The sequence below is a fragment of the Clostridium akagii DSM 12554 genome (assembly GCF_000686725.1).
GTDB lineage: Bacteria > Bacillota > Clostridia > Clostridiales > Clostridiaceae > Clostridium_I > Clostridium_I akagii.
The window spans coordinates 14,074-244,759 of record NZ_KK366008.1; the positions used below are offsets into that span (position 1 = coordinate 14,074).

The following is a 230,686-nucleotide window of genomic DNA, read 5'->3' on the forward strand; positions in this document are numbered from 1 at the left end:
CCTGTCCAATACACTTTATATGTATTTAGATTAGCATATGGTTTTATAGCATTTAATATATTATTTAAAAATGGAACATATTCTTTAATATGTACAGTAATTATTTTATTATCTATAAGCCTTTGTATATCTTCTTCACTATAATCCTTATTTTCTATATTCTTTATTTTAGTATAGAAATCATAAGAGCCTAATTTTATAGTCTGCAATTTAACAACTTTTCCATTCTGAAACATAGCAAGATTTACTGTTCTACTTCCACAATCTATAATGCATATATCGCCTTTTTTCTGTTCTGTAGTTAAACAAAAATAACTACTATATCCTTCTGGTAATATTAATGTATCTTCTATAGTCACATCTTTATCCTTGCCATTAAATTTCAATTTTATATTCTTATGTTTGTTTATTATATCTAATAGCTTATTTTTATTAGCCATTTGCATTATGGGTAGCATTAAACATAAGTTGGTTTTAATAATATCTTCATTGTTAGCCTTAATGATTGCATACATTAGCTGTGGTATAAAATTTTCCTTATTGGTTTTATCATATTCCTTTGAAAATTCCCCAATGGTTAAGTATGTTATAAATCCATCAATCTCTACACGTTGAAAGCTGTCTTGATAACTTTGATAGTCTGTAGTATATTTACTACTAAACCTGCCTTTATTGGTTCCAATATATTTTATAAAATAGTTTCCCAAATCAATTACTGTACTTTGTATTTCTTTATTCATTTTTAAAACCTCCACATATTTTATTAGTTTTTTCCGATATACAATTTACAATCTTTAGTATAAAAATTTTTTAAATTTTTCTTATGTATTCAAGCAAATATCGCACTCCATTCCTAGCCTGGTAACTCATATTGTTCTCCATATACTAATGCCTGTTCTAATTTATCATAGTCATAAAGTCGCTGTGGATAGTCAGCAAAATTAGTTTTTTCATTATTTTGTGATTTATTAATAAGTGACTTATTGTTTTTTATAGCCCATTTGGTATAGCTGAATATATTCTTTACACCTCTCTGGCTAAGAGAGTATTGATAGCATTCAGCTACTTTGTTAATATCATTATTGGCTTCTTTCAAAAGCTCTGTTGATTGACACTTATTAAACCCTGTAGTTTCTGCAACTACTTCAACATTTTCATTTTTAATTGTTTCCTGTTTTCCTAAAATATCATCAATATACATTTGTCCATTTATAGGAGTATTCCCATCACTATCATTATGTTTAGGCTTTTTTTCTTCTGTTGAGCTAATGGCCTTGCCAGTATTATGATTAGTTTTTAAAATGTATGAATATTCATATCTACCCTTGTTACTTGTCTTTGTTTCTAGGAGTATACATTTATCTTTTAGCTCCTTCCAAACTCTCCTAAAGGCTGTTTCTCCATATCCGCTAATAGATTTAATGTATGCTCTTTTGATAGAAAAATTATCTATACTGGCCAAATGTTGTAGCTTAACATAAAGACCTATGGCTTCAAGAGATAGTCCTAAGTCAAAGATTATTAGATTGTCTATTTTAGTGAATCCTTTAGTATTCATGTTATTGCCTCCTTGGTTATTCTTAGTCAAACTTAGTTAAGTTGTGTTTTTATAATACACCCTTGGTAAAACTTAGTCAAGTGCTTTTTTATAGAAATAATCAAACTTAGTTAAGTTATGTTATAATAGGTATATAAGTATTATTGGAGGATTTCATATGGATAAAAAAAGCAATGATGATTTAACGACTCGACAAAGATATACTGCTTCTTTCGATAAAAATCTATTAGAAAGCTTGAAGAAATTATCAAAAGAAACATCTATTCCTTTAAGCAAATTACTAGATAAAGCTATAATTCTACTAGAGAAAGAATATAAAAAATAAGGTGACTAATTTATAGTTACCTTATTTTTTATATAAATTTATACATGACAAAACGGCCCCAGTATTTTACTATATACCTTTAGGTATATAGTTGTTGTTTATATATTATTTATATATTATTATTAACTATAGTCTTACTAAGTATGTTCGTTTTCAATGTGTGATTTTCAAACCTATGGTTTTAATATGCTGGTGCTGATATGATTGTTACATAATATTGTTAAATTACTAAAAACACTGTTAGACTTAAAAATAGAATTTTTGCTAAAAAAGATTTAATGATTAAACACTGGAAGGCTAATCCAGTGTTTAATCATTTTAGTGTTCTGATCAATTTTTTTATATGTTTTATGCTAGCAATCAAATCACTTTATATTCCCCCCCCACATATTCTTTAACTGATCCAACAATTCCGGACATGCAACTTTCTGTCTCAGTTCTAACAGCATCATATACGTCACAAATAATATTTCCTTCTCCATTTTGTTTTTTTAACGTACATTTTCCGCAGTTACAGCTATCAGTTAGCTCTTTATTAAATATACAGCTGTCTTCTCTTTCCATAATTCTTATTGCACCTATTTGTACCAGGGATAATAAAAATGTTTTTTCATTTTCTACTGAAATACTCATTGATTCATTTTCTTCTGTGTCATCTTCATAGTCTGGATCGTCTTCAGATGCAGCGTAGTTATTCTTAATTTCACCTAAGTTATTATCCATTATTTTTATATTTAAGCCTGCTGCTAAGGCTCTCATTGCTTCTATCCGTGCATGTTCTACTCTATAATGCCATTCATCCTCATTGTTTTCAGTGTCATAATATTCAGTGCCAATTACTATAGCTGTTGCACCTCTTAGACTTTTTGCTTCTCCAATTATTTCATTTCCTAATAAAACTAATAAAGGCATAACTGGTACTCTTGTTTCTTCTGGATTTTCAGGATTTTTAATTATCCTGCTTTGATCTGTTATTTTCATTATTTTCACCTTCTATAATTATCTAGTGTACAAGATACAGAGCACCCTGCCACAGCTTATGCTAGTTTGATTTCTTTTTTTATATACTCATTTTCATGAGCTTTCCCTTGATAAATTTTTGCTCCATTCTTATAAACAAATAGAGTATTAAGCTGTACATTTTTCCACTGATTCCTATACAAAACATCCACTAATGGTTTTGTTGAAAAGAATACTAATCCTTTAGCTCTATAAATGTAAAGTGAATTTATATAATTACAATGAATATACAAATATTCTCCATCGCTTATTAAAAGATTTAATTTCCCATATTGAGAAAGATTCAGTATCATACTTTCTATACACTTTATTTTTACGTTTATATCTGTTATATCCACAGTTTTAGAGCCATTGCTTAGCTCTTTTTCTAAGTATGCGAGTATTCGTTCACTATCAGTCTCGCCATACCCATTTACAGTATTCAAAACACTTAAAGGTATGCTTCCGTTATGGGCCAATAGCCATTCTGTATTATTTATATCCTGGATAAAAGGATGTGTATTTAGATATGATTTCTTTCCAACCGTGGCATACCTAATATGTGCTATTGCTAATCTAGCAGAGATAAATGCTGTTATATTCTTAGCATATTCACTTTTATACGCAGCACAAGGTTGTTTAATCATTGTCAGGTCATTATCATATATCCCTATTCCCCAACCATGGGGATGTCTATTACTATTTCTAAAAAAACTAGCTGCCACTTTTCCTATCTCATATCTTTTATCTGCAGAGAATCCTAACAACATGCACATATTTTCGCCTCCCGCCGATGTGCTAAATCATTACTAATCTCTAAGTAATGATTTAATCCGACTTACTTTATTACTATTTTCTTCTAAAAAATTTAGTATTATATCTTCTCTATTACATAACATCCACTCAACTACATCATAATCTTCACTTCTAAATACAACATGTGTTTTTTCCTTTAACTCAAAAACTGTTTCTTTTCTTCTTTTACCAACTAGCCTCTGAGTAGCAACGTCCCTTATATCTAAAGAGCTATTTTCTTCTATTACAGCTATGCTTATGGCCAATATATTTTCATCTAATATTTTTTCAAAGTATGCATCAACCAAAACCTTTGTATATTCAGCACAAGTTAGCTTTTTTGCTTTCCAAATATTTTTCAAATCTTCCTCGCTAAATAGTGTCTGAAAAAGTTTTTCAGCATTGCCCTTACTTATACCTACAGATTTATTTTTTGAATTATTGAAATCTATTTTATATTGAAATCCATGCTGTAATATCCAATCTTTATTTATTTCCATTGACAAGCACCTCTCAACTTTAATGTTATAATTTATTATAATATAACATTAAAATTGTAATATATCAATGAATTTTAACAATTTTTTTTATCGCCATGTGTTTTTTGAAAATACTTCTATAGCTGCATCTTTATCTTTTTTTCTTGTGAAGGCTATATCTATCAATTTTCTCATGCTGGTTTCATCTCTTCTTCTCACATTTTCAACTGAATTATTAAGCATTTCACCCCTTCTTTTCATTGTATCCGTAGTATTATAATTTTCACTTTCATGTGTTCTAGCCTTCTCTGATGCCATTACAATTCCATTTGCTAGTTTTACATTTGCCTGGATTTGCTTTGCATTTAAGCTACCATTAAAATATCTAAACTCCACAGTATTAGGTGCATTATAGTTTGCTATATTCCTCAAATTTATCCCATAATACCTTGTACCACACACTGAATCAGCTAATCTATTAACATCATCGTTACTTTCCATTCTAAATCTCATATTTGATGCTTCTCTAGCTCTATCAGCGAATGGCATAGCATAATGTTCATGATTTTCTCGTATTCTTCCTAAGTCCCCACCTGAAAACCTATATATAGACTCCTCATATCTTCCGATTAATTTAAAAAATCTTTTCCAGCGTTGTTTTGCTGTGTCTAATGGCTCCATTCCTACATGCACATGTGCGCCTGTCTTGCTATTAACTGTTGCTCCATGTCTCTTTGCTACTTCACATATTTTTTCTATAGATTTCCATGTTTCTGGAGTATCCTTTAAAATTGGAGAAACAAGTTCACCGCCCTCGTCTCCGCTAGATACTGATGAGTCTCTTTCTAATTTCCATTTTCCTTCAACACTAGGCGCATGATACCCTACTCTCTGAGCATTTGCACATATACCTAAAGTATATAGTTCCCTTGCTATTGCATGGGCATTTCCACCAACAAATTCAAGTTCTACACCAAATGTGATTTTACTTCCATTCAAAACATTTTCATATTCATAAGGGACTTCTTCCATTTCTCCTTGCATCATTGATTTAAATGTTTGCTTATTATCTTCGTAGAAGAATCCATCATCTTCTTGATCTAAGCTTAAAGTATTTCTATCTGCCTCATTAATTTCATCAACATTTTCTTGTCCTTCTAATACACTATTACCTGCTGCATCAGCTCCATTGTCATTTCCAACTACTCTTTCATTTAATATTTGACCAATCGCTGTATTAGTAGCATCAATATGTCTACATCCATCCTCATGGCTTATATAGTGCATACAAGTGCATGTTTGTTCTTCATGGTTTACTTCATAGGTATTACCACTTTCAGATGCTACACGAGCAATATCCCTTCTATTAGGATCAAGCGTTACTTGTACTTCTTCAGTTTGTCTTCTTGTCCTGGACTCTATATTAACAGTAATTGTTCGCACCCCATCTAATCTATCTTCTACCCTTTGTACTATTTCTGCATTTTCAGTAGTTATGGCAGCTCCGCCATTAATATCATTACTTGTCCCTGTTCCTGAAGTTCCTCCTGATGTATTTCCACCTGAAGCTAGTGTATTATTTCTTCTGGATTTTGGCATACCTTAACTTCACCTTCTCTTCTGTAAATTTCATTCATTTTGGCATAAAATTCATTGAAATATATTATATTTTTCTCCAACAAATCGTCCCTAGACGTGGTTGTATCACTCAATCTAGCCTCAGATATAACGCCTCTTGCTTGATTGAGTACATATATCTCATGGCCATTCGCAGCTTTAAAAATTTCCTCAATACGCTGTGTTGAGCTCACCCCTATAGTTATAATTTTTATGTCCTTATTTATTTTCTTGCATATATACCTAAAACCAGTTAGATAGCTTTGCCATATGTTAGATGCTTTTAATTGCACGCCTACTACCTGAAAGGAGAATGCTATTGTTTTTATATTACTTTTGCCTATAGCCTCAATCCATCTATCTAAATCTTCTTTTGTAAACCAGACTATATCAGGAATAGCATTTATTCCTTCATCTATCATTTCATTGTATACAACACTTGATCTCTTAATGTTGTATAAATGGTCTATCCGTGGTACGTCTTCATACACTGAAAAATTTGGCGTTATTACAGCCTTAACGTTCATTTTTTTTAGCTCATCATATATTACCTTTCTTTTATCCCAGAAGCCTTCTAACGTTCGATCCTTTACATAGAACTCAACTATTGCTTCTGTTCTTGTATCTATATTAAGGGCTTTACAATATCCTTTTTCTAAATATGATTTATTTATTTTCTCTCCATTTTTAGCGAACATGTTACCCCCATGTAAGGCTATTATAGGCATCATTTCATATTTAGGAATATTAATCATTCTATCCGGCAGTACTGGGATATGGTAGGAGCTCAACTTAATCTCTCTATTATTCTTTAACACTATCCCTGTTCCGCCAATTGAATTAATATATGGAATAGATTCTGGTCTTTTAGCACATAGAACCATACATTTGCTGCATCCTTTATTGCATATTGAAGCTTCACACAAAGAACATCCGCCACAAGTGCCTTTTTCAACACATTTACTACATCTCTTATTGCATAATCCATTCATATTAATTAAGCTCCTTCGCTAAAGACCTTCTGTCGTTTATTCTAAAATTTTCAATTTCGTTAGCTACCTTTGCGGCTGCATTCTTAGTTATTTCATAGTATTCTTCAGAAATATCCGAATTTTTAATAAGCTTAATTTGCCTAATAATAGTTCTACTTAAATTTAAAAATTGCTGTATATCTACTAATTCACATTTAATTTTTTCTTTTGTTTTTTTCATATATTTCCCTCCGTCAGTTATAAATATCAGTTGATGATTCATGTGTCTTTATGCTAAGAATAGCCCTGAAGATCATGAGTAATAATCTTCAGGGCTATTCTTATTTCCTTAATGACAGTAATCTATGTAGATTACTTGATTTATTGATTTATTGATTTATTGATTGAAAGACGAATTAACTTTTTAAAAGAGTTCTCTTTCTATTTTCACCTAAGTGACTGATTACACCATCATTTTCAAGTGCCTCAAGTAACATATTTGCAGTTATTAATCCTATTCTTAAATGACGTTTTAATAAATTTATGTTGATATTTCCTGGATACTTCCTGAATAAATCTACAGCTTGTTCTTTTAATTCAGCTTTTCTTTCTAGTTCCTTATATTCATCTTCTGTGTATACACTATCTAGCCAATATTTAAATTCATTTTTTCCACCACATTCACATTTTTCCGGTAGAATTTTATGATTTTCTTTAATGTCACTCTCGACTAAATTTCTTTCTTTTTTGCATTTTAAACATTGTACAACAAAACAATTACTCATAAGCGTGTGAGTTCCTAACTTATCTACTACCTTTATAAGAATAACTCGATCACTACTCATCTTAAATCCATCCTGGAGAACCAACTCTCCAATAATGTTAATTTCTCCTACTAAAAACTCTCTGCCTTGATCATCCTTTGCAAAATATTCTTCTGTTTCTTCATGTAATTCTGCAACATAATCCTTTTCCTCCACTTCAGCTAATACTTCTGTCTCAGCATGATTCCTCAAAGTAAATTTATCTATACATTTTACTTTTATTACTTTTTCCATTTAAAAACCTCCATAAATCTAAATTTTATTTAATGAACAATATTTTCAAAGGCTGCAGCACCTAATCTCAACATTGTTCACAATTATGTTTTTTAAGGTAATCCTCAAAAGTATCAACATCATAAATCTCATTATAATAAACTATTAATTCTTCACCAAAAGCAATATCACGTGCAGCATAACGGACATCTAACCAAGTTTCCATTCTATGTACCACAGTTGCATTAATTGAATGACTCATAAAACGAGTATCATCTAAGTTTAAATAGTACAAACCGGTTGACCGGTGCATATAAATATATTTTGATATACTATCAAAACTTACAGCAGGGATACTACTTTTTAAATTTTCATAATCTTTCGTTGACCAAACTTTTGTTGTCAAATCACTAAATTTCCATAGCACCTTCCCTTCTTTTATTTGCTCACCAGCAAATAAGCCAATTCCCCCCTCACAGGACTTACCTAAAAATGTCTTTACAAATAACATAAAGATACCCCCTAAATTTCTTTTTCATAAATAACACCTTCACATTTGCAAATATTACTATGTCCCTTACAAATTGGACAATAATTTACATTATCCTTGGAATCACTTTGATTCCAAGCATCAACTATAGTAGCAATGCACTTAAACTTGGATCTATTTAGAATACCTTTAGCATTTACAATCCCATTGACACCATCTTTTACAGCAAAACATACTAGCTTGCTGCAACTATTTTTAATACCACCCTTTCTCGCAACTTCCAGCAAATTCGAAGCTACTCCACTATTTCGGAACCTAGGTAATACTATTAATTCAGAAATATAAAGAATATCACCAGTTAAAGAACTCAAATAACTTTGTGCCTTTGGATACTTTTTTACCAAATCTAATTTATTGAAAATTGAAAATTGAATATATCCTAAAATACCTTCAGAATTACAAGCTACAAAGCAATATTTATTGCTTTCTGATGCTACTTTAGCATACTTTGACATAATATAATTCATATCTGTATTAAAGTTTTTATATATCATGTCACATATTACAGAAAGGTCAGTTTCTGTAATAAATGGTCTAATATAAAACTCTATGCTATTATTTAAATTATTAAATTTAGTATATCCATTGCCAACATTCGCACCTAATCTTACTATACTCATATCTTAATTCCTCCTAAACATTTTGTTTCGCATAATTCTCATAATATCTGGTTTTTATCTTTGTATGACGAACTAACTATTAAGAAATTCTACTATTGAATTTAAATCTTTTAAGAAGTTTCCACCGTTGTTTTCAACCATTGTTCCTACTTGGTCAAGTGACTTTATTTGGTCTTCATCAAACCAGATAGTGTTTTGCTCGTCACCAAAATCATGTGTTAAATAACCAAATATAGTTTTAAATGGTCTTTTATTACTGTCATCAGCAACTTCTGCAATACTATAAACACCTTTCATCCTTGGTGTTATTACATAAAGGCAATAGTCACAATTTTCTCTTTGTTCCATTTCTTCTTTTTGGCACTCTGGAGTCCAAACTTCAACTACTGGATTGAAGTATTCAATTTTCAAAAATGCTATTATTGCATCTCTCCATTTGCTTTTATTACAAGTTCCACCTAAAAATACTTTTTTCATTTTATATATTCCTCCATCCTTTTTATTTTTTCAAAAAGCGATTCATTTTCACACGTGTATGATTATTCTTATCTATGTTTGAATAACAAATAAAGAGCTGTAGATACAGCTCTTTATAATACTTTATTTATTAGGTTTATTTAGTTTTGAAATAACTGTAACGTTAACTTTACTTTTAGTTTCTCTTTTATTTGAATTATCTGATTTAGTTTTAGGGTTAGCCTTTGCCTTCGGTTTTATATTATTATCCAGTCTAAATGGTTTTTTACCATTCACTGGTGTATCCGATTTTGCAGTATTATCATTAGCTTTTTGGCTAGGAGATTCACTTTTAGTAGTTTTAAAATTATTTTTCATCCCTTCTTCAGTATTGCTATTGTTTGGTGAATTACTTCTCAGGTTATTTCTTTCGCCCATATTTGGATCTGAATTAGCCTTATTTGTGGAAGCATGATTAACATTTGGTGCACTTTCATTATTGTTGTTTTTGTTGTTATTATTTAGGCTGTTTCTTAAACTTGGTCTGCTTTCTTTAGCTTCATTGTTCTGTGGATTACTGTTAGTATTGTCAGTACCAGTATCATTTTTTACTCTGTTAAGTTTCGAACTTCCCACAGCAGTAGTATCTTTTACATTATTTTCACCGCTATTATTTTTTGATGAATTTTGTCTTAACTTAGTCCCGTCATTAATTTTTATATCGTTGTTGTCTTTCCTATTAGGGCTTTCACTTTGTGACGCATTTGAGGTAACTTCTTTACTTTTATTATTTAGGTTATCTCTTAAACTTGGCCTGCTCTCTTTAGTTTCATTGTCCTGTGGATTACTGTTAGTATTGTCAGTACCAGTATCATTTTTTACTCTGTTAAGTTTCGAACTTCCCACAGCAGTAGTATCTTTTACATTATTTTCACCACTATTATTTTTTGATGAATTTTGTCTTAACTTAGTCCCGTCATTAATTTTTATATCGTTGCTGTCCTTCCTATTAGAACTTCCACTCTGTGATGCATTTGAGCTACCTTCTTTACTTTTATTATTTAGGTTAGCTCTCAAATTGGGACCATTTCCTTTAGTCTTATTATCCTTGTCATTTCCTTTATCTTTGGGCATAGGGTTACCTTTTTCGTTACTATTGTCTTTTATATTATTATTTAAATTATTTCCAGAATCAGATGATGGATTTTCAGATTTTTCATCATGTCTTTTACTTGGAAATACATTTCCTACTTTGTCGGCTACTTTTCTAATTCCATTTGCAGCAACACTAGCTGTAGATCCTACAGCAGTTCCTGCGGCATGTGCAGTAGCTCTTGGAGCACCAGCTATTACATTGGATGTTTTTTCTGCAAATTGCCTTGATTTATTATGAACAAAATTTTGTGGTATTACGTGTCCTGATTTTATGCCTTTACCTGCTATACTTATTAAGTTAAATATTTTCTTTCTAAACATGTACATACAAACATATATAGATGTTTGTATTATTAAAGCAATAAGCCATCCACAGTTTGTTGCCTTCTGAAAATCTATCATGATTAGAGAGTCCATTTTTGTCATAAGAGCAAGCATAAATGTTGTTATGACAATGCCCAGCTGTGTTTCAAATATTCTTTTAGCCAAGTTTTCGATTATAGTCATGCCTCCAAGTTGTGGAACCATAGCAAGTAAAAGAGCTACCATGGAAAGCAGTATACAAAGTATGGCCATTACCTGAAACGCTATTTGCACTAAGGCTATTAGTAGCAATATTCCAGCCTTTAATAAGGTTAATATCAATATAATAAAGGTTTGTGCTATCCTTGCTGTTCCTGCATCTTTTGAGAAAATACTACTGTCCTTACTATTAAGGTTATCTATATAACTTTGACGGTCACTGGAACTAGAATCTTGACTTAAAATTTTCTCCTGGTCCTGCTCTGTAAGTTTATTATTAGCTTCCATCATCAGCCAAGGTTCATGCACTAAAGAAAACCATAAATTACCTGAAACATCTGCAGCATAGCTTTGGGTGCTTTCAGAATTATTTATGGCCACAACTGCTTTAGCTCCAATAGTTTTTGCAATTTCAGTTGAATTAGTAATTACAGCACTTGTTTCTGTTGTTAGAAGAAATGAAAGCACAATAATAAACAGTAGTTTAAGTATTTGTGTAAATATCTCTACAGTATTTCTCTTTAGTAGCTGTTGAACTAGATATATAGCGATAAAAATAAAAGCTACTAAAAATAAATTATCGAAAATACCCGCCCTAAGTGATTCTTGCATGTTGTTAATTATATCTTTGAATAGATCTGCTACATTAGTATTAAAACAAAAATAAAAGGCTGCAACACATATATACGAAATCATACTCATTAAGTAAAATAATATATTTGCAATTCCGTTTGTTCCCTTCTCAAATATATCAAGTGCTCCAAGGGTTTTTATATCCAGGTAGTAATTATTTCTATACTGTGAATTTAGCCACTTTCCATTGGCAGAAGTTAATTTATCAAAGGCATCTATTGGACTTATTCCTGAGTCCACACTGGCAGCATGTGCAGCATTTCCTAGTACACTAGTAATAACTATAAGAGTTGTTATACACAAGGTTATTCTAAACAACTTTTTAAAAGTTAGTTTCTGCATTTTAAAGGATAATTTCAATAAGAAATTATTAAAATTATCCTTTAACTTAATAATATTAATTTTCAAATCATCACCCCATTTTACTGCTTATCGTATTTATCTAAATTGAATTCTTTAATTAAAGTTATTAATAATGTTGGATAATCCGGTTCTGTTGCATACCCTGCGTCTTTAAGTGCATTTGCCTGGGCTATATAATCTTTTGCACTGAAAACACCATGATCTTTATAAGTAGAATTTTCAGCTAAGAATTTGCCATGATCCATAACACTATCCTGCCAGGTTGGATATACCCTGAATTTATCTTCAATTGTTTCTGTCATGCCGTTATATACCTCACTTGTTTGCATTGATACAGAAGGACCAGTCCAGTTGTAAGCTTTTATACCAAATAAATTATTGGCAATTTTGGTAAGCCCGGATTTTCCCCAACCAGACTCTAAAATGGACTGTGCAATAGTAACAGACGGGAATACACCATACTGATGGAAAGAATCTATGGCTGGCTTTGACATAGCATCTAAAAACTGCTGCTCTGTCATATTTGGCATAACTTGCTGTATTCCGCCATATGGATCTCCATTTGACTGTGCGTCTGCTGATCCTCCTGAAATCAACGTAAAAAAAAGAAGCATAAAAAATATGCTTCCAAAGAAAAAGGTTATACCACTTATAATGATTTTTTTCTTCACCTGATTCACCTCTTTGTATTATTATTAATAACAAAGTGCCATTAACTTAATTTGATTTCCTTTTACTTCATAATGTTTAGCTGTTTTAGTTTGCTTTATAAACTTACCTCCAAGGGCCATTATAAGTTTTTCCATTTTTAAATTTATCTTTGACCCCATAATAAATTTTGTATATTCCTCATTATTTTTATTAAATACTTTAACCGTATATTCAGTTGCTTTCATTCTGATCCTCCTGCTTATTGTCTTTAGTTTTTGGTGTTGTATCAAATGCTTCTATAAGGTCATCAAATACAGCATCAAAGGTTAATACATCTACACGTTTGTCTAAATCTTGGAATAGGCACTGCCTGTTTTCTAAGCCAATAACCAAATTTATATTTTCTTCTGTTACATCCATATTCATATATTCAAGCATTCTCTTTGCCTCGTCTGTATCATCCGTATGAAAGCAAAACTTATAAGATATAGTATTTTTTACTGCATCACTTGGTATATCCAGAACACTATGTCCATTAAAAATACAGCCTGTAAAAAGACTTCTTCCCATTCTTGCTAAGAAATCATACAGTTTACGTCCTTCACTTGTGACCTTCAGGAACCAGGACTCATCAAATAATACTATTGAAAAAACATTCCTTTGTGTCAATGCAAATTTCTTAGCAAAATTACCAATAACCATAATTAATACCGCTGATAAGGTTTCTTCTTGGGAATAATCTTCTTTTGGAGTGTCAGGGCTTGGTAATTTTAAATTTTCTATTTGAAGAATATTTAATCTATTATCAAGATTTAAGGCTTTCTCTTCTCCTTTACCAAATAGAAGTTTAGACATACCAACACTCTGAAGTAAATTCAGCTTTCTTCCAAGGTTCCTAGCTGCTTTACAAAGGTCGTCCTTTTCATTAAATTCACCTAACATCTCAGCTAATTTACACATAGATCGCTGTTTTTCATTTTTAATTTTTGCAAGTGACTCCCCAAGAGCAATAAATTCATCATCTTTTGGGTTTAGCTTGTACAATTCTGTAATAACATTATTAGCAAGTTCACAAGCAGCTTCTATATTATCTCTATACACATTAAATGGGTCTAGCATACCTCTATATTCATCTTCTGAAGATAATTTAATATTAGAAATATAACCCTCAAGCCATGGAAATGCATGTGTCCAGTGATCTCTTTCGCCTTTTGGATCAAAGATTAGCCCAAAGGATCCATGCATCACATGAAGTATAGTTAAAAGATTAGCATTAAAGCTTTTTCCATAACCTAAGTTCCCGAAAAAAGTTGTTGCAGCTGATTTATTCTCAAGACATGCCCTGGCCATATTAAGGAATACATCTTTCTTTATTTTTCCGGTTGTGCCAATATAAAATCCATTTGTATCACCTAATTCTTTGCTTGCTCCTAACATAGACCCTGCCAGCATCTTGCAGGGCAAAGGCATAATGAAATCTTTTAAGTACCTCCCCGCACCAGGAATAAATTCCATGAATAATTTATATTGATCTGTTAGAGATCTTATAACCGTGAACTCCATATCCTCATAAGTACCTTTTATAAAATTAACTCTTCTTTCTAGTTCTTCTTCTGAATCTGCTGCAATGCAAAATGTAATTGAAGTTCTACATATAGGTAATTTATTTCCTCGTATATCAGCTTCAAAATCAGTTGTCTCATCTTTAGCGTCAAGTAGATCCTCTGGTATTTCTTCTCCAGCTTCATTTGCATTAGTAATTTGAGAATTTATTTCTTTCTTTTTGTTACTAAGTACTGTTCTACTTTGATAATCTGTAAGCCTATCAATGTGTATGCATACCTCAGTTGGTATTGTGTAATCCTGAAGCATAAAAATATATTCACTACCTGGAAATTCTAAAGCATCGGGTATGCAAGCTATACTTAAAAAACTCTGATAGCTTATAGATTTATCATCATGCTCTATTTCTAAATATCTTGGTTTTTGAGGATTTATTCTGCCTTCAAATAGGCTTTCAACCCTTGATTTAATTGGTTTATATGTTTTTGAATTTAATATTTCAACTTCTGGTTTAAAATTTTTATTTATCTTTACATCCATGTTTAGTCCACGAAACATAACCCGCCTAAACAACCACTGAAGGTTTTCATCATCTAAATATTTTAAAGTTAATCTTTTACTCTGTTCATTAAAGAATGAATCACAAAGCCTTTTAAAATTTGCTATACGTGATTTTAGAATCATCCTTGAATCAAGCCCTAGTACATTATTTAGAGCATTCATAGGATCTTTAAGAAAATATTCTGCTATGTCTTTAGTTTTCTTTAGTATGTCTTCCTCATCCTGTGTTGTTAATTTTGTTATTATATAGGTTTTGAAATCATTAGCATTCCCGTTTTCTTCAATTTTTTTAGTTAAATACTCTTCTGTCATATTTGTATGAGTTAACGCAGCATCATACAAAGGATCATTTTTATCCAGGTTACTTCTTAGAATATCATAATTTTTCTTGATATCTTGGCTTACTGGAATTATCAATATTTTTGCTTCATAGGGTATATTAGAAATAAATCTAATAATATTATATAAAATTTTTATTTTTGATTCTCTGCTTCTGTTTTCATAGTCAAAACCTTGAATTTGAAACGCTCCCCAGCATCCATCATCTGTAAAAATCATATTGCCTTTATAATAATTTATGGGACATTTATACATATTAATTCCTCGCTTTCCTTGTCTAAATTAAGATTTTACATACTTTCTTAATTAGCATAAAAAAAAGTAAAGCTAACCTGCAGCTTTACTTTTTTTATAAATATAATATTTATATTTATTTTAATTTTATGATTCTCTAAAATTAGAATTAGCAAATCTTATTTCTTTTGGTATTTTCCCTTGTTTAAATCGTTCATACACATTATTTTTCGTAAACCTGTAAATTGTATAATCTATAGCATACTTCCAGGGTTTTTTGCCATCTAATTTTTTCTGTCTCATATATTTTGATATAATATACGGTACTAGAACATACTTTAGAATGGGTGGTATGATGCTTAAAAATGGAAGTATTCGTCCTATTAATAACATTAACAAAACAAAAATAAAAAAGTAAATTGAAGCATATAAATTAACTGGTATTGGTAGTTTGAAATTTTGAATAGTATAGATTTTCTTCTCTATATTATTCATTTTATTGTAGCTTCTTAGTATAATTCTATCTTGCATTTAATCAACTCCTAGCATACAGGCTTTAGGGCAGCATAGTTACACCTATGCTACCCTAAAGCCCCATATATAATTTTAAACTAATTAATAATAATCAGTTTAAGTACCATTTGCAGTGATTGATCTAATCATCTTGATACATCTGCAAATTACTAAGAAAATAGCATTTAACCATCTCCTATCTACAATTAGCCTTTTACTGTATTCCACAAAGCAGTACCCACACTCTGAAGCCCTGTAGGGTCCTTAATTATACCAAGAACAATAACACCAATTAATATTGTTACAACAATCCCTACAACATTTCGCTTAACCAGGCATCCAACAAGTGCAAATGCAATGAAAACAACTGCTACCCAAAAGATTTGATCTAATGCATAGTTACCAAAATTTTGTCCATAATTTGGACCAGCTGCAAAAACATAATTTGGTACTAGAAAACACAATCCAAGTATTAAAGATACTACCTTACTAAAATTACCTCTGATTTTTTCTTTCATTTTTCTGATTTTTTTCATTTTAAATTGCCTCCCCTATGGTTAATTATTTAGTATATTAATACTTCTTGTATTAAGCTGATTTATATAATACTTACCGTCTTTGTCTGTGATTTTAAGATTAAACTTCTGTGGTAATTCATTACCATTAACATCTTTTACGTTAAATTCAACAATAGCCAAGTAAACATTTTGACTCTTGGTGCTATAAGTTGTTATTTTATCAAGCTTGTCAAAGGTATATCTACCATTTAACGCATTAACAGTTTGTCCTTTATCTAAATCCAAGAAATATTCAACTTGGGTTTGATTTTGTTCATAGTAAGCTTTGAAAAATTGATTCAAGTCATTTTGTACAGCAGAATTTATATTATCTGAAGCACTGTTGCCGTTATATGAATTACTATCCACATAGCCTTTTGTTGGTGCTGCAACAACTGCCGGTACATCCTCAACAACAAAGTTATTGGTGTATGCCACTGGTACGTCTAAATACACGTCATTTTCAGATATATTATATTGAATATTATTAGGGTCCATCTGAGGAACACTTGTATTTGGTGTTTTATACTGTACTCTAAGGTACACAAAAACATCATATTGAGTATCGCTGTACTTTTTAATGTCATAAGCCTGGCTATATAACACTGTTGTATAGTCATTATCATCAAATTTTATGCTTTCTGCTAAGTCTTGAGTCATGTATTTTAAAGTTCTCTGTTTGTAACTGACATCATCCTTTGGAATGTGAGTCATATAATCTTTTGCAAAATTTTGTGCAAAAGAAAAAGCCTTATTCTCAAAGGCATTTGAAGTAGAAACTTGCAACATGAAATTATCCTCTTTCTTTTGCATTGCTGATACTGGATCAGGTCTTATTAAGGTTATTGTTCCCCTTATAAAGATAAAAGCTAAAACTATCCATATCAGTATTCTAATCACTTTTAATCCTGTTGTTTTATTCAACTTATTATCTTTACTGTCTTTACTGTTTTTTATTTTAATGTCGCTTTTACTTTTCAAATTATTTGAATTGGTTTTCTTCCATTTATCAAACAAAGCAGTCCCTCCTTATTAAGAATCATTATTTGTTTACTCTTTCCTTAAACTCCTTCCCAGCTTTAAATAACGGAACCGTTGATGCTGGTATAGTTATTTCTTCCTTTGATCTAGGATTTCTCCCTTTTCTTTCAGCCCTTTTTCTTGCTTCAAATATACCAAAGCCAACTAATTGAACCTTATCTCCCTTCTCAAGAGCTTCCTCAACACTTTCTATAAATCCTTTTAGAGCTGCTTCAGCATCTTTCTTTGTTAAATTGCTCTTTTCAGATATACTTGTAATTAATTCTGGTTTATTCATATGGCACCGTCCCTTTTTATATTTTTATATTTTTATATTTTAAAAGTGAAAATTAAATTTATCTTTTTTATTACTTTCTTTTTTAGCCGGATTAAGACTATTTAATTTAATATCAGCTGTATCTATTTTTTCATCTTTGTCAGGTTGCACATCTTCAGTATCAACTTTTTCTACATCCTCCTTATCTTCAGATTGTTCAATAAGCATAGTTCCTTGATTAGTTTCTATGTCTTTTAAGTTTTTATCATCATCAAAGTAATATGCTTGAAACTCTAATGTCTCAGCTCCTGCTTTATATAGAAATCTACCCTTTATTTCAGGAAGATTTGTTGCTAATCTATTATTTAAAACTATTTCTGAAGCTGAAGCATCTGCGAACCTTCCACAAATTCTAACCGGTACATTGTTTTTTATCTGACCTGTTATAACTTTGGCATCCGGTCTTTGTATTCCTAGAATTAAATTTATGCCTGTAGCTCTACTAAGTCTTGCCAAACTTGATACTTCCTTTTGTATTTGATCAAGCATTTCTTTTTCTTCCTTATCAGCTCCTGTTTTGTCCATAAGTTCAGCCAGTTCATCTACAAATACTCCTATTCTGCAGAGATTTGTATTTTCTTTACTGTTGTATTCAGCTAAATTCTTAGCACGGGCAGCTCTAAATAGCTCTAATCGATTAACGTTCTCTGTAGTTAATAATTTTAAAACTTCAAGAGCTCTTTCTTTTTCTGTTATAACTTCGCCATACTTTTCATAGTCAAGGCCAAACTCTACACCGCCCTTAAAATCCAGCATATAAACTCTGCAACCCTTTAATATAAACTGCCATAAAATGCATCTAAGTATTACACTCTTACCAGAGCCTGTTTCACCTGCTGCTAAAACATGTGGCGTTTTATTAAGATCTATTTGAATGACTCCTAATTGATTTTTTCCTATGGCTACAACACCATCTTCATTTATTAAGAATTCATCCTTCCAAGGTACAAATTCATCAACCTTAACATTTCCTGGAATAGCTTCTATGTTAATCAGCGTTTTTTTCTTTCCCTGTTCAATTTTAATAATTGTACAGTTTAAAGCTGTTTCAATATCTGATTTACGCCCTTTCCATATATCAAGGTTAAGACTTGATGAAAATATATAGTTTATTATTTTACCATCCCCCTTAGCTATCACTTGCTTCTTAACTAAGTAAGGATAGCTGCCATCTTTATTTTTAAAGTCCACTTTCTTAAATAGTTCTTCATTTTTACTATTACTGTTAAATTTACCTATAAAATTTAAATAAATAACTGGCATTATAAGCAATCCATAATAAACAACGTAATATATAATGATTGAATGGACTTCCGTTAGTGTTTTAATTTTCACCTTAAAACAAACAGCTACAATTGTTATTAAGATGCTGACTAAAAAGCCAATAAAAAAAGGCAGCTCTTTTAGTTTTTTAATTCCTAAAAAAGCTGACTTAAAAAAATTGCCAACTGCTTTAAATATGCTTACCAGCATATTTTCAATCTCACTATTCAATTGATTTTCATTCATACTTTAATATCACCTACACTTTAATTTTACTATTTAAATATATTTTTGTAGTACTAAACTTTGTATGCCTCATTGCTTTTTGGACTGCTATATTAGCTCTATACGCCCCAACCTCATTTTTCTTCTCTTTATATACTAATTTACAAAAAGCTCTTCTCAAATCATGACATTGAATCCCACTTTCTAAAGCCTTATGCATTATATAATCTTTTGAGTAAAATACTTTTTCTTCAGTGCTGCTTTCTAAATGTTCTTTTAAACTTTTTTCTAAATAATTATCTCTAAGGCAATTTATAACTGCACTTTTTCCTCCTTTACCATTACCATCACAAACATTAATTTTAATTCCTGAAGGGCTTATTTCTATATCTCCTTTCTTAAGATTGGCTAATTCAAAAACTCTAAGACCACTTACCAAAGCTAGTCTATATCCCAGCTTTAATTTTTTATCCCTTATAACATTTATCTTCTTCAACATTTTATTTAACTCTTTTACTTCATTATGTTTCCTTGGGCCAGTATGTTTTGATGCTATTGTTTCTTTTAATACTTTTTCTTCAGGAATATCCATATAAGGTTTAAGTCTTCTAAGACCATTTACAACTGCTGAAGCTTCTGTTTTAAGTTTCAATTTTTTTAACCCATTTACTATGTCTTGATTTTTTATGTCTTTTATTTCTGCTTCTCTGGAATATATTCTAGTTAAGAATCTATCCAAAGAATTAACATATGTCTGCCTAGTTTTTCCTCTAAGTTCCTCTTGCTCTAACTGCTCCGTATAGATTTCTAATAGCTCTCTTACTTTCAATCATATCTCTCCTTGCTCCTTATACTTCTTTCTCCTTTAAACTTGATATTAATTCAAAGGTTTTTCTATTTATTACAATCCTTCTAACCCTTGGTCCATTATCTATATAGACCTTTTGAGTTAACCGCCCTTCATCGCTATCTATTAGATGCAGCTTATTCCAACAAATTAGCTTGTCTGTATTTTTCTTATAAGGATTTTTTGAAAACAGTGAAAATAATACTTCTTTACTTACAAAAATAGAGTTTTCTTTTACTAAAGGATCTTTACTCTCCTCCGGAATTTTAACAGTAAGTAAATGATTCACTATAGCTATATACTCTTCAAAATAGACATCTAGAAGGGTCATGCTAAATCCCTTATTTCTTCCTTGTCTTGCTTCCTTATGTTTTTTAATATCTTATATACATCACCTGGACCACTACATCCATACTTTTTCATTGATTTCTCAATTAAAATTTTATCCTCTTTAGAGCCATGAATATGATTTCGTAGTAACTTTGCTAGAGTATTAATTTGTTTTTTTGTGTATTCCATTATAACCACCCCGTAATAGTAAATTCTGTGCTTATATATTAGTATTTCATAATATATACTATAAAATACCTACTAAAAGTAAATACGTTGATATCGCAATATATGGCGCATATGACATAGTATCTTTTACATTTGCCTTTCTAAGAAGCAATAATATTAATGAACCAATTGCACCAACTACAAAACTTATAAATATACCTAATATACTAGTAAATCCCCCAATATATAGTGCGGTTATTGCAAGTATTTCTACATCACCCCAATTAAATACTTTTAAGGTTACAGCAATAGATGTTAATATTAGGCTTCCAACAATTCCAATTAAATAAAACACCAAATATCCATTATAATTAGCTAGATTAACAACTAAAAACATTAATCCTGCTGCTAAAAATATAAGAGATATAAAGGTGTACACAGTTTTTGAATACGCATCTATATATCCACTTACTATCAGATAAATCATTAAAACAGTATATTTACAAAAATTAAAGCCCATTGAATATTTTATATACAATAGGCCAACTAAAATACCTGAAGTAACGCTAACAACTAGTCTTATCTTAGGGTTATCCTTTATCTGTTGAGTATCATTCTTATTTATATAGTTTATACATATATTTAATAAACTATATAATATAAAAAACATACTAAGCATTATAGGTATTAATATAAGCATCCATCTCCTCCTTTAAGGCTCATTAACCTCAACTAAATATACATGATAATGATATATAACCTTGCACAGTATAGAATCAAACAATAAGCTATTCCTGTAATTATTGAAATTAAATATATCCTGTGAATTTTTATTTATATCACCCTTTCATAAGAATGCTAAAAGCCTAACAATAAAATTAGCTGTCAGGCTTTTATATACTTTAGTTATTTAATTATCATCAAGAATTGTTGTTCTAAGTCCTTCAAAAATATCTCCTGTTACAATAAAGTCTGCAGTAGTACTTGAATTTTTGTTTATTGCGCTATTTGTAGCGATTACGTCCACAGTATACTGCTTTTCAGATATTTTTCTAGGTACATTAAATACCACATCTGTTTCTGATGTAGCCTGTGGGTTTATATTCATAGTTCGGTTTAAGCTTGAATCAATTGCTGAAAGTTCTGGTGGAAAAGTTATATTAAGTTTATCCGCATAGCCTGTTGTGTATATCTTAAGTATTGCTTTTTGTCCTGCTTCTAATGTTGGTGTTCCAGTAAATGTTGGTGTATCATAAGGAACTATTTGAGCTGAAACGCTCAGTAAATTAAATTTTTGTGATTGTATTTTACCTATATTCCCAACGTTGTCCTGGGTGTAAATATCAACATTTAAATCGGCACTTTTAAATAAAGCGTAAGCATCTGTAGTTGGTAAAGTCCACTCTCCATTTACATTAGTTAAGTTTATTACTTTTGCAGCACCTTCCTTACCAGTTGGGTATAATTTTGCATAAACATTTTTAATACCCGAACCTTTATCAAATAGATTAGCCACAGTACCACTTAAATTTAAATTTTTATCTAAATTTAAAACAGTGCTCACATTTCTGTCTACAGCATCATTATTATAATCAGCTACACTATCAAAGCCTGGTGCTATACCATCTACTTTAATCCATTTTCCACTATCAGCATAGTTCTGCAGATATTCATTATTGCTGCTATCGATAAACGAAGTTTTATAGTAAAGTTTATAACTAGATCCATCATTCTTGGCTTGCATATGGTGCGTTGTACTTATATAGTTATTACCACTTGCAACTGAATCACTTGCTTTATCACCATTGTTTAAAAAGTTGAAATTACTTGAATATTCACTTCCTGAATTATAGTGATTATTTAAATCTGCATATTGCACAGATGTATTTGAAGTTAATATCCCATCTTTAGCAAGTGCTAAATACGTTCTTGAGGGATATATTCCATATGCTGAAGTAAAATATCCATCTGTATAAACTCCTATAACACTACCTGGCTTTACCCAATAATTATTACTGTCTTGCTCATAATCGAACTGAGTAACATTTAAGCTATTATTATTAGGTACTGGATTAAATATCTGAAATACACCACTTGTTGATGTTCCTACATTCCCTGCAACATCAGTGATTTCAGATTGTACTTTCCATTGTCCTTGACCGTTAAGAGTAATGTTTCCTGCTGTATCTCCAGTAGTATAACTGCTCCATGCTCCCCATGTAGTTCCATTATCTGAAGATGTTTTATATCTCCACTTACTTACTCCACTTCCTCCGCTATCGCTTGGATTAAATGATGTTGTTACGTTAGTGTTTGTCCAGTTCTGTGAGTTTGGTGTAAATACTCCTGTTGGTGCTGTGGTATCTATCAAGTAAGTTCCACTTGTTGATGTTCCTACATTCCCTGCAACATCAGTGATTTCAGATTGTACTTTCCACTGCCCTTGTCCGCTAAGCGTAATGTTTCCTGCGGTATCTCCAGTAGTATAACTGCTCCATGCTCCCCATGTAGTTCCATTATCTGAAGATGTTTTATATCTCCACTTACTTACTCCACTTCCTCCGCTATCGCTTGGATTAAATGATGTTGTTACATTGGTGTCTGTCCAACTCTGCGAATTTGGTGTAAATATTCCTGTTGGTGCCGTGATGTCTATTTGATAAGTTCCACTTGTTGATGTTCCTACATTCCCTGCAACGTCAGTGATTTCAGATTGTACTTTCCACTGCCCTTGTCCAATAAGAGTAATATACCCAGCGGTGCCACCTGTAGTATAACCGCTCCATGCTCCCCAGGTAGTTCCATTATCAGAAGATGTTTTATATCTCCATTTATTTACTCCACTTCCTCCGCTATCGCTTGGACGAAATAAAGTTGTATCATTTCCATTGTTCCAGTTCTGCGAGTTTGGCATGAATACTCCTGTTGGTGCCGTGATGTCTATTTGATAAGTTCCACTTGTTGATGTTCCTACATTCCCTGCAACATCAGTGATTTCAGATTGTACTTTCCACTGCCCTTGTCCGCTAAGCGTAATATTTCCTGCGGTATCTCCAGTAGTATAACTGCTCCATGCTCCCCATGTAGTTCCATTATCTGAAGATGTTTTATATCTCCACTTACTTACTCCACTTCCCCCGCTATCGCTTGGATTAAATGATGTTGTTACATTAGTGTTGGTCCAGTTCTGTGAATTTGGTGTAAATACTCCTGTTGGTGCTGTGGTATCTATCAAGTAAGTTCCACTTGTATAAGTTCTTGCATTACCTAAATTGTCACTCGCTTGAACTTGAACTTGATAAGTACCTTGCCCACTTAAATTTAGATTTGATGACATGTTAGCTGTAGAACTTGCTAATTGTTCTGGCGAACTTCCTAAAGTTCCATTTGTTGTATGTGTAAAAGCTGAGCCATCAAAATCCGAATGAATAGATGGCAATATCCAATCTGAATATTGCCATCCACTATTATCTTTATTATAAGCATATCTATATTTTTGAATACCACTTCTAGTATCATTTACATTTATACCTACATTTACATTTTTGTTTCCCCATGAAGATGAATTTGGAGATACACCAATTGTCGGTGCATCTCCATCAGTACTAATAGTTTCAGTTGAAATAGCCCAATAATTAGAAGTTCCAATTCCTGTTTTATCTTCGGGTAACATCCAATTGCCATTTAGACTATATTCATTATTTCTTATTGAGTAATTTCTGTTATCTTGAAAAAACTGTGTCCAAAAAAGACCACCTATTCTTAAATACTCTGAAGCTTCAGTAGAGTTACCTCTATTTACAGATTGAATAGCAATATCATCACTCGAAGCATCTGTATACCAAGGTACTATACTCGGTGGAGGATTGTTACTTGTAGGCTGTGGTAGCCAATATTTTGTGAATGTATCTGTACCTCCAAATGATATATAACTGTGTCCAATTATTTGTGTCCAATCCCCATCATAATATTGTTTTCCCCAAACTGTTACACCTAAAATATCATTTGGTTTACACCATACTGTATTTCCTATTCTCAAGCCACCATACTCAACAGCAGAACCATTAGTACTCATATCATCGGTATTCTTCCAGCCATCTAGTATTGGTGAAGATAATGTACCTATAGCATGAGCTGAGGATACATTTAAATTTAATATTATAATAATAAAAAATAGTGTAAAAATACTGAATTTTTGGAGATTTTTTATTGTAATCACATCCTTTGCCCTTTACTAATAAAATTATTTATTAAAGTATATAACAACTCTGCATATTATATATTTTCCATCTACTGTATTGTCTATATAAATCCTATCAAAAGTCTGTGAAGCATCAAAACCAGTGGTTAAAAATTGTTTATTTAATTCTTTACCATATTTTAAAACTGTTGCATCATCTATTGTATCTGATATAACATACTCAGCATATGCATTCACTAGCTTGTAAGTCACACCATTATTAGAGTACACCCCATTGTTATTAAGTGTATATGCACTTAGAATATCATTTTTCATTGCTTGAACTGTCATTTGACCAAAAGAAACATAATTGGCATCAATATCCAATGCTTGATATACATCCCCACTCTTAATAACACCTGCATTCGTATAATTTAAATTACCAGTTGGTAATTTAGTTTTACCTAATGCTGTATTTATAGTTAGTTGTTGCGTAGCATATCCTTTTACATTTGAACTAAAAGTAGTAGTTGGTACATTATCTTGAGCAATTATTGCATCTGGAGTAGGATTTACAGGTACTGCTGGAGTTGTAGCAGGCACGAAAGCTACAGGAGTTGGAGTACTTCCATCTGCCGTTTTAACTATTCTTACTTCAATTGCTTCAATTCTTAATCCTTTTCCATCTGTTCCTGTTTCTTGTCCATCTGCTACCCAAGACTGCCATCCTATATTTTCTACATGTGCTCTGTACTGTACACTATATCCTGGCATATTACTTAAAGTTATTTTCATTGCTTCTACTCTCAATGATTTTCCATCTGTTCCAACTTCTAAACCATTACTTGTAGGTGTTTGCCATCCTACATTCTCCACATGGCCTTGATAATTAATTGCTGCACCCGCTGGTGCATTAACTAAATTAAGCTTTAAAGCTTCAACCCTTAATGCCTGTCCTTCTGTTCCTGCTATTTGTCCGTTTTGTACGGACGATTGCCAACCTACATTTTCAACATGTCCTTGATATGAAACTCCTACTGTAGTATTATCCGAGATCTTAACTATTTTTATTTCTATTGCTTCAACCCTAAGTGACTTACCATCTGTTCCTGCTTCTTGGCCATCTGATACCCATGCTTGCCATCCTATACTTTGTACGTGTGCTCTGTACTGAACACTATATCCTGGCATACCAACCAATGAAATTTTTAAAGCTTCAACACGCAATGCCTTACCATCTGTACCAGCTTCTGCTCCATCTGAAACAGCCTTCTGCCATCCTATATTTTCTACATGTGTCTGATAACTAATACTAGCACCTGCTGGTGCATTTGTTAATGAAAGCTTTAATGCTTCTACTCTTAATCCTTGTCCATCTGTTCCAGCTTCTTGACCATCTGTAACAGGTTTTTGCCATCCTATACTTTGTACGTGTCCCGAATAGCTAACACCTACAGTTGCTGGCTCAGCCTTTACAATATTTGTTTTAGCAAATAAAGTTGTTGAAACTACCAAAGCAAGAATCATAGTCATTATTTTTATTTTTTTCATTTAATTCACTCCTAAATTATATATTTTTTATTACGACAAGTTGTACACCAAATTAATCTTTAAACTACTTAAAGCATATGGTATACTTATTTTCGATATCTTTGTGATATCCTTTATATGGGAGTCCAATCTTTTAGTGAGATCACTGGACTTCCTTTTATTTTTTGCCCTCTTTTTCTAGTTTTCTTTTCTCCTCTTTTTCTGTAAGCCATTTTTCTACTTCAGAAAATTTATACCTATAAGCTTTTGGTATTCCTATATATGGCATGCCTTCAGCCCTCCATTTGCTTACAGTTGATTTTGCTATTTTTAATATTTTCTGCAGCTCTGGCGTTGATATATATTCTTCATCTTTAGTTGATTCTATTTTATTCATAGCCTACCTCCATAGTTTATTTGGTTCTACAAGCTCATTATAGGTTTGCTTGGTTCACTTGTCAATAAAAAATATATAATTTTTGGTTTATTTTTATAAAATTTATCCTTTCTTCGAATATATTCCTTTAAAGCTCGCTTGTTAACAAATATTTAGGGTGTTCTTTTCTGAGATAGTCCTTGATAATAGTTAATTCCTCCTTTTTTATTAAATAGTAATAATTATTAGTCCATGTCTTAAATGCAAGTAATGGTTTTATACTACACTCATTAAATAGAAAATTATATTTTAAATAACACTTAAATTGAAGCATTGCTTTAGAGTTCTCTACTTTTAGGGTTTTTCTATCAATTAATATATAATTTTCTGGTATATTCAATTCTCTTATAGGTATATCACGTTCAATTACCTTTGAAGTGTGACCTTTGTTGAATTCTACTATTGCTTTTTTATCTTTTTTCCTAGATCTATAACCTTCTATTAAACTTAACAAAATGCAGAGTATAACTATGACAGATACATCAATACCAATATATTTGAAGTATTTTATATTAGATAAATAATGTACACTAATAACAGCTATGAGTGTACTTGTTATAAACCATGGAACTATCATTATTGGCATCATTATCCTCCTACTTAATTGCATTCTGAATAGTTATATTAGGCGTAGCAGTATTATTAGTATCTTTTACCGCATGTACTTTTCCTTGTGCCAAAGCATTATCAATCTTTTCCTGATCTTCAGAACTACCATAGAGATTTAGTTTTGATGTAGCAAGTTTGTTTCCACTATCTCTACTTACCACCTGTCCATCTGTGGTAAATGCTTGTGATATTAAAATAGGATGTGTTAATACTGGTTTTGTTATTACATTATTATCCTCGGTTATTGTAAGTATTAAATCTATCATATCTCCATCTCTTAACGTTCCATTTACACAACTGCTTATATCACTGAACGTAATAGAGAACTCTCTAGGATTTTTAATATCTTTTAGTCTATTAGCAGTATTGGCTACATTTACACTTGAAACTTGTTCACCTTTTAAAATTTCCGAGGTTATATATTTACCAACTAAAGTATTTTCATCACTTACAGCGCCATCAATGAATAATGCGTTATCACTATTCTCTTCAGAAAAATAATATTTTATATTTTTTTCCGTAATGTTAGTATTTACACCTATTGGTCTTATGGCATAAACCACCTTATGCACACCATTTGGATGTGACATTTTATTTTGAATAGCACCAAACACAAATGTCAAAATTACTGCCAGGAAAAAACATAAAGCAGCAATTCCAAGTTTCCCATTTATAAATGACTGTTTTTTCTCAGGTACTTCTATATTTTTATTTTCATTAGACATAGTTTTTTAAACCTCCCCTATATAATCTTTAATTTTTTTTATAAATTCCTACGTCTCTACCTATGGTTACATACTTTGTTTTATTAAATATAGTATCTATTGTGAAACCGATGTTTGAATCTACTGTGGTAACATTTATTGTATTTCCATTCTCTGTTTTCATAATTCCTTTTTGGGATGGAAAATTCTCAGTATCGAACGATCCTGCCTGTGCATTATACTTATATTCTGTAATATTGTTTGTTGTAGGGTCCACATTATAAATAATAAATGTCTTTATATCAACTTTGCTCTTAATAAAACTTGTGCTATATTTCGGAGTATAATTATCATCTAAACTAAAATTATATTTCATATGTTTTTTCCATGTTTCAATAGCTTTATTGGGATCTTTAATAATAATTATATTTTTATCTGGACTTTGTGAAAGTAAATCTTGATCTAAGTTATTTGTACTAAAAACAGACAAATTTGAAACTACTAAAGAGTTATCTAAAATCTCACCAACAGCTGCAAGTTTATATTTTGTAATACCTATGGCAAATATAGTATAGAGCAGTAAAAATGTTAAAAATGCAAATAAGGTAAGTATATATGCTGATCCTTTTTTCTTTCTTAACCCTGGCATATCACTCTCCCCCTTAGTTTTTCGAAGTGTCAGAAATTGCAATTTCACTTCTTACTGTCTTACTTTGAAAACTTAATTTAAGTCCATCAAAACTGAACTGTTTAATTGTTTGATCAAATTTAATATCAAGATATATATCTCCACCATTATCCACTTCACTCATAGTAGTACCTGTAAGGTCTATATTAGTGAATCCATTACTTTGAAAATCACTCACAAGTTTTGATGCCTTATCTTCACTTAAATAGCCATTGCCATAGCTATCCATTTTCTTCATGTAGTTTCCTGCTATCCTATTTGCTATTAAATATTTATCTAAAGATTGTGCTTCTCCCATAAAGGAAACACCCACAAAAAGAAACATCAATATTCCCATGATAATAATTACAATGTGATGAAGTACAAAGCCTTTTTTCTTTTTTAATTCCCTTTTCAATACATCACCTTCCTCTTGTATTGATTTTATTGTAAATAAAAATAGTGCACATGCTCGTACACTATTTTTAAGGCTGCTTTATTAATATCTATAACTTAATATTAGTTTGTACCTCCGGTTCCAGTACCATTCCCACCATATGAAGACGAAAATGCAGCAATATTTGCTCCCATAGTATTAATGGCGGTGTTCATTTGTGGAACAACATCAAGTTTATACAGCATTACAAAACCAAATCCAATAATACCAATAGCAAGAACAATTAGTGGATGCATATCACCCGTTTTCTTTTTCAAGTTTCCTTTAAATTCTTCTACCCTTACATTTACAGCTGGGTTTATTGCAGCAACACCGCATTCCAAAGTTTTACTTCCTAAAATCATTAAATCTCTTATCATTTTTTTCCTCCTATAATATCTCGTGTACAAGGTACAATGCCCCTTGTCATGGCAATGTTTGTGCTATAATATTTTTTATTTTAATAGTCCTGTACTAAACTGTGTAAGCGATGGGAATGTGAAAATTGCTATAGTAGCCATTATCCCACCAAAATAATACAGACCAATTAAAGACATTTTATCTGGTATTTTACTAGTTATTTCCTGTACAGCAACTAAATTAAGATCGTCAATTTGACTTGATACATCTTCTAGCTGTTCAAGGCTTTTTCCAGTTTTTAAGCTTTGCTTTATAGCCACTGCAAAATTATTTATGTCATCAGACCTAAATTTTTCTGTGAAATTATCCAGGGCACTTTCCATGTTAGAATAAATGCTTATTTCAGCAGTTAGTTCAGCTAGGCTTCTTTTAATTCGCTTATTTGAAACTATAAGATAGCATTGATTTAAAATATCACCTATATATAATCCAGCAGCAGTCTGCATTATAATTGCATCATATATATTTTTTAATTCAAAAGTTATCTTATTCATATCTTCATAATTTTTGATGAAAAAGCACAAATCAAGTATAAAAAATGATGCTATAGCTAATATTATTCCTGCTATATACCATCCTTCTGCGAATGACAAAATGAAAAATAAAACTGTTGGAATTACTTTAAAAATTATATATCCATCTGGTGTAATATTATATGGATTGCCATAACTTTTTAAGCTCTTCGAAATCCTCTCTTTTGAAAAATATCCCCCCTTTATGTCCCCCAGATAATTAATAATTTTCTTATAAATACTAACTTCTATATTAGTATTTTTTGCATTCTTATCTCTTATATAGCTTAAGTAAAAATAGGCTGATACAAGAATACACAGGAATATGCTGATAATACTTATATACTTCATTTCTAAACCTCCTCTATTAATAATTTAATTTACCCAGGGCTATAGATTTGTAAATTGTATATATAAAAATCAGGATAAAATATCCCAACATTATATTTCCTTGTGGTGTAGTTATAAACTTAACAAATATGTTACCTGTAAAAGTGCTTGTTGCGGAAAAGCTTATAACTCCGGCAACAATAGTTAGTGCTAAAATAATTGCGCCGGATATAACAGACTTCCTTCTTTTTTCCTTCTGTACATAGTAGTTTTTAAATATTTTTCTTGATTTTTTAAACAATTTTTCATAGCTGGCATCATGCATGGATGCCATGGCCAAATTTCTTAACAGTTGCTTAAACCTTATATTCTCCACCTTATCTTCAAAATTTTTGAAGGATTCTACTACTGATATTCCAGCCTTACACTCATAAACAAATTGCTGTGCATAGCTTTTAAGTGGCTCACCTGCATATGGTATGCTTTTATCAAAGATAACAACAATACTGTTATTAGAACTACTCAAATTTTCAAGTAAATTAATATAATTGAGTTGTAGTCCGTCTATTTTATCAAATGATAGTTTAGATAAAAATTTAAGGATTACAAATATAACAAATATCACTGAAAAGAATACTGTTATATTTATAATCCAAAGATGTAATGCTAAGTTTGTTATAAGCGCTACTAAAAGGCCAAGACAAATAGCTGTAAGTGTTAAAATTTCACTGGTTATGAAAGGAAATATAGCTTTTATTTGTGACCTTTTAATTAAAATATCAAGTTTTTCAATATAAGTTCTTTTTTCAACTTCTCCTTCATATAGAATTCTCGCTGCTTCCTGTAGCTCTCTATCTTCTTCTCTCTCACTAAACTTATTGAAGAAAATTTCGACAAACCCCTTATTCTTAATATCCTTAAAAAAGGTTATTAGAAAATAAGCAAATGCCATTAACACTAAAAAAACTGAAACATAAAAGATTATGTTAGTCTTCATTGTTGAAAATACCTCCTATCCCTTTATTTTGATTCAAAATTTTATTGGATTAATTCACAGCCTTCATTTTGTTTTTATTAAATCTATTTTTTATTAATTTTGATTTTACCTTATTACAATCCTCATTAAGTGGAATATATTTATCTTCTTCAAGCTTATATTCATAAATCGGGTTAAGTTCAAGCGTTTCTGTTTCATTGCTATATCCTGCTATTTGTGTTACTTCCTTGATTTTAAAATCTTCCATAAAAACTATTTCGTCAAAACCAACTAAAGTTGAAAGCAATGATCCATAACTCATTCCACTTGCATGTTTAGAATATTTCATTAAATCGACCAATCTATCTGGGGCCGCTTTAGAGCTAAACACATGCACAGAAGTTATTGGGATATGTCCAGTAAATGCAGCATTGCTTAAATCCCATGATTCTTCTCCTTTTATTTCTCCAACCATCAGGTAATCATAGCCTCCTAAAAGCGCATGCTTTTGTAGTATTTCGGCTAAAGAATAGTGTGTTTTACTATCACCCTTTGCATTTGATACAGATAGTGTAACTATCTCAGGATGTGATTTACTAAACAATTCCTCATTTTCCTGTACAACTAATCCAGCTTTGTTATGAGGTATCTCCTCAAGTAATGCGTTAAAGAAAATGGTTTTTCCTGACCCACTTGGACCACATATTAATATTCCAAGTCCCGCCTCCATAGATTCTTTAAAATGCTCCACTAATTCTTCATTTAGCATTCCTTTCAATTTTAAATCTGGAAGAAGGTCTTTTTCTTTAGGCAACTTTCTAATGTGCATCACCGGATCATCTTTGGTTAGGCAATTACCTACAATATCAATTCTTAAAATAAATCTTTCCGATGTAGTTGTATCTGCAAAAGACTGCATGTTATCAATCTCGCTGAGTATAATATCATTTTTATGTGTTACAAAATTAAGTATAAAATCATTAAAAGCTTCCTTTGACTCAAATTTCACATCAGAAGTTTTTCTACCGCCAAGATACTTAACTCTTATATTGTCTTTATTTATTAACCTTATGTCATATACTTCATCATGATTTTCAATCAAATCATTTATAATCCCATAACTCCAGGTACGAAGTTCAAATTTTTTATAAATCAAGTCAAATTCATCTTCATTAAATTTATATTTCTTTTTAGTAAGATACTGCCTTACTTTGTTTTTAAGATCACTTTTAGGCTTAAGCTTTCTGTTAATAAGATTTATAAAATAAGCTTCCTCAGTTATAAAGTCGTTTATAACTGATTTTAAAAAGCCCTTTTCATCTAAAACAAGCTCATTTTGCCCATTACTCTTTAATTCAACAATATCTTTATTTTCTATTTTCTTTTTAAACAAATTTATATCATCTCCTTACTAATTACACCTGTTATGAGACTGTTTTAAGTACATTCATTTTGAATTTTTCTTATTCATAGCTTCAATATTTAAATTTTTATTTTTAATAATCTTACTTTTAAACCATCTAAAAAAATCACATATCTCAATTCTTTTTTCATAAATTAAAAAAGCTATATACATGAAATATATAGCCCCTACAAAATCTAAAAAAATTGAATATATTAATTTATATTTCCAATCAAATGAAATCAATAGTATCTGAGGAATGTTGATTGCAAGAACCGCACTTCTCAAAAATATTTGATTATAACTCGCCTTATTATCACTGCACATTTTATCAAAACCAATAACAACAACTAATGAAGTCATATAAATTGTAATAATTGTAGCACTCATTGAAATAAAATCATTTCTTATGTTTAAATATCCTTCATAGTTGTAGGCTTTAATATAACAATACAAGCTAACTAAACTTATGATTACAAGTACTATCCTATTGAAAATTTTAATAAATTTTCTCAAATTCTCTCCCCCAGATTATTTTTTATTAATATATTCTATAAGGGATCAATAATTAGTTATTATTAATTCCTTATACCTACCTCTTGCTTTCTGTTCTCTTGAAACTGAATAATTTACTTCTACTTCTTTAAGATTAAACTGTTTGTACCATTCCCTTACTTTTTCATGGTCATTTATAGTCAAAATAAATTTGCCTTTTAATTCAACAAGCTTATCTTTAAGAAGTATATGTTCTTTCTCGCCAAACTCATTACTGTATCCTGCTAATTCAACGTATGGAGGGTCTGCAAAAAAACATGTATGCTCTCTATCATATTTATCTATTATCTTTTCAAAACTTAGGTTTTCAACATAAGTATTCTTAAGCCTCCTTTTCAAATCACTAAGTAGCTCAGTACAAAATATCTGCTGCTTTGGTCTTGTACTGGTTCCATAACCATAATTACCACCTTTACTTGCAAAACTTTGTGTCATTAAATATAAAAACCTCACAGCTCTATTTATCTCTGTGAGGTTTCCTATACTTTCATTTTTATATTCTTCAAATATGTCTCTGCCTGAAAAATCGTACTGAAGCATCCTTTCAACTTCCGCAGCATGATATTTTATCATTCTGAATAGATTTATTAATTCTTTATCAATATCATTGATAACTTCAACCTTTGAAGGCTCTTTACCAAAATATACTCACCCTGCTCCAAAGAATAGTTCTACATAACAAATATGTTTAGGTAGCATACCTATTATTGTTTTTCTTAATCTACTTTTTCCTCCCATTCTGTTAATAGGTGAATTTAACATACCTACCACATCCTTCTCATCTTTTGTTTTTAGCTCTAATATTTCACCACCCTTCACACGAAAATAAAGATTTTTTTGCAAAATAAAACGCCAGAATTTCTACTGGCGATCACATGTAAACCTATGGATATACACACTTAACAATATATTTTATTTTGCTATGAAATAACTTATAAACTTCATAACGTAACTTCGCATAATACTATTAAAGCATATTGAACATGTCATGTAAATGTCATGATTTTGTCACGTTTCGAGTGCCTTTTTAGGGTAACAATGGCTTATTTAAAGGGTTATCTCAATTTAGAGCATGTCATAATTCGTTGATTTTTTCATATTTATAAAAAAATAATTATAATTTACATACTATATCATGTACTTTGGACACCGATATACGTGGTGAACAGCCAACTAAACCTACAAAACCAACGTTAATGAAAATAATACCATAAACCTTCGTTTATGGTACTTAAATAAAACTCTTATAAATAGCTGATTTACAGGTGATTTTCAGTTCCAAAAGTATTACCAAAAACAAAGTATCAAAATAATGTTAATATACCGTTTATGGTACTTATTATAAAATATTATTAGCTTACCGTGGTCGAAAGTCTTGATGTATTGCCATTTATATCTTTAGCGTGAGTTTTGTCGGAAATGTTGGCGATAACCCTAACGTATCTTATTAATCTAATTTGATATACTTAGCCCCTGTTTACAGTGATAATCCATCCACTACAACTTTCATAATATTTATCTTGAGACTACGTCGCTCTCGCAGGAGCTACCTGCCGAATTGATTAAAAGTCAACATTATTATGATTTTATGTAATAAATGTATAATATTGTTGACTTATATATATTATGGTGTAAACTGTAAGTAATGCATGCATTGTAAAATAATTCATCTAAAGGAGAGTTTTTATGAAGGGTATATTTATAAAAAATATGTCATTGGTTTTATCACTTGTGACTGTTATGAGTTTTGGTGTTTCACAATCAGCACAAGCAGCAACTAATGCTAACACTATTCCATCAAAAGCAACTGCTGGTACAAATATTAAATATGATAACAATAATAATATGGTTATATTGAATGGTAATATTAGTAGTACAAGCATTAATAGTTCATTACCTAAACCACAGCCAGGTATGACAGTATCCTATGATGGAACTGGCGAACCTACATTTATTAAAATAAATGGGAAAGCATATAGTAATAAACTAAATACAAAAAATGGTACATTGAGCCCAAGCTATAGAAATGGTTCTTATTCAAACTCTGGAGCTATATCATGGTATGATGATCAAATAGGTCAAGGTAATCATACATTAACTAATTATGACTGTGCTACAGATGAATATGCAGATAACTGCCCTTTAGGCACAAATATATACGTTGCTTCTTCAGGTAACTACTTTCAATTAAAAAAATGGGATGTTGGAAATTTACAGGCTCAGTCTACACCAAGAATAATCGATATTTGGAGTGCATATGAATTTTCATACTTGCTTGATGTTAGCGCCAATCAAGGGCTTGTAAGAAATGCATCTTACAGCCATTATTAATATAGTGGGGTTGCTACGATGTACTTCAACGTAACTGTAATATAGTGGACATTTCAACTTATCATAAACAGTAGTTAATGATAAGTGTTTTTGAAATTAATTTTGTGACCCCTCTTAATGGGTTTAAGTATCCTATTTTTATAAAAACACCTCCTATCAAATACCATCGTTTTTGATAGGAGGTGTTTAATGTAATATAGATTTTTAACATAAACTTTTATTTTTTTGAAAAAATTATAATAACAAATATGAATTATATATGCAAGCATATTTTTAGTATCTTTACCAATAAACAACATAAACTAATTAGCTCAAAGCCAAGAACAAATAACAACATATCACGTTTTGTGCATTGAGTGAAGCGAAAGGAATGGATATTACTATGAGAAATAAAAATATATTATTTTTTTTAATGTTTATTTTAATTTTATATACATTGGGTGGATGTGGAATAAAATCTAATGAAGATTTGCTTATAATATCTTCCCCTAATAATAATAATAAGATTGTTAATTACTATGAATATGACATTTCAAAACAAAAGCTTAATAAGCTTTATAGTATAAATAAAACATGTTATCCAACTGCTGCTTTATCGAATGACGGGAAAATATTATACTTCACAAAAAGTGATAAAAATGGGTATCCTCAACTGTTTCAAAGAAATTTAAATACACATGAGGAAAAGCAGCTAACAACAAAAGAAGGTGATAAAATTATTAATGTTGATTTTTTAAAAATTAATTACAAAAAAAATTTAATTTATTTAAGAACAGTCCAAAAAGACCATAGAAATTTTAATTTATCAATATATGATATAAGGAATAATAGATTAAACGTATTAGATAAGAATGAAAAAGATTTATCAGATCAATTTTTTGATTTTGCTAACTCGTCTAATTCTATATTGGTATTTCAAAATTCTGAGCAAGAAAAATTTAATCTCATGGATTCAGCTAACAAAAGTAAAAACTTTAATTATTCAATAAATAATAAAATGATAATAAAGGATTGGAATGGTAAAGATAAAAAAAATTACAGAGCACTAAAAAGTAACATTGTAGATGTATCTATATCTCCAAATAAACAATCAGCAATAATTTTAGCAGGAGAACTAGTTAATTTTTCTGAACACAAAGTTAAAAAACAAATTATATTAGCAAGTTTTGATAATGTTAATGAACCCAAATCTATTTTAAGTACTAATGGACGTTATCAGGATATAACGAAAATATGCTTTTCTAAAGATGGAAAAGGATTTTATTTTGTTGCTAGTGAATCCAGTAATCAATACAAAGTGTATTATTATGATTTAAAAAATAAAACTATTTTAACAGTACTAAAAATTGATAATGACAAAATTCTTGATTGCATTGAAACACATAAATAATAATTATCTTATACTAAAATAGGCTATAAATGATAAATTTAGTATGAAAAATTATTGGAAGTAAGGCTTGATTAATTTATGAGTATAGTAATACTATTTATATTCAATACTTGATTATATTCCTAACTAATTTTAAATTATTCCATAAATCCAATACCATATAGGCGCTTTGATAATAACTGACTATGCCATGTGACAAAACTATTTAAACTCTGAGTAAAGAAAAAGCTCCTATAATAAACTGAAAGCGACTGCCAATCGACAAAACAATAAATTATAGGAGTTCTCATATAGGTAACGAAATAGAAAGTTTAATACATACATCTAAATTTATTATCTAAAGAATTTACTAGTTAGTAATGCTCTATTGGTTAATTTTTTATGCTATTTTTGTTAAAACTAATTACAGTCGTTCCCATATTATCTGGAGTTTCTTTATTTTCAAGAAGAGCATATCTAATTCCATTATTCGGATACGTTTTTACTATTTTAGAGCTATAGACTGGTGTTCCTGCTGTAAATTTATCTTTATAAGTATACGTGTCATATACTGTATCTTTAATAACTTTACCATCAGTTTCTAGTTCGTCAAGCTTATTTACTAAAAGTTTACCACTTACTATTGTTCCCTTAATTATGCGCACATAGCCTTCTTTACCATTATTAAATGAATCAAGAAATCTATCTAGCATTGATATATTATACACTTCAAGATTTTCACTATCATCCCTAGAAATCATTATTACACTTCCGTTTTTAAGAGATGCTTCAAAATTCCTGGCATCTTCTATATTAGTCTTCTTTAAATCATTTATTTCTTTAAATGATGCTTCTAAATTTTTGCCTTCGTGTTCATTAACATTCTTTAAATCACTTTTTTCTTGAGTTGTTGTAGCTTTATTAGAAGTTATGGTCTTATTATTCATAGTTTCATTACTATACTTATTATTTGTACAGCCACTAATGACTAAAACCACTGTTACAATGCTTAACAATAATATATATTTTTTCAATATTTCGCCTCCTTAAATTTTATATTTATACCTAGAAGTAACAATATAGATTATATGAAAATGTACTGTCTTACCATTTCGTCCTATTTTTTACTAATGCATCCTTATAATATCATATTTTCTAAATACAGTACACACTGAGATGTACATAAAAATAGCTAACTTGGACTTTACATGTCCCCCAGTGTCAGCGTATTTAATATATTACAAGCTTGCCTATATTTATTAGTATATACCAATCATATCATTTATTATGTCTAAATATGTTTTAAAATTCAAACATTTATCGACACATACTGATAATTGCACAAATATACGCCAAAGTTAACTGAACGGCTATAGCTGTAAAATATTTATATACTTATAGTCGTTTTCTGTTCCATTACTACACAACCCCCTATTAATTCTAGTCAGAATGTTTTGATAAAAGACTCTTTTGGTAATAACTGTCTTAACGTATATTTCCCGCGTTTTTTGAGCACTACCCCTATATGAGTTGGAATTTTAAATAAAAACATGTTATGATTTACTTTTACTAACCTACACTTTTATTTTGCTATTTAAATAAATTTTTGTAGTGCTGAATTTTGTATGTCGCATTGCTTTTTGAACTTCAATATTTGCTTTGTAAACTCCAACCTCCTCTTTTTTTTCTTTATATAGAAGCTTAGAAAATGCTCTTCTTAAATCGTGACATTCAAATCCACTTTCTAAAGCTCTATTCATCATATGTTTTTTTGAATAGAATACTTTTTCTTCATTGGTGCTTTCTAAGTATTCACTCAAACTTTTTTCTAAATATTTATCACGAAGGCAATTTATAGTTGCACTTTTTCCACCCTTACCATCTAAAACTTTTATTTTAATTCCTGCATCTGTTATCTCTATATCTTTTTTATTAAGCTCTGCTAATTCAAAAACTCTAAGTCCACTCATCAGCATTAATCTATAACCTAATTTTAATTTTTTATCTCTTAATACATTTATTTTTTTCATTATTTTTTTTAATTCTTTTCCCTCGTCATTCTCTCTTAGCTTTACTGTTTTACTTTTTATAGTTTTTTTTAACTCCTCTTCATCAGGAATATTAATATAATTTTTCACTCTTCTTAATCCATTTACTATTGCAGAAGTTTCCCCTCGCATTTTTATTTTTTTTAAATCCTTTAATAGATCATCACTATTTATTTCTTCAATTTCTGTTTCCCTAGAATATCTTTTTGTTAAAAATCTGTGTAATGAATTAATATATTTTTCTTCTGTTGCCTTCCTTAATTCCTCACCTTTTAATTGCTCTCTGTAAACTTCTATCAATTCCCTAACCTTCACCGCATCCTCACTCCTCCGTTATATACATCTGTCGCTAATGCTCCAAATAGTATATCATCTGTCGCTAACGCTCCAAATAATATACTATGGTAATATATATCCTCCGATATATACACATAAATATACTGTTACTCCACAATCATATTATCTGTACTCCGTACATCTAACATGACCGTTCCGTCCCAATATATTTATGTATATATATACTACGTATATATATACCCCATTCCCTCCCTTGAGACTAAATCAATGCTAAGCTTACAGCCTCTAAGCTTTACACCCTGTCCAAAATACATTATTGATTTTTACAATGTCCCATGTATTTTTACAGCTTACTTTCCATTAAATTTGATGCTAAATTGAACCTTTTTCTATTTATTACAATCATTCTAGATCTCGTATTGTCACCTATATAAACTCTCTTGGATAAACATTTATTCTCTCGATCTATTAGATTAAATTCGCCCCAAATTGATAATTTATCTGCATTTTTTTTAAAAGGATTTTTAGAAAAATATTCAAATAAAATTTCTTTTCTTATATAAATAAAATTGTCTTTTATTATCACTTTTTTTTCTTTTTTTTCTTCAATTTTATTTTCGTCTTGCAACAAATTATTAATTATTGCAATGTATTCTTCAAAACACACTTCAAGTACATTCAAAAGAAATCACCACCAAATTTAAAAGTATCACTGTCTATTTGTACATTTTTTTCCAGCATATTTGATATTAAATTGAACATTTTTCTATCTATTACAATCATTCTATCTCTCTTATTTTCACCTACATACACCTTCTTAGTTAATCTTCCAGAGTCGGTATTAATTAGATGTAATTTGCTCCAATTTGATAATTTATCTGCATTTTTTTCATACGGTTTTTTAGAAAAATATTCAAATAAAATTTCCTTTCTTATATGGATTACATCCTTGTTTATTTTCAATTTATCATTTAGATCTTCACTTTTTGTATCTAATAAATCTCTAACTATTTCAACATATTCTTTTATATAACGTTCTAATAATATAATGTTAAACCACCTCCAATTTTAAAAACATAATATAATTTATTCTGATTTTTGCTCTTGTACTTGTTCATTTTTACTTACTATATCTAATAAAAAAGATACATTGTCTGTTATATATTCAGTTTGTTTTTTTAATAACCATTCCTCATAGTCCTCACCTTTGATACTTAGTATTTTTTTAACTGCCTCTGTTTTTTCTCTAAGGTCTTGTTTGATTTTTTTTTCAGACACTTTAATTTCCCTCCTTAAATTTAAAATCAATTATTTTTTCAAAGCTTAGGTTTTGTACTTGTCCCATAATCATAATTACCACCTACATATCTTTTTTTATATATAAGATCTCACCACCCATCACACTAAAATAAATATTTTTTTTGCAAAACAAAACGCCAGCATTTCTACTGGCGTTTACATGTAAACCTATGGCTAAACAAGCTTAACAACATATTTATTTAGCTATAAAATAGCCTGTAAATTTCATAACATAACTTTAAACAATACTATTAAACCACATTAATCATGTCATGTAAATGTCATGATTTTTTCACGTTTTAAATGCCTTTTTAGGACAATAATGGCTTATTTAAAGGGTTATTTAAATTTAGAGTATGTCATAATTCGCATATATTTTGATATTTATAAAAAAATAATTATAAATTACATCCTATAGCATGAATCACATCCACAGTTACTGAATTACCTGCACATTTATATAATCTTGAATCGCTTAATCCTGCATTTTTGGCTTTATAAAAATATTCATCTGAAAATCCTTGTAGTCTAAAACATTCTAGTGGAGTAAGTCTTCGAATCCTACCATTGATTAGAGTTCCTTGGTTACAAGATGTATCTAGTGTATTAGCTCTATTTTTCCCCACTCTACCCCGTCTTGTTTTGCTACCAGGTACTGCTAGATTTATAGAGTCTCCTTCATTAGCCTTTGAATATCCTGTTTGGGTAGCTTCTGCAACTAAAACACCATGTATATCTGTAGCTGTTAATGATAATTCTTTCTATTCATATCACCCCACTTTCTTATAATATGAATTATACTTTTAAATTACACTTTTCCCATTTATTTAGTCTATCTGGGGTTCAATTCCATTTTTAATAACCTCATTAGCAATTGCACAGTTAATAACATCAGTTGTTTTAGCACATAATGAACAAATGAAATACAAGCTATGTTTATTTCCACATTGAAATTTTTTATTACAACTCTCACATAAGTTTAATCTTTCTTTATCCTTTAAACCTTTTATAAAGCAATTGAAATAACTTAATTGTTCTTTATTTAGCTTATACATTAATTACCCCCTTACCTTATAAAATTATTAAAAAAAGACCAGAAAGTATCTTCTGCTCTTCTTCATCTTCATATTTTTTATTAATATCTATTTCAAATCCTTATATTTTTCAATTTGTAATTAAATTCATATCAATTTCATAACCAGCAGCCTTCATCTCTTTGGCTAAAGACGAAGCCCACGCCTTATAAGAATCCATTAGAATATATACTAAACCAGAAATATCATTTGGTGTTTCTACGCTATCTTTAACTAAAGCACATACCCTATTTCTACCTAGCTTTCCCATTAGATAACCATGCTCAAAAACAACATTTTGTCTAGCACGTGGTTGCATTTTATCGCTACCTTTAGCTGAACCTAAATCACATGAAGTATATAATACAACGGCGAACCCTACATTTGAATAATCTTCAATTTTTTCAATAATAGTTTTACCTGAATTCACCTGTTCATGAAGTATTATCGCAGTAAATCCTAATTTTTCAATGAATCGTGCGACTTCAGTTTTCGCTAACTCATCATGCCCATGAACAATAAATACTTTAGTTTTATCCATTTTGACCATCTTATCCACAACTTTGCTTGTCGAATCATCTTTGTCGATAATCTCTTTCGCTTCATAAAATACCTCTTTAGTAATGTCTTTTGTATATCTAGCATAACCTAAAATAGATTTAGGAGATACATACATTAGTAACCCTGCCTGCTTATGACTATTTTCATATGAAGCTAATTCTTTTGTGGATTTTTCTGTAACTTTAGCGACAACCCTTACAATATCCTGATAATTTAAAAGATACCCATTAACCTGAAATTGCTCCTTCTTTAAATACGGGATAATTATATCGTTAAGAACATTGTCTCGATTTATTATATCTAATTCAAAGATTTCTCTGTTGTGTTTGTTTTTTTCAATTTTCTCTGATGTTTCTATTAATACATGATAAAACATATTTTACCTCCTAAATGAATTATAAGTTGAATGCCAATTTCATTGTAAATATCCACCTTCCTACGAATACATTATTCAAAAAGCTTATCGGTTAGTCATTGAAAATACCCAAAACAAGATGCTATCCGTTAGCCTAAGCATGAAAATAGCATCCTCTATTGTTGGACTTTCCTTAGCTGATCCATAAGTTGATTCATTTCTATGAGTTCCGTAATCAGACATCATAGAGTAGATCATATAAATTGTTTTGGTTTTTGTAAGTTTTCCATCTTTATTTTCATTAAAAAACTTTGCTAAATCGTCTTTTCTCAAACTAGTCTTTATTGCTAAATCAAGTTCTGAAACACTAGAAACATTGACATCACCACTAACATTAAATATTCCCCGTAACCATTTAGCAAAAGATTCAGTTCCCTTATATTCAGAAAAGATGCTAACTAATGCTGTTCTACATGACTCAATACATGCTCCTGCATGTCCACAAGTGTAGGCAGAAATGGCAGAATCATAAGAATCATATACTCCTGGGTGTTCTCCCATTAACCAAGATTCTACTGAAAAAACTTCAGTTATTCTAACTATATCAGAATGCATTAATGACAGCACTTTGATATTATCATTTTCTATATATATATCTAACCCTAGTAACTGATATAACTTTACTAGTTCATCATAATCATCTACCATTTCTTCTTCAATATAAGAAATGTTAAATGCCTTTGTTAACTCTTTCAATAATAGAATAATCGCTTCATTTTTACATTCCATATATAAATCGCTAAATATAAAATCTAGTCCTAAAAAAACATTATACTCTTCGTTACTGTTTTCATATTTATTTCCATGTGCGGTTCTATAGCAATATGGAATTAAGTACTTGGAATATTTCTCATAATACTCGTTCAAACCAGCACACTTCAATCTGGCTTTTAGTTCTCCATTATTTTTCTTAATAAATCCTTGCTTTCCAATTATATCCGCAATTTTAGCTACTATAATTTCTTTTTTTTCCATCAATCCTAACCTCCATTTTAATGCCGTTTTATGATACAATTCATCTCATTTTATACTTATGTTGTCTCATTATATATCAATTTTATCTTTATATGTTCATTTTCCCCATAAATTTATTTTATCTTAAATTTCACTACTTATTTTTCTAATTATGACCCATCAATGCCTTTCCTTCTGTGTAGTCATCGCTGGGGCGCTCTGATTTATCATATTCTTTAATATATATCTGTAAGGTGTTTAATCTTATCATCTAATTCATCAATTATTACTTTATTTCTATTCATCATACCCCCACCTTTTTATATAAAGGAAACATGTGGCTCTAGTTATTAAACACTATAATAAAACTGTGGCTTAACACAAATTAGATATTATGATTAAATTACAGACTAATCATAGCCTTGTTTTATCTATTTCATTCTAAATTACTGTGTTAAAAAATGGATAACTTTCATTTTTAGTTAGTTTAGATTACGTTTAAAGTTGTTCAGCTACTAAATGGAGATCTAATTTTACTTCAATTGTTTCTCCCCGCTCGTTTTCAAAATATAATTTACTAGCCTTATCTCTAAATATATGGAAAAAACCGCCATGATGATAATGTAGATATTTATGATGGTATGAGCAGACAATAATTACATTTTTATAGTTGTCAATTTCATTAATTTCTTCTTGTTCAGTAAGTTGCTTAGCGGAAGATAACAGTTTTATATGGTGCCCTTCTACATAGTACTTACCATCCCCCATATCTATTAATAAATCTATCCTTTCTTCTCCGCATATCTGACATTTATAGTTATATAATATTTTTAGTTCCTTAACCAAGCGGTTATTCCTTTGAACTTTTTCTGTCTTAGTTAATACAACAGTGGCATTGCCTTGTATTTTTTCAATTCTGCTTAATTGGTATTTGATTTTCTTAAAATCTTTTAATGACGATAATGTAATTCTTTGAATTCCCCATGATTGCAATACGTCATCAATTTTTAATCCTTTCTTCCCGATAAAGTCATATAATTTAACGTATTCATCGCTGTCTGCAGGTAAATATAATAAATTACCACGTATCATAAAAGGTTTTAGCATATGTAAAATCATTATTTTCTTATCTTCTGTAATTTCGCTGTCAACTTCTGACTTCCAATCATATTGGTAATAGCCTTCTGGTACAACTAAAACTCTTTCAAATCCAAGTTTATTTATAAATTTGTCAACAGAATTGTCTCTTTTTCCAGTAAATTGTTGCAGTTTAGCATATAACGGATCATACGAATGAACATAAACTTGATTACCTATTCCTATTTTTCTCTTAGTTAGGTCTTCTACATACCCTTTAACTGCGTTAACTGAACGGCTTAAATCCGACACTACTTCATAGTTGTATTGTTTTGCAAATTCATCTACTGTAATATTTCTGCGGTATAATGCAATATAAACCATATGATAATCTTCGCTCTGAGTTGTGAAACATATTTGATTATCATTAATTTTATATTTTAATAGAATATTAAATATTTCTTCATCAGTTTTTGTATTGGGGTGATAATAATTATATCCTAAAAATTCTATGTATGGTTCCTTACCCGTTTTAGTAGGTACTTCTATATTATCAGGTAACACTATTACTATATCGCCTTTATTATATCCTTTTTCTTCAATTTTTTTTATATTTTCAAAATCTATTTCATTATACTTATCAAAACCTATTTGCTTGAATTTTGCAAGGATAGCTTTGGGTATATTCTGAACAAACTTCATTTGATCCATATTTTTAATTAATATTGCGTTTTCATACTTATTATTATTTAAAATACAAATAATTATTTCGTCCTTTTTATATTTTGTTACTCTATCATCAATCATTGCTATTATTATTTTTTCTTCTTCTGCACTTATTATATCTGTAACCCAATTTGAATGATTATTCGTGCTATCATTAATTAATTTTGAAACATATTGTCTTTTCACATTTAGGATGTTTGCAATATCTGTTTGTTTAAGGTTAAATTCTTGAAATAATATTCTAATCGTATCTATATCATATTTGCTATCATATTTACTATCATATTTAGTTATCCATTCATACCCTAAGAATTTAGCATACTCAACACTGCTCATAGCTCTAATTATACATATTTTTCTAAAACTATTTACATATAAGGATGCGTTCAATTTATACAAATTACTGATAATTTTATCAGGATAGATAATCGATAGTTGATGTTTTAAATAAGGTTCTGTTTTAATTAGTTCTAATTCTTCACTATTAAAATCTTCTTCCATATTTCCCCTCTTACTTGCAATAGTTGATATTATTTTACAATTTTGACGTAACTCTTAGGACTATTATACCATGCTGTACCCCCTACTATTTTTAACCCTTGTATTCTTTTATTAATTTATAAAAAGTAGTTTTCTTTAACTCTAATATTTTCATTACATCAATACCTTTTATTTGTCCTTGCTTCATCATTTTATAATACTTGTCCCACTGTTTAGGATATTCTATTGCCTTTCTACCTTTAAACTTTCCCTCCTGCTTTGCAATAGCTATACCTTCCATTTGTCTATCTTTTATGTAGTCACGTTCAAGTTGTGCTACTGCTCCAAATATCGTTAGCATGAACATTCCTGTTGGTGTAGTTGTGTCAATTGCTTCTTTAAGCGATACAAATATAATACCTTTACTATTTAATTGCTCTACTAGGTTTATTAAATCCTTTGTATTACGTGCAAATCTACTGATACTCTCTACAATTAATTTGTCACCATTCTTTAATGCAGCCATCATATTAATTAGCACAGGTCTATCAATTGTATTATTTCCACTTGCCTTCTCAATAAATACATTTTCTACTGGTATATCATATTGTTTAGATTTAACTTCCTGCCTTATAGTGTTTTGGTCTTTACTGGATACCCTTATATAAAAATATGTATTCATAAGATACCATTCCTTTCAGTTCCCTTGTTTCTATGCTAATATTACCATTTAGTTCATTTAAGGTCAATTTAATTGATGAACCAATTTTATAGATATTTAGTACGATATAATGCGACTTTGAGAAGTGTTCGTTTTAAGTTGTCTGTACTATACTCTAAATGAACTATTAAAATTTATATCTAAAGACTTGTAATTTATTTTTTTGTGATAAAATATAAAAAAGCACCTGGAGTCAACCAAATGCTAGAACATAGTATTAAAAAAGGGGGTAATCTTCTTATATTTATATACTAATCTTTATTTATTACAATACTATGTCAAAGTTCAATATTAATTGTAAATGATCCACCTAAACGGAACTTTTATTTCTTCTTCAGATGGATTATTTTTAGATTTATTATATATTTTAAAAATTTTCTCAATTATTTCATTTCTTTCTATTTTAAACACCTACCCATTGTCTTTGGGCGCCGAGGTTCCTGTTCAATTAACTCGAATTAGACTGAAAAAATACCGTAAAATTCATTAACTGAATAATACGGTATTTTTTGACATCTTCATTATTATTGATATATATTCTAATTTAATACCATTCAAACATTAAATCTTTCCTGCTTTTAAAATCTTCAAAACAGAATTCCATCATACCATAATTTTTTGCCAATTCTCTTCCTAATTTCCTGTGCCAAAATTTATCTGATTCTTTGCAATCTAATTGTATGCTTCGTTTTGCTATCTTTCTTATGACTATAGTTTCAACGTCATTATAAGCGTCACCATTTACACCACCGTTAGCAATCATTGTTATTGCACCATTTATTTCTTTATACTTTTTCATTAAATCTAAATTTGGGTCTACATTAAGTAATGATAAATTGTGTCTTCTTTTTATAAATTTTTTATCTGCCATTTTTATTCCCCATTCATTTATATTTATCCAAAGTATAATTATATCATATTTCTCAATTTTTTACATTTAATATTTTAATATTCCTAACTCATAATTCTTATTACTTTTTCTCTACTATTACCTTTAATACCCTAATTTCAAGATTCCATTTTTTTAATATTTTATATTGATATAAAATACTAATTACGCTTAATACTAATATTAATAAAACGATTAACATCATATTGTTTCCCCTCTTTGTTGCACATTATTCTCAATAACTGAACCATCTCTTTGTAATGCGACGCAAAACCACCGTAAAATTCATTCTGAATAATACGGTGGTTTTAATAATTATTCGTTTTTCAGTTGTTGTAACGCTAAATACGAATATTGTTCATCAATCATAGCTAGTAAAAATCTTCGTATATATTTTTGAATATATAATTTTAGATAAGAGATTACAATCTGCATGATTTAATCGATAATAATATTTATTTATTTATTTGTTTTTAATCTTGGAAATAATTTCAATGCATTGTCATAATAAATACTGTGGCGTTGTTTTTCATTTAGCAAATTTGTTTTATCCAATGATGTGGCCAAAAAAGCGCAACCATGCTCAGGTGTGTATGGGTAGTCACTGCCGTATAGCAAATGATCAACATCAACAATTTGCATTAGATTGGCTAATTGTCTGGGCAGACAAACTCCAGAAACATCATAATATAAAGATTTTAAAGCGCCATATATATCTATATGACCGCTTTCTATTTGTTCTCCGAATGATGAAGGAACCATTTGGAGAGCGGGGGCAATTCTATCGGCAAGTATCGTTAGAAAGGCACCAGCATGAGGAATAACAAATTTGATATTAGGGAAATGATTTAATGTTCCTTTTAATATCATATTGATTACAGTGCGGGTTGTATCGAAGAAAAATTCCATCATAGGAACAGGCAATCCTTCCACGACATTTTCAGGGAGGCTACTAGGCTTATTCGGATGCAGAACTACTACTGATTTATATCTATTTAATTCTTCGAATATCAGGTCTAAGCATGTGTTTCCCAGATAAATTCCCTGTGTGTTAGTAGGCAAAGCAAAACCATCGACATGAAGGATATCTTTTGCATATTGAATTTCTTCTATGCTGTCTTCTATATTAGGCAATGGTAAAGAAGCCAGTAAACCAAATCGGTTAGGATATCTCTTCACAAGTTCCGCACCATCTTCGTTAGCCTTTCGTGCTAAATCCCTAGCGGCTTTTTTATCCCCAAAATTAATATGTGGTGACGATAAAGACAATATTGAAGTTGAAATACCCAAATGATCCATTACTTCTAAATGCGCTTCCGGATTCCACTCAGGAGTTGGAAATCCATCGGGATCCACCGAAATATTTAATAATGATTCCCTATAAGCTTGTGGCAAATAGTGTGCATGTACATCAATTTTAAAAAAATCTAATTTTCTTACATTATCCATAAAATTCTCCTTTTCAAGTTGTATTGCTCAACTTGTGACAATAGTCACCAAGAAGAGTTACAGATTGATTGGTCTAATAATCGTAGAAGCCTCCTGAGAAAGTAATTAATGTTCCACTCTATAAAGGTCTCTTATTTAGTTCAAATCTAAAGTGATTATTTAAGAAATCACTGAATAAATTCTGCTACCCATCTTGCCACTCAAATTTTCGGTAAAACAGCGTCAAAGATGCTCAGAATGCAGTAAGTTAAGTATTCGTGCGTTTTTTTCTCGCCAAACAAAAAACCGTTCTAGCAATCTGCACCCCTTTATTTAATCAGTGATTCCTTAAACGATTTGATTGAGAAAAATGTACAGTAGAAATAATTTAAATTATTTACTAAAAACTTCTCTCAATTTTTCACATATCAAATCAAGCGCATCCCGTGCTTCTTTCAGTGTTCTTTGCATATTGAAAAAGCCGTGAATAATTCCGTCATATCTCTTAAGGCATACATCAACACCAGCCTCTGATAAGTTCTTTGCATAATGCTCACCCTCATCTCTTAACGGATCATATTCTGATGTAATGATACATGCATCAGGAAGGTTTTTGAAATTTTCTGCAAGCAGTGGTGAAGCTAAAGGATTATTAGCTTCGCTTAAATCATTTAAATAATTTGGAACAAAATATTTATCATTTGCTTCTGTTGTCAGTCTGTACCCCTTTGCGTTTTCCACTCTGGATAAAGGCTTTGTTTTTCCAAGCAAATCAAACATGGTATTAACCTCTACCTGATAAGCAATTGAGAATTCTCTCCTATCTCTTGAAAGCTGAGCAGTTACCGCAGTAAGAGTTCCGCCTGCACTGTCACCGCCAACGGCAATTTTATCAGGCTGTATATTCAATTCTTTTGCATTTTCATATACCCATTTTACAACTTGATAACATTCTTCAACTGGCTCGGGAAATTTGTGCTCAGGAGCCAGACCGTAATCAATTGATATCACTATACAATTTACATTTTTTGTTATTTTACGGCATATAGAATCGTAAACTTCAATACTTCCCAAAATAAATCCGCCACCATGTATCCATATAAATACAGGGTGGATCCCTTCGGTTTTAGGGTTATATATTCTGATCGGAGTATCTCTTTTTGAAGTTCTAACGGTGCGATTAGTTACAGTTCCTACTTGAATTATATCACCTTTATAATCATCCCAACTTTTCCCATAATATTCTCTCAGTTGATCAATACTAAGTGAAGAATACATACTGTCGAAATCTGTTTCTAATAATTTGTTGAATATAGGATTTAATGGCATTGTTAATTCCCTCTTTCTAATATTTTATTATTAATTATTTTAAATTTTATTTACCTTTATTAATGTCACCTCCTTTATGTTCTGATAATTCATTAAAATCAGCATTCGCAGCTCTTTCTGCTATGCCTTGTAGCTCTTTAAAAACAATATTTTGAGTCTTCTCATTCATTCCACCTGTAAGTTAATTTCTTTTGTAATGCGATGTAAAAATGCCGTAAAATTCGTTTCCGAATAATACGTATTTCAGTTAATTTTTTTAACTATTTCAAATCTATTTTTTCAACATATTATCAGCAAATTTCTTAACTTCCTGAATATAAATTTCATCAGAAATAAAGTTTTGTTCCAATAACTTCTTTGTTCCCTCTGACAATCTCATATCGGTAACAATCTCTCTGCCTGCTTTTTCTAAGCCCTGCAGATACTTTGAAATTATAGGACGTAGTTCTTCTACTTTGTTGCTCAAAAGAGTGCCTTGCGAAGCATATATTTCACCTATCACTTCAGTACTCATGTTACGTGCCACTCTTCTCATCCAGTGTGAAATTACTTGAAAATGAGACCTTTCGGGATAACCACAGTTAGATATCATAATTAGTTTCGGAAATAAGTGTGTTGTTAAATGTCTACATTCTCCATCTTTATCCTTCTCCCAATAAGGACTAGCTTTCACCATTAACCTGTCCATAAATACATTTAACATACTGGAAATATTATCGAAATAGAGTGGAGTGGCCAGGATAAGAATATCCGCACCTTCCATTAATGAAATGATTTCAGCCATATCATCTTTAATGACGCAACGCTCTGAACTATTGAACCAACATGCCTTACAAGCTCTACAATGCTTAATCTCTTTTTCATCCAAGAAAATATTAACAGTTTCAGCACCTGCTGTTTGCGCTCCATTCAAGAATGCAGTTACCATTATATTAGTATTCCCAGCTTTACCTTTGTGACTTCCATTAATAGCTACAATTTTCATATTGAATACCTTCCTTTCTTGTATCTAACAAGTAATTATATCAAATAATTGCATTAATTTACAGTATGATAATTTAGCCAGATTTATGGTATAATATTCATAGAAAATATTAAATACTTTCATTTCCAAACACCGTATTATTCAATTATCAAAGAGCTATTAGTTGTGTTTTATATTTGAATAGTTACGACGAATTTTAATCAAAGGCTGCAGCACCTGGTTAATTTTTTCTCAACTTAGCTAACTTATAAATCCCATATCTGTATTAAAAGCATCATGTGCAGTATTCTGCAACTCTAGAGTGTTTTCATCTGTGATATCCTTAACTTTAATAACTACTTTTATAAATGCTTTGCAATCACCAGAACTATGTTCTGTATAGCAATCTATTATTTCAGCACATTCAGGTATGTTATCTACAGCTTTACAAATCATTTTTTTAACCTGTTCCTTATCCACCATTATCATTTCCTTTCTTTCGCAATTTTTTCTGATGCTACGGTTCCTGGTTAATCTATTTGAATTCCGAACTATTTTAATAATTTAACAAGCTCGCAATCTTTTTTATGTCCTTGTATATTTGCATTTCCACAGATAGGACAAAACTTATATATTGCACCACCTATGTTTGTAGTATTTTCTAAAAACTGTAACCTTTGAAGCATATCACGATATCTTAGGTTTGTTTCTACAAAGTCTTCTGGACTTAAATTAGTGTCTTCATATTCTCCAAGACGTTTAACAGCGTTGCTATAAGCATAAAAAGCATCATAATCATTAAATTCTTTTGGCTTATGTTTAAAGTTTTTTAAATCATATTTAAAACTTCCTATTGTCTTTTCAGTTAATCTATCCATAATTTTTTACCTCCAATATTTGAATTACTAAGTTAATTGTTTTAATTGTTCATCTATCTTAAATAATTTTTTATCACATTCATTACACCATGCGTATTTACTTGTATTTTTAAACTGTGCTTCTTCCCACATTTCCCCATTTTCAGCTACCTTCCCATCAAACCTAATATTATAATTACACGTGCCTGTATAGCTTTGTTTAATATAGTACTCTTCGCTTCCACAATAAGGACAACATTTTATATTTTTATCAATTTTCATATTGTCTCCTTTATAATTTATTGCGTTATATTTTCAGATCATTCAGCTCCTGGTTAATATCTTTGAATTACGTAGTACCGAAATACGCTTGTATTGACCCAGATGTTAATATTTCAAAACCTGACACTAAAATTGCATATAGTACGTATCCAGGTGGAATAACAGTAACTAATACGATTGCTATAGATACTTCATACCCTAATTTGTCAATTACCAGCCCTATAATTAATCCTACCAGTGAAATTATGATAAGTAATATCATCATAATAACTCCCCCCTGTTCCCTTCGATACTTATTTCAGCTCTCTCTATGTCTTCTCTAAGTTCTTCTGAAAGTCCATATGGTATATTAATTTTTTGCATTGATTTCACCGCACCTTCACTCTTTATTTTCAGGAGCCACTACAGCTCCTGTGCTATCTTTTTTATTATCTATGAGTTAAACCTTCGCAACGTGGGCATGCTTAAGCAAAATTTGAGTTTTATAATTTTATTCCATCTACCCCAAAGAGTAATATGCTTAAGTCTTGCATTGCATCCCTTACTTCTCTATTAACTGTTGATACACTGATCTCTAACTTCTCTGCAGCATCCTCATAAGTTGGTACTATATCATTATCAGTTTTATTAATAAAAAGGATTTCAAGTATCTTATATTTTCTTTTATTACTTTCTTCTGATTTGCAGATAAGTTTATAATAATTTAAAACTTTATTTATATGTTCAATCATTATTGAAGTTCTTATTTTAGTTCTACTTATAGCCTGTATATACTGCTCTTCATCATCAATGGATTCAATATCGTCCAACACATCAATAGCATTTTCCTGTTTAACTTTATCTGCAGAACTACTAGTCATTCTAATATGAACTGTTAGTCCTCTATAATTTTTAAGCAGTAACCTTGTATTTCTTAGTCTTCTGTCATATCTCTTTTTGGTTTTATAGTATTCTTGTTCTTTAATATACTTTATTCCTTCACGGACACCAATCTTTACAGCATCTCCATAGCTTATGCTTTTTTCCTCCATCTATCATCACTCCTATTTTAGCCTTTTGGCCTTAGTATTTATTTCCTACTATTTGCTAGATGTTATTTTCTATTTAAACCATTTTTTCAAATAATTTTCACTTACAATTTTCAATGTAAAAATAGGTTTTAAAATATGATTAAATAAAAAAACAATTACATAAATAATCAACTTGCACAGATGATTTATTAAATATATTAAAATTAATCCTATAATTACACCTGCAAAGAGTATACATACAAATAGGTGCCATACCTGAAATCCATTTTCTTCTATGGACCCAACTAGATCGTCATATACCTCACATTTATTATCTTTTATATCCATAACAATGCTTATATTTACACAAAAATAACATATTGCTACGACTACTCCAAATATAGGTGTTATATTCATGTCTGAATCCATTTATAAAACCCTCCATTAATCCATTTTTTCCTAAACATTTCGCCTTAATATTTTATTTTGTAATGAATTATACTCATCATCAAAAGGTATATTAGCCGCAGCCATTGCACTGTCTTTTGAACTTTTGGCAAGCATATTATCTTCTAAAACAGAATAATTATAACTCCGCTGTTCATAGTCATTAAAGGTTGTTTTTTTATAACTATTATTTTTATTGTCATCGTTTTTATATGTCCCTTCTAGTACCTTAACCATATTTTCCTCATTAATCAGCCAATCAAAGTTACAGGCTGTCCACTTTCCATTTCTACCGGAGAGAAAATCACTGACCTCCGCTCTAGAAAATAACTCCTCGAAGGTTTTAATATCTTTAAAAGTTTTAAACCTAGACTTTAGCATATCCTTTCGTTTTTGAGTAAGATGTGATACTTTGGGCATAGATTTACAAATATTGTTATACATATCCACAATATTTGTATCCTTCAATTTTTTAGGCATAGTTTCTCCTGGATCATCTAGGGCTTTCTCAGCTGATGCCTCAAACTCATCCACCTTATCCACAGAATCCTCCCGTTTTTCTACATTCTCAGTTTGACTATATATATCTTCTTCTTTTTTATTTTCATTTTCATTTTCATTTTGTCCACGTATCGTTGACGTATCGTATGACGTATCGTGGTACGTATCGTCATTTATTTTAGAACTATTTGGGAGCAATCCATACTTTTTAATCTCATCAGTGAAAACCTGTCTTATCTTTTCACTCTTGATCTTATCAAGCACATACAAAAGCAATGATTTATCTTCTACAAATGGGAACTCTGCCTTTATACAATCTTCAATAGGTTTACCACCCTTATTTAAGTTAATTTTCCCCCATTCGTTAAGTGCTATTTCTCTTGTTTTTTCATTATATTTTATTAGTTTGTGGTGTTCTTCAAACCTTGCCAACAAGCTATCAATTGTCTCAATTGAGTATCCTAGTTCCATAGCTATCATTTTTTTATATATTTTATATACCCCTATTTGGGTTGTGCTCGCATTTGTCATAAGGTATATATAAAATAATTTATCTTCAGGCGTAAATCCTTCACTCATGTCCTCCCAAAGTTCTTTATATATGTATCTATACTTAGCCATTTTTCAATACCTCCATATAATTTTCTAATATGATTATTAGTAATATTAATTGGTTAACTAAAATTTTCTTGCCTTATATTAGCTTAATTCGCCTTTATTTTCGCATATTATATTTAAGTTAACCTTTTATACTATAAAATTTAAAATGCGTTATAATTGATTTAAACGCCATTTAAATGCATTTTATTATTGACTAATTTCATCCGTTTTTCTACGCTTAAACTTCTATTAGTTAATATTTTCAAAAGAATTATTGTCATTCCACATTACTGTAAATTCATCATCAAATGCTTTTGCTATTTTAGAATCATGTATAATAACTAAATTTTCATCGTTGATTTTACTAGCTGCGCTGGTATAGTTGTATGAACCTGTAGTAACAATAGATCCATCCATCACTGTAACTTTCATGTGCATAAGTCCAGAATGAGTATTGATTTTTATTGGTATGTTGTTACTTTTCAGTAAAGTGAGAATTATCTTTTCTGATTTACAGGCAGCTTCCTTTTTATCCGTTATAATTTCAACTTTTACATTCCTTTTCTTAGCCTGTATGATAGCATTTGCTATAGCTCTATCTGTGAGACTATATATTGCAATATCAAGCGAATTTTTCGAGGAATCTATAACTTGAATTAAATGTTCTTCAGGATTTCCTTTGTTCTCTCTTGTAAAATAGTATTCAGTATTACTTGAACTTGTACTTGTACTATTTACAGGTTTAGTAGTTGCAATACTTTGGCTACAACCAGCAAAAATTAGACTTGTGAATACAACCAAACTAACTATTAACTTTCTGTTCATTATAGTAACAACTCCTTTTTTGATTTCCATCTCCAAATCAAAGCATAAAATTAGTTTTGAAATTTGTTTAGCATCGCATTAGCATCGCATTAGCAATCCCTTTAGCAATTCCTTTAGCTTCTTCAAGACAATTAGCATCTTCAATACTGCATAGCATTGCTAAAAAATTTTCATTTTGTCTCTTATAGATCTCTAGTTCTATTTTGTATGCTCTAAATTGTTCCTGACACTTTCTATGTTCGGATGCGCTCTCAAGTTTTATTTTGTGTATTTTTAGACTAATTAAGGTATTAAGATGAATATTTTTATCTTTTTCATTATCTAGTGGAATGATAGCTGCCAATGCTTTTATTTGACGATCTATCTTTCCCATGTCATTTTCTAAAATAACTTTTACCGCCATATCCATTCCTCCAGTTTACATTAAATGTTAATATGTCATTTTTACAAATTTTTCTCCGTTAATATGAAAATTTTCTACATCTACATTTTTAGGAGCTAACTCTTTTTTGAATTCTAGTTCTTTAAATATATTTATTTTTCTACATTGACCTATTTCACCAATAAATAGACTATTAGTGTTCAATTTATTTGCGCTTATTGTTTTAAATTTTGCCCGATATGACATTCCATGACCTGGTACACCTATATATACTCCTATGGCATCTAAGCTATTCAAAAATGACATACCCTCGCCTGTTGTTGGCATGTTCTGTTTATTTTTTTTATTATTCATATTTACACCATCCTCTAATTTATTTTTGTCTGTTTTTTATATTGCATGGTAAATTCATTAAATTGTGAGTCTAATCAAAAAGGTAGATATTTATCATTGGTTAATAATGCCAACTCATCATAACTATAGTGATTATCAACATTATTCATGTTAAAAGGGTATAACCATAAATTTTTTTTAGATTCGCAATGAAAACTTTTTTCAACAGAAATTTTATTTACTATATCCTTTAATTTCATTCTAAAACCTCACCTTCTTACTATGGAGCGATTCCTTTATCAATATCAGAAAACTCTTCATCCATGTTAATTCCCCAATCATCATAAAGCTTCGTTAAAGCCTGGACTAAGTACCACTGTTTATGTTCCGATTCACACTTAATTCCAGTTTCAAGAAGTTTACAAACTTCATCAATTACTTTTTTTGATTCATCCTCCTCTATCTCTTTTAACAGTTTTTCACCTTTATCTGCCATCAATTTAATTTTTTGAAATTCGATATAATTAACAGTAACTGTAGCATCTTCTAACATAAATTTACCTCCTGGCCTTTTGATACATCTCTTTGAATTACGTAACTAATTGTTAGATTTAAAATGCCTGCATCTTTTACAAATATATAATTCTATATCATATCCTTGAGGACAATGATTTTCTTTTAAATCAACATTCTTAATAGCTAAACATTCACCTATTGTATTATCGTTTTCTTTTATTTTTCCTCTTAGATTAACGGGTATCATATAATTCCACCATCCTTCATTTTAATGTTAAACTTGCAAAAACGAGTTCGGTACTCCTAAAAATTTTGCGGTACCCTTCACTTTTATGCATATTTATCTTTGTTATGAATCAAATTTTTGAACCTCTAAATAACTTTCCACTTTCCCAACCTGCTATATATTCATTGCCACAATCCTCATTTTTACAAATTAGCACTTCATCTTGTGTTGACATAGGAGATTCTACCGTTTTAAATGGGGTTTTCTCCATAGTCCCTGTATTGTTAATTTCATGATATACTTCTGTTGAGTGAGAAGTATAATATATCAAATTGCTTCCACATTCACATTAATTTCAATTTATGTAGCCCATGGACCAAACCTTATTTGAATTGTGAATCTAATAACCAGTTGTTGATATACAATATGGTTCTTTAGGTATCTCAATAAGTTTCATTGCCTGTCTGAATGATATAAGCTTTTCTACAACTTTACTGTCCTCACGACCTCGTCTTAAATATCCATCACCATTGATATCATTAATTTCATCATTGTCACCAAGTTCTTCTATGTCTTCTTTATTCTCTGTTGGACACCACATATAATCATTGTCTAAATTGCACTCTTCAGTATTTTCTAACATTTCCTCAAACGTTTCTGAACTATCCAAATGTTTTATAAACCAGATAATAAAATCTTCCTTTCCTAGTGGGCTTACATACCACTCACTATCGTTTGGTGCAAAAATTTTCAATTCATTTTCTCCATTCATGATAAATCCCTCCTTAATATTTATTGAACATTATTTTTATATTTTAATTGAATGACTTACTAAAGTATTTTAACTGTAAGCATATGCAATAAAAAAAATATAATTATATAATACATTTGAATTTTCCAATTTAAGCTCCAGTCGCTTTTTAAATAAATATCTCTTCCACTTGTTGTAATTTTTACATTTTTTAAGTTCATCTTAAATTTAATATAGTCATATACAATACTTATAATCATTAAAACTACAAGAATCAAAAATGGTGTAATTTTAGCACCCGATATGTAGATAAATGGAAATTTGAAATATATATTACCCATTTTTATATTTCTCCCTTTAATTATCCTTAATTGTTTGAAATACATATTGGCTTTTTATCTGTTCATAAGCCATTTTAAGACCTATTAAGTAGCCCTCAACTCTAGAAGGAATAACATCACCAGCCCTAAATATCCATTCAGCAACATCAGGATCATAGTTAGTTAATTCATCATACTTTTGCTGTACTTCGTAGCCCCATAAGCTTTTGCTTGAACATTCTCTACTTGCATTTATTAGTTTATAAAGCAGCGATATATACTCATTTATTTCTTCATCATGTTCATTCTCTTCGCCTAGGCTTGATTCCTTATTTCCATTAACATATTCTATTTCTTCTTTAAGTCTTGCAATGGCTGTATCGCTATCAAATGAATATTTATCTTCACTAAATGCTGATAACTTTCCATGAAAATATCCCACATTATAGCTTGCTATTGATTCTAAACTTGCCTTCTCTGTGAGTGAGAATATGGCTTCTCCCACATCTCCACTTATATATAGCTTGCAACCATCAAAAATATATCTTATATAATAAAAGATTGAATTTGGTTTACCCCAGCTTAAAATTGATACTCCATCGTTTAACTTTTCCAACACCGCTGTATGCCCCTTAAACCAATCTTCTCTAATTTGTTTTTCAATATCATTTTTATTCATATTAATTCCCCCTGATTATTGTTCGTGATTTCAACTTCTGTAGATCCTGCAGCTACATACTTATATTTATCCTATTTAACAATTGTTAGATTTGGCTTCTGCTTAGGTTCTTTATAATCTTCATGAAACTCATTAATGTAATAGTCGCAATTGCATTGCACCATTAATTCGCCTGTCTTGATGTCCCATTTGAGCCCATATATTCTTGTTACTCTTATTTCAGTATCAACATCATTTAACTGCCAATAATCGCACCACGTGTTTAATAGTGGAAAATCTTGATACATCTTAATCCTTATCCCAAAGTCCTTATTCCATATACATCCTTTTTCATCAGCTTTAAAAATCAAACACCCTGAAACATCATAAATTGATTTTTTACTAGTACATTCACCACCATGTCCAGTATTTCTTATGCAGTAAGCACATTGTAACTGGCTGGGTATTTCATTCATCAAATCACCTTACCTTCTAAAACATGTTTTATATTGCAATTCACAAATTTTTCAAATCTCTCTTTTGTTAAAATTTCATCTTTTTTATTAGTATCAAAAGAACCTAATATGTTATATATAGTAGACATACAAACTTGGTTTCTTTGCTCAATATTTAGCTTATCTAATTCCTTTATTAAACTCATTTAAATCCTTCTCCTATTTTCAGATTGTGCTAATCTTCAAATTCTTTGTACACTCTACAATGGTCAGTGAATATACATTCTTTTTCATATTTTTTTATAATACTTGTAACTTTAGTTATTTTATAAAAATACTCTGCAGATAACTAAGATTGTAAATGGATGTTATTTTATATATAAAACCAACATAGCCCCCTGCAGCTAACACCCAGTTTAAAATGCCATCGGAACTTGCAAGGTGAAAGCAGATATCTCCCGCATGCAGTGGAAAGAGTAACTCTTCTGGTTTTTCATTTAAAAGATCTACTATCATGTGTAGAGCATATCCAAGTCCAAACCAAATAACGAAACTTCCTGCAATTAGACCTACACCAAGATTCATCACAAAGAAACCAATCAAACTATGCATATACTTTCTATGTCCTGTGATTCTCCCAAGGACTATTGACCCAACTATTAGTAAAACACCCATTATTTTAAGCTGAGAAGGCATATCTTTGCCTACTAATGCCGATACATTGTAATGCATCTTTAGTGTTAATATAAGATATAATGCTGTTAGAATAACTCCTGCATAAATAGCATCTGTAAAAACATGTCCAGCTTTTGATACCTTCAAATCCGCATCTGTAGCATAAGATCCTATAATACAAAAACCTATTCCAACCAAAGCTGTCTTTATATCAACTTTAGGTACTAATAGAAAGGCTGCACCACAAATACCTACTGCAGCATGTGTCTTTCCAGTCATATTAATTCCTCCAATTCCTATTTTTTTTAATTTAGCCAAAATTATTGGCAATTACAGCAAACACTATTTTTCAGTATAATTTTTCACATTATTAATAACTAAATTTACAGTACCATCAGTATTAGGTACAACCTGAAATTTTTGTTTATCATTATAAGCATCTTCATCAATGGCCAGGTCAAAGTCATTATTGATTTTTAGCCTTACCTTTTGAAACTTTTTAGCTATATAATCTTTGTCAATTTCTACTTCTTCAGTAATGCCCCGCTCTTTTGAATATTTAATAAAATTTTCAGCTACTTCATTTTCAGAAAATAACTCTTGTGCCAATTCTTTTATGTCTATGCTATCTTCTTCTTTCAGTTTTTTCTTAATTGAAGTTCTAACAATTTCAGCTGCAGCTGCATTGTCTTTCAAATTGTCTCTTATCCATCTTTCCGTAGTGCTTAATAACTTCTTGGTACTGTCCCTTTCATTAGTAATTGATGTACACTGAAGAAAATTTTTCATGAAGTAATTAGCTTCATATTCCTCAGATGTTTTATTCTTGCCTTGCCTATCTATAACCATTAAATCAAATTTATTTTCTTCCCTTGTAGGTTTTATAAATGCACACTTTTGTATTCTTTGTGTTCCTGGTAATCCCCCAAATTGAGAAATTATATTTATTTCAATCTTACCTTCTACAAAGTCAATTGCATGAGTGTAATTTTTAGCATAATCAAGCTTTAGAATTGCAAACATCAACCCATATTCCGTTGATATAGATACACTAATTAGATCACATGAAGGGATTTCATTGTCGGACTTCATTAAGCAAAATAATTCTGTTGCTATATTTTTTGAAACTTCCACAATTCCTATTTCACCATTGAAGTATTTTTGAGTTATAACATTAACAGTATTTTGTTTATTATTGAAAACAGCGTACTTCAAATCCTCATCTTTAAGACATTTTTGTACATGTTTCAAAATATATTCATAAATTTCATCTACGAGTTTAAGTTCATAATCATTACACACAGGACCATTAGAATTACTGTCTAATATATTGATAACAGCTGCATTTATATTTACTTCATTTACATATTCCATCTTCATTCTCCCTAAAATCCACTTAAATTTTTTTTAAAATTCCATCTTGGTGCTACATATTTTTTTATTTCAACATTATTTTCTTCAAGAATCTTTTTTACCGTTCCAGATGCACACCCTATTCTTATTGCCACACCATTTAATGTTCCATATTTTTCATATAACTGTTTAATTTTTTCTACATCATATTGTTTTTTCATATCTACTCCCCCAAAACCTCATTAATTATTGTTATGTCACTATTTATATAACTATCAAATTCAGTAGGTTCATCTATGCTGCTTAAATCTGTTTTAATAGTCCTTAATGCTTTTTCAAGATTTTCAATGTAATTTTGTTGGATATTGATTGTTTTAGTTACAATAGTGTAATGTTCATCTAGTACAAGAGTTACTTCATCTTTTAATAGATCACAAGCTACAACCATTCCTATTTTTCCCTTTAATGTACCTTCAGTAAGGATTGCTTCTTTACCAGCTACAATAACCCTTAACATACTTAACCCCCCACACAATCATATTTTTATACCAGCAATTATCCTCATGTATTTAAACCAATTTCTACACCTATGTGTAGCTTTCATTTCATATTATTTTTTAAAATCTCATCTAGAACTTCCTCAAAGTTCACCTTTGGTATGTCATTTTTTATCTTCTCCGTATGTTTATTAAATACTCTTGTGTCCTCTAACACATATTTTTGGGTTTTGTTAATACTACGGATAGGCTCTACAAGATGCATCTAATCACCTACTTTTTCATCTATACTGCTGATAATTTCAATTACCATTGATCTTGGTATTGCGGTACTACTCTTTTTCTTATTATGTAAAAAATTAATACATAAGCATTCATCTCCAAGTCCATACGTATGTGTGATAGTTCCTTGGATAATCTCTTCTTTTGAATAATAGGCTTCTATATAATCTTCAACCCTAACCCTTTTGCCTATTCCTTCTTTATGCTTAGATTCAAAAGTAAAAATTACTTTATCCATATCTAATACTCTTATTTGTTTGTCCCATTTTATTTCTTCTAAACCCTTTTTGTTTACATATATTGTTTTAAATCCATCATCATTTTTTAGTTCAATACCTACACCACCACCACCATAATGAATAATCCTGTTTATATTATCTTTAGATTTATACTTATCAATAATAGTCTGCTGGGCTAATGTTATTTCATGATGAATGATGCATATTTTATCTTTATCTGTATCCAAAATAGTTTTTTCTGTGTCCAAAGCCTTCTTTTCTGTAACTTTTTTATATTTTTCCGTAAACACATCAAAAATCGATATTTGACCATCGAGAACCACATCTGAAAGCTCCTTAAGTTTATTGGCCATATTCTCACCTCACATGCTTTTTCTTTTACATGAATTTTTTCGATTTGAGCTCCTCAATATCTATTTAATGCCTGGGCTTCTTTAAGTAAATGTTATGGAAGAACTATTGAATTTATATACTTTAATGATTCACTGTAGTCTTTCCTACATATGTCATGATAATCAGTTACACAAAAGTGATCCTTTAGTGTTTTCCATAGGTGGCTATATATTTCTTTTCTCAGAGCAATACTTAAATAAGCATTGTTTTTTCCAGAACATAAGATTGCTACTCTGCTATCAATACGATTCTTTATTGTTTTAGCTTGTCCATCAGTTATTTTCATTGTTAATACTAAATTGGTTATTGCTATGGTTTTTAAATCAAGCATGCTAACTCCACCTCACTGTAACAATTTTTGTATCCATTGCTACACATCTTTGCTTGTACTACAAAAACTACTTTGTCCAATTCCAGAGACTTGGCAAGTACTTCTTCAGTTGTATTAAAATTATTATTAAGAATTAACTTATTTAATTCTTCTCTTAATTGCTCTAATTTTTCGTTATTCTTCATTTTCAGTTTCCTCCAATTATTAGATTTGACTCTAGTCCAATGAATAATAAAACATTTAATTAATTTGTATCTGAATGAACTGAAATCCTTTGTGTTTTCAATTTATATTTGCTCCTTTTTTTATTTGTTTATAATAAGATTTAGATTTAAATAAAGTGTTTAGTTCCTTGCTTTATAATCCTTGTTTATTTGATTTAATTTTTATGTTATTTTCCTTTTCCCCTAGTTCTCATATCAAATATCACGTTCATCTTGGGGTGATTTTCCATTAACAATATTAGCTAGAACTTCCGTATACTCCTTTTCTAATATTTCTCTGTTTTCATGAAATATTAATGCCACTTGATACATAATAAAACCTCATTTTGATTAATTAACTTTTTCTTTTATTTTTACTATAGCTTTAATCCCATACTCTTCAAAAATGATTTTTTCTATAACACGTGCAACACCTTTAAATGCTTTTTCTTCTTGTTCCTGCGTTATGTTTGGTCTAACTATAGCTACTGTAGGCATATTCACCACCTCATTAGATTTTATTTATTTTGTAGATTGTCCTATTCCTCATCTATTGAGTTTTTTAATTCTTTTTCTAGTTCATCAATAATTTCTTCGAAAATATCATTTGAATTCATCTTTCTGTGCCTCCTTATAAAAATAATCTGTATCTTTCCCATATAAGTCAGCTAGTGTTTTTATAGTTTTTGCTAGTGGATTTTCTGAAAGTCCTTTTTCAAGTCTCCAAATTGAAACTCTTGAAATTTTCGTTTTATCTACAACTTCATTAATATTTAATCCCATGTTTATCCTAGCCTGTCTTATTAGTTCCGAATCTATATTCATAATGTTACTCACCCCCTGATATATTTATATTATGTAACAATATGTTTCATAAATCAAATTGTAAAAATGCATCAAATAGCAGATATACTCAGTAATACATCATATTTCTACATTTTTCTTATTGTAACGTATGGTGTCATTTAATTTAAGAAAGCTATTGAAATGTTTCATAATGTTTCATATAATGTATACAAGGGCTATATCATTAGACTTGTATACATTAGGAGTTGATTAAATGTTCAGTACTAAATTAAAAGAATATAGAAACAGTTTAGGTTTTACACAAGAAGTCCTTGCTGAAAAGGCTGGAATATCAAGAGCTATTATAGGAATGATTGAATCTGGTCAAAGACCTCCATCTCAAAAGGTTGTAATGAAATTATCTGAGTATAGTAACAAAAGTATTGATTGGTGGTATGGTAAGGAAGATAAGGAAAAAGAGTGGGGAAATTTAAATGATCTCGATACTTTGCTAGATTATATGATTGAACAAAAACTAATTGATAAAAAAGGTGGCATGAATGATAAAACTAAGGCATATATACAAAAAATGTTAGATGCAGAAATAGACAAGAAGTTAAAGAAAAAATATCAATAGATTTTATAGAATAAAGGAGTAACCCGATGGACAAAATTTGTATATATTTAAGGAAGTCAAGAACAGATGAAGAACTAGAAAAAACTTTAGGTCAAGGAGAAACATTATACAAACACAGAAGAGCATTATTGAAATTTGCCAAAGAAAAAGATTTAAACATTATTGAAATTAAAGAAGAAATAATATCCGGAGAAAGTTTATTTTTTAGACCGAAGATGTTAGAACTATTAAAAGAAGTAGAAGCAAAGGCTTATAATGGTGTTCTCGTAATGGATATGCAGCGTTTAGGGCGTGGTGATATGCAAGACCAAGGATTAATACTAGAAACATTCAAGAGTTCAAATACAAAGATTATAACTCCACAAAAGACATATGATCTCAATAATGATTTTGATGAAGAATATAGCGAATTTGAGGCTTTTATGAGCAGAAAAGAATTGAAAATGATAAATAGGCGTATGCAAGGTGGAAGGATACGAAGTGTTGAAGAAGGTAATTATATTTCCCCTAACGCTCCATTTGGATATGACATTGATTTTATAGGTAAAATTAGAACTTTGAAGCCTAACTCTGAAGAATCTGAAATAGTAAAACTTATTTTTAAAATGTATTGTGAAGGCAATGGTTCCGGAGTAATCGCTAATTATTTAAATGAATTAGGATATAAAACCAAGTTTGGAAATGATTTCGAGAGGAGTTCTATAATCTTTATTTTAAAAAATCCTGTATACATAGGGAAAGTAACATGGAAAAAGAAAGAAATAAAAAAATCTAAAGATCCAAACAAAGTTAAGGATACCCGAACTAGAGATATTTCTGAATGGATAATTGCAGATGGAAAACATAAATCTATAATTGAAAATGATATTTTTCAGAAAGCACAAGAAATATTGAGAGGTAAATATCATATTCCTTACAAAATTACAAATGGAGCTGCAAACCCTTTGGCTGGAATTGTAATTTGTAGTGTATGTGGTAGTAAAATGGTTTTGAGAAAATATAAAGAAGGTCAACAGCCTCACTTGGTATGTACTAAAAAATGTGGAAACAAAAGTAGTAGATTTGATTATGTTGAAAATGCTATTGTTGAAGCATTGGATAATTATTTAAAAAATAAAGAAACTGATATTGGAAATGAACACCTCAACGTTGATGTTGATATATATACTAGACAAATTGAAATTTCAAATAAAGAACTTGCAACATTAAATTTGCAAAGGCTTAAATTGTTTGATTTACTTGAACAAGGTGTATATGACAACGTTACTTTCATAGAAAGGTCAAATAATATTACGAAACGTTCAGACAATGTTGAAAAAGGAATTGAAAAACTAAAATGTATAATTGAAAAACAAACTAAAAAATCCGCAAATAAATCAAATCTACAAATAAAAAAAATAATAGATAATTACAGGCTATCAAAAAGTATTATACAAAAAAACGAATTGCTAAAAAGTATACTATATAAAGTTGAATACAAAAAATCAAAGGAACAAAGTGGCAATGATTTTCATATCACACTATTTCCAAGGGTTTAAATGTACATCTAACATGTGGAAGGTTATTCATTCCCCTCTTTGTCAATACCTATTGGATCATTAAGATATACTTCACCTTTTGATTTTTTGTTATTTCTTATAAGCATTAGAATTTCATTTTCGATACATCTAGCTGCATAAGTTGCTAGTCTTGTGCCTTTTTTAAAATTATAGGAATCGATAGCTTTTATTAGACCCACAGTACCTATGGATATAAGATCATCAGAATCCTTACCTGAAAATGAATATTTTTTAACAATATGTGCTACTAGTCTTAGATTTCTCTCGATTAATATACTTTTTGCTAGTTTATCTCCGGCACTTAATTTTTCTAAGTAGTTCCTCTCTTCACTTTCAGTTAATGGTTTTGGAAATGAAGCACCATTTCCAACGTAAGCTGTTAAAAAAGTAATATTTCCAAACATATTTAATAAACAATATATTATAAACACAAAGATGCTCCCTCCCTTAGCGCTCAATAATATATTATGTGTATAATTTTAAAATGTGCATGTACTATTAACTATTTATTAAGTTCCTCAACTATCTTCTTAAATATTGGTGCAGCAGTTGTTCCTGCTTCTTGGCTATTTTGTATATCTGGTACAAGTATCACAGTAGAATAATATTTATTTTTAATTTTAAAAAATCCCACAAACCATGCATCCACATGACTTTCATCTTTATTTTCAACTCTTGTTGCAGTTCCTGTTTTTCCTCCTACATCATTGTTTGCAACATATGCTAGTCTTCCTGTTCCACTTTCATTGGAAACTACCTGCTCCATTTCTCCTTTTATAAAATTTGAAGTATCTGTATCTAATATTTTTTTTGAAGTTGTTTCTTGTTTGGAAATTAAATTATCATTATTATCCACATAGCCTTCTATGATAGTAGGTTTTACGTATATACCATTATTTATTACTGTATTGGGTAAACTCAATGCTTCAAGTGGTGTCATCCTGAATTTTTCACCTATAGACAAAAGGCTTAAATCACCAGTTGATAATGGATCCATGTTTAGGTTCCCATGCTGCTCATAATTAAGCCCTAAAACTTTGTCAAATAAGCCTTGCTCATTAGCATATTTATATATGCTATCATAACCTGTTTTATTGCCAATTTTCATAAATACTTCATTAGAAGACACAATGAATGCCTGTAGTAGATTATAATTCCCCTTTTCGCCACTCTCACTATATTTGCCATCATCATGAAATATCTCCGATGTATTTATAGCTTTGCTCTGTAATCCAGCTTCTTCAACTATTATTTTAAAAATTGAACCTGGGAAAAGGTAACCATCTTGTATTCCTGCATTTATATTACCTTTATATTTGTCCTTTTGCGTAAGCACTCTTATTTTTCCAGTATCACTTTCCATAACCACTGCACCAATCTGCTTATAATTCTTAAACTCATCATTATCTAAAATTTCATTCACCTTATCATTCATGTCCTGGTCAATTGTAAGCTTCACATTTGTTGTGCTTTTAAGTTTCTTATCATTAACATTTGTCAAATTACCATTATCATCACTTTGAAAATATTTTTCTGTATAACCATTTTTTAAAACCTTATTGTAGATTTGCATCTCTAAAGAATTACTGGCCTTGTCTTTGCCATTATTATCTTTGACATTGGTTAATGTATTACATATATCCGATGCTTCACTTCTATTTACTTTGTAATATATATAAGAGTAAACTCCATTAACTCCCTTTATTTTGTTGATTTTATCATAGGTTTGTTCATCAACTTTCCAATATATCTTGGAACTTTTATTTATTATGTCATCGTTAAATAAATCATAGTTACTATTATAGTTTTTCAAAGTATATGTAAGTGCTCTCAAATCATACATATTGGTATCACTATTATTTTTAAGAAATATATATGGATTAACCACAACATAATAATCAAAATCATATTTTAAAAGTTGTTTGCCACTAAAATCAATTATATCAAAATTTATATCAGAAGTTTTTTCTACTGATGTATTTTGAGAATTGTAAGTACTTAAAATTTGATCATTATCTTTGAAATCAATTAAATATATTTTGAAAATTAGTAAAGAAAATATTATTACACATGAAAACAAAATCATATAACATCTTTTTTTCCTTATATCCATAAAAAAAACACCTCACCATAGTCTTAATTCTAGACCAAGGTAAGATGTTTTATTCAATATTAGTATTATTATTTGTCTTCTCTGGAAAGTATCTGCCTTATATTAGCAGTAAGTATATCTATAGCAACAATATTTTTTCCACCTTCAGGTATAATTATATCTGCATAACGTTTTGATGGTTCGATAAACTGCAGATGCATTGGGCGCACTACATTTAGGTATTGATTGATTACGGAATCCATAGTTCTTCCTCTTTCATTCATATCCCTTATTAACCTTCTTATGATTCTAACATCTGCATCCGTATCAACATATATTTTTATATCTAAGAGTTCTCTAATTTTCGGTGAATCCAAGATCATTATACCTTCAAGTATAATAATTTCACAAGGCTGAATAACTACCTTTTCTTTTTTTCTATTATGAATAGAAAAATCATATATTGGTTTTTCTATAGATTTCCCCATAATAAGCTCTTTTAAATTAGATACCAAAAGTTCGGTATCAAAAGCATCAGGATGATCATAATTAGTTTTAATTCTTTCTTCAATAGGTAACTCACTTTGATCCTTATAATAAGAATCCTGTTCGATTACAGTAATACGTGTTTTGTCAAATTTTCTGAATATCTCACTTGCTATTGTTGTTTTTCCTGAACCCGTACCACCTGTTATACCAATTAGAATAGGACGCTTCATTACTTTGCCTCCTTACCTTTTATAAGCATTTCACCTTTTTCCAGTACAACATCTGTTGAAATAGAATATATCATTTGTGCAACTGGAGTTGATGGTATTTTTTCATAATTATCATTTTTTAAATCGGACAAAGCAATTATTATATTATCACCCTTAGGTTTTAAAACTTCAACTTTATCGCCTTCAAAAATCTTGTTTTTCTGTTTTATAATTGCTCTTCCACTTTTCGGATCATAGCTCTCAACAATTCCTACAATATCATAGTTTCTAATATATGAGGATGATTCATAATATTGTTTATTATCTTCTCCAAAATAAAATCCAGTAAAATATCTTCTATGACTTGGTTTAAGAAGATAGTCCATCCATTTACTGTTAAATGTATAATTCTTCGGATCCTCAAAATAGGAATCAACGGCTTCTCTATAGGCTTTTACTACTGAGGCAACATAATATGAGCTCTTCATTCTTCCTTCTATTTTGAAAGAGTTTATTCCTGATTCAAGAAGTTCTGGAATATGCTCTATCATACATAAATCCTTTGAATTCATAATGTATGTTCCCTTTTCATCTTCAATTATAGGGAAATACTCTTCAGGGCGTTTTTCTTCAACTAGATTGTACTTATACCTACAAGGTTGAGCACATTGGCCTCTATTTGAATCTCTACCTGTCATATAATTAGAAAGCAAACATCTTCCTGAATATGCCATACACATTGATCCATGAACAAAAGCTTCAAGCTCACAATCTTCTGGTAGATTTTTTCTAATTTCCCCTATCTCAATCAATGACAGCTCTCTGGCAAGAACAATTCTTTTTACCCCTTGTTTATACCAAAATATAGCTGATTTCCAATTTACATTATTTGCTTGAGTACTCAGATGTATTTCTAAATTAGGGACTACTTCTCTAGAAGTCATAATTATTCCTGGATCTGAAACTATTATTGCATCTACGTGTAAATCGTACAATTCTTTTAGATATTCTTCAAGGCCTATTACATCTTCATTATGAGGGAATACATTTAAGGTGACATATACTCTCTTTCCTCTTTCATGAGCATAAATTATACCATTTTTTAATTCTTCTACTTCAAAATTATCAGCAAATGCTCTTAAATTTAATTTACTTCCACCAAGGTAGACAGCATCTGCTCCAAAGTCTATTGCTGCTTTTAACTTTTCAAGATTTCCCGCTGGTGCAAGTATCTCAGGCTTGTTCATTAGTTGTACTCCTCCTTGTTGTTACTGCTATTCCATCCCCCATAGGTATCACAGAAGTAATAAACAACTTATTATCTGAAACAAGTTCCAAGTATTTTCTCATTCTTTTTACTATGGTAACTTTTCTTCTCTCTAGTAAGTCATTATTTGGAACCATTCCTCTAAATAAAACATTATCAGCAACAATTATTCCATCTTCATTCAAAAGCCTTAGACATTCTGGCAAAAAATGATTGTAGTGACCTTTTCCAGCATCCATAAATATCATATCAAACTTACCATTGAGAGATTTTAGCATTTCCAGGCATTCACCTGGTAAAACCTGAATCCGATCTTCATAACCGTATTTTTTAATATTACTCTTTGCAAGTTCAATCATTTTATCATCACGTTCAATTGTTGTGATCCTTGTAGTTTTTCCAGAATACATGCTCATCAAAATAGAAGAATAACCAATAGCTGTACCAAGCTCTAATATTTTAAGAGGTTTTTTTACCGTAACCATAAATTCTAGAAACTTTCCAGTTTCCTTTTGAACTATAGGAACAAAATTTTCTTCTGCATAGATTTTCATTTCTTCCAAAATATCTGATTCTTCAGTTATAAGTCCTTTTATATATTGTTCCATATAATCATAGGTAATTCCACTCATTAAAATCCTCCAACCTAATTGCCCTGTAATTTTTTCTTCTCAGCCAAAAATTTGTTGTAATCAGCGGTAAAATAACTAACACCGTTATCATAGGATAAAAAATAAATATAGTTTGTTTTGCTTGGCTCAGCTGCTGCCCTCAAAGATTTAATTCCCGGGCTACAAATTGGACCTTCTGGTAATCCAGTCACATAATATGTATTATATGGCGATGCAATTGCCGTATCTTTATTATATAATTTTTCTTTATGATATCCAAGTGCGTATTCCACTGTAACATTTGATTGTAACTTCATATTTTTGCTTATTCTATTATAAAATACTGATGCAATAGTGGCCCTGTCCTCATCTTTATATGCTTCCATTTCAATTACTGAAGCCATGTCTACTATTGAGTCGTATTTATCTTCATCTATGGTGATATTATCATTCTTTGCTAAAAGGTTCATATGATCCTTAAAACTATTAAGCATTAACTTTATAACGTCATTACCTGACATTCCTTTTTTAAGCTCATATGTATCTGGGAAAAGGTAACCTTCCAATTTGTATCTTCTTTTATTATCATCTTTAACATAGCTAGGCAATTTATAAGATTCACATGCCTTTATAAAATTATCTTTACTCAATATGCCCTGACTCTGTAACTTATCAGCAATTTGGGATAAGTTGTAACCTTCTGGAATAGTAACTTTAACATAGTTCTCATCAAATGTACCAGCACCCACATTGTGAATAAATTCTTTTAAACTTATATCACTAGAAAGCATATAAATTCCCGGCTTTATTATGCCGGGAATTTTATAGTATTTAATATATGCCTTTACAATTAGTGGATTTGTCATTACACCTTGTGAATTCAATCTGGTGATTATACTATAAAATGTATCTCCCTTTTTTACCTCAAATTCTTTATTGTTAGTTATTTTAAAGGGATGCTTTAGTGAATAGCCAACATAAACAGTGGAAACTAAAAGAGTTACAAAAAGTGCAATAATAACTATTGATATAATTTTAACTTTTTTATTAATTTTATACATTTTATACCCATCCAATTGCAAGTATTATTTTTTTATTTTCTACCTGCTTTTTTTCTTAAACTTGCATCTAATATTTTCTTTCTCATTCTGATATTTTTTGGTGTTATTTCAACCAATTCATCTGAAGAGACAAATTCAATACATTGTTCTAATGTCATATCACCAATTGGAACCAATTTAAGTGATTCATCTGCTCCTGATGATCTAGTATTAGTCAAATGTTTTTTCTTACATACATTAACATCTATATCTTGAGATTTTGCACATTCTCCAGCAATCATTCCTTCATAAACTTCAATACCTGCAGGAATAAATAGCTTACCTCTTTCTTGTGCATTGAAAAGACCGTAGATTACAGATACACCAGCTTCAAATACAACTAGAGATCCTCTACTTCTTTCAGCTATAGGTCCTCTATACTCTTCATAGTCATCAAGTACGTGATTCATTATACCATTACCCTTAGTATCAGTCATGAATTCATTTCTAAACCCAATAAGACCTCTAGAAGGCACTTTGAATTCAAGTCTTGTATAACCATTTATAGCAGAAGTCATGTTTTTAAGTTCAGCTTTTCTAGGTCCTAGCTTTTCCATTACAACTCCCATAAACTCTTCAGGAACATCAATAGTAAGGTATTCTATTGGCTCTAACTTCTTACCATTTACTTCTTTGAATATAACTGATGGTTTTGAAACTTGTAATTCATATCCTTCTCTTCTCATTGTTTCAATCAATATTGAAAGATGTAATTCTCCTCTTCCACTAACTTTGAATGAATCAGCTGATTCTGTATCTTCAACTCGTAGACTAACATTAGTTTCTAGTTCTTTCATTAATCTATCTCTTAAATGTCTTGATGTTACATAATCGCCTTCTCTACCTGCAAAAGGAGAGTTATTAACCATAAAGTTCATAGTTAAAGTAGGTTCATCTATATCAACAAAAGGAAGTGGTTCTGGTTTACTTGCATCTGCTATAGTTTCACCAATGCTAACATCAGATATTCCTGCAACAACTGCTATATCACCAAGCATAACTTCTTCAACTTCAACTCTCTTTAATCCTTCATAAAGATAAAGTGCTGATATTTTAACATTTTCTTTAGTTCCATCTCTTCTTATTAAAGTAACCTGTTGGTTTCTCTTTAATCTTCCTCTTTCAACTTTACCAATAGCAATTCTTCCAACATATTCATTGGCATCAATTGTTGATACAAGCATTTGGAAAGGTTCATCTATATAACCAGAAGGCGCTTTAACATGTTTGATAATCATCTCAAATAATGGTTCCATATTTGTACTTTCTTCATCTACTTCATATTTAGCTATGCCTTCTCTTGCAGAAGCGTATACTATTGGGAATTCAAGTTGATCATCATTAGCACCAAGTTCTGCAAATAGATCAAAGACTTCATTAACTACTTCTGTAGGTCTAGAATCTGGCTTATCAATTTTATTTATTACAACTATTGGTCTAAGTCCAAGTTCTAATGCTTTCTTTAAAACAAATTTGGTCTGTGGCATTGGTCCTTCATATGCATCTACAAGTAAAAGAACACTATCAACCATTTTAAGTACACGTTCAACTTCTCCACCGAAATCCGCATGTCCTGGCGTATCAACTATATTAATCTTAATACCTTTGTGTATTACAGATGTATTTTTTGATAGTATAGTTATTCCTCTTTCTTTTTCAAGATCATTAGAGTCCATAACTCTTTCCTCAAGTTTTTCATTGCTTCTAAATACATTACTCTGTCTTAATAGTGAATCCACAAGAGTAGTCTTGCCATGATCAACGTGCGCGATAATAGCTACATTCCTAATGTCATTTCTAGTAAATAATTCCATGTTTTATCCTCCAAACTAAATTATAAGGCGTGTTTCTGAACCTTAATTAAAATTACTAATTGTTAGTAGTAACTATAAATACTACAAACAAAAATTGGATACTACAATGTACCCAATTTATCATCATTCTTATTTTAATATTTTGTTTGACAAAAGTCAACTTATAGTCAAACTATTTAATGTAAAAAGTAAAATTTAATCTAAATAATCATAAAAAGTTTAAATATGCCTTCCATTTAAAACTAAAAATGTAGTTTTATACTAAAATTTGTATAATTTTCAATCTCTTAACCCTAAACTACACTTCCATAATAATTGGTAATATCATTGGTTTTCTTTTAGTTTTTTCATATAAAAACATCCTTAAAACATCTTTAATATTAGATTTTATTGTGGCCCACTCAATTATGTGTTTTTCTTCACATTCTCTAAGTGCTTTTTTAACTATTTCTCTTGCTTCATCCATAAGATCTTCTGATTCTCTTACATAAACAAAACCTCTTGATATAATATCAGGTCCTGCAATTACGCTGCCACTCTGCTTTTCAATTGTAACAACTACAGTTAATATACCATCCTGGGACAAATGTTTTCTATCTCTTAATACAATATTCCCAACATCACCTACACCAAGGCCATCTACAAATATCTGACCATTTGGAACACTTCCATTTTTACTTATAGAATTTCTTGTGAGCTCAATCACATCGCCATTATCTGCAATCAATATATTGCTTTTGCCATTCCAAGACCTTCTGCAAGTTCACTGTGTTGTTTTAAATGTCTGTATTCTCCATGTACCGGCATAAAGAATCTTGGTTTTACTAAAGTGTGCATAAGCTTTAATTCTTCTTGGCAAGCGTGCCCTGATACATGTACATCAGCCAATGCTTCATAAATAACTTGTGCACCTTTTTTGAATAGTTGATTTATAACCCTAGAAACCAATTTTTCATTACCTGGAATTGGAGATGCTGATATCACAACCATATCCCCATCAATTATATTTACCTTTTTATGTTCTGAAGCTGCCATCCTAGTAAGTGCAGACATTGGCTCACCTTGAGTTCCTGTTGTTATAATGGTAACCTTATCATTAGGATATCTATTTATAGCATCTACGCCAATCATTGTACCTTCATTTGATTTTAAGTAACCATATTCAGTAGCTACAGCCACAATGTTTTCCATACTTCTACCAGATACTGCTACTTTTCTGCCATATTTTTCTGATGCTGTTACAATTTGTTGTATTCTATGCACATTTGATGCAAAAGTCGCAACTATTATCCTACCTTCTGCTTTAGCAAAAAGATTTTGGAATGTAACTCCAACAGTACTTTCTGACATTGTATATCCAGGTCTTTCAACATTCGTACTATCACAAAGCATGAGTAGTACTCCTCTTTTTCCAAGTTCTGCAAACCTAGCAAAATCTGCAAGGCATCCGTCTATTGGAGTATAATCAATTTTAAAATCGCCAGTATGAAGAATCACGCCTAGTGAAGTGTGCACAGCTATAGCAGTTGAATCCGCTATACTATGACTTGTTCTTATGAATTCCACTGACATAACATCAAGCTTTATTATGTCCTTTGGCTTTACGCAATTAAGTGTAACCTTGCCTAAAAGACCATGTTCCTTCAATTTAGACTCAAGTATACCTAACGTGAGTTTTGTGCCATAAACTGGAACATTCAATTCTTTTAACACATATGGAAGTGCACCAATATGATCTTCATGACCATGGGTCAAAAATATTCCTTTAACTTTTTCAATGTTTTTTACTAAATAACTCACATCCGGAATCACTATGTCTATACCAAACATCTCTTCGTCAGGAAACTTTAAGCCACAATCTATAACTACTATTTCATCTTTGAATTCTATAGCAGTTATGTTTTTTCCAATTTCATTTAGCCCACCTAAAGCTATAATTTTAATTTTATCCTTTTCTTTTCGCATAACTCTACCCTCCTTTTTTAATATTTATATTTTAAGTATAAATATTTTCAAACAAACTATTCCGAGTTAACTTATTGACCAAACTTAATCAATAAATAACACAAAATGGATATTTTTAACAACCACTAAAATAAAATTCTAGTGGAGTTAAATTATTTATTATAGTTCGTAACCATATTTTTATTAATTCAATAATATTACGGACTATAAATTTTCACTATATTATTACTAAAAATAAGTTAATCTAGTTTTACTTATTTTTACAATCACTACATAAACCATAAAATTTAACGCTATGATTTTTTATTTCAAAATCATATTTTTCTTCAATGGTTTTTTCAAGATTTTCAAGCAAATCACCCTGAACTTCAAGTACTTTTCCGCAACTTGTGCAAATAAGGTGATGATGCTGGTGATTTTCATCTTGGTGTACAAGTTCATACCTGCTACAACCATCATTTAAGTCCAATTTACATATAACTCCCAGTTCATCTAATAATAATACGGTTCTATATACTGTTGCTAGCCCAATCTCAGGGCAATCCAATTTAACCAACTCATAAAGCTCTTCTGCCGTAAGATGTTGGCCTTCACTCTTTATGATCGTATCTAAAATACCTCTCCGTTGAGGCGTTAGTTTATATCCTTTTTCTTTTAAATTACTCTTTAATTTTTCAATTTCACCTGTTGATAACTTATGCATATAAATCCCCCATTTCATAAGTTATATAAAACCCGATTTACAGTATTAAACAATTAATTTAAGTCTCCTTCTGAAAACAAGGCTTCATATGCTTCACTTACCATATCAAATTCTTCATCATCTTCTATTGTATACAAAATGTCATTTCCGTCTTCATCAACGTCAATTTTAAGTATTATAGCTTCCACTTCTGGACCTGCTTCTTTTGGTGAGACAATCACATACTCACTATCTTTTATATCAATTTTCGTTATTACCTCAAATTGAACTTCTTTTCCATCTTCATCTAGTAAAGTGATATTAGTTGTATCATTTTCCATATTTTATTCTTACCTCCATTTTAAATATTACAGTAGTCTTTGTCAAACTTTACTCCCTACAAACTATCTAGGTAACCTTGCAAAATATATGTAGCTGCAACTTTATCAACTAACTTTTTACGTTTTGCCCGTGATAAATTAGCCTCAAGCATTGCTCTATTTGCTGCTACGGTTGTAAGTCTCTCATCCCACATTTTTAGTGGTAAATCTATTTTTTCTTTTATAATTTCACATAATGCTAGAACTTTTTCACTCTGTGGACCTATGCTTCCGTTCATATTTTTTGGTAAACCCGCGACTATTGTATCAACAGAGTACTCATTACATATATTTATTAATTCAGAAATATCTATGCTTTCATTTTTTCTTCTTATTGTTGTAATTCCCTGTGCTGTAAATCCAAGCGGATCACTTATTGCAACTCCGATTGTCTTATCACCTATATCTAAGCCTAGAACTCGCATTTTATCTCCTTTTATGTAAAAATCGAAATAAAAATGCCCAATAAGGGCATTTTTATTTCACATCTAAATATGATTTAAACACTTCCTCAAGTATCTCATCTCTCTCTAGTTTTCTAACCAAAGCACGCGCACCGTTATAATTTGTTATATATGTAGGATCACCCGAAATAATATAACCAACTAACTGGTTAATAGGATTATAGCCCTTTTCCTTCAAGGCATTGTATACTTCACCTAATATGGACTTTGTAAGATCTTTTTTATTATTTAAAACATCAAATTGAATTGTATTATCAATATTGTTCCCCATTTTAGTTTCACCCCTTTACCGAATGGTATAAACTAGTTACGTATATTATATCCCAATAAACAATAAAAGTATACTATTTAACTAAATTTACCATAATATTTTGTACACTTGCTAGAGCCTCGACTATCTTTTCTGGATTTTTTCCGCCGGCTTCTGCCATATCAGGACGTCCGCCACCGCCGCCACCGCAAATTTTGGCAACTTCTCTAACTATATTACCACAATGTGCTCCTCTTTTAACAGCATCTTTTGTTGCCATTGCTATAAATTGAACTTTTCCATCATTATGGCTCCCAAGTACTACTACTGAATTATCACCTAATTTAGATTTAATTTTATCAGCTAAATCTCTAAGTGAATTACTATCTAGCCCTTTTAAAGCACCAGTGGCAAGTTTAACTCCATTAACTTCAACCATTGATTTTATTATATCATCTTCAAAATTAAATGCTAGTTTTGATTTCAGTTCAACAATTTCTTTTTCTTTATCTTTAAGTTCAATAAGGATTGTAGCAATTTTGCTTAAAGCGTCCTTCTCATTGCATTTTAATTCTTTTTCAATTGATTTTAATAATTCATTTTTTTCTTCTACTTCTTTTAATGCAACAAAACCTGTAATTCCTTCTATTCTTCTTATACCTGCTGCTACTCCAGCTTCTGAAATTATTTTGAATTGCCCTACTTCTCCTGTATTTTTAATATGTGTTCCTCCACAAAGTTCCTTACTGAAATCACCAACCGAAACAACTCTAACTGCATCACCATATTTATCATCAAACAATGCCATTGCTCCTGATTTTTTTGCCTCATCTAATGTCATCACCTGTGTATCAACAGCTATAGTTTCCATTATTTTTTTATTTACAATTAATTCAACTTTTTTTAATTCATCTTCACTAATTGCGGAAAAATGAGTAAAGTCAAATCTTAGTTTAAATTCATCAACAAAAGATCCTGATTGATGAACGTGTTCCCCTAAAACTTCTCTTAAAGCTTCCTGCAACATATGAGTTGCGGTATGATTTTTTGCAATGCTGTTTCTTCTTTCTTTATCTACACTTAAGTTTATTTTATCATTAATCTTAAGTTCTCCACTTGTCACTTCAATAAAATGCATTATTTTCCCTGATATATTCTTCTTGCAATTAGTGATTTTACCTTTACATGTCTCACTTATAAATATGCCAGTATCTCCAATTTGTCCACCCATTTCACTGTAAAAAGGAGTTTCTTCTGTAATCAATATTCCTGATTCACCTTCACCTATCTCATTAACAAATTGATCTTGTGAAATCAAAAAACTTATTTTAGTTTCAACTTGTAATTTGTCATAACCAAAAAATTTTGTATTTAAGTTTTCCGGAATTTTATCAAAAATGCTTATATCACTACCCATATAAGTGTATTCGGTCCTTGCATTTCTTGCTCTTTCCCTCTGAATTTTCATTTCAACATCAAAACCTTTAATATCCACTGAAATGTTCTTATCTTCCAAAATCTCCTGAGTTAATTCAATTGGGAAACCAAAAGTATCATATAATTTAAAAGCTTTATCTCCAGATAATATCTTTGAGGACGTAGCATTCATTTCCTGAATATATTCATTTAAAATTTCTATACCACTGTCTAAAGTCTCAATAAATCTTTCTTCTTCCAGTTTTATAACCCTCTTAATGTAGGCTCTTTTTTCTTTTAGTTCAGCATAAGCCCCAAAGGAATTATCAATTACTACATCACAAAGTTCAGACAAGAATGTTCCCTTTGCACCAATTAATTTTCCGTGTCTTGCTGCACGCCTTAAAAGTCTTCTAAGCACATATCCTCTACCTTCATTTGAAGGTATTATATCGTCACTTATCATAAAAGTAGTACTTCTTACATGGTCAGTTATTATTCTAATTGAAATATCTGTATCTTTATCTTTTCCATATTCCACATTAGCAGTTTTACATACCATATCAAGTATTTTTTTTATAGTATCAACTTCAAATACACTTGTTTTATTTTGCATCACACTGGCAATTCTTTCAAGTCCCATACCTGTATCAATATTTGGTTTTGAAAGTTTATTATACTTTCCATCTTGATCCTTATCAAACTGTGTAAACACAAGATTCCATAATTCTACTGCGATATCATCATCGGAAGCTTTCATGAAATCTTCTGTATTCTTTATTGTACCTTCACCTCTATAATAGTGAATTTCAGAACTTGGTCCACAAGGTCCAGCACCATGTTCCCAAAAATTTTCTTCTTTGCCTAATCTAAAAACGCGACTTGGATCAAGTCCTACTTTTTCTGTCCATATTTTGAAAGCTTCATCATCATCTAAATATATTGTTACATATAATTTTTCCTTTGGAATTTTCAAACTTTCAGTTAGAAACTCCCATGCCCATGGAATTACTTGCTCCTTAAAATAGTCTCCAAAGGAGAAGTTCCCTAGCATTTCAAAAAAAGTAAAGTGTCTAGAAGTTTTACCAACATTCTCTATATCCCCGGTTCTGACACATTTTTGGCATGTTGTAACACGTTTGCTTGGAGGTACTTGAAGTCCTGTAAAATAAGGCTTCATTGGTGCCATTCCAGCATTTATGATAAGTAGTCCCTTATCATTTTTAGGCACTAAAGAAAAACTTGGTAATCTTAAATGGCCTTTATTTTCAAAAAAGCTAAGATATGCTTCTCTTATTTCATTTAACCCCATTGTATCCATTTTTGTATCCTCCTAATTAATTTTCAAAATTTTATAAAAAATAAAAAGCCCCCATTCCTTGCTCATTGCAAGGGACGAAAGCTAAATTCCGCGGTACCACCCTAATTACACATATACTGTGTCACTTAAAAAAAATACAGTTCAAGGACTGCTTCAATAAATTGATTAAGAAGTTTTCACCAACCACTTCCTCTCTATAATATATCAAAATATTTACTACTTCCCATCATTACCTTATATATTATCCTAATGAAAATTATATTTAAAAATCATACTTATGTCAATATTGTATTGTGAATTTTTTAGTATTTTCCGTTTTTCTTAAAATAATTCAACCTTTTTGCAGGGAAATCTATTATTTTTTATCTTTTTTCTCAATAAATGCCTTCCATGATGGAGATATTTTTCTTATTCTTTCAACTATTGAAGATAACTTTTTAGCAACATAATCTATATCTTCTTCTGTAGTACCTACTCCAATAGTAAGTCTCAATGAACCATGTGCTAGTTCACTTTGAAGCCCTATTGCCAAAAGCACATGTGATGGTTCTGTAGCACCTGAGGCACAAGCACTACCTGTTGAGGCATAAATCCCGTCTAAATCTAAATCTAAAAGCAAGGCCTCTCCTTCTACACCTATAAAACTTAGATTTACATTTCCAGGGAGTCTTTTATTTCTTGTTGGTCCATTGATTTTAGTGTAAGGTATTTTATCTACAATACTTATTGTTAACTTTTCACTTAAATTTTTAAGTCTTTCTGACTCTAGTTCTAATTCCTCTGTAGCAATCTCTATGGCCTTACCTATTCCAACGATGCTAGCAATATTTTCTGTGCTTGCCCTTTTTCCTCGCTCTTGTGAACCCCCATGAATTAAATTTTCTAATTTAACACCTCTTCGCACATATAATGCACCAATGCCTTTTGGACCATAAAATTTATGACCTGACATGGACAATAAGTCAATCTTCATATCTTCCACATCTATATTTACATGGCCTACAGCTTGAACTGCATCCGTATGAAAAAATATTTTTCTTTCTCGACATAACTCACCAATTTTCTTAATGGGCTCTAGAGTTCCTATTTCATTATTAGCAAACATAATGGATACTAAAATTGTTTTATCTGTGATAGCTAATTGTAAATCTTCAATGCTTATAAACCCTTCTTCATTAACAGGTAAATAGGTTATTTCAAATCCATTCTTTTCTAAATATTTACATGTATTTATCACTGCATGATGCTCAATTTTTGTAGTTATTATATGATTACCTTTATTCTTATGCTCCATTGCAATTCCTTTAATAGCCCAATTATCAGCTTCAGATCCACTACCTGTAAAATATATTTCTGATTTATCAGCATTTATTGCATGAGCAATTTTTTTTCTAGCTGTAATAATTGCTTCTTTCGTCTCATCAGAAAAAGAATACAATGATGATGGATTTCCAAAATTTTCTGTAAAATATGGAAGCATCTCCTGTAAAACTTCCGGTTTTACAGGAGTAGTTGCTGCATAATCCATGTAAACACGTTTAGTATTCATTAAGTTCACTCCTTTAAGACATCTAAAATAGGGCATTACAATTATATTTTTTGCTCCTAATGATTCATACTATTGTAATCATCAATCATGTCCTGTAATGTCATAGTTTTTGTTACAGTATCTATACTTTCTTTAAGCTTTTCCCAAAGAATTCTTGAAGCACAGCAACTACTATTACTGCACACTTCACCTTCTATACAATCTGATATTTCAATGGGACCTTCTAATACATCAAAAACATCCGATACTGTTATATCTTTAGGTTCTTTATTTAAAATATAGCCACCTTGTGCACCTCTTACGCTCTTTATGAGCTTAGCCTTTCTAAGCTGCGAAAATAGTTGTTCTAAATAATACTCAGAAATATGCTGTCTCATTGAAATATTTTTTATAGATATTGGTGCTTTTCCAAAATTTATGGCTAAATCAACCATAGCCTTTACGCCATACTTTCCTTTTGTTGAAAGCTTCATTAACCCACTTCCTTTATAAAGTGACACTTAGGCATCTTCAAAAGAATAACTCAGTATACTAGTCTATATTCTTTCAGATGCCTTACACGCCTGTGAGTATAGCTTAAACCCACAGACGTGATTAATTTACATTAAACCACCATTTGCAAAATAACATATCTTATTATTCATAATTAATGAACAAAATATTCTAGTAAATTATTATACCCGACTGTTTTACTAAACATTATCAAAATGATATCAAATCCGAGTATATTTGTCAACAATAAAACTTGCTAAGAATAGAACTCTTGATTTTTTTCTTAATGGTAATGTATGTATTATATGTAACCTATTATATCACTTTTCTAGTTTAAAAGTTAATATAATTTTTCTTCTAATTTATAAAAATGCGACAAAAAAATGTAAGCAGATTTGATTAAACAAAACTGCCTACATTCACTGATACTAAGCTTATCACTTGTGAGAATTTTAACTATCCTCTTAAGGATGTTTCTCCCATTAAGTATTTATCAACGGATTTAGCAACACTTCTTCCTTCGTTCATTGCCCAAACAACTAGTGATTGACCTCGTCTCATATCACCTGCTGAAAATACGCCTTCTACACTAGTCATATAATTTTTATCAGCAAAAACATTACCACGATTATCAAGTTTCAAGTTTAAATCCTCTACAATACCCTTATGATCAGGATGTACAAAACCCATAGCAATTAATACTAAATCTATTTTTTGAGTTATTTTTGATTTTGGTACTTCAACTTTCATTGGTCTTCCAGAATCATCTTTTTCCCATTTTACTTTTACAGCTTCTATTGCTGTAATCTTGTCATCTTCACCAATAAACTTTATTGTTTCAATACACCATTCACGAATAGCACCCTCTTCATGAGATGTGGTTGTCTTTAAAGTTCTTGGAAATAATGGCCATGGCATTGTTTCATCTCTTTTAATCGGAGGTTTTGGCATAATTTCATACTGGTATACATTTTCTGCACCTTCACGAATAGATGTTCCAATACAATCTGATCCAGTATCGCCGCCACCAATTACAAGAACATTTTTTCCCTTTAAATCAATAGCTTCCTTTGAAACGTCTTTTCCTGCTACTTTCTTGTTAATATATCTTAAAAAATCTACGGCAAAATATATGCCTTTAAGGTTTCTTCCTTCAATTGGTAAATCTCTAGGCACTGTGGATCCTCCACACAAAACCACCGAATCAAAATCTTTGAGAAGTTGATTTGAATCGTAATCAAATCCAATATTTGTATTAACTTTAAATTTAATACCTTCTTTTTCCATGATATTTATTCTTCTGTCTATTACAGATTTATCAAGTTTAAAATCTGGTATTCCATATCTTAATAATCCACCTATTTTATCGTGTCTTTCAAAAACAGTTACATTATGTCCAACGGAATTTAATTCAGCTGCTGTAGTAAGTCCTGAAGGACCCGATCCAACAACCGCTATGTTTTTACCAGTCCTAACTTTAGGAATATTTGGTTTTACCCAATTTTCCTTAAAAGCTTTTTCAATAATTCCTAGCTCAACTTCTTTTATTGAAACCGGCTCAGAGTTGGCTCCTAAAGTACATGAACCTTCACAAAGTGCAGGACAAACTCTTCCTGTAAATTCAGGGAAGTTACTTGTTAGTGATAATCGCTTATAGGCTTTTTCAAATTCTCCCTTGTAAGCCATGTCATTAAAATCTGGCATTAAATTTCCAATTGAACAACCCCACGAACAAAATGGTATCCCACAGTCCATACATCTAGCACCTTGAATTTTGATTTTTTCATCTGGCATAGAAATATGGATTTCCTTATAATCTTTTATTCTCTCTTTAATTGGTCTATCAGTAGCTACTTCTCTTTTATATTCTTTAAATCCTGTTGTTTTACCCATTTATATTACCTCCTACGCTCTTAGCTTGGAAGCTACGTTTTTATTTTTTTCCAAAATCAATTTATAAGCATTTGGTATTATTTTCTTGAAAAGTTTTGATGATTCATTCCAATTTTTAAGTAATTCCCCTGCTTTTTTGCTTGCAGTATAGTTATAATGATCACTTATCATATTAAACACAACTTCCGAATCTGCTTCATTTAATTCTCCAATGTAAAGTTCACTATTTTTAATTGTATTTTCTATGGAGTCATCTTCATCAATTACATAAGCAATTCCACCGCTCATACCTGCTGCAAAATTTCTTCCACGTTTTCCTATAACAACAACAGTTCCTCCTGTCATATACTCGCAGCAATGGTCCCCTACACCTTCAACTACAGCTATAGCGCCACTATTTCTTACTGCAAATCTTTCTCCAACAACACCATTAATATAAAGACTTCCTTCTGTTGCTCCATAAAGAATAGTATTTCCAGCTATTACATTTTCATCTTGCTTAAATGTTGATTTTTTAGGCGTCTTAATTATAAGTTTTGCTCCTGACAAACCTTTTCCAACATAATCATTTGCTTCTCCCTCAAGGGTAAGTGTCAGTCCATGTGCTCCAAAGGCTCCAAAACTCTGTCCTGCTGAGCCTTTAAAATTAAAGCAAATTGTATCTTCAGCCAGGCCTTTATTTCCATAAATTTTAGCGATTTTCCCGCTAAGCATTGCGCCCACTGCTCTATCGACATTTTTAATTTCAAAATTACCTACAACATTTTCACCTTCATACAAAGCATTTTGTGACATTTTAATTAGCTTATAATCCATTGCATTTTTGATTCCATGATCCTGTTTTTTAGTACAATATGGTTTTATTCTACTTGGCATATCTGGCTTATATAATATTCTTGATAGATCAATTCCCTTTGCTTTCCAATGATCACTTTTATCTTTAATATCAATTTTATCTACTCTTCCTATCATTTCATTTATTGTTCTAAATCCAAGTTTAGCCATATATTCTCTTACTTCCATCGCTAAAAATGTTAAGAAATTTACAATATACTCAGGTTTCCCTTTAAAATTCTTTCTTAGTTCTGGATCTTGAGTAGCTATACCCATTTCACAAGTATTTTTTTGACAGTTTCTAAGCATGGTACATCCCTCTACCACTAAAAGTGTTGTAGCAAATACATATTCTTCAGCACCTAAAAGCGCAGCTACAACAATATCCCTTCCAGTTTTAAGCTGTCCATCAGTTTGAAGTACTACCCTACTCCTTAAATCATTTAATAGAAGTACCTGTTGTGCTTCTGATAGTCCTAGTTCCCATGGTATTCCTGCATTTTTTATTGATGAGATAGGTGATGCTCCTGTACCTCCATCATGTCCACTGATTAAAATCGCATCAGCATGTGCTTTTGAAACTCCTGCTGCAATTGTTCCGACCCCAACCTCTGATACTAATTTTACATTTATTCTTGCATCTGGGTTTGTAGACTTTAAATCATAAATAAGTTGAGCCAAATCTTCAATGGAATAAATATCATGATGTGGCGGTGGTGAAATTAAATCTATGCCAGGAGTAGAATGCCTAACCTTAGCAATAGCATCATCCACTTTTTTACCAGGTAGCTGTCCGCCTTCTCCAGGCTTTGCACCTTGAGCCATCTTTATTTGAATTTCATCAGCATTTACTAAGTACTCAGCATTTACCCCAAATCTTCCAGAGGCAACCTGCTTAATAGCACTTCTTTTCCAATCTCCATTAGCAGACTTTTTGTACCGTTTTGGATCTTCTCCGCCTTCTCCACTATTGCTTTTACCCCCAATTCTATTCATAGCTATTGCAATAGTTTCATGAGCCTCTTTACTAATTGATCCAAAGGACATTGCTCCTGCACAAAATCTTTTAAGTATTTCACTTGTTGGTTCAACTTCATCTATTGGAATTTCATTGTCCGTTTTCAAACTAAACATACTTCTTATTGTACAAAGGTGTTCGTCTTGCTTATTAATAAGTCCTGAAAATTCCTTAAATAATTCATAATTGTTGTTTCTAGCAGATACTTGTAGTTTATATATAGTTTCCGGGTTAAATAGATGGAATTCGCCATCAGGTCTCCAAGCATAATTTCCTCCAACGTCTAACTCTGAAATTGGCTTTCTTATTTTGTTAAAAGCATTTTTATGTCTTATAAGAACTTCTTCTGCAACAGTTTCAATTCCTATACCTTCAATCCTTGATGAAGTACCTGTGAAATGCTTATCTACAAACTCACTTTTAAGTCCAATAGCTTCAAAAATCTGAGCACCATGATAACTTCTTAAGGTAGATATTCCCATTTTAGAAAGTATCTTTAGTAGTCCATGATTTATTGCATCATTATAGTTATAGATTGCCTGCTCATAGGATAATTTTTCAATTTCCCCTTGGTTAACTAATTGCTTAATTGATTTATACGCTATATACGGATTTACCGCTGTAGCTCCATAGCCAAGTAGTAATGCCATATGCATTGTTTCTCTCGCTTCTCCAGTTTCAATTATAATTGAAACCTTTGTACGAGTTTTTTCTCTTATAAGGTGGTGATGTACAGCTGCTACTGCTAATAAACTTGGGATTGCAGCCTCGTAAGAATCGCCAAATCTATCACTTAAAACTATTATGTTATAACCTTCACTTACTCGCTGTGAGGCTCTTTCACATATTTTTTCAAGTACCTCTTTAAATCCATCAATACCTGTATCGTATTTAAAAGTTATTGGTATAGTTGTGGTCTTAAAATCCTTATTGCTCAATCTTTTTATCTTTGACATATCTAAATCAGTTAAAATTGGGGAAGATATTTCTATAAACGGACTATCTTTTATTTCTCCATTTAATATATTACCTTGAGCACCAATATAGTTAATTAGTGATGTTACTAACTCTTCTCTTATAGGATCTATAGGTGGATTGGTCACCTGAGCAAACAGCTGCTTAAAATATGCAAATAAATTTTGTGGCCTATTTGATAAAACTGCTAGTGGTGTATCATTTCCCATGGATCCAAGAGGTTCTTTGCCAGTAGTTGCCATAGACTTTAATATTATTTTGAGGTCTTCAAGAGTGTACCCAAAGGCTTGTTGTCTTTCCTTCAAAACTTCTGGAACTATAACATTATTCTCTTCAGCGCCCTCAAAATCCTCTAATATAAATTTGTTTTTATCAATTGCATCTTTATAGTCATAACTACTACATATATCTTTTTTAACTTCTTCATCACTGATGATTCTTCCTTGTTCAGTGTCTATAAGAAATATTTTTCCTGGTTCTAATTTTCCTTTTTTCTCTATTTCCTCAGGGGCAAAATCTAATACTCCAGCTTCTGAAGAAAGAACTACCATTCCTTTTTTAGTTATAACATATCTTGCTGGTCGTAATCCATTTCTATCTAAAACAGCTCCAACTTGCACTCCATCTGTAAATGTAACAGCGGCTGGACCATCCCAAGGTTCAATTAGTGAAGCATGATATTCGTAAAATGCTCGCTTATCTTTTTCCATTTCCGCGTTAGCTTCAAAGGCTTCTGGTATTAGCATCATCATAGCATGAGCTGGACTTCTTCCATCCATCACCAGTAGTTCAAATATATTATCAAGAGAAGCTGAATCACTTCCAGTGGGATTTACAATTGGGAACAACTTATCTATTTCATCGCCGAACACCTTTGATTCAAGGCTTCCTTCCCTAGCATTCATCCAATTTCTATTTCCCCTTATAGTGTTTATCTCACCATTGTGAGCTAAATATCTAAATGGTTGAGCTAAATCCCAAGTTGGAAATGTATTTGTACTATATCTTTGATGCACAAGTGCTATAGCACTTTTAAAGTTAATGTCATTCAAATCAATATAATAACTTTTTATTTGATCTGGTAATAATAATCCTTTGTATACTATTTTTCTACTTGAAAGACTACAAATATAGAAGCTGTCTGCATCTTTATCAAGAAGCCTACTTATTTCACTTTCTGCTCTTTTTCTAATAATGTATAATTTTTTCTCAAATTCCTCTTGATTTTTGCAATTATTTCCAATAAATATTTGTTTTATAACTGGTTCCGTACCTTTAGCTGTCTCGCCTATAAGACGACTATCTCTTGGTACATCTCTCCAGCCTAACATTTTTTGGTTTTCTTCTTGTACTACCCTTTCCACTATACCTTCACATTGACTAGTAAAAGTAGTTTCTCTTGGCAGAAACACCATACCAATCCCGTATTTTCCTTCCTTAGGCAAATCAATTCCTAAGTTGTCACAAGCTATACTAAAAAATTCATGTGGTATTTGAAGCATAATTCCTGCACCATCACCTGTTTTAGTATCTGCCCCAACTCCACCTCTATGTGTCAAGTTAATCAATATTTCTATACCTTTTTTTACAATGTCATGGGACTTTTCGCCTCTAATGTTTGCTAAAATTCCAATACCACAATTATCTTTTTCAAATTGTGGGTCATATAAGCCTTGAAGTTTTGCATAGCCCTTACTCATATTCATGTTTTGCCCCCTTAATATTTAAACTAACAATAAGCTATTTTAACTTACGTAAATATAACGATATATCTATTATTAATTCATAAATATAAATTTTAGCGCATATATATAAATCAATATATTACAATATGCTGTAATAAAATATTATTATTATATATTATAATTGGTTTTTTGACGCTTTTCAACTTAAAACTTGCAATTTTCTATATTAATATTTATTTAGGCAAATTATTAATACTATTTGTTTTACAGGGTATGTATATTAAAATATACGTATAAATCATTAATAATTAATGCAATGAAATATTATAAATCATTCATGCTGATGGTATTTTGTTACTTTTTACCCAGAATTCATGTATAACATCATTCAGGTTTTCATATGGAATATTTATTCTTTTTAGATTATTCCATTCTTCTGGCATTAATTGTCTGTAAACCTTATTACTAAATCTACTATCAATTAAAAGAACAAATCCCCTATCATTTTCTGTCCTAATAACCCTACCTGAAGCCTGCAATACTTTATTAATTCCTGGATATACATAAGAATAAAGAAAACCATCTCCATTATTTTCACCAAAGTGGTCTTTTATAATATCATTTTCCAGGCATATTTTAGGAAGGCCAACACCTATAATAATTACTCCACTAAGTTTCTCCCCTGCTAAATCTAGCCCCTCGCTAAAAGCTCCACCAATAACGGCAAACCCTATTAGTGTTTCACTATTATCTTCTGAAAACGCCTTTATAAATTTGTTTCTATCTTCGTCACTCATATTTCTCTGTTGAATTATGATTCTCTCATTATCTCTGTGAAACAAATCTATAACTTTTTTCATATAATCATAAGAAGGAAAAAAAGCAATATAATTTCCTGTTTTTTCGCCAATAGATTTTTTTATTATCTCAGCAATTTTATCATAAGAGTATTTTCTATCGTGATATTTTGTTGATATTGTATCGTCTAACAATAAACATAAATTGTCTCTACTAAAGGGGGATTTAAAATTTATTCTATAGGAAGTTTCATCTCCTCCAAGTAGCCTCATAAAATAATCCATTGGTGTTAGCGTTGCTGAAAAAAATACAGTGGTTTTTACCTTTTTTAAACATTCATGAAGTCTAGTTGAAGGATCTACGCAAAAAATTTTAACTTTAATATCCTCGTAATCTTTTTCTAAATAAGTTATATATTTTTCATCAAAATACTCAAAGGTTCTAGTAAATGCATTGACTTTAAAATACAAGTCCAATATATTATCATTTATTTCTGATTCTTCACCTGAAGCGAAATATTTTTCTGCCTCTTGTAGAAATTTTTTCAGTGGAGCCAGCATTTCTTTAGGTGGTTTTTTTTCGATAACCACCTTATTTGGGCTATCTTCACATTGTTTTTTCATTTTTACCATTATAGAGTTTGCACTATTCAAAGCTTTATGTATACTTTTTAGATTTCCCTTTGTTAAGTTTTTAAGATTTAAAATTTCTTTTTTTTGAAGTTCAGCTGAATACATTTCCCGAGATCTCTTAAGTAGATTGTGAGCTTCATCCACAAGTAACACGTAGTCTCCACCATCATCCATAAAAAATCTTCTCAAATACACTCTAGGGTCAAATATATAATTATAATCACATACAACGCAATCACACCAGTTAGTTAGGTCTAATGCGAATTCAAATGGACACACTGTATGCTTTTTTGCATAGATTTCAATAACTTCTTTAGTAATAAGATTATTGTTTAATATATCAAGTATTGCATCATTTATTCTGTTATAATGCCCCTTTGCATATTTACAAACTTCTGGATCACAATTTGTTTCATCTTGAAAACATATTTTTTCTTTGGCAGTTATAAATATAGTTTTTAAATAAAGACCTCCACTTTGCAAAATCTCCAAAGCTTTTTTTGCCTCATTTGCCGTAGTTGTCTTTGCTGTTGTGTAAAATATCTTTGATGTAAATCCTGCTTTTAAAGCCTTTAGAGCTGGAAAAATAGTAGCCATAGTTTTTCCAATGCCTGTAGGCGCTTTTGCAAACAATATTTTATTTTCCATAATTGTTCTATATACAGCTACCGAAAACTCCCTCTGACCTTCTCTAAAAGAATCATATGGAAATCCTAATTTCTCAATGGACATATCCCTAAGATTTTTAAATTCACTTTGAACCTTTGCAAGATAAACAAATTTATCTATAATCTCATAAAAAAATTGTTGAAGATCAGTTTTAGAATATTGTTTTGTAAAATATTTTATTTCACCACTATCCATTTGATAATAGGATAATCTAGTAAAAATAGTATCCAGTTTATGCTCTAAGCAATAAAAATATGCATAACAATTAACCTGAGCCCAGTGAAGAAAATTATAATCTTCCTTAATATTATCCAAACTATTTGTAGTAGTTTTAATTTCATCTATTATTATATCTGCATCCCTCGTTATTACTCCATCAATCCTGCCTCTTATATCTATCTCTAAATCATCTTTTATGAATTTATAGGTTATTGTAACTTCACTCTTATAATCTTCTTTTGAATTTTTCTGCACCTTTTGATGCGCCTTAATAGCTTCTACATTTCTACTATTCCCAGCAAAACTTGAAACTAAATCTCCACCTCTTAAAACAAGTTCTATTAAATCTCTTACCGATATTTTTATTATTTTAGAATTTTCCATTTTTATAATTCCTGATCTTCGTCATAATATTTTATGTTTTTCATTTCACTTGGAAAATAGTCTTGCTGAACATAATGTCCTGGATAATTATGAGGATATTTATATCCTATCCCATTATCTAAGTTCAAAGCTCCTTTATAATGGGCATCCCTTAAATGCGGTGGAACTCTATATTGCTCTTTTTTAGCATCAAGAAAAGCAGCATCAACAGCACAAATAACTGCATTACTTTTTTTTGCCTTGCTAATGTATATAATAGCTTCTGCAATGGGAATTCTAGCTTCTGGCATTCCTATTGTATTAAGAGCATTCCAAGCTGAGTGTGCTATAAGCATGGCCCTAGGATCTGCCATTCCCACATCCTCAGATGCATGAACAATGATTCTTCTAACAATAAACTTCGGATCTTCTCCGCCAATAATCATTCTTGCAAACCAATAAAGTGCAGCATCAGGGTCCGAACCTCTCATGCTCTTAATAAATGCTGAAACCATATCGTAGTGATTATCACCAGATTTATCATAATTAATCACTCTTTTCTGCATGCATTCCTCTGCTACTAACGCATTTATTTTTATTACGCCCTCCGTATTTTTAGGCGTTGATAAGACTGCCAGTTCAAGAGCATTAATAGCGCTTCTAGCATCACCATTAGATAGGTTAGCTATATATGAAAAAGCATCCTCATCCATTTGGATTTTCATGAAACCATAACCTCTTTCTGAATCTTTAAGAATATTTTTTAAAATCCCTTTAATTTCTTCCTCTGAAAGCGATTCTAGCTGAAATATTTTAGATCTACTTAAAAGTGCACCATTTATTTCAAAATAAGGATTTTCTGTAGTTGCCCCAATTAAAACAACAATGCCTTTTTCTACAGCATCTAAAAGTACATCCTGCTGAGCACCTCTTTTTAAAGCATGGATTTCATCAATAAAAAATATACTTCTTTTACCATATAATTTCATCAAATCTTCTGCTTTGTTTATATATTCTTTTATCTCTTTTACCCCTATAGTTGTTGCATTTAATTTCATAAATTCACATTTTGTTTCTCTAGATATTATGCTTGTTAAAGTTGTTTTACCTACTCCTGGAGGACCATACAGTATTATAGATGTTAAGTTATCAGATTCGATTAACCGTCTTAATAACTTTCCTTTACCTACTATATTTTTCTGACCAAAAAATTCGTCTAAATTTCTTGGTCTCATTCTTTCCGCTAGAGGTTTATTGGCTGGATTTTTATCCATAGCCATTGTAAATAAATCCAAAATATATACCTCCTTACAATTTAAATGCCTACATATAATATTATACAATATAAAAGACACAAGCAAAATGCATGTGTCTTATTTCTTAATTTATTCATTTATTTTTTTCTTACTCTTTGTACACCAATAACTATTGGCACAGTTATGATAACCGCAGCTATTGCCTCTGGAATTCCATTAACCGCAGCAACTGTTAAAAGTCCATTTCTAGCAACCCATGGTTTTATTTTCATGCGAGCAGCATATTGCTGTAAATACAATATATATATCATTCCAAGTACGCCTATTGTATTAGTAATTGATCCCACTGCCGCTCCCACTGCAACTTTTATAGCCTTATTGTTAATTGGAATTATTTTATAGCTATAATATGCTGTTATTCCTATTAAAATCCTTGGCAAAACTGATACTAAAGGATTTATTAGGGCAAAGGATAGTAGCGTAGGGGTGGAAATATTTTGAATTATACTTGAAATACCAAAAATAAGTCCTATACATATTCCAACAATTGGTCCCTCTATAATGGCACCAATTATTACAGGTAAATGCATTACTGTAACTGGAAGCAATGGCAGTTTAATATATCCCCATCCTGTAATTCCAAGCATAATGGATATGCCTGAAAGCATGCCAATAATAGTTAATTGCCTCACACCAATTTTTTTACGTGATATAATTTCATTTTTCATTTCTCATTCCTCCGTTCTCATTCCATTATTCAGGATACAAGTCGAACTTTATTTTTTTTATGCTAATATTTAAATATTAACATTTGTTATTTTACCACGGTTATTTTAAAATTGATATGTATTTTTGTTTTTTGGCAATTTTCTGTATTTTATATATTTTCAGCTAGAGCTAGATTATACCTTCTGGACATTTGACGCTTGACGACCTTTAGGACCGTCAACTATATCAAATTTTACGGATTGACCTTCATCTAGATTTTTCCTGCTTCCTTCTTCTTTAATAGCTGAATAGTGTACAAAAACATCATCATCCCCTTCAATTGAAATAAATCCGAACCCTTTCTCATCATTAAACCATTTAACAGTTCCAAGTGTCATTATTAAAACCTCCATAATTGTATAATATTTGGCACCTAAAAAAAATCATTCACATATATTATGTATATTTTCTTCAAGATGCAATAAAATGTTTCATTTATATTATTTGATAAATTTTATGAATAATTCATGATTTTTATAATAAATATATTATATTAATTTAACAGAAACATAACTGACATATTATAGTTTTTTATTTTATTGACTAGCTAATCTATATGCTGTAAAATTTAGTTATAAATAGTGTGATAATTAAGATAGTTTGCAATTTACAAAACATACTAATAAGATTCATTGGGGGTATACTATGAAATTGACTAAAGAACAATTAAAAACTGATTTCAAGAAAAAGCTTATGAACCTATATGCAGAAAGGGTTTCAGAATCATCAAAGCTTCATCAGTATCTTACTTTAGGTTCCTTAGTAAAAGAATACGCTTCTGAAAAATGGATGAATACAAACATTCAATATACAAAAAAGCATGTAAAACAAGTTTATTATTTCTCAATGGAATTTCTTATAGGTAGGTTACTTGGAAGTAATCTGTTAAATCTTGGTATAACTGATCTATGTAGCGAGGCTCTTCATGATTTTGGAATAGATCTTAATGAAATTGAAGAAGTAGAAAATGATGCAGGACTTGGAAATGGTGGACTTGGAAGACTTGCAGCTTGTTTTCTTGATTCCATGGCATCCATTGGTATCCCTGGACACGGTTGTGGCATAAGATATGATTATGGACTTTTCGAGCAAAAAATAATAAATGGATATCAAGTTGAAATCCCTGACAATTGGTTAAAACATGGTAATGTATGGGAAGTTCGAAAAGAGGATAAAGCAGCCGTAGTAAAATTTGGTGGCAAAGTATCAACTGTCTTTGAAGATAATAAACTTTGTTTTAAGCATGAGGATTATGAAGCTGTGCTTGCAATTCCCTATGATACACCTGTTATTGGCTATGAAAATAATACAGTTAATACATTAAGGCTCTGGAGTGCTGAAACTGTGGACAAAGATTTTGATTTGGATTCTTTTAGTAAAGGTGAATATACAAAAGCAGTTGAACACAAGTATTCCGTTCAATCAATTTCACAAGTTCTTTATCCAGACGATACAAGAGCCGATGGAAAAATTTTAAGATTAAAACAGCAGTATTTTTTTGTTAGTGCCGGTCTTCAAAGCATAATAAGACGGTACAAAAAAAGCAACCTACCCATTAATAGATTTGATGAATTTATAGCTATTCACATCAATGATACCCATCCTTCTATTGCTGTAGCCGAACTAATGAGATTACTTGTGGATGAAGAAAATTTGTCCTGGGATGATGCATTTAAAATAACAACAAATACCTTTGCTTATACGAATCATACTATTATGAGTGAAGCTCTTGAAAAATGGCCTATTGAAATGTTTAAAAAGCTTTTGCCTAGAATTTTTATGATTGTTGAAGAAATCGACAGGAGATTTTGTATTGAAATAAATGAAAAATACAATGACCCACAAAAAGTTCATGATATGGCTATTATTTCTGATGGTAATATTAAAATGGCATATCTTGCAATTGTTGGTAGTCATTCTGTTAATGGTGTAGCAAAACTTCACACTGAAATATTAAAAAGCAGAGAGCTTAATAACTTTTACAATTTTTATCCTTATAAATTTAACAATAAAACAAACGGTATAACTCATAGACGATGGTTACTAAAATCCAATCCAAAATTATCCAGTCTCATTACAGAAACTATAGGCAATAAATGGATTCATGATCCAAATAAATTAATAGATATTCTTGCTTTTTCCAAAAATGCCAGTTTTCAAAACAAAATATATGAAATCAAACAGAGCAACAAAATTGATTTTGCCAATCATGTTAAAGATAATTATGGCATAATCATTGATCCTAACTCAATTTATGATGTTCAAGTGAAAAGATTACATGCATATAAAAGGCAATTGTTAAATATTTTTGGTATTTTAGATTTGTATTATAGATTAAAGTCTAATCCTAATTTAGATATAGTTCCCAGGACATTTTTTTTCGGTGCCAAGGCCGCGCCAGGATATTATTTAGCTAAGCGTACTATAAAACTTATTAATACAGTTGCCGATAAAATAAATAATGATTCAAGTATAAATGGTAAAATAAAAATTATATTTTTGGAAAACTATTCTGTATCACTGGCAGAAAAAATTATTCCCTGTGCTGACGTGAGTGAACAAATCTCAACGACAACAAAGGAAGCCTCTGGTACTGGAAATATGAAGTTTATGATGAATGGAGCAATTACTGTTGCAACCCTAGATGGTGCAAATGTTGAAATGAGTGAAGCGGTTGGTGAGAATAACATAGTAATCTTTGGTATGAAGAAAGATGACGTCATTGATCTTGAGAAAAATAAAACCTATCATTCCATTGACTATTATAATTCTGATTCTAGAATAAAGTTTATAATTGATAACTTGATTAATGGTTCCTTAGATGTACCTACCTCAGAGTTTGCCGATATCCACAAGTATCTCATAGCTAATAACGATGAATATTTTGTACTTAAAGATTTTGACTCATATATAAATGCTGAGAATAAAATAGATGGGTTATACAAAAACAGAGGAAAGTGGCTTGAAATGTCAATTTCAAACATTGCTCATTCAGGAGTTTTCTCCAGCGATAACACAATTGAACAATATTCCAAGGAAATATGGAATACAGATAGAATAACTATAAATATGCACCACTAACTTATTAGTATTAAATAGCAGAAAGTTCAATAAAATAAGGGTAGTTCATAAATAATTTTTTAATCATTTATGAACTACCCTTTTGATTTTCTTAATTTTTTTCTTAATTGTTTTGTTTTAAATCAAAATAAGCTTAATTTCTCCTGTTCTATAAACTATTGAGTATTTCAACTTTAAAAATTTCAATTTTTTTCAAAAATTCTTTGTTTTTTATATCTTCTCTTGATACCTTTAACCTACCTATTGGCTTATTCCGTGAAAATCTCTCTATTTCATCAGATATTTTAAATGATTTGTAACAATTGGATAATTGTGTGCAAAAATAAGCTATTTTTTTAAATTTGGAATTATTTTTTGTTATGTACGCTTTTAATGCCGGCGTAATGTGTGATGCCCATACAGGTGAACCTAATACTACAATATCATAGTTTTCTGGATCATATATACATGCTTTAATTGGCGTTTTTCTTTTTAAAAGGGCATCTACCAAACATTTTACATAGCCTATAATTCCAGTTCTCTTCTTAAGGTCTACTATCTCTTCAATATCACAGTTAAGCTCTCTACTTATGCATTCAGCAACCTTCTTGGTAGTACTTGTCTTAGAATAGAAAACAACTAGTATTTTCTTATTTGACATAATTATCACTCTCCATAATTATAAGTACCGAAGCATTAATAATAGGCTTATTATACCATATATTGATGTTTTAGACTATTTTTTCCTCCAATTGTCTTGTTTTATGTTTAAGCACTTATATACTGATAGTAATAACACTGAATTTTTCCGTTATAAAGCTTTCTATTTTTATTTGACTTTTGTCCAAATAATTTTTCAAAATCCTTATGTGGTGTTATCACAAATACAGACCAACAATTAAGCTGTGAATGTATTTTACCAAAATCTCTACAAATTTGATCTACTTCTCTTTCTTCACCAATTCTTTCTCCATAAGGAGGATTGGAAATAATATAACCATACTTTTGTTTAGAGGAGAACTCATTCATTGGCAATTTCTGAAAAGCAATATATTCATTTACTCCTGCCTTTATGGCATTATCAGTGGCAGTTTTTAAAACCCAAGTATCAATATCAGAACCTAAAAGTCTAAACTCTTCTTTATTTACGGCTTTTCTGGCACCATCTCTTACCTGCTCCCACATTTCTTTATCTGCTCCTGGCCATTCTTCACATATAAATGTTCTATTAAGCCCTGGCGCCATATTTTTACCTATCATGGCAGCTTCTATTAAAATTGTGCCTGAACCACAACAAACATCTGCTAGAGATTTAGACGGTTCCCATTTACTTATTAATACTAAAGCCGCTGCAAGAGTTTCTTTTAATGGAGCTCCACCTGAATTTTCTCTATACCCTCTTTTATGAAGTCCTGGACCTGTGGTATCTATAGTTAGGGTTACTATGTCCTTTAATAATGCAACTTCTATTTTGTATTCAGGTCCATCTTCTGTAAACCAATCTTTTTTGTATTTAAGTTTCATGGACTCAACTACAGCCTTTTTAACAATAGATTGACAATCAGGAACACTAAATAGTTTAGATTTAATGGACTTACCTACCACGTGCATATTTCCATTTATAGGTATGATATCTCCCCAAGGCACCTTCTTTGTACCTTGGAAAAGTTCTTCAAAACTTTCTGCCTTAAAACTAGCTACTTTTATTAAAATTCTTTCCGCCGTTCTAAGCCATGTATTTGCAATTGCTATGTCCATTTCATCCCCAGAAAACATAACCTTACCATCTTCCACCGTAAGGTCCTCGTAACCCAAGTTTTTTAGTTCCTTTGCTGTAATTGCCTCTATTCCAAAAGTTGTTGTTGCTATTATTGTATAATCCATATATATTTTCTCCTATCAATTCATTCTATTAAAATATATTTATAACTTTTGAGAAAATTTCTTTGTTCTGTTCTATCTTTTCTTTTCCCCCAAGTACACAAATATAATTTTCCTTCATACATTTATCTATTATAGTGCTTAACTTACTAATATCCAAGACTTTTGTATCTAAAACCTCTTCTCGCTCTTTCTGAAGAAGTTTTTTATCTAATTTGCTAATATATATGGCTGCTTCTCTTTCAGAGATCATGGAATTTGACAAAGGTGTATCCAATGAATTTATTGTCCCTAAAATATATTTTGTCATTTCTCTTTCATCTGTGGTAAAATTCTCTAGATATTTTGCAAACTCATCGTATGCTTTTAATGTCTCATTTATATTAGGATCTCTATATGAGCATATAGACATACTCCCACTTCTTCCAAAATTGATAAACACTCCATAAGCTCCACCCTTAACTCTTACATTATTCCATAGATAATCATAATTTGCTATAGTTTTAAGCACTAAAAATTTACCAGTATACTTAAATCCGAATTTAGAATAGTCATTTCCTTTACCTACATACTGTACATTTGATGAAGTTACCAATGCTTCATTGCCTTTTTTTAATTCAAAATTATAGTGTTGTTTTTCAAAATGTTCATCTCTTATATTACTTTCAGTCATAACCTTAATTTTTGATAATAGGTCACCATATTCTTTTTTTGATGTACATAACCCTATAATTAAATTTTCTCTATTAAATACACATTTTGAAACTTCACGTAATTTGTCTAAAATTCCATCCATATTGTCATCCAAGTTTTTCTCTAATTTTACCAAAAATTCATAAAATGTAAGCCCATTTGTAACTTCATTATATTGTGCAATATTAGAATAATATGAGTTTAATCTTGTACCTACTATTCTAATGCTACCACTTACAATAACCATTTCCATTCTGGATTTTAATTCATAGAACAGTTCTTTAATTCTCACTTTATTTTCAAATTTAGTCAAGTTTATTGTTTCATTAAATAACTTTATAAGCATATCTAATTTTTCATGAATGCATTTACCCTTAACAACAAATTTAGGATAGTACTTTTTAATATCAGTGGAATCCGAATATATATCCACATCAAAATCCACCCCACCAGTATGAATATTTATTTCATTTGATAGTTCCTCATAGGAATAATTTTCAGTTCCTATTTTGCTTAAGAAATAGGATAGCAGTGTGCTATATGGTAGTAGTTCTTGCTTTACGCTACTAGCATCAAAATACATATCCACATAATCTATACCATTTGTATCACGTTCAGTATACAAAATTTTATAGTCCTTAATTACTTCTAAATTTGACTTATATACTTCTGCCTTCCTATTTACATCAGCAATTGATAATAAGGGTATTTTTAACAAGTCTTCTTTTTTATCTGGAGAAGATTGCCTCTTAATTAGTGATTTTGTTTCATTAATGATTCTCTCTATTTCAGTATCATCTATAGAATCTTTATACGCCTTTAGTTTTGCTCGCTCCTTCTCTGCTTTTTCCTCTGCCAAACCATTTTTAGGTATTACAGAAAATAGTAGTGTATGATCATTATTTAACAAATATTTTTCTATTAATTTCTCAAAATAGTTATTTTTAGCGCCTTCTTTTATAGACTTCATAACTTCATTAAATTCTAAGTTTTCAAAAGGCAACCCACCATGCAAAATACTTCCCATTATCCTGTCACAATATACTAGTCCTTTTGGGTAAGTATTGTAATCACCTTCTCTTAAATCAAATTCTTTGGAATTTATTACAGCTTCAATCAAATCCTTGTCAATACCATCCCGTACAATATTCTTAAGGCCATCAAGAACAACGTTCTTGAATGTTTCCTTGTCTTCTTCATTTGAATTCTTTATCACAATGCTCATGGAACTCTGAAGCATACTGTTATTATATAAACCAAATGCATCTTTACAAATATCAGCTTTAACAATTGCACTTTTAAGTGGTGATGCCGCAGTTTCAAGTAGAATATCCTCAAGCAAATCAAAAGCTAGATTAAGCTCCCTGTCTGCCACATCAGTAAGCACAAAATTAAGGCTTATATATGTTTTATTTTTTGTATCCTCATCTTTTGCCACTGGATAATAGTTTAATTTTGTTTTCATCCCACTGAAAAGTTTTTGTTTTTTTATCTCAATCTTTTCATTATTATTGCTAAAATCCTTTAAATAAGATTCATCTATAAATTTTAGTTCCTGTAAAATATCAATATCCCCATATAAATAAATATAGCTGTTTGATGGGTGATAATATTTTTTATGATAATCTAAAAATTCCTTATAAGTAAGATTCGGAATATCTTGTGGATCACCGCCTGAATCATAGCTGTATGGAGAGTCTGGAAACAAGTTAGAACTTATTCCTCTAAAAAGTAGTGATTCTGGTGAAGAATACACCCCTTGCATTTCGTTATATACTACACCTTTGTATGATAGGTCTCCATCCTTATCATTAAGTTCATAATGCCAACCTTCTTGTTTTAGTATTTCTGGATATTTATATATATTAGGATAAAACACCGCATCCAAGTATACATCCATAAGATTTCTGAAATCCTTGTCATTTTTACTTGCTATAGGATACATTGTTTTATCTGGATAAGTTGCTGCATTAAGATATGTGTTAAGTGATCCTTTAGCTAGTTCCACAAAAGGCTCTTTGGAAGGAAATTTTCTTGAACCACACAAAACAGAATGCTCTAGTATATGAAAAACTCCTGTGCTATTGTCTGGAAGAGTCCTAAAACTTATGGAAAAAACTTTATTATCGTCTTCATTTTCTATATATATAAGCTTTGCTCCACTTTTTTCATGTAGAAAAACATGACCAGTGGAATTTATATCCTCTATTTTTTTCTCTTCAATTAATTTAAATCCGTTATAAACCTTGCTTATTTCAAATTTCATATATTTTGCCCCTCTCTTTTAGTATTGCATCTAAAAAATAAACTATTATAACCCATTTTTGTTTTTTTAAACGCCTAAGTCAAATAAGTAGATAGATGTATTATAATTCTTTACTTTACTTTATTCAATATAATGCTTTACTTCACACGATTATTCTTCTAAATTTTATAATTATTTATGCACCCAATATTGATCTATGATTTGAATTTACATCTCCACTTTGCTAAAATATGATTTAGGTATCTGAAATAAAATAACAAATAAATCACAGGAGTGATGTAATGGATGATTTTAGAATAGAAAAAGATATTTTAGGTGAAATGAAAATATCCAATAATATATATTATGGTATAAATACGCTAAGGTCCATTAATAACTTTAGTATAAGCAATAAAAAAGCAAACTATAAAATCATCACTGCAATTGTAACAGTAAAAATGGCTTGCACCCTTGCCAATAAAAAGCTCAACTACCTTACTAGTGAAAAAGCAGATGCAATTATAACTGCTTGTAACAAAATATTAAAAGGCGAATTTATTGATCAATTTGTTACGGATTCACTTCAAGGTGGAGCAGGCACATCAACTAATATGAATGTAAATGAAGTACTAAGTAATATTGCCATAGAGGTTTTAGGTGGGCATAAAGGTAATTATTCTATTATAAATCCCATTGATGATGTTAACATGTCTCAATCTACAAATGACGTTTATCCTACTGCAATGAGGATAGCCGCTATAAAACTTCTAAGAACTACTTCTGATGCATTCAGTAAACTTCAAGATGCTCTCCAAATTAAGGAGAACCAATTTGCCAATATCTTAAAACTTGGGAGAACTGAACTGATGGATGCACTTCCTATAATGGCTGGTCAACAATTTGGTGCCTATGCCAGAGCTATTGCAAGGGATAGATGGAGACTTTATAAAGTGGAGGAAAGGCTTCGAGAAACAAATATTGGTGGTACAGCAATTGGAACAGGCATGAATGCTTCTCAAAAATATATTTTCCTAGTTACTGATATATTACAAGATATTACTGGTCTCGGGCTTTCACGAAGCGATTTTCCTATTGATACTACTCAAAATATGGATGTATTTGTGGAAGTATCCGGACTACTAAAGGCTGCGGCGGTAAATCTAATGAAAATTTCAAATGATATTAGACTTTTAGGTAGTGGACCTAGTGGTGGCATAGGTGAACTTATTGTTCCACCTGTTCAAGCTGGCTCTAGCATAATGGCTGGTAAAGTTAATCCTGTGATTTTAGAAATGGTTGCACAAGTTTCCATGAAAGTAATTGCCAATGATACAGCAATTACACTAGCCGCTTCTAGTGGTCAGTTAGAGCTTAATGCTTTCGCTCCCATAATTGCAGATAGTATTTTGGATTCACTGGAAATTCTTAAAAATGCTGTTAATACGCTTACGGACAAATGCATTATAAATATAGATGTAGACGCAAAAAATTGTAGCATAAATTTAGAAAATTCAAATGTATTAGTTACAGCTCTTGTGCCTTACATTGGATATGACAAAGCTTCTGAAATATATAAAAGATCTCTTTTAGAAAATAGACCTGTTAGATATATAATTGAAACTGAACAAATACTTGGAAAAGATTTATTAGACAAAATATTTAATCCTTTGTCACTAACAAGTCCAGGTATTCCAGGAAAAAACTAAACAGAATTGGATGGTGTCTCATGAGTAATTTAAATCAAACCCCTATGTCAAATAGGATACATATATCCCTATTTGGTAAAACAAACGTAGGTAAATCAAGTGTAATCAATGCACTTACAGATCAAAATGTATCGCTAGTATCCAATGTTAAAGGAACTACTACTGATCCAGTTTACAAATCAATGGAACTTATGGAACTGGGTCCTGTAGTATTCATTGACACAGCCGGTCTTGATGATGATACAGAATTAGGACAGCTACGAGAGGAAAAAACCATTGATGTATTAAACAAAACTGACATTGCAATAATAATTGTAGATTCAGTATCCGGAATAAGTAATTTTGATGTTGAAATTATCAGTAAGATAAAAGAAAAAACTATCCCTATCGTTGGTATTTTAAATAAAATAGACTTAAAACCCGTTAGTGATGAAGAACTATTAAATTTTGAGAGAAAGCTAGGACTTAAACTCATTAGAGTTTCCGCTATAACTCACCTTGGAATTTTAGATGTTAAAAACAGTTTGATTAAAAGTGTTCCAAATGATGAGGATAAATTTAAAATTGTTGGTGATTTGATTTCACCAGGTGATTTTGTAATTCTTGTGACTCCTATTGACAAGGCCGCACCAAAAGGAAGACTTATACTCCCACAACAACAAGTTATACGAGATGTTTTAGAAAGTGACGCTATAGCAATTGTTACAAAAGAATTTGAGCTCCGAGAAACTCTTCAAAATTTAAATAAAAAACCAAGTCTTGTTATTACAGACTCCCAGGCGTTTTTAAAGGTGGCTGCGGATACACCGAAGGATATACCTTTAACTTCTTTCTCGATTCTTCTAGCTAGATATAAAGGCGATCTAAATGAATTAGTACATGGAGCAGCTGCCATAAAAAATCTTAAAGATGGTGACAAAATTCTCATTGCTGAGGCATGCACTCATCACAGGCAATCTGATGATATTGGTAAGGTAAAAATACCAAGATGGCTTAGACAAAATACAGGGAAAGATTTGCAATTTGAATTTTCTAGTGGCTTCACCTTTCCTGAAAACATTAAAGACTATGCTTTAATTGTCCATTGTGCGGGTTGTATGTTAAATAGGCGTGCAATGCTTCATAGAATTTCCTCAGCAGTTAATGCCAATGTTCCCATAGTAAACTATGGTGTTCTCATTGCCTACGTTCAAGGCATCCTTCAGCGAACTCTTGCTCCCTTTCCTGCTGCAAGACTTGAATTAGAAGAAGACTTAGACATATAAAAAAAGTACTTAGAAAATGAGTTTAATCATTTTCTAAGTACTCTTCAAATTTCATTTTTTTATCTACTATTCCACTAGGAGTTATTTCAATTACTCTATTGGCTATGGTATCTATAAACTGATGATCGTGTGAAACAAATATCATATTTCCAGCAAAATCAATAAGACCATTGTTAAGTGCCGTAATTGATTCCAAATCTAGATGATTTGTAGGCTCATCTAACATAAGAAAATTAGCAGAACTCAGCATCATCTTTGAAAGCATACATCTAACTTTCTCACCACCAGACAAAACATCTGCCTTTTTAAGTGCTTCTTCTCCAGAAAACAACATTCTTCCTAGAAATCCTCTTATAAAACTCTCTGTTTTATCTTCTGAAAACTGTCTTAGCCAGTCTACAAGACTTAGACTACCATCTTTAAAATATTCCGCATTATCTAATGGAAAGTATGATTTTGTAATTGTAACTCCAAATTTAAATGTGCCACTATCTGGCTGAATTTCACCCATTAAAATTTTAAATAAGGTTGTCTTTGCTATTTCGCTTTCACCTACAAGAACTATTTTATCGCCTTTATTTACAATAAAACTTACATCATTTAATACCTTAACGCCTTCTACTGTGGCACTTATACCTTCTACACTTAAGATATCATTACCAGCTTCTCTTTCAGCTTTAAATCCAACAAAAGGATACCGTCTAGTAGATGGTTTAATGTCATCTAAGTTTATTTTATCTAAAAGTTTTTTTCTTGAAGTTGCTTGTTTTGCCTTAGATGCATTTGAACTAAATCTAGCAATAAATGCTTGTAATTCTCCCATTTTCTCTTCTTTTTTCTTATTTTGATCCTTAGAAATTCTAAGTGCCAATTGACTGGATTCATACCAGAAATCATAATTTCCAACATATAGTTGAATTTTCCCAAAATCCACATCAGCCATATGAGTACATACACTGTTTAGAAAATGTCTATCATGTGATACAACAATAACTGTTCCTTCAAAATTTATCAAAAATTCTTCAAGCCAATTTATTGATTCCATATCCAAGTAGTTTGTAGGCTCATCTAAAAGAAGTACATCTGGATTGCCAAATAATGCTTGAGCAAGAAGAACTCTTACTTTTTGTGATCCACTTAGTTCGCTCATTTTTTTGTCATGCTCCACTACTGGTATTCCAAGTCCCATTAGAAGTGTTGCTGCTTCTGATTCCGCTTCCCATCCATTTAACTCAGCAAATTCCCCTTCTAGCTCTGCAGTTTTCATACCATCTTCATCTGTAAAATTTTCTTTTGCATAAATGGCATCTTTTTCTACCATAATCTGATAAAGTTTTTGATGTCCCATAATTACAGTTTGCAGCACCTGAAATTCATCAAACTGAAAATGGTCTTGTTTTAACACTGCAAGTCTAGCTCCTGGATGCAAACTTACATCTCCTGAATTAGTTTCTATTTCTCCTGATAATATCTTTAAAAAGGTAGATTTTCCTGCACCATTAGCACCTATAACACCATAGCAATTACCTGAATTAAATTGTATACTTACATCCTCAAATAATTTTCTTCCACCATAACTTAAACTTACATTAGTTGTACTTATCATTAAATTACCATCCTTTTTTTAGTTTTAATAATTACCAATTCAAATTATTATTACCTTTAAAACTACAAGTCATTATAACATATCCTATAATGCTATGGGAACATTAAATTAATTTTAGGATTCCTCTAAACCTTTCGATACATCTAAATGTATGGTATAATATATAGACTTAATAAAGTAAAACTTCACTACAGTGAGTTTTAAAGGAGGAACAAAATTTTATGGTTGAAATAGGTAAATTCAACAAGCTAAAAGTTCTAAGACAAGCAGATTTTGGATACTTTTTAGATGCCGAAACTGGCGAAACCGACGATGATATACTACTTCCCAATAGGAGTACATTAGGCAAAACTGTTACTATTAATGATGAAATTGATGTTTTTATATACAAAGATTCAAAAGATAGGCTTACTGCAACCTTTGCAAAGCCTTTGGCTGAAGTTTACCAGTTAGCATATTTAAAGGTTGTTTCCGTTACGGATATAGGTGCATTTGTTGATTTTGGTTTGGAAAGAGACTTATTTGTTCCAATAAAGGAGCAAAATTATATATTAGTAGAAGGTAATAGTTATTTATTTTACATTTATGTTGATAAAACAAATAGACTGGCTGCTTCTACTTTTATTGATGATTACCTTGACAATACGGAAGATTACTTAGTAGGAACTGATGTTGAGGGAATTGTATATGGATTCCAGACCAACGGTAGTGTAATGGTAGCTATTGATAGCAAATTTAGAGGTGTAATTTTAAAAAATGAATATTACAATAGAATTATCCCTGGTGAAACCATAAAACTAAGAGTTAAAAAACATTTTGAAGATGGCAAGATGTCCCTAACTCCTAGAAAAGTCGCTGTGGATGAACGACTTGCGTTAGAAGATGTAATTTTAAAATATTTACAAGAACATGATGGCACTATGCCTTACAATGACAAAAGTTCACCAGAAGACATTAAAGCAGAGTTTCATCAAAGCAAAAACTATTTTAAAAATGCTCTAGGTGGACTTATGAGAAATAATCTTATTACTCAAGATGAGACCGGAACAAAATTGAAATAATAAAAAAACAATGCCGCTATTAATTAACGGCATTGCTTTTTTATTATTTGATTTTAATTTTAATAGGACAATGGTCAGAACCAATAACTTCGTTTAGTATTTCAGCCGACTCAACATCACTAGCCATATTATCCGAAACAAAGAAATAATCTATTCTCCAGCCTACATTCTTTTCTCTTGCTTTAAATCTGTAACTCCACCAAGAGTAACTAACTTCTTCAGGATGCATTTTTCTAAATGTATCTACATAACCCTCTGCGATAAATTTGTCCATCCATGCTCTTTCAATTGGCAAAAAACCGGAATATTTTTCATTTGCTTTAGCATTCTTAATATCTATTTCATTATGTGCGGTATTATAGTCTCCACATATAATAAGCCTCTTACCTTGATCTTTTAAATTGTTTAAATACTTTAATAGTTCATCATAAAACTCCATTTTGTAGTTTAGTCTATCTTCATTCTTTTGCCCATTAGGAAAATATATGTTAAATAATATAAAATTTTCAAACTCAGCAATCAGTATTCTACCTTCAGAATCAAACTTTTCATTACCAATGCCATGTTCAATCTTTAATGGTTTTTCCTTTGAATATATTGCTACTCCACTGTACCCCTTTTTTTCTGCATGAGAAAAATTAGAATAATATCCTTCTATATTTTTAAGCTGATCGGTTAGCTTATCCTCCTGAAGTTTAGTTTCTTGAATACATAAAATATCAGGAGATTTCTCAGAAAAAAAATCAAAAAATCCTTTTGTACTAACAGCTCTTAATCCATTTACATTCCAAGAATAAATTTCCACTTTATTACCTTCTCTCCAAAGCACTATGTTTCTTATACATATAATAGTTCAACTTACTAACATATTTTCATATAATATATTAGTTATTATAACATTTTTTAAAATACATTTGTGCTATATTTTAAAACATGATTACTATAGGCTAAAAAGATGAGGTGTTTAAAATGACCATAATTGATTCATTAGACCCTGATGAACTAGCTATAATATCAAGTATAGTTGCTGTTGCTATAACAAAGGGTAAAAGTACTGATGACATTAATGTCATTGGCAATTTTATAGCTAGTTTAGGCGCAACAGTGCTTACCATTGCTGCTCAAGAGCAATATTTAAATGCCAAAGAAGAAAAGCGAAATCAAATAATGGACTTAGAAAATCAAATTGATAAACTAAAAAAAGATTTAAAATAAAATTGAAATTTTCCATTAAGTAAAATTTTCAAACTTTTAGCCCTTTTTATGGACTTGGTATAATTGATATTATTTATTAATATATATATTAATAAATTTTAAGTTGGTGATAAATGTGTCTAAAGATGATTTTTATACCTTTAGTGAATATATGAAAAGAGAAGATCATAAGCTTACTGCTTCAATGGAGGACTATTTGGAGATGATTTATAGAATTTCTTTAGATAAAGGTTTCACCAGAATTCATGATTTAGCAAAGGCTTTAAATGTTCAACCCCCTTCTGCAACTAAAATGGTGCAGAAGCTATCAGAATATGATTTTATTCATTACGAAAAATATGGAATATTAACACTCACTAAAAAAGGATTAAAATCAGGACTTTTTTTATTAGATAGACATAAAATTATAGAAAATTTTTTGAAACTGCTAGGAATTTCATCTGATCTTTTGGAACAAACTGAAAAAATTGAACATACCATAAACAATGAAACACTCTGTGCTATTAAAAATTTAGTTAACTTTTTAAGCAGTGACAGTGTTATTTTAAATAATTATATGGATTTTTCCGCAAAACAAATAAAGAGTTGATACTTATGTATATCAACTCTTTACTCCACATGTAATTGTTATCCATCCGTATTTGTTGTTTTGCTATGGGTGTCTATTGTAATTTCATAAAACTTCCACAATCAGTGCATTTAGAATCTTTAGCCAATGCTTCATGTTTAACTACTTGTATTTTCCTAAGCGTACAATATTTATTAGTTTTTTCATTAAATTTACATTCAGCTACTGCGCATGCAATACTACCATTATATCCATCATAACATGAGTAGTTTTCTTGTATATCCATTTGTCAATCACCTCACTTTTATTAAGCAAAGTTATTATAAACAATATAATAATATTTTATCCCATTATTCATTTATTCTTTTATTAATATACTTATACAAACTTATTTTTATATTTGACATCTCTTCATTTCTCGGAATGCAATCCAATGTTTTTTCTATATATCCTTTTTCTACAATATACTTCAAAGAAATATTGAAATTTATATCAAATATCCAAGAAAGCTTAATCAACCTTATATCATTTCTATTTCTAATGTATTCATGACTTGAGTTTTTTGAATTTAATATATCATCTATAAGTTCTTTTGAGTACCCATCAGTATTTGGTAATTCATGCTCGATGGCAGTATTTTTTTTATCTCCAGCTTCCTTATAATAATCCGTTACTACTTTATAAATATCTAATTTATCAGAATCTCTTATTATTTTAGAAAATAATATTGTTTTTTCATCCCCCGCATCATCAGGTATTTTAAACATATTGTGATGTTTTATAACTCTAAATATATAATTCTGTACTTTTAAATCTAGCTTTTCTAAAACTCCTTCATCCTTTATAATCTTTATTCCTAGCAATGCATGGTTTTCAGATACTTTATCATTGAATGTCCTGTAAACTTTAAACTGCTCAAATCTTCCTATATCATGAAGAAGTGCTGCAAGCTCCACTATATTTTCATCTTCTTCACTAAGATTTATATCTTTGCAAATCATCATGGCATTAAAACATACCCTTTTTGTATGTTCTTCCTTTAATTTTATATTTTGTTGAACATATTCATCATTACTATAAAAACTCTTTACATAATTATTAAACCAATTATAAAAATATTTCATATCTAAATTTTCCAATTAAATTCCCCCATAACTTATACCTGTTAACTTTTCGATTATACACTTTCCTTATATCTTACAATTAATTATATCACAAATTATTTGCATTATAATAATATGCTTATGATATAATGTTCAATATTAAAATTTTATATGGAGGTATATTATGACAAATTTTATTTTAGATATCTTTAAAGTCAGCACCATAGAGATATTTTATATCACAGGAATGATAATATTAGTTGGTTTTTTGTTAGGTATTTTAGAAAATATAATAAATTCAAACATGCAAAGAGCCTTTGGGTACAAGGGGATTCTTATAACTGCATGGCTTGGAACCCCAATTCACGAGCTTGGTCATGCTGCTATGTGCGTTATATTTGGTCATAAAATAAGTAGGATGAAACTATTACAACTTAATAGTGGCGATGGAACTTTGGGGTTTGTGGAACATTCGTATAATAAAAATAATATTTATCAAAGAATTGGAAACTTTTTTATTGGAATAGGCCCTATTTTTAGCGGGATTTCTGCATTATTAATTGGTTTATACTTATTATTACCAAATTCCATTAATGTATTCGAAAATAGCTTTAAAAATAATATCACTTACAACAAAGTTGATTTAAATCTTATTAAATGGAGTATCTTAAATTCAGCTTCTCTTATTAAATTTATTTTTACTATAAATAATTTAAGCAAAATAGGGTTTTGGGTTTTTATTTTGTTAGCCTTTGCTATTTCATCACATATTGCTTTAAGCAAACCAGATATTAAAGGAGCTCAAGATGGTCTTATAACACTCTACATTTTACTGATTTTTTCCAATACACTAGCAAAATATTTTAGTATTAATACTTTAGACTATATTATAAAAATAACCAAATACAATGCTTATTTTTCATCTTTATTATTCATGGCTCTTATATTTTCTATTATTTCATTTTTCATTAGCTGCATTGCATACTACATTAGAAAATTACTCTAATGTAAAATTACTAGCTACAATTTACAAGTATTTATTGTGACAATAGTACATGTTTTTCATATTATAGTATATAGATATTTAATACGGAGGTACCTAATTGAAAAATGGCATTAATAAAATAGACCCACCTGATGAAAGTGAAACACTGGCGGAAAACATAGATACAGTAGATCCTTCTTTGATGTATTCAATGAGTTATATTGATTCTACTTTAATGCAAAGGAAAAAATCTGGTAGTCACCATCATCCAACAACTCCCTATAAAAATCATGGTGAATATCACACGCAATTTTACCCTATAGAACGCCCCTATGGTTACTACCAAAATTATTCACCTTACTATAATTTCCCATATGAATATTTTATACCATTTATGCCTTTTGGTTATCAATTAGATGAATATGATGAATACTAAACAACAACAATCGGGTAATTAATTTATTATTACCCGATTGTTGTTGTTTTACTAAATATTTAATATTATTAATAAAATTAGCTATTTGAATTTTTATTTTTGCCATAAGCATAAGCGGATTCGTTTAATTTATTAGTCTCTACAGACTGTGGAATTTTATTTTCAGGGTTTCTATCGTCATAAATTTTTATTTTCTCCGGTGAAGTTTTTGCCATTGAACGTTTTGCCATTGTATACACCTCCAAAAGTATTTTTTGCACCAACTAAATTTTTATACCTAGTATAATTTTGAAAATCAATGAATAAACATTTTATTATGTGCTTGGAAATTCCATAAGCTATATTGCTATATTTTATATATAAGTAATATAGGCCCATATTTTTTCAATAATTTTAATTTGAATATTTGTATTATTTATAATAAATAGAATTTTATATTTATTCGTAAAATAATATGGTTTTTCTAGTGTTTTTTCGCGCAAAATAAGTTAATATATAAATATGTTATATATTTAATTAAAAGTTCATACTTTCAAGCTTAAAATTGGGGGAGGTTTTTTAAATGCAAAAAAAAGAAATGGTTGCGATGATTTTGGCAGGTGGTCAAGGAAGCAGATTGGGGCTTCTTACTAAAAATATTGCAAAACCAGCAGTCCCTTTTGGAGGAAAGTACAGAATTATCGACTTTACATTAAGTAATTGTTCTAATTCTGGAATTGACACCGTTGGGGTTTTAACCCAATATAAACCATTTGTATTAAACAGGCACATTGGGATAGGGGTACCTTGGGATTTAGACAGAACAAATGGTGGGGTTTATGTCCTTCCGCCATATATGGAAGAGGAAGGCGGATGCTGGTACAAAGGGACAGCTAATTCAATATTCCAAAATATACATTTTATAGATTCTTATGATCCTGAATATGTTCTTGTGCTATCTGGAGATCATATTTATAAAATGGATTATTTGAAAATGCTAGAAAATCATAAAAAAACAGGTGCAGATGCAAGTATCGCAGTAATAGAGGTTTCCATGGATGAAGCTAGCCGTTTTGGAATAATGAATACTAAAGAAAACAACGAAATTTATGAATTTGAAGAAAAACCAAAGGAGCCAAAAAGTACTATGGCCTCTATGGGAATATATATCTTTAACTGGAAAGTTTTAAGAAAATCTTTGATTGAAGACCAAGAAGATGAGAACTCAAAAAATGATTTTGGAAAAAATATAATACCCAAAATGCTAGCTGGAGGAAAAAAATTATTTGCATATCCTTTTAAAGGATATTGGAAAGACGTTGGTACTGTTGATAGTCTCTGGCAGGCAAACATGGATATGTTAGATGACAATAATATGCTGGATATTCATAATCCATATTGGAAAATTTTCTCTGTAAACCCAATAAGTCCTCCACAATATATAGCCTATGACGCTGTGGTTAAAGGCTCTTTAGTTGTTGAAGGTTGCACAATCTTAGGCGAAGTTAATAATTCTGTTCTTTTTCCAGGAGTTCACATAGGTAAAAATTCAAAAATATATGACTCTGTTGTTATGCCAAATGTGTATATTGGAGATAACGTAACAATTAGAAAATCAATTATAGATAGTAATGCTGTTATATCAAATAATTGTGTTGTAGGTAATAAAGATGAAATAACTGTAATTGCAGAAGGGAATCAAATAAAAGAAAGTGCGGCAGTTTAGATAAATGTGGGGTGGTATAAATGCTTTCAGATTACATGGGTATATTAAGTTTAAATGAAAAAGAGGACAACATAGAAAATTTAACAAAAAACAGATTGATTGCTTCTATTCCAATAGCAGGAAGATACAGAGTTGTAGATTTTGTGCTCTCGAACATGGTAAATTCAGGTATAACAAACCTAGGTGTATTTACACAAAGTAAATCAAGATCTTTGATTGATCATATTGGCTCTGGAAAACCTTGGGATCTTGATAGAAAAATTGATGGTCTTTTCATATTTAATTATGGTGAAAGTAATACTACCCTAAGTGACATCGAAATGATTAAAAACAATATAGAATACCTATACCGAAGTAAAAAAAATATGATAGTGATATCCTGCTCATCCATGGTTTGCAATATTGATTATGAATCCGCTGCTCGGTTTCACGAGGACTCTGGAAAGGATATCACCATTATCTACAAAAAGGTTAAAGTAAGCAATAAATGTTTTAGAGATTGTAATATTTTAAACATTACTAAGGATAATTTAGTATCTGGTGTTGGCAAAAACGTTAGACTTTTTACTCCTAATTCTAATGATGACTTACCCCGTGAATCCACAGTGGACTTGTCTATGGATATGTTTATCCTAAGCAAAAGTACACTAATAAATTTATTAAATAATTGCATAAAAACGGGATATTCGAGTGACTTTCGAAATTGTATATATAATAATATTATGAACTTAGAAGTTAACGCCTATGAATTTAAAGGGCATTTATCATATATTAATTCCATTCAGTCATATTACAAAGCTAATATGGACATTTTAAACCTTGAAGTTAGCAATGACTTGTTTTTTGCTAATGGTGTGATTTATACAAAAGTCATGGACGAACCTCCTACTAAATATTTTAGTACTTCTGATGTATCTAATTCACTAATTGCCAATGGATGCCTCATTAAAGGTACCGTAAAAAGTAGCGTAATTTCTAGAAGAGTGTATATTGAGGAAGGAGCAATTATTAACAACTGCATTATTATGCAAGGTTGTAAAATTAAATCAAATGCAAAACTAAACAATATGATTGTAGATAAAAATAATGTCATTGAAGAGAATGTTGAATTAAAAGGTACCGTTGACTTTCCATTAGTTTTAGAGAAAAGATCATTATATTAAGAGGAGTAGATTGTATGAACGTTTTATTTGCAGCATCTGAATGTTTTCCTTTTATAAAAACTGGTGGACTTGCAGACGTAGCCTTCGCACTTCCAAAGGCACTGAGGAAAATAGGTATTGACGCTAGGGTAATTCTTCCTAAATATGGTGCTATATCCTCTTACTTTAAATCTAATATGAAGCATATTGCCTCTTTTGAAGTGCCTGTTGGCTGGCGACAACGATATTGTGGACTGGAATATTTAGAGCATGATGGAATCCCTTTTTATTTTATTGACAATGAGTTTTATTTTTGTAGAGATGATACCTATGGGTATTATGATGAAGCTGAAAGATTTGGATATTTTTCAAGAGCTGTACTTGAATCCATAAATTACCTAGGAAGTTTTACTCCAAATATTATTCATTGTAATGATTGGCAGACTGGAATGATTCCTGTGATATTAAAAGATATATTCAGATTCAGTGAACGTCACAATAATATTAAAACAGTGTTTACTATCCACAATTTAAAGTATCAGGGAGTTTTCGATAAAAACATTTTAGGTGAGCTGCTTTGCCTTAATGATGGCTATTTTAATGAAAACGCGCTTAAATTTCGCGATGGTGTTTCCTATATGAAGGGTGGTATTATATTTTCTGATAAAATATCCACGGTTAGTAATAGTTATGCCCAAGAAATTCAATCACCCTTTTTTGGAGAGAATCTTGATGGTCTTTTAAGAAATAGAAGTTATGATTTATGGGGAATAGTTAACGGTGTTGACTATGATGTATACAATCCTGCAACTGATAATAATATAGAAACTAATTATGATTCAGAAAGGTTCTATAACAAAGTACAAAACAAACTTCATCTTCAAAAAATATTAAATATGCCTGTAAACCAAGAGATTCCATTAATAGGTATCGTGTCAAGGCTTGTGGATCAAAAGGGTTTTGACTTAATTTCACATATTTTAGAAGATTTACTGCAGGATAACATTCAGCTTGTGGTACTTGGTACTGGCAGTGAAATATACGAAAATATGTTTAGATATTTTGCACAAAAATATCCTGGAAAACTTTCAGTAATTTTACAGTTTGATAATTCACTAGCTCAAAAAATATATGCCGGTTCAGATATGTTTCTAATGCCTTCATTATTTGAACCTTGTGGCATAGGCCAACTAATAGCCCTGAGATATGGTAGCATACCAATTGTTCGTGAAACAGGTGGCCTTAGGGATACAATCCACTCATTTAATGACACAAATCAGCAGGGCAATGGTTTCACTTTTGAAAATTATAATTGTTATGATCTATTATATACAATTAGAAGAGCAGAGTATTTCTATTATGAGAAGAAACACATATGGAGAAATTTGGTTCGTAATGGTATGAATGAGGATAATTCTTGGACAAAATCTGCACATAAATATGCAGAATTATACTCGTACTTATGATTTTGCATATTCAAAAAAATAGAAACCCAGCATACTAGCTTAACTTGTTATTTTCAGATGACTTAGGCTAACAATAAAAGTAGGGATGAAAGTAGATTTGCTTAAAAAATCTACTTTCATCCCTACTTTATTAATTTTTAACTTAATGATATTTACTTTAACAATCCAATTCTATTAAATGGATAAACAATAAATCTAGCTTTACCCTTAATATCAGACCATTGAATATAAGAATTTTTCCAGTACCTTGAATCAAGAGAATTAACTCTATTATCTCCCATAAAAAAATATTCCCCTGCTGGAACTTTATACGTGCCGCCTTTTCCCCCATTATATACTACATATGGCTGATCTGATAATTTACCATTTACATATACCTTACCACTCTCAGTAATACTAATAGTATCGTTAGGTAGTCCAATAAGCCTCTTTATGAGTTCTTCATTCAATTCTTTTGAGTTGAATACTACAATATCTCCCCTTTTCAAGCTGTTTCTGTTGTACACTTTAGTAACTATTAATTGATCATTAACTTGGATTGTTGGTGACATAGATGCCGTTGGAACAACAACTTTATAAAATATAAACTGGCGAATTAACATAGCTAATATAAACGCAATAACTATAGGTACTATATAATCGCTAATAATTTTTTTTACTCTCATTTTAACCTCCAAAGCTATAATTATTGTTCATCCAATACTATTTTATCAAATTGTGAATTATATATTTTTCTTCTTTCCAAAGACCATACCTGATCAGACATTTCACCAGGTTTTACAGAATCAACAGCCTTTTTCATATCATACATTGTTGCATCCATATCATCTAAGTAATGTAGCATTTCAGCTTCTGGAAGCATAGGTTTCTTTGGGCTACCATATTCTGGTTCATAATGATGAGCAAGGACCATGTGCTGTAAAATCATTGAAACTTCTTTATCTACTCCAAGAACATCTGCCGCTGCCCTTATCTTCTCAGCACCCATTACGATATGTCCCAGCAGTTGACCTTGAATAGTATAATCAGTCACTATACCTAGTTCTGAAGCATCCATTTCTTCAAGCTTAGCCATATCGTGTAATATTACTCCCGCATATACTAAATCTGTATTCAGAAAGCTATAAACCTTACATAGACCTTCTCCAGCTTTTAACATAGTTGTTACATGATATAATAGCCCTGATCTAATAGAGTGATGATTTTTTTTGGCAGCCGGAAAATTCATTATCTTTTCTCCAGATGCATCTAAAATATAACTTACAATATTTTTTATATCTTGATTTTTTATTTTTTCGATAAATTCTAACACATTTAAGTACATATCTTCTGCTGAATCTGGTGCTGAAGCTACAAAGTCTGTTATATCCACTTTATCTTCATCATTAGAAACCCTGATTTTATCAATTTTAAGCTGTAAGTTATTTTGCCACTCCACCACGGAGGCTCTAACTTTAACTAGGACATTTTCCTTATAGGCTTCTTTATCTTCATCCGATGCATCCCAAAGTTTTGCACTAATCTCACCGGTTTTATCACCCATAGTAAAATCAAGGTACTTCTTGTTATTTGTTGACATTCTACTTGAAACAGATTTTATTATATAAAAACTATCTACCTTTACTCCAGCTTGTAATTCGTTTATTCTCTTAAAAATCAATATGTTGCCTCCATTCATGCACGTAATATATTATTAGAATACCACAAAATAGAAATATGGTCTAATCCTATTTTAATTAAACGCAAAAAAGATGCCACCAAATCATGACATCTTTTAAATTTATTCCTTGATTTTTTTACCTGTAAATAAATCAATAATAAATATTACTACTGCTATAAGTAACAACCAATGAATCATTACTCCCGCAAACCTAAATACCACTCCCAGTAGCCAAATTATAACAACTACTGCACCTATCCATCTAAGTAACGTCATATAGATTCCACCTTTCAATGGTTTTGTATTACTTATAGTATGTATATTATGATTTTTTATTCTTCGTTAAATTATTTACTTGCTGCTACTGCACTTGCACCACTTGCAATAGTAGCATTTGTACCACTAACATTCTGCTTCTGGGCAAGAGCCTGTACAATTGTATTCAATAATTCTGACGTGTCACTCGTACTTCCACCAATGCTACCAATACCACTAGTGCTATCGCTACTACCATCATCACTGCTACTATCGTCACTACTGCTTGAACTTGAAGATAAGCTTTGTAATGCTTGTAATTGAATCATTTGTTGAATATTTTTCGAGTTCTGTGTCAAAGAATCCAAACCAGTTGAACCAGTGCCAGTAGTTGAATTAACAGCATTGGCTGTACTACTTGTATTACTACTTGAACTTTTCAATAATTCATCTAAAAGTGATGAAAACAATGAACTAGTACTACTTGTATCTGAACTAGAATTACTGCTACTATTTGAAAGTGTTTGCTGCAATGCTTGAAGCTGGCTTAATTGAGACGTTTGATCAACTTGCATAAAAATTCCTCCTTAAGAATAATATTTCATTATAATTTTACAGCATTTGACGTAATTTTTAAACAAAAACACATAAAAACCATAATTTTTCATTAAAATTTACTCTTTGTTCATATAATGCGTTCTGCTAAGCCATTTATACATCTTCCGGGCAATACATTTTTAACAATTTCATTTTTATATACCACAAGTTTACCATTTACAATGACATAAGGTATACCTTCAGGTTTAGCATCAGGAAATCCTTGATCAGGAAATTTTGCTCGATCACATATTTTATTAATATCAAAAATCACAATATCTGCATCTGCTTCTTCTCTCATCCTGCCTTTATTTGCTAACCCAAGCGTTATAGATGGAAGAATAGTACATTTTCTAACAGCTTGTACTAATGTTAAATCTTTTCTCTCACGAACCATTTTTCTAAAAAATCTTGGAAAAGTTCCTGAATTTTGAGGATGTCCTTCACCAGTCTTTCCTGTAGGGCTTGGTCCTGTGTCTGAAGATAACATTACATAGTCTTTTTTTAAAGCCTCATATAATTCCTCTTCCACTCCAGCAAAACATATTACACTTTCATCTTTGTTATACTCTCTAAGTTCATTATACATTTCAGTTGTTAATCTTTTACCTTTATACTTACCAGTTGCCACTAGCATATTTTCATATTTCCACCCGAATTTTTTTATATAATCTTCATCATATATTGTAGAACCTATAAAAGTGGAAAATGCACTATACATACCACTATCAATGGATATTTTTAAACCTTTTTCTCTTGCCTGATCAACCATAGCCAGTGCTTCAGTCATTATACCTGTACCATATTGATAAACAAAATGTGATATTAACACATGAGCACCTGTCTCCTTAGATATTTCTATGGCGTGCCTAAGTGATTTTAAATTTCTTGGTAAATTAACATTTGTGTGTATAGGAACAACTTTGTTATACTTTTTAGATACTTTACTTAATTCAATTACCTCTTCCTTTGATGATCCTGGCGCATACTCAATACCGAAAGATAATCCGATAGCACCATCTTCGAAAGCATTTTCAGCAATGTGGCACATTTTGTAAATTTCTTCATTATTAGCTGAAATATATGGATTGTTTATACCAACTGCTTCCCTTAAAGTAAAAGAATGTCCAATTAATTGAGCTTGATTTATCAAAAATCCTACTTTATTTTGATTTACAAAAAAATTTCTTAAATCAAGAGGACCACAACCACAGTTGCCCCCTACTGTAGTTGTTATTCCTTGAAGCACTGAAAGTTTTCCACATTCTATGTGACCATCTATATGAGCATGAATATCTATGAAACCAGGGCTTACAATAAGTCCAATAGCGTCTATTTCTGTTTTTCCAATAATATTTTCATCAGTTATTTTTGCTATTTTTGCGCCTCGTATACCGATATTTTTGTAGATGATATTCCCATTTTCAGGGTCTACAACTGTACCATTTTTAATAACTATATCATAATTATCCATATCGTCACTTCCTAATTTGAGACCTCTACAAAAAAATACCGATAATCGTCGGACGTATCATAGCATATTTTTCTTTAGATATCTTATTGTTGTTTAAATTCTGACCAAATCGAATCAAATTCCTTAGATGCACTACCCGCATCTTCTAAATGTTTACCCTTTTTCAATTCTTCTTGAGGTACATAAACAGCTTTATTATTAAGAAGTTCCTGTGGCATATATTTTTTAGCTGCTGTATTAACATTAATATATTCTATGCTTGTTGTGACTTTACTGCTTTCTTTACCATCTAGCAAGAAGTTTATCAATGTTTCGGCATTTTTTTCATGTGGTGCCTTAACAGGTACTATTAGATTATCCTCTTCAAACTGCATTCCATCTTGTGGATAAACAATTTTAAGTTTTGGATTACCTTTAATTGCTGCTGACGCCTGAGATCCCCACATAACTCCAATTGATGTATCTCCATTAATCAAACTTGTGTGTGGTGTGTCTGCATCAAATACTTTAACATTAGGTCTTAGCTTTGTAAGTTCTTCTTTAGCTTGTGCTAGTTTTGCTGTATCTGTTTCATTAATGCTATAACCAAGTTTTGTTAATGCCATACCTATAACGGATCTTGGATCATCTAGTAAAACTTCAGAGCCCTTTAATGAAGGATCCCATAAATCATTTATTCCCTTAATATCTTTTTTAACTTTATCTGGATTGTAAACTATCATTTCGCTTCCAAGTGAATAAGGCACAGAATATTTATTTGTCTTATCAAAATATTGTCCTAAATATGCCTTATCAATATTTTTGTAATTTGGAATTGCTGATTTATCAATAGGCTGAATTAATACTTGTTTCTGCTTACCCATAATCTGCACCATATAATCCGCACAAATTATCACATCGTATTCTCCACCCTTAACCGCTTGTAACTTTGCAAGCATCTCTTCGTTTGTAGCGAAGTTACTATAATTGACCTTAATTCCTGTCTTTTTTTCAAAATCTTTAATTACATTGTCTGGAACATAATTTGCCCACGTAAAAAGATTAACTACTTTTTCAGTACTTTTATTTTCTGAACTAGATTTTCCGCAACCAGCAAGAGAAAATGCTGCAATGGAAACTGCAAGCACCACACTTAGCACTTTAAATTTTTTCTTTAACATATCAAAATCACCCCTAAATTTTTTATAATCTTAAAATTCCTTTTAACCTTTTATTCTATTTTTTTCTTTTTTAGCTTTGTAACCTGCGATAATATTAAAACAACAAAAGTTGCTAATAGCATTATTGTACACAATGCATTTATTTCTGGTGAAAGCCCGAAACGAAGCATTGAAAATATCTTTATTGGAAGAGTAGTGCTTTCTGGTCCGCTTACGAAGAAATTTATAATAACATCATCTAATGAAAGTGCAAATGCAAGCATAGCACCTGAAATTATTGCTGGAAAAATTAATGGAATAGTTATAGTTCTAAACACAGTGAATTTTGATGCTCCTAAATCCATTGCAGCCTCTTCAACTGACATGTCAAAACCTGCAAGTCTGGATTTAACATTTATAAGTACAAATGGTATACAAAATGTTGTATGTGCAAGTACTAATGTAAGTATACCAAAATCCATTTGAAGAGCTGAGAAAAATACTAATAATGATATTCCCATAATTATTTCTGGTATCACAATTGGAATATAAATGAGTAAATCCATTGCACCTTTCCCTTTGAATTTTTGCCGCTGAAGTCCGATGGCACCCACTGTTCCAATTACTGCTGATATAGCTGTACTAATAGCTGCAATAGTTAAACTGTTAATAAGTGCAGTTATTACGTCATCATCGTTAAACAATGCGGTATACCAATCAAATGTAATCCCACTAAAAACTACGTTTGATTTAGTAGCATTAAAAGAATAAATAACAATTATTGCTATTGGCACATATAAAAATGCAAATATTAATAGTACATAGGCTCGTTCAAGTCTTCTTAATAATTTAGACTCCATTAAAACACCCCCATGTCAGAATTTTTACCAATAATTTTTACATAAACCAAAATCAAAATTAAAGATAAAAAAATCATTACTATGGAAAGTGCTGCTCCAAAAGGCCAATCTCTTGCTTCTAAAAATTGATTTCTAATTAAATTTCCAATAAGCATTACATTACTCCCACCCATTAAGTCCGGAATGAAAAATAGCCCAACCGATGGGATGAACACTAAAATACATCCAGCAACTATTCCCGGCATAGTGAGTGGTATTGTAACCGTTCTAAATGTCTTTAGCCTGCTAGCTCCAAGATCCTTAGCAGCTTCTATAAATGCTCTATCCATTTTATCTATAGAATTATATAGAGGAAGAACCATAAACGGAAACATTGTATATATCATTCCAATCATTACCGCTCCATAAGTATATAACATCTTTAATGGTTCTTTTATAATACCAGTTATAATCAAGGCATGGTTTAATACTCCACTAGTGCTAAGTATCACAATCCATCCATAAGTACGTATTAGTGAATTAGTCCAAAATGGTGCCATTAGTAATAGCATAATTACAATCTTAAACTTTTTTATTTTAGAAGCAAAGTATGCGAAAGGATACCCAAAACCCAAAGCAAATACCGTTGTAACAAAAGCAATAACTATAGAATCCCAAAACACCTTAACATACAATGCACTGCCCATTCTTGTGTAATTTGAAATGGTTGGCGTATAGACTATACCACCATCATTACCTCTTTGCATAAAACTAATAAACACAATATACAGAAGAGGTACAGCAACAAAAAAAAGCATCCAAAATGATATTGGAACTATAGTCAATATTTTTGTAAAATCAACTTTTTTCTTTTTCATTATCCTCACCTAACCTTCTTCAACTATAACTACATCCTCAGATTCAAAATACATCCAAACCTCACTACCTATGCCTATTAAATCTTTTTTCTTATCATAATCAGAAACTTTTATTTCCTGATTACTGGCCAGTTCCATAGTAGTTTTAATAATAGATCCAATATAACTATGTTCTTTTATTATTGCTTTCATACTATACTGGTGTTTCACCTTAGAATATTTTATATTTTCCGGTCTTATTAAAATATAACTCTCCTTGTTTTTTGAACTATCATAATTTTTATAATTAACACTGATTTTGTTTGGACCGAATTCAACTGTTATCTTTTCTTCGTCAATTTTTTCAATCTTAGTCTTAATTAAATTAGATTCTCCTATAAAACCTGCAACAAATTTTGTTTTTGGCCTTTCATATATATCCTCAGGACTACCTATTTGCTCTATTACGCCTTTGTTCATTACTGCTATCCTATCAGACATATTAAGTGCTTCCTCTTGGTCGTGAGTAACATAAACGAATGTAATCTGCAATTTTTTCTGAAGCCTTTTGAGCTCAATTTGCATCTGCTTCCTAAGTTGTAAATCCAGTGCTCCTAAAGGTTCATCTAGAAGCAATATTTTAGGATTATTTATTAGTGCTCTTGCTATGGCAACTCTTTGTTTTTGTCCACCACTTAGTTGCTCAATCTTTCTTTTTTCGTAGCCCTCTAATTGGACTAAACTTAGCATTTCGCCAACTCTTTTTTTTATTTCTATTTTATTAACCCTTCTAATTTTCAAACCATAGGCTATATTTTCAGATACATTCATATGTGGGAATAATGCATAATTTTGAAATACTGTATTTACATTTCTCTCGTGTGGCTGTTTATTCTCAACATGCTCACCTTCAAGTAGAACATTGCCACTGGTTGGACTTTCAAAACCTGCTATTATTCGTAAAGTAGTTGTTTTTCCACATCCACTTGGTCCTAGTAGTGTTAAGAACTCACCTTTATTTATTTTTAAAGATATATTTTTAATTACTTCTTGTTCCTCAAACTTTTTTATTATATTATCTATTTCTAATATGATTTCTGCCAATTTTAAAAATCACCTCCTGTATTCCTTATATAACATTGCTTTGGGGATATATATTCACCTATTTATCCTATATATATGCTTGGGAATAATTATAACATATTATTATTTGCATTTAAAGTTAATTACTCACAAATTATCTATAAAATAATGTGATTAAATATTATTTTATTATTTTATTATTTTTTTATTAATATTTATATCTATAAATTTTTCAATTGTTTCAGCCACTGCATCATTATTATTGTCTCTTTTAGTTATATAGTTTGCTGCACTTTTTATATAACTTTTAGCGTTGATTACTGCTACGCCAATCCCAGCTTTTTTTATCATTTCTAAATCATTACCATCATTTCCTATTGCAATGCATTGCTCTATGGAGTATCCATAATATTGTGCTAAAATTTCTAAGGCACTTCCTTTATTTACACCTTTTTTTGTTATTTCAAGTCCAAATTTCCCCGAATCCACTATTTCTATTTCATCTAAATTGCTTAACTTGTCCTTAATTTTCTGTAATAACCCTGAATCTTCATTATATATTTCAAGCTTTCCAATCTCGCATTTATTCTCTTTTATATATTTTTTTGAATCCGAAAGAATTCTAAATTCTATTCTCTTCTCCCTTGGGAGTAAAAAATTTCTTTCATAATACCTTTTTATAATGTTCTCAAATCTTTCCGAACACGCTATATCCCCATGAAAAAAATGATAATAAACATTATCAAAATCTATTCTTAGTGTATCAATTATTTTAAATAAAATATTTTCATCAATTTTTGCAACGTATATTTCTTTGCCATTATGATCAAAGATAAGACTCCCATTTAGCGCTATAAATGGTTGATTTTCATTTATAGCCTCTAATATAGGTTTTAGCAGTATTGGAACTCTTCCTGAACAAACCACTACTTTTGTTCCGCTCTGTGCAATTTTTTTAACTGCATTTAGATTTATTTCCGATATACTCCTATCATCCTTTAAAAAAGTACCGTCCATGTCAATTGCTAATAATTTATATTCCACTAGTTCACCCCAAATTTTGTCTTTGCATGTAAAAAAAACAGCCAGTATATCACCCTATTTTCTCGCCAATTTCTTATTTAAAGTCCTTGTATAACAGGCTTGGTTGTACTCCTGTATTATTTTGATATTTACCACTTTCATACTTATCATATTCACCTTCAACGCTATGATAATATATTTGACAAAGTTCAATATTAGGATATATTATTATTGGTTGTACACAAAATATTTCAAGCGTCCAGTATCCATGAAAACCAACATCTCCAAATCCAGCTGTAACATGAATAAATAATCCAAGTCTTCCAACCGAAGATCTTCCCTCAAGCATTGGAACATAATTTTCTGTGGCTGTATACTCAACAGTTCTACCTAAATACAATTTATTCCTCTCTAAAGTCAACCCCTCTTCAGGAATGATTAATTTACTTGCTTTATTTTCCTTTTTCATATCTAATACATTATTATCATAAACCAGAAGTTCATTATGCAATCTTAAATTATAACTATTAGGATTTATCTGTTCCGCATTGAATGGTTCAATTACTATATCTTTTCCTAGTTTTTTTAATATCTCTTTTCCTGACAAGATCATTTTTCATACGCCCTCTTTCCAATACAAAATCCTACACAATTATTTAGATTGTTTAGAATACTTGTTTTTTTGTAGCTGCACTTAAATTATAAAATATTATTGTGAATAATTCCACCTTATTTTTAATGCACAAATATTAATGACCTGTTTTTAGTATTTATATAAAATATGTTATTATAAGATTATACAAATTTATAAATGGAAATTGCACGTTTCAGTGTTAGTTAATAATCCATAAAATATTGGAGACATAAATATGATAACAAAACTAAAAAGAAATATGAGCTTTTATATTATTACCATAATTACGCTACTTGCATTAATTTTGAGATTATTTTGGATTTTAAATGTACCAACTGTTCCTGTTTCGGATTTTTTACAATATCATAGAGGTGCTCTTTCATTGATTGATGGTATGGGCTACAGAGTTTATGGACATATATCAGCCTACGAGCCCGTTGGTTATTCACTATTTTTAGCATTGATTTACTCAATTTTCGGTACCAGTTTTTGGGTTGCTAAAATAGGAAATTTAATTCTAAGTTGCACTTGTTTAATTTTTATATACTTAATTGCTAATAAAAGCTTTAATAAAAAAACAGCTTGTGTATGTGCTTTAATCTATGGAATTTTACCGCTGGAAATTATATATACTAGTGTTATTAGTACTGAAATTATATTTACAACTTTATATGTAGTTTTATTATATTTAATGCTTAAAAGAGACAATACTAAATATAATAACATAATTTTAGGAATACTCTTAGGTATTTTAACCTTAATAAAACCGTATATGATGATATATCAATGTTTAATATTTTTGTTTGATATTATAAGGTTACGGAGTTTTAAAAAACCCCTTGTGAATTTTCTAATTATAACAGGAGTTTTATTACTTACAATTTCCCCATGGACTATAAGAAATTACATGGTGTTCCATAAATTTATACCTGTATCTACTAATGGAGGCTATAATCTTTACGTAAATAATAACCCAAATGCCATAGGTTCTTGGAAAAATCCTTTGAAAATACATGGAAGTTTAATTTTAAAATATAAAGATAAAAATGATGATTTTTGGGATGAAGTTAAAGTTGATGAGGAAGGAAAAAAAGCCGCCTTAAGTTGGATAAAAAATAATCCTAATGCTTTCATAAAACTAGGATTTAAAAAAGTAAAAAACACCTTTCTAACATCAGACTCTGGTTTTTGGTCAACAGATTATTTAAGTACAGGTGGAAAGTCCCAATATAAAAATTTTCTACAATTGATAAATAAAAAGATTCACTTTTTTACTCTCATAATTATGTTTGTGTATTTTAGCCTACTTATAGCCAAAATATTTTATAAAAAAATTAATAACTCCCCTATACATATCATGATAATTCTAAATATCTTGTTTTTCTTAGCTGTAACATTTATGTTTGAAGGTCAACCACGCTACCTATTCCCATTATGGCCTATATTTATATTTGCTGGAGTTTACACCATTAAAGATTTAATATATTTATTATGCATTATATTAAAAAGATTAAGGAAAGCATTGTGATTATGCTTTCCTTAATCTGCATCAAATAAATCTTCTGTATTAAAATGTGAAGTTTCCATTTTTAAATACTTCTACTTTTTTACCATCTTCAGTTATTCCAGTTATGCTTAAATCCTTTGTCCCTACCATAAAATCTACATGTTCAAATGAATCATTTACACCAGCATTTTTTAGTTCTTCTTTTGACATGTTTTCATTTCCCTTAATACATACAGGATAAGCCTCACCAATAGCTAAATGGCAAGACGCATTTTCATCAAATAACGTATTATAATATAATATGTTTGAGCTAGAAATTGGCGAATCAAATGGTACTAATGCAACTTCCCCAAGATAATGTGATCCTTCGTCAGTTTCAATAAGACTTTTTAAGGTTTCATAGCCCTTTTCTGCAGTAAAATCTACGATTCGCCCTTCTTTAAATGTTATAACAAAATTAACAATCAAATTTCCATTATAATTTAAAGGTTTTGAACTAAATACTTTTCCATTTACCCCAGTCTTTAATGGCAACGTAAATACCTCTTCCGTTGGAATGTTAGGTGCAAATTCTGTGCCCTCAGGGGTTATTGACGAACCCCCAAGCCAAAGGTGACCTTTAGGTAACTCTATACTTAGGTCTGTTCCTAATTCATTTTTATATTTAAGGTATTTAAAGTTATTTTTATTTAAAAAATCCATGCTTTTTTTAAAATTATTCACGTGATCTACCCATGCTTTTACTGGATCTTCCATGTCTGCTCTTACTGCTTGAAATATAGAGGACCATAGCTTTTCTACTGCTTCTTCTTCTGATAGTTCAGGAAATACTTTTTTTGCCCAAGCTTTTGTAGGTATTGACACTACACACCATACATTCTTATCACTCATCATTCTTGATCTATACTCTGCCAAAGCTAAACTAGATGCTTTATTGGCCCTAGCAATTCTCTTTTGGTCCACATCTTTCATAAGCTCTGGATCAGATGCGGAGATGCTTAAAAAGGCAGCTCCATTTTCTGCATAAGAAGTATATAACTCCTTTCTCCACCCGGGGAACTCATCAAAGGTGTCTTCTTTACCGTTAAGATATTTTATCTTTGACAGTTTTTCGTCATTCCAACTCACAACAACATCTCTTGCACCTTCTTTATATGCAATTTCTGAAATCATTCTAGTGAATTCAGCGCATTCCACGGGAGAATTTATAACTAAGGTTTGATTATCTTGGATATTTACTCCTGTTTTTACAATTAGTCTAGCATACTTTTCCAAATAACATTTGTTCATTATTACACCTCTTTCCTTATACTATTTTATACAATTTTTAGTTTTATGTCCATATTTTTATTAAGTTGATAATGAGAACACTAATTTCAGCTTATTTTCAGCACTTTTTTATAGTATATAATGTGTTCCCTCTTATTTTGTATTATGCCTGTTAGCTGATTTTTTAATTAATTTTGCTCTAAGTGTGCAATCTATAAATCTTTCAATCATTTCTTCCTTTGTAGCCTTTGGTTCTATAAATATATTATATTTTTTACATAACTTATTAAAATCAGATTTATTTATATCGCAAGTTTTAATATAAGCAAGTGCACTTTTTACACTAGTCATAACCATTATACGTTTATATATCTCATCATTTGTCATTAGTCTTCACCTCAAATTCTTTAGTAATCATATCTATTATATATGATAATTAGTGCATTTTTTAAATAAAATTAAAATATGACGAAAAATATTTATGAGCTAGCTAGTCTATTTTGCTGTACTCAACCTAATAATCTTGAAAATCATTGTTATCATCCCACATCTTTTCAAATTGATCTTCAAAATCTTTTGCTGAACTTGAATCCTTTAATACCACTAAGACTTCATCATTTTTTGTGCTTGCCTGAGCTGTATAATTGTAAGACCCTGTTGTAACTATATTATTATCTACTATAGTTACCTTCATGTGCATAAGTCCACTATGTGAATTTACCTTCACTTGTATACCATTTTCCTTAAATATCTCAAGTACACCACTTTCAGATTTAGTGTTAGATTCCACCTTATCTGTTATTACTCTTACTTGTATACCTCTTTTTTTAGCATACAAAACTGCTTTAACAATGTCCTCCTTGGTAATATCATATATTGCTAAATCTAAACTACTTCTAGATGAATTTATTACATTAATCAATGCTTTTTCCGGTTGATCATTGTTTTTTGTAAAATAATACTGAACCATACTACTTCCACCATTATAAGCCACTGCCACCTGTTTACTGCTTGAACATCCTGATAAAAATAAAACCGCACATAAAGTTAAACTTACAATTTTTTTATACATATTAGCACTCCTCAACTTTTTAGTCACATTCATATTATGACCAAAATGTATTGGTTTTTAACACTAACTTCTTATTATTTCTTTAAATTCAGCCTTGGTTACATCACTAAGTAAATGTGGCTCTATTTCAATTTGCGTGCCTATTTTCCCTGCACTTATAATAATTTTATCCAATTGTTCTGCTGACTCATTAATAAATGTTTTATAACTCTTTTTCATTCCTATAGGTGAACATCCGCCTCGGATATATCCAGTATTCTTTTGTATCTCCTTAACATGTAACATATTTATATTTTTTTCTAAAGTTACCTGCGCTGCTTTTTTTAAATCCAATTCTTCTTCAACCGGTAGCACAAAAACATATAATTCTTTGCTCTGTCCCTCCGCTACCAATGTTTTGTATACCTCTTTTGAATCTCTGTGGATTTTTTGTGCTACGGAGGTTCCATCTATTTTACCATCTATTACATCGTAAGTAATAACATTATATTCGATTTTTTTTTGGTCAAGGATCCTCATGGCATTTGTTTTAACTTTTGACATTTTAAACACCCTCCTGCAGTACTTGTAGTTTTCCAATGCTATGCATCAATACTTTACATTATATCACCTTTTCATTGTTTATTTTAACCATAACTTAACATTTTTTATATTTTCACCTATTATATTAACTTAGGTATATTAAAAAAAATTCGATATTTGATTTGCTTTGGGTTATAATAATTTTGAGTCATAGTCACTATTCACTAAGTCATAAACGTTTTAATTCAGCAAGGCTGAAAGGGAGTGTAAACATGGATATACAAAATATTATTAATAATATACCAAAAGTAGAATTACATTGTCATATTGATGGCAGTATAAGACCGAAAACCATATTAGAATTAGCACTAACTGGCGGAATTGATGTGCCATTTTTTAATATTGAAGAAGCAAAACGTTATCTTCAGATTACAGGAGAATGTAACTCATTAAAAGACTATCTAGATAAATTTCATTTTCCTGTACGTGTTATGCAAAAAAAAATAAATATATATAGAATAATTATGGAGCTTATTGAAGATTCAAAAATGGATGGTATTATGTATACTGAACTAAGGCTTGCACCTCTTCAACACCTAAAGGGTGGACTCAGCCCTGAAGAAGTAGTTGAAACAGTATTAGAAGCCATGAAAGATGGAAAGGACAAATTTGGCGTTGTATCTGTTCTAATTTTATGTTCATTGAGACATGAACCTGTAGAAAAGTCTATAGAAGTTGTTAAATTAGCTAGAAAATATATTTCCAAGGGTGTGGTAGCCATTGATTTAGCGGGAAATGAAAGTGACTTTCCACCTGAAATTCATAAAAAAGCCTTTGACTTAGCTTATGAGTATGGAATAAATATTACTGTACATGCAGGGGAGACGGGTATTTGTGCCAATATATTAAAATCCATCATTGATTTACATGCTACAAGAATTGGGCACGGTGTTTTTGCATATAAGGATGATAAAACTTTAGTATATCTTATTGATAATCATATTCCCTTAGAAATGTGCCCCACCAGCAATTTACAAACAAAAGCAATTTCTGCTTACTGTGAACACCCAATAAGAACATATTTAAAAAATGGCATTAATGTAACATTAAATACTGACAACCGAACAGTGTCAAATATAACATTAACAGAAGAATATATGAATTTAATTTCAAAATTAGATTTTTCCATGGAAGAAATTTTGCAATTAATTAGAAATGGAATAAATTCTGCATTCGCTTCAAAACAATTTAAAACTACTATGTTAGAAAAATTCAATACATATGTAAGAGAGCTTCCTGAAATCTGTAAAAATTAATTTGTTTCTGCTAAACGCAAAATTGATAAATAGAGAATGGTTATATATTTGTATACTGAAATATACAACCATTCCCATCATATCTTCTACATTATACATTTATTGTTTCAAATAAGTATAATACAAAATTATATATACTTATTATAAAATATTAGCATCTCTTTTGTTCTTTCCCTCCCCTTTGTGATTTAGGTTATTAAAAGCAGGTCCTTCTATTATTTCGCCATCATAACTAAATCTTGAACCATGACATGGACAGTCCCAAGTACTCTCAGCTTCATTCCATACCAGTTCACATCCTAGATGAGTACAAGTAATATCAACTATATGAATCTTGGCATTTTCATCCCTATAAACTCCAAATTTTTTTGCATCTATAAGAATTATTTTAGCTTCACCATTTTTAATTGTTACATTACCGGGGATCTCTATTTTGCCCAATACAAATTCCTTTGCCACCTCTAAATTTTGCGATACCATTTTAGGTATAGTGGTAACATCAAATCTTGATGGATCGTATACTTCTGTCCATGGATTTTTTCCCTTTATAATTAGATCACTTAAGATCATAGCCGATGCAGTACTATTTGTCATTCCCCATTTTCCAAAGCCTGTTGCCACTAATATGTTTGGCGTACTTCTAGTAAGATATCCAACATAAGGAACGCTATCTACCGTTATATAATCCTGAGTTGACCACCTATATAATATTTCTTCCACTTTGAAATTCTCATCTGCAAACCTGGCTAAATTTTCATAATGAATATTTGTATTTGGACCTGTTCCTGTTCTATGATGCTCTCCCCCAACCAATACAATTTCACTATCATTATACTTTTGGCTTCTAAGTGAACGACCAGGATCTTCAGCAGATATAAACATTCCTTTAGGAAATTCATCCTTTAGTTTCGTAGCTAGAACATAAGATTTTTCTGCATACATTCTTGTAAAATACATTCCAAAACCATCATAGCAAGGAAAATGTGATGCTATAATAATTTTTGATGCCCTTACTTTTTTACCTTTATCTGTTACAATTATAGTGTTTTCTTTATCAATATCAACTACCTTAGTATGCTCAAATATATAACTTCCTGACCCTTCAATATCTTTTTCTATTGCTAATAGATATTTTAATGGATGAAATTGTGCTTGACATGGAAAAATTAGTGCTGCTTTTACTGCAAAAGGTAATGGTGTTTCCACTAAATAATTTGCTTTTATTCCTAACCTTAATGCAGCTTTCACTTCACTTTCAATTTTATTTACGTATTTATCATCTTGAGTATATACATAAGCTGGGCAGTAGGAAAAGTCGCATTGAATATTTTTTTCGTTAACTAAAGCTGCTATAAATTTTATTGCCTCCGCATTTGCATTTGCATATTGTTTTGCTTTTTCTTCTCCCATTTTAAGTATAAGTTTATTATAAATTAAATTATGTTGTATTGTTATTTTTGCTGTTGTGTGCCCAGATGCGCCATGAGTAATTTTATCTCCCTCAATTATTGCAACTTTCACGCCCTGTTTCTTAAGCAAAAATGCTGAGGTTATTCCTACCATTCCTCCACCAATTATAGCTACATCCACATCAATATCCTCATTTAGAGTCAGATAATCTTGATTTTGTGAAGATGAAATCCAATAAGACTCATGCTCACTATTTAGTCCTGATAAATTATTCATTTCAATTCCCATATATAAACCTCCAAATGTTTTTATTAAAGTAGTTATTTGCAGGTAAATTTTTTTTATGTATTAGGTGCTAAAATAAAAAAGGATGTACTAAAATGATATAAAAATCATCCTAGTACATCCACGTTCTAATTTAAATTATTTTGCTAAAATTTCTACTCCATCTTCTGTTACTAAAATTGTATGCTCCCATTGTGAAGATAGTAGTCCGTCATCTGTAAGAGCTGTCCAATCATTTTCTTCATCAACATATAACTCATGAGTACCTTCATTAATCATAGGCTCAACAGTAAATATCATACCTGGTGCCAAAATCATTCCCTCACCGCGTTTTCCATAATGAGCTACAAAGGGTTCTTCATGAAAACTAATTCCAACTCCGTGTCCACCAAAATCTCTTACTACAGAAAAACCATTTTTTTCTGCATGTTCCTGAATAACTGCGCCTATATCTCCCAAAAATCCCCAAGGTTTAATTGCTTCTATTCCTTTTTGTAAGCATTCCTTGGATACTCTTACTAGCTTCTTAGCTTCTTCGCTAACCTCACCGATCATAAACATTCTAGATGCATCTGAATAGTAGCCGTTAAATATAGTGGATACATCCACATTTATTATATCGCCACTTTTAATAATAACATCTTTACTTGGTATACCATGACATATTTCCTCATTTATTGATGTGCAAACACTTTTAGGAAAGCCTTGGAAATTAAGTGGAGCAGGTATTGCCCCTCTTTTTACTGTGTAGTCATGCACAAGCACATCTATTTCTTCTGTACTCATACCTGCTTTAATTTTTGAAGCTACTAAATCAAGTACTGCATCATTTATTTCACAGCTTTTTTTTATTCCATCAATTTGTTCTTTATTTTTAATTATATCTCTTGTAGGCACTTCAAATCCTTTATGTTTTAATGATTGCAATTTTTCATCAAAAACCAAATGACATTTTTTATATTTTAATCCACTTCCGCACCAACATTCATCGTTTCTACTTATATCCATTTTACATTCTCCTTATATAATAGGTTTATTGGTCAATTTAATGATAATATCAAGTAACTAAAATCACCACTCAAGAAAAAAGATTGCTACAAAAAAACCAGCAATCTTTTTCAAAATAAATTTAAAATCAAATCTAATTGCCTTAATCTAATCATTTATTATATATTAATTATAACTCATATAAAAAAAAATACATCAATTAATTGTATTCATTTGCATTTTTACTTCAATAAACTTTTAAAATATTGATATTAATATAGGTTTCTACTAGAAAAAGAGACATTAAAATGATTAAACCCATCATTAAATATCTCTTTTATATATTAGTATGTAACTATATTATTTAACTTTTTTAGCTGCTTCTAATATCTCATCATAATCTGGATAACTTGTTACCTCTTCCAAATAATTTGCATATGTTATTTTGTTATTACTATCTACAACAAAAGAAGTTCTTGCAAGAAGTCCAAGTTCTTTTAAATAAGTTCCAGTAACTTTTCCAAATTCTCTTTCCTTGTAATCTGAAAGTGTAATTACTTTTTCAATGCCCTCAGCTCCACACCATCTTGCCTGTGCAAATGGTAAATCCATAGATACAGTATACACCGTAACTCCTTCTATGCTAACAGCCTTTTCATTAAAGGTTCTTACTTCAAGATCACATACAGGTGTATCTAATGAAGGTACGGTTAAAAAGATTCTTACTCCCTTTGTATCTTTCAATGTAACTGGTGCTAAAGAATTGTTTGCTACTATAAACTCTGGGAATGTATCCCCAACTTTTAATTGTTTTCCAACCAATGTAACTTCATTTCCTTGAAATTTAACTTTCATAATTTTAGGTTTATTCATTAATAGATATTAACTAGTGTATTTTGCTTACGTGCGTAAATATCTAAACAAATAAACTATTCACCTCGCTTTACTTAATATTTAATATTATTTAATACTTATTGTCACTTATAATTCTACTACAACACTATATATTTGTAAATGCTAAATAGTAAATTTTACTACATAGTATAAAAAAAGTTATAAACTTTTTAGTGATTTTAGGTCATTGTAAAAAATTACCATGCATTATTTGCTTCTTATGTTATAATAGTATAAGTAAACTGTCAAAGGGGGATATAAATTGAAAATAAAAGCATTATCTATACTTATGGTATTAACATTAATTTTAACATTTAATAGTGATGTTTTTGCAGCCACATCCAATGACGCTTCAAACCAATTAAAGCAGGTGCAAGATAATAAAAATCAGCTACAGCAGGTGGTTCAAACCTTAGATGCCCAAGTTACTGCTGTACTTAAAAAAGTTGACGACAATAAAAAAGATATGAATAAAGCTGCAGATGACATTAAAAACACACAAAATAGACTAGATGCTACAAATAAAAAATTGAGCACAGAACAAATCATGTTAAATAAAAGAATGAAGGCTATGTACACAGATGGTAACTCCAGTTATCTAGAAGTACTACTTGGTTCACATAACCTGAGTGATTTTATAAGTAAAATGGATATAACTGCAAAAATTATACAGTACGATAATAATATTATAAGTAATGTAAAACAACAGCAAACTGTTATTACATTACAAAAGAAAAATTTAGAAGTTGCAAATGCAAACCTTCAATCATTAAAATCTGATAATGAAAGCTCTTTAGCAAAATTAAGTTCAGATGTATCTGAGGAAAAAAATTTGCTAAGTAAGGCAACTGATAAGGAAAAACAATTAATTGAAGCTCAAAGGCAAAAAGAATTAGCACAAGCAGCCGCAGCTAAAAAAGCACAAGACGTTGCTACGCAAAATGCAAAAATTGCTGCGGAGAATACTGCACTACTAGCAGCTCCCAGTAGTCCAAGCAGTATAGCTCCTAGTGCTCCTGGTTCTTCTTCAACTGTTTATACCATGACTGCAACATCCTATTCTGATCCTGGATATACATCAAGCAATAAATTAACCCACAGAGATCCTAATGGTTACAGCACTATAGCTGTAGATCCCACTATTATACCACTTGGCACTAAAGTTTATGTGTCAGGGTACGGTTATGCTATTGCTGAAGATACTGGAAGTGCTATTATAGGCAATATAATAGACGTTTACTTGCCCACAGACGCAGAAGCAAGCGCTTGGGGCCGAAGAACTGTAACTGTTACCATATTAAAATAAAAAATAACTGAGCAAAATGATTTTATTCATTCTTGCCCAGTTATTTTTTACCATTTTATAAACACTATTCTTTTTTAAACTATTTCGCATTACTATTTATCAAATACTCCACCTTGTTTAGTATTATTAAAACCTTTTTGCTTATTTCCAATACTTTTATCTGGTCTGTTATTACCGCCTTTATTTAGTCCTTTGTTCTTTTTTTCTTCAATCAACTTTTTCATAAGTTCTATACTTTTATCTGACACAAATCATTCCACCTTTAAGACATCTAAAAATAAATATACTAGAGTACTCACTGGTTATTTTTTTAGATGCAAATTATTATTCTGAATTTATATTAACATACTCCTATTTAACTATAAAGAAGTTTCTCAAATATCCATATAGCCCATGATCATCTTTTATAAATTTTTCACTTGATTATATTCTGTATGACATTATTACAGTTTGTCCACCTTCTGCCTTAATTCCCAAATTACATTGAAGATTTTTTGCCCTATCCGTGTTTGTTATTAAAACAGGTGTTATTAATGAGTATCCTTTTTCTGTTATAAATTTTTTGTCTATTTTTAAAATTGGTTCCCCAGCTTTAACCCTTTTTCCTTCTTCAATTAGCCTTGTAAATCCTTCCCCCTTCAGTTCAACAGTATCGATGCCTAAATGAATAAGTAATTCTATACCGTTATCTAGTATCATTCCAATGGCATGGTTGCTATCAAATATAAGGGAAACCACTCCATCTGCAGGAGCATATACTACATTTCCATCTGCAATAATAGCTATTCCATCTCCAGCCATTTTAGTAGCAAATACTCTATCCTGCACTTTGCTTAAATCTATAACTTCACCAGAAATCGGTGCTAATATTTCATAATTTTTTCTTAAAAATTTCATCATATTTTCACAATTCTCCCATCATAAAACAGATACAAAAATTTTTCTTTTACAATTTTTCCTGTAATCTTCTCCAATGCTGAACTATAATATTTTAATTGGTCAGTATATTTTTCTATGACAATATCCACATTCTCATCTGTAACATAGTCTGTCTTATAGTCCACAAGAACTATATAATCTTCTTCTTCAAAATAACAGTCTATGGCACCTTGAAGCATTATATATTCCTCGTTTGTAACCTTATAAACATCACTTGCCTTAAGCCTTACAACGAATGGGACTTCTCTCTTCACCGTTTTTGATGAAAGCATTCTCTTTCCAAGTTCACTTTCAAAAAATCTAATTATTTTATTTATGTCTACTGCATTCCCTTGATTTTCTGTTATAAGTTCTCTAAATATCATTTTATCCATTTGTTTTTTTATACTTGCATTATCAATTCCAAGATTAAAATCAATTCTTTGCAGTACATTATGCATTGCTGTTCCTCTTTCCGATGGAGTTAGTGTGTTTTTATGTTCCATAAAAGCTGGACGTTTCTTTAACCCTTCTGAAAATAGATTTTTTGAATAATCCTCTTCACCACTATATTGACCTTTAAGCTCAGTAACAGAAATACTCGAAGGCATAAGATTTGAGTCTTTATATTTATATTCCCAGCTAAGTCTTCTATTTATTTCTTCATAATATTCTGTTCTTGGGGGTTTACTCTCTATTTCCAAAAGTATATTGTGGAGCCTATCTTCACCATCTTTATCTTCTATTATAGGCTTAGCTGACTCTTCATCCTTAACAATGTCATTTTTCTTCCAAAGTTCCACCTTCCATCTAGAATTATCCTTTGCAGTATTTATTTTATTCAATTCAATTCCTGCCTTGCTTCTGAGGATTTCACCATCTTTATGTTTCATTACAGCGCAGCAGATCCAATCCAAGTAATTTTTGCCTTTAAGTACCACATCTTCTGATACCTTTTCTTCATCACTATTTACTTCTGAAGACCATTTAGTAGCTGATTTTGTGAAATTACTTACGGCCCCTGTTATTATAAGCTTTTCCTTTGCTCTTGTCAGTGCAACATATAATATTCTCATTTCTTCAGAGATACTTTCTATCTTTATCTTCTTTTTAATTGCATTTTTGAATATAGTTGGATAAGAAATCCTCCTTTTAAAATTAACATAGTCAGGCCCAATGCCAAGATCATAATGTAAAAGTACTGACTTTGTCATATCTCTTAAATTAAAGTTTTTTCCACAGCCAGGCATAATAACAATTGGAAATTCAAGTCCTTTACTCTTATGAATGCTCATTATTCTAACTACATCTTGATTTTCACCTAATAGCTTAGCACTTCCCATGTCTTTACTACTTATTTTAAGCCTATTTATAAAACTAATAAAATTAAATAATCCCTTATAACTAGTGCTCTCATATACTTTTGCTCTTTGGAACAATATTCTAAGATTTGCCTGTCTTTGCATTCCACCTTGCATTGCCCCAGCATATCCATAATAGCCAGTTTCCGTGTATAGATACCAAATAAATTCATCAATTGGAATATATAATGATTGTGTCCTGAATTTTTCTAGTAATTCAATAAAATTGCCACACTTTTCAGTAAGGTCTGATTCCACCTCTGATCTTTCAGCAATATTTTTTAATGCTTCATAAAAAACAACCGTTTTATCTGTATTTCTAATGTCTATAATTTCATCATCACTAAATGAAGCTATAGGAGACCTAAGTACAGCTAAAAGTGGTATATCCTGTCGTGGATTATCTATTACCTGAAGCATAGCTAAAATAGTCTTTATTTCTGTAGTTTCAAAATATCCACTTCCTGTATCAGCAAAAACAGGGATATCTTGTTTTTTTAGTTCATCAGTAAAGGTTGGCGCCCAATTTTTAGTTGCTCTTAAAAGTATTACTATATCTTTATATTTAACACTTCTATACTCCTTTGTATTTTTATCAAATACAGCATAGGGTTTATTCTTTGGATTTATAAGTTCACCTATCCTTCTTGATACCATTCTAGCTTCTAACCTTATTTTATCTATATCCTCTTCTTCATCTTCATTTTCTTCCTCATTTGTCTCTACTACTTCAATACTACTATTCTTCTCAATTATGTGAATTTCATTATCTCCAAGGCAGTTAAAAACATTTTCATCTATATCCTGAAATTTAGCCCCAAGCTTCAATTCTTCATTACCATCATAGTTTAGTTCCCCTATATTTTTGGACATAATATTTTTAAATATATAGTTTACACCCTGAATAATTCCATCCCTACTCCTAAAATTCTTAAAAAGTAGTATTTTTCTATTTTTTGCACCTTCTTTATCTGAATAAGAGTTATATTTTTCTAAAAACAGTTCTGGTTTTGCCTGCCTAAACCTGTATATACTTTGTTTTACATCTCCAACCATAAACACATTAGGATTTTCACTATCTCTCCTTGAAACCATACTTAAAATATATTCTTGCACCATATTACTGTCCTGATATTCATCTATTAAAATTTCTTCATATTTTTCTCTTAGTTCAATAGCTGCATCTGATGGTTTTACCTCGCCATCTTCTCCAACCGTCGTAAGTATAGTAAGTGCTAGATGTTCAATGTCATTGAAATCAATTAGGCCCCTGCTTCTTTTAGCTTTTATATAGTCCTTATCAAATGCCATCACTAAGTTGCAAAGATATTTCATCATTGGATATAATTCTTTAATATGCAATGCCATATCTTCATTTAAAGTACTTAATATTTCCTCTGACATATCCTTAAGCTGTTTTTTATACTTATTTCTTAATAACTGAACCTGTTCTTTTTTTTCCTTATTTACATCCTTACCACATCTTTTAAGGGTAGGTAATTTTAAGCCGGATAAACAATTGGAAAAAGCCTGAAAGGATTTATCTGTACTAATATCCAAATCGTTTATTATGGATAAATCCTGGTTAATACTTGGTTCATATGGTGTTAATGTATCTTCATTTTGAATTATATCTAATGCTTTAATGGCTGACTTTTTCATTCCGTTTATTTCTATTCTTGCATTTGAAAGTAAAGCTTTAGCCCAAATTGAGCTTCCAAAATCAAAGTTCTCTGATACATTAAAGTTCTCGCTCATATCATTAAGCCACTTTTCTGGAAAAGGACTACTTTTGGCGAAACTATACAGTGAAAGTACCATCTCAAGAAGAGCTGAATCATCTCTGTTTGAGCAATAACATTCTATTAAGTCTAAAAACTCTTTATCTTCAACTTCATATTTTTCTTCAAATAACTCTTCTATTGTCTCATTTTTTAATAAGATTATCTCCGTTTCATCTGCTATTCTAAATTTTGGATCTAGGTCTATAAGATGAAAATAATTTTTAATTACATCTAGACAAAATGAATGTATTGTAGTAATCCTAGACTTATTAAGAAGCACAAGTTGCCTTTGCAAAGCACTAGAATCAGGATTTTTTGACAATTCTCTAGATATTGCCTCGCCAATCCTCTCTCTCATTTCAGCAGATGCTGCATTTGTAAATGTAACTACAAGAAGTCTATCTATATCAACTGGATTTTTCTCGTCTATTATCATCTGAATAATTCGTTCTACCAGTACTGCTGTTTTTCCTGCACCCGCTGCTGCCGCTACAAGTAAATTACTGCCTCTTGTATAGATAGCTTCTCTCTGCTCGTTTGTCCATGTATTTGACATTATTCTTCACCTTCTTGTTCTGTATATTTCTTATTCAAAATACTCCAAACCTCATCATCACTTTTATCATAGATATTTCTATAGTTATTATCCTCAAGTGTTGGATCAAAAGCGCATATTGATGAATAAAGACAGAATGAACATGTTACAAACTCCTTATTTTTACATGGATTAATGCTTATATCTCCATTAAGCATATTTTCACAGTTTTTTACAATCACATTTTTAACATGATCTCTTAGGATTTCGAACTGTTTTTTTGATGCCACATCAGATTTCCCAAGACTTCCATCCTTATTTATCCTAGCTGGTATAACTACAGAGTTACCATCCATTTCTATATCCATCTCTTTAATTACATCTGGCTCATCAATTAACAAACCATTCATTCTAAATTTTTTCATTATTTCTATTTTTAACTCTTCATCATTTAAATCCTTATTTTTCCTTATTATAGGGTCATCAATTTTAAAATACAAAATAGCTCCAGGAAGTGGTTCTTTAACTGCATCCTTACCTTCTTCCATAAGTATTGCATCAAGATACAATAGCAGCTGGACCTGAAGACCATAATACACATCTGATAACTTAAAAACCTTGTTTCCCGACTTGTAATCAATTATCCGTATATAGGTTTCTCCTTCTTTAATCAGCATATCAATTCTATCTATTCTTCCTATTAGATTTATTTTTTCACCTGAAGCAAGTTCTACAATTATCGGAGGATAACCTCCTGTTTCACTAAAATCAATTTCAAATCCTACAGGTTTAAACCCACTTCTTCTTATGTGATTTGCAATAACCATAGCAGTCCTTGTAAGTACTCTTTTCAGCCTTCCTGTCAAATACTTATATCGAGGTGAACTACTTAATATATAGCTATTACTACTGCTTACGTTGTCCTCAACTATTTCGTTTATGCTATTTTCGCACCATAGATTATCAATTTCATTCCAATTTAATCCATCAGTGTTTACTTTTTCACTAAACTCATCTATTATTTTATGCATAAAGGTTCCTATATCAGGGTAACTTAGTTTAAATACTTTTCTCTCCTTAGCATTAAGTCCATATTGTACATAGTATGCAAAAGGACACTCAGCATATTTTTCAAGTCTAGATACATTTATTCTCATATTTTCCCCATAGAGTTGTTTTGCTTTTTCTCTTTCTATGAGTTGGCTTTGATTTGAATAGGTACTTCCACTAAAAGCTCTCTGACACTTTTCTCGCCACTGCTTAGAATTGCTAAACCACTTGTATACGTCTCGCCAAATCGCCGCATCATTTTCCCCATCAATCCGTCTTCTCATAACATTAATAAGTTGATTAAATGTTGGTATTTTTGCATCTATAAGCATTAATCTGTCATTATCATCCTCATTAAAATTAATATCACTTTCTTCTTTAACGTTTTCAAATATATTTTTTATTCTTGATACTATGGCCGAAGTTCTGAGAGTTTTACCTTCATAATCTGCCATAGGATAGCTAATCCTAAGGTATTTTCTAGGTATAGTCAGGGTCGTATATACTAAAAACTGTTCTTCAAAAGCTGCTGTTCTTGTATCTTTAGCCAGCTCTATACCTCTATCTTTAAGTGACATTCTATCTACATCGCTTAAAATTCCCTCTTCATTCTTTGTTGAAGGAAATACTCCATCATTTACACCAACAAGATAAAGTGCACATATATCATGGCTCTTAAGCCTTTCAACGCTTCCAACAAGAACTTGATCTACTGATGGTGGTATAAGTCCCATTTTATGTTCCTTAACACCTATGGTAAGTATCTTCTCAAAATCTTCTAAGGAAAGCTTCATATCGCCCATAACCTCTACAGTTTGATCAAGTAAATCCATTATTATATTCCATATTTGGCTATACTCATTTGCTAATTCTTGTCTTTCACTCTCTTTAAATTTTGAAACTAAATCCTCCACCTTATTTTCTGCTCCTATGTCAATTAAGAATTCAAATAGGATTTTACAAGTTTCTTCAGCACTTTTACTCCCTCTGGTGTTATAATAAAATTTTCTTAATGGTTCAACTACTGCTTCTCTTATTAAATTTATTTTAGCCAGTAATTTCGCCTCTTTAAGTGATATCTCATCACTACCCAAAAATGCATCAGGCCTATAATCCCATTTTTCAGCATCTAGCCATTTCTTTTTTCCCCTTATGCCTGCAGCCAAAACATAATTTTCAAACACATCTATATCTTCAGATGGAATATTTGTTAGACCTGTCTTTAGATACCTAAACATTGCTTCGTAAGACCAGTTTTTATTAATAACTTCTATAGCTGAAGTTATTAATACAACTATTAGATTTCCCTCTATGTCTCTTTTTTCATCAATGAAGTAATCTATCCCATGTTCATTAAAGACAGCAGCAATAACATTTTCATAATTTTTAAGATCCCGTGTTATTACAGCAATATCTCTATAGCGGTATCCTTTATCTCTACACAGCCTTATTATGTCCCTTGCGGTACTTTCTACTTCAGAATAGGTGTTCTGCGCTCTAAAAAGCACTATATCGTCACTTTCTTCAGTATAAACTTTATTAGGATATGCAAACAAATTTTGTTCAAGACATGCTAGTGATTTGCTTGCCTTAAAACGATAAAAAGGTCTTTTATTTAATACCACCGGCTTGTCAATAACTACATTGTTATCCCTAGCAATATCTAAAAGCTTATTCTCTGTATTTCTTGTAAATTGAAATATATCCGTGCCATAATCTCTTCCATCTTCATAATCACTAGTTAGAGATATGTTAACTCTTTTAGCCTTCCTAATAATCTTTTCAATTATCTTATATTGCTGGGGAGTAAAGCTTGAGAATTCATCAATCCAAATTTCTGAATTATTGAACATCTTTGATTCATCCAATTTTTCATTAAGTATAAGCAAATCATCGTCAGCATCAACGTAATTCTTATGAAGTAATTCTTCAAAGTTTCCGTATATTTTACTCAAATCCAAAAGCTTGCTCCTTAGATTTATATCATTTTCCATGCCTAGTGCAGTTTCTCCTAAAAACTCAGGAGTTATTGAATATCTTTTGAATTCACTTATAGAATCTGAAATAGTATTTATAAAACCCTTTTGAGTTGCAGCTCTTTTAAAAACAGTCAAATCATCTATTACCTCATCTAATACATGAGAAATTAGCATACACTTTCCAGCAGAATCCATGTGTTTATGAGTTATGCCACCTACCTCATTCATAATTCTATAAGCCATCCGCTTAAAGCTCAGAACCTTTACATTTAGATTGCTCTTTTCTCCTATTGTATTAAGAATATTTTTTTCAGCCTGAAAAGAAAATTGTTCAGGGATAAGATAGATAAGAGGTTTTTCACTTCTCTGCTCAACCATTGCTTTTATATCTTCTATACAAAAGTAACTTTTACCACTACCTGCTCTTCCGTATATAAATCTTATACTCATAGTTTAACCATACCTTTCTCATAGTAATATAAAAAAAAATAACTAATCAATTTCCTTGCCTATTTTCTTTTATATGCCTTATATATTTTCCAAAATACTTTATAATATATATTTTATCATACACTAGATACATATTATAATTATTTAGAACAAAAAAACAGTCCTATACTTTAGAACTGTTTATATTTTATCAGTATTCTATTTTTTACCATTTAATTGTTGAGCTAAAATTCTTGCTATATATTTTGCTGTACCCTTTGCTTCATTTAGACTATTTTTATCACAACCAACTTCAAGTAAAAATGCATTGCTACTCATGGACTGGTTAAAACTATTGTTACCATGTTGATATATATCTATATTCTCATTGCACATTAATCCTTTAAAGTCTGAATTCGCTATTTTTACTAGTGAATTTACAAGTGCCATATTTTTATCAGCATGTGGATTATTTGCCACTGACATTACAAACTCAAACCTTGCTACATTTTCACCATTTATATTTATTGTATCTGGCGCTTTATTATTTAATGAATCTCTATGTATATCTATTATCATTTTAAAGTCTCCATACTGCTGCAGATACTTTGCCACAGTTTTTGAGGACCTTACATAGCTACCATTATAGTCAGTTACGTTATGAATAGTTTTATCGTGTATTACAGAAATACCATAATCATCTTGTAAATCTTTTGCGAGTTCATCTCCTACGGCACACACATCTTCAGTAGGATTTATATTATCTGGACCATATGGCTCATAACTTTCTGTAGTATGGCTATGATATATTAAAATCTCTGGTTTGGCAGGATTTAATGTTTTTTTAAGAGTTGGATCGTATACTTGTCCAATAAGATTTTGCGAATTTAAATCACTTGCACTATTAGGCAGATCACTTGTATCATTATTTTTTGTTATATCCTTATCCTTTAGATTAAAAGCATCATCACTGTTTTTTAAACTTTCCTCATTCATTGGTGAAACAAAAGAAAGATCATCACTTTTAAAATATGAAATTTCTTTCTTCACAATTCCATCTGGATGGATCAAATCCATTCCTAAATATGTTAAAACACTACTTCCTATGGAAAAAGAATTATTTGCCATGCTCTCATCATTAGAATTTGTTACCTTTATGAGCGGCATAGTATAATTAAGAATACTAGAATACAATACATTTCCTTCTTTGCTACTGCTTATATTAATCCTTTCCCAAGAAATCATTAATATAACTGCACTTAGTATCATTGTTAATATAGTGAACATTAGTATTGATTTTTTTTCCCCATAGTTTTTCTGAAAATTAGCCATTGTAATCATCTCCCACAATACTATGTATATGGAAAATGTTCATTTTTATAACCATTTTTTATTTGTAAGTTATGATAGTTCTGACTTCGAACTCCTTTTGTAAGCCATCAAATATAACATTTTCAGGATTTGGAATAACTTGAACATCTATTTCCGCTTCAGGATTTAGACAACGATAATTTTCATTTATTTGCTTCAATTGTTTTGCTATATCTTCAGGGCTACATGCATAACGCTTATATGGATTTTTTTTAACAACTCTCATCTTTGCTATAGCACCTCCTTTAGAATAATTTTAAAAACATGATTTTTAATCTGCACTAAAAAAACAAAACTTTAATTTTCTATGATTTTCCCTAATTTACGCCAATTATTTACGTTATTCTCATTTAATATTATATAGTAGAATTAAATTATGTGCAACTTTTATTTATACTATTAGTTTCTCGGTTGTCCTTGTTTACCTTTTAAAAATGACTGTTCAAGAGAAAATTTTGAAAGTTATTTACTGCCTCTATATTATTTTCAATCTAAAAAAAATAACAAGTCAAGGACACCACGGATATTTTGTGTCATACTGACTTGCTATTTTTTTATGATGCCTTATCCTAGTATATTGGGAACCTTTGGCATAATTTTGTTACCTTTTCACTGAGAATAGCTAAACTTTCATCTCTATTTTCAATAGCTTCATTAATATATTCTGCTATAAGTTTCATTTCCTCTTCTTTAAAGCCTCTTGTTGTAACTGCTGGTGTTCCTATTCTTATTCCACTTGTTATAAATGGGCTCTTTGTCTCAAAAGGAATTGTGTTTTTATTAACAGTAATACCTACAGTATCAAGAAGCTTTTCTGCATCTTTCCCTGTGATGTTTTTATTTGTTAAATCCACAAGTATAAGATGGTTATCTGTTCCACCTGAAACAAGTCTAAACCCATATTTTGTAAGCTCTTCTGCTAAAACTTTAGCATTTTTAACTATTTGTGAAGCATATTCCTTGAAATCATCCTTTAATGCTTCTCCAAAGCATACAGCTTTTCCAGCAATAACATGCATTAATGGACCACCTTGTATTCCTGGGAATACTGCTTTATCAATAGCTTTGGCATATTTTTCTTTGCAAAGTATTGTTCCACCCCTAGGTCCTCTTAACGTTTTATGAGTTGTGGTAGTAACAAAGTCCGCATAGGGAACTGGTGATGGGTGAAGTCCTGCAGCAACTAGTCCTGCAATATGCGCCATATCAACCATTAGATAAGCTCCAACCTCAGCGCTTATTTCACCTAATTTTTTAAAATCAATTGTTCTAGCATATGCACTAGCACCTGCAACTATCATTTTTGGTTTAGATTCAAGTGCCTTTTTTCTAAGTTCTTCATAATCTATAGTCTCAGTTTCTTTATTTACTCCATAACTTACAGCATTATAAATTTTACCTGAAAAGTTTACTGGACTTCCATGAGTTAAGTGACCACCATGAGTTAAATCCATACCTAATATAGTATCTCCAGGTTCAATCATTGCAAAATAAACTGCCATGTTTGCCTGAGCCCCTGAGTGAGGTTGAACATTAGCATGTTCTGCACCAAACAAATCTTTAACTCTATCACGTGCAAGATCTTCAACTTGATCAACTACGTGACATCCACCATAATATCTTTTTCCAGGATAACCTTCTGCATATTTATTTGTAAGATATGATCCCATTGCTTCCATAACAGCTTTACTTGTAAAGTTTTCTGAAGCTATAAGTTCAATATTATTTTCTTGTCTTTCATGTTCCTTTTCAATTATTTCATATACTTTTTCATCTGATTTTTTTAAATTTTCAAAATCCATTTTTACACCCTCTTATCCTTAATGTTAATAATTTAGTAATATGATTAAATAAAGCAGTATTGCATATCTAATTTATAGAAGTAATATTTATAAATTAACGATTATTCCATATATTCTATCATAAAGCATTAAATTAAAAATTTCAACTAAAAATATGATTTTATCAAGTAATCTCATATAAAACACTTAAAATCAAGAAAGTTATTTTAATTGCAACATAAAAATTCTATTTAACAATTATATATCGTTCCAATTTTTAACTTATAACTTACATGTTATCACTTGTTACTTATCACTATAACTGTGATATAATAAGTACTGTTATAAAAATGAAATACAAGGGAGGGAGCTCTATTGATGGATACCAATAGGGTGCTTAATACAGCTACTAAGGCTGGAAAAATTATGCTAGAAAATGGTGGTGAAACATACAGAGTTGAAGAAACAATGATTAGGATATCTTTAGCCCTTGGTGTTAAATCAATTGATGTGTATGCAACACCTACAGTGATAATTTTAAGTGCCAAAGACCAAAATAATAGAAATCATTCCACATTACAAAGAACCTATGGCATATCTTTTAATTTGGATAAAATTTCACAGATCAACCATCTATCTAGAAGTATTGAAATGAAACATTTAAACATTGATGATTTTGAAAAAGAAATTGATATTATTGAGCATAAAAAGGGTTATTCTAACACATTAACAACTGTTGCATCATCACTAGCAGCTGGTTTTTTTACTTTGTTATTTAATGGTAATATAAAAGATTTTTTTTGTGCACTACTTATTGGTGCAATTATAAAAACCACTACTATATTTTTGTCCAAATTTAGCGTATATGGTTTTTTCATAAATTTAGTTGGTGGTATGGAAGCCGCAGGAATTGCTCTTTTTTTGTATAAGATAAATTTATGTAGTCACTACGATAAGTCCATAATTGGTTCTATAATGCTTTTAGTTCCGGGACTTTCTATTACCAATGCAATTCGTGACACTATTAATGGTGATTTAGTTTCTAGCGTTACCCGTACTATGGAAGCTATTTTTACCGCCGTGGCCATTGCTGTTGGTACTGGTATGATGTTTAAAATTTGGTTTGGACTATTTGGAGGTATACACTTATGATTTTGGCTACTTTTTATTCTTTTCTTTCTTCTTTATGTTTTGCATTTATCTTCAATATACGTGGCAAAAACATATTGATTGCCTCCATAGGTGGGAGTTTATCTTGGCTAATTTACCTAATAATTCAAAATGTTCATGGTTCTAATACAGTTTCCCTTTTCGTCGCAGCTTTTGTTGTATCAATTTATTCTGAAGTAATGGCTAGAGTATTTAGATCTCCTGTAACCACTTATACCATATGTGGAATAATCCCATTAGTTCCTGGTGGTGGGATGTATGATACTATGTTTCAAACCATAAGTGGGAATATATCAAAAGCAACCTTAGCTGGACTCCAAACTCTTACTGGTGCAGGTGCTATTGCTATAGCCATGGTTATGGTATCTTCACTTTGCAGGCTAATATTTTACAAAAAAAAACAAGCCCACTAAAATGGGCCTTTATAATACAAAAACAAATAGCCTACCATGCCGTCTCTCGGATTTAGAAGATAACCCGCCTCAGCAGGTGGGCGCCGCCTTTCTGCTTCTTGTTCTTAAAACTATAAGCTTCATTCCACAGAAAGAGTTAGGTTCCCTAAAAACAATTGTTGGGTCAACATAAATCCAATGCTCAAACATAGTAGGTTATTTATTTCTACTTAATTATACTACAATGTAAACCTTTTAAAAATAGAAATATCAAGTTTTTTTACTTTTTTTCCGTCAAATCAATTCCAAGTTCCTTAAGCTGCGTATCATCTACAACATTAGGTGCTTCTGTCATTACACATACTGCATTTTGATTTTTAGGGAATGCAATTACATCCTTAATATTTTCTGTGCCTGCAAGGAACATTATCATTCTATCAAGTCCATAAGCAAGTCCGCCATGTGGTGGTGGACCATATTTGAATGCTTCCAGTAAGAAGCCAAATCTTTCCCAAGCACTTTCTTTTGTAAAGCCTAATACTTTAAACATTCTTTCTTGAAGGGTAGTGTCATGAATCCTTATGCTTCCCCCACCTAATTCTTCACCATTGAGTACTATGTCATAAGCTTTTGCTCTTACTCTGCCAGGGTCACTTTCTAGGTATTGTAAATCCTCATCCATTGGCATTGTAAATGGGTGATGTTCTGCTTGATATCTTTTTTCCTCATCATTATAGGATAAAAGAGGAAATTCTGTAATCCATACAAATCTAAATTCATGGTTATCCTTTAATATTCCAAGTTCATCAGCTAGATGTAATCTAAGTTCCCCTAGTGATTGAAATACAACACTATTTTTATCTGCAACTATTAATATTAAATCACCAGTTTTTGCATCCATCTTTTCTTTAATGTTCTGTATATCTTCTTCACTAAGGAATTTTAATATAGATGATTTTATTTCTCCCTCTTTAAAAGCTATCCATGCTAAGCCTTTTGCTCTAAAAGTTTTAACAAATTCCCCTAATTTATCGATTTGTTTTCTTCCCATGGTTGCACAGCCTTCAGCTTTTATAGCCCTTACACTTCCACTAATTTCAAGAGCATCATTGAATACTCTAAATTCTGTATTTTTTACTACTTCACTTAAATCATGTATTTCCATACCAAATCTCAAATCTGGTTTGTCTGTTCCATATTTTTCCATAGCTATTCTATGGGGCATTCTCTCAATAGGAGTATTAACCTCAATATCCCCCACTTCTTTAAATACTTTTTTTATAAGCCTTTCATTTATATCAATTACATCATCCTCTTCTACGAAGGATAATTCCATATCCACTTGAGTGAATTCTGGTTGCCTATTTGCTCTTAAGTCTTCATCTCTAAAACATTTTACAATCTGGTAATATTTATCATAGCCTGAAACCATAAGTAACTGCTTAAATAGCTGTGGTGACTGTGGCAATGCATAAAACTTACCTTTAAAGTTTCTGCTTGGCACTAAATAATCCCTTGCGCCTTCAGGTGTACTTTTGGTAAGCATTGGAGTTTCAATTTCAATAAATCCATTATCATCTAAAAAATTTCTTATAACCTTAGCGGTTTTATGTCTCATCATAAATATTCTTTGAACATCAGGTCTTCTAAGATCTAAATATCTATATTTTAGTCTTACATTTTCAGAGGCATCAAGATTTTCCTTTATGTATATTGGTGGTGTTTCACTCTCAGAAAATATCCTTATGTCCTCACCTTTTAATTCCACCATACCTGTTGGCATATTTTTATTTGGCGCTTGTCTTGTTACTATTTGACCAGTTATAGCTATGCAATATTCGGACTTAACAAGATCTGCCTTCATAAATGCGGCCTTATTTATTTCATCTCCAAATACAACCTGCAATATTCCTGTTCTATCTCTTAAATCAATAAAAATGAGTCCACCAAGATTTCTCTTTCTTTGAACCCATCCCATTGCAGTAACTGTATTTGTTACGTTTTTTTCTGTTAACTCTCCGCACATTACTGTCCTTTTGAGACCTTTTAATGTTTCTGCCATATCATCTTTTCCTCCTAAATACATTTAACTTTCTTTATAATTGTATACCTATATATTTTTTTCTGCAATATCTTACTTAGCCCCATAAAGTTCATTTAGAAATTTAATTTTTTTCTCCACTTTTTCTTCTATTCTCTTAATGTACTCTCTGACATCTTTGTGATTTGGAAACCTTTCTAATCGGTTTTCCTTTAAGAATATAATCTTAGATACTGCATTGGCACCAAGCGCTATAATTGTCTGTTTTTCTTCAATCATCTCAATATTATAAATACATTCTTGATTTACTTTTGAATAACCCACATTCTCCATATTACCCACTGTATTCTTTTGTCTATACATATAATACGGTTTGAGGTTTAATTGCTCTGAAAGCTTTGAAGTGACTTCATGCATAGCATTTAGTTCTTCTAAAGGAGCTATCTTCATATGTATATTGTTTATTGTATTCTGATGAAGTTTTGATCCTCTCTTTAAGGACATCCCATGAACTGTAAGACTATCAGGTGCAAGTTTTAATACTTCACTACAGGTGTGCTTAACCTCTTTTAGGCCTTCTCCAGGAAGACCTACAATTAAATCAACATTAATATTATTAAATCCCATTTTTCTAGCTAGATTAAATTTATCTATAACTTCATTTGCACTATGCCCTCTTCCAATAAGCTTTAGCGTATTGTCATTCATTGTCTGTGGGTTTATGCTAATCCTTTGAACCCCATACCTTTTAAGTGTATAAAGTTTCTCAGCCGTTATGCTATCGGGTCTTCCACATTCTACAGTGAATTCTTTAACAGTATTTCCCTCTATAAAATTATAGTAAATCTTATTAACTATTTTTTCAAACTGTTCATCATTTACTGACGTTGGTGTTCCGCCACCAAAATAAACACATTCTATATTGAGCCCTCTGTCCCTTACGTACTCAGAAATAGCCTCTATCTCATAATTTAAAGCTAACAAATAATCATCCACAACATCTTTGCAATTAGCAATAGTATCTGAAATAAAGCTACAGTACAAGCATCTTGTAGGACAAAATGGCATTCCAATATATATGCTAATATTATTTGTTTCACTGTTAACAAAATGTTCCTCTGTTTTTGCAACTTTTATGCAAAGTCTAGCCTTATCATCTCTAGTAAGACTATGATATTTAAAGTATTTCACTATATCTTCGTCAGTTTTTCCTTCATTCATAAGATTAAGTGCTATTTTTGTTGGTCGTATTCCAACTAGCGTACCCCATGGAAGTTTTATTCCTGTCTTATCACTAATATAGTTATATAGTGACCTTTTAATATTTTCTTTATCAGACAATTGCTCATCAAAGTCACAAACTTTTTCTACATCTTCATACAATATTTTTAAATTATTTTTTTCCACCACAATATTGTAGTTATAATCAATATCACTTACAAATTCAATTTCAGTGAAAAATAGTTTAAAAATATTGTATATATCGTATTTGAATTTTTCACCGTTAGTTTTAATTTTAATCATAATTCACCACTTACTTTAAGAATGGATTGCAGTTTTTTTCAAAGCCTATACTAGTTCTAGGACCGTGTCCTGTATATACCAAAGTTTCATCTGGTAAAACCATAAGTTTTGTATTGATACTATTAATTAAAGTATCATACTCTCCACCTTCAAAATCTGTCCTTCCAATAGATCTATAAAACAAAGTATCTCCTGTAAACACTGCCTTATCTGTTAAATAGCAAACTCCGCCTGGTGTATGTCCTGGGGTCTCCAAACATTTTATTTTAATTTCACCAAATTGAAGTACATCACCGTCTGAAATAAATTTATTACCATTTTCATGTTGTTTCCCATAAATAGGTACATTTTTGTTTATCATTTCAGAATCTTTTTCATTTATATAAACATCGCAATTAAATTCTTTTTTCAGTTCAGCCACACCACCTGTATGGTCAGCATGGCCATGTGTTAGTAAAATCATCTTTACATCAGCGTCTATTGCTTTTATTTCATCTAATATCAAATCTGCATCTCCACCTGGATCTATTACTGCACTCTCTTTTGTATTTTCGTCGAACAAGATGTAACAATTGGCATCATAGATGCCCGCTGGTATTATTTTAACTTGCATTATTTTCCCTCCATTTAATTAAGCATAAAATGCATTTATTAAGCTTGCATTTTATTCATCAGTACATATATAAAATTTGAGATGCATTTTCTGCTTCTTATATTGATTTTGTTAGATTAACTTTTGGTTCTGAAAACGTCTATAACACCCTTTAATCTTTTGATATTCTTCATTAAAATATCCAGGTGACTTATATCAACAATTTTAATTTTCAAAGTAAGGTATGCAATATTATCTTTTAAAGTTTTTGCATTCATTGATTGAACATTTGTATCAGTTAAATTTATAACTTCCAAAACATCTGTCAATAATTTTTTTCTGTCATCTGCCTTTATTCTAATTTCAGCTATATAAGCATCATTTTTAGCTTCTCCCCATGATGCCTCTACTATTTTAGTTTCATCCTCTTTTATCAAATTCCTAACATTTTGACAATCTGTTCTATGCAACGAAACGCCTCTTCCCTTTGTGATATATCCTATTATTGCATCACCAGGAACAGGATTACAGCATTTTGCGAATCTAACTAGTATATTTTTTTCTCCCTTTACCATAACTCCTGGGCCTGCTTTTATGTTCTTCTTTTCTTTTCTTGCTTCTTTACTTATCTGTTCTTTAATTTCCTTTAGTGCATTTTCTTCACTATTGTCTATTCCCTTACCATTTTCAAAACTTTCTCTCAGCTTTGATACTAATATAGATGCAGAGTTAGTTCCAATTGCCACTGCCACAAAAAGATCTTCAATGGAATTCATATTATACTTTTTAATTAATTGTTCAAGTGCTGGACCCTTTGCAATTGATGCAAAATTATATCCTTGTCTTTTTGACTCTTTTTCAACTACATCCTTACCCTTACTTATATTTTCTTCTCTTCTAACCTTTTTAAACCAAGATCTTATTTTACTCTTAGCTTGATTGCTTTTAACTGTGTTTAGCCACTCCATATTGGGACCTTTAGCAATTCCAGAAGTTAAAATTTCCACAATTTCGCCAGTTTTAAGTTTATAGTCTAAAGGAACTATTTTGCCATTAACTTTTCCACCAATACATCGATTTCCAATGTCCGTATGAATTTTATATGCAAAATCTACTGGTGTTGAACAATTAGGTAAATTTATTACAGTACCTTTTGGGGTAAATACAAACACTTCATCAGCAAACAGGTCAATTTTAAAGTTTTCCATGAATTCCTCAGGATTGTTTGTTTCTTTCTGCCAATCAAGCATTTCCCTTACCCAAGTTAGCTTTGTATCTGAATCTGCACCTCTTATATCTTCACTGTGACCTTTTTGATTTTCAGTAATTCCTTCTTTATATTTCCAATGTGCCGCAATTCCATATTCGGCAATTCTGTGCATTTCAAAAGTTCTAATCTGTATTTCAAAAGATTTTCCTTGAGGGCCAATAACCGTTGAGTGAAGTGATTGATACATATTTGGTTTCGGCATGGCAATGTAGTCCTTAAATCTTCCAGGAATAGGTTTATACATAGTATGAACTATTCCAAGTGCAGTATAACACTCTCTAATATCACCAACCAAAATTCTTATTGCCGTCAAATCAAATATTTGATCTAAAGTTTTATTTTTAGTAACCATTTTTCTATATATACTATAAAAATGTTTTGGCCTACCATCTATATCTGCTGTAACTCCAGATTCCTCTAAGTTTTTTTGTAATTCAGTTACTACCCCTTTTATATATTCTTCTCTTTCAACCCTTTTTTCAGATATTTCATCTACAAGTTCATAGTATTCATTGGGGTTTAAATACCTAAAAGCTAAATCCTCTAATTCCCATTTTATTTTTGACATACCCAATCGGTGAGCAAGTGGAGCAAAAATATCTAAAGTTTCTTTAGCCTTCTCTTTTTGGTTTTTAATGGGCATGTATCTTAGTGTCCTCATATTATGTAACCTATCCGCTAGTTTTATGAGTATTACTCTTATATCCTTAGCCATAGCCAGAAGCATTTTTCTCACATTATCTGCTTGCTGCTCTTCTTTAGTTAAAAACTCTATTTTTCCAAGCTTCGTTACGCCTTCAACAAGATCCGCAATTTCAGGGTTAAATATGGCGGAAATTTCCTCATAACTATATTCCGTGTCTTCAATCACATCATGAAGAAGTCCAGCAACAATAGTTGCTGTGTCCATACCCATTTCTGCCAGTATACAAGCAACTTCTATTGGGTGTATTATATATGGTTCACCGGATTCTCTTTTTTGAGATTTATGTGCATCATAAGCTAAATTATATGCCTTTAAAATTAAATCTATATCAACATTATTACAGTGCTCATCTATGTTTTTCATCAATTTGCCAAGCATTAAGTTTTCTCTCCCTAAAATCAAAGGCTGGTTTAACAACCAGCCAACTTATTTTACTATAATTATATATTATTAGACTTGATTTTGCAATTTTATTTTACGCACATCTTTTTAGCACCATTAAAATTAGAATTCATATTTTACTAAAGAATTTATTTCATAGTTTTTTAGTTTTTCTCTGCCTTTTAAACCAGTAAGTTCAATTATAAAGTCCATAGAGACCACTTCTCCTCCAAGTTCTTCAACAAGTTTAGCTACGCTCTGTATCGTACCTCCTGTAGCTAAAAGATCATCAATAATTACAACCTTTTGACCTGGCTGAATTGAATCCTTGTGTATCTCTAAAATGTCAGTACCATATTCAAGATCATATTGAACACTTATAGTTTCACCAGGAAGCTTACCTTTTTTTCTTACAGGTACAAATCCTGCACCTAGAACATATGCCAATGGAGTTCCAAATATAAAGCCTCTGGCCTCTGGTCCAACAACAACATCTATATTTTTATCCTTCAATGTGCTAGCTAATATATCTATGGTATACTTGAATGCTTCTTTATCTTGTATCAATGTAGTAATATCTTTAAAACTTATACCAGCCTTTGGAAAATCTTCAATAACTCTAATTTTATTTTTAATATTCATTTTTAATCCCCCTAATAAACATAAAACCGAACGTTTTTAATTTAAATTTAATATTTGTACACAGTTAATTATATAAAATAGTTGTGAAATTATCAATATTATTTATAAGCCTATAATTAATTTATATTTATTTCTTAACTTAGTTACCAAAACCATGTCACAATTTTAGTTTGTTTTTTTCGGATGATTTAACGCATTCCTTCTTCAAATATTTAGCTATTTGTATTGCTCTGTTACTATCCCTAGTAGTAAATAATTCCACTGCAATTCTAGAGTTGTCCATATTTTTTAGTGAAGCTTTTGTTGGAATAATAGATGAAGTTAGTTTAGTAGCTTCAGAAATATTCACTTCGGTTATTTTATTTATTTTGAGTAATGCCTGTATACCATAATTATTAGTAGACATTATACGAACCATTCCTGTATCTATCAATGATTTATTCTCACCAATTATGTTTTCAGAGGAAGCTATAGTACCTAACATAGCCAAATCTATATATTTGTAAACCCTCTTCATTTTATAATACATTGAAATTGCTTCACATAATTTAAAAACCGTTCCTACTGCGGATAAACATTTAAAAGGATATCTACATTTTTTATTTTTTGCGTTGATACCCAATGCTTCAATTTTATAATCAATTTCCCTATGATTATCAGTTACAATAACTGTAATTCCCATATTCTTAGCAATTCTTATTTCCTCAGACGAGTTGCTACCACAACCTACAGTTATCATAACATCTACCCCTAAATATTTGATGTAATCATTTAGAGCAATTTTACCTATGCCATATTTATTTTCCATTTCATCAGGAATAAAATATTCCACATCTGCATTTAAGTATTTTAAAAGCAGCAAAAGAATAGAAATGCCACATATACTATCCACATCTCCATATCCATATACCACTATTTTTTCTCTATTATTAACTGCCTGTATTATTCTAATAATCGCATCTTTCATACCTTTCATTAAAAAAGGATTATGTAGTTTGTATTCTTTAAAATAATCAGTATTTCCTTGAATTATTCCCATATCGCTGGTTCCTCCAAATTTGTAGAAAACACAATTTATTATATAGTATAATTGTGGATAATTCAAATGTTTTTTGTAGTATTTCGACATAATAAAGTGAAACTACTAAAAAATAAAAAGAACCGAAGTTTTGAAAGCTTCAGTTCTTTTTACTTTTTAGTTTGCTAAAGATGCTCTCTTTTTATCATTTCTTTTCTTTAACAAAACCCAAATTGGGCTTGCAATAAATATTGATGAATAGCATCCCGAAGCAACACCAACTAATATTGGCAAAGTAAAGTCCCTAATGTCTGGAAGGGGTACAAAAATATGTACGCATGCTATTGTAACCATGGTAGTTGTTACAGTACAAAGTGACCTGACTACCGTTTGAGATATACTTATATCAGTCATTTCAACAAGTTCTTTGTCACGCATTTTCTTTTGATTTTCTCTTATTCTGTCAAATATAACTATAGTATCGGATATAGAATAGCCTATTATAGTTAAAATTGCAGCTATAAATGAAGTGTTCACCTGTAACCCCAAAACAGAATACACACTTAAAGTAATAAGCACATCGTGGAAAAGCGCGATAACTGCTGAAACTCCAAATTTAAATTCAAATCTCCATGCAATAAAGCCAAGCATTAGAACAATGGAAACCGCTAGTGCTTTTACTGAATTTTGAATTAACTCATTACCAATGGATGCACCAATTCTATCTCTGCTTAATAGATCTGAATCCTTTAATTTATATTTTGCCTCAATATCTTTAAATAACTTTGTTGCATTTGCATCAGAAATCTTATCACTACCAACACTTATATCTAGCTCTTTAGTATTAACCTGTACAGTATCATAAGTATTTGACTTTACATATTTCTGAATTAGAGGATCAACGTCATTCTTATTGAAATCCTTCTGCATATTTATCCTTATAACTGTACCACCTGTAAAATCTATTCCAAAATTAAGTCCTTTATGATAAATCATAGAACTAATTCCTATAATTATAATAACGGATGAAATTATAAACCAAATTCTAGTCCTTTCAACTACTTTTAGCATGCCTTTACCCCCTTTTCACCCCAAAATGTTCTGGTTTATTTATCATTCCCATATTTATAGCCCAGTTTAACAAGTGCTTTGTTACAACTAATGCTGTAAATAAACTTACAAGCACACCAATTACAAGCGTCAAAGCAAAACCTTGAACTTCACCACTTCCTAAAAAGTAAAGCACTACACCAGCTATAATTGTGTTTGTATTAGAATCAACAATTGAGGATAAAGCATTCTTAAAACCAGAATTAGTTGCTGTCCTTATGGATTTTCCAGTACTTAATTCCTCTTTTATTCTTGCAAAAGCAAGTACATTGGCATCCACTGCCATACCAACTGTAAGTAAAAATCCTGCTATACTTGCAAGTGAAAGAGCAACTCCAAGACTTGAAAATACGAGTAAAACTAATACTATATATAATACCAGTGCAATATCAGCCATGATTCCAGCGCCTCTAAACCATATGAACATAAGTACTAAAACTATTGCTATTCCTATTAAACCAGCTTTAACACTTAGTGGTAGTGCATTAGCTCCAAGTGTAGCACTTATCTGTTGAACTTCTGCTGCTTTAAGTGTAACAGGAAGTGCTCCTGCATTGATAATATCAGCTTTCTGCTTAGCATCTGCTATTGTTGTTTCTCCCGATATTTGAGCATTACCATCAGCTATAACCGTATCAACTGTGGGATTTGTAAGTTGATCTCCATCCATAGATATAGCTATTTTCTGGCCTATAAACTTATTAGTAGCATCAGCAAACTTCTTTGTACCAGCGTCAGTTAATACAAGATTAATCACTGGTTTATTTGTTGAATCATAACCTGCTGCTGCACTTTTAACATCTTCTCCAGTTAAAATAACTTTATTATCTGGTCCTGTAAATGTAAGTTTTCCTGTTTTTCCTATAGTATCTAAAACTTCCGCTTCAGTGAATTTTCCAGGAACTTGAACTCTTATTTTATCTTTTCCATCCTGTCTTACATCAGTTTCACTTACACCCATTTTATTAACTCTTAAGGTCAAAAGTTGAACAGTTCTATTCATAGTTTCACTTGACACATTTTTTTGCGTTACCTGCTCAATAACAGAAACACCGCCTTGAAGATCAAGTCCTTTATTAATGGATTCACCAAACGAATTAATCCTGTACGAACCGCCATCAAGGTTTAGCCCAAAAGCCCCAAGATAGGCTGCTGCAGCTATTACTATAACGCTTAGTACAAAACAAATTGTACTTTTTTTCTTCATTTTTATCCCCCTTTGTAGAAAAATCCTTTTGCATACAATTAACATTATAATTTTATTTTGGTTATTAGTCAATATTAGGTAAATATCTTAATATTATTCCATGATCTTTGCCTTTAATGCTATTGCACATTCAATTCTTTTTTTCTGCATCTTGCATCCAAGCTCATAGGGAGTAAGGAAATCTTTATTGGGATTTTCATTGAAATTATAGTTGTTTGCTTGACAACCACCACTACAATAAAATCTAGCCCAACACTCCCTGCATTTTGGCTTATTATATATATTTGCCTCTTTAAGTTCTTTGGCTATATCTTCTTTTAACTCATCACTACTAAATATATTCCCCATTTTAAAATCCTCGTTACCAACAAACTGGTGACATGGATATATATCTCCATTAGGAGTGATGGCCACATATTCATTACCAGCTCCACATCCTGATATTCTCTTATAAACACAAGGACCACCTTGAAGATCTATGTTAAAGTGATAGAACTTAAATTCATTACCATCCTTGTGCCTCTTAATCATCTCATCATATAGCTTATCATATTGATTAAATATTATTGGAAGATCCTGTTCCCTTAGCGAAAGTGGATCACTTTCGGGCAAAACAACGGGTTCAATAGATATTTCCTTAAATCCTTCATTAGCTAAGTGTTTTATATCTTCAAAAAAATCAGTATTTTCCCTTGTAAACGTTCCTCTTGCATAATACTGTTTAGTTTTATCTCTCATATCCACCATTTTTTTAATTTTAGGCATAATAGCATCGTAACTTCCGCTACCGTCTGCTCTGACTCTAACTTTATCATTTACTTCTTTTCTTCCGTCTATACTTAAAACTATATTTCCTACGTTTTCGTCAGCATATTTCATTATTTCGTCGGTTAACAAGGTCGCATTTGTAGTCATAGTAAATCTTATTTCTTTATTATAGATTTTTTCTTGCTCTTTAGCATATTCAACTATTTCTTTAACAACATCAAAAGCTAGAAGTGGTTCTCCACCAAATAAATCTACTTCAATATTTTTTCGTGGTCCTGAACGCTTAATGACAAAATCTATAGATTTTTTACCAACTTCAGCAGTCATTATCATTCTTTTTCCGTGATATTCTCCTTCTTCTGCAAAGCAATATTTACACTTTAAATTGCAGTCATGAGCTATATTTAAGCAGAGAGCTTTTATATAAGATTTCTCATCTACTGATTTTATCGCTATGTCCTCATACAAATCCTTTGAATATAATATACCACCATCAACAAGCTCTTTTAATTCATCATATCCCTCGGAAATATCTTCTTTTGAATATTCCCCATTAAGTCTACAACTAACTTCTTCCTTGGAACCAAGTCCATTTTCATCTAAAATATCATACACTAATTTATCTATAGCATGTACACTCCCTGAGTTTACATCTATAACATAATAATCATCACTCTGTTTAAATTTATGTATTAATGACAATTTTTTTTCCTCCCTAAATAAATTTAAAGCAGTAACATCTGTTACTGCCTAAATAAGTTAATTTTCACAAGCTAAATTTGCTACTGTGCATGAAGTTTTGCATGCTGATTGGCATGAATTTGCACATTCTTTACATCCAGGCTTTTTTAAACTTTCTTTTATATTAGCTTTATTAACAGTTTTTATATGTTTCATGAAAATCCCTCCATTCAATCGTATAGATTTAATTATAGCATAAAACGCTGTATTTAAGCAAGATTTTAAGTATGCTTAAAGCTCTACCATTGCTCTGAATATTCTTTATATATTAATGCCTAACATTCCTGCAAGCGTACCCGCAAATGCACACATCATTAGCCGTGCTAAGTCTTTTATTGTTAGCATTGCCTCTCTGCTCTGTGAAACAAGTGCTACCAAATAAAATATAGCAAAATATATGAGTGCAACCATAAGTCCGTTTAGCCAACCTTTTCTCCCTGCTTTTTTAGATGCATAAATAGAACCATAAACAACACTAAGCAGAGTTGCCACAATTATAAGAAGTGAGGTTATACTCTCATCAATTTGCACAAAATGAACAGCTACTGAATATATTAACAATATAGCTAGCGTCATAAAGAAACCCCTAAGCACCCCTTCAATAATACCTATATATATACTTTTACTACCATTTTCCATAAAAACACCCCCCATCTAATATTATCTATGTTGATGGGAGGCCTTTTATTACAATTATTCAGCTATTTTAGTTGTAGTAATATTACTTATTGCCTTTTTTAAAATTTTAATTCTGGCTTTGTCTGGACCTGATTGTATAATCACAAAATCATCTTGAATATTAGTAACTTTACCAACTATTCCTCCAGTTGTAACTACATCGTCATTAACCTTTAAAGTATTCATCATTTCTGAAAATTTCTTTTTTCTCTTTCTTTCTGGAAATATTATCATTAAAAAAGTGAAGCCAAAAATTATTGCCACATAAATAATTGTGATAACTGTTGAACTCATAAAATTCCTCCTTTCTATGCTTTTTCTCCCCATTCATTTAGTTGCTTACTTTTAAATTCTTCAAAATAATCACCATCAATTGCATCTCTAATATCAGCCATAAGCTTATTATAAAAATACAGATTGTGAATTACACAAAGCCTTAGCGCTAACATTTCCTTTGCCATAAACAAATGCCTTATATAGGCTCTTGAATAATTCCTGCAAGTAGGACATTGACAACCCTCATCAATAGGAGAAGCATCTAATTGAAATTTTGCATTAAACAAATTCATTTTACCATGACTTGTAAATACATGTCCATGCCTTCCGTTTCTGGCTGGCAAAACACAGTCAAAAAAATCCACACCTCTAGAAACGGCTTCTAGAATATTGCTTGGATAACCAACTCCCATAAGATAAATCGGTTTTTCTTCTGGGAGATGTGGGACTACAGCATCTATAATTCTGTACATGTCTTCATGACTTTCTCCAACAGCTAGACCACCTATAGCATAGCCATCCAAATTCAGTTTTGATATAACTTTAGCATGTTCTATTCTTATATCCTCATAAGTTCCACCTTGATTTATACCAAAAAGCATTTGTTTTTTGTTAATTGTATCTGAGAGTGAGTTAAGTCTGTCAAGTTCAACTTTACATCTCTCTAGCCATCTTGTTGTCCTGTTAACTGAACCTTCCACATAATCACGTGCTGCTGGATTTTCAACACATTCGTCGAAAGCCATAGCTATAGTTGATCCCAAATTGCTCTGAATTTGCATACTTTCCTCTGGTCCCATAAAGATTTTCCTTCCATCTATATGTGAGTTGAAGTATACTCCTTCTTCTTTTATTCTTCTAATCTTTGCAAGTGAAAACACTTGAAATCCACCTGAGTCTGTAAGAATTGGTCTATCCCAATTCATAAATTTATGTAACCCACCTAATTCTCTGATTATCTTATCTCCTGGTCTTAAACTAAGGTGATATGTATTAGACAGTTCAACTTGACAACCTATTTCCTTTAAGTCCATAGATGACACCGCACCCTTTATGGCAGCAAGGGTACCTACATTCATAAAAACCGGTGTCTGTATAACTCCATGAGGTGTAGTAAATTCTCCGCGTCGTGCTTTTCCCGATTTTTTAAGTAATTTGTACATTCCAGCTCACCTTTCTTCTAGTTATCGGATAAACATAGCATCTCCAAAGCTGAAGAATCTATATTTTTCTTTCACCGCAACTTCATATGCATTCATAACTTTGTCTCTATCTGACATGGCACTGACAAGCATTATTAGTGTTGATTCTGGAAGATGAAAATTAGTTATAAGAGCATCAACTACCTTGTATTTATATCCAGGGTATATAAATATCTCTGTCCAACCTGTTTTCTCTCCAACTCTTCCATTTTCGTCAGCTATAGTTTCAAGAGTTCTCGTAGATGTAGTTCCTACTGAAATAACCCTACCACCTTTTTCTTTTGTTCCATTTATTATATCAGCAGTTTCTTTATTCATTATATAAAATTCAGAATGCATATGGTGTTCTTCTATATTTTCAACCTTTACAGGTCTAAATGTGCCCAGTCCAACATGTAAAGTTAAAAATACAGTACTGACTCCCTTTTCCCTGATTTTATCAAGAAGCTCACTGGTAAAATGTAAGCCCGCAGTAGGCGCTGCAGCCGATCCGTCATGTTTTGAATATACAGTCTGATATTGTTCCTTATCAACTAGTTTTTCTGTAATATATGGAGGAAGAGGCATTTCTCCTAGTTTATCCAGTATTTCTTCAAAAATACCATCAAATTCAAATTTTACTATCCTGTTTCCTTCTTCTTTAATTTCAGTAACCTCGGCCTTTAGTAGCCCTTCACCAAATTCAAATCTGGCACCGATTTTTGCTTTTTTACCTGGTTTAACAAGAGTTTCCCAATGCTGCGTATCTATTCGTTTTAAAAGAAGGAACTCCATTTTACCACCGCTGCCCTCTTTTGTTCCAATTAGTCTTGCTGGAATTACTCTTGTATCATTCATAACCAAGCAATCGCCTGGATTTAAATAATCTATAATATCTTTAAATACCTTATGTTCAACCTGTCCATTGTCTTTATCTAAAAGCATCAATCTGCATTCATCTCGTTTTTCTGATGGATGTTGTGCAATCAATTCTTTAGGCAAATCGAAATCAAAATCCTTAAGTTGCAAAGTTTCACCCTCTTTAGTTTTCTTCCAAATAATAAATATAGTTCATATTATATTCATTGTCAATCAATATTTTTCTCAAACTTTTTTTCATTAATATTTTCTGTGCTCTTAATTATGTAAAGAGGTCTATTTTTAGATTCCTCATATATTCTTGCTACATACTCTCCAACAATGCCTAAAGAAATTAGCTGCAATCCTCCAAAGAAAGCTATTATATCAATTATTGATGCCCAACCAATGGTGGTTTGGTGAATGAATAATATTGAGACCAAACTATAAATAAATATTATAATTGATATACAAAGACTTACTATGCCAAGAAAGCTAACGATTTTAAGTGGCTTAGTTGAAAAGGACACAATTCCATCTGTTGCAAATTTTATCATTTTTTTTAGTGGGTATTTTGTTTCACCCGCAAATCTTTCATCTCTTTCGTATTCTATAAATGTCTGATTAAAACCAATCCAACTCATCATACCTCTTACAAATCTATTTCTTTCAGGCATTTTTTTAAATACTTCTGCAACTTTTCTATCAATCAATCTAAAATCCCCAGTGTCCTTGGGTATGGTGATATCTGACATATAGTCTAAGAACTTATAAAAATATTTTGCTGTAATAAGTTTAAAAAAGCTTTCACCCTTTCTTTTTTTTCTTTTTCCATATACCACTTCATATCCTTTTTCCCAAAGTTCTACCATTTCTATTATCAATGCCGGTGGATCCTGTAAATCAGCATCTATTATAACAATAGCATCACCACTGGCACTAAAAATACCTGCTGTTACAGCCGTTTGATGTCCAAAATTCCTAGAAAAGTTTATTATCTTTACCCTTTTATCTTTTTTGGATAAATCAAGTAATATTTCTTCAGTTTTATCCGTGCTACCATCATTCACAAAAATAAGTTCGTAGTCAAATTTATTTCCCTCTAGTATTTCTTTTAGTTGTTTATAACATTCCTGTGCAACTAGTTCTTCGAAATACATTGGAACCACAACTGAAATTATAGTTTTTTTAACTTCCATACAAATTTACTCCTTTAAACGGTAATCGTTTATTCTTCTATCATAGATACTTGGGAATAAGAGCCATCTTCATTGATTTTCCTTTTTAAATGCTTATATGCTTTATCCGTAGCTATTCTTCCTCTTGGGGTTCTAACTATAAAACCTTTTTGCAAAAGATATGGTTCATATACATCTTCAAGAGTATCAAGCTCTTCCCCAATAAAATATGCAAGAGTCTCAAGCCCTACCGGTCCACCCTTAAAATTATCTACTATTGCCTCTAATATTTTGTTATCAATTCTGTCAAAACCCTCTTTGTCCACTTCTAAAAGCTCTAATGCACTTTCGGTAGAATGGAGTTCTATCCTTCCATTACCCTTAACCTCAGAATAATCTCTCACCCTTTTTAGCAATCTGTTTGCAATTCGTGGAGTTCCTCTAGATCTCCTTGCAATCTCGAAGGCTGCATCATCATCAATACCTATATTAAGTATAGCTGAAGATCTTATAACTATCTCTTTCAAGTCTGAATCATTATAAAATTCCATTGGACACATTACGCCAAATCTATCTCTTAGTGGTGAAGTTAAAAGACCTATACGAGTAGTTGCTCCTATTAATGTAAATTTGGGCAAGTCCAATCTTATAGATTTTGAAGCCGCACCCTTACCTATTATTATGTCTAGTGCATAATCTTCCATAGCAGGATAAAGTATTTCCTCCACATTTCTATTGAGTCTGTGTATTTCATCAATAAAAAGTACATCAAATTCAGATAGGCCTGTAAGAATTGCAGCCAAATCTCCTGCCCTCTCTATTGCAGGTCCAGAGGTTGTTTTAAGATTTCCACCCATTTCCTTTGCAATAATATTTGCAAGAGTTGTTTTACCAAGGCCTGGTGGTCCGTAAAACAATACATGATCCAAAGCCTCTTTTCTATTTTGCGCAGCTTGAACAAATATAGACAACTTTTCTTTAACATTGGTTTGACCAATATATTCGCTTAATTTTTGTGGCCTAAGGCTATACTCATTATCGCCTTCTTCATTTAAATTTATAGCACTTAATATCCTCTCTTCCATATTAAACCCTCCTGTAATTCCTCAAACAAAATAATATGTTTTTATACTATGGGCAACATATACATAATAGGTGGCATAACGCCTTAGGCATCTTCAAAAAAATAACTAGTCAGCATGCTAGTCTATTTTGTGCCGTACTACGCTTACACCCTAATTCATTAAAAATTTCAAACAAGCCTTTATTATATTTTCCAAACTCATTGATTTGTCACAAGTATTAATTGCCTTTTCAGCTTCTCTTTCAGAATACCCAAGTGAAATAAGTGCACCCATTACCTCTGCAACCTTTTTATCACTTTCATATATGTATTTACCTTCCTCACTATCATCTAATACATTCGATACCAAGTTGTCCGCTTCTAATTTATCCCTTAGTTCCAAAATAATTCTTTGAGCTATTTTTTTACCTATTCCAGGTGCTTTAGTTATTGTGTTTTCATCACCATTTATTATAGCATATTTCAAATTATTAACTTTAGATATAGATAACAGGGATAGACATGCCTTAGCTCCAACTCCATTTATTATAAGCAATTTGTTGAACATTTCCCTTTCCTCTTCTGTAATGAAACCATATAAACCAATGAAATCATCTCTTACAATCTGTATAAGATAAAGCATTACTTCTTCGCCAGTCTTTGGCATGGCTGCCATTGTACTGCCAGACACATAAACTTTATATCCTATTCCATTATTTTCTATTGTAACATAATCCTTATTTATACCTATAAATATTCCTTTTATATATGTATACAACTATTAATCACTCCTTAAATAAAACTACAATATACTTTACCATTTATAATAGATTTATTCAAGTTTGTGCATAAGCAGAAATTGTCTCATAATGAATACAAACCCACTATGAGACAGTTTCTTTATTGTCATACTTTTATGGCACAAACAATTTAAGATGTAAAATCGGATAAACTTTCTCTTGCATCTTCAATAGTGCTGTATTCCTGAGTGTTTTTGTTGAATATTTTTTCATCCTCACCCTTTTGATTAATGTTCCCTTCACTCTCTACTAAGTTTAACTCTCCCTTGTTATTTGCCTGAAATATTTCATACTTTTCGCCATTGATTTTTGCCGCATATTTCCCTGGTGTGTATTTTTTTACACATAATAAAACATCCACATTTAACTTTAAATCATATCCGTTTTTATTCATATTTTCATATACTTCTTTTACTTTTTTTCCTGTAAAGCCTTCAACATCACTATTTGACTGCTTAATCGAATCCTCCACAATTTTATCTTTACCATTCTGAATATAATGTTTTTGGTCAACATATAACACCGGTACATCTTTTTTGATTACCGTTTCATCTTTTGAACTGTCTTTTACAAGATTCACCTTATTTGCATTAACTGCTTTTTCATTATTCCCATAAGCAATTTTATAATAATTTTTATATAATATGGCCATATTCTTTACTAAATTATTTCTATATCCATAGCAAAATGAAATCGCAAAAACTAAAATCAAAGATAAAATTCCTATTAATATTTTCTTATATTTACCCATATATAGTCCCATTGTAAAAACTCTTAATAAATATAAAATCAGCACATATAATTCATAAGATTTTCTACAACAATTCACCTCCTCCTATTGAGGAAGTATTGACAAAAAATTATATTTTATACATTAGCCATAAATATTTTTTACATTCCAGTAGAACCAAATCCACCTTCACCTCTGTCAGTTTTACTTAATTCTTTAACTTCCTCTATTTCAACATTTAGAGTTGGCTTTATAACCATTTGTGCTATCTTCATATTTTCTTCTACTATAAAAGGTTCTTTTCCATGGTTTATTAGTATAATTGCCACTTCACCTCTATATCCTTCGTCTATAGTTCCTGGACTATTTAAAACTGTAATTCCATATTTTAATGCAAGACCACTTCTAGGTCTAACCTGAGCTTCTGTATTTAATGGCAATTGCAGTTTAATACCTGTATTAATGAGTTTAATTTCACCAGGAGCTATCAAAACTTTTTCTACTGAAAACAAATCCATTCCTGCATCCCCTGAATGTGCGTAAAAAGGTATAATTGCTTTTTCATTTATTTTTTCTATTAATAATTTCATTTTTTCACTCCTTGAATTGTAAAACTTATTTATAGCTTATATTCCCTCTTTAATTCTAAGGTCCTCTTTTAAAATATGTTCAACTAGCCATTTGGCAATATAATCCAACAATTTCATTATTGTTTCATCTTGGTTTTTATCAATACTTTTAGCATCAAAATTGTTTAATACCCTAATAAATTCCGCATGTTGAACCTTTTGTGTAAATAGTCCTGTGTAATTTATGCTTGCCATATATTCTTCTTCATCATTAAAATGAAACTCTGTATAATCTTTAAGTTCTCCTACTATTAACATTATTTTATCATACTTATCTAAAGCAAAGTTATTTTTTAGCAATTGATATGCTCTTTCTCCAATTTCAAATAATTTTTCATGCTCTCGATCAATGAGCTGTACCCCTGTAATATATTCATCTTTCATTTCAAACATTATAAAATCCTCCTAATTAATCAATTTCATTTATTTATTCCACAATAATTTAACAATTAACTTATTTTATCACAATTTTCATATGTTTCAATAATAATTTATGTGAATTTTTGTTTACATATTATTTTAGATAACTTTCTATTGTGAGTAAAAAAATAGCAACCCCTAACTACTAAGGAGTTGTTATTTTTTCAGTATATCTAATTTTAAATTGCTACCTTTTCATCTTTTTGTTCTTCCTCTTCCCAGTCAGGTTGAGCTCCACGCATATATGACATTACTGCCGCTGCTAAGGTACAAATCAATGATATTGTGAATGCGGTTCTAAGTCCATGTATAAATTGGTTTATTTCAATACCTTGTGAACCAACTTGAGTTCCTACAAATAAAGCCTGCATAGCAGAAGGTGATATGCTAGAAGCTATGATAGCCATGGAAATTGCGATACTAAGTACATTTCCACCGTTGTTCATCATAGTTCTTACTCCTGCTGCAATGCCTCTTTTATCTTCAGGCACATTATTCATTACAGAGCTTGTATTTGGTGTAAAGAACAATCCTGATCCAGCACCCATTATGGCCATTAATATTGTAAGTTCTAAAGTAGAAGTAGTTGCTGATATAGTCATCATTCCTAAAAGTCCCACTCCTGATATCAAAAGTCCTACAGTGCTTAGAATCCTAGCGCCATACTTATCTGATAAATAGCCACTAATTGGTGATGTTATCATCATTGCAATAGCCAGTGGTGCTAGCAGCATTCCTGCGGTAAGAGGATCTATACCCTTAATTCCCTGAAAGAAAAATGTAAGCATTAAAGTTACTGCTCCCCTTGCTATACCATTAAGAAGGGTACTAGCATAGGCAAATGAAATTATTTTTATCTTAAACAATCTTAAATCTAACATTGGTTGTTCCGTTTTATTTTCAATATATATAAATAATGTCATTAACACTATGGCAATTATGAATAAAACAGGCACTAATATATTTTTCCAACTTCCAAAAGCACCTAATGTAAGTGCAACAAGAAGAGATAACATTCCAAATGAGAAAACAAAGGTTCCAAGAAAATCAAATTTTTGTTTCTCTGGTATTTTCATAGTTTCTTTAAGTTGTATTCCTGCCCATATAGTTCCTAAAATACCTATTGGAACGTTAATGTAGAAAATACTTCTCCATCCGCCAAATGTAACTAAAAATCCTCCAAGTATTGGTCCTATAACTGCTGCTACACTTATAACCATTCCATTAATCCCAAGAGCTTTTCCAAGCTCCCTTTTATCAAAAGCATCCGTTACAATAGATGTACTGTTTGCCACAAGAAGTGACCCTCCAATTGATTGTAATATTCTGAAAATCAAAAGTTGTAATCCCGTTTGTGAAAGTGAACATAAAATAGAAGCCACAGTAAACACAGCAAATCCACTCACATAAAGTTTTTTTCTTCCTACCATATCTGCTATTCTTCCTATTGAAGGTACTAGAATTGTCATAGCTAGCATATATCCCATAAGCACCCAAGTTATTATACTTAAACTTGCATGTAAACCCTTCATAATATTAGGAAGAGCTATTAGTAGTGATGTACCATTTAATACAGCCATTAGCGCGCCAAGTGAAGTGCATGAAAGTGCCACCCACTTATAATTATCTTTTTTTATCAATTTCGTACTTCCTCTCTTTAGTAGGCAACTTATGTCCTTTTCTTTAGACGTAAATCCTATTTTCTTAATTAGTTTGTTTTTTTATTACTTTATGCGGTTTTCTTTTCTTAGATGTTTTAACATGAAATTCATGAGATAAAACACTTATGTTCCCATCGACCTCCAAAACTGCTAAATCTATTTCTACTATAGTCGTAGCGCCATGCTCTCTTATTGCTTCCATTAATTCTTCCGAAGATATCTTTGCTTTAATTAAATTAATAGTGTTAAGATGTCCCTTATAAATTAAAAGAATTGCATGACCTTGTATTAATTTTCCAGCTCTAGGAAAACGATAAATAATTAATTTAAATATATAATTTACAACGAATAATGATAAAGCAGCTATAACACCACCGCCTAATGTTGAATCTGTTCCTACCATTGCATTTTGCACCGCATTGCTTATAAGAAGTATAAACACTAGATCAAATACAGATAACTGGGCCAATTCTTTTTTGCCAAAAATTCTTAATGCTACTACTATGAATATATATACGCAAATAGAACTAAACACAATATGTCCATATCCACTTATTGATGTAATCATTTTATCCTCCATAAAAAACATTCTAAATGTTTTAATATATACTTTATAACTAAACAACATTTTTAATATCAAATATAATATTCTATCCGTTCAATAATTTGGTTGGAAATTATTGAACGGATAGAATATTATATATAACTATTTGATTGATTGTATTAGAATAAATTCAGAATAGATGGTATAATAATATCTAAAAAAATGTTATTTTTTCGCATGTATTAAGTATAGCACTTAATTGCTATAATATCAAAAAATCTCACTTACCATATACCAAGTTATATCTATTGTACTTTATGAAAAAATAAGCTATAATACATATTGAGTTTTAATTTTGTAACGGGAGCTTATTAGTTGTTATATACTAATAAGCTCTTTTTTATTTTTTGTTATTCTCTTTGAAGCAATACGAGCAACACATTCAATTGCTTCCAAAGTTAGTTCATGACCCCTGCTCGATAAAAAACAACACCTCCACATATAGATTTATATATCTATACATAAAAGTGTTGTATGTCATTCCAAAACAATTTAAACACATATGTCACAATACTAATATGTCCATCAAAACATTACCCTTCCCACTCTTCAGGAAACTCAGCATTGTGGTACACTGATTGAACATCGTCATCAGCTTCAAGCTTGTCAATTAAATTTTGAACCTTTTCACAATCTTCAAGTTTCAAGGTTACAAGAATATCTGGAATCATTGTAAGTTCTGCTGATAAAAATTCATAACCTGCTTCTTCTAGAGCCACTCGCACAGAAGAGAAGTCTTCCATAGCTGTAGTTATTTCAAAAATTTCTTCTTGGCTATTAAAGTCTTCCGCACCAGCATCTAATGCTGCCATCATTACATCATCTTCGTCAATACCATCTTTTTTCTCAATAATAATTTGTCCTTTTTTTTGGAACATAAAAGAAACACAGCCATTTGCCCCTAAATTACCACCATTTCTATCCAATATATATCTTACACTACTTGCACTTCTGTTTTTATTTTCAGTTAATACCTTTATTATTACAGCAACTCCTGCAGGACCATATCCTTCATAAACTATTTCTTCAAAGTTAACTCCCTGTAGTTCACCAGCACCTTTTTTAACTGCTCTCATAATTGTATCTAGAGCCATATTACTAGCCTTTGCTTTTGCTATTACATCTCTAAGCTTTGCATTAAGATCTGGATTTGAACCATCTTTAGCTGCAACCGCTAATTCTTTGCCAATCTTTGTAAAGATTTGTCCCCTTTTAGCATCTGTTTTACCTTTTTTTAATTGAATGTTATGCCACTTTGAATGTCCTGACATAAAATATTCCCCCTAACTTTAACTTATATTCTATATAAATATTTATTTTATGTAAGTTTTACTTTAAATATTATATCACATAATATTTTACATTCAAATATCATTGCAATATTTAATACATATGAAAATGTAATCCACTAATTTATTAGGCATTCTAATAAATTAGTAAAATACTTTAAAATAGCCTATTTTCAATTTTAAAGTAATACCTTTCTTCTCCAACATTAAATGAACAATTTCCAGAAGAGATTTCATTAATTGCTGCCTTTGCCATTTCAATGTCTTCATTTTCAAATTTCAGTGATAAAACTATTTTATCTGTATACTCAGTATTGTCAATATACCATTTTTTCTTCTCAAACAAATATTGAAGTTTTCCTAAAAGATCATAATTAACCGTAACTAAAAGTGATTTTCCTTTAACTCTTAAAACTATTTTACCTTTGTTTATTGACTCAGAAGCCACTTTTGAATAAGCTCTTGCAAGTCCCCCTGCGCCAAGAAGTATTCCTCCAAAGTATCTTGTAACAACAATTGCCGTATCTGTTATGCCTTTCTTTTTTATCACGTCTAACACTGGTATTCCTGCTGTTCCTTGTGGTTCACCGTCATCAGTACGCCGCTGAATGCGCATGTCTTCACCAATTATATATGCGTAAACATTGTGTCTAGCGTCTTTGTGTTTACCCTTAATTTCAGCCACAAATTCTTTTGCTTCTTGTTCATTACTAACTCTCTTAACGTTTCCAATAAAAACAGATTTTTTTTCTTCAAGTTCAAAAGTTGCCGCATCTTTTACCGTATAATAACTCATAAAATATCAGACCTCTCCGCTTTCTATCATGTTAAAATAATCCTGGCAGAGTTTTTTCAAGTATTCTTTTTCAGTAGTTTGGAATATTTTTTTTACCTTATCCTCTGCATTCCTGCTTGCCATCTTTATAATCGCCTTTAGTGAATAAGAAACAACCTGTGGATTTTCATCATCTAGAGCTCTTTTTAGTGCATTTTCAAAATCCGGATTATTTATCTTTCCCATAGCTGATATTGCCATCCTTCTAACATTTACGAATTTATGTACAGATGCCTTTATTAAAATATCTTTACTATTAATATCTTTTAGTTCACCTATAATCCAAATTGCAGTTTCCTTATCCTTACCATGCATTTTAACGTAATTTTCCCTTATATGTTTTAGTATGGATACAGTATTTTTTTCGTCCAAATTACTTAGTAAAAGCTGCTTATCATTTTTTCCAGCCCTGGCAATACTACTTAGAAGTTCCTCAGCATTTTTGCTACTAGCTAAAAACCTATACTTAATTTTACCTTCAATTATGTGTTTTTGAACGATTTCTCTTGATATATTCCTAATCTTACTTATTACTTCAAGGGACTTACCTTCCAAGAACAGATAATATGATATCTCACTGTCATCATACTTTTCAATGTCATCCCAATTATATTCTACCAATCCATTTAACATATATATCACTTTACTCCAAAATTTTATTTATTATCTCAATCCCCTGCTTAATTTTTGTTTCCTCTGTTTGGGAATATCCTATTCTAAAAAACTTTGCTCCATCCTCACTATTTCTATAAAAAAGAACTCCTGGCGATATAAATACTTTTTTTTGCTTACATTTATAAAACAGTTTATCAGATTCAATGCCTATACTTTTATCAATTTTTAAATAGAAATTAAAACCGCCCCCTGGGCTATTAAAACTTACCTTATCCTTTAAAATATCCTTAATTGTATCTTCCATCACCTTATATCTTTTATTATATGTGATTTTTAGGTTTTGAATGTAATCTCTCCAATATCCCTTTATTATGTACAAGTCTAGTGCTCTTTGCATAAGACTTGAGGTTGATATATCAGTGTTTACCTTTGAACTCTCAACAGCTTCCTCTATCTTTTTAGGTACTATCATGTACCCAAGTCTTATTCCTGGTAGAAATATTTTAGAGAAACTCTTTATATATACAACCCTATCATTTTCATCTAGACTCTTAAAGCTTTGATATTTAACTTTTTCATCAAATATAAGCTCTGAAAGATAGTCATCTTCTATTATATAAAAATCATATTTCTCTGCAAGTTTTAATATTTCAATTTTTTTTGCATAACTATAGGACATTCCTGTTGGATTTTGAAAATAACTCATGGTATAAAAACATTTAATACTGTTCTTCTTTACTATTTTTTCAAACGCTTCTAGGTTTATACCATCATTTTCCATATTTGCTTCAAAAATATTAGCTCCTCTCCATTTAAAAACAAAAAGGGCTCCATTATAAGTTGGTTTTTCAACAATTACATTATCATTTACATTGATTATTGCCTTTGAAACAATATCTATACCTTGCTGTGCTCCAGAAACAATTAATATATCCTCTGCCCTTGACTTATCATTCCAGAAGTATTTACTTATACTCCTGCGAAGCCCAATATATCCCAAGGTTTCTTGGTTTACTAAGGCATTAACACCATCTCTATCTATAACTTCATTTATGACCTCTTTAAAATTTTCCATGGGGAAAACTACATTACAAGATGTTTCACCAGCAAAGTCTATATATTTGCTTGAACTTTCATTTCTTATCCTCTTAAAAGTTTCGGTATATTCTCTTCTGAGTCTTCTATTTGTATCCTTTTGTTTCGCATAACTTCCACTGCCAATTTTTTGAACTGCATATCCTTCCTGTTCTAGTTTTTTATATGCACTCACTATAGTATCATTATTTACACTTAAAAAATCCGAAAGTTTTCTTATGGGTGGCAACTTCTCCTCGTCTTTAATTTCGCCCAGCTCAATTAAATTTTTTATGTGTCTTGCTATTTGAATGTATTTAGGGATTTCTTCTAAAAAATCAATAGAATAGGCTTTCATTATTATCACATCCAATTCGTGTACATCTTAAGGAAAATAACTGTCCAATATATTAATCCATTATCTTGAAGATATTTTACTATAAATAGTACACATTTTCCTTGGTAAGAACTGTGCCATCATTAGTCTTGTAATCTCTACTTCCACGCTTAATTATATCTAATTGTAAAAGTTTTCCTAATATATCTTGAAAATTAATATCAAAATTTTTAAAAGCACCATCTTTTTTTATGTCCTCAGAACTTAGCATACAATCCTTACTACCCATAAATTTGATTAGAAATGATGCTAAAACCTTTATGTTCTCATCAACATATTTGTCCATGTAATGTATTATATTTTTTAGTGCAACCTCTGAATTTTCATTTTTAAAAAAGAATGCATCTACATAAACCTTAAATTCATCGTTTGTGTTCACCGCCATATTTATTGCATTATTATTTATCATATACCCTGATGAATTAATAAAAAGCTTAGAATATTCTTCGGCACACTCCATTGTAGATGCATATGTAGTATAGACAGAACCATTTCTTATATACTTTTTACAAACACCTAAGATTTTTATAAAATTACCTAGGTAAACTAAATTCCACCTAGCTCTATCAATATCAGAATAATATCTATCATTATCATATTTAGATGTTATATCCTTATCCTTTGAAAATACAAGCCTAGAACCTGCGAAAACTCTATGAAGAAACCCATCTTGAATATTGTGATTATGATAAAACAGTTTGTTTTTACTCAATAGCTTAATATGAACTGGAATGCTTTTTTCTATATTATATATATTTTTTATTTCATCTAATTTTTCATCAACTATGACAAATAAATCTATGTCAGATTCTTCCCACAAGTCTCCTGAAACCATGCTTCCAAAAACCATTACCGCCAAAACATTTTTATTTGAATTTAGTCTTTTTACAACATTATTGAAAATCTTCTGATATTGCAAGATTGTTTTTTTCAAAAATACTCCTCCTTTGCAAAATATCATTTAAGGCATCTAGCTTCCTTATTCTACACCATATATTCCTTATATTGATTATACGTTTTTTCATCTACGGAAGCAGTTATACTTGTTCCCTCTTCTAAATATTCTTCTTTTTCAACTTTTGCATTTTGATGTAAATTTGAAACCAAACTCTGAGCTGTGTATGGAATAATATATTTAGCTAACTTTAATTTGCTTGGAATTCCTAAAACCATCTCATTGAGTAATTCATCTAAATTGATATTTTGTTTAGCTGAAATTTTAACTATTTTCATAGTTTTATACTTTTCTTCTATGGCTTTAATTTGGATTTCATCGGCCTTATCTATTTTATTTAATACAATAATAGTATTTTTCCCACTTACTCCAAGTTCTTCTAGCACATTATTTACAGCTTCAATCTGCTCAAATACCGTATCACTAGAACTGTCTACTACGTGTAAAAGTAAATCTGAAAAAACTACTTCCTCCAATGTGGACTTAAAAGCTTCCACTAAATCATGTGGGAGTTTTCTTACAAAACCAACAGTATCTGTAACCGTAGCCACCCTGTTGTCCGGTAAAATAATTGCTCTTGTTGTTACGTCTAACGTTGCAAATAACATGTCAGCTTCAAATACATTTTCTTTTTTTGTTATATCACCTGGAGCTGCTATATTGCAAAGGGCATTTCTAAGAGTTGATTTTCCTGCATTTGTATATCCAACTAAAGATATTTTAGGTATATTTTCGTTGGTTCTTCTTTCCCTTTGAACTTCCCGAGTTTTTCTAATTTTTTCAATCTCCTGAGTTAAATCATAGACTCTTTCTCTTATGTGCCTCTTGTCAATTTCTAATTTTTTCTCTCCTGGTCCCTTTGTTCCAATTCCTCCACCTGATCTTGAAAGTTCAGATCCAATTCCAACAATTCTTGGAAGTCTGTATTTAAGTTGTGCTAGTTCAACTTGAATCTTTGATTCTTTGCTTCTTGCCCTTCTCGCAAATATTTCAAGTATTAGAGTTGTCCTATCGATAACCTTTACTCCAAGTGCCTCCTCTAGATTTCTTACCTGAGATCCTGCAAGTTCATCATCAAAGATAATTAAATTAGCGTACACGCTTTGCTTAATCAAATTGATCTCATCAATTTTTCCACTTCCAATATAATAGGCGGAATCTATTTTTTTAATTTTCTGAATAACAGTGTAAACACATTTAACGTCGCAGGCTTTTGCGAGTTCCGAAAGTTCTTCAAGTATTTCCTCACTTCCGGTTCCAACAATGATTGCCCTTTCAGAATTATCTTCAATAATATTCTCTTTACTTATTATATTTTCAATGTATTTAATCTTATCAACTAAATCAATATTAATTATAGCCTTAAGACTAAGTTTTTCCTGCAATTCAGGGGCTAAAACGTTATTAAATATGCTACAAAACCCTATTGATACATCTGTTAGATTCCCTTCCAGTACTCCAAGGGCTACAATGCAGTCTAGTTTTAGTTTTAGTAGCGCCGAAATATCTATAGAAGAAAGTCTTGAATTTCCATTTGGGTGAGTGTGAACTATCTTAACTCCAGATAACTTTTTTTCCTTTATATCTACAAGGGGTAGTTCCACAGCCCTGCTGTCCCCAACAGTAACACTTAAAATATTGCCTTTTCTATCTATAGCAACACTTATTTCTCGATTTATCATACTTGTCACATTACATATAACTTCACATAGCTGCTCAGTAAGTGAACTATATTTTGGGATTTTCATATCATATATCTCTTCTAATTTATCTAAAAGGGATTTTTTTACTCCGTCTATACTTCCATATATCATAATTTTCATCCTCTTTTTTATTATTTATTTAACATACACCTAATAATAGTTTAACAATTTATTTATAATTCTATACTATTACAACATTGCTGTAAATAGTAATAGGTTAAGAGTTTGCCTCTAATTAATGACTTAATTTCAGTAATTATTCTAAAAGAATTGAAATATAATAAAATTATTGTTAATATTGATAGTATGATTTTAATTTCATATGGAGGTTACTAATGAACGAAAAGGAAAGAAATATACTAATTACAGAAGAAGAAATAAGTAAAAGGGTCAAAGAACTAGGTGCAGAAATTTCAAAAAAGTACCTAGGTAAAAAACTTTATGTTTTGTCTTTACTAAGAGGAAGTTTCATTTATACTGCAGATCTAGTAAGAGCAATAGATATTGAAGTGAAAATAGGTTTTATGACTACTTCAAGTTATGGTGATTCAGAAAATAGTTCAGGGATTGTTAAAATAGTAAATGATATTCCTGATGATATTACTGGCTATGATGTTCTTATAGTTGATGATATAATAGATACAGGAATAACAATGGATTTTGTTATTAAACATGTTAAGACACTTAATGCAAATAGCGTTCAATGTTGCGTGCTATTAAACAAAGCAGAAAGAAGACAAGTGCCCTTAGAACCTGATTTTTGCTGTTTTGATATAGAAGACGTTTTTGTAGTAGGTTATGGCTTAAATTTTGGTGATTACTACAGAAATGTACCTTATATATTTAATTGGAAAGACTTATAAGAATAATATTGCTAATTTACTAACCTAAAATACTGACTATGTATTTTAAGATTGCTAGGTGTAACCAGCTAATCATGCTGGTTACTATTTTTTTCTGGAAGATTAAAACCAGCACTTTTTAAGTCAAAATTTAAAACTGTACTTGGAACTTTTCCTATAATTATTGTTTCAGCAACAGGTATTTGGCTTTTTACATTTATTCTATCATTGCTTAGTGGTAGTATAATATTTACCTGAGTAGCTACATTAATATAAATTTTATGTCTAGTTTGATTTATTCCTGCATTCTGAAATTCAGATATATACTCAGTATCAATACTTCCAATTGGCTCTGCATTTACAATTACTGAAGGTCCAAAACTGGAAATAATATTATTTTTAAATATGTATGACAACGGAATCTTTACCTCAATATTTCCTGATTTATTTAATTCACTTTGAGCATTTATAGCTACTCTGCACGCAATTTTATTCATCATCATTGTATCTGCTTTTAGCATCATTATATTTCCAGATGAATCTTTTTCTACTTTAATAACTTGATCATAGTTAAAATTATTATATTCATTAAGTATTGCTTTATTAATAGTTGAGACAGTTTTTTTTCTCACCTCAGCCTCTGCAATTTTTGTGATAGTAGGGCTTATTGATGTGTCAAATTTATATAAAAACATATTGAAAAAAAATAATATTGCTAGTAACAAACCTATTATTTTTATCTTAGTATTAATTTGCAACTTAACCTCTCCCCTGGCCTTGATAATAATTAATATGTTTGAAAATTAGATAAATTACATATTTTACTATATAATAGTTTTATACAATTCTTGATGTTAATATTTTATTAATATAATACTTGCTCACTGCTAATTTATTAATTTCAGTTAATATGCTATAATATAAACGCATTAGCGCAATTAAGGAGGATATTTTATGGCAAATAATACAAATGGCAAAAAAAGTAGCAATTCTAAAACACCTAATAAAGATGTAAAGAAAAAAATAGCAAAGAAGAAAAAAAGACCAGTACTTAGATTCTTCAAAATATTTTTTCTTTCATTTTTATGCGTGGTTATAATAGGCTCTGTTGCTACTTTTGGTGTTGTTCTAGCTATGATTAAAACAGCACCAGCCTTAGACATAAATGGAACAATATTAGATTTGGATCAAAACTCAACATTATATGATGATAAGGGTCAATCAATGGATACTGTAATAACCACACAAAAAAGAACGGTTGTTAGCTTGTCTTCCATTCCTAAGAATTTATCTCATGCCTTTATAAGTATAGAAGATGAGCGATTTTATCAACATGGTGGAATTGATGTAAAACGAATTGCAAGTGCCATGTTTTATGATGTTTTAAGCAAGATTCATAGGCAAAATAACATTCAAGGGGCTTCTACAATTACTCAAGAACTTATTAAGCAAAGAATGTTTTTAACTGATTCCCTTCAAAACAGAATATCAATTAAAAGGAAGGTTCAAGAGGCATATCTTGCTACAGAACTTGAAAAATCTCTTACAAAGGATCAGATTTTAGAAGCATATATGAACACTATATATTTAGGCGGTCAAGCCAATGGTGTTGAGGCAGCAGCTCAGCAATATTTTGGTACTGATGTAAACAATCTAAACCTTATTCAGTCAGCTTTTTTAGCAGGTCTCGTTCAAGGTCCATCTAAATATTATCCGCTTTCAAACTCAGCAAAAAAAGATCCCTCAGTATATATTAACCGGACCAAAACAGTGCTAGAAACCATGCGTGAAAACAACTACATAAGTGACTCAGATTATACTAGCTCAATTAATGATTTGAATTCTGGAAAGCTTACCTTTATAAAAAATAATTCTAGTAATTCTTATTATAATTATGCTTGGTTTTCCTCTTCTGCGGTTTCTGCAGTTAAGAGTGATCTTAAAGCTCAGTATAACTATACTGATGAGCAAGTTGATAACTTACTTACAAATGGTGGTCTGAAAATATATACTACAATGGATAAGACTATGGAGGACTCTGTTACTTCTATTATGAATGATACTAAATCATATGGTAATGCTAGTAGTTCTTTTTCAGTAAAAAATGGTATACGTTCACCACAATCCTCAGCAACCGTTACAGATTATCGTACAGGACAAGTGAAAGTACTAATTGGTGGAACAGGTCAGCAACCTCCTGCATCATATAATAGATCAGGTACTAGTTATAATAATCCAGTAGGTTCAAGTATGAAACCACTAGCAGTATATGCCCCTGGTATTGACACTAAAGCAATAACAGAGAGTACTGTAGTGGATGATTCTCCGCTTTCCCCTGAGATTTCAAATAAGTATGTTGGCAGTGATGGAAAACCCTATCAGCCTAAAGACGACAATGGTTACAGTGGTCCTCAAACAATAAAAACAGCAATAACAAATTCTATTAATGTTATTGCTGTAAAAGTTGAAGATAAGATTGGCGTTTCAATTGGTGCTAGCTATGCACAAAAATTTGGTCTTACCTTGGATGATGTAGATAAGAATCCTACAAGTATAGCTGCTATGGCACTTGGCCAACTTAATCACGGAAGCAATACAACCGCTATGTCTTCAGCTTACGGTACTTTTGGTAATGGTGGCGTACTTGTAACCCCTAAGGTTTATACAAAAGTTGTTGACAGCAAAGGCGCTGTTATTTTGGATAACACTCAACCTACCTCCAAAAGAGTAATATCAGCTGATGCAGCCTATATTATGTATGATATGTTAAAAGGTCCAGTTAGTTCTAGTGGAACTGGTTCAAATGCTTCCAAATATACAACTATGCCTGTAGCTGGTAAAACTGGTACTACAACTAACAGTTTTAACCTTTGGTTTTGTGGACTTTCTCCATATTATTCCGCAGCAGTTTGGATAGGAAATGATAAACCAACAGCATTAAGTTCAACTTTTAATAGTAATGTTTCTGCAAATGTTTGGGGACTTATTATGGCTGACGTAACAAAAAATCAGCCCATTAAGGATTTAACCGCTCCAGATGATTTAACAAATATAGGTGGCAATTATTATATTGACGGTACTGCTCCAACGGTTATAGCTCCGCCAGTTACACCACCTGCAGCAACACCTCCACCACAAAATCAAACTACTACGAATAATGCTACACCTAAAGTTGATAATACTGTTACTGATACTACTGGTACTGGTAACACTGGCACTGGCAATACTGGTACTGGTAACACCGGCACTGGTAACACTGGCACTGGTAACACCGGCACTGGTAACACCGGCACTGGTAACACCGGCACTGGTAACACCGGCACTGGTAACACTGGCACTGGTAACACTGGCACCACGAAATAACATAATTAAATAAATTTATAATTATTGAAAAGAGGGATATAAGTAGATTTAGGTAAACAAAATCTACTTATATCCCTCTTTTATTGATTTTTGCATTTCAATCAGAAAAGCCCTCATTAACTCATGACCTTAACTGTTTTCAGTAGTTATTCCTTTGTCTTTGGATTGAAAATCAAAGCCATTATATATCCAAAGAGTATTGCCGCACCTATTCCTCCAGCTGTACCCTTAATACCTCCAGTAAACGCTCCAATTATACCCTTTGAATCAACTTCCTTAATGGTAGCCTTTGCAAGGCTATATCCGAACCCTGGCAATGGAACCGTTGCTCCCGCCTTTCCAACCTTTACAATAGTTCCATAAATATTTAGTGCACCTAAAATCACTCCCAATGTAACAAAACAAACAACTATCCTTGCAGGTGTAAAAGATGTTTTATCCATAAGTATTTGACCAATAACACAAATCAGCCCGCCTACAATAAAAGCCATTAAATAATCCATATAATCACCCTCCATATTCTATTGCCACAGCGTGGGCAATACCTGGTATTGTTTCACCTTGAAGGCTTGAAGTAGTGCTTAGGAGAGCTCCTGTTGACAATATCAATACTCTTTTAAGTTTACCACTTAACATATTTTTATATATATATCCACAATCCACTACTGCCGAACAGCCACAACCACTTCCACCAGCATTAGTTTCTTGACTTGATCCATATATTTCGTCTCCGCAGTCTATATATTTTTCTTCTATATCATAGCCATATTCTTTAAGTAATTTTGATGTTATATCTTTGCCGTACTTACCTAAATCCCCTGTAGCAATAAGATCATAATCATCTGGTCCTCTACCTGTATCCTGAAAATGTTGTTTTATTGTATCTATGGCTGCTGGTGCCATGGATGCTCCCATATTATTAACATCTGTAATTCCATAATCTTTAACCTTTCCAGTAGTAACATAAGATATATATGGATAATTTCCCGTTTTCCCAAGAATCATTGCCCCAGCTCCCGTCACTGTCCAATGTGCTGTTGGATGTCTTTGACTACCATATTCAAGTGGATATCTAAATTGCCTCTCAGCAGATGAAAAATGTGACGAAGTAGCTGCAAGAAGATAATTTGCAAAACCGGCTTCCATAATCATAGCACCAAGACTTAAAGATTCTGTCATAGTCGAACATGCTCCGTATAATCCTATAAATGGTATATCAAGGTCCCTTGCAGCAAAATTCGAGGAACTAATCTGATTTAACAAATCCCCTGCCAGAAGATAGTTAATATCCGTTTCCTGAATTTTAGCCTTCTTTATACATTCTGTAATAGCCTTATATAATATACTGCTTTCCGCCTTCTCATAGCTTTTTTGACCATTTAAATCATCCTTAAGTATTAGATCAAAATATTCGCTTAATGGTCCTTCTCCTTCTTTAGGACCAACTACTGAATAAGCTGAAATTATTTTAGGTTTACTATCTAATTTAATTGATTGTTTGCCAATTCTTTTTCCCAAAACCATATCACCTACTTATAAAATAGTATATTACGCCTACGATTATTGAAGAGCCTATTCCATATACCAAAACAGGACCAGCAATAGTAAACATCTTTGCACCCACCCCAAGAATATAGCCCTCTTTTTTGAATTCAATTGCCGGTGCAACAATGGAGTTTGCAAATCCTGTAATTGGTACTACTGTTCCAGCTCCAGCAAAATTTGCAATTTTGTCATATATGCCTATCCCCGTCAAAAGTGCCCCTATGAATATCATAATTATTGTTACCCATGTACTTGTGTCTTCCATAGATACACCATTACTAATTAGAAGATTATAAAAAAATTGTCCTATATCACATATTAAGCCACCAACTATAAAAGCGTAAACACAATTTTTAGCTAGTTTAGATTTAGGAGAACTCTCATCTGTAACTTTGTGGAAATTTTCCTTTATTTTATTCTCTTTAACTTGCATATACATATCTCCTTTCAGAAATATTATTTACATTTAAAACTATTTTAATCCTAAAATAAAAGAAATTAAGTGGATAGCAAACTTACGTCCTGCTAACCACTTAATCTCTCTTTCATAACTTTTAAAACTTTTTTTTCTATCCTGGATACTTGTACTTGACTTATCCCTAACATACCAGCAACTTGTATTTGCGTCTTATCCTTAAAATATCTAAGAATTATTACTTGTCTAGATTTTTTATCTAAATTGCTAAGTACATCTTTAAGTGCTATTTTATCTAAAACTTCATCATCACTATTCTCAGTTTCACTAAGTTTATCAATAAGCATTACCGGTGAACCGTCATCTTGATGAATTACATCATAAAGATACTGTAGGCTATTTGAAGATTCTGTAGCAAGTAATATTTCTTCAACATTTAAGCCTGAATATTTTGATAATTCCTCCAGAGTGGGATCCCTATTTAATTCTTTTGTCAATGCTTCTTTATCATAATGAATTTTTCTTGCAGTGTTTTTTATACTCCTACTTACTTTAATTATTCCATCATCTCTTAAAAATCTCTTTATTTCTCCCATTATCATTGGAACTGCATACGTAGAAAATTTAACCCCGAAATTTGAATCAAAATTGTTTATTGCCTTTATAAGTCCTAAACAACCTATTTGGAAAATGTCATCATATTCATAACCCCTATTCAAAAATCTTTTACTTATGGATGATACAAGTGGTAAATTGTTTGCCACCAATTGGTCAAGGGCTTCCTTATCTCCCTTTTGTGCTTTTCCGATTAAATATAAATTCCCATTGTAATCATGTCCCTCATTTTTTATCAATTCTTTACCCATAGTTTCCAAGTATAAACTCGTATCTCACTCCTCTCATAAAATATTTTCTATTCCAGTGAAGAAAACACTTTTTTCATTCTAATCCTTGTACCAACATTTTCTGAAGATTCTATTTCAACACTGTCCATGAATGTTTCCATTACAGTAAATCCCATCCCTGATCTTTCAAGATCTGGCCTAGAAGTATATAATGGTTCCCTTGCTTTTTTGATATCACTAATGCCACAGCCTTCATCCATAACGGAGATGCTTATTTCATTTTTGTTTAATATGCTTTCAATTATGACTTTTCCTTCCTTATTATCTCCATATCCATGTATAATGGCATTTGTAACTGCTTCAGATACCGCAGTCTTAACATCAGATATTTCTTCCAATGTTGGATCTAACTGTGATGCAAAAGCAGCCACTGCAACTCTTGCAAAACTTTCATTTTGAGATCTGCTCGAGAACTCAATTTTCATCATATTTTCACTCATTTTTATCCCCCCAAAACCAATCCTTAAATTATACTAAGTGCTTCTTCTAAAGTTTTATAAGATTTTACAATTTTAAATAGTCCTGATAGCTGAAATATCCTCTCAACTGACCCCTTAGCATTAGCTATACATATTGTACCCTTTTTCATGGAAAGCTTTTTATATCTACCAATTATCACGCCTATTCCAGAGCTGTCCATAAAGTTAACATGATCAAAATTCATAATAACTTTGTTTGTGCTGACCATATCAATTCTGTCATCAATTTTAATTCTAACTTCCTCTGCACTATGATGATCAAGCTCTCCGGTAAGCGTTACAATAAGCTTATCATCTTTACTTTCAAATTCAATATACATTAGTATCCCCCCATGGTATTTACTTAAAAACAGTTATAATTTGTATATTCTATATTATAACTTTATTTCCTCTATTTGTATATTAATTTATTTAATCATTTTAATTCTTCCCTATTATAAATAAATTTATACAAATAGATTATATTTTTTCATATACTGTTTTTTTCTAACATATATAACGCAGAGAAACATAGAAAGCAATTTCAATTTATGAAGAATGTCTGAAATTTATACGATTTGAATAAATCTGTACTTGAACTTTTATTTTTTTCACGTAAAACTAAGTTAAGATGTACTTACCCTAACTTTTAACTTAAATTACTCTTAACTGCATTCTTAATTATCTCTATTTCTTCATCTGTAAAATTAAAAATTTTATATAAATAGTCCTCACTTCTATTCTCATCCATAGTAGGAATGCACAACTTCATAAGATTATTAGGATAATATTCATACAAGTTTTCTCCTAATTTTTTTCCAAAAGTTTTAAAATAGAATTCATAAATTTCACTATTAAGAACATATAAAAGATATTCATATGTAAATGGTGCGCTTTCTTTAAGAATCAATGCATAAACGTCCGCACTAAAAAAACTTCCCTTGTCTAAAGCAAAACGATTGTTTTCTGATTTGTATGGTAAAACAATTTTTGTCCCTTGAAATATATCTTTATTTCTTCCCCATTGTAACTCATACCATTTTCTGATACCATTTTTACACTCTCTCCTATTAAGAAGCTTTTCTTTATATTCACTTATGTGCCTAATTGAATTACAGTATTCATCTTCATTTTCAATGCCATCTGAATAAATTAAATACTTATCCTTTTGAACCACTCCATATTTACTAATATAACTGCTCTTTATCCATGGTCTTAAAAGATCAGTTTCAATATTTTCTAGTCTTACCGTTTCACTGTCAACAATAAATGCCTTGTCGCAGCCAGTTATAATTCCTTGAAAGCTATCACATATATTTGACAAACTAGTAAAACTATTTTTTTCGATTTTGTTTATTATGTCCCTTTCCCTTTGGTTTCTGAGTATCCAACCATTATTGTTTAAAAGATTTTTCTTAATATAAAAACTGTTGTATTCTTTTCCCTGTTCCATAAATAGGGATTTATAGAAATCATATTTATTTTTTCCTTTAGTAACCTTTGGTTTTATTACTTCTATTTCTTTGTCAACGTTTTGCTCATTTTTTAAAAAGATTATAACTGGGTCTATTCCTGCACCTTTAAAAGGTCTTATACCATAAAAATCCACTATTTTTTCAATAGAACACAACTCTTTTAAAATTTTTCTAAGTACCTCCCCGCTTGGAGATTCAAGAAAATATCTTGAGGTTATGAATGAAAGTTTGCCACCTTTTACCAAATTGAGGAGTGATTTTTGAAAAAAGCAGTATGAAATATCACCTTTGTCCTTATATATTTCTTTATACATATTTTTTAGTTTAACACTGTAATCCCTATCCACTGATTTATGTCCCACATATGGTGGATTACTTATATATATATCAAATTTATTTTCAAGCGTCTCTATAAGAAAATCTTTTTTAATAAAATTGCATGAATTTACGTGATCACTTATAACATATAGATCAATCTGCAAAATTTTTAATGCATTCTCATCTATATCAAATCCATATAAATTATTATTAATAATGTGAGCAGAAATATCTTTTTTTATTAAATTAATATTATTTTCCAAATTTATTTTTTCTAAATTTTCGTTATATATTTTATATAGAATCCCAAAACATGAAATTAACATATTTCCTGAACCGCAGGCAGGATCTACTATTTTAATAAATGGATTTTTAATTATGTCTTCTTTAGTCACTGTATTTTTTATAATATAATCAGCTATCTCACACGGAGTATAAACTACTCCATTTTCTTTATTTAATTTAACAAGCTCATAATAAAAAATAGAAAATAATTCATCCTGTGCCATTTTCATTTTATTTTTATAGCTTTCAATACCTATTTTTTTATAGATACCATCTATTGGTGCCAATATTAAGTTATATATTTCGTCAATTTGTTCCATAAAACTGTCTATCATTTCAAAAAACCCCATCGTATATTTATAGAAACTATGTACAAAATATTATAGACTATAATAACAGTTTATACAACTTTATAGAATTTTATTGGGAAGGAGACATCACATATGAAAAAATTAATAATCCCTTTAAGTATAGTTTTAGCATTAACTTCAACTGGATATTGTAACGGAAATGAACTTCCTCATTTAGGCTTTCCTAAAAGCTCTTACTCATTTTATAATAGCACCGATATAAATACTAAAGAGCATAGCTGGTATTTTCTTCCTGAAAAAGATGAAGTTCCTTCCAGAGCTGAGACCAGTAGCATAGAACTATTAAAGAAATATAATGGTTATTATTTAGGTGATACAAAACATAAGTATATATATCTTACCTTTGATGAAGGTTATGAAAATGGATACACTGGCAAGATGTTAGATGTATTGAAATCAAATAATGTAAAGGCCGCTTTTTTTGTCACTGTACCCTATATAAAATCTAATGCTGCTTTAGTAAAACGTATGGCTTCTGAAGGTAATTTAGTCTGTAATCATTCAAACACACACCCATCTATGGCTAAAATAACTGATGAGAAAAAATTTGCCTTAGAACTTAAATCCACTGAAGAAGCCTATAAGGAAGCTACAGGTTATGAAATGAGCAAGTTTTTCAGGCCACCTATGGGAAAATACAGTGAACTTTCCTTGCATTACACTGATAAACTTGGTTATAAAACTGTATTTTGGAGTCTAGCTTACAGAGATTGGCTAAAAGATGATCAGCCTAATCCTGAAAGAGCAAAAAATTTACTTCTTAAAAGAACACATCCAGGTGGCATATATCTTTTGCATGCAGTTTCAAAGACAAATGCAGTAATACTTGATTCATTAATCAAGGAATGGAAATCAAAAGGTTATGAATTTAAGACACTTAATGACTTGCATTAATACTTGTGAAAATTTTTTAAGACTCCTCACTCTCTTGTAATAGTGTTAAAAAGATAATATAATTATTTTAATACTATTTTCATTGAATGAAGGGAGCACAAAATGATAAGAGATGCAACGGATAAAGATTTGATTGATATTTTGGATATATATAATGATGCAATATTAAATACAACTGCAATTTACGACTATAAGCCTCACACATTAGAAGAAAGGAAGGAATGGTATAAAAATAAAAAAGATGCTGGATATCCACTTTTAGTTTTCGAGGCGGACAATAAGGCTGTTGCATTTGCCACTTTTGGTCCTTTTAGATCATGGCCTGCCTATAAATACTCCATAGAACATTCCGTGTATGTCCATAAAGACTATAGAAAAAATGGCATTGGAGAAATGCTAACTAAGGAGCTAATTAAAATTGCCAGTGACATGGGCTATGCTATAATTGTTGCAGGCATAGATGCCGATAATAAGAAAAGTATAAAACTCCATGAAAAGTTAGGTTTTAAATGCTCAGGTACTATAACCAAGGCAGGCTATAAATTTGGTAAATGGCTTGACCTTACCTTTTTTCAGCTAGAATTAATTGGACCATCAAACCCTATAGAGGAATAAGTGTTTTGTTACAACTTGAAAGGTACAAGCTTGAAATGTTAAGTAAGTTAACTTGCTTATTAATTGAAGCTTGTACCTTATCATTTGTGACTCTATATGTCTTGGTATACCTTTTTCAAAATCATATTTTTTCTTTTCTCACTATGCATTAACAATTTAGTGGACGTGAATTTAAATTCATTTTTCAAATTTTCATCCTTAATCCCTGATAGGTTTATGCTTATGTTCAAAACTGCAGTTTCTATTACTGAGTGATTAAATATAGCAGCAACACCTGCATCTGACATTACATTTTTATTCCCATATTTACAAGCCACATCAATCATTTCATATAGTCGAGTTGCTTTTTTTGCAAGTTCCATTGGTACACTAGCTGCAAGCTTATAACCTTGTTGTATCTTTTCGCTTCTGGCTATTTTTTCTTCTTCAGTTACTTTAGACAGTTTGTAGGCTGCAATTATTTTCGAGAAAGCTTCAGCATCCTTGTCTATAAACGTAAGAAACTCTTCTTTTACATTTTTCACTTCATTAAGGCTCTCTAATATATGAGTTTTTGTCATTTCATCATATTCCTCAAAAATCTTTTTTCCTGTAGTAAGATTAAAAACCATAGCGGTAAGAGAAGCAGCTAGGGCCGCACTTAGAGCTGCTACCCCGCCTCCACCTGGTACTGGCTTTTCACTAGAAAGAACATCTGTGAACTCAGTTATAGTCATATTTTCAAACATTTTATGCACTCTCTTTCGTATAAGTCATTTTCAAAAAAATATCTAATCCATACACTCTAGCTTATTTTCATTAAAATATCTTATAATGTATTTCTATTAGATAATATTTTATCACAGGTACATATTTATTTAAAGTAAAAACCTATAAAAATTATAATTTTCATAGGTTTTTGCTTTAAACATATCATATATGGTAATTTACTTTTATTTACTTGTTGAACTATCAGTGTAGGCTTTTAAATCATATAATTGCTGAGATGAATTCATGCCTCCTTGCTCACTTGAAGTTTTAGTTTTTGAATCAGAACTACTTGCTTTGGTGGTTGTTGTATTAACAGTACCACTAGTTATATTACTACTTGTCTTACTAGCATCACTATATAAACTTGATGACACCAGTTTCCCAGTTTTTTTAACCCAAGTCATAATATCTGAGCTAGAAGTTCCTCCACCCATTCCGCCAGCCATTACATATCTTATTTCTCCACTTTTAACCATCTGTTTAAACTGGGCCAGAGTAACTATTTTATCACTCCCTAAAAATCCACCAAGAGACATTACAGGCTCTCCAGTGCTAATTATTATATCTGCTGCAGAACTTGATGAATTAACTACTAGTAGATATTTTTGACTAGCTGATTTATTTTTCTCAAGTAAACTTATAAGTTTTGTGCTACTGCTACTATCACTACTACCCATTCCACCACTTTGAGTTCCAGAAAGTAATTCTAGTCCAGCTGCTGGGAAAGAGCTGCTAAGTTTTGTAAATAGCACCGCAGATGAACCAACAAGTGGTGTTATTGTCATTCCAACTAATGCCAAGCTTATTAAAATTTTCCTAAGTTTTAGCGCTGGATCTATTCCTTGTTCCCCCTCTGTTTTCTTCCTAATATTTAACGCCCCAAGTATTATAGAAGATATTACACATAACAATGCTACTAAAACAATCAATACTTTGATTATATTTGAATAACTAATGAAATAATAAAGCATCAATAAATGTGTGGCTCCGGTTAACAATAATGCCACTGGTAATAGCCATGCTTTCCGTGTACCTTCTTTATATAATTCCCATAATGCTACAATTCCAATTCCGGCTAGTGCTGCTGTTGGTGGTGCAAGCATTGTTAAATAATATGAATGAAATGTTCCAGTGTTGAAACTAAAGTATAAAAATTCTGGTGAAAACCAAGCAAACCACATTACAATAGATTGTTTTCTCTTATTATTTAATAAAAATCTTAGTTTTTCCTTTATAAATACTGCAATAAATCCAAAAATCGCTAATGGAATAAACCAAACTATTTGATCCGAAAGTATGCTTTTCAAAAATAATCTTGTTAGTCCTGAGGTAATCTCCCCACCAAATGTACCTTGAAGTTGCGATGAACTACTGCCACTGCCACCTTGCATTCCATTTGGCATAGTACCACTGGGCTTTGGTACGCCACTTGGCATAGTGCCACTTGGCGCTGTGCCACCACCTTGCATTCCACTTGGAGCTTTGCCGCCACTTGGCATTCCACTTGGAGCTTTGCCACCACTTGGCATTCCGCTTGGCATAGTACCGCCACCGCCGCCGGCAGTTTTAGATGAACTACTTAATGAAAATCTTTCACTTCCATTATGTCCAACTATAAGCTCTGTAACTGTGTTGTTTGTACTGCTATCTACATATGGTCTACTTGATGCAGGTACTGCATCAACAATTAGTGCCCAAGAAAAAGAAACTCCTAGTAGAATCACTGTGCAAATAAGAAGATGTGCTATTCTCTTTTTTAAGGATATAGCATTTGAAAGCAAATATGTTAAGTACAAAGCTGGAATTACTAAATATGCTTCGGTCATCTTAACATTAAAGCCAAGTCCTACAAATACCATACTTAATATTAGATATTTAAGTTTACCTTTTTCTGCTGCAATTAAAAGTGCCCAGCAAGCAAGTAATAAAAATAATATAAGTATATTATCTATGGTATTATTTCTACTTACTGCCACAAAAACTGGTGTTATTGCAAGAAATAATGCTGAAAGAAGCCCTGCTACGCTGCCAAATGATTTTTTAACTAAATGATGTACTAATATAACGGAAATTACCCCCGCTAGTGCTGATGGTAAAAGTATACTTACACCACTAAAGCCAAATATTTTAGCTGAAATTGCTTGTAGCCAAAATCCTAAAGGTGGCTTATCTATTGTTACAAATCCTGCTGGATCAAAAGATACAAAGAATAAATTTTTCCAGCTTAAAGTCATACTTTTTACAGCTGCTGCATAATAAGCATTTCCATATCCCTCTATACTTAAATTTCCAAAATTTAATATTGCAGATAATACTACAATAATGCCTAGCGCAATATTGTTTTTTGTAAATTTTATTTTCTTCATTTTACCACTCTCCCAGTTTCTTACTCTAAATAATATATTAATTATTTTCTTACCCATTTATAAAGTATATCAACTGTTTATGGCACAAATATCAAATCATCATGTGAACTTTATGTGATTTATAAAGTTCACATAATGATTTGATGATACCTTACCTAATCACTAATGATAAAGTCTTTACTTTTTTTCAATGTTAGATCAATTCCCACTTTAGCAAGATAAGCAAAACCTAATACATTCAAAAGTGATGTTAATATTAATACAGGAGTATAACCAATTACATTTACTCCGCTAAGAACGTCCTGTGTATTAACATATATTGTTAAAGTAAACATTGCTGATAAAAATAACAATCTCCTATCCTTGGAATATATATAGGCTAAAATAGATATAGCAACTGCTGTAAACATATATCTTTCATGCATTCCTACTGAAAAATTAAATACTCCAACTATTTCAACTAATGTAGCTATAAAAATAGCTGATTTGTCCTTACCTTTGATATATATATATCCTGAGAAAATTGTAACTAATACTATTGCAATCATGCCCCAAGTATGATAATCAAAAATAAAAAAAGTTGAAAAATAATTAGTACGATTTGCTCCAATCAAGCTATAAAAGTTAAATGCATTATCTGAAGCATATGGATATTCAGATGCCTCGCTAATATACAACTTAAAAATCCACATAATACCTTGGGTCATAGAAAATGGAATTATTACTATAAGTCCAGTTATTATTCCTGTTATAACAGACTTCAAAATAGTTTTTATATCATTGCCTTTGATATATGCAAATAACAATATTGGTAAAAATATTATTCCTTGTGGTTTCATAAATACTGCTAAAGCAAAAAATATAGTTGAAAATATAATCTTATCTTCTGATAGGAAAAATAACGCCAGCATGATTAGTAATGTAAAAAACGAGTCAACCTGACCCCAAATTGTTGAATTAATTAGTATTGCAGGATTAAAAATATAAGCCGCTGCTAAAATAATACCAATTTCTTTTGAAACACGAGTTTTAGATGTTTTATAAATCAAATATCCGGATAAAACATCTGTTATTATAGATGGTAATTTAAGAAGCAAAGGATAATAGTTGCCAAGTATAGATATTTTAGAAATTTTACCGATTATATATAATACATATAAATATAAAGGTGGATAATCTACCGATGTTTTATTTTCATATACTTTTAGGAGATTACTCGATACAGTATTAGCCCAACCCCTAAATGTACTTATATCAAATGACTGTCCATCAATTATTAGGGCTGATGCTGTACGTAATAAAAAGCCTATTACTAATATTCCAATTATAAGCACATGGATATTTTCTTTGCTTATTTTGATTTTCTTGTATACTATCAATAATAATGCGCTTATAAATATAATAAAAAACATTACGGTATAAGCTATAAATGATGGCAAATATTTAGTACTAGAACTTGATGATGAATTCATGGTTCCCATCCCAGCTCCGGGTTGTCCACTTTGTTGTGGTATATTTCCTTTATTTGATGGTGCCTTATTAGTGTTAGGTGTTTTTGGCTTTTGTAAATTAGATGTGTCGCCCCTACTAGCTTGAATGCTACCAGGTGGTCCCTGCTGCTGTCCCATTGATTGTGTATTTGAATTTGAGGCACTGTTATAATTGTATATCATGTACACAGACAAGACTAATAGTATAGACGAAATAACTACTATAATTACTTTTACCATGTTTTTCTTCAAAATATTCATTTATGATTACCTCCTACTTACTTTGTTATTTCTTTGATGATGCCTTATTACTAATTATAAACATAAATTGTTGTTTTAATATGAAAGTTTCATGTGAATACTATGTGATGTGATGATAAAAAAGCTAGTATGAATTTAATAAGGATTCATACTAGCTTTTTATTATCATATCATAAGTTTTTCCACTATTTCAGTTGCTTTGAGATTTTTAGTTTTTTAACTAAGTACCTTTTCTTTTTTCCTACTATATGGAATATTCCAAGTATTTAAAAATACATGTTCATTCACATTTTTAATTGGATTATGTGGTTTCTCCTCTTGAATTTCACCTACTGGTGTAAGTGCTACCACTTTAAAATTAAAAGGTATTGATAGATATTGCCTTATCTTATCCTCATCAAAAGATGCTATCCAACAAGTACCATAACCTTCACTTGCCGCTGCCAATACAAAATGTTCCAATGCAATAGCACTATCCACTAGATAAAGAGGTTTACCATCTACATTTCCTGAATCCTCAGGTTCACCTACTACAATAGAAAGTATAGGGGCATCTTTTATAGCTTGCATTGCCTCATCTGAACTGTTTTTAATACACTCCGAAATTTTTTCTTTTTTATAGCTATCATCTACTATGATAAATTTATAGGAAGTTTTATTCTTCCATGAGGGTGCAAGCATTGCCGTATTTATTATTCTACCTAGTTTTTCTTCACAAATTTTGGTGTTTTTAAACTTTTTTACGCTTTTTCTCTTATTTATAACATCATAAAAATCCATATAATCACACTCCATTACTTTAATTATTTAAGAGTATTATGTGTAATTACTTTACAAATATTCTATTTCAAAAATGATTTTATGGCTTCCACATCAATTTCCTTTTTATTTGCCGTAAAACCATAAAATATATTTTTCAGCAGTGTAGATGGTTCATGCCTTATTATAATTCTTCCCATTGCTTCAATAAAAATATATATAGAAAATACTGATTTTTCAAAAGCATTCGCATTTCTTCTCATAAATATCACCCTATTTCTATTTAAAAAATAGTAGCTTAGTCCATCATACTTAGATATTGTAGATGAACCTTTGTGATATATTCTACTTCCATACACACATAAAAGTTTATATCCTGCCCTAGTTGCTTTTAAGCAAAACTCTGTTTCCTCGAAAAAAAGGAAATAATTTTCTGGAATGATACCAATGCTATTAAATACATTTTTTTTTGCTACAAAACACGCTCCTCCAAGGTAAGCAACTTCAGTATTCTCCGGTTTTATTTCATTGTATTTGGCTCCCTTAAACCTACCTTGAGTAAGTCCAGTATATAAGTTAATGTTTGCTCCCATAGCTTGTATTACATTTCTATCACTATATTTACAAATACAAGGTCCTGCAATTCCAACCTCTGGATCGCATTTCATAACATCAATTATTTTGCTTAAGAAGTCATATTCCACAACCACGTCATTGTTTAATACACATACATATTCAGCGCAATTATCCAATGCATACTTTATAGCAAGATTATTGCCATTTGCATAACCTATGTTCCTATCTGTACTTAGAATTTTATATCCTGGAAATTCAATTTTTAACTTTTTAAATGAATCGTCATTTGAGCAGTTATCCACCACCACAATTTCATAATTATCATAGTCTATACTCTTTAAACTTTGTAAACATTCCTTTGTATCTAGAAATGATTTAAAATTAAGTATTACAATAAAAACCTTTGGACTCGTCATATTAATTATTTCCTTTTAATTTATTTATTCTATATTCTAATTTTTTTACTATTGTATCCCAATTATATTCTTCCTTGCAGAGTTTTTCAGTCACCTGTGAAAATGTTTTGAGATTTTCACTGAGTATAAGTTTTGAAAGCCCCTCAGCTAAGGCCTTCTCATCACCTACATTAACAGTTATTCCGTTTTCCAATGCGGTGAGTTCCTCAGCTATACCAACTCTAGTTGATAGTATAACATCACCACAAGAAGCAGCTTCGATTAATGCAATTCCTACGCTTTCAAAACTGGAAGTTAAACAAAATATTTTAGCATTTTTATATTCCATGTATAGTTCTTCCCTATTATAAATAGGGCCTTTAAAAATCACATTGCCCTTGATACCTTTGTTTTTATTATAAAAATCATCTATTGTATTTTGAAAATTTTCCTCTACAGGTCCTATGAATACGACCTTCCAATGTGCTCTTACTTTTTCGTCCAAAGAGGCAAAAGCTTTTAAAAGTAAGTCTGAAACCTTTTCTGGACTCCCAATTCTACCAACGCTTAATATTGTATTCTCCCTAGTTGAAAAGTCTGATTTTTCATTAAAACATTTCATTTCATAATCTATACCATTAGGCACATTTAAAAGCTTTGAGCTATGTTTATTTAGTAATGCTTTAAGATTTTCATATATTTTTTTCTGTTCTACCCCTATAATATCTACCCTACTTAAAAAAAAGTTAAAAAATAGTCTTTCAATAAAACCCATAGCTTTTATTTTACCCAAAATTGCCTCTGTACAATCTAGTTTAAGGAATATAGTTCCTTTTTTATTAAACAGTTTATAAATAGCTGCATAGACAACAGAATTAAAGGTCATATGGAATATTTGAAGCACATCAATTTTTACTGCATTATTTCTAAGATATAAAAATACATTTAAAAAATGCCCATGCTTTTTATCTATAAATTCTTGTTTCAATCCCTTTACCTCATTATTTAAATATTCATATTCTCCATTGTTATATGATGCTACGAAAGCATCATATTCATAAAGTTTATGTAGCTTATATGCAATCATACCTACATCCTTTATGAGATGAACATTTTCTGCATTAGGGTATAACACACAATATCTCATTCTTGTAATCACCCCTTTCTAAGTAAAGATTTAATTTCACCCATAGTTATATACTTTGTAATAAAAATAAAGAGACAATACATAGCTGCGCTGATAACAATATTCATAATAATATTAATATTGTTGTATTTAAGCAAAAGAGTTATTGCCGCCATCAATAAACCAGGAAATAATGCTCTCACTATGTTTTTCATATTTGGTACTACTATTATCTCTTTTGTATATTGCTTCATCATAACAAAATTAATAATTTCAGATGCTAATGTTATTATAGCTGCAATGTTCATTCCATATTTAGGTGTCAATACTAAATTCAGTCCAAGATTTACTATGGCTGATACTGCCACTGCCTTTACATATTTTCTTTCTAAGTTAAAAGCATTTAAACCATAGCCATATAATTCTCTGAAAAAGAGAATCACAACATAAACTAATAATATAGAAAAAGAAATATATGCACTAACATATGTTTTATCATACAATAATATAATTAATTGTTTTGAAAGAATTATTCCTCCAAGTGCCACAGGTATTATGAATGCAGCTAATATTTTTGAAGTCTTATCCATAAGTTCACAAAGTTTTTCCTTAGAATTTTCATGAAAATAACTTATCATTACAGGAAAAATAGGAATGAATATCATGCCAACCACATTTATAAGAAAAAATATTATATTATATCCTGATGCATAAATTCCTGCCTCTGCACTTCCTCTAGAAAAATAAATCACAACTCTATCCACGTTTCCATTTATCATAGCTAGTAGTCCCGAAATTACAAATGGAAGTCCAAAATTTACATATCCCAGCATTGTTATTTTATTTAATCTTACCTTAACATTTAACCTCTCTTTAAAGAAATATCCATAGAACTGAAACATAACTCCTATTATCAGTGCTAAAGCCGTAAATAATGGTACATAATATAGTTGAGTTTTTTCCTTTAAGAATATGTATACTAACACAAATGGAACTCCACTCTTTAAAACATTATATACAGAATTATACTCCATCTTTTGTAAACCACTATATACCCAATCAATACTCATAGCCATTGGGAGTAACGTTAATCCATATAGTGCTAATAGTATTGCTAGCACACCATCATGATTAAATTTCCATATACAGAGTGCAACCACTGCGATTAATACAAAGCTAATAATAAAAAGAATAATTCTAAATAAAAGAATATCCCCAACTACGGTTTTTATTCGGTTTTTATCCTTTGCTATCTCACGAGTTCCATAAGTCTGTAATCCAAAAAGTACAAATAACGTAAAATAGGTTATTATGGATTGAACCGTCGTTAATTCACCAAAGGCTGTTTCACCCAATCGCTTACCACAAAAACTAGTTGTAAGAAATGCCAGAAATTGAGCTAAAATACTTGAACTAATTACAACTATAGCATTTTTTGCCACTTTATTCATCTGAATACCATCCTTAAATCCTTTTTAAAAGACTCGTACTTTTAAAGTACGAGTCTAAATATATTAGTTATGCATCAAGATCTGCAAGATACTCTTTTAATGCTTCTTTCCAATCTCTTGTAATATCACCTGTAGTTAATTCCAGCATATAATTTCTAAGCACAGAATATTTTGGTCTTTTTGCAGCGGTTGGGAATTCTTCAGAAGTACATGGAGTAACTTTAATATTTATGTTTCTAATTGCAAATATCTCTAAAGCAAAGTCATACCAAGAACAAACACCCTTACACGTACAATGGAACAAACCATAATTTTTTTCCCTAACAAGCTTAATAATAACTCTTGCCAGATCCACAGTGCTTGTTGGTGTACCAATTTGATCATTTACAACTTTAAGTTCATCATGGTCTTTACTAAGTTTTAACATTGTTTTTACAAAATTGCCACCATCACCATAAAGCCATGCGGTTCTGACTATGTAATGTTTTGGATTTAATGCTCTAACTAATTTTTCGCCTTCAAGTTTAGTACTTCCATAGACTGATTTTGGGTTTGGTTTATCAAACTCCGTAAGGTTTTTATCAACTTCCCCATCAAAAACATAATCTGTAGAAATTTGAACTATTTCTGCACCTATTGAAAATGCAGCGGACGCTAAATTCTTAGGTCCAATAGTATTTATTTTTGTAGCCAAATCTAGTTGTGATTCACATTTATCAACCTGAGTATGTGCCGCACAATTTATTATAACATCTGGTTTATTTTCACTTACATATTTGTTTACTGCTAATACATCTGTTATATCAAGATCCGTAACATCCGTTAGTAAAAGTTCCACATCTGTTTTACCATATTGTTTTTGAATCTCTCTTCCAAGCTGTCCGTTTGCTCCTGTTATTAAAATTTTCATTGTTATCAACTCCTAAATATATTATATACTATTTTTCTTTTTTACTGAAAGTAACTTTTAATAAAAATTTAGGGATAACCCCTAATCTTTTTATTCTAAATGGCTCCTTTGAAACTCTATATAACCATTCTAGTCCCATATTTATCATCCACCTTGGAGCTCTTTTAAGCTTTCCTGATATAACATCAAAACTGCCCCCAAGTCCCATATATATGCTAGCAGGCAAACTATTCATATACTGATTGATAAACCTTTCCTGTTTGGGAGATCCCATGGCTACAAACAACACATGGGGACTAGATTCTTTTATGTCGTTCAATATTTCTTCACAATTTTTAATATCAAAATAGCCATCATGACTGCCTACAATAATTAATCCACTATACTTCTTTTTCAAGTTTTCCATGCATTTATCTAGCATTTCCTGCTTTGCACCTAAAAAATATATTCCCTTTTTCTCATCCCTGCAGTATTTTACTATTGCTTCCATAACTTCAATACCTGCGATTTTCTCTTTTACTGGCGCCTTTGCTATTTTAGATGCTATAACAACTCCTATTCCATCTGGAATTATAACGGAGTTTTTTTCTGTGCAACCTTTAAAAAGTGAATTATCATTCATTCCATTGTACAATACTTCAGGATTTCCTGAAATTATATGAATTTTATTAAAACCTTTTATGTACTTAATAAATTCATTTTTACTCTCATTATATATATCATATTTTAATACTCTTGAAAACATATATTCCCCCTAGTATGTATTAGTACGCTCTCTATAAAGTAATGCATCAGCGCAGGCTAAAAATATCCAAAAATATGCTACCACTTCAGGAACGGTAAATAAACTTTCTAACAAATTCATAAAGAAAAATCCAATCATAGAGGCGAAAAATCCAATATAGAACAATTTTAGGTCTTTATCCTCTATATTTTTAATCACACTTTTAACCTTTATTATAGCACCTAATATTATCGCAATAAAAGAAATACCTCCAACTACTCCAAGTTCCGACTCAATCTTTAAATATGCGTTATGACTAGGATAATGGGAATAATTTAAATAGCGAAGATATTTGTATTTTGCCACATAGGTGTCATATAATTCTGTGAAATTTCCGTTTCCAACCCCAAGCAAAGGATGTTCTTGTATCATCTTTAATGCTGTTTTCCAAATATGTATTCTACCCGCATCTATTGAGCCCTTTCCAATTTGAAACAATCTAGTATTTACCATGGGAATAGCAAATGCAATTCCTACAATTCCACCTAGCCCTATTAAAAAATACCAACTATATATGACTGCTAATATTACAGCACCAACAGCTAAAGCTAAATATGAATTTCTAGAACCTGTAAAGCTTATATTACAAAGTGTCATTACAAATATTATAGTGAATATACTTTTTGAAATTATATTTTTCCCTTTTACTATCATCATAAGCACAGGAAAAGCTCCAATAAGCAAAAATGCAGCAAAAGTGTTTGGATTATCAAAAGTAGCATTGGTTCTTAAAATATTTGTGCCCGGAACAGCGTATCCAGATAAAAGTGCAAAACCTGTAATTTTTTGAAAAATACCATAAATATTTATCACTGTAAACGTGAATAAATAAGAATTTATAATCCCTTTCACCTGATTGTTATCCATATTATACTTTATTATAATATATAATAACACATAGGATAAAAATCTGGCACTTTCAGTTATAGCAATCATCCTATATGATGCATAGAAAATAGATATTACCATAATCCCCAAAAGTGCAAGCATTGAAATACCTAAAAAGTCTGTTGAAAAATCTTTCAAATTACCTATGAAACCTCGCCAGTTTTTCACTGCTGAAATGAAAAATATTAATATTAATAATGCTAATAAACTTATTCCAAATGGTGGTATTTCGTGAATTTTAGGAATTATATTAAGTTTTAAACCATTAGGTATAATTGGTATAAGTATAACATAAGCACATAATATGTAATAAATTAATTTATTTTTAATCCTCAAACTTATCACCTCTTAACAACTTATTTTTTTAGTACCTATTTCTGGCTATAGCACTTTTATTTGTGGCCATTTTTATGGTATCTAAGTATATTTTTTTGTTATCCATAATGGTTTTTGATGGTTTGAAAATCCGTAAAAAAGTTAGTCCTAACACTCTAAAACCAAGAGCAATAACTAAATTTATCCTCACCTGTAATTCCTTTGCCCTACCATAATTTTTTCTGTAGTATAATATCATGCTTCTGTATCTTTCATAAAAGGTCATAGCACTTAATTTTTCACTACTTTGTCCAATAAGATGAATTATCTGTGCATGAGGATAATAGACTCTACTCCAACCAGCAATAGAAGCCTTAAGACAATAATCTATCTCTTCATAATACATAAAATACCTTTCATCTAGCATTCCAATATCCTCAATAGTCTGCCTTCTTAATAATAACGCAGCACCAACTAATACTTGTACTTCTTCAGGTTCTTCTATACTTTGATAATTTTTCATATATTGCTCCACATCTTTTGATCCAAAGATTCCCCCAAATTTAACAAAGAAACTCTTAACCAAAGGAATTTTAAGTACATTTTTCAATTTATACATGTGATAAACTTCCCTCTTAAATGTAGGAAATCCCGAGATGGATGTTTGGTGAGTCAAATCTTTATTTAAAAGTTTTGGTCCAAGCATACCTATGTTTTCTTTTTCATCCATGTACCCTATCATTTTTTCCATGGCATCTTTCAAAATAATAGTATCACTATTAAGTAAAAATACATATCTTCCAACGCTTTTCTTTATACCTAAATTGTTTGCATATGCAAATCCTCCATTTACTTTACTCAAAATTAGCTTTACGTCTTTAAAGTCATTTTCAAGCATTTCAATGCTATCATCACTTGATGCGTTATCCACAACTATTATTTCAAAAGAAATGCCTTTAGTATTATCATATATGGATTCAATACAGGCTTTTATAAGATCCTTTGTATTGTAATTTACAATTATTATTGAAATGTCAATCATTTTTTCCTCCAATAAAGTCAAATTCTAACCTTTTGTTCCCACTCTACCATTTGGCACCAACTTGTTTTTTATTATAGCAACTATACCTAGAAGAACTATTCCTACATAAACTATCCAGTCAAATAAAAATATACTTTCACCTTTATTATACTTATTATAAAATATAATCATTGCCCTATAGAATTCATAGGTTGCTTTTGTTCCAAGTTTTTTACTACTTTGCCCTTTATAATGAATTATTGTGCCAACTGGACAATATCTCACAATATAGCCTTGTTTTTTTGTTCTCATACACCAATCCATCTCTTCTCCATACATAAAAAATGTCTCATCAAGCGGACCAATTTTATCAATTACTTCTCTTTTTATCATTAAAAAACATCCAGATACAGAGTCCACGTCTAAAAATTCATCTTCTGGCGCATTAGTCAGATTATACCTAGTTAAATTCTTGTTATTTTTGAATAATCTACTAATTCCAAAGAGTTTAAAAAAAGCATCCTTAGGCCTTGGTGCCATACGTCTGCATGCAAGTTGAAGGGTTCCATCTAGATTCAAAACTTTACAACCAACAACACCTAGTTTTTTGTCACCCATAAGACATTCATAAGTTTTACATATTACGTTTTCATTTATTAATGTGTCTGCATTGAGTAGTAAAACAGCAGTTCCTTTAGCTATTTTTATAGCCTGGTTATTGGCTGATGCAAATCCTTTATTATCTTTATTCTCAATAAGCGTAAAATTTGATTTATGTAAAAATTTTTCCTTTAGCATCTCACAGCTTCCATCAGAAGAATTGTTATCTACAATTATAATTTCATAATTTAATTCTTTTGTATTTTCATATACTGAATACAAACAATCTTTTAAAAGATCTTTTGCATTCCAATTTACTATTATTATACTTAAGTTTATCTCCACCATTACATACTCCTGTTTACTTGATTTTAATCACTATTTATATTAACATTTACAATTATAATAGTCAAACATTTATGCATTAAATTCTTTTGGGTGGAGAAATCATAATATTTAATGTTAATAAAAAGAGATCATAAATTATCTCTATAATCTCTTTTTATTAACATTTGTTCTTATAAAATTATTTCATTTTTGAATTTTATGTTTTTGAAATATTTTAATATTTTGTTATTTATATTATACAAACATATGGCTATTATACCAATGATTACACAAGTAATTATAAATACACAGAACACTTCACTAAGTGATAATATTTTAGGATTCTTTAACATAATTTTTCTTAATATAGGAAAACATAAATAAATTAAAATCATACATCCTAAAAACAACTCTCCTAGTATGTAATACTTAGGTATTACATACTAGCTATCCATCCATTCCCAAAAAACTTAAAGCAAAAGTCCATTTTGGTGCTGAATGTTGGATAGATTTATTAATGTAAAATATATCTGAGAATGCACACCCATAGGCTATATAAAACATTGGGTATATTTTTATAAATCTTTTTTTAAAATAGTCTATTAAAGAAAATTCTTGTTCATAAACATACATTAAAGTTAACTAAGCTTACTTTTAATTAGCTGAAAATGTTAAAATCGGTTAATATTTACGAACCGAAATTTGTGAAAATTTAAATTTTTAATATTCTTTCAATGTTACAACAATTTTAAGCCATAAAATCTAAGCAATAATTCAGATATAGAACATAGCAACGAAATAAACATGCTAATAGCATTATAACAAACGTCTTTATATAATACTTTGAGTTCTTAAATTTACTCTTTAGAATAATGAAGAACAGAAAACAAAAAACAAAATATTTTTTTTAAATGGTAATAATTTTATTGAACAAAACACTATTACCATCCAAAATATCAAATTCATAATTTTCCTGTGGACACCTGATAAGCTCTATAAAAATCAATAATGTTGCAAAGGCTAATGCAAACAATAAAAAAAAGTATTCAATTTTAATATGTACTTTATTCTTATCAAATTTTATCATACATTCCAACTCTTTCTTAAACAATTAATTTTTCTTGAATTTTTCAATTTCAAGTTTAATTATTCCAATTTCTTGTGATAGTATCTTTACCTTCTGTTGACTCTGTGAAACCGCTATACTCAAGGTGAAAATAATATTCAAAATTAAAAATAGTATTAACAAGAACAATGTATTTACAGGTCCTTTTATACCTATTAAATCTGATATATCATATAACAAATTAGGGAAAATGGAAAGCACTATAAATAAAATGCTTGTAATTATCCAAGTTAATGCATATTTATATTCTAATTTTTTTTTCTTTATCATACTTAATATAAAAATCAAAAATATAGTTGACCCAAATAACAGTACAATTTCAAGTTTTGTACTCATATTATCACCCCATTAATCAATATTGGCAGTAGAAATCAATATAGCCATAGTAACTTTAATCATATAATAGATGCTCTTAAAACTACTTATGGAAGATTTCCCACCATCCCTCTCATTCATCACAACAGCAACTTCTTTTATCTTATATTTCTTTTTTCTTAATAAAACCAAGGTTTCAGGTTCAGGATAGTCTTGGGGATAATACTCCACAAAATACTTTATTATATTTCTATCACAAGCTCTAAACCCAGATGTTGGATCGGTGATATTAAAGCCTGTTACAATCTTTATAAGCATAGTAAAATATTTGATTCCAACTCTTCGCATAAAAGTAGATTGAAATCCTTCTTTATCAATAAATCTAGATCCAATACAAAAATTGTTACCGTTTTTCACCTCTTCAACTATATCTTTAATATATTCCGGGTTATGCTGACCATCACCATCTACCTGAACAGCAATATCATAATGATTGTAATAGGCATATTTATACCCGGTCTGAACTGCTCCACCTATTCCAAGATTCACTGGAAGATCTATAACCATAACATTTTTTTCTCTACACTTCACGCTAGTATTATCCTTTGAGCAATCATTTACTACAAGAATATCATAATTATGATTTGTTAATCGAATTTTATCAATCAATTTTTCCAAATTCTTTTCTTCATTGTATGCCGGTATAATAACAAGTACCTTACTCAAATTATCACCTCCTATACATTTTTATTTTCCTAAGTTAATTACAATAACACCAACTAAAACAATTATTACTCCAACACCTTTAAACATAGTTATATTCTCTTTAAATACTAACACTGAAGCTATCAATATTAATATTTGGCTAAGTCCTGTGGTAATAGGCACAATATAACTTAAACTATTACCTTTTAGAATTTTAATCCAAAGCAAAAAGCTTATTATATAAAATAAGAAACCTAAAATCAAAATAACATTTATATCTATACTTAATACATTACTTTTTAAAACAATGCCTGTATTTTGTGAACCCATCTTAATAAAAACAAGTCCCGCTACTGTACAAATTAAATATATAATTATACTTATTGTCATATTTTTTTCTCCCTTAGCATATTATTTGCTAAATTTACTAATTTTATGTAATTTTTCTTTTTATCAAGATATTGATTAGCAAAAATTTTAGAATTATCCTTCATTTGTTTTAAAAGATTTCTATCCGAGTAGAGTGTCTCTATTTTTTCAGCCAACATTTTTACATCACCAGTTTTATAATAAAATCCCATTTTGTGTTTATCAATTAAATTTTGCAATTCTCCCTTTGAACTATTTATTATAGGAAGACCAGCTGTAAAATAATCACTAGTTTTATAACTTATAATTATAACGGGATTTTTTATTGCATTCATTGCTATATCGCACTTGCAGAGGTATGCTATTAGTTTAGCATATTCAATATATCCTGTAATGAAATAATTAACATTTAGGTTTTCTGCTAACCCTTTCAATTTATTTTCATATGGACCAGTACCTAAGAAAAGTATTTTTATGTTATTTATACCCTTTTGCTTCAATTTACTAACTGCTAGTACAATTGTATCTAAATCGTAGTTTTCCGCTAAACTACCCACATAACTAATCCAAAATTCATCTTCTCCCTTAAAAATTTCATCATCATATTTTTCTTGGCATTTTTCTGCGAATTGTAAATCTGAGCCTAGATAAACCATTTCATTAGGAATATTTTCCTTGGTTTCTTTAAGAGCTCGATTTAAATATGTATAATTATGAGATACAATTGCATCCGCACACCTATATGCTTTATTTGAAAGTAATTGCCATGGAAGAACCATTGTTTGTGATAATATCCTAGGTACGCTTGTTATTCCAATAAATGCTTCTGGCCATAAATCTATCACATCCACAATTAACGGAATATTATTTTTTTTACAGAATGATTTACATGCTAGTGTTGCTGTACTAAAAGGCATACTAACATAAATAACATTAGGATAATCTTCTTTTTTTAATTGAAATAAATATTTTTTAATATTTCTTGCGAATATAGCATGGCTTAATATTCTTTTTATTGAAATATTGCCTCTGTATCCCAATTCATGTATAAGTTTTATCTTATAGTCAAACAAAGTTTCATTTATATTTTCATGAAACTTTTTTCCATGATGATTGTAATCTGATGTTACTAATGTAGTTTCAAAGTCGTTGTTTGAAAATGTCCTTGCTACATAGCTTAAACGATCAAATCCGTTGTTTGTCTTTATATCTGCCCAGCTAGCAACAATAAAAATTTTATTCATATATTATCTTACCCCTTATATTAAGTTTAGTCTTAAATTCAATATTATTTTTTCACTTTAACCATTTACCTAATTTTCGAATTTTATTGATAAATAAGATTTTTATGCACATCACCACAATTTATATTATTATTTTATACAATATAAGTCAAGTTATAAATTTTATGATACGATTTTGTTATTTAATGCTTCTACAACTTTCAGCTATTAATATTGTTGATAAAGATAATAATGAGCATTGGGACATATATAAAAGTTAAAAATGTTGACATACGTTATGCATTTTGATACTATTATAAGGTTATTGTTGATTTTATTATTTTTCTCATAGCTTTACATATAATCATAAATTAGTTATACTCATCACCAAAAATTTTAGCATAGCCGATTAACTATTAGGAGTGTTTTTATGCAAAATCTTAGTATCAAAAAATCCTTAACCAAATTTGTTATAGTATTAGCAACTTTATTAATTTGTATTTTCATTGAGATATTTTTCTTTAACGCAAAATATTTCACTATACCCAAAGATGAAAGGGGTTTAATTCAAGTTAATAAAAATGATTTAATTTTACACAATATGAAGCTTGAAGGTGAAAAATTTGTTATTGTTGGTAGCAAACCATATTTTCAAATACCCGGTAATAAATATATCTCCTTTATAAAATTAAATCTTAGTCCATCAACGAATAATTTTGGTATATATTGGGCTAATTCAAAAACTGGTGTAGCAACCACAACTAATATAGGTTTGAAAAATTATGCATTTATAGCTGTAAACGCTAAAGTGAATAATGCTAAATTTTATATAAATGTGGACAAAGTAGTTAAATCCATATCCATTGATTCAGTTGTTATAGATAATAGGTTTACCTTTAATATAATTAGATTCTTGATTATTTTGTCTGTGTTAATTGTGGTCCTATTCTTTATATTCTTCAAACAATTGTCTAAACAAAAGCTTCATATTAATTTTCTTGTTTTAGTATTAACATTAGGTACTATAATTTCATTGTCAATACCACCATATTATGCTTATGACGAAAGAGAGCATTTTATAAAATCTTATCAAACCGCCTCATTTGATCCAGGTTTTTCCCATGGAAAGCCTATAAATTGGGTTTCTAATATTAATGTTTTTTTTAATTTTAATCATTATTATAACGTAGATAATTCGTATAAAGAGAGACTGGAATTCACCAAAACCTTTTTTACAAAAGACTATTCGTCAACTAAGAAGTTTTATACTTCAACTGCACAAACTTACTTATTTGTTCCATATATTCCATCTTCAATTGGTATCTTTCTAGGTAAGCTATTTAAACTGCCATTTATATTAACATTTTACCTTGGTAGATTTTTTTCACTGTTGATATACGCAATTTTAGGATCCTTAATAATTAAAAAAGTAAAGATTGCTAAAAGGTTGATTTTTATGATTCTACTGCTACCAGGTGTTGTGTTCACTGCTGTGTCCTATTCAGTGGACCCATTAACAAATATATTTGCTTTAGCAGCAGTTTCCATATTTATTAATATGTTATGTGCTGAGGATGGTTTCATTAATTATAAAATGATTTTAGGCTTTACAGCCTCCGTTGCCATTACAACAATGTGTAAAGTAACTTATGCACCACTATGCATTTTGATATTTGCTATACCTATTTCTAAATTCAAACATAATAAAAAAATACCTAATTTGCTTATGCGTTTGTCTACATTGATAATTACAGGTTTAATAGCCGCGATTACATATGCATTTGCATCAAGTAATAATATGAATCAATGGGCTATGCCAGGAGTTAACGTTCATGGTCAAATACTTTACATTGTCCACAATTTTCCTACGTTTATACATACTGTTTATAACTTTGTAGCAGGTTCCATTATGAGTTACTTTAGTTATCCCGCTACAGCATTAGCTTATTTTGGCTCCTTAGATCCTATCTGGTTCCTTACCATCTTAATTTCGCTATTTACAATAGCTATTACAGATAATGAATCTGATATTCTAAGTCTTAAAATATCTTCCAAAGTATTTATACTTTTATCTGTAGGCCTTAGTTGGGGACTAGTTATTAGTGCATTGTATTTAACATTTACACCAGTTGGAAGTGCAGATATTTTAGGTGTTCAAGGAAGATACTTTGCCCCTTTATTATTACCATTTTTCTTATTATTCAAAAATGATAAAATATTATATAAATTCAAAGAAGAAAATCTTAATTATATTATATCAATAGGATCTAGTTCACTATTACTTATGACTGCAATAAAAATTTTTTTACAATGTAATAATTAATCTGATAAACATTAGCATGAAAAAAGAAGCCATAATAAATGTGGCTTCTTTTTCATGCTAATGTTTATTTAGCATTCGTATTATTTTTGATTTTATTCTAATAAAGTAATATTTGATCAAGCTTCCATGTTTATAAAAGATTTTAACTTTTTTTGATATATCACTTGATATGTATGGTTCATTACAAAATATTTTTAACGGCTCAACAACATTTTTCCACTTAAATTCATCCTTAATTTCTCTTATATTTTGTCTGAAACTTTCATACCTCTCACTATCTTCTAACGTCTCAATTATAATATTAGCTAATTCACTATAATCTTTTTCATTATGACAGAATCCAAGTTTATTCTTTTCAACTAATTCTGACATATAATCGCCTTTAGTTAAAACCATAGGAAGCTCACACCATAAATAGTCTAATATCCTAGTCCTAAAAGAAAATCTAGTTTCTAAATTATTTAGATATGTGCTAACACCAAGATCTGCTTCCATCAAAAAGTTTTGCCTTTCAGAATATTCAACCCAATCATTAAAAAATATATTTTTATCATATAGTCCATATTCCTTAGCCTTTTTAATGCATTCTTCTGCTACTGTAGTATCAGAATTCATGTTTGGATGACCAATTCCCATAAAAAATAGCTTTATGTCATCTCTCTTTTTACAAATAACATTCATTGCTTCAATCAAGGTAAGAGGGTCAAACCAATTCCATATTCCGCCACCCCAAATTAGAACCTTATCTTCTTTTCCTATATTAGGCCATACTCCCTTTAATACTTGCTTTGTTTTAACCGGTTCTTCGTTATCTAGTCCAAATGGTACCACCCCAATAAGTTTTTCCATATTAATGTTATCACTATATGTAACTGGGTTTACTCTATTAATTGCCGCAAGCATTCCAAGCCAATAATCTTTTTGCTTTTCACTGGAGCATATAAAATAATCACCTAATGCAAGTTGTTCCAAAATAAGATCTAGGTCAGTTTCATGATATGTAAGTCTATCATTAAAATTTATAAACTTTCTAAGTTCTAAATTTTCTAGGGTTATTGGATCATATATATCTACCACTTTAGGCTTTTTTATTTTTTTTAAGAATGGATATAATCTAAATGCAATCCCCTGTACTACAATTGAATCACTATTCTCTGCACATATCTTGAGTGCAGTCTTATCGCCTTTAATTACTTCAAATTTTTCTTCGCTTAAATCTAGATCAGATACTTTATTGGGAATATATAGTGTAACGATGAATTGTTTACTTAGTTCTTTAGCAAAATTAAAATATCTAATACTAGGTCCTGTCATTTTTTTTGCTAGGACATCCGGGCTGATGAGTAATATTTTTTTCACAACAATAACCTCTTCATCTTATTTTATAAAGTTCTAGATACATGACAATGTCATCACTTATCTAGAACAATTTTATTTCCTGAAAATCCTCTTAAAAAACGAGAAAATATTGATATTTTTTAGCCTTTTTAGCCTTTTATCTATACTTTCCATCCAACTAGAAAGACGATTTATATCTATTTCCTTTTCATTAAGACTCTGTTCCATGATTGTAACCTTTTTTTCTAATTTTTGCAATCTCTTAAACTTCTTTACTAAAACCTCATTAATATTATTGTCTGTAGTTTGATTTTTTATTAGCCCTTCCATTTCTTCACCAAAATCCTCTGACATACTTAAATCTTCATCATCAGTTTTTGACAACATTAATCCAATTTTAGGGTCAAGAGGTTTTTTAGAATAAACACATTTAGTTCTAAATACCAAACTTCCACCAATAGCCCTTCCATTCTCCCATATTGATCCAAACTTACCTTCACTATCTGTCTTCCATAAGGTTATGCTATTTTCATACTCACTAGTACACCCCTCAAAATAGAAGTAAAATTCTCTACCTTCAGAATTTATTATTGGTTTAAAATCAACTGTTACCCATGAATTATCTACTAAAACATTAGCCTCTATTTCCTTTTCAGCTACCACTTCATTCTTCGATGCTTCGTATAATTTAAACTTAATCTTATGAACGTTAATCCTTGCATAAGTTGCTACCTTAACCTCCACTGAAGTTAAATTAGGATATCTACATCTGAATTTTTGACCAATTCTTCTACCAGCTACTAATTGCCCAACTGCTCCGTCCTGCTTTTCCTGTTCTAGATCTACAATATAATTGCTGTTGTCATAGGCATATGCATCTTTTTTCTTTATTGGTGAATTGCAAAAATCAACAAGTGGTTTCATTACAACATCCCATCTATATTCTTCTCGTACAACCTTTAAATTCTTCTTGCACTCCTTGTAGAAATCTCCATCATCAGCCATCATTATAATAGCATTCTCTAATGACTCTGAATCCTTATATTTTACAACGACTCCTATTTTTCTTTCTTTAATTAGTTCAGCGAAATAGTCCCCTTCTGTGGCTATTATTGGTAATTCTGCCCATAAATAATCAAGTATTCTTGTCCTAAAAGAGAACCGTGTTTCAAGATTATCTAAGTGGCAACTTACCCCCGCAAACGATTCTAGAAGGAAATTTTGCCTTTCATTATAATCTACCCAATCCATATTAAAAAAGACATATTTATCTTTAATCCCAAGCTCTTCTGCAAGTTTTACAGCCTCAACTGCTACTTCCATTTCAGGAACTGCAGGATTGGGATGCTTTACCCCCATAAAGAACAATTTAATATCACTTCGTTTTTGGGAAATAGCATATACTGCCTGTATAAGTGTGACAGGATCAAACCAGTTCCAAATTCCACCACCCCATATTAATATCTTATCATCAGGTTTTAAATTTGATACCTTTGTTTTCATCAATTCCTTTGTTTTAACTGGGTTTTCACTGCTTATACCAAAAGGAACTAGATCTATCAATTTATCCAATTTAGATGATAAATTGTATTCATATGGATTAACTTTATTTAGTGCCGTTAACATACCAATCCACATATCCATTTGTTTATCATTCGCACATATAAAATAATCGCCAAGCCTTAATTGTTCAATTTGAATCTGAAGATTAGAATTATGGATATTTAGCCTATTTTTAATATTTTTATTTTTAAATGTTTCTAATATCTCTATTACAAATGGATCATATATATCAACTACAAGGATTTTTTGTTTACATATATCTTTTAACTCTTGAACTAATTCTAATATTAACCCTTGAAGTATAATTATATCACTTTCCCAAGCTGCCTTAATTAGGTCTCCTGCATTTCCAAGCTCATATTCAATAATTTCAATATTATCATATTCGCCCTGAAGATCTGTTTTATTGGGTATTGCTAGAACTACATCATTATCTATACGCAAATGTTTTGCAAACTCTAAATATCTTATTCCAGGACCAGCCATTTTTTTCCCTATTGGCTCATTTGAAATAAGTAATACCTTTCTTCTGAATTTTGTTTCCAGTTTTTCTTCCACCTTATAGTTATTAAGCATATTTTGGAATTTATCAAGGTATTTGTAATCGTGATAATATTCCACTGGAAATGGCATAAGTGGATTTGGTAATAAATTCTTTATATCTATATCACTGATTTTTCTATTCTTTTGAATGAATTGCCTTTTCTCGTTTAGTCTTTCCAAATTGCTAGTTAAATTGTTTATTGCAACTAAAGATGAATAGTTACCTTTTTCATTGTCAACTTGAAAAAATATTTCTTTATCATTTGTTATATCATATGAATCATCTGAAATTTTAAGATCCATCTGTATCCTTTGAATCATCAAAAACAAATTACATAATACTATATCAAAATTTTCTTGTGAATAGTTTTTGTAAATTGTATAAAGTGCATTTCGCTCAAATAAGGTTTTCATTTTGTGGGTATTGAATTTTTTTGATGTCCCATTATGTTTATGATAACATTTTGATTTTGCACAAAATCTAACCTTATATCCAAGTATCCAAAGTCTCCAACCAAGATCTACATCTTCGTAATATGCAAAATAATCCTCATCGAAACCACCAATCTCAAGAAATACGTCTCTATTAATAATAAGAGAACCGCCACACGCAAAAAGTATATCATTATCCTTATTATATTTTTTATCGGCCTCTTTTATATCCATACCATAATCAAATTGATATCCATATCCAGCAAAATTCACACTGCCACCTGCAAAATCTAATTTGGTGCCATCCCAATTGACTATTTTACTTCCTACGCATGCATATTCGCCATCATCTGAGCAATTATCTAAGGTTTCAAACATGTCATTTAGCCAATTTTTGTCTATTTTCATATCATTATTTATCAATGCAAGGTAGTCACCTGTAGCAATTTTAGCAGCATCATTATTTGGTTTTGCAAAACCCTCATTGGTATCATTTTTTATTATATCAACATATGGAAACTTACTTTCAACAAATTGTACAGATCCATCAGTGGAACCGTTATCTACCATAATACATTGAATTTTATTTTTATTATAATTAAGGCTTTGTATTGTTTCAAAGCACTCTTTTAAATGCTGCAAACCGTTATAGTTAACAATAATGAAGCTAACACTACGTTCACTCATATAAACACCACTTTCGATTTATCATTATAGTTGCCAATCACACTTAACTTTGATTTTTCCAGCTTCCTCAATGTTGCTTTCATGTACATAAAACCAATAATGTTTTTCCCTAACGTCATATGGATTTTCACATGCTTCATCGTATAATCCCACTGTAAAATAGTATTTAGATTTTAAAAACAAATCATTTTTTATTATAAGGCTAAGACTATTAGTATCCTTAATATCGGTAATAAGTATACCGTCTTGCTGACAAGTATGATAAACAATCAGCCATCCCTCTTCAGTGTATATTTTAAAAATCAAAACGGCATGTTTTACTTCTTTATTCTTTTTAAATTTAATATTTACCTTAATGTCTTCTTCTGTTCCGTATAAATTTCTTGGTCTTCCTTCTTTATCTGAGAAATACAGTTCTGTAATTTCAAGATCTTTATTTCCCTCACGGTTTCCATTTATATATTCTTTTGCTTCGTGCATTTTAATATTAAAATCCGGAGAAATTTCATCAGACTTATTATTTTCAATATAAGTATTCAGTTTTTCTTTTTCCGCGTCATCAGCTGAATATGTAAGCTTCATGTACAATCCGATCATTCTTTCAGTAGGCCCTTCTAAAATATAGCCTCCTCTCTTTATAAAAATAACCTTGTCACATATTCTACTTACTGTACTCATGTCATGAGAAACATATACTATAGTTTTTCCTCTTCTTTTAAAATCTAATATCTTATTAATACATTTTTTTTGAAAATTCGAATCTCCAACTGAAAGCACTTCGTCAAATAGTAGAATATCTGGATCAACATTTATAGCTACTGCAAATGCTAGTCTCATGTACATTCCAGAAGAATAATTTTTAACTGGAGTATCCATGAACCTTTCTAGTTCTGAGAACTCAACTATTTCATCATATTGATTCTCTATTTCTGCCTTACTAAGACCAAGGATAGATCCATATAAATAAATATTTTCCCTACCTGATAAATCCGGCTGGAATCCAACACCTACTTCAAGTAGCGATGATATCTTTCCCTGAACGGAAATTTCTCCAGAATTAGCTTTAAGGATATTAGATATTAGCTTTAAGCTGGTACTTTTTCCTGTACCATTTTCACCTATTATACCAACTGTTTGACCCTTTTCTACTTTAAAAGATGCATCCTTTAGAACAAACATTTGTTCAACTTCCAATTTATTTCTGTTTAATACCTTGTTTAAAAATTGTTCTTTTATTGAATTACTCTTGTTCTGGTATATATTAAAATATTTTGTTACATGTTTAAATTCTATAACTGACATAATATCCGCAACACCTTTTCTCACTATAAATTTTTGTCATATTTATATATCGACTAAATTTCCTCAGCAAACTTTTCTTCAATTTTTCTAAAGACTTTGTTTCCTATTACAATCAGTAGTACATCTATAACTAAAAGTGCTATTAAATACCACAGTGGAGGCATTGTATGATAAAGTAGTAAGTCTCTTCCACTCTCTACAACTAAAGTCATGGGATTCATTAAAAATGCTATTTGCATCAGTTGACCTTTTTTCCCAAATGCCGCCATCCTATTCGCAACTGTAGCATATGTGTAAATAACAGGTGTCAAATACATCCAAAGCATAAAGAAAATTTCTACAAAATGTGAAATATCCCTATATAAAACATTTAATGCAGATAGAAAATATGACAAACCAATTGACAACCCCAGTAACAATACCAGTACAACAGGATAAAGAAGTATTACCCATCCTATCTTAATATGGTCTATTGCCATGGCAGCAAACAGTATACTAAGCGTTATTATAAAGCTAACAAAGTTTGAAAATATAATTGACAATGGTATTATTTCTCTTGGAAAATATACTTTTTTTATTAAATTAGCATTTGAAACAATGGAAGTTGTACTTCCCTGCACTGCTGCAGAAAAAAAGTTCCAAGGCAACAATGCCGCTAAAAGAGCTACTGTATAATTAGGGGTGGTGTTAGGCATAATATACGTAAATGCGAACGTATAAACTGCCATCATCATTATAGGATTAAGTAGTGACCAAAAGAATCCCAATACTGAATTTCTATATTTTAGTTTTAATTCTTTTGTTGTTAAATTAATTAACAACTCTTTAGACATATATATTTCATGTATACTATCAATTAAGTTTTTAATATCTTTAATCATTTAATCACCTATACTATCAGATTTTTGTAAAAAAGCACAAATTTCCTGCAATCAACTCCCTTTTATTCATAGAAAACCATTATTATATTAACTCATATTTGTACTTTTTTCAACTTATTTAAATATTCTTACATCTAGATGCCTATCCTCAATAAGCTTTTCTAGTTTAATATCTTCTTTTACTCCTTCAGTACTCTCTTTCATAAATATTATTTTAATTGTTTGAAATATAAGTTTTATATCAAGAAGGACTGAATAGTTTTTAATATATATAATATCGTACCTAGCCTTATCTTCAGGAGTTGTATTATATTTACCGTATACCTGTGCAAAACCAGTAAGTCCTGCTTTAACTGCAGTTCTATATTTATAATCATGTATTTCCTTTTCGAATTTATCTACATAAAAAGGTCTCTCAGGTCTTGGACCAACTATACTCATATCCCCTTTAAGTATATTGAAAAGCTGTGGAAGTTCATCTAGTCTTGTTGCTCTAATTACTCTTCCTACATTGGTTATCCTAGCATCTTTGTCAGTTGAAAGCATTGGTCCTGAAGATTTTTCAGCATTCATCTTCATTGATCTGAATTTGAACAATTTGAAGCTTCTACCGCCTTCAGTTACTCTTTCCTGAGTATATAATACATTTCCACCATCTGATAGTTTAATTGCAAGAGCAACAATACCCATAATTGGCGAACCTATTATGGTTCCCACAACAGTTAACACCACATCCAAAGCTCTCTTTATTGCCTTTTCTTCTCCTGTAAGACAAAGTGGCTTTGCCATAAGAAGAGGAAGGTCATCAATTTTATTAAGTCTTGATCCAAACAATGCAAAGTCGCTCATGGTTGGTACTATTAATACACTTTTTTGTTCAACCAAACATTTGTCAAGTATGTAATCTTTGAGTTCACTTGTTACATCATCACAAAGTATTACAATATCAACTTCGCCAATTAGTCTATCAACATCTTTATATGAAGATCCACAAATATATTTAATATTATATAAATCACTTTGCTTCATAATAATTTTTTTAGCCACGTGTTCCACGTTTGAATCTCCTATTATAATAACATCTTTTTTCCCGTATAAGTTTCTCTTAACTTTCCATATCAATGTCTTCCACATACTCAGTATAACAACTTGAATAATAGAACTATAAACAACTACTCCTCTGGGATAACCTAATCCTCTGAAAAAGAATGTCATTGCCATAGTGAAAATTGACAATAAAATAATAGTCAAGAATACAGAATACACTATTTCTCCTACAGATTGCTTAATCAAATCAGATAGACCATAGGTGTACATAAATATCAAATATATAATTATAATAAATGGAATCATCTTAATAAATGGGTCAAAATTATGTTTAGGCGGATACCAACGGTGAAATTCGATTATATATGATAAATATATGGATGATACCACAAGCAGCACATCAATTATTGTAAGTAGCAATTCGTATAAATTATTTAAAGATTGGCTTTTTTTCATTTTCTTACCTCTCTTTTTTTATAGGCGCATTAATAAAATTTAGGCAATACCATAATACTGATTAGGGTATTGCCTAAGTTTCAGCTAGAATTCTATTTTACATTCCTTTAAGCTTTTCCTTTTTTTATCCTTCTCAGCCAAAATTACTTCCTCTATTCCTTCAGTAGGCCACTCTACACCTATCTCTGGATCATTCCAAGCTATACCGCCTTCAAATTCTGGGTGATATAAATCTGTACATTTATATACAAATTCGGCTTCTTCTGAAAGTACTAAGAACCCATGAGCAAAGCCTTCTGGTATGTAAAATTGTTTTTTATTTTCTGCACTTAACTTTACACCAACCCATTTTCCATAAGTATTAGAACCTTTTCTGAGGTCAACTGCTACATCAAAAACTTCTCCACTAGTTACTCTTACAAGTTTACCTTGCAAATGCTGAGTTTGAAAGTGTAATCCTCTTAAAACACCTTTTTTGGATTTTGACTGATTATCTTGAACAAATGACATTCCTAGCCCTGCTTCTTTAAATTCATCTAAATTATAAGTTTCCATAAAATATCCTCTGTTATCTCCAAACACCTCAGGTTCAATTATGTAGACACCTTCTATATCAGTTTTGTGAAAATTAAATTTTCCCATCTAATTCACTCCTTAATTTTTACCATACATTTTTTTATAATATTTTTCATATTGTCCAGAAGTGATGTTATCCATCCATTCTTTGTTATCTAAATACCATTGTATTGTCTTTTTTATTCCAATTTCAAAAGTAGTTTCAGGCTCCCAACCTAATTCATCTTTTATCTTTGTAGGATCAATACCATATCGTCTATCATGTCCTTTTCTGTCCGCCACATATTTTATCAAATTTTCTGTAACCTCTTTATCTATATTATTACCAACAAATTCTATTATAGTCTTTACTATATAAATGTTTGTTCTTTCATTATGTCCACCGATATTATAAACTTCACCAAGTCTTCCGTTATTAATTACCATATCTATTGCTTTGCAATGATCTTCAACAAAAAGCCAATCTCTTATATTAAGTCCATCACCATATATAGGTAAATCTTTCTTGTCTAAGCAATTATTTATTATTAGCGGTATTAACTTTTCAGGGAATTGATAAGGTCCATAATTATTTGAGCATCTTGTTATATTAACAGGCATCTTAAAAGTATCAAAATAGGCCTTAACCATAAGATCTGCTCCTGCTTTGCTGGACGAGTATGGACTATGTGAATCTATAGGTGTTGTTTCCATGAAATATCCTGTTTCTCCTAGTGAACCATAAACTTCATCTGTTGACACTTGAAGATATTTTTTCCCTTTTTTAAATCCGTCTGATGTTTCCCAATATTTTTTTGCTGCATTAAGTAAAGTCACCGTTCCTAAAACATTAGTTTTTGCAAAAACTTCTGGTTCTCTAAGGCTTCTGTCAACGTGTGATTCTGCTGCAAAGTTAACAAGATAATCTATTTCATTTTCTTCAAATATCTTTTCAATAGTCTCTTTATCACATATGTCCCCTTGTACAAAAGAATAATTAGGGTTACTTTCCACCATTTTAAGATTCTCCAAATTACCTGCATAAGTTAATTTATCTATGTTTATTATTTTAATATCATTGTACTTATTTAGCATATAATGCACAAAATTTGAACCAATAAAACCAGCCCCACCTGTAACTAAATATGTTTTCATATATTTTATACCTCCAAAACTATTTGTTTTCAATTAAACTCATTAAATATTTACCATAATTTGTTTTCATCAAAGGCTTAGCAAGATTTTTAACTTGCTCTGCATCTATCCATTTGTTACTGTACGCAATCTCTTCTAGGCAAGCTATATATAACCCTTGTCTAGTTTGAATTGCTTCTACAAAATTAGCAGCATCCAAAAGATTTTTATGCGTTCCTGTATCAAACCATGCCATACCTCTTCCAAAAAGCTCTACTTTTAAATTTCCATTATTCAAATACTCATTATTTACAGCAGTTATTTCAATTTCTCCTCTTGCAGATGGTTTTATATTTTTAGCAACTTTTACAACTTCGTTATCATAGAAATATAATCCAGGAACTGCATAGTTAGATTTTGGCTCCTCTGGCTTTTCTTCAATTGAAATAACATTGTTATCATCATCAAATTCAACTACGCCATAAGCCCTTGCATTACTTACGTGGTATCCAAAAATAGTAGCTCCTTTTTCTCTTGAAGCTGCCCTTTTAAGCCTTTCAGTAAATCCATAACCATGGAATATATTATCCCCTAAAACTAATGCTACTTTATCATTTCCAATAAATTTTTCTCCAATAATAAAGGCATCAGCTAGTCCTCTTGGTTCGCTCTGGACAGCATAACTAAGCTTTAATCCAAATTGAGTTCCATCACCTAGAAGTTCCTTAAATACATCCAAATCTCTTGGTGTTGAAATTATCAAAATTTCTCTTATATCCGCTAGCATCAAAACAGATAACGGATAATATATCATAGGCTTATCATAAATTGGTAGTATTTGTTTTGATACAGCCTTTGTTAATGGATATAGCCTAGTACCAGAACCTCCAGCTAAAATAATTCCTTTCATTATGTATTACCTCCTTATTTTCTATATGTATATTTCATATTTTTTTAAACAAACAAGTCAATTATACAACAAACCATGGTGTTTGTCTATTTTTAAATGTCCTTATTATAGCTCCAATTTATTTCTAAATATGACAAATTTGCTAGCAAAATAATTAAATAAAACAACAAAAATATTAGAAACTAATTTTGCATAAATACCATTAATTTTTAATATTTGTATTAATACAAACATTGTTCCAGAATCCAATGCTAAAGATACTAATCTAGCTAAAAGGAAATATATACCTTCTTTTATAATATAATTAATAGTTTTGTTATAACTTTTAAATACAAATACCTTGTTAGTAACAAAAGCAAAAAGAATAGAAAAAAACCATGCAATTACATTTGCAATAAAATAATTCATTTGAAAAAGCACACTTAATGCCCAATATATAAGTATATTTATCAGAGTTGTAATTACTCCAAATAGCAAATATAGAATTTTCTCTTTTATATCCTCTCTAGCGTATTTTTGTTTTAGTTTATATAATATGCCCATTATAATACCTCATTACAAATTATTTTTAATCATTACCTTATTTTTGTTACCTTTTAGTCATGGCACATTGTAAATTATAATATAAAATCAAAAAAACAACAATATTTAAGTCCATTTATTTGTTTAATTTTAAAATTTAAATAATATATAACAAATAACGTATATTTTTGATTTTAAATCAAAAAGGAACTGACATTTAAATTAATTTAAATGTCAGTTCCTTTTTTAATTAGATTTATATCAATTAATCAGTTTACTGATTACGAATCACGTTGATATAAATATTTTAAAAACTAATTTTTATATATTGGTATATCAAATTGAAGTGATGGATTTTGAACCATATTCACTAATTTTTTTATGTTGCTTATCTGACTGTATGCCCAACTTACATCTGTAGCATACTGATGATTTCCAGGAGAAGCTGGATTCCATCTCATCTTATATAAAGTGTTTTGCTTATAATTACCATTATTAATATATTGACTTGATATCCAATTTGCTCCACCAGCTATTGCTTGATCTACGCTAAACCACCCTTGATCGAACGCATATTGTGCACCCATGGTAATAGGATTACTATCATATGCACCTATTCCAAACAGATTATATGTAGTTCTTCCATTTACAACAACTCCAGTCGCAAGTTGCGATGTCCCATTTCCGCTTTCAAGTAACGCATGGGATACAAGATAAATTGGATTAATATTACTTTGCTGAGCAGCAGCAAGAAATTGTGATCCTTTATTATTTAGAACGCCTTTCCCTGCTAGTATTGAATTTAAATCAGCAACTGTTACTCCTTGCATATAATCAAGTCTTAGAAATTGATAAATCCCATAATTGTCCATGAAATTTGTCGGATCAACGTAATGCCTAACAGTATTACTATCAGCACTTACCCATTGCCAATTTGAAGCCATGACAGGTTGACCATAATTCATCTGAGTATTTACAGCCTGTGAAAGTGTATTGCTATAATTTGTACCATATTGGTTATTACTAGCAAACTTATATATTTTAATACTTTGCGATGTAACAATTCCATCATTACCTATGCTATTCACAGTAATAGTATTTACTCCATTTGGTATTGAAGCATAATTCAAACTATAATCAAAGCCGCTATTACTACCTCCAATATAATTCGGATAAATATTATTAACATCAGTTCTCAAAATTCCAATAGTCGCATCACTTACATGCGTGCTGTTCACATATATTTGCACCGCACTTACTCCAAAGGAGTTTAGTGCCCAACCCTTAATATCCATTACACCTGTTTGTGTGTTAATAAATGTTCCATCTTGAGGTCCATCAATGCATATTGCCGGATTTAGTACTTTAACATTAATAGATACAGATTGCCCATCTAAACTTAAATCCTTACCAATTGCTTGTACGGTAACAGTATGTGTACCATTTCCCATAATGGATATAGGTAATTTATAGGAATACCCACTAATATTTCCATCAACATATCCATTCCCGCCTACGCTTGAAGAATTGAGTCCCATAGTAGCAGCTCCAGATAAACTGCCATCCACATATACATCTACCTCTTGATTCCCATATTGATTAAGAGAATATCCAGTTAAATTTACACTTTGGTTATTAATAAATGAACTTGCATTAACAGGAGACGTTATAGCACTTTTAGTTACAACATTGTGAACTTGATCCTTAACAATTTTAATTCTAATTGCTTGAACATTTAAATTTCTTCCTGTTGTCCCTGCTATTTGTCCATCTTCCGACCAAGGCATCCACCCTATATTATCAACATGCACTTGATATTCCACATGATATCCTGTAACACCATCTAACTGAATTTTTATAGCTTGAATTCCAAGATTTTGTCCTGTTGTTCCTGCCTCTTGTCCATTTTCAACCCAAGACATCCAACCTATATTCCCAACATGTACTTGATATTTTATATTCATACCTACTGGAGCATTTTGTGTTCCAATCTTTATAGCATCAATCAGCAAACTTTTTCCTGTTGTTCCTGAAATAGCACCATCACTGCTCCAATTTTGCCAGCCTATATTTTCTACATCTGCTTGATATAGTGAAGTAATATTAGCCGCTTGAGGTGCAACACTATCGTCCTTAACAATTTTAATTCTTATAGCTTCTATTCTTAAATTTTTTCCTGTTGTTCCAGCCTGCTGACCATCTTGAACCCAGTCCATCCAACCTAAATTTTCTACATGAACTTGATATTGTACATGGTATCCTTGGGCATTATGAAGCTGAATTTTTATAGCTTGCATTGCTAAATCTTTTCCTGTTGTACCTGCCTGCTGTCCATCTTGAACTTCAGTTTGCCACCCTATGTTTGCTATATGCGTTTGATAGGTAATATACATTCCAGTTTTAGGCGTTGTCAAATTCATTTTTAAGGCCTCAACTGCTAAGGACCTTCCTGTTGTACCTGCATTTTCACCACTATTTACTAGACCTTGCCACCCAATATTTTGTACATGTGCTTGATAGGTAATACCAACATCGCTTATCGTTTCAGCATTTACGGATATTGTATGTCCATAAATAATAACTATAGCTAGTAATATAACTACCCTTAAAGATTTAGAAACTATTTCTTTAACTACTTTCATTTTTTCACCTCCCCCCCACATTCATTCTACCTTAATAATCGTATTTTTCAAGGTTAAATTTAGTTTATATACTAATTTACTTAATTTTTCTTAATCTGTTTTTTAAATAAAGCAGAGAATAGCAGGGTATTAATCATTAACACCTTGCTATTCTCTGCTTTATAAAATACATCTTCACAACTTATTGTATTTAGTGCACTCTTGCTTTACAAAGTTTTATTCACCAACCTAATTATGAAGAAAGAATGCAAATGGGTCTATATTAGGTGCATCTATCATACTCCGAATATGAACCCCATCACTCTGATTATCAGCAACATATGCTTGTGTATGATCGTCTGGATTTACCCAATCAAGAAACACAAATGTATGGGTAGGATTTCCTGTACCATCATTTACTGTAAAACAAATGCTACCTGGTGCAACTTTACCTATGTCTGTATACTTCACAAATCCATTGTTAACTAAATAGGGAACATAATGCGCTGTATTTGCCATTGTTGTTGGAACATAAAAACCAACTCTTCTAAGCGCTTCACTGGAAAAATAAACACAATTATTGGATTGATCTCCACTATGAAGTACCACTGCTGCCTTCTCAGTGCTGTTTACATTGGAATCCACGCTTAAATAATCTGCCAATTTATAGGCAGTGGAATTCAAAACTGAATTGCTAGGGTCATTAATTGGAGGTAAAGTGATACCATCCAAATTAGAAACTATACGCACTCTGATTCCCTGTATCCGTAGTCCCTTTCCATTTGTTCCGGCTTCTTGTCCATCTTGAACCCATGGTTGCCATCCTAAATTTTCAACATCAACTTGGTATTGAACAGTATATCCTGCTGCATTTACTAGTTGTATTTTTAGAGCTTCAATTCTTAAGGATTGTCCTATAGTACCTGCATCATTACCAGCATCAGTCCAATTTTGCCATCCAATATTCTCAACATGAGTTTGGTATTTTAAAGTTGCTCCCTGCGGTGCATTGGAAAGTTGCATATTTATTGCTTCTATTCTTAAAGGTTTTTCTTGTGTACCTGCTACCGTGCCATCTGAAACCGGAGCTTCCCAACCAGTATTCTCTACATTAATTTTATATTGAATACTAATATTTTTGACTATTCTTATTTTAATTGCTTCTAGCCTTAATGCGCGTCCTTGAGTTCCAGCTACTGCACCATCTTTTACCCATGACTGCCATCCATCATTTTGAACTTGTGCCTTATATTCAACTGAATATCCTGGCATATTTGCTAAAGATATTTTCAATGCTTCTATTCTTAGAGCTTGTCCATCTGTTCCTGCCTCACCGCCATCACTAAATTGTGATTGCCAACCTATATTTTGAACGTGAGCTTGATATATTATTTTAGCTCCCTTTGGCGCATTTATAAGTTGCATTTTTAAAGCTTCAAGCCTTAATCCCTTGCCTTCTGTACCTGCTATTTCACCATCACTAACATAATTTTGCCAACCTACACTTTCTACGTGTCCTTCATATTCAACTGAAATCCCATCAGTTTGAGTACTAGTAACATTAACATTGCAAGTTGCAACATTATTTCCATCTGCTGTCTTTGCTGTAATTATTGCATTTCCTGCACTTACAGCTACTATTTTTCCATTATTATCTACAGTCACCATGGAATTATTTGAAGATGTCCATGCAACACCTTTATTTGTTGCATTATCAGGTGTTACCATTGCGGTTAAATTATCAGTTTGTCCTGATGTTAAATCATCCGTAGTTTTGTTTAAACTAATTCCGCTTACATTCACAAGTGTATTAACATTAATAGTACAACTTGCAGACTTATTTCCATCTAAAGTTGTAGCCGTTACTGTTGCAACTCCTGCTTTTAATGCCACCACATTTCCCGAAGCATCTACTGTAACTATAGAAGCGTCTGAAGATGTCCAATTCACTGCTTTGTTTGTTGCGTTTTCTGGCGCTACAGTTGCAACTAGTGTATCTGTTCCAGCTGTAAGTAATGTATCTGTGGTCTTGCTAAGACTTATGCCAGTGGCATTCACATTATTAACAGTAACATTGCAACTTGCGGCTTTATATCCATCTAAAGTTGTAGCTGTTATTGACGTTATTCCCGCTTTTGTTGCAGTTACTTTTCCTGTGCTGTCCACTTTTGCAACTGATTCATCTGATGATGTCCAATTTACAGCTTGGTTATTTGTTACTAGTGACGCCACAGTTGCAAGTAAATTATCACTTTGTCCCACTGATAGTTCATCTGTAGCCTTATTTAAAGTCACAGATGATGGAACAACTCTAATTTCTATTGCTTCAATTCGATACGCTTTTCCAGTTGTACCAGCTAAGCTACCATCGCTAACCCAAGTTTGCCATCCAATATTCTGTACGTGGGCCCTATATTGTACTGTATAACCTGGCAAACCTTGTAACCAAATTTTAATACCTTCCACCCTTAATGCTTTTCCGTCTGTTCCAGCTTCAGCACCATCACTAACTGATGATTGCCATCCAACATTCTCTACATGAGCTTGATAAACTATTTTAGCTCCTGCTGGTGCATTGGTTAAATTAATCTTAAGTGCTTCTACTCTTAATGCTTTTCCATCTGTTCCCGCTTCTGTACCATTACTAACTGGTGATTGCCATCCAATATTCTCTACATGTCCTTGATATGAAACTCCAATTGGTGTGGTATCGGCAAAAGTGTTCACAGGTAAAGAGCTAATAATTAAAATTGCTACAAAAAATATACTTAATAATTTCTTCATGATCTACCCCCCTGCAATATTAATTAAAACATATTTAACAATATTATACAAGGTAATTAAGCGTTTTTTTATGTAAAATTGTAATATATTAAATAATTGACTCAATTTGTACATGTATGTAGCATATGGTATGATTTTATTTAAAACAAGCTCCCAAAAACATATAGACAAACTATTGTTTCGTGGGAGCTTTATTTAGCTAAACATATGTAGTTATTTTTTTAATGATTTATTATAAATATCCTTAAACACAGGATTATCCTTCAAAGTTAATAAATATTCCATAAATGGCTTTTGTAATTCTTTCCTCTTAAGAGCAAACTCTACTGTTGCCTCTAAAAAGCCCAATTTATCTCCTACATCATATCTTCTTCCTTCAAAGGTATAAGCGTACATTGCTTCTTGCTGTATTAATGTTTTAAGTGCATCCGTTAATTGTATTTCATCACCTTTTCCAGGTTTAGTTTTTTCTAATATATTGAATATTTGTGGTGTGATTATATATCTTCCAAGTATAGCTATATCTGAAGGTGCTTCCTCAACTTTTGGTTTTTCCACTAGATCTTTAACCTTATAAACAGAATTTTCAATATGCATTCCACTTATAACTCCATACTTTGATACTTCATTATGCGCTACTTGTTGCACACCCAATATAGTGGTTTTATATTCATCATAACAATCCATTAATTGTTTTAAGCATGGTGTTTTGCTATCGACTACATCGTCTCCAAGCATAACAGCAAAAGGCTCATTTCCGACAAATGTTTTTGCGCAACTTATAGCATGTCCTAATCCCTTAGGCTCCTTTTGCCTTATATAATATATATTAGCCATATTTGATACATCTTTAACTATCTTCAAAAGTTCATTTTTACCATGACTTTCTAATTCATTTTCAAGTTCAACTGATTTATCAAAATGATCCTCGATGGCCCTTTTGTTTCGCCCAGTTATTACTAGTATTTCCTCAATTCCAGATGCCACAGCCTCTTCTATTATGTATTGAATTGTTGGCTTGTCAACTATAGGAAGCATTTCCTTAGGTTGAGCCTTTGTTGCTGGCAAAAATCTTGTTCCAAGACCCGCTGCTGGTATTATAGCTTTTCTTACTTTCATAAAATCTCTCCTTAAAATAATATATAATAATATTATATATTATTTGTTTAATTTTAACAAGTTACAGGTTAGCCTCGATTATTTCAAAATTTTATTTAATTCCAGAACAATATCATCCTTTGGATTAATTTTTTTTGCTATATCATAGTGTAATTGCGCCTGCTTCATATCACCTATATTTATGTAACACATCACAAGATTGGTACAAATTTCAATAGATTTTGTAACTTCAAATGCCTTTCTTAAATATTTTATGGCAAGTTCAAAGTTATTAAGTGCCGCATAATTTATACCTAATTCGTTTATTATATCTACAATATCACTGTCTATTGCCATTGCATCATTTAGATAGTAGATAGCCTTTTCGTGATTTCCAAGCACCCTATAACCCACAGCAATGTTAAGATAAAGTATTGCATCATCTGAAAATTCCTCTATAAGTGGTATAAGATATTTAAGTGCTTCATTTGGATTATCATATATTAATTCTTTTCCTTTATCAAAATTCATTATATTACTCAGTATATGTTTTAAATCAATGGCCTCTTTTGTTTTATTACTTGTTTTTTCTAAATACATGTTTATGCTAACCCATGCATCTTCATATTTTTTTAACTTGTAACAAATTTCAGCCTTTTTGTAGTAAGGCTCATAATAACCTTCTATTTTTTCTGCACTATTTAACATATCTAGATATTCCTCTTCATAGGACTCATCTAATTGAATTAAATTTTCTAGTAGCATAAATAACTTGTCATAGTTTTCTTTACTGCTTTCGATTTTTAGTAGCCCTTTAAGCATAATATATGCATCCTCATATATTCCATTTTTAACCTCATCAAATATTATACCTTTTACATAAGACTTTGCTTCTTCTGATTTTGCATTAATTATACTCATGTATATTTTATTATATTTAAAATTTTCGTCTCCTCCAAGTACATAAAACATTCCTTCAATAAAAAACGAAACGGGTATTTTTTCGAACTTTTCCCCTTGTTTTACTTTGTCCATAAGCCTTTTAGGTCTCACAGGTAAATATATATTCTCCATTACCTCTATATTGAATGTTTCAGGCACACTTTGTTTTTTGAATTCCAAAAAAATAAGTTTAGACACCTTTTCTGAAAGTTCTGCTTTTATATCCATTTTTCCACCGTCCTAATTAATCTTTCTCCAATTTATTATATTAGAAAGCACACAAAATTAAAAGTGGAAGATATTATTACCTTCCACTTTAATATATATTTTTTTATTTACAAGCACCATTTATTATTTCCATTACATATTTATTAAATGTTTCTGATTTTTTATCTGCATCGGCTTCAGTGCTGCCAATAACTGACATATAGACTTTCATCTTTGGCTCTGTACCAGAAGGTCTTACAACAAACCAAGAACCATCTTCCAAAATAAACTTTAATACATTTGATTCAGGAAGTTTTATTTTAGCCGAAGTACCTTCTAAAATATTTTTCTCTAAACTCAATTTATAGTCAAAGGTTTTAACAATTTTGACTCCACCAACCTGGTCTTTCATTGAATTTCTAAGATATTCCAAAGCTTTTTGAATTTTTTCTTGCCCTTCTTTGCCTTTGAGTTCTAATGAAGCTAATGTCTCTTTATAGAAACCATATTCATTATAAAGATCAGTTAATGCATCAAATAAGCTCAATCCTTTATTTTTATAATATAAAACCATTTCACAAACTAGCATTGCTCCAATTACTGCATCTTTATCTCTTACAAAAGTCCCTGCTAAACATCCATAACTCTCCTCAAATCCAAACAAATATGTATTAGCCCCTGTGCTTTCAAATTCTTTTATTTTTTCTCCAATATATTTAAAACCAGTTAACACATCTATTGTCTCAATTTTATAATTATCTGCAACTTTTTTTGCCATTTCTGATGTAACTATTGTCTTAATTATAGCACCATTTTCAGGAAGCTTATTAAGTTCCTTTAATGATGAAAGAATATAATGAGTCAAAAGAACCCCCGTTTGGTTACCTGTTAATACTCTATATTCGCCTTCACTATCTTTGACAACTACCCCAATTCTATCACAGTCTGGATCAGTCCCAAATATCACATCCGGCTGTACAGATTTAGCAAGTTCTAGCGCCAATTTAAATACAGATGGTTGCTCTGGATTTGGGTATGATGCAGTAGGAAAATTGCCATCTGGTTTTTCTTGTTCCTTCACTACATTTACATTTTCATAACCCAGTTCACTTAAAACCCTTCTTACTGGAATGTTTCCAGAGCCATGTATAGGCGTATATATTATTTTTAAGTCCTTAGCATTTTTCTTTACTAAATCTTCTCTTACTGTTAATCCTTTTACCTTCTCTACATATATTTTATCTATTTCTTCTCCAATAATATTCAAAAGTTTAGCTTTCTTAGCCGCTTCTAAATCCATTAATTTTACGTCATTAAACCCTTGTAGTGAATTAATACATGTCAATATATCCTTAGCCGCTTTATCAGTAACCTGTCCTGCATCTTCATTATAAACCTTATATCCATTATATTGTTTTGGATTGTGAGATGCCGTAACAACTATTCCAGCTTTACAATGCAAATATTTAACCGCAAATGAAAGCATTGGTGTTGGTCTTAAAGATTCAAATAAATTTACAACGATACCATTTGCACACAATACGCCTGCAACTCTATTTGCGAATTCTATTGACATGTTTCTTGAATCATAAGCAATACTAACAGCTTTCTCATCAGTATAATTTTTATTTATATAGTCTGCTAGTCCTTGGGTTGCCTTCCCTATAGTGTAGATATTCATTCTATTGCTTCCTGCTGCCATAACACCACGAAGTCCACCAGTTCCAAATTCCAAATCTCTGTAAAATCTATCTTCTATTTCTTTCTCATCTTTTATTTCTCTCAATTCTTTTTTAGTTGCTTCATCAACATATTCAGAACTCAGCCAATTTTCATAATTTTTTTTGTAATCCAAAATAATCACTCCTTAAATATTCAATATTCTAATTATACTATAAAACCAAAAATTAGCATACTTTTTTACATAATTTAAGAATAGTACTTGAAATGCTACTACTTAAATTATTACTTACTGTCCTTTGGATAAAATCTTTTTAAAAACCTTAATATCGAATCCTTACTTTTATATAATATCAATAGCATCTTCCACCCTCTAGATTTATATATACTCTTAAGTTCTGATCTAAGATTCATAATTTCATCTTGTAAACAACTAATTTTATTCTCAAAATTATCACTTTTATTGTGCAAATCATAAATTTCATTTTTTGAGTTATCTACTTGCTTTTCTAAGTCATTAATTTTATTTTGTTTGTTCTGTAACCCCTCATTTAAACTAACTACTTCCTCAACTAAATCCTGATTTTTTAAATGTAAATCACCTATTTGAGCTTGTAAAAAATTAATTTGATGATTTGTTTGGAGTGACTGGTCCGATATATTTTTATTACTAGCTATACTTGTATTACTCTTTGGAATAT

General features: G+C 30.7%; 228 protein-coding genes, 1 other RNA gene, 4 pseudogenes and 1 other annotated feature (1 of these 234 cut by a window edge). Of the genes and pseudogenes, 26 read left to right on the forward strand and 207 right to left on the reverse strand.

Annotated features, from left to right (window positions below; all coding sequences use genetic code 11):
• Positions 1-740 (reverse strand): ParM/StbA family protein (locus tag BR66_RS0118485; protein ID WP_026884236.1); only part of this gene is annotated, 740 nt, incomplete at its 3' end.
• Positions 741-853: 113 nt separating this feature from the next.
• Entirely contained in the window at positions 854-1,558 is a 705-nt protein-coding gene (locus tag BR66_RS0118490) for a hypothetical protein (protein ID WP_026884237.1), read from the reverse strand.
• 157 nt (positions 1,559-1,715) lie between these two features.
• Between BR66_RS0118490 and BR66_RS25370 the strand changes: the two genes are divergently transcribed.
• Positions 1,716-1,883 carry a ribbon-helix-helix domain-containing protein gene (locus BR66_RS25370; protein WP_084156558.1) on the forward strand — a complete coding sequence of 56 codons (168 nt, stop codon included), beginning with the start codon at positions 1,716-1,718 and terminating at the stop codon, positions 1,881-1,883.
• A 360-nt stretch (positions 1,884-2,243) separates the two neighbouring features.
• Here BR66_RS25370 and BR66_RS0118500 read toward each other — a convergent pair whose 3' ends face one another.
• The 36 genes and pseudogenes from BR66_RS0118500 to BR66_RS24280 form a co-directional block, all read right to left on the reverse strand.
• Positions 2,244-2,864 carry a hypothetical protein gene (locus BR66_RS0118500; RefSeq protein ID WP_026884238.1) on the reverse strand — a complete coding sequence of 207 codons (621 nt, stop codon included), beginning with the start codon at positions 2,862-2,864 and terminating at the stop codon, positions 2,244-2,246.
• A 56-nt stretch (positions 2,865-2,920) separates the two neighbouring features.
• Positions 2,921-3,658, reverse strand: a complete 738-nt coding sequence (locus BR66_RS0118505; protein WP_026884239.1) for a class II glutamine amidotransferase — start codon at positions 3,656-3,658, stop codon at positions 2,921-2,923.
• A gap of 33 nt (positions 3,659-3,691) precedes the next feature.
• Positions 3,692-4,177 carry a hypothetical protein gene (locus BR66_RS0118510; RefSeq protein WP_026884240.1) on the reverse strand — a complete coding sequence of 162 codons (486 nt, stop codon included), beginning with the start codon at positions 4,175-4,177 and terminating at the stop codon, positions 3,692-3,694.
• An 87-nt stretch (positions 4,178-4,264) separates the two neighbouring features.
• A complete protein-coding gene (locus tag BR66_RS0118515) occupies positions 4,265-5,755 on the reverse strand; it encodes an amidoligase family protein (RefSeq protein ID WP_026884241.1) in 1,491 nt (496 codons plus the stop codon).
• Entirely contained in the window at positions 5,725-6,765 is a 1,041-nt protein-coding gene (locus BR66_RS24255; protein WP_051624306.1) for a DUF4417 domain-containing protein, read from the reverse strand. Before BR66_RS24255 ends, BR66_RS0118515 begins: the two co-directional genes overlap by 31 nt.
• A 1-nt stretch (position 6,766) precedes the next feature.
• Positions 6,767-6,985 carry a hypothetical protein gene (locus tag BR66_RS0118525; protein WP_026884242.1) on the reverse strand — a complete coding sequence of 73 codons (219 nt, stop codon included), beginning with the start codon at positions 6,983-6,985 and terminating at the stop codon, positions 6,767-6,769.
• Positions 6,986-7,160: 175 nt separating this feature from the next.
• On the reverse strand, positions 7,161-7,802 hold the full coding sequence (locus BR66_RS0118530) for a hypothetical protein (protein ID WP_026884243.1): 642 nt from the start codon (positions 7,800-7,802) through the stop codon (positions 7,161-7,163).
• A 67-nt stretch (positions 7,803-7,869) separates the two neighbouring features.
• Positions 7,870-8,292 carry an SET domain-containing protein-lysine N-methyltransferase gene (locus tag BR66_RS24960; RefSeq protein WP_051624307.1) on the reverse strand — a complete coding sequence of 141 codons (423 nt, stop codon included), beginning with the start codon at positions 8,290-8,292 and terminating at the stop codon, positions 7,870-7,872.
• An 11-nt stretch (positions 8,293-8,303) separates the two neighbouring features.
• Positions 8,304-8,951, reverse strand: a complete 648-nt coding sequence (locus BR66_RS0118540; protein ID WP_026884244.1) for a GNAT family N-acetyltransferase — start codon at positions 8,949-8,951, stop codon at positions 8,304-8,306.
• Positions 8,952-9,023: 72 nt separating this feature from the next.
• Positions 9,024-9,428, reverse strand: coding sequence for a nucleoside 2-deoxyribosyltransferase domain-containing protein (locus BR66_RS0118545; protein ID WP_026884245.1), 405 nt, complete (start codon positions 9,426-9,428; stop codon positions 9,024-9,026).
• Positions 9,429-9,551: 123 nt separating this feature from the next.
• Positions 9,552-12,125 carry a hypothetical protein gene (locus BR66_RS0118550; RefSeq protein ID WP_026884246.1) on the reverse strand — a complete coding sequence of 858 codons (2,574 nt, stop codon included), beginning with the start codon at positions 12,123-12,125 and terminating at the stop codon, positions 9,552-9,554.
• A gap of 14 nt (positions 12,126-12,139) precedes the next feature.
• Positions 12,140-12,751 (reverse strand): glycoside hydrolase family 73 protein, encoded by a 612-nt coding sequence (locus BR66_RS24265; protein ID WP_035796729.1) that lies wholly within the window; start codon positions 12,749-12,751, stop codon positions 12,140-12,142.
• A gap of 24 nt (positions 12,752-12,775) precedes the next feature.
• Positions 12,776-12,976 (reverse strand): hypothetical protein, encoded by a 201-nt coding sequence (locus BR66_RS0118560; protein ID WP_026884247.1) that lies wholly within the window; start codon positions 12,974-12,976, stop codon positions 12,776-12,778.
• Positions 12,963-15,449, reverse strand: coding sequence for an ATP-binding protein (locus tag BR66_RS0118565; RefSeq protein WP_026884248.1), 2,487 nt, complete (start codon positions 15,447-15,449; stop codon positions 12,963-12,965). Before BR66_RS0118565 ends, BR66_RS0118560 begins: the two co-directional genes overlap by 14 nt.
• Positions 15,450-15,575: 126 nt before the next feature.
• The gene (locus BR66_RS0118570) at positions 15,576-15,959 is read right to left on the reverse strand and encodes a TcpE family conjugal transfer membrane protein (protein WP_026884249.1); all 384 of its coding nucleotides are present in this window, start codon (positions 15,957-15,959) and stop codon (positions 15,576-15,578) included.
• A gap of 188 nt (positions 15,960-16,147) precedes the next feature.
• Positions 16,148-16,477 (reverse strand): TcpD family membrane protein, encoded by a 330-nt coding sequence (locus BR66_RS0118575; protein WP_026884250.1) that lies wholly within the window; start codon positions 16,475-16,477, stop codon positions 16,148-16,150.
• 21 nt (positions 16,478-16,498) lie between these two features.
• Entirely contained in the window at positions 16,499-17,515 is a 1,017-nt protein-coding gene (locus BR66_RS0118580) for a conjugal transfer protein (RefSeq protein ID WP_026884251.1), read from the reverse strand.
• A 25-nt stretch (positions 17,516-17,540) separates the two neighbouring features.
• Positions 17,541-17,816 carry an HU family DNA-binding protein gene (locus BR66_RS0118585; protein ID WP_026884252.1) on the reverse strand — a complete coding sequence of 92 codons (276 nt, stop codon included), beginning with the start codon at positions 17,814-17,816 and terminating at the stop codon, positions 17,541-17,543.
• A gap of 39 nt (positions 17,817-17,855) precedes the next feature.
• Positions 17,856-19,364, reverse strand: coding sequence for an FtsK/SpoIIIE domain-containing protein (locus BR66_RS0118590; RefSeq protein ID WP_026884253.1), 1,509 nt, complete (start codon positions 19,362-19,364; stop codon positions 17,856-17,858).
• Between the two features lie 13 nt (positions 19,365-19,377).
• On the reverse strand, positions 19,378-20,172 hold the full coding sequence (locus BR66_RS24270; RefSeq protein ID WP_051624308.1) for a tyrosine-type recombinase/integrase: 795 nt from the start codon (positions 20,170-20,172) through the stop codon (positions 19,378-19,380).
• A gap of 19 nt (positions 20,173-20,191) precedes the next feature.
• Positions 20,192-20,521 (reverse strand): TcpK family conjugal transfer DNA-binding protein, encoded by a 330-nt coding sequence (locus tag BR66_RS0118600; protein WP_026884254.1) that lies wholly within the window; start codon positions 20,519-20,521, stop codon positions 20,192-20,194.
• On the reverse strand, positions 20,518-20,709 hold the full coding sequence (locus BR66_RS0118605; protein ID WP_026884255.1) for a hypothetical protein: 192 nt from the start codon (positions 20,707-20,709) through the stop codon (positions 20,518-20,520). The genes BR66_RS0118600 and BR66_RS0118605 overlap by 4 nt, the downstream gene beginning before the upstream one ends.
• 58 nt (positions 20,710-20,767) lie before the next feature.
• Positions 20,768-21,388 carry a prepilin peptidase gene (locus BR66_RS0118610; protein WP_026884256.1) on the reverse strand — a complete coding sequence of 207 codons (621 nt, stop codon included), beginning with the start codon at positions 21,386-21,388 and terminating at the stop codon, positions 20,768-20,770.
• Positions 21,389-21,598: 210 nt separating this feature from the next.
• Positions 21,599-24,907: a hypothetical protein gene (locus BR66_RS24965; protein ID WP_051624309.1), complete on the reverse strand. Its 3,309-nt coding sequence runs from the start codon at positions 24,905-24,907 to the stop codon at positions 21,599-21,601.
• A 597-nt stretch (positions 24,908-25,504) separates the two neighbouring features.
• A pseudogene (locus BR66_RS26875) lies at positions 25,505-26,419 on the reverse strand (hypothetical protein); the annotation flags it as partial.
• A gap of 157 nt (positions 26,420-26,576) precedes the next feature.
• Positions 26,577-26,795, reverse strand: a complete 219-nt coding sequence (locus BR66_RS0118625) for a helix-turn-helix domain-containing protein (protein WP_026884258.1) — start codon at positions 26,793-26,795, stop codon at positions 26,577-26,579.
• Between the two features lie 127 nt (positions 26,796-26,922).
• On the reverse strand, positions 26,923-27,420 hold the full coding sequence (locus BR66_RS0118630; protein ID WP_026884259.1) for a hypothetical protein: 498 nt from the start codon (positions 27,418-27,420) through the stop codon (positions 26,923-26,925).
• Between the two features lie 10 nt (positions 27,421-27,430).
• Complete coding sequence (locus tag BR66_RS0118635) at positions 27,431-28,168, reverse strand: CpaB family protein (RefSeq protein ID WP_026884260.1); 738 nt, start codon at positions 28,166-28,168, stop codon at positions 27,431-27,433.
• Between the two features lie 28 nt (positions 28,169-28,196).
• The gene (locus BR66_RS0118640) at positions 28,197-28,796 is read right to left on the reverse strand and encodes a hypothetical protein (protein ID WP_026884261.1); all 600 of its coding nucleotides are present in this window, start codon (positions 28,794-28,796) and stop codon (positions 28,197-28,199) included.
• A 13-nt stretch (positions 28,797-28,809) separates the two neighbouring features.
• Positions 28,810-29,232 (reverse strand): hypothetical protein, encoded by a 423-nt coding sequence (locus BR66_RS0118645; RefSeq protein ID WP_026884262.1) that lies wholly within the window; start codon positions 29,230-29,232, stop codon positions 28,810-28,812.
• 101 nt (positions 29,233-29,333) lie between these two features.
• Positions 29,334-29,630: a hypothetical protein gene (locus BR66_RS0118650; RefSeq protein ID WP_026884263.1), complete on the reverse strand. Its 297-nt coding sequence runs from the start codon at positions 29,628-29,630 to the stop codon at positions 29,334-29,336.
• A 75-nt stretch (positions 29,631-29,705) separates the two neighbouring features.
• A complete protein-coding gene (locus tag BR66_RS0118655) occupies positions 29,706-30,533 on the reverse strand; it encodes a hypothetical protein (protein WP_026884264.1) in 828 nt (275 codons plus the stop codon).
• A 16-nt stretch (positions 30,534-30,549) separates the two neighbouring features.
• Positions 30,550-31,509: a type II secretion system F family protein gene (locus BR66_RS0118660; RefSeq protein WP_026884265.1), complete on the reverse strand. Its 960-nt coding sequence runs from the start codon at positions 31,507-31,509 to the stop codon at positions 30,550-30,552.
• Positions 31,510-31,558: 49 nt separating this feature from the next.
• Positions 31,559-32,881 carry an ATPase, T2SS/T4P/T4SS family gene (locus BR66_RS0118665; protein ID WP_026884266.1) on the reverse strand — a complete coding sequence of 441 codons (1,323 nt, stop codon included), beginning with the start codon at positions 32,879-32,881 and terminating at the stop codon, positions 31,559-31,561.
• A 54-nt stretch (positions 32,882-32,935) separates the two neighbouring features.
• Positions 32,936-33,406, reverse strand: coding sequence for a hypothetical protein (locus tag BR66_RS0118670; RefSeq protein WP_026884267.1), 471 nt, complete (start codon positions 33,404-33,406; stop codon positions 32,936-32,938).
• Positions 33,407-33,451: 45 nt separating this feature from the next.
• A pseudogene (locus BR66_RS24280) lies at positions 33,452-34,207 on the reverse strand (DNA adenine methylase).
• A 924-nt stretch (positions 34,208-35,131) separates the two neighbouring features.
• Here BR66_RS24280 and BR66_RS0118680 point away from each other — a divergent pair.
• A complete protein-coding gene (locus BR66_RS0118680; RefSeq protein WP_026884268.1) occupies positions 35,132-35,776 on the forward strand; it encodes a hypothetical protein in 645 nt (214 codons plus the stop codon).
• 382 nt (positions 35,777-36,158) lie between these two features.
• Complete coding sequence (locus BR66_RS0118685) at positions 36,159-37,166, forward strand: TolB-like translocation protein (RefSeq protein ID WP_026884269.1); 1,008 nt, start codon at positions 36,159-36,161, stop codon at positions 37,164-37,166.
• A 371-nt stretch (positions 37,167-37,537) separates the two neighbouring features.
• Here the strand turns inward: BR66_RS0118685 and BR66_RS0118690 are convergent, their stop codons facing one another.
• The 46 genes from BR66_RS0118690 to BR66_RS0118925 all read right to left on the reverse strand — a co-directional run bounded on the left by BR66_RS0118690 (position 37,538) and on the right by BR66_RS0118925 (position 64,367).
• Entirely contained in the window at positions 37,538-38,179 is a 642-nt protein-coding gene (locus tag BR66_RS0118690) for a DUF4362 domain-containing protein (RefSeq protein ID WP_026884270.1), read from the reverse strand.
• Between the two features lie 540 nt (positions 38,180-38,719).
• Positions 38,720-39,508: a tyrosine-type recombinase/integrase gene (locus BR66_RS0118695; protein ID WP_026884271.1), complete on the reverse strand. Its 789-nt coding sequence runs from the start codon at positions 39,506-39,508 to the stop codon at positions 38,720-38,722.
• Between the two features lie 325 nt (positions 39,509-39,833).
• Entirely contained in the window at positions 39,834-40,172 is a 339-nt protein-coding gene (locus BR66_RS0118700) for a TcpK family conjugal transfer DNA-binding protein (protein WP_026884272.1), read from the reverse strand.
• Positions 40,169-40,540, reverse strand: a complete 372-nt coding sequence (locus tag BR66_RS0118705) for a TcpK family conjugal transfer DNA-binding protein (protein ID WP_479723156.1) — start codon at positions 40,538-40,540, stop codon at positions 40,169-40,171. The genes BR66_RS0118700 and BR66_RS0118705 overlap by 4 nt, the downstream gene beginning before the upstream one ends.
• Before the next feature lie 36 nt (positions 40,541-40,576).
• Positions 40,577-40,768, reverse strand: coding sequence for a hypothetical protein (locus tag BR66_RS0118710; protein ID WP_026884274.1), 192 nt, complete (start codon positions 40,766-40,768; stop codon positions 40,577-40,579).
• 419 nt (positions 40,769-41,187) lie between these two features.
• Complete coding sequence (locus tag BR66_RS0118715) at positions 41,188-41,415, reverse strand: DNA cytosine methyltransferase (RefSeq protein ID WP_341350077.1); 228 nt, start codon at positions 41,413-41,415, stop codon at positions 41,188-41,190.
• A 201-nt stretch (positions 41,416-41,616) separates the two neighbouring features.
• The gene (locus tag BR66_RS0118720) at positions 41,617-41,844 is read right to left on the reverse strand and encodes a hypothetical protein (protein ID WP_026884276.1); all 228 of its coding nucleotides are present in this window, start codon (positions 41,842-41,844) and stop codon (positions 41,617-41,619) included.
• Between the two features lie 109 nt (positions 41,845-41,953).
• Positions 41,954-42,799, reverse strand: a complete 846-nt coding sequence (locus tag BR66_RS0118725) for a TIR domain-containing protein (RefSeq protein ID WP_026884277.1) — start codon at positions 42,797-42,799, stop codon at positions 41,954-41,956.
• An 84-nt stretch (positions 42,800-42,883) separates the two neighbouring features.
• Positions 42,884-43,813, reverse strand: a complete 930-nt coding sequence (locus BR66_RS0118730; protein ID WP_026884278.1) for a hypothetical protein — start codon at positions 43,811-43,813, stop codon at positions 42,884-42,886.
• Positions 43,814-44,290: 477 nt separating this feature from the next.
• Positions 44,291-46,096: an HNH endonuclease gene (locus BR66_RS0118735; protein ID WP_026884279.1), complete on the reverse strand. Its 1,806-nt coding sequence runs from the start codon at positions 46,094-46,096 to the stop codon at positions 44,291-44,293.
• Positions 46,097-46,187: 91 nt separating this feature from the next.
• Positions 46,188-46,757 carry a recombinase family protein gene (locus BR66_RS0118740; RefSeq protein WP_026884280.1) on the reverse strand — a complete coding sequence of 190 codons (570 nt, stop codon included), beginning with the start codon at positions 46,755-46,757 and terminating at the stop codon, positions 46,188-46,190.
• A 583-nt stretch (positions 46,758-47,340) separates the two neighbouring features.
• The gene (locus BR66_RS0118745) at positions 47,341-47,667 is read right to left on the reverse strand and encodes a hypothetical protein (protein ID WP_026884281.1); all 327 of its coding nucleotides are present in this window, start codon (positions 47,665-47,667) and stop codon (positions 47,341-47,343) included.
• A gap of 100 nt (positions 47,668-47,767) precedes the next feature.
• A complete protein-coding gene (locus BR66_RS26680; protein ID WP_278246825.1) occupies positions 47,768-47,890 on the reverse strand; it encodes a hypothetical protein in 123 nt (40 codons plus the stop codon).
• Between the two features lie 254 nt (positions 47,891-48,144).
• Positions 48,145-49,134, reverse strand: a complete 990-nt coding sequence (locus tag BR66_RS0118755; RefSeq protein WP_026884282.1) for an amidohydrolase family protein — start codon at positions 49,132-49,134, stop codon at positions 48,145-48,147.
• A gap of 372 nt (positions 49,135-49,506) precedes the next feature.
• Entirely contained in the window at positions 49,507-50,442 is a 936-nt protein-coding gene (locus BR66_RS0118760) for an alpha/beta hydrolase (protein WP_026884283.1), read from the reverse strand.
• Between the two features lie 46 nt (positions 50,443-50,488).
• Positions 50,489-50,611 carry a hypothetical protein gene (locus BR66_RS26685; protein ID WP_278246826.1) on the reverse strand — a complete coding sequence of 41 codons (123 nt, stop codon included), beginning with the start codon at positions 50,609-50,611 and terminating at the stop codon, positions 50,489-50,491.
• Positions 50,612-50,713: 102 nt separating this feature from the next.
• Entirely contained in the window at positions 50,714-51,427 is a 714-nt protein-coding gene (locus BR66_RS0118770) for a flavodoxin family protein (protein ID WP_026884284.1), read from the reverse strand.
• A 240-nt stretch (positions 51,428-51,667) separates the two neighbouring features.
• Complete coding sequence (locus BR66_RS0118775) at positions 51,668-51,889, reverse strand: hypothetical protein (protein WP_026884285.1); 222 nt, start codon at positions 51,887-51,889, stop codon at positions 51,668-51,670.
• A gap of 68 nt (positions 51,890-51,957) precedes the next feature.
• The gene (locus BR66_RS0118780; RefSeq protein ID WP_026884286.1) at positions 51,958-52,284 is read right to left on the reverse strand and encodes a hypothetical protein; all 327 of its coding nucleotides are present in this window, start codon (positions 52,282-52,284) and stop codon (positions 51,958-51,960) included.
• A gap of 27 nt (positions 52,285-52,311) precedes the next feature.
• A complete protein-coding gene (locus BR66_RS0118785) occupies positions 52,312-52,545 on the reverse strand; it encodes a hypothetical protein (protein ID WP_026884287.1) in 234 nt (77 codons plus the stop codon).
• A gap of 67 nt (positions 52,546-52,612) precedes the next feature.
• A complete protein-coding gene (locus BR66_RS0118790; protein WP_026884288.1) occupies positions 52,613-52,810 on the reverse strand; it encodes a hypothetical protein in 198 nt (65 codons plus the stop codon).
• Positions 52,811-53,027: 217 nt separating this feature from the next.
• Positions 53,028-53,576 carry a hypothetical protein gene (locus BR66_RS0118800; protein ID WP_026884289.1) on the reverse strand — a complete coding sequence of 183 codons (549 nt, stop codon included), beginning with the start codon at positions 53,574-53,576 and terminating at the stop codon, positions 53,028-53,030.
• Between the two features lie 69 nt (positions 53,577-53,645).
• Entirely contained in the window at positions 53,646-53,984 is a 339-nt protein-coding gene (locus tag BR66_RS0118805) for a hypothetical protein (protein WP_026884290.1), read from the reverse strand.
• A gap of 30 nt (positions 53,985-54,014) precedes the next feature.
• Positions 54,015-55,124: a hypothetical protein gene (locus BR66_RS24970; RefSeq protein ID WP_051624310.1), complete on the reverse strand. Its 1,110-nt coding sequence runs from the start codon at positions 55,122-55,124 to the stop codon at positions 54,015-54,017.
• Positions 55,125-55,352: 228 nt separating this feature from the next.
• Positions 55,353-55,928 (reverse strand): phospholipase D family nuclease, encoded by a 576-nt coding sequence (locus tag BR66_RS0118815; protein ID WP_026884291.1) that lies wholly within the window; start codon positions 55,926-55,928, stop codon positions 55,353-55,355.
• Positions 55,929-55,995: 67 nt separating this feature from the next.
• Complete coding sequence (locus BR66_RS0118820; RefSeq protein WP_026884292.1) at positions 55,996-56,331, reverse strand: hypothetical protein; 336 nt, start codon at positions 56,329-56,331, stop codon at positions 55,996-55,998.
• Positions 56,332-56,358: 27 nt separating this feature from the next.
• Positions 56,359-56,664 carry a hypothetical protein gene (locus BR66_RS24290; protein WP_035796633.1) on the reverse strand — a complete coding sequence of 102 codons (306 nt, stop codon included), beginning with the start codon at positions 56,662-56,664 and terminating at the stop codon, positions 56,359-56,361.
• Positions 56,665-56,738: 74 nt separating this feature from the next.
• On the reverse strand, positions 56,739-56,903 hold the full coding sequence (locus BR66_RS25835; protein ID WP_156946328.1) for a hypothetical protein: 165 nt from the start codon (positions 56,901-56,903) through the stop codon (positions 56,739-56,741).
• Between the two features lie 20 nt (positions 56,904-56,923).
• Positions 56,924-57,196 (reverse strand): hypothetical protein, encoded by a 273-nt coding sequence (locus BR66_RS0118835; protein WP_026884293.1) that lies wholly within the window; start codon positions 57,194-57,196, stop codon positions 56,924-56,926.
• Positions 57,197-57,241: 45 nt separating this feature from the next.
• Positions 57,242-57,406 (reverse strand): hypothetical protein, encoded by a 165-nt coding sequence (locus BR66_RS25840; RefSeq protein WP_156946329.1) that lies wholly within the window; start codon positions 57,404-57,406, stop codon positions 57,242-57,244.
• A gap of 109 nt (positions 57,407-57,515) precedes the next feature.
• A complete protein-coding gene (locus tag BR66_RS0118845) occupies positions 57,516-57,716 on the reverse strand; it encodes a hypothetical protein (protein WP_026884294.1) in 201 nt (66 codons plus the stop codon).
• 69 nt (positions 57,717-57,785) lie between these two features.
• Positions 57,786-58,157 carry a hypothetical protein gene (locus BR66_RS24295; protein WP_051624311.1) on the reverse strand — a complete coding sequence of 124 codons (372 nt, stop codon included), beginning with the start codon at positions 58,155-58,157 and terminating at the stop codon, positions 57,786-57,788.
• Positions 58,158-58,216: 59 nt separating this feature from the next.
• Positions 58,217-58,477: a hypothetical protein gene (locus tag BR66_RS0118855; protein WP_026884295.1), complete on the reverse strand. Its 261-nt coding sequence runs from the start codon at positions 58,475-58,477 to the stop codon at positions 58,217-58,219.
• A gap of 16 nt (positions 58,478-58,493) precedes the next feature.
• Positions 58,494-59,135 (reverse strand): hypothetical protein, encoded by a 642-nt coding sequence (locus tag BR66_RS0118860; RefSeq protein WP_026884296.1) that lies wholly within the window; start codon positions 59,133-59,135, stop codon positions 58,494-58,496.
• A 71-nt stretch (positions 59,136-59,206) separates the two neighbouring features.
• Entirely contained in the window at positions 59,207-59,590 is a 384-nt protein-coding gene (locus tag BR66_RS0118865; protein ID WP_026884297.1) for a hypothetical protein, read from the reverse strand.
• Complete coding sequence (locus BR66_RS0118870) at positions 59,590-59,775, reverse strand: hypothetical protein (RefSeq protein WP_026884298.1); 186 nt, start codon at positions 59,773-59,775, stop codon at positions 59,590-59,592. Before BR66_RS0118870 ends, BR66_RS0118865 begins: the two co-directional genes overlap by 1 nt.
• Positions 59,776-59,890: 115 nt before the next feature.
• Positions 59,891-60,523 carry a metal-dependent hydrolase gene (locus BR66_RS0118875; RefSeq protein WP_026884299.1) on the reverse strand — a complete coding sequence of 211 codons (633 nt, stop codon included), beginning with the start codon at positions 60,521-60,523 and terminating at the stop codon, positions 59,891-59,893.
• Between the two features lie 63 nt (positions 60,524-60,586).
• Complete coding sequence (locus BR66_RS0118880) at positions 60,587-61,618, reverse strand: nucleoid-associated protein (RefSeq protein ID WP_026884300.1); 1,032 nt, start codon at positions 61,616-61,618, stop codon at positions 60,587-60,589.
• An 11-nt stretch (positions 61,619-61,629) separates the two neighbouring features.
• Positions 61,630-61,818: a hypothetical protein gene (locus BR66_RS0118885; RefSeq protein ID WP_026884301.1), complete on the reverse strand. Its 189-nt coding sequence runs from the start codon at positions 61,816-61,818 to the stop codon at positions 61,630-61,632.
• 2 nt (positions 61,819-61,820) lie between these two features.
• The gene (locus BR66_RS0118890; protein WP_026884302.1) at positions 61,821-62,114 is read right to left on the reverse strand and encodes a hypothetical protein; all 294 of its coding nucleotides are present in this window, start codon (positions 62,112-62,114) and stop codon (positions 61,821-61,823) included.
• Between the two features lie 83 nt (positions 62,115-62,197).
• On the reverse strand, positions 62,198-62,359 hold the full coding sequence (locus tag BR66_RS25845; protein WP_156946330.1) for a hypothetical protein: 162 nt from the start codon (positions 62,357-62,359) through the stop codon (positions 62,198-62,200).
• The gene (locus BR66_RS24975) at positions 62,360-62,968 is read right to left on the reverse strand and encodes a hypothetical protein (RefSeq protein WP_051624312.1); all 609 of its coding nucleotides are present in this window, start codon (positions 62,966-62,968) and stop codon (positions 62,360-62,362) included.
• Between the two features lie 92 nt (positions 62,969-63,060).
• Positions 63,061-63,339: an ORF6C domain-containing protein gene (locus BR66_RS0118905; protein ID WP_026884303.1), complete on the reverse strand. Its 279-nt coding sequence runs from the start codon at positions 63,337-63,339 to the stop codon at positions 63,061-63,063.
• A complete protein-coding gene (locus BR66_RS0118910) occupies positions 63,327-63,524 on the reverse strand; it encodes an aspartyl-phosphate phosphatase Spo0E family protein (protein WP_026884304.1) in 198 nt (65 codons plus the stop codon). The genes BR66_RS0118905 and BR66_RS0118910 overlap by 13 nt, the downstream gene beginning before the upstream one ends.
• A gap of 369 nt (positions 63,525-63,893) precedes the next feature.
• Positions 63,894-64,040 carry a hypothetical protein gene (locus BR66_RS25850; RefSeq protein ID WP_156946331.1) on the reverse strand — a complete coding sequence of 49 codons (147 nt, stop codon included), beginning with the start codon at positions 64,038-64,040 and terminating at the stop codon, positions 63,894-63,896.
• A 105-nt stretch (positions 64,041-64,145) separates the two neighbouring features.
• Entirely contained in the window at positions 64,146-64,367 is a 222-nt protein-coding gene (locus tag BR66_RS0118925; RefSeq protein ID WP_035796634.1) for a helix-turn-helix domain-containing protein, read from the reverse strand.
• Between the two features lie 235 nt (positions 64,368-64,602).
• Here BR66_RS0118925 and BR66_RS0118930 point away from each other — a divergent pair, with 235 nt between their 5' ends.
• Both BR66_RS0118930 and BR66_RS0118935 read left to right on the forward strand, forming a co-directional pair.
• Positions 64,603-64,965 carry a helix-turn-helix domain-containing protein gene (locus BR66_RS0118930; RefSeq protein ID WP_026884306.1) on the forward strand — a complete coding sequence of 121 codons (363 nt, stop codon included), beginning with the start codon at positions 64,603-64,605 and terminating at the stop codon, positions 64,963-64,965.
• 26 nt (positions 64,966-64,991) lie between these two features.
• Positions 64,992-66,503, forward strand: a complete 1,512-nt coding sequence (locus BR66_RS0118935) for a recombinase family protein (protein ID WP_026884307.1) — start codon at positions 64,992-64,994, stop codon at positions 66,501-66,503.
• Between the two features lie 26 nt (positions 66,504-66,529).
• On the opposite strand, the pseudogene BR66_RS24305 reads toward BR66_RS0118935, so the two are convergent.
• The 21 genes and pseudogenes from BR66_RS24305 to BR66_RS0119040 all read right to left on the reverse strand — a co-directional run.
• Positions 66,530-66,955, reverse strand: a pseudogene (locus BR66_RS24305) (sigma-70 family RNA polymerase sigma factor); the annotation flags it as partial.
• A 71-nt stretch (positions 66,956-67,026) separates the two neighbouring features.
• A complete protein-coding gene (locus tag BR66_RS0118945) occupies positions 67,027-68,637 on the reverse strand; it encodes a penicillin-binding transpeptidase domain-containing protein (RefSeq protein ID WP_026884308.1) in 1,611 nt (536 codons plus the stop codon).
• A 68-nt stretch (positions 68,638-68,705) separates the two neighbouring features.
• Entirely contained in the window at positions 68,706-69,335 is a 630-nt protein-coding gene (udk, locus tag BR66_RS0118950; protein ID WP_026884309.1) for a uridine kinase, read from the reverse strand.
• Positions 69,335-70,561, reverse strand: coding sequence for a peptidase U32 family protein (locus tag BR66_RS0118955; protein ID WP_026884310.1), 1,227 nt, complete (start codon positions 70,559-70,561; stop codon positions 69,335-69,337). The genes udk and BR66_RS0118955 overlap by 1 nt, the downstream gene beginning before the upstream one ends.
• The gene (locus tag BR66_RS0118960; RefSeq protein WP_026884311.1) at positions 70,548-71,213 is read right to left on the reverse strand and encodes an O-methyltransferase; all 666 of its coding nucleotides are present in this window, start codon (positions 71,211-71,213) and stop codon (positions 70,548-70,550) included. The genes BR66_RS0118955 and BR66_RS0118960 overlap by 14 nt, the downstream gene beginning before the upstream one ends.
• Before the next feature lie 14 nt (positions 71,214-71,227).
• Positions 71,228-72,253: an endolytic transglycosylase MltG gene (gene mltG / locus BR66_RS0118965; protein WP_035796636.1), complete on the reverse strand. Its 1,026-nt coding sequence runs from the start codon at positions 72,251-72,253 to the stop codon at positions 71,228-71,230.
• A 32-nt stretch (positions 72,254-72,285) separates the two neighbouring features.
• Positions 72,286-74,106, reverse strand: a complete 1,821-nt coding sequence (gene typA / locus BR66_RS0118970; protein ID WP_026884313.1) for a translational GTPase TypA — start codon at positions 74,104-74,106, stop codon at positions 72,286-72,288.
• Between the two features lie 298 nt (positions 74,107-74,404).
• A pseudogene (locus tag BR66_RS24310) lies at positions 74,405-76,071 on the reverse strand (ribonuclease J).
• A gap of 250 nt (positions 76,072-76,321) precedes the next feature.
• The gene (locus BR66_RS0118980) at positions 76,322-76,774 is read right to left on the reverse strand and encodes a Fur family transcriptional regulator (protein WP_026884314.1); all 453 of its coding nucleotides are present in this window, start codon (positions 76,772-76,774) and stop codon (positions 76,322-76,324) included.
• A 53-nt stretch (positions 76,775-76,827) separates the two neighbouring features.
• On the reverse strand, positions 76,828-77,094 hold the full coding sequence (locus tag BR66_RS0118985; RefSeq protein WP_026884315.1) for a DUF1292 domain-containing protein: 267 nt from the start codon (positions 77,092-77,094) through the stop codon (positions 76,828-76,830).
• 56 nt (positions 77,095-77,150) lie between these two features.
• Positions 77,151-77,558, reverse strand: coding sequence for a Holliday junction resolvase RuvX (ruvX, locus tag BR66_RS0118990; protein ID WP_026884316.1), 408 nt, complete (start codon positions 77,556-77,558; stop codon positions 77,151-77,153).
• A gap of 52 nt (positions 77,559-77,610) precedes the next feature.
• Complete coding sequence (locus tag BR66_RS0118995) at positions 77,611-77,868, reverse strand: IreB family regulatory phosphoprotein (RefSeq protein ID WP_026884317.1); 258 nt, start codon at positions 77,866-77,868, stop codon at positions 77,611-77,613.
• 73 nt (positions 77,869-77,941) lie between these two features.
• On the reverse strand, positions 77,942-80,584 hold the full coding sequence (gene alaS / locus BR66_RS0119000) for an alanine--tRNA ligase (protein WP_026884318.1): 2,643 nt from the start codon (positions 80,582-80,584) through the stop codon (positions 77,942-77,944).
• A gap of 67 nt (positions 80,585-80,651) precedes the next feature.
• Positions 80,652-80,823 (reverse strand) — a binding site (T-box leader).
• A gap of 116 nt (positions 80,824-80,939) precedes the next feature.
• Positions 80,940-82,133 (reverse strand): cysteine desulfurase NifS, encoded by a 1,194-nt coding sequence (gene nifS, locus BR66_RS0119005; RefSeq protein WP_026884319.1) that lies wholly within the window; start codon positions 82,131-82,133, stop codon positions 80,940-80,942.
• 56 nt (positions 82,134-82,189) lie between these two features.
• Positions 82,190-82,606 carry an RrF2 family transcriptional regulator gene (locus BR66_RS0119010; RefSeq protein ID WP_026884320.1) on the reverse strand — a complete coding sequence of 139 codons (417 nt, stop codon included), beginning with the start codon at positions 82,604-82,606 and terminating at the stop codon, positions 82,190-82,192.
• Between the two features lie 475 nt (positions 82,607-83,081).
• The gene (locus BR66_RS0119015) at positions 83,082-84,518 is read right to left on the reverse strand and encodes a glutamate synthase subunit beta (protein ID WP_026884321.1); all 1,437 of its coding nucleotides are present in this window, start codon (positions 84,516-84,518) and stop codon (positions 83,082-83,084) included.
• A gap of 12 nt (positions 84,519-84,530) precedes the next feature.
• A complete protein-coding gene (gltB, locus tag BR66_RS0119020) occupies positions 84,531-89,051 on the reverse strand; it encodes a glutamate synthase large subunit (protein ID WP_026884322.1) in 4,521 nt (1,506 codons plus the stop codon).
• A gap of 314 nt (positions 89,052-89,365) precedes the next feature.
• Complete coding sequence (locus tag BR66_RS0119025) at positions 89,366-91,732, reverse strand: ATP-dependent DNA helicase (RefSeq protein WP_026884323.1); 2,367 nt, start codon at positions 91,730-91,732, stop codon at positions 89,366-89,368.
• Between the two features lie 2 nt (positions 91,733-91,734).
• On the reverse strand, positions 91,735-93,006 hold the full coding sequence (locus tag BR66_RS0119030) for a replication-associated recombination protein A (protein ID WP_026884324.1): 1,272 nt from the start codon (positions 93,004-93,006) through the stop codon (positions 91,735-91,737).
• 98 nt (positions 93,007-93,104) lie between these two features.
• On the reverse strand, positions 93,105-93,695 hold the full coding sequence (locus BR66_RS0119035; RefSeq protein WP_026884325.1) for an ECF transporter S component: 591 nt from the start codon (positions 93,693-93,695) through the stop codon (positions 93,105-93,107).
• Positions 93,696-93,869: 174 nt separating this feature from the next.
• Entirely contained in the window at positions 93,870-94,073 is a 204-nt protein-coding gene (locus BR66_RS0119040) for a cold-shock protein (RefSeq protein ID WP_026884326.1), read from the reverse strand.
• A gap of 307 nt (positions 94,074-94,380) precedes the next feature.
• Between BR66_RS0119040 and BR66_RS0119045 the strand changes: the two genes are divergently transcribed.
• A complete protein-coding gene (locus tag BR66_RS0119045) occupies positions 94,381-96,816 on the forward strand; it encodes a glycogen/starch/alpha-glucan phosphorylase (RefSeq protein WP_026884327.1) in 2,436 nt (811 codons plus the stop codon).
• A 148-nt stretch (positions 96,817-96,964) separates the two neighbouring features.
• Here BR66_RS0119045 and BR66_RS24315 read toward each other — a convergent pair whose 3' ends face one another.
• From BR66_RS24315 to BR66_RS0119060, 3 genes are all read right to left on the reverse strand, one after another.
• Positions 96,965-97,456: a flavodoxin family protein gene (locus BR66_RS24315; RefSeq protein WP_051624313.1), complete on the reverse strand. Its 492-nt coding sequence runs from the start codon at positions 97,454-97,456 to the stop codon at positions 96,965-96,967.
• 107 nt (positions 97,457-97,563) lie between these two features.
• The gene (locus BR66_RS0119055; RefSeq protein ID WP_026884328.1) at positions 97,564-98,679 is read right to left on the reverse strand and encodes a THUMP domain-containing class I SAM-dependent RNA methyltransferase; all 1,116 of its coding nucleotides are present in this window, start codon (positions 98,677-98,679) and stop codon (positions 97,564-97,566) included.
• A 28-nt stretch (positions 98,680-98,707) separates the two neighbouring features.
• Positions 98,708-101,635 (reverse strand): insulinase family protein, encoded by a 2,928-nt coding sequence (locus tag BR66_RS0119060; protein ID WP_026884329.1) that lies wholly within the window; start codon positions 101,633-101,635, stop codon positions 98,708-98,710.
• A 281-nt stretch (positions 101,636-101,916) separates the two neighbouring features.
• Here BR66_RS0119060 and BR66_RS0119065 point away from each other — a divergent pair, with 281 nt between their 5' ends.
• Together BR66_RS0119065 and hydF are read left to right on the forward strand one after the other, a co-directional pair.
• The gene (locus BR66_RS0119065) at positions 101,917-103,320 is read left to right on the forward strand and encodes an aspartate ammonia-lyase (protein ID WP_026884330.1); all 1,404 of its coding nucleotides are present in this window, start codon (positions 101,917-101,919) and stop codon (positions 103,318-103,320) included.
• A 20-nt stretch (positions 103,321-103,340) separates the two neighbouring features.
• Complete coding sequence (hydF, locus tag BR66_RS0119070; protein WP_026884331.1) at positions 103,341-104,585, forward strand: [FeFe] hydrogenase H-cluster maturation GTPase HydF; 1,245 nt, start codon at positions 103,341-103,343, stop codon at positions 104,583-104,585.
• 22 nt (positions 104,586-104,607) lie between these two features.
• Here hydF and BR66_RS0119075 read toward each other — a convergent pair whose 3' ends face one another.
• Complete coding sequence (locus tag BR66_RS0119075; protein ID WP_026884332.1) at positions 104,608-106,191, reverse strand: ABC-F family ATP-binding cassette domain-containing protein; 1,584 nt, start codon at positions 106,189-106,191, stop codon at positions 104,608-104,610.
• A gap of 221 nt (positions 106,192-106,412) precedes the next feature.
• Here BR66_RS0119075 and BR66_RS0119080 point away from each other — a divergent pair, with 221 nt between their 5' ends.
• Positions 106,413-107,252 carry a CvfB family protein gene (locus BR66_RS0119080; RefSeq protein ID WP_026884333.1) on the forward strand — a complete coding sequence of 280 codons (840 nt, stop codon included), beginning with the start codon at positions 106,413-106,415 and terminating at the stop codon, positions 107,250-107,252.
• 43 nt (positions 107,253-107,295) lie between these two features.
• Here BR66_RS0119080 and BR66_RS0119085 read toward each other — a convergent pair whose 3' ends face one another.
• Positions 107,296-108,057, reverse strand: a complete 762-nt coding sequence (locus BR66_RS0119085) for an exodeoxyribonuclease III (RefSeq protein WP_026884334.1) — start codon at positions 108,055-108,057, stop codon at positions 107,296-107,298.
• Between the two features lie 164 nt (positions 108,058-108,221).
• On the opposite strand from BR66_RS0119085, the gene BR66_RS0119090 reads away from it, so the two are divergent.
• Together BR66_RS0119090 and mntR are read left to right on the forward strand one after the other, a co-directional pair.
• The gene (locus BR66_RS0119090; protein ID WP_026884335.1) at positions 108,222-108,467 is read left to right on the forward strand and encodes a hypothetical protein; all 246 of its coding nucleotides are present in this window, start codon (positions 108,222-108,224) and stop codon (positions 108,465-108,467) included.
• A gap of 115 nt (positions 108,468-108,582) precedes the next feature.
• Positions 108,583-109,056, forward strand: a complete 474-nt coding sequence (mntR, locus tag BR66_RS0119095; RefSeq protein WP_026884336.1) for a transcriptional regulator MntR — start codon at positions 108,583-108,585, stop codon at positions 109,054-109,056.
• A 73-nt stretch (positions 109,057-109,129) separates the two neighbouring features.
• Here mntR and BR66_RS0119100 read toward each other — a convergent pair whose 3' ends face one another.
• Together BR66_RS0119100 and BR66_RS0119105 are read right to left on the reverse strand one after the other, a co-directional pair.
• The gene (locus BR66_RS0119100) at positions 109,130-109,321 is read right to left on the reverse strand and encodes a DUF1540 domain-containing protein (protein WP_051624314.1); all 192 of its coding nucleotides are present in this window, start codon (positions 109,319-109,321) and stop codon (positions 109,130-109,132) included.
• Between the two features lie 64 nt (positions 109,322-109,385).
• On the reverse strand, positions 109,386-110,174 hold the full coding sequence (locus BR66_RS0119105; RefSeq protein WP_026884338.1) for an HD domain-containing protein: 789 nt from the start codon (positions 110,172-110,174) through the stop codon (positions 109,386-109,388).
• Positions 110,175-110,322: 148 nt separating this feature from the next.
• On the opposite strand from BR66_RS0119105, the gene BR66_RS0119110 reads away from it, so the two are divergent.
• On the forward strand, positions 110,323-111,144 hold the full coding sequence (locus BR66_RS0119110) for a membrane protein (protein WP_026884339.1): 822 nt from the start codon (positions 110,323-110,325) through the stop codon (positions 111,142-111,144).
• 97 nt (positions 111,145-111,241) lie between these two features.
• Positions 111,242-111,559 (forward strand): hypothetical protein, encoded by a 318-nt coding sequence (locus tag BR66_RS0119115; protein ID WP_026884340.1) that lies wholly within the window; start codon positions 111,242-111,244, stop codon positions 111,557-111,559.
• Between the two features lie 77 nt (positions 111,560-111,636).
• Here the strand turns inward: BR66_RS0119115 and BR66_RS25855 are convergent, their stop codons facing one another.
• Positions 111,637-111,789 carry a hypothetical protein gene (locus BR66_RS25855; protein ID WP_156946332.1) on the reverse strand — a complete coding sequence of 51 codons (153 nt, stop codon included), beginning with the start codon at positions 111,787-111,789 and terminating at the stop codon, positions 111,637-111,639.
• A gap of 332 nt (positions 111,790-112,121) precedes the next feature.
• On the opposite strand from BR66_RS25855, the gene BR66_RS0119125 reads away from it, so the two are divergent.
• The 3 genes from BR66_RS0119125 to glgA are packed head-to-tail and all read left to right on the forward strand — an operon-like array spanning position 112,122 to position 115,872.
• Positions 112,122-113,264 (forward strand): glucose-1-phosphate adenylyltransferase, encoded by a 1,143-nt coding sequence (locus BR66_RS0119125; RefSeq protein ID WP_026884341.1) that lies wholly within the window; start codon positions 112,122-112,124, stop codon positions 113,262-113,264.
• A gap of 20 nt (positions 113,265-113,284) precedes the next feature.
• Positions 113,285-114,427 carry a glucose-1-phosphate adenylyltransferase subunit GlgD gene (glgD, locus tag BR66_RS0119130; RefSeq protein WP_026884342.1) on the forward strand — a complete coding sequence of 381 codons (1,143 nt, stop codon included), beginning with the start codon at positions 113,285-113,287 and terminating at the stop codon, positions 114,425-114,427.
• A 14-nt stretch (positions 114,428-114,441) separates the two neighbouring features.
• Complete coding sequence (gene glgA / locus BR66_RS0119135; RefSeq protein WP_026884343.1) at positions 114,442-115,872, forward strand: glycogen synthase GlgA; 1,431 nt, start codon at positions 114,442-114,444, stop codon at positions 115,870-115,872.
• Positions 115,873-116,024: 152 nt separating this feature from the next.
• Here the strand turns inward: glgA and lepB are convergent, their stop codons facing one another.
• The 11 genes from lepB to dcd all read right to left on the reverse strand — a co-directional run bounded on the left by lepB (position 116,025) and on the right by dcd (position 125,412).
• Positions 116,025-116,537 (reverse strand): signal peptidase I, encoded by a 513-nt coding sequence (lepB, locus tag BR66_RS0119140; protein ID WP_026884344.1) that lies wholly within the window; start codon positions 116,535-116,537, stop codon positions 116,025-116,027.
• 20 nt (positions 116,538-116,557) lie between these two features.
• Positions 116,558-117,532: a 3'-5' exoribonuclease YhaM family protein gene (locus BR66_RS0119145; protein WP_026884345.1), complete on the reverse strand. Its 975-nt coding sequence runs from the start codon at positions 117,530-117,532 to the stop codon at positions 116,558-116,560.
• Positions 117,533-117,652: 120 nt separating this feature from the next.
• Positions 117,653-117,808 carry a lmo0937 family membrane protein gene (locus tag BR66_RS25860; RefSeq protein WP_156946333.1) on the reverse strand — a complete coding sequence of 52 codons (156 nt, stop codon included), beginning with the start codon at positions 117,806-117,808 and terminating at the stop codon, positions 117,653-117,655.
• A 71-nt stretch (positions 117,809-117,879) separates the two neighbouring features.
• Positions 117,880-118,362, reverse strand: a complete 483-nt coding sequence (locus BR66_RS0119155; RefSeq protein ID WP_026884346.1) for a hypothetical protein — start codon at positions 118,360-118,362, stop codon at positions 117,880-117,882.
• A gap of 110 nt (positions 118,363-118,472) precedes the next feature.
• Positions 118,473-119,858, reverse strand: coding sequence for an N-acyl-D-amino-acid deacylase family protein (locus tag BR66_RS0119160; RefSeq protein WP_026884347.1), 1,386 nt, complete (start codon positions 119,856-119,858; stop codon positions 118,473-118,475).
• An 83-nt stretch (positions 119,859-119,941) separates the two neighbouring features.
• Positions 119,942-121,018: a polyamine ABC transporter substrate-binding protein gene (locus tag BR66_RS0119165; RefSeq protein WP_026884348.1), complete on the reverse strand. Its 1,077-nt coding sequence runs from the start codon at positions 121,016-121,018 to the stop codon at positions 119,942-119,944.
• A gap of 50 nt (positions 121,019-121,068) precedes the next feature.
• Positions 121,069-121,857 (reverse strand): ABC transporter permease, encoded by a 789-nt coding sequence (locus tag BR66_RS0119170; RefSeq protein ID WP_026884349.1) that lies wholly within the window; start codon positions 121,855-121,857, stop codon positions 121,069-121,071.
• Positions 121,857-122,714 (reverse strand): ABC transporter permease, encoded by an 858-nt coding sequence (locus tag BR66_RS0119175; RefSeq protein WP_035796642.1) that lies wholly within the window; start codon positions 122,712-122,714, stop codon positions 121,857-121,859. Before BR66_RS0119175 ends, BR66_RS0119170 begins: the two co-directional genes overlap by 1 nt.
• A gap of 9 nt (positions 122,715-122,723) precedes the next feature.
• The gene (locus tag BR66_RS0119180; protein WP_026884351.1) at positions 122,724-123,797 is read right to left on the reverse strand and encodes an ABC transporter ATP-binding protein; all 1,074 of its coding nucleotides are present in this window, start codon (positions 123,795-123,797) and stop codon (positions 122,724-122,726) included.
• A gap of 168 nt (positions 123,798-123,965) precedes the next feature.
• A complete protein-coding gene (locus tag BR66_RS0119185) occupies positions 123,966-124,820 on the reverse strand; it encodes a Cof-type HAD-IIB family hydrolase (protein WP_026884352.1) in 855 nt (284 codons plus the stop codon).
• A 73-nt stretch (positions 124,821-124,893) separates the two neighbouring features.
• The gene (gene dcd / locus BR66_RS0119190; RefSeq protein ID WP_026884353.1) at positions 124,894-125,412 is read right to left on the reverse strand and encodes a dCTP deaminase; all 519 of its coding nucleotides are present in this window, start codon (positions 125,410-125,412) and stop codon (positions 124,894-124,896) included.
• A 256-nt stretch (positions 125,413-125,668) separates the two neighbouring features.
• Here dcd and BR66_RS0119195 point away from each other — a divergent pair, with 256 nt between their 5' ends.
• Positions 125,669-126,961 (forward strand): ArnT family glycosyltransferase, encoded by a 1,293-nt coding sequence (locus BR66_RS0119195; protein ID WP_026884354.1) that lies wholly within the window; start codon positions 125,669-125,671, stop codon positions 126,959-126,961.
• A 39-nt stretch (positions 126,962-127,000) separates the two neighbouring features.
• On the opposite strand, the gene BR66_RS0119200 is transcribed toward BR66_RS0119195, so the two are convergent.
• From BR66_RS0119200 to ybaK, 4 genes are all read right to left on the reverse strand, one after another.
• Positions 127,001-128,230, reverse strand: a complete 1,230-nt coding sequence (locus BR66_RS0119200) for an aminopeptidase (RefSeq protein ID WP_026884355.1) — start codon at positions 128,228-128,230, stop codon at positions 127,001-127,003.
• Positions 128,231-128,362: 132 nt separating this feature from the next.
• Complete coding sequence (locus BR66_RS0119205; RefSeq protein ID WP_026884356.1) at positions 128,363-128,596, reverse strand: hypothetical protein; 234 nt, start codon at positions 128,594-128,596, stop codon at positions 128,363-128,365.
• A 127-nt stretch (positions 128,597-128,723) separates the two neighbouring features.
• Positions 128,724-129,281, reverse strand: coding sequence for a phospholipase D-like domain-containing protein (locus BR66_RS0119210; protein ID WP_026884357.1), 558 nt, complete (start codon positions 129,279-129,281; stop codon positions 128,724-128,726).
• A 63-nt stretch (positions 129,282-129,344) separates the two neighbouring features.
• Positions 129,345-129,833 carry a Cys-tRNA(Pro) deacylase gene (ybaK, locus tag BR66_RS0119215; protein ID WP_026884358.1) on the reverse strand — a complete coding sequence of 163 codons (489 nt, stop codon included), beginning with the start codon at positions 129,831-129,833 and terminating at the stop codon, positions 129,345-129,347.
• Positions 129,834-130,075: 242 nt separating this feature from the next.
• Here ybaK and add point away from each other — a divergent pair, with 242 nt between their 5' ends.
• Positions 130,076-131,119 (forward strand): adenosine deaminase, encoded by a 1,044-nt coding sequence (gene add / locus BR66_RS0119220; RefSeq protein ID WP_026884359.1) that lies wholly within the window; start codon positions 130,076-130,078, stop codon positions 131,117-131,119.
• Between the two features lie 141 nt (positions 131,120-131,260).
• Here add and BR66_RS0119225 read toward each other — a convergent pair whose 3' ends face one another.
• The 3 genes from BR66_RS0119225 to tpx form a co-directional block, all read right to left on the reverse strand.
• A complete protein-coding gene (locus BR66_RS0119225; protein WP_051624315.1) occupies positions 131,261-132,817 on the reverse strand; it encodes an FAD-dependent oxidoreductase in 1,557 nt (518 codons plus the stop codon).
• Positions 132,818-132,952: 135 nt separating this feature from the next.
• Positions 132,953-133,822, reverse strand: a complete 870-nt coding sequence (locus BR66_RS0119230) for a methionyl aminopeptidase (protein ID WP_026884361.1) — start codon at positions 133,820-133,822, stop codon at positions 132,953-132,955.
• A gap of 339 nt (positions 133,823-134,161) precedes the next feature.
• The gene (gene tpx, locus BR66_RS0119235) at positions 134,162-134,656 is read right to left on the reverse strand and encodes a thiol peroxidase (RefSeq protein ID WP_026884362.1); all 495 of its coding nucleotides are present in this window, start codon (positions 134,654-134,656) and stop codon (positions 134,162-134,164) included.
• A 301-nt stretch (positions 134,657-134,957) separates the two neighbouring features.
• Between tpx and BR66_RS0119240 the strand changes: the two genes are divergently transcribed.
• Entirely contained in the window at positions 134,958-136,001 is a 1,044-nt protein-coding gene (locus BR66_RS0119240) for a 3D domain-containing protein (protein ID WP_026884363.1), read from the forward strand.
• Positions 136,002-136,093: 92 nt separating this feature from the next.
• On the opposite strand, the gene BR66_RS25865 is transcribed toward BR66_RS0119240, so the two are convergent.
• The 7 genes from BR66_RS25865 to BR66_RS0119275 all read right to left on the reverse strand — a co-directional run bounded on the left by BR66_RS25865 (position 136,094) and on the right by BR66_RS0119275 (position 147,230).
• Positions 136,094-136,249, reverse strand: a complete 156-nt coding sequence (locus tag BR66_RS25865) for a hypothetical protein (protein WP_156946334.1) — start codon at positions 136,247-136,249, stop codon at positions 136,094-136,096.
• Positions 136,250-136,424: 175 nt separating this feature from the next.
• The gene (locus BR66_RS0119250; protein WP_026884364.1) at positions 136,425-136,901 is read right to left on the reverse strand and encodes a PTS sugar transporter subunit IIA; all 477 of its coding nucleotides are present in this window, start codon (positions 136,899-136,901) and stop codon (positions 136,425-136,427) included.
• Entirely contained in the window at positions 136,898-140,620 is a 3,723-nt protein-coding gene (addA, locus tag BR66_RS0119255; RefSeq protein WP_026884365.1) for a helicase-exonuclease AddAB subunit AddA, read from the reverse strand. Before addA ends, BR66_RS0119250 begins: the two co-directional genes overlap by 4 nt.
• Positions 140,620-144,078: a helicase-exonuclease AddAB subunit AddB gene (gene addB / locus BR66_RS0119260; RefSeq protein WP_026884366.1), complete on the reverse strand. Its 3,459-nt coding sequence runs from the start codon at positions 144,076-144,078 to the stop codon at positions 140,620-140,622. The genes addA and addB overlap by 1 nt, the downstream gene beginning before the upstream one ends.
• A gap of 198 nt (positions 144,079-144,276) precedes the next feature.
• Positions 144,277-145,389, reverse strand: a complete 1,113-nt coding sequence (locus tag BR66_RS0119265; protein WP_026884367.1) for a stage II sporulation protein P — start codon at positions 145,387-145,389, stop codon at positions 144,277-144,279.
• 58 nt (positions 145,390-145,447) lie between these two features.
• Positions 145,448-145,654, reverse strand: coding sequence for a hypothetical protein (locus BR66_RS0119270; protein WP_026884368.1), 207 nt, complete (start codon positions 145,652-145,654; stop codon positions 145,448-145,450).
• Between the two features lie 343 nt (positions 145,655-145,997).
• Positions 145,998-147,230, reverse strand: coding sequence for a serine hydroxymethyltransferase (locus BR66_RS0119275; protein WP_026884369.1), 1,233 nt, complete (start codon positions 147,228-147,230; stop codon positions 145,998-146,000).
• A gap of 357 nt (positions 147,231-147,587) precedes the next feature.
• Here BR66_RS0119275 and BR66_RS0119280 point away from each other — a divergent pair, with 357 nt between their 5' ends.
• A complete protein-coding gene (locus tag BR66_RS0119280) occupies positions 147,588-148,361 on the forward strand; it encodes a threonine/serine exporter family protein (RefSeq protein WP_026884370.1) in 774 nt (257 codons plus the stop codon).
• A complete protein-coding gene (locus BR66_RS0119285) occupies positions 148,358-148,792 on the forward strand; it encodes a threonine/serine exporter family protein (RefSeq protein ID WP_026884371.1) in 435 nt (144 codons plus the stop codon). Before BR66_RS0119280 ends, BR66_RS0119285 begins: the two co-directional genes overlap by 4 nt.
• A 24-nt stretch (positions 148,793-148,816) precedes the next feature.
• Here BR66_RS0119285 and ssrS read toward each other — a convergent pair.
• From ssrS to hflX, 29 genes are all read right to left on the reverse strand, one after another.
• A non-coding RNA gene (ssrS, locus tag BR66_RS25375) (6S RNA) lies at positions 148,817-148,992 on the reverse strand.
• Positions 148,993-149,051: 59 nt separating this feature from the next.
• Entirely contained in the window at positions 149,052-150,833 is a 1,782-nt protein-coding gene (gene aspS, locus BR66_RS0119290) for an aspartate--tRNA ligase (protein WP_026884372.1), read from the reverse strand.
• A gap of 72 nt (positions 150,834-150,905) precedes the next feature.
• Positions 150,906-152,336 (reverse strand): coproporphyrinogen III oxidase, encoded by a 1,431-nt coding sequence (locus tag BR66_RS0119295; protein WP_156946335.1) that lies wholly within the window; start codon positions 152,334-152,336, stop codon positions 150,906-150,908.
• A gap of 10 nt (positions 152,337-152,346) precedes the next feature.
• The gene (locus BR66_RS0119300; protein ID WP_026884374.1) at positions 152,347-152,949 is read right to left on the reverse strand and encodes an MBL fold metallo-hydrolase; all 603 of its coding nucleotides are present in this window, start codon (positions 152,947-152,949) and stop codon (positions 152,347-152,349) included.
• A 116-nt stretch (positions 152,950-153,065) separates the two neighbouring features.
• Positions 153,066-155,282 (reverse strand): RelA/SpoT family protein, encoded by a 2,217-nt coding sequence (locus BR66_RS0119305; RefSeq protein ID WP_026884375.1) that lies wholly within the window; start codon positions 155,280-155,282, stop codon positions 153,066-153,068.
• A gap of 126 nt (positions 155,283-155,408) precedes the next feature.
• Positions 155,409-155,927, reverse strand: a complete 519-nt coding sequence (locus tag BR66_RS0119310) for an adenine phosphoribosyltransferase (RefSeq protein WP_026884376.1) — start codon at positions 155,925-155,927, stop codon at positions 155,409-155,411.
• A gap of 157 nt (positions 155,928-156,084) precedes the next feature.
• Positions 156,085-156,966, reverse strand: a complete 882-nt coding sequence (locus tag BR66_RS0119315; protein ID WP_026884377.1) for a DHH family phosphoesterase — start codon at positions 156,964-156,966, stop codon at positions 156,085-156,087.
• 156 nt (positions 156,967-157,122) lie between these two features.
• Positions 157,123-158,016 carry a protein translocase subunit SecF gene (gene secF / locus BR66_RS0119320; protein WP_026884378.1) on the reverse strand — a complete coding sequence of 298 codons (894 nt, stop codon included), beginning with the start codon at positions 158,014-158,016 and terminating at the stop codon, positions 157,123-157,125.
• 4 nt (positions 158,017-158,020) lie between these two features.
• Positions 158,021-159,262: a protein translocase subunit SecD gene (gene secD, locus BR66_RS0119325; RefSeq protein ID WP_035796652.1), complete on the reverse strand. Its 1,242-nt coding sequence runs from the start codon at positions 159,260-159,262 to the stop codon at positions 158,021-158,023.
• A 93-nt stretch (positions 159,263-159,355) separates the two neighbouring features.
• The gene (gene scfB, locus BR66_RS0119330; protein ID WP_026884380.1) at positions 159,356-160,732 is read right to left on the reverse strand and encodes a thioether cross-link-forming SCIFF peptide maturase; all 1,377 of its coding nucleotides are present in this window, start codon (positions 160,730-160,732) and stop codon (positions 159,356-159,358) included.
• Between the two features lie 57 nt (positions 160,733-160,789).
• On the reverse strand, positions 160,790-160,927 hold the full coding sequence (gene scfA, locus BR66_RS24320) for a six-cysteine ranthipeptide SCIFF (RefSeq protein WP_035796655.1): 138 nt from the start codon (positions 160,925-160,927) through the stop codon (positions 160,790-160,792).
• 105 nt (positions 160,928-161,032) lie between these two features.
• On the reverse strand, positions 161,033-161,410 hold the full coding sequence (locus tag BR66_RS0119340; RefSeq protein WP_026884381.1) for a TIGR04086 family membrane protein: 378 nt from the start codon (positions 161,408-161,410) through the stop codon (positions 161,033-161,035).
• Positions 161,411-161,464: 54 nt separating this feature from the next.
• Positions 161,465-161,743 carry a preprotein translocase subunit YajC gene (gene yajC, locus BR66_RS0119345; protein WP_026884382.1) on the reverse strand — a complete coding sequence of 93 codons (279 nt, stop codon included), beginning with the start codon at positions 161,741-161,743 and terminating at the stop codon, positions 161,465-161,467.
• A 14-nt stretch (positions 161,744-161,757) separates the two neighbouring features.
• On the reverse strand, positions 161,758-162,888 hold the full coding sequence (tgt, locus tag BR66_RS0119350; protein ID WP_026884383.1) for a tRNA guanosine(34) transglycosylase Tgt: 1,131 nt from the start codon (positions 162,886-162,888) through the stop codon (positions 161,758-161,760).
• 21 nt (positions 162,889-162,909) lie between these two features.
• On the reverse strand, positions 162,910-163,935 hold the full coding sequence (queA, locus tag BR66_RS0119355) for a tRNA preQ1(34) S-adenosylmethionine ribosyltransferase-isomerase QueA (RefSeq protein WP_026884384.1): 1,026 nt from the start codon (positions 163,933-163,935) through the stop codon (positions 162,910-162,912).
• 59 nt (positions 163,936-163,994) lie between these two features.
• The gene (locus tag BR66_RS0119360) at positions 163,995-164,963 is read right to left on the reverse strand and encodes a glycosyltransferase family 2 protein (RefSeq protein WP_035796658.1); all 969 of its coding nucleotides are present in this window, start codon (positions 164,961-164,963) and stop codon (positions 163,995-163,997) included.
• Between the two features lie 29 nt (positions 164,964-164,992).
• The gene (ruvB, locus tag BR66_RS0119365) at positions 164,993-166,027 is read right to left on the reverse strand and encodes a Holliday junction branch migration DNA helicase RuvB (RefSeq protein WP_026884386.1); all 1,035 of its coding nucleotides are present in this window, start codon (positions 166,025-166,027) and stop codon (positions 164,993-164,995) included.
• Positions 166,028-166,177: 150 nt separating this feature from the next.
• Positions 166,178-166,783, reverse strand: a complete 606-nt coding sequence (ruvA, locus tag BR66_RS0119370; RefSeq protein WP_026884387.1) for a Holliday junction branch migration protein RuvA — start codon at positions 166,781-166,783, stop codon at positions 166,178-166,180.
• Positions 166,784-166,935: 152 nt separating this feature from the next.
• Positions 166,936-167,568, reverse strand: coding sequence for a hypothetical protein (locus BR66_RS0119375; RefSeq protein ID WP_242841187.1), 633 nt, complete (start codon positions 167,566-167,568; stop codon positions 166,936-166,938).
• 128 nt (positions 167,569-167,696) lie between these two features.
• On the reverse strand, positions 167,697-168,125 hold the full coding sequence (gene dut, locus BR66_RS0119380) for a dUTP diphosphatase (protein WP_026884389.1): 429 nt from the start codon (positions 168,123-168,125) through the stop codon (positions 167,697-167,699).
• Between the two features lie 36 nt (positions 168,126-168,161).
• Positions 168,162-168,557, reverse strand: a complete 396-nt coding sequence (locus tag BR66_RS0119385) for a bacteriohemerythrin (RefSeq protein WP_026884390.1) — start codon at positions 168,555-168,557, stop codon at positions 168,162-168,164.
• A gap of 206 nt (positions 168,558-168,763) precedes the next feature.
• Positions 168,764-170,224 (reverse strand): MFS transporter, encoded by a 1,461-nt coding sequence (locus BR66_RS0119390; protein ID WP_341350080.1) that lies wholly within the window; start codon positions 170,222-170,224, stop codon positions 168,764-168,766.
• 64 nt (positions 170,225-170,288) lie between these two features.
• Positions 170,289-170,813, reverse strand: coding sequence for a DUF421 domain-containing protein (locus BR66_RS0119395; protein ID WP_035796661.1), 525 nt, complete (start codon positions 170,811-170,813; stop codon positions 170,289-170,291).
• 569 nt (positions 170,814-171,382) lie between these two features.
• Positions 171,383-172,120, reverse strand: a complete 738-nt coding sequence (locus tag BR66_RS0119400) for a YebC/PmpR family DNA-binding transcriptional regulator (RefSeq protein WP_026884393.1) — start codon at positions 172,118-172,120, stop codon at positions 171,383-171,385.
• A 175-nt stretch (positions 172,121-172,295) separates the two neighbouring features.
• A complete protein-coding gene (locus BR66_RS0119405) occupies positions 172,296-172,934 on the reverse strand; it encodes a YigZ family protein (protein ID WP_026884394.1) in 639 nt (212 codons plus the stop codon).
• Positions 172,935-172,940: 6 nt separating this feature from the next.
• On the reverse strand, positions 172,941-173,606 hold the full coding sequence (locus tag BR66_RS0119410; RefSeq protein WP_026884395.1) for a HEAT repeat domain-containing protein: 666 nt from the start codon (positions 173,604-173,606) through the stop codon (positions 172,941-172,943).
• Between the two features lie 10 nt (positions 173,607-173,616).
• Positions 173,617-175,020, reverse strand: a complete 1,404-nt coding sequence (gene pdxR, locus BR66_RS0119415) for a MocR-like pyridoxine biosynthesis transcription factor PdxR (RefSeq protein WP_026884396.1) — start codon at positions 175,018-175,020, stop codon at positions 173,617-173,619.
• 79 nt (positions 175,021-175,099) lie between these two features.
• Positions 175,100-175,993 carry a nucleotidyltransferase domain-containing protein gene (locus tag BR66_RS0119420; RefSeq protein ID WP_026884397.1) on the reverse strand — a complete coding sequence of 298 codons (894 nt, stop codon included), beginning with the start codon at positions 175,991-175,993 and terminating at the stop codon, positions 175,100-175,102.
• 50 nt (positions 175,994-176,043) lie between these two features.
• Positions 176,044-177,828, reverse strand: a complete 1,785-nt coding sequence (gene hflX / locus BR66_RS0119425; protein WP_026884398.1) for a GTPase HflX — start codon at positions 177,826-177,828, stop codon at positions 176,044-176,046.
• Positions 177,829-178,052: 224 nt separating this feature from the next.
• On the opposite strand from hflX, the gene hpt reads away from it, so the two are divergent.
• Entirely contained in the window at positions 178,053-178,580 is a 528-nt protein-coding gene (gene hpt / locus BR66_RS0119430; protein WP_026884399.1) for a hypoxanthine phosphoribosyltransferase, read from the forward strand.
• Between the two features lie 68 nt (positions 178,581-178,648).
• Here hpt and yunB read toward each other — a convergent pair whose 3' ends face one another.
• Positions 178,649-179,317 (reverse strand): sporulation protein YunB, encoded by a 669-nt coding sequence (gene yunB, locus BR66_RS0119435; RefSeq protein WP_026884400.1) that lies wholly within the window; start codon positions 179,315-179,317, stop codon positions 178,649-178,651.
• A gap of 196 nt (positions 179,318-179,513) precedes the next feature.
• On the opposite strand from yunB, the gene BR66_RS24325 reads away from it, so the two are divergent.
• A complete protein-coding gene (locus tag BR66_RS24325; RefSeq protein WP_051624316.1) occupies positions 179,514-181,922 on the forward strand; it encodes a transglycosylase domain-containing protein in 2,409 nt (802 codons plus the stop codon).
• A 146-nt stretch (positions 181,923-182,068) separates the two neighbouring features.
• Here the strand turns inward: BR66_RS24325 and spoVAE are convergent, their stop codons facing one another.
• The 7 genes from spoVAE to BR66_RS0119475 all read right to left on the reverse strand — a co-directional run bounded on the left by spoVAE (position 182,069) and on the right by BR66_RS0119475 (position 187,658).
• Positions 182,069-182,425 carry a stage V sporulation protein AE gene (spoVAE, locus tag BR66_RS0119445; protein ID WP_026884401.1) on the reverse strand — a complete coding sequence of 119 codons (357 nt, stop codon included), beginning with the start codon at positions 182,423-182,425 and terminating at the stop codon, positions 182,069-182,071.
• A gap of 4 nt (positions 182,426-182,429) precedes the next feature.
• Complete coding sequence (spoVAD, locus tag BR66_RS0119450; RefSeq protein WP_026884402.1) at positions 182,430-183,440, reverse strand: stage V sporulation protein AD; 1,011 nt, start codon at positions 183,438-183,440, stop codon at positions 182,430-182,432.
• A gap of 7 nt (positions 183,441-183,447) precedes the next feature.
• Positions 183,448-183,900 carry a stage V sporulation protein AC gene (spoVAC, locus tag BR66_RS0119455; protein ID WP_026884403.1) on the reverse strand — a complete coding sequence of 151 codons (453 nt, stop codon included), beginning with the start codon at positions 183,898-183,900 and terminating at the stop codon, positions 183,448-183,450.
• Positions 183,901-183,992: 92 nt separating this feature from the next.
• Positions 183,993-184,748, reverse strand: coding sequence for an RNA polymerase sporulation sigma factor SigF (gene sigF, locus BR66_RS0119460; RefSeq protein WP_026884404.1), 756 nt, complete (start codon positions 184,746-184,748; stop codon positions 183,993-183,995).
• 47 nt (positions 184,749-184,795) lie between these two features.
• A complete protein-coding gene (spoIIAB, locus tag BR66_RS0119465; protein WP_026884405.1) occupies positions 184,796-185,227 on the reverse strand; it encodes an anti-sigma F factor in 432 nt (143 codons plus the stop codon).
• Between the two features lie 23 nt (positions 185,228-185,250).
• On the reverse strand, positions 185,251-185,586 hold the full coding sequence (gene spoIIAA / locus BR66_RS0119470) for an anti-sigma F factor antagonist (protein ID WP_026884406.1): 336 nt from the start codon (positions 185,584-185,586) through the stop codon (positions 185,251-185,253).
• Between the two features lie 308 nt (positions 185,587-185,894).
• Entirely contained in the window at positions 185,895-187,658 is a 1,764-nt protein-coding gene (locus BR66_RS0119475) for an Eco57I restriction-modification methylase domain-containing protein (RefSeq protein WP_035796666.1), read from the reverse strand.
• Positions 187,659-187,766: 108 nt separating this feature from the next.
• Here BR66_RS0119475 and pdaA point away from each other — a divergent pair, with 108 nt between their 5' ends.
• On the forward strand, positions 187,767-188,588 hold the full coding sequence (gene pdaA, locus BR66_RS0119480) for a delta-lactam-biosynthetic de-N-acetylase (protein WP_026884408.1): 822 nt from the start codon (positions 187,767-187,769) through the stop codon (positions 188,586-188,588).
• A gap of 102 nt (positions 188,589-188,690) precedes the next feature.
• Positions 188,691-189,203: a GNAT family N-acetyltransferase gene (locus BR66_RS0119485; protein WP_026884409.1), complete on the forward strand. Its 513-nt coding sequence runs from the start codon at positions 188,691-188,693 to the stop codon at positions 189,201-189,203.
• 92 nt (positions 189,204-189,295) lie between these two features.
• On the opposite strand, the gene BR66_RS0119490 is transcribed toward BR66_RS0119485, so the two are convergent.
• The 17 genes from BR66_RS0119490 to BR66_RS0119580 all read right to left on the reverse strand — a co-directional run bounded on the left by BR66_RS0119490 (position 189,296) and on the right by BR66_RS0119580 (position 206,981).
• Positions 189,296-189,931 (reverse strand): cyclodeaminase/cyclohydrolase family protein, encoded by a 636-nt coding sequence (locus tag BR66_RS0119490; RefSeq protein ID WP_026884410.1) that lies wholly within the window; start codon positions 189,929-189,931, stop codon positions 189,296-189,298.
• 204 nt (positions 189,932-190,135) lie between these two features.
• Entirely contained in the window at positions 190,136-192,319 is a 2,184-nt protein-coding gene (locus tag BR66_RS0119495) for a glycosyltransferase family 39 protein (protein ID WP_026884411.1), read from the reverse strand.
• Positions 192,320-192,474: 155 nt separating this feature from the next.
• On the reverse strand, positions 192,475-194,070 hold the full coding sequence (locus BR66_RS0119500) for a glycosyltransferase 87 family protein (protein ID WP_026884412.1): 1,596 nt from the start codon (positions 194,068-194,070) through the stop codon (positions 192,475-192,477).
• A 216-nt stretch (positions 194,071-194,286) separates the two neighbouring features.
• Complete coding sequence (locus tag BR66_RS0119505; RefSeq protein ID WP_026884413.1) at positions 194,287-194,850, reverse strand: nitroreductase family protein; 564 nt, start codon at positions 194,848-194,850, stop codon at positions 194,287-194,289.
• A 62-nt stretch (positions 194,851-194,912) separates the two neighbouring features.
• Positions 194,913-195,821 (reverse strand): glycosyltransferase family 2 protein, encoded by a 909-nt coding sequence (locus BR66_RS0119510; protein WP_035796670.1) that lies wholly within the window; start codon positions 195,819-195,821, stop codon positions 194,913-194,915.
• Between the two features lies 1 nt (position 195,822).
• Positions 195,823-196,947, reverse strand: a complete 1,125-nt coding sequence (locus BR66_RS0119515) for a glycosyltransferase family 4 protein (protein WP_026884415.1) — start codon at positions 196,945-196,947, stop codon at positions 195,823-195,825.
• An 8-nt stretch (positions 196,948-196,955) separates the two neighbouring features.
• Positions 196,956-198,377, reverse strand: a complete 1,422-nt coding sequence (locus BR66_RS0119520; RefSeq protein ID WP_026884416.1) for a flippase — start codon at positions 198,375-198,377, stop codon at positions 196,956-196,958.
• A 67-nt stretch (positions 198,378-198,444) separates the two neighbouring features.
• Positions 198,445-199,287, reverse strand: a complete 843-nt coding sequence (gene rfbD, locus BR66_RS0119525; protein WP_026884417.1) for a dTDP-4-dehydrorhamnose reductase — start codon at positions 199,285-199,287, stop codon at positions 198,445-198,447.
• Between the two features lie 28 nt (positions 199,288-199,315).
• The gene (locus BR66_RS0119530) at positions 199,316-200,032 is read right to left on the reverse strand and encodes a WecB/TagA/CpsF family glycosyltransferase (protein ID WP_026884418.1); all 717 of its coding nucleotides are present in this window, start codon (positions 200,030-200,032) and stop codon (positions 199,316-199,318) included.
• Positions 200,033-200,041: 9 nt separating this feature from the next.
• Complete coding sequence (locus BR66_RS0119535) at positions 200,042-201,295, reverse strand: O-antigen ligase family protein (protein ID WP_026884419.1); 1,254 nt, start codon at positions 201,293-201,295, stop codon at positions 200,042-200,044.
• Positions 201,296-201,323: 28 nt separating this feature from the next.
• Positions 201,324-202,316: a glycosyltransferase family 2 protein gene (locus BR66_RS0119540; RefSeq protein ID WP_026884420.1), complete on the reverse strand. Its 993-nt coding sequence runs from the start codon at positions 202,314-202,316 to the stop codon at positions 201,324-201,326.
• Positions 202,317-202,340: 24 nt separating this feature from the next.
• Positions 202,341-203,243 carry a glycosyltransferase family 2 protein gene (locus BR66_RS0119545; protein ID WP_026884421.1) on the reverse strand — a complete coding sequence of 301 codons (903 nt, stop codon included), beginning with the start codon at positions 203,241-203,243 and terminating at the stop codon, positions 202,341-202,343.
• Between the two features lie 886 nt (positions 203,244-204,129).
• Positions 204,130-204,309, reverse strand: a complete 180-nt coding sequence (locus BR66_RS0119560; RefSeq protein WP_026884424.1) for a hypothetical protein — start codon at positions 204,307-204,309, stop codon at positions 204,130-204,132.
• A 24-nt stretch (positions 204,310-204,333) separates the two neighbouring features.
• Positions 204,334-204,684, reverse strand: a complete 351-nt coding sequence (locus tag BR66_RS0119565; protein ID WP_026884425.1) for a DUF2304 domain-containing protein — start codon at positions 204,682-204,684, stop codon at positions 204,334-204,336.
• Between the two features lie 12 nt (positions 204,685-204,696).
• Positions 204,697-205,389, reverse strand: a complete 693-nt coding sequence (locus BR66_RS0119570) for a glycosyltransferase family 2 protein (RefSeq protein ID WP_026884426.1) — start codon at positions 205,387-205,389, stop codon at positions 204,697-204,699.
• 21 nt (positions 205,390-205,410) lie between these two features.
• On the reverse strand, positions 205,411-205,758 hold the full coding sequence (locus BR66_RS0119575) for an EamA family transporter (protein WP_026884427.1): 348 nt from the start codon (positions 205,756-205,758) through the stop codon (positions 205,411-205,413).
• The gene (locus BR66_RS0119580; protein ID WP_026884428.1) at positions 205,755-206,981 is read right to left on the reverse strand and encodes a glycosyltransferase family 4 protein; all 1,227 of its coding nucleotides are present in this window, start codon (positions 206,979-206,981) and stop codon (positions 205,755-205,757) included. Before BR66_RS0119580 ends, BR66_RS0119575 begins: the two co-directional genes overlap by 4 nt.
• A gap of 409 nt (positions 206,982-207,390) precedes the next feature.
• Between BR66_RS0119580 and BR66_RS0119585 the strand changes: the two genes are divergently transcribed.
• Entirely contained in the window at positions 207,391-209,283 is a 1,893-nt protein-coding gene (locus BR66_RS0119585; RefSeq protein ID WP_026884429.1) for a DUF2142 domain-containing protein, read from the forward strand.
• 57 nt (positions 209,284-209,340) lie between these two features.
• Here BR66_RS0119585 and BR66_RS0119590 read toward each other — a convergent pair whose 3' ends face one another.
• The 15 genes from BR66_RS0119590 to BR66_RS0119660 form a co-directional block, all read right to left on the reverse strand.
• Complete coding sequence (locus tag BR66_RS0119590; protein WP_026884430.1) at positions 209,341-210,642, reverse strand: glycosyltransferase; 1,302 nt, start codon at positions 210,640-210,642, stop codon at positions 209,341-209,343.
• 72 nt (positions 210,643-210,714) lie between these two features.
• Positions 210,715-213,846 carry a glycosyltransferase gene (locus tag BR66_RS0119595; protein WP_026884431.1) on the reverse strand — a complete coding sequence of 1,044 codons (3,132 nt, stop codon included), beginning with the start codon at positions 213,844-213,846 and terminating at the stop codon, positions 210,715-210,717.
• A 24-nt stretch (positions 213,847-213,870) separates the two neighbouring features.
• A complete protein-coding gene (locus BR66_RS0119600; protein WP_026884432.1) occupies positions 213,871-215,148 on the reverse strand; it encodes an ABC transporter ATP-binding protein in 1,278 nt (425 codons plus the stop codon).
• A 53-nt stretch (positions 215,149-215,201) separates the two neighbouring features.
• Complete coding sequence (locus BR66_RS0119605) at positions 215,202-216,029, reverse strand: ABC transporter permease (protein ID WP_026884433.1); 828 nt, start codon at positions 216,027-216,029, stop codon at positions 215,202-215,204.
• Positions 216,030-216,143: 114 nt separating this feature from the next.
• Positions 216,144-217,532: a sugar transferase gene (locus BR66_RS0119610; RefSeq protein WP_026884434.1), complete on the reverse strand. Its 1,389-nt coding sequence runs from the start codon at positions 217,530-217,532 to the stop codon at positions 216,144-216,146.
• Between the two features lie 84 nt (positions 217,533-217,616).
• Positions 217,617-218,174 (reverse strand): dTDP-4-dehydrorhamnose 3,5-epimerase, encoded by a 558-nt coding sequence (gene rfbC, locus BR66_RS0119615; RefSeq protein ID WP_026884435.1) that lies wholly within the window; start codon positions 218,172-218,174, stop codon positions 217,617-217,619.
• Between the two features lie 12 nt (positions 218,175-218,186).
• Positions 218,187-219,242, reverse strand: a complete 1,056-nt coding sequence (gene rfbB / locus BR66_RS0119620) for a dTDP-glucose 4,6-dehydratase (protein ID WP_026884436.1) — start codon at positions 219,240-219,242, stop codon at positions 218,187-218,189.
• A 19-nt stretch (positions 219,243-219,261) separates the two neighbouring features.
• Complete coding sequence (gene rfbA / locus BR66_RS0119625) at positions 219,262-220,131, reverse strand: glucose-1-phosphate thymidylyltransferase RfbA (protein WP_026884437.1); 870 nt, start codon at positions 220,129-220,131, stop codon at positions 219,262-219,264.
• A 105-nt stretch (positions 220,132-220,236) separates the two neighbouring features.
• The gene (locus BR66_RS0119630) at positions 220,237-220,674 is read right to left on the reverse strand and encodes a GtrA family protein (protein ID WP_035796675.1); all 438 of its coding nucleotides are present in this window, start codon (positions 220,672-220,674) and stop codon (positions 220,237-220,239) included.
• 293 nt (positions 220,675-220,967) lie between these two features.
• On the reverse strand, positions 220,968-223,295 hold the full coding sequence (locus tag BR66_RS0119635; RefSeq protein ID WP_026884439.1) for a glucosaminidase domain-containing protein: 2,328 nt from the start codon (positions 223,293-223,295) through the stop codon (positions 220,968-220,970).
• Positions 223,296-223,523: 228 nt separating this feature from the next.
• Positions 223,524-226,058 carry an Ig-like domain-containing protein gene (locus tag BR66_RS0119640; protein WP_084156562.1) on the reverse strand — a complete coding sequence of 845 codons (2,535 nt, stop codon included), beginning with the start codon at positions 226,056-226,058 and terminating at the stop codon, positions 223,524-223,526.
• A gap of 213 nt (positions 226,059-226,271) precedes the next feature.
• Complete coding sequence (gene galU / locus BR66_RS0119645) at positions 226,272-227,177, reverse strand: UTP--glucose-1-phosphate uridylyltransferase GalU (RefSeq protein WP_026884441.1); 906 nt, start codon at positions 227,175-227,177, stop codon at positions 226,272-226,274.
• Between the two features lie 78 nt (positions 227,178-227,255).
• On the reverse strand, positions 227,256-228,326 hold the full coding sequence (locus BR66_RS0119650; protein ID WP_026884442.1) for a tetratricopeptide repeat protein: 1,071 nt from the start codon (positions 228,324-228,326) through the stop codon (positions 227,256-227,258).
• Between the two features lie 103 nt (positions 228,327-228,429).
• A complete protein-coding gene (locus BR66_RS0119655) occupies positions 228,430-230,160 on the reverse strand; it encodes a phospho-sugar mutase (RefSeq protein ID WP_026884443.1) in 1,731 nt (576 codons plus the stop codon).
• Positions 230,161-230,270: 110 nt separating this feature from the next.
• Positions 230,271-230,686, reverse strand: partial view of a polysaccharide pyruvyl transferase family protein gene (locus BR66_RS0119660; RefSeq protein ID WP_026884444.1) — the end only. 892 nt of this gene lie beyond the right edge of the window; only the last 416 of its 1,308 coding nucleotides appear in the window; the start codon falls outside the window, past its right edge; it ends in the stop codon at positions 230,271-230,273.

Excerpts from the sequence above, each read along its gene's own strand:
- BR66_RS25845 (WP_156946330.1), bottom strand. The coding sequence starts at position 62,359 with ATGCATCTTGTAGAGCCTATCCGTAGTATTAACAAAACCCAAAAATAT.
- BR66_RS0119100 (WP_051624314.1), bottom strand. The coding sequence starts at position 109,321 with ATGGATATACAAGAAAACTACTCATGTTATGATGGATATAATGGTAGT.
- pdaA (WP_026884408.1), top strand. The coding sequence starts at position 187,767 with ATGAAAAAATTAATAATCCCTTTAAGTATAGTTTTAGCATTAACTTCA.
- alaS (WP_026884318.1), bottom strand. The coding sequence starts at position 80,584 with ATGGATACAATGGGGTTAAATGAAATAAGAGAAGCATATCTTAGCTTT.
- BR66_RS0119595 (WP_026884431.1), bottom strand. The coding sequence starts at position 213,846 with ATGAGTGAACGTAGTGTTAGCTTCATTATTGTTAACTATAACGGTTTG.
- BR66_RS24970 (WP_051624310.1), bottom strand. The coding sequence starts at position 55,124 with ATGGCTAAGTATAGATACATATATAAAGAACTTTGGGAGGACATGAGT.
- BR66_RS0119600 (WP_026884432.1), bottom strand. The coding sequence starts at position 215,148 with ATGTCAGTTATAGAATTTAAACATGTAACAAAATATTTTAATATATAC.
- BR66_RS0118540 (WP_026884244.1), bottom strand. The coding sequence starts at position 8,951 with ATGAGTATAGTAAGATTAGGTGCGAATGTTGGCAATGGATATACTAAA.
- BR66_RS0118885 (WP_026884301.1), bottom strand. The coding sequence starts at position 61,818 with ATGAAAAAACAATATGATGTAGAAAAAATTAAACAGTTATATGAAAAA.
- aspS (WP_026884372.1), bottom strand. The coding sequence starts at position 150,833 with ATGGCAGAAACATTAAAAGGTCTCAAAAGGACAGTAATGTGCGGAGAG.
- BR66_RS0119035 (WP_026884325.1), bottom strand. The coding sequence starts at position 93,695 with ATGAAAAATGAAATTATATCACGTAAAAAAATTGGTGTGAGGCAATTA.
- tgt (WP_026884383.1), bottom strand. The coding sequence starts at position 162,888 with ATGTACAAATTACTTAAAAAATCGGGAAAAGCACGACGCGGAGAATTT.
- BR66_RS0119385 (WP_026884390.1), bottom strand. The coding sequence starts at position 168,557 with ATGTTTGAAATGAAAGATGAATATATTACAGGGGTACAGCTCATTGAT.
- BR66_RS0118660 (WP_026884265.1), bottom strand. The coding sequence starts at position 31,509 with ATGAAGACTAACATAATCTTTTATGTTTCAGTTTTTTTAGTGTTAATG.
- spoIIAB (WP_026884405.1), bottom strand. The coding sequence starts at position 185,227 with ATGAGTGAAAATATGATGAAAATTGAGTTCTCGAGCAGATCTCAAAAT.
- BR66_RS0119040 (WP_026884326.1), bottom strand. The coding sequence starts at position 94,073 with ATGACACTTGGAACTGTTAAATGGTTTAATGATGAGAAAGGGTTCGGA.
- BR66_RS0119340 (WP_026884381.1), bottom strand. The coding sequence starts at position 161,410 with ATGGAAAATGGTAGTAAAAGTATATATATAGGTATTATTGAAGGGGTG.
- BR66_RS0119075 (WP_026884332.1), bottom strand. The coding sequence starts at position 106,191 with ATGATAAGTACAACTAATGTAAGTTTAAGTTATGGTGGAAGAAAATTA.
- BR66_RS0118800 (WP_026884289.1), bottom strand. The coding sequence starts at position 53,576 with ATGGAGGAAAAAAGCATAAGCTATGGAGATGCTGTAAAGATTGGTGTC.
- BR66_RS0118720 (WP_026884276.1), bottom strand. The coding sequence starts at position 41,844 with ATGTATAAGCTAAATAAAGAACAATTAAGTTATTTCAATTGCTTTATA.
- hpt (WP_026884399.1), top strand. The coding sequence starts at position 178,053 with ATGAACGAAAAGGAAAGAAATATACTAATTACAGAAGAAGAAATAAGT.
- BR66_RS24315 (WP_051624313.1), bottom strand. The coding sequence starts at position 97,456 with ATGTCAAATAAGAAAATACTAGTTGTTTTCTATTCTAAGACAAGTACT.
- BR66_RS0118815 (WP_026884291.1), bottom strand. The coding sequence starts at position 55,928 with ATGAACAGAAAGTTAATAGTTAGTTTGGTTGTATTCACAAGTCTAATT.
- BR66_RS0118790 (WP_026884288.1), bottom strand. The coding sequence starts at position 52,810 with ATGATGATATTACTTATCATAATTTCACTGGTAGGATTAATTATAGGG.
- ruvX (WP_026884316.1), bottom strand. The coding sequence starts at position 77,558 with ATGCGAGTTCTAGGCTTAGATATAGGTGATAAGACAATCGGAGTTGCA.
- BR66_RS0118755 (WP_026884282.1), bottom strand. The coding sequence starts at position 49,134 with ATGGATAATGTAAGAAAATTAGATTTTTTTAAAATTGATGTACATGCA.
- glgA (WP_026884343.1), top strand. The coding sequence starts at position 114,442 with ATGAACGTTTTATTTGCAGCATCTGAATGTTTTCCTTTTATAAAAACT.
- BR66_RS0118770 (WP_026884284.1), bottom strand. The coding sequence starts at position 51,427 with ATGAAAATTGTAGCTATTAATGGAAGTCACAAAGGTAAAGCTGGGAAT.
- BR66_RS0119605 (WP_026884433.1), bottom strand. The coding sequence starts at position 216,029 with ATGATTAAAGATATTAAAAACTTAATTGATAGTATACATGAAATATAT.
- glgD (WP_026884342.1), top strand. The coding sequence starts at position 113,285 with ATGCTTTCAGATTACATGGGTATATTAAGTTTAAATGAAAAAGAGGAC.
- BR66_RS0118680 (WP_026884268.1), top strand. The coding sequence starts at position 35,132 with ATGAAGGGTATATTTATAAAAAATATGTCATTGGTTTTATCACTTGTG.
- hflX (WP_026884398.1), bottom strand. The coding sequence starts at position 177,828 with ATGATATATGGAAGTATAGACGGAGTAAAAAAATCCCTTTTAGATAAA.
- BR66_RS0118980 (WP_026884314.1), bottom strand. The coding sequence starts at position 76,774 with ATGCATAAGTTATCAACAGGTGAAATTGAAAAATTAAAGAGTAATTTA.
- BR66_RS0118935 (WP_026884307.1), top strand. The coding sequence starts at position 64,992 with ATGGACAAAATTTGTATATATTTAAGGAAGTCAAGAACAGATGAAGAA.
- BR66_RS0119110 (WP_026884339.1), top strand. The coding sequence starts at position 110,323 with ATGACAAATTTTATTTTAGATATCTTTAAAGTCAGCACCATAGAGATA.
- BR66_RS0119295 (WP_156946335.1), bottom strand. The coding sequence starts at position 152,336 with ATGATTAAAATTAAAACTAACGGTGAAAAATTCAAATACGATATATAC.
- BR66_RS0118500 (WP_026884238.1), bottom strand. The coding sequence starts at position 2,864 with ATGAAAATAACAGATCAAAGCAGGATAATTAAAAATCCTGAAAATCCA.
- add (WP_026884359.1), top strand. The coding sequence starts at position 130,076 with ATGGATATACAAAATATTATTAATAATATACCAAAAGTAGAATTACAT.
- ruvB (WP_026884386.1), bottom strand. The coding sequence starts at position 166,027 with ATGGAAGAGAGGATATTAAGTGCTATAAATTTAAATGAAGAAGGCGAT.
- BR66_RS0119300 (WP_026884374.1), bottom strand. The coding sequence starts at position 152,949 with ATGCAAGTTAAAATAATACCAGCGGGCATCTATGATGCCAATTGTTAC.
- BR66_RS25835 (WP_156946328.1), bottom strand. The coding sequence starts at position 56,903 with ATGAAATTAAAGGATATAGTAAATAAAATTTCTGTTGAAAAAAGTTTT.
- BR66_RS0118955 (WP_026884310.1), bottom strand. The coding sequence starts at position 70,561 with ATGAACAAGCCTGAGATACTTGCACCAGCGGGAAATCTTGAAAAGTTA.
- BR66_RS24290 (WP_035796633.1), bottom strand. The coding sequence starts at position 56,664 with ATGAATAATAAAAAAAATAAACAGAACATGCCAACAACAGGCGAGGGT.
- BR66_RS0119540 (WP_026884420.1), bottom strand. The coding sequence starts at position 202,316 with ATGATTGACATTTCAATAATAATTGTAAATTACAATACAAAGGATCTT.
- BR66_RS0119195 (WP_026884354.1), top strand. The coding sequence starts at position 125,669 with ATGATAACAAAACTAAAAAGAAATATGAGCTTTTATATTATTACCATA.
- BR66_RS0119225 (WP_051624315.1), bottom strand. The coding sequence starts at position 132,817 with ATGGGAATTGAAATGAATAATTTATCAGGACTAAATAGTGAGCATGAG.
- gltB (WP_026884322.1), bottom strand. The coding sequence starts at position 89,051 with ATGAATATGAGTAAGGGCTATGCAAAACTTCAAGGCTTATATGACCCA.
- BR66_RS0119580 (WP_026884428.1), bottom strand. The coding sequence starts at position 206,981 with ATGAATAAAATTTTTATTGTTGCTAGCTGGGCAGATATAAAGACAAAC.
- BR66_RS0119160 (WP_026884347.1), bottom strand. The coding sequence starts at position 119,858 with ATGGATAATTATGATATAGTTATTAAAAATGGTACAGTTGTAGACCCT.
- BR66_RS24295 (WP_051624311.1), bottom strand. The coding sequence starts at position 58,157 with ATGAATGGAGAAAATGAATTGAAAATTTTTGCACCAAACGATAGTGAG.
- scfA (WP_035796655.1), bottom strand. The coding sequence starts at position 160,927 with ATGAAACATATAAAAACTGTTAATAAAGCTAATATAAAAGAAAGTTTA.
- BR66_RS0118735 (WP_026884279.1), bottom strand. The coding sequence starts at position 46,096 with ATGGAAGAAGATTTTAATAGTGAAGAATTAGAACTAATTAAAACAGAA.
- BR66_RS0119405 (WP_026884394.1), bottom strand. The coding sequence starts at position 172,934 with ATGAGTTATTATACGGTAAAAGATGCGGCAACTTTTGAACTTGAAGAA.
- dcd (WP_026884353.1), bottom strand. The coding sequence starts at position 125,412 with ATGATCTTGTCAGGAAAAGAGATATTAAAAAAACTAGGAAAAGATATA.
- BR66_RS25840 (WP_156946329.1), bottom strand. The coding sequence starts at position 57,406 with ATGATACCCGTTAATCTAAGAGGAAAAATAAAAGAAAACGATAATACA.
- BR66_RS0118780 (WP_026884286.1), bottom strand. The coding sequence starts at position 52,284 with ATGGATAGATTAACTGAAAAGACAATAGGAAGTTTTAAATATGATTTA.
- BR66_RS0119395 (WP_035796661.1), bottom strand. The coding sequence starts at position 170,813 with ATGATTACATCAATAAGTGGATATGGACATATTGTGTTTAGTTCTATT.
- BR66_RS0119080 (WP_026884333.1), top strand. The coding sequence starts at position 106,413 with ATGGTTGAAATAGGTAAATTCAACAAGCTAAAAGTTCTAAGACAAGCA.
- tpx (WP_026884362.1), bottom strand. The coding sequence starts at position 134,656 with ATGAAAGTTAAATTTCAAGGAAATGAAGTTACATTGGTTGGAAAACAA.
- BR66_RS0118560 (WP_026884247.1), bottom strand. The coding sequence starts at position 12,976 with ATGAAAGCAACTGAATATACGGTTAAAGTATTTAATAAAAATAATGAG.
- BR66_RS0119495 (WP_026884411.1), bottom strand. The coding sequence starts at position 192,319 with ATGAAGAAAATAAAATTTACAAAAAACAATATTGCGCTAGGCATTATT.
- BR66_RS0119060 (WP_026884329.1), bottom strand. The coding sequence starts at position 101,635 with ATGAAATTTGAAATAAGCAAGGTTTATAACGGATTTAAATTAATTGAA.
- BR66_RS0119230 (WP_026884361.1), bottom strand. The coding sequence starts at position 133,822 with ATGGATATAAGTAGAAACGATGAATGTTGGTGCGGAAGTGGATTAAAA.
- BR66_RS0119635 (WP_026884439.1), bottom strand. The coding sequence starts at position 223,295 with ATGAAAGTAGTTAAAGAAATAGTTTCTAAATCTTTAAGGGTAGTTATA.
- BR66_RS0118760 (WP_026884283.1), bottom strand. The coding sequence starts at position 50,442 with ATGCCATTAAATCCTATATTCAACAAATTATTAGAAACAGATTTCGAC.
- BR66_RS25370 (WP_084156558.1), top strand. The coding sequence starts at position 1,716 with ATGGATAAAAAAAGCAATGATGATTTAACGACTCGACAAAGATATACT.
- BR66_RS25860 (WP_156946333.1), bottom strand. The coding sequence starts at position 117,808 with ATGACGTTACTTAGATGGATAGGTGCAGTAGTTGTTATAATTTGGCTA.
- BR66_RS0119175 (WP_035796642.1), bottom strand. The coding sequence starts at position 122,714 with ATGAAAAAGAAAAAAGTTGATTTTACAAAAATATTGACTATAGTTCCA.
- BR66_RS26680 (WP_278246825.1), bottom strand. The coding sequence starts at position 47,890 with ATGATGTTAATCGTTTTATTAATATTAGTATTAAGCGTAATTAGTATT.
- BR66_RS24325 (WP_051624316.1), top strand. The coding sequence starts at position 179,514 with ATGGCAAATAATACAAATGGCAAAAAAAGTAGCAATTCTAAAACACCT.
- BR66_RS0119315 (WP_026884377.1), bottom strand. The coding sequence starts at position 156,966 with ATGGGAATAATTCAAGGAAATACTGATTATTTTAAAGAATACAAACTA.
- rfbC (WP_026884435.1), bottom strand. The coding sequence starts at position 218,174 with ATGGGAAAATTTAATTTTCACAAAACTGATATAGAAGGTGTCTACATA.
- BR66_RS0119010 (WP_026884320.1), bottom strand. The coding sequence starts at position 82,606 with ATGAAGCTTTCAACAAAAGGAAAGTATGGCGTAAAGGCTATGGTTGAT.
- BR66_RS0119285 (WP_026884371.1), top strand. The coding sequence starts at position 148,358 with ATGATTTTGGCTACTTTTTATTCTTTTCTTTCTTCTTTATGTTTTGCA.
- BR66_RS0119490 (WP_026884410.1), bottom strand. The coding sequence starts at position 189,931 with ATGTTTGAAAATATGACTATAACTGAGTTCACAGATGTTCTTTCTAGT.
- BR66_RS0119475 (WP_035796666.1), bottom strand. The coding sequence starts at position 187,658 with ATGATAGACAGTTTTATGGAACAAATTGACGAAATATATAACTTAATA.
- BR66_RS0118905 (WP_026884303.1), bottom strand. The coding sequence starts at position 63,339 with ATGCTTGATTTAAAAACCATAGCAATAACCAATTTAGTATTAACAATG.
- nifS (WP_026884319.1), bottom strand. The coding sequence starts at position 82,133 with ATGAATACTAAACGTGTTTACATGGATTATGCAGCAACTACTCCTGTA.
- BR66_RS0119270 (WP_026884368.1), bottom strand. The coding sequence starts at position 145,654 with ATGAGAGTTGTTAAAAAAAATCCATATAAGCGTTATGCATGTAGCCCT.
- BR66_RS0118685 (WP_026884269.1), top strand. The coding sequence starts at position 36,159 with ATGAGAAATAAAAATATATTATTTTTTTTAATGTTTATTTTAATTTTA.
- rfbA (WP_026884437.1), bottom strand. The coding sequence starts at position 220,131 with ATGAAAGGAATTATTTTAGCTGGAGGTTCTGGTACTAGGCTATATCCA.
- BR66_RS0119410 (WP_026884395.1), bottom strand. The coding sequence starts at position 173,606 with ATGTTAAATGGATTGGTAGAATATAATTGGGATGACATTGAAAAGTAT.
- BR66_RS0118870 (WP_026884298.1), bottom strand. The coding sequence starts at position 59,775 with ATGAGTTTAATAAAGGAATTAGATAAGCTAAATATTGAGCAAAGAAAC.
- BR66_RS0118745 (WP_026884281.1), bottom strand. The coding sequence starts at position 47,667 with ATGGCAGATAAAAAATTTATAAAAAGAAGACACAATTTATCATTACTT.
- BR66_RS0118860 (WP_026884296.1), bottom strand. The coding sequence starts at position 59,135 with ATGAATAAAAATGATATTGAAAAACAAATTAGAGAAGATTGGTTTAAG.
- BR66_RS0119055 (WP_026884328.1), bottom strand. The coding sequence starts at position 98,679 with ATGGATTATACAATAATAGCAACAACAACTTTTGGAATAGAGGCAATT.
- BR66_RS0119065 (WP_026884330.1), top strand. The coding sequence starts at position 101,917 with ATGGATGATTTTAGAATAGAAAAAGATATTTTAGGTGAAATGAAAATA.
- BR66_RS0119125 (WP_026884341.1), top strand. The coding sequence starts at position 112,122 with ATGCAAAAAAAAGAAATGGTTGCGATGATTTTGGCAGGTGGTCAAGGA.
- BR66_RS0118525 (WP_026884242.1), bottom strand. The coding sequence starts at position 6,985 with ATGAAAAAAACAAAAGAAAAAATTAAATGTGAATTAGTAGATATACAG.
- BR66_RS0119045 (WP_026884327.1), top strand. The coding sequence starts at position 94,381 with ATGAAATTGACTAAAGAACAATTAAAAACTGATTTCAAGAAAAAGCTT.
- dut (WP_026884389.1), bottom strand. The coding sequence starts at position 168,125 with ATGAAATTATTAATAGAAAAAATAAATGAAAAAGCAATTATACCTTTT.
- BR66_RS24960 (WP_051624307.1), bottom strand. The coding sequence starts at position 8,292 with ATGTTATTTGTAAAGACATTTTTAGGTAAGTCCTGTGAGGGGGGAATT.
- sigF (WP_026884404.1), bottom strand. The coding sequence starts at position 184,748 with ATGGGTAAAGAATTGATAAAAAATGAGGGACATGATTACAATGGGAAT.
- BR66_RS0118725 (WP_026884277.1), bottom strand. The coding sequence starts at position 42,799 with ATGTTTTATCATGTATTAATAGAAACATCAGAGAAAATTGAAAAAAAC.
- BR66_RS0118490 (WP_026884237.1), bottom strand. The coding sequence starts at position 1,558 with ATGAATACTAAAGGATTCACTAAAATAGACAATCTAATAATCTTTGAC.
- BR66_RS0118655 (WP_026884264.1), bottom strand. The coding sequence starts at position 30,533 with ATGAAGTATATAAGTATTATCAGCATATTCCTGTGTATTCTTGTATCA.
- BR66_RS0118565 (WP_026884248.1), bottom strand. The coding sequence starts at position 15,449 with ATGTATAAATGTCCCATAAATTATTATAAAGGCAATATGATTTTTACA.
- BR66_RS0118855 (WP_026884295.1), bottom strand. The coding sequence starts at position 58,477 with ATGGGTAATATATATTTCAAATTTCCATTTATCTACATATCGGGTGCT.
- BR66_RS0119575 (WP_026884427.1), bottom strand. The coding sequence starts at position 205,758 with ATGACAATAAGTATAATTATATATTTAATTTGTACAGTAGCGGGACTT.
- BR66_RS0119400 (WP_026884393.1), bottom strand. The coding sequence starts at position 172,120 with ATGTCAGGACATTCAAAGTGGCATAACATTCAATTAAAAAAAGGTAAA.
- BR66_RS0118600 (WP_026884254.1), bottom strand. The coding sequence starts at position 20,521 with ATGACCCTTCTAGATGTCTATTTTGAAGAGTATATAGCTATAGTGAAT.
- BR66_RS0118545 (WP_026884245.1), bottom strand. The coding sequence starts at position 9,428 with ATGAAAAAAGTATTTTTAGGTGGAACTTGTAATAAAAGCAAATGGAGA.
- BR66_RS0119265 (WP_026884367.1), bottom strand. The coding sequence starts at position 145,389 with ATGGCTAATTTTCAGAAAAACTATGGGGAAAAAAAATCAATACTAATG.
- BR66_RS0119520 (WP_026884416.1), bottom strand. The coding sequence starts at position 198,377 with ATGAATAAAGTGGCAAAAAATGCTATAGTTGTAATTAGTTCAAGTATT.
- BR66_RS0118785 (WP_026884287.1), bottom strand. The coding sequence starts at position 52,545 with ATGAAAATTGATAAAAATATAAAATGTTGTCCTTATTGTGGAAGCGAA.
- BR66_RS0119210 (WP_026884357.1), bottom strand. The coding sequence starts at position 129,281 with ATGTATAAAAAAATTGTAAGTTTAACTTTATGTGCGGTTTTATTTTTA.
- spoVAC (WP_026884403.1), bottom strand. The coding sequence starts at position 183,900 with ATGCAAGTTAAAGAGAATAAAATAAAGGAAAATTTCCACAAAGTTACA.
- BR66_RS24255 (WP_051624306.1), bottom strand. The coding sequence starts at position 6,765 with ATGAATGGATTATGCAATAAGAGATGTAGTAAATGTGTTGAAAAAGGC.
- spoIIAA (WP_026884406.1), bottom strand. The coding sequence starts at position 185,586 with ATGTATATTGAATTTGAAAGTAAAGATGATAAGCTTATTGTAACGCTT.
- BR66_RS0118640 (WP_026884261.1), bottom strand. The coding sequence starts at position 28,796 with ATGCCAGGGTTAAGAAAGAAAAAAGGATCAGCATATATACTTACCTTA.
- BR66_RS25850 (WP_156946331.1), bottom strand. The coding sequence starts at position 64,040 with ATGCCTACAGTAGCTATAGTTAGACCAAACATAACGCAGGAACAAGAA.
- BR66_RS0119310 (WP_026884376.1), bottom strand. The coding sequence starts at position 155,927 with ATGAATATTAAAAATAAAATTAGAGTTATTGAAGATTTTCCAAAGGCT.
- BR66_RS0119205 (WP_026884356.1), bottom strand. The coding sequence starts at position 128,596 with ATGACAAATGATGAGATATATAAACGTATAATGGTTATGACTAGTGTA.
- BR66_RS24975 (WP_051624312.1), bottom strand. The coding sequence starts at position 62,968 with ATGGCCAATAAACTTAAGGAGCTTTCAGATGTGGTTCTCGATGGTCAA.
- secF (WP_026884378.1), bottom strand. The coding sequence starts at position 158,016 with ATGCTAAAAGTAGTTGAAAGGACTAGAATTTGGTTTATAATTTCATCC.
- BR66_RS0119170 (WP_026884349.1), bottom strand. The coding sequence starts at position 121,857 with ATGGAGTCTAAATTATTAAGAAGACTTGAACGAGCCTATGTACTATTA.
- BR66_RS0119640 (WP_084156562.1), bottom strand. The coding sequence starts at position 226,058 with ATGAAGAAATTATTAAGTATATTTTTTGTAGCAATTTTAATTATTAGC.
- lepB (WP_026884344.1), bottom strand. The coding sequence starts at position 116,537 with ATGAGAGTAAAAAAAATTATTAGCGATTATATAGTACCTATAGTTATT.
- BR66_RS0118925 (WP_035796634.1), bottom strand. The coding sequence starts at position 64,367 with ATGAATATAGATTCGGAACTAATAAGACAGGCTAGGATAAACATGGGA.
- BR66_RS0118635 (WP_026884260.1), bottom strand. The coding sequence starts at position 28,168 with ATGTCTAATGAAAATAAAAATATAGAAGTACCTGAGAAAAAACAGTCA.
- BR66_RS0118910 (WP_026884304.1), bottom strand. The coding sequence starts at position 63,524 with ATGAAGAATAACGAAAAATTAGAGCAATTAAGAGAAGAATTAAATAAG.
- BR66_RS0119250 (WP_026884364.1), bottom strand. The coding sequence starts at position 136,901 with ATGATGAAATTTTTAAGAAAAAATTATGAAATATTAGCACCGATTTCT.
- BR66_RS0119015 (WP_026884321.1), bottom strand. The coding sequence starts at position 84,518 with ATGGGTAAAACAACAGGATTTAAAGAATATAAAAGAGAAGTAGCTACT.
- secD (WP_035796652.1), bottom strand. The coding sequence starts at position 159,262 with ATGAAGAAAAAAAGTACAATTTGTTTTGTACTAAGCGTTATAGTAATA.
- BR66_RS0119485 (WP_026884409.1), top strand. The coding sequence starts at position 188,691 with ATGATAAGAGATGCAACGGATAAAGATTTGATTGATATTTTGGATATA.
- BR66_RS0119305 (WP_026884375.1), bottom strand. The coding sequence starts at position 155,282 with ATGCTTGGCAAATTGATGAAAAACATAGATGAGCACTGTAATAATGTT.
- BR66_RS0118630 (WP_026884259.1), bottom strand. The coding sequence starts at position 27,420 with ATGCCAATAATGATAGTTCCATGGTTTATAACAAGTACACTCATAGCT.
- BR66_RS0118945 (WP_026884308.1), bottom strand. The coding sequence starts at position 68,637 with ATGGATATAAGGAAAAAAAGATGTTATATGATTTTGTTTTCATGTGTA.
- BR66_RS0119545 (WP_026884421.1), bottom strand. The coding sequence starts at position 203,243 with ATGGTGGAGATAAACTTAAGTATAATAATAGTAAATTGGAATGCAAAA.
- BR66_RS0119025 (WP_026884323.1), bottom strand. The coding sequence starts at position 91,732 with ATGGAAAATTCTAAAATAATAAAAATATCGGTAAGAGATTTAATAGAA.
- BR66_RS26685 (WP_278246826.1), bottom strand. The coding sequence starts at position 50,611 with ATGAATGAGAAGACTCAAAATATTGTTTTTAAAGAGCTACAAGGCATA.
- rfbB (WP_026884436.1), bottom strand. The coding sequence starts at position 219,242 with ATGAAAACATATTTAGTTACAGGTGGGGCTGGTTTTATTGGTTCAAAT.
- BR66_RS0118985 (WP_026884315.1), bottom strand. The coding sequence starts at position 77,094 with ATGGAAAATGATACAACTAATATCACTTTACTAGATGAAGATGGAAAA.
- BR66_RS25855 (WP_156946332.1), bottom strand. The coding sequence starts at position 111,789 with ATGGCAAAACGTTCAATGGCAAAAACTTCACCGGAGAAAATAAAAATT.
- BR66_RS0118570 (WP_026884249.1), bottom strand. The coding sequence starts at position 15,959 with ATGCAAGATAGAATTATACTAAGAAGCTACAATAAAATGAATAATATA.
- typA (WP_026884313.1), bottom strand. The coding sequence starts at position 74,106 with ATGGAATTATTTACTAGAAATGACATTAGGAATGTAGCTATTATCGCG.
- BR66_RS0118865 (WP_026884297.1), bottom strand. The coding sequence starts at position 59,590 with ATGAATGAAATACCCAGCCAGTTACAATGTGCTTACTGCATAAGAAAT.
- BR66_RS0118585 (WP_026884252.1), bottom strand. The coding sequence starts at position 17,816 with ATGAATAAACCAGAATTAATTACAAGTATATCTGAAAAGAGCAATTTA.
- BR66_RS0118625 (WP_026884258.1), bottom strand. The coding sequence starts at position 26,795 with ATGAATAAAATAGAATCAACTAAAGATGAAGAATATATATCAACGCCA.
- BR66_RS0119500 (WP_026884412.1), bottom strand. The coding sequence starts at position 194,070 with ATGAATATTTTGAAGAAAAACATGGTAAAAGTAATTATAGTAGTTATT.
- spoVAE (WP_026884401.1), bottom strand. The coding sequence starts at position 182,425 with ATGGATTATTTAATGGCTTTTATTGTAGGCGGGCTGATTTGTGTTATT.
- hydF (WP_026884331.1), top strand. The coding sequence starts at position 103,341 with ATGAGTAATTTAAATCAAACCCCTATGTCAAATAGGATACATATATCC.
- BR66_RS0118960 (WP_026884311.1), bottom strand. The coding sequence starts at position 71,213 with ATGAGTGGAATTACCTATGATTATATGGAACAATATATAAAAGGACTT.
- BR66_RS0119280 (WP_026884370.1), top strand. The coding sequence starts at position 147,588 with ATGGATACCAATAGGGTGCTTAATACAGCTACTAAGGCTGGAAAAATT.
- BR66_RS0118605 (WP_026884255.1), bottom strand. The coding sequence starts at position 20,709 with ATGGAATACACAAAAAAACAAATTAATACTCTAGCAAAGTTACTACGA.
- pdxR (WP_026884396.1), bottom strand. The coding sequence starts at position 175,020 with ATGAAAGCCTATTCTATTGATTTTTTAGAAGAAATCCCTAAATACATT.
- BR66_RS0119510 (WP_035796670.1), bottom strand. The coding sequence starts at position 195,821 with ATGACGAGTCCAAAGGTTTTTATTGTAATACTTAATTTTAAATCATTT.
- BR66_RS0118515 (WP_026884241.1), bottom strand. The coding sequence starts at position 5,755 with ATGCCAAAATCCAGAAGAAATAATACACTAGCTTCAGGTGGAAATACA.
- BR66_RS0119610 (WP_026884434.1), bottom strand. The coding sequence starts at position 217,532 with ATGAAAAAAAGCCAATCTTTAAATAATTTATACGAATTGCTACTTACA.
- yajC (WP_026884382.1), bottom strand. The coding sequence starts at position 161,743 with ATGAGTTCAACAGTTATCACAATTATTTATGTGGCAATAATTTTTGGC.
- BR66_RS0119165 (WP_026884348.1), bottom strand. The coding sequence starts at position 121,018 with ATGTTAAAGAAAAAATTTAAAGTGCTAAGTGTGGTGCTTGCAGTTTCC.
- BR66_RS0118995 (WP_026884317.1), bottom strand. The coding sequence starts at position 77,868 with ATGGGGAACAATATTGATAATACAATTCAATTTGATGTTTTAAATAAT.
- BR66_RS0118590 (WP_026884253.1), bottom strand. The coding sequence starts at position 19,364 with ATGAATGAAAATCAATTGAATAGTGAGATTGAAAATATGCTGGTAAGC.
- BR66_RS0118880 (WP_026884300.1), bottom strand. The coding sequence starts at position 61,618 with ATGGAATATGTAAATGAAGTAAATATAAATGCAGCTGTTATCAATATA.
- BR66_RS0119275 (WP_026884369.1), bottom strand. The coding sequence starts at position 147,230 with ATGGATTTTGAAAATTTAAAAAAATCAGATGAAAAAGTATATGAAATA.
- mltG (WP_035796636.1), bottom strand. The coding sequence starts at position 72,253 with ATGTATAAAATTAATAAAAAAGTTAAAATTATATCAATAGTTATTATT.
- addA (WP_026884365.1), bottom strand. The coding sequence starts at position 140,620 with ATGTCAAATACATGGACAAACGAGCAGAGAGAAGCTATCTATACAAGA.
- BR66_RS0118875 (WP_026884299.1), bottom strand. The coding sequence starts at position 60,523 with ATGACTGGAAAGACACATGCTGCAGTAGGTATTTGTGGTGCAGCCTTT.
- BR66_RS0119090 (WP_026884335.1), top strand. The coding sequence starts at position 108,222 with ATGACCATAATTGATTCATTAGACCCTGATGAACTAGCTATAATATCA.
- BR66_RS0118820 (WP_026884292.1), bottom strand. The coding sequence starts at position 56,331 with ATGGCGGTAAAAGTTATTTTAGAAAATGACATGGGAAAGATAGATCGT.
- BR66_RS0118740 (WP_026884280.1), bottom strand. The coding sequence starts at position 46,757 with ATGAATACATATTTTTATATAAGGGTATCCAGTAAAGACCAAAACACT.
- BR66_RS0119560 (WP_026884424.1), bottom strand. The coding sequence starts at position 204,309 with ATGATAAAATTTGATAAGAATAAAGTACATATTAAAATTGAATACTTT.
- BR66_RS0119630 (WP_035796675.1), bottom strand. The coding sequence starts at position 220,674 with ATGGGCATATTATATAAACTAAAACAAAAATACGCTAGAGAGGATATA.
- BR66_RS0119375 (WP_242841187.1), bottom strand. The coding sequence starts at position 167,568 with ATGGGACTATATATGGGTAAATATAAGAAAATATTAATAGGAATTTTA.
- BR66_RS0118510 (WP_026884240.1), bottom strand. The coding sequence starts at position 4,177 with ATGGAAATAAATAAAGATTGGATATTACAGCATGGATTTCAATATAAA.
- BR66_RS0118610 (WP_026884256.1), bottom strand. The coding sequence starts at position 21,388 with ATGCTTATATTAATACCTATAATGCTTAGTATGTTTTTTATATTATAT.
- galU (WP_026884441.1), bottom strand. The coding sequence starts at position 227,177 with ATGAAAGTAAGAAAAGCTATAATACCAGCAGCGGGTCTTGGAACAAGA.
- BR66_RS0119360 (WP_035796658.1), bottom strand. The coding sequence starts at position 164,963 with ATGGAAGTTAAAAAAACTATAATTTCAGTTGTGGTTCCAATGTATTTC.
- BR66_RS0118730 (WP_026884278.1), bottom strand. The coding sequence starts at position 43,813 with ATGGAAAAAAAAGAAATTATAGTAGCTAAAATTGCGGATATAATTGGA.
- BR66_RS0119565 (WP_026884425.1), bottom strand. The coding sequence starts at position 204,684 with ATGAGTACAAAACTTGAAATTGTACTGTTATTTGGGTCAACTATATTT.
- BR66_RS0119200 (WP_026884355.1), bottom strand. The coding sequence starts at position 128,230 with ATGAACAAATGTTATTTGGAAAAGTATGCTAGACTAATTGTAAAAACA.
- BR66_RS0118930 (WP_026884306.1), top strand. The coding sequence starts at position 64,603 with ATGTTCAGTACTAAATTAAAAGAATATAGAAACAGTTTAGGTTTTACA.
- BR66_RS0119515 (WP_026884415.1), bottom strand. The coding sequence starts at position 196,947 with ATGAGATATTGTGTGTTATACCCTAATGCAGAAAATGTTCATCTCATA.
- BR66_RS0118890 (WP_026884302.1), bottom strand. The coding sequence starts at position 62,114 with ATGTTAAGGGTTATTGTAGCTGGTAAAGAAGCAATCCTTACTGAAGGT.
- BR66_RS0118650 (WP_026884263.1), bottom strand. The coding sequence starts at position 29,630 with ATGATAAGAGATTTAATGATTTTAGGAAGTAAAACTTTGGAATGCGGT.
- addB (WP_026884366.1), bottom strand. The coding sequence starts at position 144,078 with ATGAGTATAAGATTTATATACGGAAGAGCAGGTAGTGGTAAAAGTTAC.
- BR66_RS0118530 (WP_026884243.1), bottom strand. The coding sequence starts at position 7,802 with ATGGAAAAAGTAATAAAAGTAAAATGTATAGATAAATTTACTTTGAGG.
- BR66_RS0118805 (WP_026884290.1), bottom strand. The coding sequence starts at position 53,984 with ATGGATTCAGACATGAATATAACACCTATATTTGGAGTAGTCGTAGCA.
- rfbD (WP_026884417.1), bottom strand. The coding sequence starts at position 199,287 with ATGAAAATTTTAATAACAGGAGCAAACGGACAGCTTGGAAGAGAGATT.
- udk (WP_026884309.1), bottom strand. The coding sequence starts at position 69,335 with ATGAAGCGTCCTATTCTAATTGGTATAACAGGTGGTACGGGTTCAGGA.
- BR66_RS0119585 (WP_026884429.1), top strand. The coding sequence starts at position 207,391 with ATGCAAAATCTTAGTATCAAAAAATCCTTAACCAAATTTGTTATAGTA.
- BR66_RS0118835 (WP_026884293.1), bottom strand. The coding sequence starts at position 57,196 with ATGTTAGAAGATGCTACAGTTACTGTTAATTATATCGAATTTCAAAAA.
- BR66_RS0118505 (WP_026884239.1), bottom strand. The coding sequence starts at position 3,658 with ATGTGCATGTTGTTAGGATTCTCTGCAGATAAAAGATATGAGATAGGA.
- BR66_RS0119505 (WP_026884413.1), bottom strand. The coding sequence starts at position 194,850 with ATGGATTTTTATGATGTTATAAATAAGAGAAAAAGCGTAAAAAAGTTT.
- BR66_RS0118575 (WP_026884250.1), bottom strand. The coding sequence starts at position 16,477 with ATGAAAAAAATCAGAAAAATGAAAGAAAAAATCAGAGGTAATTTTAGT.
- BR66_RS0119155 (WP_026884346.1), bottom strand. The coding sequence starts at position 118,362 with ATGCAAGTTGATCAAACGTCTCAATTAAGCCAGCTTCAAGCATTGCAG.
- BR66_RS0119530 (WP_026884418.1), bottom strand. The coding sequence starts at position 200,032 with ATGTTTTCAAGAGTATTAAAATATGATATATATAATGAGAGTAAAAAT.
- BR66_RS0119650 (WP_026884442.1), bottom strand. The coding sequence starts at position 228,326 with ATGGATATAAAAGCAGAACTTTCAGAAAAGGTGTCTAAACTTATTTTT.
- BR66_RS0118775 (WP_026884285.1), bottom strand. The coding sequence starts at position 51,889 with ATGGTGGATAAGGAACAGGTTAAAAAAATGATTTGTAAAGCTGTAGAT.